Source organism: Brevundimonas sp. TWP3-1-2b1 (genome assembly GCF_049896165.1).
In the GTDB taxonomy this organism is placed as follows: domain Bacteria; phylum Pseudomonadota; class Alphaproteobacteria; order Caulobacterales; family Caulobacteraceae; genus Brevundimonas; species Brevundimonas subvibrioides_B.
Genome location: NZ_JAFCTT010000002.1, coordinates 52,250 through 276,378, shown reverse-complemented (window position 1 = coordinate 276,378; position 224,129 = coordinate 52,250). Strand labels below are relative to the sequence as shown.

Genomic DNA, 224,129 nt, shown 5'->3' with positions numbered 1-224,129 from the left:
ATGCTCAGGGTCGAGAACGAGGCGACGCTGGACCACTTCGAAGAGGATCATCCGTCGTTCGCGCCGGTCGCGATCACCGAAGGCCTGTCGTCGTCTGGCTTCACCGACGCCGGCCGCAACAAGCTGGCTGAATTGGCAGGTGGCGGACATCGCCTGCGTCTTTCCCCGGCCACGGCCGACACCGACGGCTTCTTCGCCGCGATCTACGAACGGACCGCCTGATGCTGAAATCGCCCTTGCTGCTCGGTCTCGCCGTCGTTGGCCTGTGCGCCGCGCCCGCCTTCGCCCAAAGCGATGACGCGATCGATGCCCGGCTGTCGGCCCGCTACGACCGCTGCCTCAACGTCGCCGAGACCACGGTCGAGATGGTCAAGTGCAACACCGACGAACTGGTCGGTCGCGACGCCGATCTGAACCGCGTCTACCGGACGCTGATGGCGCAATCGAGCACGACGGCCGCCGCCGGCTTCCGCCGCTCGCAGCGGGCCTGGCTGTCCACGCGCGACAGCGACTGCGCCGCCGAAGCGGGCGAGGGTTCTATCGCCCGCGTGAACATGGCCCAGTGCGTCCTGCGCAAGACCGTTGAACGCACCCTGTGGCTCGAGGCGAGGGTCGCTGGTTGACCGCTGAGGCGACCACGCCCTGGGATCTGACGGCTTTCGGCCCGCTGACAGCCCTGTGCGTCATGGCGGCCCAAGCCGAGTACGGCCCGGCGTTGAAGGCGCGGATTCGGCCCCTGATCACCGGCGTCGGACCGGTCGAGGCGGCGGTCGAGACCACGATCGCCCTGGCGATGCTGGAGCGGGAAGGGCGGTTGCCTGACCTGATCCTCTCCCTCGGTTCGGCGGGGTCACAGACGCTGCAACACGGCCGCGTCTACTGGGTGGATGAGGTCGCCTATCGCGATATGGACGCCTCGGCGATCGGCTTCCCCAAGGGCGTCACCCCCTTCCTCGACGAGCCCGCCGTCCTGACCCTGGCCAGCGGACCGGCGGGTCAGCCCTATGCCCGCCTCGCGACCGGCGGCAGCGTCGTCACCGGCGAGGCTTATGACGACATTGATGCCGACATGGTCGACATGGAGACCTATGCCGTCGTCCGCGCCGCTGCGAAGTTCGACGTGCCGGTCATGGGCCTGCGCGGCATTTCGGACGGCAAGGCCGACCTGACCGGCCTGTCCGACTGGACCGATACCCTGGCGGTGATCGACGAAGGGCTGGCCGAGGCGCTGGACCTGCTGAAGGCCGAATTCGAACGCCTGACCGCCCCCCTTCCCGAGGAGACGCCATGACTGCCGCCGCCGATCACCAGAAAGTCCTGATCGTCGATTTCGGCAGCCAGGTGACGCAGCTGATCGCGCGCCGCCTGCGCGAGGCCAGCGTCTATTGCGAGATCCATCCCTACGCCAAGGCGGAGGCCGCCCTGGCCGCCATGAGCCCGGCGGCCATCATCCTGTCCGGTGGTCCCGAGAGCGTCCACGAGGAGGGCAGCCCGCGCGCGCCCCAGGCCGTGTTCGAGGCCGGCGTGCCCGTGCTGGGCATCTGCTACGGCGAGATGACCATGTGCGAGCAGCTGGGCGGCAAGGTCGAGGGCGGCCATCACCGCGAGTTCGGCCGCGCCGGGATCACGGTTGCCAAATCCTCGCCCCTGCTGGCCGGCCTCGCCCCCGTGGGTGAGGACGAGACCGTCTGGATGAGCCACGGCGACAAGATCGTCGCCATCCCGGCTGGCTTCGACGTCGTCGCCACCTCGCCCGGTTCGCCCTATGCCGTGATCGCCGACGAGACCCGTCGCTTCTACGGCGTCCAGTTCCACCCCGAGGTCATGCACACGCCGCGCGGCGCGACCATGCTGAAGAACTTCACCCATGGCATTGCCGGGCTGAAGGGCGACTGGACAATGGCCGCCTATCGCGACGAGAAGATCACTCAGATCCGCGAACAGGTCGGCTCGGCCAAGGTCGTCTGCGGCCTGTCGGGCGGGGTCGACAGCTCCGTCGCAGCCGTCCTGATCCACGAGGCCATCGGCGACCAGCTGACCTGCGTCTTCGTCGACACCGGCCTGCTGCGGAAAGACGAGGCGGTCCAGGTCACGACCCTGTTCAGAGAACATTACAACATTCCCCTGATCCACGTTGATGCGTCGAAGGAATTCCTCGGCGAGCTGGCCGGCGTCTCGGACCCCGAGACCAAGCGCAAGATCATCGGCCGGGTCTTCATCGAGATCTTCGACCGCGAGGCCGGCAAGATCGAGGGCGCCGAATTCCTCGCCCAGGGCACCCTCTATCCCGACGTGATCGAGAGCGTCTCGTCGTCGAGCGGCAAGGCCCACGTGATCAAGAGCCACCACAATGTCGGCGGCCTGCCCGACTATATGAAGCTGAAGCTGGTCGAGCCCCTGCGCGAACTGTTCAAGGACGAGGTTCGCGCCCTTGGCCGCGAGCTCGGCCTGACCGACGCCTTCGTCGGCCGTCACCCGTTCCCGGGACCGGGCCTGGCCATCCGCATTCCCGGCGAGATCACGCCCGAGGCCGTCGCGACCCTGCAACAGGCCGACGCCATCTATCTGGACGAGATCCGCAAGGCCGGCCTCTACGACGAGATCTGGCAGGCCTTCGCTGTGCTCCTGCCGGTCAAGACCGTCGGCGTCATGGGCGACGCCCGCACCTACGAAAAAGTCCTGGCCCTGCGCGCGGTCTCGTCCACCGACGGCATGACCGCCGACTTCTTCGAATTCCCTTGGGACGTTCTGGGCAAGTGCGCGACGCGGATCGTCAACGAAGTCCGGGGTGTGAACCGCGTGGTCTACGACGTGACCTCCAAGCCCCCCGGCACGATCGAGTGGGAATGATTCAGGGCTTCAGGAGCCTTTCGACGCTAGCTCCGGCGTTGCCTCTAAATTCCTGATCTAAAACATAAATATGTTCGCTTCCCCTCGGCTCCTTTCGAGGGGTAGCGAACCCGCCTGTCGGTCTGCCGGACGGTCTTGGGTCCATTGCCTCAGCCAAACCGTCCAGCGAGGCCTCACGGCTGTCATTGGCTCCTCCGGTTGAAGGGAAGGCGGGGAAACCCGCGGCGTGGCGCCCTCTCTGGACGAGGCGGGCGGCCGTGGACGAGGCTGTAGAGGGCCGGAAGAATCAGCAGGGTGAGGATCGTCGAGGAGAGGATCCCGCCGATGACGACCGTGGCCAGCGGGCGCTGGACCTCGGCCCCGGCCCCGACGTTCAGGGCCATGGGCACGAAGCCGAGGCTGGCGACGAGCGCCGTCATCAAGACCGGCCGAAGGCGGGTCAACGCCCCCTCGCGGATGGCCTCGTCGAGCGGCTTGCCCTCGACGATCAGGCTGCGGATGAAGGTGACCATCACGACGCCGTTGAGCACCGCGACCCCGGACAGGGCGATGAAGCCGACGCCCGCCGAGATCGACAGCGGCAGGCCGCGCATCATCAGGGCCGCCACGCCCCCGGTCAGGGCCAGAGGCACGCCGGAGAAGACGATGGCCGAGTCCTTCACCGACCGGAACAGAGCGAACAGCAGGCCGAAGATCAGCAGCAGGACCGCAGGCACGACGAGCTGGAGCCGCCTGGCGGCCGAGATCAGCTGCTCGAATGTGCCGCCGTAGGTGACCCAATAGCCGGCGGGAACCGTGACCTCAGCCTCGACCCGATCCTGGACCTCCCCGACGAACGACCCCAGGTCGCGGTCGCGGACGTTTGCCGTGGTCACGATGCGGCGTTTGCCGTTCTCGCGACTGATCTGGTTCGGTCCCGAGGTGAGTTCGATGGTTGCGACCTCATTCAAGGGCACGAACTGACGCGGCTGACCCTCGCCCGCTGGGAGCGGGATCTGGAGACGACCGATGGCGTTGGTGTCGGCGCGAAGACGCTCAGGCAGACGGACGACGACGTCGAACCGGCGGTCGCCCTCGAAGATCTGCCCGGCGGTGGTGCCGCCCATCGAGGTCGAGATCACCGACTGGACGTCGCTGATGCTCAGCCCCAGACGCGCCATGGCGGGCCGATTGGGCGTGATCTGAAGCACCGGCAGGCCGGTGATCTGTTCGGTCTGGGGATCGGCGGCGCCTTCGACCGAGGCCACGATGGTCTCGATCTCGCCCCCTAGCCGCAGGAGTTCGTCGAGGTCGTCGCCATAGACCTTGATGGCGACATCGGCCCGGACCCCGCTCAGCAGTTCGTTGAACCGCATCTGGATCGGCTGGGTGAACTCATACTTGCTGCCGGGGATCTCGTTCACGGCCGCTTCCATCTCGGCGACCAGATCGCCGCGAGCCTTGCGAGGGTTCGGCCAGTCCTTCCTGTCCTTCAGCATGATGAAGGTGTCGGCGACCGACGGCGGCACCGGATCGGTGGCGACCTCGGCAGTACCGATCTTGGCCACGACCCTCTCGACTTCCGGGAAGCGGGCGATGCGCGCCTCCAGGGCCGTCTGCATCTGCACGGCCTGGGTCAGGCTTGTGCCGGGGATGCGAAGGGCGTGCATGGCAATGTCGCCTTCGTCCAGATTCGGCACGAACTCCGAACCCATGCGCGACGCCCCGAACCCGGCGATCAGCACCAGGACCACAGCGATACCGATCATCAGGGTGCGGGCCTTCAGCGCGAAGTCGAGTGCCGGCTGGTAGCCGACCCGCGCCCAGCGCATCAGTAAGCTATCCTTCTCCTCCACCTTGCCCGTGACGAACATGGCGACGGCCGCTGGCACGAAGGTCAGGGACAGCAGGAGCGCCGCCGTGAGGGCGATGACCACGGTGATGGCCATGGGGTGGAAGGTCTTCCCCTCGACCCCGGTCAGGGCGAATATGGGCACATAGACAAGCGTGATGATCATCACCCCGAACAGCGACGGGCGGATCACCTCGCTGGAGGCGGTCGCCGCGAGGTCGAAGCGTTCGTCGCGGGTCAGGATGCGACCCAGCCGATGCTGGGCCTCGCCGTAACGGCGCAGGCAGTTCTCGACGATGATAACGGCCCCATCGACGATCAGGCCGAAGTCGAGCGCACCGAGGCTCATCAGATTGCCCGAAGTTCCAGTCCGCACCATGCCGGTGATGGTCATCAGCATGGTGATCGGAATGACCGCCGCCGTGATCAGGGCCGCACGGATATTGCCGAGCAGCAGGAACAGCACGACGATGACCAGCAGGGCGCCTTCGACAAGGTTCTTCTCGACGGTGTGGATCGCGCGTTCGACCAGTTCGGTTCGGTCGTAGACCGGCGTTGCGACGACACCGGCGGGCAGGGCCTTGGCGGCTTCCTCAAGGCTGGCGGCGGCGGCCTGGGCGACGATGCGGCTGTTCTCGCCGGCCAGCATCAGGACGGTGGCGAGCACGGTCTCCTTGCCGTTCTCGGTCGCGGCTCCGGTGCGCAGTTCCTGGCCCATGCCGATGTCGGCGACGTCCAGAACGCGGATCGGCACGCCGCCCCGAGTGGCGATGACGATGTTGCCGAGGTCTTCGGTCGTCGAGGCCTGCCCCGGCACGCGGATCAGATACTGTTCGCCGAATCGTTCGACATAGCCTGCGCCGACGTTGGCGTTGTTGTTGTCGAGCGCCTTGACCACCTCGGCCATCGTCACGCCGTAGGCCGCGAGCCGCTGGGGATCGGGCGTGACGTGATACTGGCGCTCGTAGCCGCCGACGGTGTTGACCTCGGTGACGCCGAGCGTGTTGCGAAGCTGGGGCCGGATGACCCAGTCCTGAAGCGTGCGCAGGTCCTCGGTCGTATACGGCTGGCCGTCGGGGCGACGCGCCCCCGGCTCGGCCTCGACCGTATACATGAAGATCTCGCCCAGGCCCGTGGCGATGGGGCCGAGTTCCGGCGTCACGCCGGGAGGAAGCTGGCCGAGGGCGCTTTGCAGGCGCTCGTTCACCAGCTGGCGCGCGAAATAGATGTCGGTGCCGTCGTCGAAGATGACGGTGACCTGGCTCAGGCCGTAGCGGGAGACCGAGCGGGTGTATTGCAGGCCGGGCACGCCCGCCACGGCCGTCTCGACCGGGAAGGTGATGCGCTGTTCAGCCTCCAGCGGCGAATAGCCGGGGGCCTCGGTGTTGATCTGGATCTGGACGTTGGTGATGTCCGGGGTGGCGTCGATCGGCAGGCGCTGGAAACTCCAGACACCGACCGCGCAGGCCACGAGGACGAGCCCCATGACCCCCCATCGAAACCGGATCGACAGGGCGATGATGCGTTCAAGCATGGTCCCCCCCCCTCTAGTGGTCATGGCTCGCGCCGGACTTCTCGATGTCCGCGCGAATGAGGAAGGCGCCGTCGACGACGTATTCGGCGCCAGGTTCGAGCCCGCCCAGAACCTCGGTCCACTCGTCGGTCCTTCGGCCCAGATCGAGCATCCGCACCTCGTAGGTGTCGCGGACCTTGGCGTAGACGACGGTGAAGTCACGGAACGGCTGGAGCGCCCTGGTCTGGACCGCCAGGGGCACTGCGCCCTCGCCGACCTGAACCGTGCCCTGCACTCCAAGCCCGGGCCGCCAGACGCCGCCCTGATACGCCAGATCGACATGGGCGATGAGCGTCTGGCTCATCGGATCCGAGCCGGGCAGGATGGTTTCGATGACGCCATTGAAGCGGTGATCGCCCGCCAGGCTGGTGACCTCGACGCGCTGGCCGGTGCGCACACGCTCGGCGTCGCGCGGATAGAGAGCAAACTCGGCGTGCAGACGCGACGGATCGCCAATGACCAGCATCGGCTCGCCGCCCGCGCCCGTGATGGCCCCGGCGTTGACGTTCTTGGCCATGATGACGCCCGAGATGGGCGCGGTAACGGAATAGGTCTGGAGGCTTTCGCTCGACTCGACGCGCGCCAGAACCTGACCGCGCGAGACCCGCTGGCCCAGCTCGACGTTCATCGCCATGACCCGACCCGGATAGCGGGCGAAGACGTCGCTCTGGCCCTCGGGCGTGATTTCCACCCGTCCGCTGAGCGGCAGGGACTCGCCCAGGACCGCAGATCCGGCGCGCTGGGTCGTCACACCCCCGGCGCGGGCCGCGTCGGCTGAGATGACGGTGCGGCCCTCATGGGACGGGTAGGCCCAGGTCGAGCGCTTGCCGTTCTGCGTCGCCGCGACCGCCACGTCGAAGGAGTGCGGTTCGGAGACCACGCCGGGGCTGGCGAGATAGTCATCGGTCGCGGTGAAGGTGAAGCGGTCCACCTTCGGCCCGAGCCGGGTCAGGGCGATGGTCGCCTGGACCTGACGCGGATCCAGCGGCCTGTCCTTCAGATAGGGATAGAGCCGGAACAGGGGCTCCGGCCCCTCCTCGAAGATGGTGATCTCCAGGGCGAAGTCGCCGTCGCGCAGCATCCGCCCCCGGTGAGGACCGCGCTCATAGTCGGCCGCGGCGGTCTCGCCTTCGGCCTTCCCGGCGGGTGCGCCCTGGCCGCAGGCCGAGACGCCGGCGGCGAGCACCATCAGGGACACGGCGATCAGGCGCCGCGAAATAAGAGGAGGGGTCATGGCTGGATCTCCAGGCCGAGCAGGCCGGCGTGTGCGCCTGTCAGCCGGTCAAGGCGGGCGCGGTCGGTGTGGAATTGTTCGAGCACAGCCACTCGGCGCGCCCGGGTTTCGAGCAGGGCCGCATGTGCGGCCATGACGTCGTTGTAGGTGAAGCCGCCCCGGGCGAAGCCTTCCTGGACGAGCGACACCGCGCGTTCGGCCTGTGGCAGGATTTCCTCGGCGATGCGGCGCGCCTCATTGGCCCGGGCCAGGAGTTGCACCTGCAGGCGGGCGATCTCGCGTTCGCGGTCGATCCGGAAGGCCTCGAGATCGGCCTGGTAGGCCGTGCCCTCGGCGCGGGCGCGGTCGATGGCGCCCTGGTTCCGGTCATAGCGCTGCAGCGGAATGGACCCGCCGAACACCAGGGACAGATCATTGTCCCAGATGTGCCTCACGCCCATGCTCACGGTCGGATCCGGAATGGCCCGGGCTTGCTCGACCCGAACACGGGCGTCGGCGATCCCGCGCTGGGCCAGGAAGACATCGAAGTCGGCCTGCGCGGCTTCGCCGGCCGCCACCCGAGACGCACTGGTGTCTTCGAAAGCGGCCGGGCCGACCTCGAAGTCGCCGGCGCCGTCCCAGAACTTGGCCAGACTGATCCGGGCGATCCGGACCGAGATCTCGGCCTGGTCGAAATCGATCTGCGCCTGCGCCAGTTCGGCCTCCGCCCGGGCGCCCGCGAACAGCGGATCACGGGCGGCGTCGACCCGGCGCTGCACCTCGACCTGGAGCCGTTCCGCGAGGGCCAGCCGTTCACGGGCGATTTCCAGCTGGGCCTCGGCCGTCAGCACCTCGGTCCAGGCGCGTTGCACGGTTTCGAGCCGGTCGAGTTGACGGACGCGGGCAGTGGCGAGGACCAACGCGCCTTCGCTCCGCGCCAGATCGACCCGGGCCGGTCGGTCCCCGCCTCGCTCGATCTGCTGTTCGTAGCTCAACGTCGTCTCGGTGCGGCCGAGGATGTCGCCGCCGCCGAGGGTCGGCAGGTTCTCGACCATCAAGCCGAGCGTCGGGTTGGGGCGAACATCCGCCTGACGGACGCCGGCCTCCGCCGCGCGGGAGCGGGCCTCAAGACCGGCCCTGGCGGGATCGGCGGCGGCGGCGCGACGGAGCGCCTCTTCAAGAGCAAGCGACCGCGCAGACACATCGGCAAGGGAGTCAGGCGTCGCTTGTGCGAAAGCCTCGGTGGGCGGCAAGGCCGCCGCAAGGGTGAGCACGAGGGCCGAAACGGCCGCCACTCGCGTCCACGATCCGGCAGGGCCGGACATGGGATGTCTCAAGGGTCGTCTCCAAAAACAGGGCGCGCGCGACCGGGCGGTCGCGCAGGATCAGGTGATCAGGCGCTGCTGTTTTGGAGGGTGAGAAGGACCGTCACCGCGGATTCCGGGCGGCCTCAGGCCTGACGCCGGACCCAGACGGGCGGACGCCATGATGACGGCCTCTGGCTGGTGGGCCGGGGTCGCCAGGGCGACATGCACATCACCACCACCATGATGGTGATGGTTGATCGGACCATCCCCGCCGGGCCTGTCGGCGACGTCGAACGCCGAGGCGTCGTCAGTGGGCGCAGGCTCGGTCTGATCATGCTCGTGATCGTGGTCGATCGTGGCGGCCTCGGGATAGGATACCGCGGGGAACTGAAGGCCGTGTTCAATGCGATGCCGGGTGTCGATCACGCCATGCGCCTGCAGCGCGACCACGATGGCCACGCCGAGGCAGACGCAGAGGAGGCGGAACAATTGCGGCAAGAGAAATCCCCGATCTTCGCCGACTAGGGGGAATCGGGCGACGACGCAACGCGCGGGTCGTCACAGCCGTCGCCCATTGATGAAGACGCCTTTTACAGGCGACGGCGCAAGGCTGACATCCAGCCCGTTTGCGCCTTCGGCCCAGGCGGTCCCGATCGGTTCGATCAGTAGTGGTCGGCGTGACCCTGGGGCGCCGGCGTGTCCGACGGAACCGGGGCGGGCGGCGCCGGCTCGGTCGGTGCGGGATCGGTCTTCATCTTGTCGCAGCAGGGCATGGCGGAGTCCGCGGCCATGTCCTTGCAGCAGTCGCAGGCTTCGGCGGCCAGGGCCGCACCGGCGCTCAGCGTCAGGATCGCGGCAGCGGCGGCCAACAGGTTGGAAACTTTCATCGTCGTTCTCCTAGTGAACCATGAAGCTGGAAGAACCGGACATCTTGTGGCCGTCCGGACCTTCGGCGGCCCAGGCAGCAACGTAGGTTCCCGGGGCGAGACGTGGCAAGGCCACCCCTACGGTCGCGGCGGCCGGCGCGGCGGGCGCAGTCACGACAACCGGCTCCTGTCCATTGGCAGTCAGGGTCACGGTCTTCAGGATCATGGGGTGCGGAAAGGTCGCGCTGAACCGTTCGGGCGAGCCTGAGATCATCGCGCCATCGGCGGGCGTGGTGACGATCCCGGAGGCAGCCGGAGCCTGGGCCTGCGGTGCGGGGTGGTGTCCAGTGTGCGGGTCCTGAGCGGCGGCCGCGCCGGCGAACGCCAAGGCGGCGGTGAGAACTATAGTGCGGATCATGGGGTGGTCTCCTTTGACTAGAACCAGGCCTTGAGGCCGACGACGAAACGGGTGTCTTCAGCTTCGCCGCCTCGGGCTTCGATGAAGTCGGCGGTGTCGCCGAACGAACGGCTCCACTCGACGCCGACGTAGGGGGCGAACTCCTTGCGGAATTCGTAGCGCAGTCTCAAGCCGGCCTCGACCGAAGACAGGCCAGAGCCGATCTCCAGCCCCGGAATATCGCTGGCCGAGGCGTCGATTTCGAGGCGCGGCTGAAGGATCAGGCGTTGGGTGATCCGCTGATCATATTCGGCTTCGACACGGGCGGTCAGGTCGCCCTCCGTGGACAGAAAGGCGGCCGCGTCGATCTCGAACCAATAGGGGGCCAGTCCCTGGAGACCCAGAACCAGATGGGTGGTGTCCTCCCCGTCGGGGCGGAAGTCCTGGCGCACGCCGGCCTGCACATCCCAGAAGGGCGTGATGGCCCGGCTGTAGAGGGCCTGGAGTTCGGCTTCCTCAAGATTGCCGCCGAAGTCGCCTTCGCCCTCTGACTTCCACCAGAAGCGATTGATGTCGCCGCCGCTCCAGCCCTGGACGTCCCAGAGCCAGGTCTCGCCACCGTCACCAGAACCGGCTTCGAGACGGTCGATGATGGCGGTTGTGATGCGGACGTCGCCGTTCTCGCGGATCAAGGTCCTGCGCGAGGCAGCCATGGCGTCGGCGCCGAAGACGAGGTCGGCGGCGTGTGTCGGGCCGCCCCGGGCGGCGGCCGGGAGCGCGTCCTCCGGCGGACGGCCGGCACTATCGGCGCTGGTCGGCACGTCCGCCGGACCCATGCTCATGGTCGACATGTCATGCCCGGCATGGGGATCGGCCTGAGCGGCAGCCATGGTGGACATGTCATGGCCCGCATGCGGGTCCGGCTGTGCGGGCGCCGGGGTCGCCATATCGTGGCCCGCATGGGGGTCGACGGTCACTGGCTGAGCCGGCATCTGGTGTCCCGCGTGAGGATCGGCTGCGGGCGACGTCTGCGCGGGGGGCATCACATGACCCGCGTGGGGGTCCTGCGTGGCGGGCCGTGCGGGCGTCTGAGGCCTGACCACCGGATCGGGCGCGGGTCGCGTCGGCGCCGGGGTCGACGGCATGACATGGCCCGCGTGAGGGTCCTGGGCCTGGGCGCTGAAGGCGCCGGCGGCGAGGATCAGCGGCGCGAGGGCGACGGCGAGACGATTCATGCCGCGGCTCCGTCCATCGGCCGCACCGTGACGACGTTGAACATGCCGGCGTGCATATGCATCATCATATGGCAGTGGAAGGCCCAGTCGCCGGGCGCGTCGGCGGTCAGGTCGAAGGTCACCTTCGAGCCGGGCGCGACATTGACCGTGTGTTTCAGCGGCTGATGCCCGGCCGGCCCGCCCGTCACGAGTTCGAAGAAATGGCCGTGCAGATGGATCGGGTGGGCCATCATGGTGTCGTTGACCAGAGTGACCCGCACGCGTTCGTCGCGCTCGAAGCGGATCGGTTCGACCAGTTCGCTGAACTTGCGGCCGTCGAAGCCCCACATGAACCGTTCCATATTGCCAGTCAGGTGGATTTCCATCGTCCGCGACGGCGGGCGCTGGTCCTTGTTGGGGGCGAGCGACACCAGGTCGGTGTAGACGAGCACCCGGTGATCGACACCCGTGAGACCGATCGGGCGCTCGCCCAGACGGTTCGCCGGATCCATGGAGACCATGTCCACGCCGACGCCGACCGCCATGTCCGGCGGAGCGTTCCCGGGATCGCGCATGTTCATGCCGGCCATGGACATCCCGGCCATGTCGTCAGCCGGAGCCGCGCGCTGAGCCGGGCTCCCGTGGTCCATGCCGGCCATGGCGCCATGGTCCATCCCGCCCATGCCCATGTCGCGCATGGTCAGGTTGGGAACCTCGCGCAGCGGCGGGACCTCGGCCGTCATGCCCGGACGCGGGGCCAGGGTGGCGCGGCCCATGCCCGAGCGGTCGATGGCCTCGGAGACGATGGTGTAGGCGCGGTCCTCGGTCGGCCGGACGACGACGTCATAGGTCTCGGCGACGGCGATCTGGAACTCGTCGGTCTCGACCGGGCGAACGTTCTCGCCGTCGGCCTGGACCACGGTCATCGCCAGACCGGGGATGCGGATGTTGAAGATCGACATGGCCGAGGCGTTGATGATGCGCAGCCGCACCCGCTCGCCCGGCCGGAACAGGCCGGTCCAGTTCTCTTCGGGTCCATGGCCGTTGATCAGATAGGTGTAGGTCGAGCCGTTGACGTCGAGGATGTCGCGCGGATCCATCCGCAAGGCGCCCCACATGCGGCGCTCCTCCAAACTCATCCGGTCGCTGCCGTCCAGAAGGCCCGCGAGAGTCGTGCGCTGCTGGTTGAAGTAGCCGGGGCTCTTCTTCAGCTTCGCCAGGATCTCGTGGGGATGCAGGAAGCTCCAGTCTGACAGGATCAGCACATGTTCGCGGTCGTAGGCGATCGGATCGGCCCCGGCCGGATCAATGACGAGCGGGCCATAGTGCCCCATCGCCTCCTGAAGCCCGGAATGGCTGTGATACCAGTAGGTGCCCGACTGCTTGACCGGAAACTCATAGACGAAGGTCTCGCGGGGCTTGATGCCGGGGAAGCTGATACCCGGCACGCCGTCCATCTGGAACGGCAGCAGCAGCCCGTGCCAGTGAATCGAGGTGTCCTCATCGAGGGTGTTGGTCACCGACAGGCGGACATTCTGACCCTCGCGAAGGCGCAGCAGCGGCGCCGGCAGCAGGCCGTTGACCGTCACGGCGTGCCCCGTTCTGCCGCCGACCGAGAAGGGCGAATGTCCGACGGTGAGGTCGATATTGGGCCCGACGAGCGAGGGCAGATCGGACCGCAGGCCCGCGGATCCCGTCTGGGCCCAGGCCGGCATCAGGCCTTGCAGACCCAGCAGGCCGCCGCCGGCCGCAGCGCTGCGGAGAAGGCTGCGGCGATCCAGTCTCGTACTCGACATGACAGTTCGGTCCTCGCTCAGACTATATCGACGTCGTCTTCCAAGGCGCGGGAGACCGAACGTCCTACTGTCAATACGCATGAACACGCCCGTCCCCTTGCGGCGAACCGTCTCAGACGGTGGTGACGGTCAGAGTCCCCGAAGCGCCTCGGCCAGCCGGGCCCGGGCCCTGGCGACGCGGGTCTCAACCGCCTTGGGCGTGGCCCCGACGATGCGCGCGACCTCGGTGTGAGAGCGACCTTCGAGGGCGGTCAGAAGGAGCGGCGCCTTCAGGGCGTCCGGCAGGGCGGTTATGGCCCGATCCAGGGCCGCCCGGCGCTGTCCCTGGTCCAGACGCTCTTCGGGGGACGCGGTCCCGTCCCCGACGGCGAGGGCCTCCGGCGCGTCCAGCCCCATGACACCGCGGACCACCCGGCGGACCGTGCGCTTGCGGCCCCAGTCGCGGCATTTGTTGACGGCGATCGAGCGGAGCCAGATGGGGAAGCTGCGGCTGGGATCATACCGGCGAATGGCGAGCCAGGCGGACGTATAGGTTTCCTGAACGAGGTCGTAGGCCTCGTCGTCGTCGCCGACGTACCGGCGCACGAAGCGATGCAGGTCGCCCTTGGTGGCGGTCATCAGCGCGCTGAAGGCGGCCCGGTCGCCTGTCACCGCCCGTGCTTCGAGTGGAGCCCCCGAACCCACCCGGCGTCTACCCTTCGTCTTGCAGGAGGGCTCCGACGACCTGGCGGTCGAACGTCTGGGCCTGCTGCGGCGTCAGGACCGACCGCATCTCGAACACATGGGCGATGGTGGCCTTCTGGAGATCGCCCATGGCGACATGGAAATGATCAACCGCGGCCTGGACCTGCGGACTGTCGCCCTCGCTGGCCGCGATCGCGTCCGCCAACTCGCGATTGGCCGTCCGGACTTCCGCTTCAAGCGCGCCCCGGCGCGAGGCGAAACGGGCCTCGATCGCCTCCAGACGGGCTTCCTGTTCCGCCGTCAGATCCAGCTGATGATGGACGATGCTGTGCAGATTGGGCGCGTCGTGCCGCTTCATCAGCCAGGCCGTGCTGGCCCAGGTCCCGGCGCCGCTGGCGAGGGCGGCGAGCGCCGCCGTGATGGCGATGGATCGCCAGCTCGCCGTCATCCGCCGGCTCCCAGGATTACGATCGGGGACAGGCCCCCCGACACGCTGAACACCTGCATCTCCGAGGCCTCGGCCTGTGCGGACAGGGCGAACAGGCCGCCGTTGGCGAGGCCCACGACGAGCGCCATGCCCATGGCGGCGACGCGGACCTGGCCCATCCGCCGCTCGCCGACCCGGTTCTCGATGCGGCGCCACACATCGGATTCCAGCCCGGAAAGCGTGGCCGGGCTCGCCGGCCGGGCGTTTGCAATCAGGCGATCGATGTCCTCAGTCATGTTCCACCTCTGTCGGCCCCCGTAACCCCATACGCTTGGTACAGCCAAATCCCTCGGTTGAGGTCTCGCGCCGTCAAGGCAATGAAGCCGGCGGGGCGAGCGTGCCCATCACGGCGACGACCATCAGAACGGCCACAGAGAGCGCGAATTCCACGACAAGGCTTCGCCTGAGAGGGCCGAACACGGCAGCCGGGTCCTCGCCGGCAGCCTCGAAGGCGGGCGTCAGGCGGAAGCGATTGGCGGCCGCCAGGCTCAGCATGAGGCCGAACAGGACGAGCTTGAGAATCAACCAGCGCCCGTAGGCGGTATCGATCAGCGTCCAGAACCCGCTCCACCCCACCAGGAAGGCGCTGTTCACCAGCCCTGTCAGCACGAGAACCGCCACAGCGAAGGCGCCGACATCCGCGAAGCCGACCAATGCACGCGCCAGAGCTCGATCCTGAACGGACGGCTCCCTTGGGCGCCACACCACCAGGGCGGCAAAGGCGGCCAGAGCCCCGACCCAAACCGACGCCGCAACGGCGTGCAGAATGTCCGACGCCAGATGCAGCGCGTGTCCGGAACCCTCCGTGGCCGCGCCGTGACCGGTCCAGGCGAAGCTCGCCGAGACGACAAGGCCAAGCGAGGCGCAGACCCACCAAAGCCGGGGCCCGGGTCTGATCATCGCGATCGCCGCCACGGCCAGAAGCGCAAGGGCGGATCGCACCGCCAGCGCCATGCCGAGACCCATGCCAGTGACCATCATGACCAGCGAACCGGGCTTGATCGCTTCGCTCAAGGATCCCGCCATCATCGCGGTCTGGGCGACGAGGGCCGCCGGAGCCGCCAGAGCGAGCGCCACGGCCGCCCAGAACAGGGCGGGCCGCGGCCAGGCCAGGGCGAGGGGCCTGGTCGCCGCCGCGCTGTAGATCAGGAAGGCGGGCAGACCGAACAGCAGGGCGGCTGCGGCGTACTGGACCGCTCGAAGGCCAATGACCGCGGCCTCGATCACGTCAGCGAACGGTGAAGGCGTAGGAACCGGTCATGCGGTGGCCGTCGTTCGAGGCGATGGTCCAGTTGACCGTATAGCCTCCGGCGGCGAGCGGTCGGGCGAGCGCGCCAGTAATCGATCGGCCGTCTTCGCTCACAGCCGTGCTGACGGCGGCCTTGGCGCCGGCGGTCGTCACGACTTCGAACGTCGAGAAGGCCGGGACCATCCGCTCGCTGAAGGTGAGGGCGATGGAGCGGGGCGCGGCCACGGTCGTGTTGGCCGCGGGCGTCGAACTGACCAGGCGCGCATGAGCGCTGACCGCACCGGCGGCCATGACCACGACTGCGGCGACGGCAAAGGCGGGAACGAAACGATTGAAACGCATGTCGTGACTCCACTGACATCCAGACTATGTCTCAGACATACGCGGCGGACGCCGCTTTCCCTCGCCGCAGCCTCTTCCGTTCAGTCGCGGCGCTTTTCGAGCAGCGCCTGCATCTGGGCGATCTCCTCCTGCTGGCCCCGCACGATGCCGTCGCACAGGGCGATGATCTCCGGATCGGTGAGCGACGCCTGTTCGCACATCAGCACGGCTCCGGAATGATGCGGGATCATCGACCGCAGGAACTCGTCGTCGCCTACGAACGCCTGGGTTCGCATGCCGATGAAGCTGCCGACGAAGATCACGGTCGCGACCGCTCCGATGATCAGGTTCGTCTTCCGGGACGGATACATGGACCGCATGAAGACAAGCATCAGGACTGCCATCGGCGCGACCATCATCAAGGTCATGTAGACGTTGTTCAGGTTGAGGTAGAAGTGACCGAGCGTGGCGATCATCGTGAACATGACCAGGTACATGATGACGAAATCTATCGCCAACTCGAGGTAAAGGCTTCGGTAGGGGCCCATACCGCCCGCGCGGCCGTGCTCGTCGTGGCTCGAATGTTGATGCGACATCGTCCGTGTCCTTCTGCAGAAATGTCGGCCAACACCGCCCGTTGGCCTTGAAACGCACGAAGGCGTCGGCGGTCGCTGCGGTTCAATCCGGCCCTGCGCCGCCAGTTCCCCGGCGCTGCAGGAGTTGAAGCCGCGCCTAGAGTTTCACCGCGCGCAGCCTCAAGGCGTTGCCGATGACGCTGACCGAGGAGAGCGCCATGGCCAGCGCCGCCAGGGCGGGCGACAGCAGCCAGCCGAACACGGGGTACAGCAGGCCGGCCGCCACCGGGATGCCGAGCGCATTATAGCCGAAGGCGAAGACGAGGTTCTGGCGGATGTTGCCCATCACCGCCTTCGACAGATGCCTGGCGCGGACGATGCCTTGCAGGTCGCCGCCCAGCAGGGTGACACCGGCGCTCTCGATCGCGACGTCCGAGCCCGCCCCCATGGCGACGCCCACATCGGCGGCGGCGAGGGCCGGGGCGTCATTGACCCCATCCCCCGCCATGGCGACGATACGGCCTTCGGCGCGAAGCTGCTGAACCACGGACGCCTTGTCCTGCGGCAGGACCTCGGCCTGGACCTCGTCGATTCCGAGGCGTCGCGCCACGGCTTCAGCCGTCGTCCGGTTGTCTCCGGTCATCATGACCAGCCGCAGGCCGGCCGCCTTCAGCGCGAGGATCGCATCCGGCGTGGTGGCCTTGATCGGGTCGGCGATGCCGATGACCCCGGCCGCCTTGCCATCAACCGCCACGAAGATGGCGGTGGCGCCGTCGTGGCGGAGCGCCTCAGCCTTTGGCTCCAGCGCGGAGACATCGATCGAAAGCTCGCCGAGATAGCGGGTGTTGCCCAGGGCCACCTGGCGACCTTCGATCGTCCCGCGCACGCCGCGGCCGACCGGGCTGTCGAAGTCCGCTGCCTCGGAAAGGGAGATATCCCGGTCCCTGGCGGCCCGGACGATCGCGTCGGCCAGGGGATGCTCGCTGCCGCGCTCGAGGCTGGCTGACAGACGCAGGATGTCCGCTTCGGCAAAGCCCTCGGCGGGCAGGATCGCCGTCACGGACGGGCGGCCTTCAGTCAGGGTGCCGGTCTTGTCCAGAACCAGGGTGTCGACCTTCTCGAAGCGTTCGAGCGCTTCGGCGTTCTTGATCAGTACGCCGGCGTGCGCCCCTCGGCCCACCCCCACCATGATCGAGATCGGCGTCGCCAGGCCGAGCGCACAGGGACAGGCGATGATGAGGACCGAAACCGCCGCGATCAGGGCGTAGGACAGTTGAGGCTCCGGACCGATCAGGCCCCAGATGACGGCGGCCAGTATGGCGATCGCGATCACCGTCGGGACGAACCAGCCGGAGACCGTGTCGGCCAGCCGCTGGATCGGCGCGCGGCTGCGCTGAGCCTGGGCCACCATCTGGACGATCTGCGAAAGCAGGGTGTCGGCCCCGACCTTGTCGGCGCGCATGATGAAGGAGCCGGTCGTGTTCAGGGAACCGGCGACGACGCGGTCGCCGGCTTCCTTGGTCACCGGCATGGACTCGCCGGTCACCATCGATTCATCGACGGCGACGCGGCCCTCCAGCAGCTGGCCGTCGACGGGGATCTTCTCTCCGGGACGTACCCTGAGGGAATCCCCGACCACGACCTGATCCAGCGAAACGTCTTCATCGACGCCGTCGGCCCGGACCCGTCGCGCGGTCTTGGGCGCGAGGTCCAGCAGGGCGCGGATGGCGCCGGAGGTCTGCTCCCGTGCCCGCAGTTCCAGGATCTGCCCGATCAGGACCAGCACCGTGATGACCGCCGCCGCCTCGAAATACACCGGCGCGCTTCCGTCGGGCTTGAGGAAGGCCGGCGGGAACAGGGTCGGAGCCAGGACCGCCACGACGCTGTAGAGCCAGGCGACCCCCACCCCCATCGAGATCAGGGTGAACATGTTCAGCCGACGGGTGCGCAGTGACGTCCAGCCCCGCTCGAAGAAGGGCAGGCCGCACCACAGGACCACGGGCGTCGCCAGCGCGAACTGGATCCAGTTCGATATCTGGCCCGGGATCAGCATGTGCAGGTTGGTCAGGTGCCCGCCCATCTCCAGGGCGAAGACCGGCAGGGTCAGGACCAGGCCAACCCGGAAACGGCGGGTGAAGTCGATAAGTTCATGGTTGGGCGGCGCTTCGGCGGTGACCGTTTCCGGTTCGAGCGCCATGCCGCAGATGGGGCAGGAGCCTGGGCCTTCCTGCCGGATCTCCGGGTGCATGGGGCAGGTATAGATGACGCCTGGAACGACGGGCCCGGCTTCCGCCCTGGGGGTCAGGTAGCGGTCCGGGTCGGCGATGAACCGGGTCCGGCACCCTGCCGAACAGAAGAAATAGTCCTTGCCGTCATGGTCGGCGCGATGAGCCGTCGTCGCGGGATCGACCGTCATGCCGCATACCGGATCCTTGACCGTGGCAGAGCCGTCCGAGGTCTTGGCCGCGCAGCACGTGTGGGCTGCGGAGTGACTATGGGGATGCGTGGACATATCGCTCTCTCCGTCTGATCGAAGCGCTCACCTATACCCATAGGGGGTATATCGCAAGATACCCATATGGGGTATATGGATGGCTCACGAGGCGAGGCCGCATGCAAACTGAAACGAAACCCAAGGTCCTCAACCGGCTGAGCCGCATCGAAGGACAGGTGCGGGGAATCGCCCGCATGGTAGAAGACGACCGGTATTGCGTGGACCTGCTGACCCAGTTGCGGGCGGTCCGGGCCGCGCTTCATCGCGTGGAGACCGAAGTGCTGCGGGATCACCTCGATCACTGCGTGATGGGCGCCATGACCGGCGACGACCCCGAGGATCGAAAGGCCAAGGCTGGCGAACTGATCGAACTCCTGGCGCGGGCCGGACGGTAGGACCGACGGAACAAACGAGCCCGCCTGGTCGCTAACGTCGGGATCCCAAGGACCCCGTCATGAAACGCATCAGTCTCGTCCTCGCCGCCTGCGCCCTGTCGGTGGCCTGTTCCCCGCAACAACCCGAAGAGCCCGCTGCCGCCTCGCCTGAGGCGGCCGCAATGGCAGGCGGCCACGGACAGATGGGCGCCGGCATGTCTGCGGCCGCGCCCGGCGATTCCGTCGCCACCCAGGGCTACAAATCCTCGATGAACACGATGATGGACGAGATGCCCGCGTTTACCGGCGATGCGGACATCGACTTCATGAAGCAGATGCGCGGCCACCATGTCGCCGCCGTCTCGATGGCTCGCGTGGAGCTTGCGCAGGGCAAGGACGCCCAGGCGAGAAGCCTGGCCCAGGAGGTGATCGCGGCGCAGGAGCGCGAAATCACCCTGATCGACGCCTGGCTGGCCCAGAAGAGGGCGGCTGCGGCCCCCGCTGGCTGACGTGGATCAGCGCGCCGCGTGCGACGACCAATGAATGTGCGAAATCCGCCATCCACCGGCCTCGCGACGAAGGACCATGGTTTCGACCGAGAGACTGTCGATCGGGCGCCCGTTGAACATGCCTGTCGTTCGGCTTTCTGTCGCGACCCACGCGCTGTCTGCGCCGGCTCGCGCTAGCCGGCGGGAATGGATGCTGGGCACGGCGGCCGAGAACGCCGCGTCGGCGGCCAGATGGTGCTGGGCATATTCCGCTTTCGATCGCTCAGCCCCGCCGCCCTCGAAAATCAGGACGTCGTCGGCCAGGAGGGCCAGTGCAGCGTCTGTCTCGCCGTGTTCAAGCGCAGCATGAAAGGCGTCGACGACACTCGCGGCCGCCGTCGCCTCGGCTTGGACATCATCGACCGAGGTCGCGGCAGTCTGGACGGGGTCATGAGCGAGCGCAGGTCCGACCGATGTGATCGACAGGGAGATGGCGAGGGCGAGAAGAGATTTGGCGGACGACATGGAATTTCCCCGAAGCGATGAACTGGTTTCACACGCTAGATGCCATTTTGAACGCAGGCGACCCCGGCGCTTCGCCATTTGAGGGGCTACGTCGGTCCGTCTGACGGTCCTTAAGCCCGCCGCGGTCTTATGGCGCACGACGGCGATCCGCGCGCCCGACTCCAGGCCTTGAGCGCGACGACCGCTCGGGGCTAGCGGAAGGCGACCCCGACCTTGACTCCAAGCTTCTTGAAAACGAGGGCGGCGGGACAGAATCCGGTGAAGGCGGCCTGGATCGCGTTGAGGCCTGCGAAGATCGTCAGTCCGATCCACCAGGGGTTCACGAAATGCGCGAGGGCGACGCTGGTCAGGACAACACAGCCAAGGAAAAGGAATACAGCACGGTCTACGGTCATGGTCAGTCTCCAGTCAGGCCCGGCCTTGGGCCGGGTCAAGGGCCTGGCGCGTCCAGGCGACGATCTGTGGGCTGCTCAGCAGCCCGGCGGTTCGGGCGATCACCTGATCGTCGCGAAGGAGCAGCAGCGCCGGAATACCGGGTCCTTGCCGTCCGGCGTGCGGTTGGCCGCACTACAGGCCGGGCAGACGAACTGGCGCACGGGTCAGGCCTTGATCTTGCGCAAGCCCATGACATCCAGGGCCAGCTTCTCGTAGAAGGGCACGCTCTCGCCCCGCCTGATCTTGCCCAGGAAGTATTTCTCGAAGCCGACCTTGGCGAGGTGGACCCATTTGCCGCTCGCCGACCAGTTGACGTTGCGGGGCGGGATCTGCGGCTGGGCGACGAAGGCCACGCCGCCGTCGCCGAAGTCGGCGAGGCAGAAGGCATTCCAGGTCGCCTCGTTCGTCGGGGGTTTGCCGTCGATGATCTCGGCCATGTTGTGGGCGATGGCGGTGACCATGCTCTCGATCATGAAGCCGGTCTTGGGGACCCCGACCGGCACCGGGGTCTTTCCGGTCGGCGCGATGGCCACGCAGACCCCAAGGCCGAAGACGTTGGGATAGGTCGGATTGCGCTGGTGTTTGTCGATGACGATGAAGCCGCGCGGGTTGGTCAGGCCTTCGACGCCCCGGACGGCGGCGACGCCGCGAAACGCCGGCAGCATCATTGAATAGGCGAAGGGCAGGTCGTGGGTCTGTTTGACGGCGCCATCGTCGGCGATCTCCTCGACATGCATCAGGCCAACCTCGACCGAGGCGACCCTGGCGTTGGTCACCCATTTGATGTGGCGATTGCGCATCTCGCTCTCGAGCAGACCCTTGGTGTCGCCGACGCCGTCGAGGCCAAGGTGGCCGACGTAGGGCTCCGAGGTGACGAAGGTCATCGGCACCCGGTCGCGGATCTTGCGGCGCCTGAGCTCCGTGTCGAGGATCATGGCGAACTCGTAGGCCGGACCAAAGCACGAGGCGCCCTGGACGGCTCCGACGACGATCGGACCCGGATTCAGGACAAAGGCGTCGAAAGCGGCGGCCGCGGCTTCCGCGTGATCGACATGGCAGACCGACTGGGTGAAGCCGCCATGCGGCCCAAGACCCGCGATCTCGTCGAAGGCCAGGTCGGGGCCGGTGGCGATGACCAGATAGTCGTAGCCGACGAGGGTGCCGTCGTTCAGCTCGACCTGATTGAGGGCAGGCGAGACCTGCCTGGCGCCGACGCCCGTGAAGGCGATGCCGCGTTTGGCGAAGACCGGCGGGAGATCGACCTCGATGGCGTCGCGCTTTCGCCAATGGACGGCGACCCAGGGGTTGGATGGGACGAAGTGAAACCTGTCGCCTTGCGACACAACGCTGACGTCGGCCCCGTCTCCGACGGCGTCCTTGATTTCGAAGGCCGCGACGGCCCCCCCCAATCCCGCGCCCAGGATGACGATGCGGGGCCTGGCCATGGTCGGTCTCCTGAATTGGCGGCCTTGGCCGCTGTGGAACGTCCGCGCTTTCGCCCGACCGCGCCTTGATCCGGATCAAGGCCGGGCAACCCCCTCAGCCCTACAGCTCGTGGGTAGTGCTTGATTGTGTATTAGTTTACTCGCATATACGCAATAACGAACTAACAGCGGCTTCAGAACGCCTAGAAGGCGCGCGCTCTCCAAGGATTTCCCCGAATGTTCGGCTCCCCCAAACCCAAGGACCTCACACCCGCCGAGGTAAAGGCCGGTCTCGATGAGAACCGGATCCTGCTCATCGATGTTCGGGAGCCGGCCGAGTTCGCGGCCGAACGGATCGCGGGCGCGCTCAACGTCCCGCTTTCCTCCTTCAACCCCGAGACCTTGCCCGATGCGGGCTCCAGGACGATCGTGATGCAATGCGCGGGCGGCAAGCGATCTGCCATGGCGGTCGATCAGTGCCGCAAGGCCGGACAGGTCATCGAAACCCATCTGGCGGGAGGACTGGCCGCCTGGAAGGTCGCAGGCCTGCCGACGGTCGCCGGTTGACCGGCGCCCGGGCGAATGGATGAATCATGGCAAGACTTCCCCTTCTGATCGTCCTGGGCGCCGCCCTTCTGCTGGGGGCCTGCGGACACCCTGAATGTGAGGTTCCGGTCGCCGAGGCCGCCCCGCAGGCCGGCCGCCTGACCCTGCAGGCCCGGACCATCGCCGACCTCAAGCCCGTCCCCGGAACGCTGACGACCCGCGACATGGCCGAAGCCCGGGCGCGCATCTCGGGGACCTTGGTCATGCTCGGCGTCAGGGAGGGGGACATGGTCCGCCAGGGCCAGCTGATCGGCCGCGTGACGGACGCCCGTCTGGCGCTTCAAACCGGCGCCTTCGACGCCCAGGTCGCCGCCGCCGCCGCAGAGGCCGGTCGCGCCGATGCGGACCTCGCGCGGACACGCAGCCTGTTCGCCCAGGGCATCTACGCCCAGGCCAGACTCGACCAGGTCGAGGCCCAGGCCCGGGCCGCCAACGCCAACCTTACCGCGGCCCGCGCCCAGCGCGGCGCGAGTGTCGAACTCGCAGGACAGGGCGCGATTCTCGCCCCGGCTGCCGGTCGCGTCCTCAAGGCCAACGTCCCGGTGGGATCGGTATTGATGGCAGGGCAGACGCTGGCGACCATCACCGCAGGGCCGATGGTGGTGCGGATCGAATTGCCGGAGGGTCAGGCGCGCGCGCTGCAGGTCGGCGACGTCGTGCAACTGGCGGCGGCGGACCTGCGGGGCGTCGCGACGCAAGGCGCCATCAGCCAGATCTATCCGTCGATCACGGACGGTCAGGTCATGGCCGACGTCAGCGCACCGGGCTTGCCGCAGGACCTGATCGGGCAACGGGTCCGCGCCCATGTCAGGATCGGCGAACGCCAGGCTCTGATCGTGCCGCGGCGCTACATCCTCACCCGGTTCGGGATCGACTACGCCCGACTGGTCCGGGCGGATGGCACGCTCTCGGAGATCCCCGTTCAGACCACGGCAGGTCCCGACGCCGACACCGTGGAGGTGCTGGCCGGGCTTCGCGCCGGTGACGTGCTGAGTCCCGCCGGAGCCACCCGATGAACCTCGGCCTCTCCGGACGGCTGACCCGGATTTCAATCCGTTCGCCGCTGACGCCGCTCATCCTGCTGGCCGCCATCGCCGTGGGCCTGCTGGCCCTGGTGTCGATTCCCCGGGAGGAAGAGCCGCAGATCAGCGTGCCGATGGTCGACATCATGGTCGCCGCCCCGGGGCTGCGGGCGGCGGACGCGGTCGAACTGGTCGGCAAGCCGCTGGAGACGATCGTCAAGAGCGTGGCGGGCGTGGAACACGTCTACACCTTCGCCGACGACAACCAGGTCATGGTCACCGCACGCTTCGACGTCGGGACCGATCCGGACACGGCGGCAGTCCGCATTCATGAGAAAATCCGCGCCAACTACGACCGGATTCCCTCCGGCATCGCCGAACCCCTGATCCAGACCCGGGGCATCAATGACGTGCCGAGCCTGGTGCTGACGCTGTCGCCCAGGCCCGGCGCTGCAGGCCAGTGGACCGATCAGGCCCTGTTCGAAATCGCCGGCAAGCTCAGGACCGAGGTCGCCAAGGTCGACGATGTCGGGCTGACCTTCATCGTGGGCGGCCGTCCCCAGGAAATCCGGGTGGAGCCGGACCCGGCGCGCCTCGCCCAGCACGGCGTGTCGCTGGGCGCCCTGATGGACACTATTCGGCAAGCCAACAGGGCCTTCCCGGCGGGGCAGGTGCGCAACGGCGGCGAGGCGGTTGACGTCACTGCCGGTCAAACCCTGGCCAGCGCGACCCAGATCGGTTTTCTGGCCCTGCCCTCCGCCCGGGGCGAGGCCGTCTATGTCCGCGATGTCGCCCGCGTCATCGAGGCGCCGCGCGAGGACCAGGCCCACGCCTGGCGCTATGCGCGTACGGACGACGGCTGGAGCGAAGCTCCGGCGGTCAGCCTGGCGATCGCCAAGCGCAAGGGGGCGAACGCCGTCGTCGTCTCGCAACAGGTCCTGACGCGTGTCGAGGCGCTGAGGGGCACACTGCTTCCCGACAGCCTGGATGTGGCGGTCACCCGGGACTACGGCGCTACCGCCAACGAGAAGGCCAATGAGCTGCTGTTCCACCTGGGCCTGGCCACCCTGTCGATCGTCGTCCTGATCGGCTTCGCCATCGGCTGGCGCGAGGCGGGCGTGACAGCGGTCGTCATACCGACGACGATCCTGCTGACCCTCTTCGCCTCCAATCTGCTGGGCTACACCATCAACCGGGTCAGCCTGTTCGCACTGATCTTCTCGATCGGCATCCTGGTCGATGACGCCATCGTCATGATCGAAAACATCGCCCGGCACTGGGCCATGCCTGACGAGCGGACCCGGATCGACGCGGCTGTCGACGCCGTCGCGGAGGTCGGCAACCCGACCGTCGTCGCCACCCTGACGGTGGTCACTGCCCTGTTGCCGATGCTGTTCGTGTCCGGACTGATGGGTCCCTATATGGCGCCGATCCCGGTCAACGCCTCGGCGGCCATGGTGTTTTCCTTCTTCGTCGCCGTGGTCATCGCGCCGTGGCTGATGATCCGGTTCGCCCGCAAGACGCTGGTTGCCGCCGCACCCGCTCACGGCGAAGGCAAACTCGGCGCCCTCTATCGCAGGGTCGCGAGCCAGGTGATCGGCACGAGGCGGTCCGCCTGGATCTTCCTGATCGGCGTCGGTCTGGCCACGCTTGTGGCCGGCGCCATGTTCGCGACCAGGACAGTGACGGTGAAGCTGCTGCCCTTCGACAACAAGTCGGAGCTGCAGGTCGTACTCGACATGCCCGAGGGCACGTCGCTGGAGGTCACCCAGCGCACCCTGGCCGACGCCGCCATGATCACGCGCGGCCTGCCGGAAGTGGTCGCCATCGACGCCTATGCCGGAACGGCCTCGCCGTTCAACTTCAATGGTCTGGTGCGCCACTACTACCTTCGCAACAAGCCGGAGATGGGCGATCTGGCCGTCGCCCTGGCGGAGAAGGGAGAGCGCAAACGGTCGAGCCACGCCATTGCCCTCGATCTGCGTGAGCAGCTCGCGGGTGTGGTGCTGCCTGCCGGCGGCGTGATCAAGGTCGTCGAGGCGCCGCCAGGGCCTCCGGTCATGGCGACCCTTCTGGCTGAGGTCTATGGCCCCGACGCCCCGACCCGGCGCGCTGTCGCCGAACGCGTGAAGGCCGCCTTCCATTCGGTGCCCTATATCGTCGATGTCGACGACAGCTATGGCCAGCCGCGGCCCGGATTGCGGCTCGTCCCGGACCGGGACCGGCTGGAAGCCCTCAAGGTCAGCGACAGAGACGTCTACGACTCCATCGCCGCCGCGCTCGGCGGCCAGGTCGTCGGCTATGCGCATCGTGGCGAGGGGCGCGATCCGCTGGAAATCTCGGTGCGCCTGCCCCAGTCGGCGCGCAGCTGGGGCGAGGGCCTGGCGTCCATGCCGGTCGCCGTGTCGCAAGGCGCGGCCGGCGGACGGCTCGTATCCCTCGGCGAGGTCGCGACCATCTCGAGCGAACCCGGCTCAACCCACATCTTCCGCCGCGACGGCCGGGACGTGGACATGGTCATGGGCGAGTTGGCCGGCGCCTATGAAGCCCCGATCTACGGCATGATGGCGGTCGACCAGATCATCCGTCAGGGCGATTGGGGGGATGTTCCCAAGCCGGACATCCGCATGAACGGCCAGCCGACGGACGAGAGCCGACCGACCGTGCTCTGGGACGGCGAGTGGGAGATCACCTGGGTCACCTTCCGCGACATGGGCGCAGCCTTTGGCGTGGCGATACTCGGCATCTATGTGCTGGTCGTCGCCCAGTTCAAAAGCTTCCGACTGCCCCTGGTCATCCTGACGCCGATTCCGCTGACCCTGATCGGCATCGTCATCGGCCACATCCTGTTCCGGGCACCCTTCACCGCGACCTCGATGATCGGCTTCATCGCCCTGGCCGGCATCATTGTCCGAAACTCGATCCTGCTTGTGGACTTCATTCGTCACAGCCAGACCGGGGAGCGGTCCCTGCGCGAGGTCCTGCTGGACGCGGGCGCGATCCGCTTCAAACCCATCGTGCTGACCGCCGCAGCGGCCATGATTGGTGCGGCGGTGATCCTGACCGATCCGATCTTCCAGGGTCTTGCGATCTCGCTTCTGTTCGGCCTGGCCTCATCGACCCTGCTGACCGTCCTGGTGATCCCGGCCATCTATATCGTCCTGCGCGACGACGGCCGTCCGCTGGCCCCGGAGGAAAACTGACATGCGCATGGCAATCGACTTCGGCATCGCTGGCGAGCAGGTCCGAGCCTGCGCCGTCTCCTCGAATCCGCAGGACGGCGGAGGGTGGCTTGATCGTGTATGCGCATCTTCTACAGTAAGCAGATGATTACGCTGACAGTTCACCCTTCGCGGAATGACCTTGGCGGGTTCGAGGACTGCGTCGAACCTGCGGCGCGCCTGTTGAAATTGCTGGCGAGCGAACAACGGCTTCTGCTGTTGTGTCGGCTCGTCGAGGGTGAGGCGTCGGTTGGCGACCTCGCCGACCATGCCAGGCTGGCTCCGTCCGCAGCCTCGCAGCACCTGGCCAGGATGCGGGCCGAAGGTCTGGTCGCCACCCGGCGCGATGCGCAGACGATCTACTATCGGCTGGATGATCCGGCCGCGCTCCGGGTGCTGCATACGCTTCGGGACATTTATCGCGGCCAGCAGGACGCCCCGGAAGGTTCGGCAGGCCCCCCTTAGGCTGATGAGGCTTTGGTCTCGATAGACATGACCTGAACAAGGGACGCCCGGCTGCTTGGGTCCAGGGCCGACTTGCGCGTTCATCTAATGGCAGGGCCCATACCGGGACCTGGGAAAGATCACTTCATGACGGACCATCGCATCGCCAGCGCCCGACACCGGGCCAGGGTCATGTCGGCCGAAGACGCCGCAAGCCTGATCGCGCCCAACACGACGGTGGGGCTCAGCGGGTTCACCGCCTCGGGCTATCCGACGGCGGTCCCTTTGGCGCTCGCCGCCCGGATCGAGGCCGAGCATGCGGCGGGCCGGCCCTTCAAGCTGCGGATCTGGACGGGCGCCTCGACCGGCCCGGAACTGGACGGAGCCCTGGCCAAGGCCGACGGCATCGAGTTCCGGCTGCCCTACAACTCCGACCCGACCTGCCGCGACCGGATCAATCGCGGCGAGATGGCCTATTTCGACATGCACCTGAGCCAGGTCGCGCCTATGGCCTGGCAGGGCTTTCTCGGCCCGCTGGACACGGCGATCATCCAGGTCACGGGCATCCGCGAGGACGGGGCGCTGATCCCGGCCTCCTCGGTCGGCAACAACAAGACCTGGCTGGACCGGGCCAGCCAGGTGATCCTCGAGGTCAACCGGTGGCAGAACCCCGAGCTTCTGGGAATGCACGACATCTACTATGGCACCGCCCTGCCGCCGAACCGCGTGCCCATCCCCCTGATCCGCGCTGGTGACCGGATCGGCGAGCCGTGCTTCCGCTGCGACCCCGACAAGATCGTGGCCATCGTCGAGACCGACCGGCCGGATCGCAATGCCGGCTTCACAGCGCCCGGACCGGACGACCTGGCCATCGCCGGACATCTGCTGGAGTTTCTCGAGCATGAGGTGTCGAAAGGGCGTCTGCCGCCGTCGCTGCTGCCGCTCCAGTCGGGGGTCGGCAACACGGCCAACGCTGTCCTGACCGGCCTGATCGACGCGCCGTTTGACAATCTGAGCGCCTATACCGAGGTCATCCAGGACGGGATGCTGGCGCTGATGGACAGCGGCAAGCTGAGCATGGCGTCGTCGACCGCTCTCAGCCTGAGCCCCGAGCTGACCGAGCGCGTCAATCGCAACATGGGCGATTATCGCGACCGCATCATCCTGCGGCCGCAGGAGATCAGCAACCACCCTGAGGTGATCCGCCGCCTCGGCGTCATCGCCATGAACGGCATGATCGAGGCCGACATCTACGGCAACGTCAACTCGACCCATGTGATGGGGTCGCGCATCCAGAACGGCATCGGCGGCTCCGGCGACTTTGCCCGCAACGCCTATATCTCGATCTTCATGAGCGCCTCGACGGCCAAGGGCGGCAAGATCTCGACCCTGGTGCCCGCCGTCTCCCACGTCGATCACATCAATCAGGACGTCCAGGTGATCGTCACCGAACAGGGTCTGGCCGATCTTCGCGGCCTCTCGCCGAAACAGCGGGCGCGCGTCGTCATCGACACCTGCGCCCACCCGACCTTCCGCCCGATGCTGGAGGACTATTTCCAGCGCGCGCTCAAGGGATCCTACGGCCTCCAGACGCCGATGCTGCTGGACGAGGCCCTGTCGTGGCATGCCCGGTTCGTCCGTACCGGCAGCATGGCCGGCGGTTGAGCGAGACCCAAGGCGGGATCGAGGTCCGGGCGCGGGCGGTGCAGAGGTTCAATGGCTCCTGATGCGGGCCAGGCGCCTACGGAGTGGACGGGCGACCGACCGGTGCGCGCAACGTGTCGAGATAGGCGGTCAGGTCGTGAATCTGGCTGGCGCCGAAGACATAGGGCGGCATGGCGGGATGGGTCGTAACCAGGCCCTGTTCGAACGCGGCGGCCAGATCGTCGGAACCTCGGCGCCGCACAATCTCTCTGAATGGCGGCGCAACGACGAGCGGACTGTCGCCTGTGGCGTCGATGGCGTGGCAGCTGGCGCACCCGATGATCGCCATGGCGCGGCCCCGGGACGCGGACTCCCGATCCAGGGCCGTCGACAGGGACGAGACGGCAGGGTTGTCTTGTGGGCTTGAAGCGCGTGGCGGGCTCGGCGGCGACTCGACCCGGGGCCCGGGGAGCGGCGAACACGCCCCGACCAGCAGAAGACCGATAATCGTGGGGACTCGCATGACACTCCTCCGGCGATCAGATCTCATTTGACCAGTGCCCCGGGTCGGCGTCCTTGACCCAGGTCAAGCGGCGGCCCTGACGTCGCGACCCCCGATGGGAATTTCACCGGGTGAGAGCGTGACCGAGACGTCGACGACCTGATCGCACAGGGCTGTGGGCGCCGATCGGTGGCTGACCAGGATCAGGCCCTGGCGGCGGGTCGAAAGGTGATGCGTGAGGCCGTCCAGCACCCGGGTTTCGGTCGCGGCGTCGAGGCCTTCGGTCGGTTCGTCCAGCACCAGCCAGGGCGCGTCGCGCAGATAGGCGCGCGCCAGTCCCAGGCGCCGGCGCTCGCCGCCGGACAGCCGGTCGCCGTTCTCGCTCAGAACCGTGTCGAGACCGGCCGGAAGCGCCACGACCCGGTCGGCCAGGCAGGCGTCGCTCAGGGCGGCCCAGAGGTCGTCGTTCGAAGCGCCTGGATTGGCGAGACGAAGATTGTCCGCGATCGACCCTGCCAGCAGCCGGACGTCCTGCGACGCATAGGCGAAACGCGCGCGAACGTCGTCCAGAGCGGCGTCCTCGAGAGGCAGGCCACCCAGTCGCAACTGATCGGCGAGAGAGGGGCGCAGCCCCATCAAGGTCTCGATCAACCGCGTCTTGCCGGAGCCGGAGGGACCGATCACGCCCAGACGGAAGGGCGGCGCGATCTCCAACGCCGCGGAGCGGATGATGATGGCGTCGCCGGCCATCGCCGGTGCGAGTTGCCGGATGACGGGCCTGGCCGGGTCATCCAGAACCTCAGCCAGCCGTGCCAGCGCCTCCTGGGCCGCGCCATTTTGGCGCATCCCCGCGGTGAGGGCGGCCGCGGCCTCAAGTCCCGTCACGGACGCCAGCGCCGCGAGGGCGACGAGCGGCAGGGACGCCGGGGCGGATGTCGCAATGACCCCGATTACGGTCAGGGCCAGGACCGAGGCCTGGAACACCGGGATCCATCCGCCGGCCACGGCGTCCGCGACCCGGCGACGATCCAGGGTCCGCGCCGCCTGACCCACCTGGTCGGCGGCCCAACTCTCCAGGCCATAGGCCCGCAGCTCGGGGGCCGCTGCCTGCAAGGCCGAAAGCCGGTCCTTGAACAGGCCCATGCCGACCTGCACCCGCCGACCCGCCGGGTCCGCAACGCGCCGGCCGATCAGAAGTCCTCCGAAGATGGCGATGGCGATGCCGCTGGCCAGGACGAGAGCGGGCAGGGCGCCGGCCAACAGCGCCAGGCCGATCGCCGCCAGGGCGCCCGCGCCGGCGCCCCAGAGCCCGCTCAGGCGCACGAACACGGTCTGGATCGCATCGACGTCCTGGATCATCCGCGCTGACGCTTCGCCGCTGGAGAGGCTGAACGCCCGACGGGGCGGGGCCGCCGCCAGCCGCGCGAACAACAGCGGCCGCAGACGGGCCAGGGCCTTGAGAGCTGCGGCGTGGCCGCTGACCCGTTCGACGTAGCGCGATCCCGTCCGCACGATGGCCAGCATCCGGATCACGGCGGCCGGGAGCAGATAGTTGAACGCCTGGACCACCGCGAAGCCGCCGGCTCCGGCGATCGCCGCCCCCGTGATGAACCAGCCGGACAGACCCAGCAGCGTCACCGAGGCGCCGGAGACGAGGGCAGCGGACAGGGCGGCAAGCCGCAACCGTCCGCCCTGGGCGCGGCGTTGCTCGGCCAGCAGGGCCTTGAGGGTCGGGTCTCCCGTGTTCGCGGTCGTCGGTTTCACAGCCGCACCACCCGGTCGGCCAGGGCCATGACGGCCTGTGAATGGGTCGCGATCAGGGTGGTGCGGCCTTCCGCCGCCGCGCGGATCACCTCCAGCACGGCCGTCTCGGACGCCGGGTCGAGATTGGCGGTTGGTTCGTCCAGCAACAGCAGGCGGGACGGCGACAGCAGGGCCCTGGCCAGGCCCAGACGTCGGCGCTCGCCGCCCGAGAGCCCGCCACCGCGTTCGTCGAGGATACGGCCCAGATCACCCTGGAGACCCGCGCGGGCAGCGGCGTCGCGGATCTCCTCTACGCTCGCACCCGGCCTCGCCAGAGCGATGTTGTCGAAGAGGGCGCCCGGGGCCACGATCGGGTTCTGGCTGGCCCAGCCGACGGCTCCGGCGAACGCGCCCGCGTGCGACAGGCCCTGACCGCCGACCCGGACTTCGCCCGATGACAGCGGCGCCAGGCCCAGCAGCAGATGCAGCAGGCTGGTCTTGCCCGAGCCGCTGGGTCCGACCAGGGCGACGATCGCTCCGGCCGGGACATGGAGGTCGAAATCGGTGATCGCCGGTGCGCCGTCGCCATAGCGGATCGTGACCGATCGGAAGTCGAGTTCCGGGGCGCTCGACCAGCGGCAGGACAGCGGGGCAATGACCGGTCGATCCGGCTCCGGCCCGGCCATCGACGGCGCCGCGGCTTCGGCGGCCTGTTTCTCATGATAGGCTGCGGCCAGCCGGCGCATGGGCGCATAGACCTCGGGCGCCATGGCCAGCACGAAGAAGGCGCGGCCCAGGTCCAGAGTCTCGGGCACGGGAAACGGCAGGATGCGCAACAGGTTGAAGCCGCAGTAGACCGCGACCAGCGCGACCGAGAGGGCCGAGAAAAACTCCAGCACGGCCGACGAGACGAACGCCACCTTCAGCACCCGACCCGTGCGGCGCTCCAGTTCGTCGGCCGCGCCAGCGATCTCTCGCGTGGTGCGCGCCTCGGCCTGGAAGGAGAGAAGGGTGGGAAGGGCGCGAACGCGGTCCAGAAACATCCCGGACAGCAGTTCAAGGGCCTGGAACTGCCGCCGGCTCTCGGCCGCCGCCGCGCCACCGGCCAGGGCCATGCCGACCACGAACGGGATCAGGGTCAGCAGCAGGATGCCGGCGACGACCGGGCTGGCCAGGGCGCACACCGCGATCACGATCAGCGGCGAGACGGTAGCGGCCATGCGAACGGGGGCGAAGCGGGCGACATGACCGTCCAGGGTTTCGACCGCCTCGACAACCGCGGTCAGGGCGGCAGCGGCAGGTCGCCGACCGGCGAACAGATCGGCGACGATCCCCTGCCGGACCTCGCCTTTGACCGCCGCCGCGGCCTTGGCGGAAACGAAGGTCGCGGCCTGACCCATCCAGCCTCGCAGCACCAGACTCCCGGCGGCCAGGATCAGCCAGGGGGCGGCCTCGGCGACCGAATGCTCAAGGGCGCCGATGGCCAGGCCGAGGCCGGCCGCGAAACCGATCGCCGGCCCGATGTCGCCGACGACCAGAGCCGCCGACAGACCCAGCAGCCGACGATGGGGCCGGCCCGCGGCCTTGAGCCAGGAACCGGGAGCAAATGTTGGAAGGGCGTCGGCCGTCATGGGTCCGCCCTAGCCGCCGGCGCCGGACCGGGCCTTGATCGAAATCAAGGCGGAGCATCGCATACGGTCGTAGGCGAAGGTTTGTCGGTCATCGGGCCGACGCTGCGGAGCCTGATTCCATGATTGACCTCGCGGTCGTTGACCTTTCCCGGCTGCAGTTCGCGTTGACGGCTCTGTATCACTTCCTGTTCGTGCCGCTGACGATCGGCCTGTCGTTCATGCTGGTCATCATGGAGAGCATCTATGTGATGACCCGCCGCCCGATCTGGCGGAGCATCACCCGGTTCTGGGGTCTGTTGTTCGGGATCAATTTCGCGCTTGGAGTCGCGACCGGGATCACCATGGAATTCCAGTTCGGGATGAACTGGTCCTACTTCTCCCACTACGTCGGCGACATCTTCGGCGCCCCGCTGGCCATCGAGGGTCTGATGGCCTTCTTCCTGGAAGCGACCTTCGTCGGGCTGATGTTCTTCGGCTGGGACAAGCTCAGCCGGGTCGGGCACCTGTTCGTCACCTTCATGGTGGCGCTGGGCACCAATCTGTCGGCGCTGTGGATCCTGATCGCCAACGGCTGGATGCAGAATCCGGTCGGTGCTACCTTCAATCCCGACACGATGCGCATGGAGGTCTCGGACTTCATGGCCGTGCTGTTCAACCCGGTGGCCCAGGCCAAGTTCGTCCATACGGTCAGCGCCGGCTACGTGATTGCCGCCGTCTTCGTCCTGGGCATATCGGCCTTCTACCTGCTGAAGGGTCGCCACAGGGGATTCGCCAAACGCTCGATGACCGTCGCGGCGGCCTTCGGCCTGGCGGCCTCCCTCTCGGTCGTCGTTCTGGGAGACGAGAGCGGCTACGCCCTGACCGACAACCAGAAAATGAAGCTGGCGGCCCTGGAGGCCATGTGGCGCACCGAGCCGGCGCCCGCCGGCCTGACCGCCTTCGGCATTCCCAGCCTCGAAGACCGCGAGACCCACTATGAGGTCAAGATTCCCTATGTGCTCGGCCTCATCTCCACCCGCAGCATCGACACGCCGGTTGAAGGCATTCTCGAACTGGTCGCGATCGCCCAGACCCGTATCGAATCCGGTGTCCTGGCCTATGACGCCCTGGAGCGGATCAAGGCCGACCCGACCGACGTCGGCGCGCGTGGTGACTTCGAACTCAACCGCCGCGACCTTGGCTATTCCCTGCTGCTGAAACGCTATGTCGCCGACCCCCGTGACGCGACGCCCGATCAGGTGGTCCTCGCCGCCTGGAGCACTGTGCCCAATGTGCCGGTGATGTTCTGGTCGTTCCGGGTCATGGCCGGGATCGGGTTCCTGATGATCGGTCTGTTCGCCACCGCCTTTGTGCTCTGCACCCTGCGCAAGCACGAGACGCGCTGGTTCCTGTGGCTGGCCGTACTGGCCATCCCGTTGCCGTGGATATCCACCGAACTGGGCTGGATTCTTGCCGAGGTCGGACGACAGCCCTGGGCCGTCGAGGGGGTGCTGCCGACCTTCCTGGGAGCCTCCAGCCTCAGCGTGCCCCAGCTCTGGGCCACGATCATCGGCTTCACGGCCTTGTACGGCGGTCTTGCGGTGGTTGAGGTCGGACTGATCCTGAAGACGATCAGGAAGGGTCCGTTCGCGGAGATCGACCTGTTCGGCCTCGACCTCGCGCCCGAGACTCCCGAACCGAGCGACGGCCCGGACAAGCCCGCGCCTACACCCACGCCTGCCGCCGCCTGATCGTCCAGTCCCAAGGATATCCGAGATGGAACTGCCCCTCGACTACGCCACCCTGCGCCTGATCTGGTGGGGACTCCTGGGCGTGCTGCTGATCGCCTTCGCCCTGACCGACGGGTTCGATCTCGGCGTCGGCGCCCTGCTGCCGTTCGTGGCGAAGACGGACGAAGAGCGCCGCATGGTGATCAACACCGTCGGCGCGACCTGGGAAGGCAACCAGGTCTGGTTCATCCTCGGCGGCGGCGCGATCTTCGCCGCCTGGCCCTTCGTCTATGCCGTCAGCTTCTCGGGCTTCTATCTGGCCATGTTCCTGGTGCTGTCGGCGCTGATCCTGAGGCCGGTCGCGTTCAAATATCGCTCCAAGCGCCCCGACAGACGCTGGCGCGCGTTCTGGGACTGGGCGCTGTTCGTCGGCGGGTTCGTGCCGGCGCTGGTCTTCGGCGTCGCAGTCGGCAACGTCCTCCTGGGCGCGCCCTTCCGCCTGGATGGCGATCTGCGGTCCTTCTATGAGGGCAGTCTGCTGGGGCTGTTCACCCCCTTCAGCCTGCTGTGCGGCCTGCTCTCGGTCGCCATGCTGGTGCTTCACGGCGCGGCCTGGCTGGGCCTCAAGGCGGAGCGGGGGCCCGTTCAGGCGCGGGCCCGGGTCTTCGGCACGATCGCCGGCGTGGCCAGTCTGGTCCTGTTCGTCGGCGGCGGCCTGTTCGTCGCCTTCGGTGACCTGGGCTTCCGCATCGTCGGCCTGATCGATCCCTCGGGCATGTCCAATCCGCTGCGCACCGCCGTCGTGGCCGCGCCGGGCGCGTGGCTCGACAACTACACGGCCGCGCCCTGGACCATCGCTGCGCCCGTGCTCGGTCTTCTGGGGACGGTTGTTGCGCTCGCGGGCCTCTGGCGGCGGTCCGAGCCTCTGGCCTTCGGCGGCTCGTCTCTGGGCACGGTCGGCATCATCTCGACCGTCGGCCTGTCGATGTTCCCCTTCATCCTGCCCAGTTCGATCGATCCCGGCTCAAGCCTGACCGTCTGGAACGCGTCCTCGACCCATCTGACGCTGTTCATCATGCTGGGCGTGACCATCGTCTTCCTGCCCCTGATTCTGCTCTACACGGCCTGGGTCTACCGGGTGCTGTGGGGGCGGAGCAGCTCGACCGAGTTCAAGACCAACCCCGACCTCTACTGATCGCTGAAGGACAGACACCATGTGGTATTTCGCCTGGATACTCGGCGTCGGACTGGCCGTCGCTTTCGGCGTGCTGAACGGCGTCTGGCACGAGTTCCACCTGTTCGACGAGGGTGATCTCGGCCTGTCGGAGCCGGATCGGGACAAGGGCGACTGAGAAGTCGAGCGGGAGGGAGAAGGACGGCTTCGCGTGGATTTTCACGCCTGGCTCAGGACAGCCTGTTGAGGCGCCACGGCCGGGTTGACGGCTCGGGTCGCCGTCGATCCTGCTCCTCCCGACCGAGGCTCAGCGGCCGAGCAGTGGCCCCACCAGCTGGATGCCCGCGAGCACCAGGATCAGCAGGCCGATCGACCAGGCGAAGGGCCGCACAGGCAGGACGCGGGAGATGAGGGCGGCCAGGGGCGAAGCGACGACGCCGCCGACGATCAGGCCGGCGACCGAGGTCCGGGTTTCCGGGGCTCTGCCGACGCCAAAGCGCGGGAGCAGTTGAAGGCAATCCTGCGCGGCTATGTCGACTTCATCGGAGGACCGATCAATCGCGCCTGTCCTGACGCACGGCCGAAGCCTATCTAGGCTCTATCTACGGTGACGGCCATGCGCCGACGCCGCGCCAGCCGTTCAAGGATCGCCCCATGAAGACCATCGGATACGCCGCCCATTCGACCACGACCCCTCTGGCCCCGTGGGAGTTCGACCGACGCGAGTTGCGCGCGAACGACGTCGCCATGGAGATCCTGTACAGCGGCGTCTGCCACTCCGACCTGCACCAGGCGCGCAACGACTGGGGCTTCTCGTCCTATCCGATGGTGCCGGGCCACGAGATCATCGGCGTCGTCACCGCCGTCGGCCCCGAGGTCACGAAGTTCAAGGCGGGCGATCGCGTCGGCGTCGGCTGTATGGTCGACAGCTGCCAGCACTGCGACCAGTGCGACAAGGGCGAGGAGCAGCTCTGCCGCCACGGCAACACCCAGACCTACAACGGCAAGGACCGGGTGACCGGAGAGCCGACCTACGGCGGCTATTCCAAGCACCTTGTGGTGCGCGAGGAGTTCGTCCTGTCGGTGCCGGACGCGCTCGACATCGCCAAGGCCGCGCCCCTGCTGTGCGCCGGCATCACGACCTGGTCGCCGCTGAAGACCTGGGGCGTCAAGGCAGGCACCCGTGTCGGCGTCATCGGCCTGGGCGGTCTCGGCCACATGGCGGTCAAGCTGGCCGCCGGCCTGGGCGCCCACGTCGTCGTCCTCAGCCGCTCGGCCGACAAGGAGGCGGATGCGAAGGAGCTGGGCGCGCATGAACTGCTGGTCTCGTCCGACAAGGCGGCGATGAAGGCGGCGGCGAACAGCCTGGACCTGATCATCGACACCGTGCCGGTGAAGCACGACCTCAACCCCTATATGCCGCTGCTCGACATCGACGGCACCCTGGTCATCGTCGGCCAGCTGGGTCCGATGGAAGAGATGTCGACCCTTCCGCTGCTGATGGCTCGCCGTCGCGTCTCGGGTTCGCCCATCGGCGGCATCCGCGAGACCCAGGAGATGCTCGATTTCTGCGCCGAGAAGAACATCCATCCCGACGTCGAGATGATCCGGATGGACGAGATCAACCACGCCTTCGACCGGATGGAAAAGTCCGACGTGCGCTACCGCTTCGTCATCGACATGGCCTCGCTGGACGCCCCGGCCGCCTGATCGAGGTCTGTCCAAGTCTTCATTTCGCCGCCCCAATCCCGCCCCAATCCGCTACATATGTAACGCTACAAATGTAGCGGACCGGATCGGGAGAGGGTGCGATGATCGAAGGCTTGCCGAGGCGGGAGCGAGAGGTGTTCGAGCTCCTCTGTCGCCTTGAGGTCGCGACCGCCGCCGCCGTGCGCGCGGCCATGCCCGATACATTGAGCGACTCTGCCGTCCGCACCCTGCTGAAGCGACTGGAAGATCGCGGGCTGGTGTCTCGGGCGGCGGGCGGGGACGGGTTCGACTATCGGCCCGTTCCCCGCACCGAGACCGTCGCCGCCGGCGCCCTGAAGCGGATGGTCGACACCTTCTTCGCCGGCTCCGCCGCCAGCGCCGCCACGGCCCTGCTGGGCATGGGCGAGCCGCTGAAGCCGACCGAAATCGCGGCCCTGGAAAAACTGCTCGACGCGGCGCGGGAGCGCGAGCCATGAGCGCCGCCCTTCTGGTCGCCCTGCTGGCCAAGTCGTCGGTCGTCGCCGGCCTGGGTCTGGCCCTGTCCCATCTCGTTGCGCGCCGCGCCATCGACCGGGTCGATGTGCTTCGCGCCACGGTCTGCATCCTGCTGGCTCTGCCGGTGCTGATGACCTTCGGCCCGGCGCTGAGCCTGGCCCTGCTGCCCGCGACTGCCCAGGCCGCCACGCCGCTCGCCCTGTGGAGCGGCGACCTGCATCCGGTCGAGGGAGTGACCGTCTCCGGCTCCCTCTTGCTGCCGTCGCTGGGACAGACCCTGGCCCTGGCCTGGACCATCGGGGCCCTGATCGTCGCCGGCCGGTTCGCGGCCGGGGTCTGGACCCTCTCGCGCTGGACCGGGGCCGGCAAGCCCGTGAAGTCCGAGGTCTGGACCGAGGCCCTGCGGACGCTCGCGCCCGCCGCCCGTCCCCTGCTGAGATCCAGCGACCGGATCGCCAGTCCGCTGAGCTGGGGCCTGCCGCCCGGCGCCGTCCTGATCGACCCCGCCACCCTGTCCCGGCCCCAGACGGCCGCCGCCGTCATGGCCCATGAGATGGCCCACATCCGTCGCCGCGACTGGCTTTTCCTGGTCCTGTCGCGCCTGGCCCTGGCCCTGCTCTGGTTCAATCCCCTGATCTGGATGCTGCATCGCAGCCTGATCGAACGCTCCGAGGAGGCGGCCGACGCGGTCGCCGTCGGACAGGTGGATCGTCACGCCTATGCCCGCGCCCTGATCGGCCTCGCCGCCGCCCCGGGTCCGCAAACCCCGTCTTTGGCCGCGACCGCGATGGCGGGCGACGGCCGCTCCCTGAAACGAAGGATCGCAACCCTGATGACCGACAAGACCCCCGCCCGCCGGCCCGCCGTCATCCTGACCGCTGTCGCCGTCCTGGCCGCCGTGGCCACCCCGATCGCGGCGCTGGAACTGCACGCTCGAACGTCGCAGGGCGCCTATGCCGACGTGATGCATGCGCCGCCGATACCGCCGATACCGCCCACTCCGCCTGCGCCAGCAGGCATGACGGCTCCGAATGCTCCTGCTGCTCCGCCCCCGCCGCCCGCGCTCACATGGGTTGCACAGTCCGCACCGCCGGCTCCGCCCGCACCTCCGGCTCCCACCCGGTGGGCCGCGCCCCCGGCGCCGCCCGCGCCTCCGGCTCCGCCTGCCCGTCATGAAGGCAGGCATGTCGAAATCTTCAATAGCCGCAACATTGAGGGCCTGACCCTCCAGGAGCGAGCCCGCTACGAGGAGGCGCGTCAGGCTGCCCTCGAAGCCCGCCAGGCAGCCGTCGAGGCTCGCCTTCAGGCTGACCAGAACCGCCGACAGGCCGATGTCGCCAGACGTCAGGCCGATGTCGCCCGACGTCAGGCTGACCAGAACCGCCGACAGGCCGACGTCGCCCGACGTCAGGCCGATGTCGATCGCGCCGCCGCCCGCACCCAGGCCGAAGGCGCACGCATCGACGCCGCCCACGCTCGCGCCACGGGTGAAGACGCTCGGGCCTACGGCGCAGCCCAGGCCGCCTACGGTCGCCGCGTCGCCGAGACCGCCCAGGCCCAGGCCCGCATCGCCATGGAGGCCGGCCGCCGGGCCCAGGCCGACGCCCGGGTCAACATGCGGATGGGCGTGGTCAACATGCGTCGCGGCGCCGAACAACTCAGGCAGGAGAGCCGTCGTCTGGAGGATCCGGCCTACCGCGCCCGACAGATCCGCGAGAACGCGGCGCGCGGCAACACGGTCACCGATGCCGAGCTACAGGCTGCGGGCCGCAGAATGCCCGGTCAGGCCGCAGACATGGAACGTCGCGCCAACGAACTGGCCGCCCGCGCCGACGACGCCTGATCCGGGCACGCGAGGCGGTTCGACGCTGAGGGCGACATGCTGGGCAAGGCGGCGGTCTCTGCCATCGTCATGGCGAACGTGCATCCGGCGACCCGTCTGCACACCGACGAAAGCCGCCTCTACAAGGGTGCTGACGCCGTCTTTGCCTCGCATGAGACCGTGATCAATCGGCAGGCGAATACGCCCGTGGCGACGTCAACACCAACTCAGCCGAAGGCGTCTTCGGCGTGTTCAAGAAGGGCATGAAGGGCGTCTGTCAGCACTGCTCCAAGAAGCACCTGAACCGCTACCTCACCGAGTTTGGCTTCCGCCACAACGCCCGCGCCCTGCTGGGCTTCAACGACGGGGGACGGACGAAGCCCTCAAGGGCACGGTCGGCAAGCGCCTGACCTATCGGCGGACTGACGAAGCCTATGTTTAGGTTTCAGGCCGCTCCCCTCGCGCGTTGGAGACGAAAGAACAAACCGTGAAGACCTGTGGATGATAACGGACCGGACTCTTCCGCGACGGGCGGAATCGCGCTGGGGTAGTTCGGGGACGGAACGACTGGAATCGCCCGTCCCCGCAACACCAACTGCCGTGTGCGCGGCAGCCCGTGGTTCACGCCCGACTTTCAAAGAGTCGGGCCTATGGGTCAAGCGCCTCGGCTCCATCGGAGCCTACAAATGCGCTACTACGTTCTCAGCTACGATCTTCGCGGCCACGTTATGCCGGAGGATTACACCCGTCTGGCTCAAATCCTCCAGACCGCGCCGGATTGCTGCAAGCCGCTCCTGTCATTCTGGATCGTCGGAACGACCCTCGCACCCGCTCAGATCATAGCGAACCTTCGGGCAAGCAACGCGATCGTGGCCAGGGACGGCATCGTCGTTCTGGAAATCACGGGACGGGGTGATTTCTTCGGCATTGAAACCGCTGACGCTCAGGCGTGGCTTGCGAGCCGCATCATTAAGGCCTGACATCACTTCACCTTCGGCGCGGGCTTAGGCTCGCGCCCCTCTTGCTTCGGGGCGTGCTTCACTGGCGGCGTCGCCAGCATCCGCTTCACAACCTCGTCGCGACGTTCGGAAACGTCCTTGGGATCATCATTCATGTCGTGGCCAATTAGGGCGAAGGAACAGGAAGAAGCCGACCGGTTCTACGGTGCTCTAGGCCGCTGCATCGCTCAATGGTCGGAGTTGGAGTTTATCGCGGGCGGGCTGTTCTTTCGAGTGACGAAGCTGTCGCGCGACCAAGCCAAAGTGATCTTTCATTCCGGGCGCAACTGGCGGACCAAAACCGAGATGCTCAACGCCGCTATCTCGACCGCGAAGCTGCCCCCAGGTCTGCGAGATGCACTCACCGCTATCGTTGATCGGAGCGGCTACTACGCCAGTTTCCGGAACGCTATCGCCCACGATATGCTTCAGCTGGAGCCAGTCTGGGTGGCGAGGGGAGGCAACCGGCGGGAACTCTGTCTCAGGCCTCATGTGGCCTCGCTGGAGCCGATCTATGACGAGGGAGCACTTCGCCGACAGCAGCTTGAAAATGGGGCGAAGAACATCAGCCTGCTATCGGCGGTCATGATTCACGCGCTCAACCGGTCGCCGACGGATCAGCTAGGAGCGCCTGAACGATTGCGGCTGCTCGTCTCCTTGCTTCCGGCGGCTGCGCACCACACGCCACCAGATCCCAGCGCAGAAGAGCAGATTCTACTCGGGATAAAGCCTCTCCACTTTCCAAAGTGATCATGCCGGTGCGGCCGCCGAATCCCACTTCGGCGGTCTGCGTCCCTAGCTCTGTTTCGTGTACCGGCCTGTCAGCCACTGGATAAAACATAATCCTCGGTATGCAAAGCGCATAGGCAGGATTATTTTCCTTGCACCGCCTTGCGCTTCAACCCCGCTGACACCACGTCGCTCACAGGTCTTTGACAGGTCGAAACCCCGCGCAGCGCTGCCGGAGAACAGCTGAAAGATCCGACCGCTTCGGTCTCTTCGAACGCTTCGGACTGTGTTTTTGAGTTCGGGTCGTTCCCAGACTCTACGGACTATCCGGACTCCGTCTTCAGGAGTCTGGACGATCAGCCCACCAGCGCCACCCGCTCCTCGGCGGTCAGCATCCGCCAGGCGCCTTCAGGCAGATTGTCCAGCTGGATCGGCCCGATCCGTACACGGATCAAGTCGATGACATCGAGGTCAGCATGCTCGCACATGCGCCGGATCTGGCGGTTGCGGCCCTCGGTCAGGATGAACCGCAGGCGCTGCTGCTCCATCCGCGACACGCGCGCGTGCTTGAGCTGCCGCCCGTCCAGCATGATGCCGTGGCGCAGCAGATTGAGCTTCTTCTCGGTCACGTCGCCGGCGACGCGGACCAGGTATTCCTTGTCCAGCCGCGACTCCGGCCCGATCACCGCCTTGGCCACCACCCCGTCCGAGGACAGCATCAGCAGCCCGCGCGAGTCCTCGTCGAGCCGGCCGATGGGGGGCAGGGAGGCGTCGGCGGCCGGCGTCTCGCCGTCGCCGATCCGGTTGGCGTCGGTCAGCAACCGCACGGCCGGGATCTTGTCCGGCTCCGGCTGGCCGGAGACATAGCCCAGCGGCTTGTGCATCACGATGGTGACGCCCGCCGCCAGAGCGCTCTCGGCCCGGTCGGACAGGGTCAGGGTCTGGCCCGGCTCGATCTTGCGTCCCGCGTCGGTGACCACCTCTCCGTCGATGGAGACCAGGCCGTCGGCGATCAGGGCGTCGGCCTCGCGACGCGAACAGACGCCCGTCTGGCCCAGCCATTTGTTGATCCGGCTGGGCTCGGCGCCGTCGTAGGTGCGTGAGAAGGCCAAGGCGTCAGTCGGCCGCGAGGGCGGCGGTGGCGACGGCGGCGTCCTCGGCGGCCGAGGCCCCCGACACGCCGATGGCGCCGACGACATGGCCGTCGAGGACAATTGGAATGCCGCCGGCGATCGGCAGGGCGTCGTCATTGGCCAGGATGACCGTGCGCCCGGCCAGGGTCCGCTCCTCCATGGTCGAGGTGGCGAGGCGGTAGCGGGCGGCGGTCCAGGCCTTGCGCTGGGCGATCAGGATGGAGCCGTACTGGGTGTCGTCCATGCGGACGAAGGCGACCAGCTCCCCGTTCGGCTCCACGACGGCCACGGCCATGCGATGGCCGCCGGCGCGCGCCGCGGTGAGCGCCCGGTCGATCAGCGCCTCGGCCGCCGTCAGCGAGATCGGCGCTCCATAGGATGGCGGGCTGGCCTGTTTCGAGATGCCGGGCGTGGTCTGGGCCAGGGCGGCGGGGGCGACGACCGCGAGGGCCAGGGCCAGGAACAGGGCTTTCATGGTCGAAACTCCGGTCAGACGCGGCGGAAAAGAAGCATCAGGTTGTTGGCGGGCATCTCGACCCGACGGGTCAGATGAAGGCGGTGGACCCTGGCCAGCGCCACGACCGCGTCGAGTTCGCGCAGGCCCCAGGCCGGATCGCGCGATTTCAGGCTGTCGTCAAAGGCGGCGTTGGATGGGGCGAGCGGAACGTCGGCCTCGCGGTAGGGGCCGTAGAGCACGAGAAGGCCGCCCGGGTCGGGCAGGATGCGTCCTGCGCCGGCCATCAGCCCCTCGGTCGCCGCCCACGGGCTGATGTGGATCATGTTGGCGCAGAAGACGACCTGGGCGTCGACCTCGGGCCACGCGTCCGGTTCGGCGGCGTCCAGTTCGAGCGGAGGGTTCAGGTTCGCCAGCGCGGCCTCCGCCCTCCAGGCGGCGATGCTGGCGCGGGCCTCCGGCGACGGGTCGCTGGGCGTCCAGGTCGTCGCGGGCAGGGCGCGGGCGAAGGCGATCGCGTGCTCGCCCGAGCCGGACGCGATCTCCAGCACGCGGGCGCGGGCGGGCAGGTGGGCGCGCAGCACCGCGAGGATGGGCGCGGCGTTGCGGGCCACGGCGGGCGAGGCTAGGGCGCCTTGCGGAGCGGCGGTCTGGACGGAATCGAGCGTCTGCACAGGCTCGGGATACAGCCGCCCGGCGGGAAGCGCGACCGGATTCGGCCCATAGGCGTGCGTGGTCACGATGACGCGGGGCGAAAACTTGCAGCGGTTGACGTCGCGTCGCGCGGGGTGTCTTTGCGCCGTTACAGTCCGTGAGGCGCTGTAACACTAGGGAGAGGCCACGGCGGCGACAGACCAGCCGGGCCGACGCATCAGGAGAGTTCGCGTGGATTCCAGCATCGCCGTACCGGGCCTTCGCCCGGCGCCGACCCGTCACCAGGGCCTGCTCGCCTGGGTCGAACAGATCGCCGCCCTGACGAAGCCGGCGCGTGTCCACTGGTGCGACGGCTCGGAGGTCGAGAAGGCCGCGATCATCGCCGACCTGATCGACAAGGGCACGCTGAAGGCGCTGGATCAGACCAAACGGCCCGGCGGCTACTACGCCGCCTCGGACCCCAAGGACGTCGCCCGCGTCGAAAGCCGCACCTTCATCTGCTCCGAGCAGGAACAGGACGCCGGCCCGACCAACAACTGGGCCGATCCGGTCGAGATGCGCACCCGTCTGAACAACCTCTTCGACGGCTGCATGGCCGGCCGCACCATGTACGTCGTGCCCTTCTCGATGGGCCCGCTGGGCTCCGATCTCAGCGCCCTCGGCGTCGAGATCACCGACAGCGGCTATGTCGCCATATCGATGGGCATCATGACCCGCATGGGTCAGCCGGTGCTCGAGTTGATGGGCGAGGACGGCGTCTTCGTCCCCGCCGTCCACACCCTCGGGGCCCCGCTGGCCGAGGGTCAGGCCGACGTGCCGTGGCCCTGCAACGAGGACAAGTGGATCGTCCACTATCCCGAGACCCGCGAGATCTGGTCCTATGGCTCGGGCTATGGCGGCAACGCCCTGCTGGGCAAGAAATGCTACGCCCTGCGCATCGCCTCGGTCATGGCCCGCGACGAGGGCTGGCTGGCCGAGCATATGCTGATCCTCAAGCTGACCAGTCCCGAGGGTCAGGCCAAATACATGGCCGCCGCCTTCCCCAGCGCCTGCGGCAAGACCAACCTGGCCATGCTGCAGCCCTCGATACCGGGCTGGAAGGCAGAGACGATCGGCGACGACATCGCCTGGATGCGGTTCGGCGATGACGGACGTCTATACGCCGTGAATCCGGAGGCCGGCTTCTTCGGCGTCGCCCCGGGCACAAGCCGCAACACCAACCAGAACGCCCTGGCGACGCTCGCGACCAACACCGTCTTCACCAATACGGCCCTGACGGCCGACGGCGACGTCTGGTGGGAAGGCCTCACCAAGGTCGCGCCCGAGGGTATGACCAACTGGAAGGGTCAGCCGCACGACCCGGCCTCGGGCGAACACGCCGCCCACCCCAACGCCCGCTTCGCCGCGCCGGCCTCCCAGTGCCCGACCATCGCGCCGGAGTGGGAAGACCCCAAAGGCGTGCCGATCGACGCCATCCTGTTCGGGGGGCGTCGCGCCTCGGCCGTGCCTCTGGTGACCGAGGCCTTCGACTGGGAACACGGGGTCTTCATGGGCTCGACTGTGGCGTCTGAAGGCACGGCGGCGGCGGAGAACGCCATCGGCACCCTGCGCCGCGACCCGTTCGCCATGCTGCCCTTCTGCGGCTACAACATGGGCGACTATTTCGCCCACTGGCTGGCGCTCGGCGAAAAGGCCGATCCGGCCAAGCTGCCGGGCATCTATTTCGTCAATTGGTTCCGCAAGGACGAAGCCGGCCGTTTCGTCTGGCCGGGTTTCGGCGACAACGCCCGCGTCCTGAAGTGGATTTCCGAGCGCCTGGACGGCAAGGCCGAGGCGCTCGATACCGCCGTCGGCCGTGTGCCGACGCGGGCAGCGCTGGACCTCGAAGGCCTGTCGCTGTCGGACGCCGCCCTGGCGACCCTGCTGGACGTCGATGTGGACGTCTGGTCTGAGGAGGCCGCGCTGATCCCGGAGTTCTACGCCCTGTTCGCCGAGCGCCTGCCGGCCGCCCTGTGGCGTCAGCACGACGCCCTGGTAGACCGTCTGGACGCGGCGAAGGACGAACGCGAGGCGGCGGAACTGGCGGCGGAGTGACGACAAGCCCCTCCGAGGCTTGAAATCCCCGCCCGGTCGGTCGAAGGACCGGCCGTGGCGGACATCTCCTGTGACATTGTGGTGATCGGGGCCGGCGTGCTGGGCCTCTCGGCCGCCGTCGAGTTGACCGCGCGCGGGCATGACGTGCGTGTGGTCGATCCTGGGCGGCTGAATGCCTCGTCGGTCGCGGCGGGCATGATCGCGCCTGCGTTCGAGAGCCAGCTGGACGGTGCGGATGCCGCGCGTGCGGCCCTGTTGAGACACGCGGCCGGGCTATGGCCCGCTTTCGCCGGGCGGTCGGGGCTGGTTCTGTATCGAACTCCGGCGGAATGGCGCGGGTCGGATGCCGTCGCCGTCGCGGAGACCCTGACCGGCCTTGGCTTCTCTGTGCAGGCGGATGGCGATGTTATCCGCGCCGAAGGCGATGTGCGCATCGATGCGGAGACCGCGCTCGCGAGGCTACGATCGGGGCTGGGCGCCGCGTTCGTCTGCGCCGAAGCGCGCAGCGTCGACCGGGCCCCGGAAGGCTGGCGGGTCGAGACGACGGCTGGCCGGGTCGAAGCCCGTCAACTGATCATCGCCACGGGAGCAGCCGCCGCTCTTGCGGGTCTGCCTGAAGCGGCCACGGACATCATCAACCGGATCGAGCCGATCGCGGGCCAGATCGGTCGGACCGAAGCATCCCTGACCGACCGGGTGGTGAGAGCCGTCGGGGGCTATGTCACGCCGGCGCGCGCCGGATCCCTGATCGGTGCGACGATGGTCCACGGCAGCCGTGAGACGGCGCCCGATCCGGCGGCGTCGGCGAGGCTGGCCGAGGTGGCCGCGCGGCTGTCCGGGCTTGCAGCGCCTGAGACGATCGAGTGGCGGGGCGGCGTGCGCGGCGCGACATCTGACGGCCTGCCCCTGGCGGGGCCGCTCGGGGACGGACTGCATCTGGCCCTGGCGCCGAGGCGGAACGGCTGGCTGCTGGGGCCGCTGGTCGGACGGATCGTGGCGGACGGGATCGAAAGGCGGCCGCGCGGTTCGCACGCCGCCGCCCTCGACCCGCTGAGGTTCAGTCTTCCGGGAGGGTGAAACGGATGCCGATCGTGACCTGGGCGCCGTCGACCGCCTGGCCATCCACCGTCTGCGGGCTCATGCGGAAGTAGCGGGCCAGCTGCTGGGCCGAGCGGCCGAAACCGTAGCCGCCCGGCGTTTCGGAGACGACGGTGCAGCCGGTGACCGTACCCGCCGCCTCGACGCGACAGCTGAGAGTGGCCGAGCCGGAGACCTCGCCGTTGAGGGCGCGGTCGGGATAGGCGTGGGTGAGCTGGTCGCCGGTGGGGCGGCTGATCCACTGCGGCGAGCGGATGACCGGAGGGCCGCGTGGCGCTTCGACCTCGGACTCCCGGGCCGTTCCGGTGGCGGTGGTCGGGTCGACGAGGACGGTGGTGTTGATCACAGGGCCGGTCGCCGCCGTCGGGCTGTCGGGAATGACCGTCGTCAGGGTCTCGACGGTCGTGGGCGGGCTCTCCGGGCGGTGAACCGGCGGGTTCGGCGCGGAAGGGGTCATGGTGACGACGGGTGGCGGTGGCTCCCGGTGGAGCACGATCACGCTGCCGTCGATGACGCGCGGCTCGCTTCGATCGGGGGACGTCTTCAGTTCGAACCTCTGGTAGTAGAGCGCCGTCCCGACCCCGATATGAGCCAGGGCGACGATTCCGACGGCGAGCCAGGTCGCGGGGGGCAGGGGCTTGCGCCGCTCGCCGAAGTCGATGGGGCTGACCAGTCCGGGGCCGCCTGCAGTCTGTATCATCATGACCGTCACTCCCTCGTAGAAGCCGCTCCCCAGCAACCCATGGGAGAATGACGCGCGCGGTCCATGGCGGGATTGGGGCGTCCGAAACTACGGTTTCTGACTGAACGTCGATCAGTTATCGGTGTGACATCCGGACGGCCGCGTTAACCGACATTAACGCTCGATTAACCATGATCTCCGAGTTTCCGGGCATGACCGTCGGAGCGATTCCAGCGTCGGGAGGGGTGGAGGCCGCGATTCGGCGCGCCTCCAGCAGCACCGGCGTGGACTACGACTTCCTGATGCGGACGGCGCGGCGGGAGAGTTCGTTCAATCCGAATGCGCGGGCGCCGACGTCTTCCGCGTCCGGCCTGTTCCAGTTCATCGAACAGACCTGGCTGGCGACCGTCAAACAGCACGGCGCCAAGCACGGATACGGCCAGTACGCCGACCTGATCCATCGCGGCTCGGACGGGCGCTGGCGGGTCGAGGGATCGGCGCGGAACGTGGTGCTGGATCTTCGCTTCGACCCGCAGGCCGCCTCGACCATGGCGGGGGAGCTGACGGCGTCGAACGCCGCCTATCTGCGGGGCCGGACAGGCAGGGAACCGGGCGCCGGAGACCTCTACGCGGCCCACTTCCTGGGACCGGCGGGCGCGGCCCAGATCATGGAGGCCATGGCGACACGACCTGGCTCGAGTGCGGTCGTCATGTTCCCGCAGGCCGCGGCGGCCAACCGCTCGATCTTCTATCGCGACGGGCGGGCGGCGACGGTGGCCGAGGTGCACGCCAACCTGCAGCGAACGGCCGGGTCCGGCGGGGCGGTCGCGCCGGTCGGTCCGACGGCGCCGCTGTTGAGCGAGCAGGACACTGCCCTGGCGGCGCGTCTGGACCGGCTGAAACAGGACCAGAGCCTGCTCGCGCTGCTGCTGGGCCAGGATGGCGATGGCAAGGGGGGCGGCTTCGGCGGCGCCTTCTCCCCAGGAGCCGGATCGAGCGCGTGATCCGCCCATAGTAAACCGGGCGTTAAGCCTGCAGGCTCACCCTGATGTCGTCCGAACGCGACTCGCCTGAAGAAGCCCCATGACCGCTCACCGCGCCCGCCTCACCGAGTTCGACATCCGCCGCCTGATCAAGGCGACCGATGACGACGAACGCGCCTCGGCCGCGCACAAGCTGTGCCGCAGCATAGACCGGGCAGAGCTGACCGCCGAGGACCGGGAGGCGGCGCAGAAGATCATGCGCGTCCTGGCCAACGACGCTGCCGAACTGGTTCGCCGGGCGCTGGCGGTGACGCTGAAGAGTTCGGACCTGTTGCCGCGCGATGTGGCGCGGATTCTGGCGGCGGACGTGGATTCCATCGCCCTGCCGGTCATCGGCGCCTCGCCCGTCTTCACCGACGAGGACCTGATCGAGATCGTGCGCGCCGGTTCGGCCGTGCGTCAGATCGCGATCGCCGCCCGCCCGACCGTGTCGCGCGACGTTGCGGACGTGTTGAGCTCGGACGGCTGCGAGCAGGCGGTGCGGACCCTGGCGTCCAACGACAACGCCGACATTTCCGAAGGCGCGATGGGCAAGGTGGTCGACCGGTTCGGCCAGACACCCGAGGTCGTGGCCGCCCTGGCCTATCGCCAGGTCCTGCCGCTGGGCATCACCGAACGGCTGGTCGCCCTGGCGTCCGACGCCGTGCGCGAGCATCTGATCACCCGCCATGCCGTGGCGCCCGAGACCGCCATCCGCCTGTCGAGCTTCGCCCGTGAACGCGCGACGGTCGACCTGATCGACCAGGCGGGCGCCAGTGCGGACCTGCCGATGTTCGTGGCCCAGTTGAATGCGCGCAAGGCCCTGACGGCGTCGCTGCTGCTGCGGGCCCTGGCGCGGGGCAAGATGACCCTGTTCGAGCACGGCGTCGCCGAGCTGTCGTCGACGCCGCACCCGCGCGCCTGGCTGATGGTGCATGACGCCGGGCCGCTGGGCCTGAAGGCGATCTACGACCGTGCGGGTCTGCCGCCGCGCCTGTTCCAGGCGTTCCGGGCCGGCGTCGACACCTGGCGTCAGCTGTCGGCCGAAGGGGCGGATACCTCAGGCGAGGCCTTCCGCGAGCGGATGCTGGAGCGGTTCCTGACCCAGCGTCCGAACGCGCCGAGGGATGACCTGGCCTATCTGATGGAACGGCTGGATCAGCCGACCAGCCCCCCCGCTCGAATGACGGCGGCGAACGCGGCCTGAGGCTCTCTTGGTGCGCTACCGCTCGCGACGCGGTCGCTCACTGCCTGAGCGCCGGTTTCGTCTGTTGGTCCGGACGTAAAACACCCTGACGAAACGGACGAAACGGACGAAACGCACCGTGGTCTAAGTAAAATCAGTATGTTAGCCGAGGGGCGCTTCGTCCGACGGGGTCTTTCTGCTCACCTGGATTGTCAAAGACCGGGTGATCAGAGTGTACGCCCGATTTGAAGGGCGCCTGGTTAAACGGCTCTCAAAAGATCGGAGCGTTGAATTCGTTGGGTGAATTCGGGCGTCCGTTGATGGGTATGACCCAAAAAACCCTCTCCCGGAGGGAGAGCGCTTGAGTGGAGGGTGGCCCTCTGGGTCGAGCTGAACCACGCGTAAGGGGGCGAAGCCAGGGCCGAGATCGCGCCGCTAGTGGTGCAAACCCCGAGTAGGCGGCAATTCGATAAGCACTGGCTTCCCCCTTCAGTTAGGGGCCAGAAGATATCGGAAAGCGCCCGACATCCCGACGGAAGGGTCAGCCCGCCCGGTGCGCGGCGACCTCGGCTTCGAGGGTTTCCGACAGGACGCGGCCCGTAGGGTGGTCGTCGGTCTGGATCTGGTCGCGGACGACGGCGCGGATGGCGTCGATGTGGGCGTCGATCAGCTTCATCGGCGCCTCGAGGCGTTTGATGGGATCGTCCATCAGCTTGCACAGCGAACCGGCGAGGCGGGTGACCAGCGGATACTGGTAGGTGGCGCCGAGACCCTTGAGGTCGTGGGCGCGGAAATAAAGGCCTTCTGCGGTCTGGCTGTTGTAACCCTCCGCGCGGATCGCGGCCTGGGCTGCGTCGAGCTTGGTGATCTCGTCCTGGAGCCACTGACCGAACTGGCCGGACATCGCCTTGAGGGCCTCTTCGGCCCTGGCGATGGCGTCGGCATTGATGCCGCCGAAACCGCCGCCGACCTTGGCGCGCAGCATGTTGGGTGGACGGATGACCTGAGCCGGGTTGCTCACGATGAACTCCTGAAGACTGACGACCTCAGGATGCACGAGGGCTCTTAAGAACCCGTGACCTGCGTGCAGGGGAAAACCGCCAACACATATCCCGATCAGGCCTTACCCTGTGAACTGTTCGGCGAGGACGCGTTCCTCGAACGAGCGGCCGGCGTCGAACAGCATGGTCAGGCTGACGTCGCGGCGCTCCCTGACCGCCACCTTCACGACCCGACGGATCTCCAGGCTGTCGGCCACGGCGCTGACCGGGCGCTTGTCGGCCTCCAGCACCTCGAACTCGACACTGGCGCGGTGAGACAGGAGGGCGCCGCGCCAGCGACGCGGCCGGAAGGCGCTGATCGGCGTCAGGGCCAGCATCCGCGCGTCCAGAGGAATGATCGGGCCGTGCGCCGACAGATTGTAGGCGGTGGAGCCGGCGGGCGTGGCGACCATGCAGCCGTCGCAGGCCAGTTCTTCCAGCCGGACCTTGCCGTCGACGCTGATCCTGAGCTTGGCCGACTGGCGCGTCTGGCGCAGCAGGGAGACCTCGTTGATGGCCAGGCCGGTATGCACCGCGCCGCTCTCGGTCCAGGCGTCCATCTGCAGCGGGTGGATGACGGCGCGGCCGGCGGCGGCGATCCGCTCGGGCAGGGCCTCCTCGTCGTAGTCGTTCATCAGAAAGCCGACAGAGCCGCGGTTCATGCCGTAGACCGGAATCTTGCGCATCAGGTTGGCGTGCAGGGTCTCCAGCATGAAGCCGTCGCCGCCCAGGGCCACGATGACATCGGCCTGTGCCTCCGGCGCCGATCCGTAGCGTTCGGTCAGGCGATCGCGGGCCTGGACAGCCTCGGGGCGGTCGCTGGCGCAAAAGGCGATTCGAAGGGAGGAGGGGTCGACGCTCACCCGGTCACGAGAAGCCGAGCCGGACAGGGAAGTCAAACGCCGTGACGGATTGTCAGTCGCCGATGTGGCCCATCAGGGCGCGGAATTCGCGCATGGCGGCGGATGGCGGCAGGGTCATACGGCCCGCATAGCCCTCGTCTCCATCGCCAGGCCAGCCATCGTTCAGCTTGCGGATTTCATCGAGCACGGCCGGGAAGACGGCGCGGTCGATGCCCACGGCGGCGCAGGCCAGAAACAGGGCGTCCGGGCTGGGGCGCATGATCGCGGCACGGATGTGGCTGATCGGGAAGCCGCCCAAGGCCGCGATGCCGTGTTCAAACAGGCTGAGGCGTTTCTCGCGGACGGCGCGGATCAGGAAGCCGGCGCGCAGCTGGCCGGCGCTCTGCAGCTTGGCGACGAGACGGCGTTCCATCTCCTCATGATCGGTGACGTCGGCGGGTTCCATGCCGAGCGGCTCGGCGCTGGGCGGAGCGGCGACGGGTCGGGTTACGGCGTCGATGGCTTCGGCCAGCCGGGTCTCGTCGACGCGGAAGCGCTCGCCGATGGCCTCGCGCAGGGACTGGCCGACCCACTGATAGAGCTGCGTCGCCAGGGCGTCGTTCAGACGCGGGTGTCGGGTCAGGGGCGCGCGCAGGGCGGCGATGCGGCGCGACTGCTCGATCAGACGGCCGAGGGCGTCTTCGCTGACTTCCGCGGTCTTGTTGCCGGCCAGCGCCGTCAGGCTGGCGGGTTCGCCGCGGTCGATGATGGCGTCGGCGACCCGGCCGCTGATGCGGGGGCGGCGCGCGACCTCGATCTGGTGCTCGATGGTGGCCTCGACCAGGACGCGCAGCAGGTCCTGATCCTTCAGAAGCGGGCTCTGGGCGATGACGGGGCGGGCGATCTCGATTTCATCGAGCGCCAGCATGGCGATGAGGGCGGGCGGGGCCCATTCGGCGGCGGCGAGGCTGTCGGACAGGGCTTTTCGGATATCGCGTTCGGCCTGGCGGGCGATGACCATGAAGATCTCGCCGAGAATGGGCGAGGCCTCGGCGCCGGGCGGGGTCGTGTCGCACAGGGCTGCAATGCCAAGCAGCAACCGGCGGCGATCGTCCACACCTTTGCCGCGCGCGAGCTCAAGGAGATGCTGTGCGGAGGACAGGGTCTCCGCATCCGTGGAGCGATGGGACTGAAGTTGAACAACAGCGGTCACGGCGAACTCCGGCCGGACGTTGAGCGTCCGAGCAGTTTCGACCTTGGCCGCAGGTGGTGAAAACTCGGTTAACGAAGCCTGAATGTGGTGCGTCTTGACCCGATCCAGTGTTGGCGCGACGTTGCCGACTTCGCCCGGCAAGAGGCGATGGAGGAGTCAGTATGGCCGACGGCGCAGCCCAGTCTTTGAAATCGCGGGTCTCAGCCGAGGAATGGCAGGCGCGGGTCGATCTGGCCGCCCTGTACCGGCTCGTCGCCCTGCACGGGTGGGACGACATGATCTTCACCCACATCTCGGCGCGGGTCCCGGGGCCGGAACACCATTTCCTGATCAACCCCTACGGCTTCTATTTCGAGGAGATCACCGCCTCGTCGCTGGTGAAGGTCGATCTGGAAGGGAACATCGTTCAGGAGACGCAGAGCTTCATCAATCCGGCCGGCTTCACCATCCACTCCGCGATCCATGCGGCGCGCGAGGATGCGCATTTCGTCATCCACCTGCACACCGTGGCGGGGGTGGGCGTGGCGGCGCAAGCCGAGGGCCTGCTGCCGATCGGCCAGAACGCCTGTCTGCTGCAGCACCAGGTCGCCTATCACGGCTATGAGGGTCTGGCGCTGAACCACGATGAGCGCGAGCGGCTGGTGGCGGACCTGGGCGACAAGCCTCTGATGTTGCTGCGAAACCACGGGACGTTGGCGGTCGGACAGACGGCGGCTGCGGCCTGGGTCGGGATGTTCTTCCTCGAGCGCGCCTGCGCCCAGCAGGTCGCGGCGCTGTCCGGCGGGCGGGAACACGTCCTCATGGCGCCCGACGCTGCCCAGGCCGAGACGAAGGAGCAGGGCAGGGGTATCGGCTTCATCGCCGCCCTGGCCTGGCCGGGCGCGCTGCGTCTGGTGGATCGCAAATCGCCTGGCTACGACGTCTGATGCTCTATCGCTGCCTCGCGGGCCTGTTGCTCGCGACGGCGGCGACGTCGGCCGACGCCAACGCCTGGAACCAGCGCAAGGGCAAGGGGCAGGTCATCGTCAAGGCGGAGACGATGCGCGCGAAGGAGGGTTACGACCCGTCCGGCGCGGTCTTGCCGTTGCCGATGGAACGCGAGGACCGGTCGCTGGGCGTGTTCGCCCAATACGGGCTGACCGAGACTCTGACGGTCCAGTTCAAGGGCGATTGGCAGTCGGGCGAGGACGCCTTCGTCGATTATGACGGGCGGGGGCCCGTCGAACTCGGCGTGGCCTGGCAGGCGTATCGTGACGACCGGAACGCGGTCAGCCTCTATGCCGGCTATTCGATCTCCGGCGACGGGCGCAACGCAGGCTATGCCGCGCCCGGCGCAGGCGAGCAGGACTGGGAGGTCCGGGTGTCGGCCGGTCATTCGCTGGGCGGGCCGGGGAGGGGTCTGGCCGGCGGATGGGGACCGGACCGATCATTCGTCGAGATCCAGGCGGCCCGGCGCATGCGCGACGGCCTGCCGGACGAGACCCGGGCGGACTTCACCGTGGGCGGCCATTTCGGCGAAGGCTGGATGGTGCTGGGCCAGGCCTTTGGCGGTATGACCGACGGCGACGGCGCACGCTGGCTGTCTGTCGAGACCTCGGTGGTGCGCAACCTCGGTCGCTGGAGCCTGCAGGCCGGTTGGCGGCGCACGGTCGCGGGCCGGGAAACGCCGCTGGCGGAGGGCGCGGTGGTCGCTCTCTGGCGGAGATTTTGATCCGCGACAGTCTGGCGCGCCGGAAACTGGAACGGCACACGTTACAAACTCTTTAGGTTGCCTGGCGAGGCGGAATGGGTATTCCGGGCCGCCCGCTTGCTCAAAGAGATCGAACCGCGTGATCAGACGTCATTTGTTCCTCGTCATCGCCGCCGCCGTGCTCGGTCTGATGATCGTTGCGGCCGTGTTGCGCGTCGCCTTCGCGGGTGATGAGGCAGGCGCCGGCGGGCCAGGCGGACCCGGCGGCGGGCGCGGCCAGGCTGTGTCCGAGGCTGTGGTGGCGCTGCGGCCCTTCAGCGACCAGATCAATGTGCTCGGCGTTGCGCGCGGCCGACGGTCGGTGAACGTCACCTCCAGCACCTCGGAGCTGATCACCGCCGTCCTGTTCAGCGACGGTCAGCGCGTGGCTGCGGGGACGCCTCTGGTCCAGCTTCAGGCGCGCGAGGAAGACGCCAGCATCATTCAGGCCCGTGCACAGGTGGCGCAGGCCCAGCGCGAATTCGACCGGTTCAAGGCGCTGGCCGAGCGCGGCGTCGCGCCGCGCGTGTCCGCCGAGGACGCCGAAACGGCGCTGGAGACGGCCCAGGCCTCGCTCTCCGCCGCCGAGGCGCGTCGCGGCGACCGGATGATCCGGGCTCCGTTCGCCGGCACCCTGGGTCTGTCTTCGGTGACGCCGGGCACCCTGATCAGCCCGGGAGCCGTCATCGCCACCCTGGATGACACCTCGGTGATCCGCGTCGATTTCCCGGTGCCTGAACGCTACCTCGCCTTGCTGCGTCAGGGCCTGCCGATCGTGGCGACGGCCGACGCCTATGGCTCCGAACAGTTCTCGGGCCGGATCGCCCTGATCGATACCCGGATCAACGAGACGACGCGCGCCGTAACCGCACGTGCCGAGTTCCCCAACCCCGGCGGACGCATCCGTCCCGGCATGCTGATGCGGGTTGGTATCCAGCAGGGCCAGCGCCAGACGCCGTCGGTGCCTGAGTCCGCCATCCAGTACGAAGGCGACGGCGCCTTCGTCTATCGCATCGCCTCCGGTGAGCGCGGCTCGACCGCCCAGCGGGTGACGGTCGAGACCGGAGCGGTCGAGAACGGCTTCGTAGAGATCGTCTCGGGTCTGGCGGCCAATGACCGCGTTGTCGGCTCCGGCCTGAACCGCATCCAGCCCAATGCGCCGATCACGGTTGCGGGAGCCGGGGGCGCAAGGCCTGCCGCACAGGGCGCCGCCCAGGCCCCGGCGGCTGCACCGTCCGCCGCCGCGCAGCCGCAGGCGGCCGGACGATGATGCTCTCCGACATTTCCGTCCGGCGGCCGGTGTTCGCGGCCGTGGCCGCGATCGTTCTGTGTGTGATCGGGGCGGCGGCCTTCTTCTTCCTGCCGGTGCGGGAACTGCCGGACGTCGATCCGCCGATCGTCTCGGTCTCGACCAGCTACGCAGGCGCCTCGGCCGAGGTCATCGAGAACCGGATCACCGAGCCGATCGAGCAGCAGGTCGCCGGCATCCAGGGCGTCGAGCGGATCACCTCGTCCAGCCGCGACGGCCGGTCGAACGTCACGATCGAATTCGCCCTGGATCGCGATATCGACGTCGCCGCCTCGGACGTTCGCGACCGGGTCAGCCGGGTGCAAGGCCGCTTGCCGAACCAGGCCCAGCCGCCGGAAGTCGCCAAGGCCGATTCCGACAGCCAGCCGATCATGATCCTGTTCCTGCGGTCGTCGTCGATGAACCGGCTGGAGCTGACCGACTACGCCGACCGCAACCTGCTGGACCGTCTGGCGACCGTGCCGGGCGTGGCCCAGGCCCAGATCTACGGCGAGCAGCGCTACGCCATGCGCATCTGGCTGGACGCCGCCGCCATGGGCGCGCGCGGCCTGACCGTCTCGGACGTCGAACAGGCCCTGACGAGCCAGAACGTCGAACTGCCGGCAGGCGCGCTGGAATCGACGGACAAGGACTACACCGTGCGGGTGGCCCGCACCTATGCGCGGCCCCAGGACTTCGCCCGGCTGCCGATCGGCACGGCCGGATCGGCGTCGATCGGTTCGGCGGGCGCCTCGGGTGCGGTCTCGACCGGCTCCATTCCCAACGGCTCGGGCGCGACCGGCGCCCTGCAGGCCCGCGCGACCTATGTGACCCGTCTGGGCGACATCGCCCGGGTCGAGGAAGGCCCCGCCGAGGCGCGCCGCCTTTTCCGCGGCAACGGACTGGACCAGATCGGTCTGGCCGTGACCCGTCAGGCCCAGTCAAACGATCTGGAAATCTCCAAGGGCGTCGAGGCCCTGGTCGAGGAACTGCAAGCCACACTGCCGCCCGGCACCGAACTGGTCGTCGGCTCGGACAATTCGGTCTTCACATCCCACGCCATCGACGAGGTGTGGATCACCATCGGCATCTCCATGGTGTTGGTGGCCTTCGTGAACTTCATCTTCCTGGGCAGCTTCCGGGCGGCGCTGATCCCGTCGATCGTGGCTCCGATCTGCCTGCTGTCGACCTTCATCGTCCTGGCGCCGCTCGGGTTCTCGCTGAACCTGCTGACCCTGCTGGCGCTGGTGCTGGCCGTCGGACTGGTCGTCGATGACGCCATTGTGGTGACCGAGAATATCCAGCGCCGCCTCGACCACGGCGAACCGCCGCTGGTCGCCGCCGAGCGCGGCACGCGTCAGGTCTTCTTCGCCGTCATCGCCACCACCGTGACCCTGCTGGCCGTGTTCGCGCCCTTGCTGTTCCTGCCGGGATACGTCGGGCGGCTGTTCGTTGAGCTGGCGGCGGCCATCGCAGCGGCCGTGGCCTTCTCGGCCTTCCTGGCGCTGAGCCTGTCGCCGATGCTGGCGTCCAAGATCCTGAAGCCCGCCGCCGGCTCGGGCTGGCTGGCGCGCAACGTCGATCGGGCCATGGACGGGCTGAAGAACTCCTACGCCAATTCGCTGGACGCGATGGTCGGCAAGCGGGTGGCCGTGATCGGCGTCTCCCTCCTGATCCTGCTGGTCGGCGCGGGGGCCGGGGGCATATTCCTGACCCTGCCGGACGAACTTGTGCCGCCCGAGGATCGGGGTCGGGTTCAGGTGCGTGTCCAGGGGCCTGAGGGCGCCGGCTTCGACTACACACGCCAGATCATGATGGGCCTGGAACCGATCCTGGCGGAGTACAAGGACGCGGGCGAGGTCGAAAGCTTCCTGATTTCCGCCCCGGGGTTCGGCGGCGGCAGCTACAACTCCGGCAACGCCTCGCTGATCCTGAAAGACTGGTCGGAGCGCGAGCGCTCGGCCGACGACATCGCCCAGGAGCTGAACGGCAAGCTGCGCAGCCAGACGGGCGCCCAGGTCAACGCCTCGACGCCCGGGGCCTTCCAGCGTGGCGGCGGCGGTGGCGGCGGAAATTCGATCGAGTTGATCGCCACGGGCGCGGAGTACGAAGAGATCTACAACTGGCTGCAACCGCTGCTGGCGGCGTCGCTGGAGAACCCCGGATTCTCACGCCCGCGTCTGAACTACGAGCCCAATGCGCCGCGTCTGCTGGTCGATGTCGATCCCGAGAAGGCTGCCGCCCTCGGCGTGTCCGCCCAGGAGATCGGGCGGACGCTGGAGACCATGTTCGGATCCCGGCTGGCCACGACCTACATCCGCGGCGGGCAGGAATACGACGTGATCCTGCAGACCGAGCGGGCCAATCGCACCTCTGTCGGGGATCTGGAACGGCTGTATGTGGGGGCGGGATCCGGGGCCCTGGTGCCGCTGTCGTCGGTGGTCACGACGGAGACGTCGGGTGACACGCCCGACCGTCGCCGTCTCGACCGACAACGTGCGATCACTCTGTCGGCGGACCTTAACCCCGGTATGACCATCGCCGACGCCGTCGCCTTCATGGAAGAGCAGGCGGCGCAGCAGCCGCAGGGCGTCGTCAGCCTGCAGTATGGCGGTGCGGCGCGCGACCAGCAGGAGGCCGGCGGCGCCGTAACCTGGGCCTTCGCCCTGGCCCTGCTGCTCGTCTTCCTGGTGCTGGCCGCCCAGTTCGAGAGCTGGATCACCCCGGCGGTGATCATGCTGACCGTGCCTCTGGCAGCGGCGGGCGGGCTGTTCGGCCTTCTGATGGCCGGCTCCAGCCTGAACATCTATTCGCAGATCGGGCTGATCATCCTGATCGGGATCGCGGCCAAGAACGGCATCCTGATCGTGGAGTTCGCCAATCAGCTGCGCGACCAGGGCCGTTCGATCAAGGAGGCCATCGTCGAGAGTTCGGCGCTGCGTCTGCGCCCGATCATCATGACCTCGATCGCCACGGCCTTCGGGGCTCTGCCGCTCGTCCTGTGGCAGGGCGCGGGCGCCGGCAGCCGCCAGACGATCGGCGTGGTTATCTTCACCGGCGCCATGTTCTCGACCCTGCTGACCCTGTTCGTGGTGCCGGTGATCTATGGAGCGCTCGCCCGCTTCACCAAGTCTCCGGAATACACGGCCCGCAAGATCGAGGAGTGGGAGGCCCAGGAAGCCACCGCCAACGATCCGATTCCGGCGGCGGCGGAATAAACGCCGCACTGGACGAAGCGGTGTCGCTCCTGATAAGCGTTCGCAGGTATCGGAGCGCTGCCGGGGGCGAGCGCGCCGCAGAGAACGAGCGTCATGAGCAACGTCATTTCCCTGAGTGAGGCACGGCTGGGCGACCGGGGGATCATCACCCGCGTCGTGTCGGTCGGCGGCGACGAGCACGGCGCTGAACTGGAGCGTCGCCTGCTTGAGCTGGGATTCGTCGAAGGCGCGCACGTCCAGCTGCTGCACCAGGGTGTATTCGGCCGCGACCCGATGGCGCTGAAAGTCGATGACATGCGTGTCGCCTTGCGTCGGCATGAGGCGCGAGGCCTGACGGTCGAGCTGTTCGCCGAAGCCGCCGAATAGATGGACGTCGCTGTCAGGCCCCTGCGGGTCGCCCTGGTCGGAAACCCCAACTCGGGCAAGACCGCCCTGTTCAACGCCCTGACCGGCGCGCACCAGAAGGTCGCGAACTACGCCGGGGTCACGGTGGAGCGGAAGGAGGGCCGGGTGCTGGCCGCCTCTGGCCGGTCGATGTCGGTGCTGGATCTGCCGGGGACCTATTCGCTGCGGGCCCGCAGCCCCGACGAGGAGGTCACGCGCGACGCGGTCCTCGCGCGGCTGGCCGGTGAAGCCGTGCCGGATGTGATCGTGGCGGTGGCCGATGCGACCAATCTGCGGCTCGTGCTGCGGCTGATCCTGGAGCTGAAGGCCGTGGGGCGGCCAATGGTTCTAGCGCTCAACATGTACGACATCGCCCAGCGACAGGGCCTGCGCATCGATCTTGAGAGGCTGCGCGCCGAACTGGGCGTGCCGATCGTGACCACGGTTGCGACGCGCAGGCGCGGCATCGAGGACCTGGTCGCCGAGATCGAGACGGCGGCGGGACCGGGTTGGACGTCCGAGGGCGAGACATGGACCGCGCCGGACGCCGAGGCCATTCGCGACGCTCATCGCCGGGCCGAGCAGATCATGCGGGCGGCGGTGCTTCCGCCGGAGCGGCCGGACACCCTGACAGGCAGGATCGACGGGGTCCTGCTGCATCCGGTCATCGGACTGGTCGTCCTGATGGCCCTGCTGTTGGTCATGTTCCAGGCGGTGTTCGCCTGGGCGACGCCGGCGATGGACGCGATCGAGGCGGGTTTCGGCCTGATCGGTGCGGGTGTCAGCGCGGTCGTGCCCGACAGCGGGCCGGTCTGGCCTCTGGTGCAGAGCCTGGTCGTCGACGGGGTGATCGCGGGCGTGGGGGGCGTGCTCGTCTTCCTGCCGCAGATCGTGATCCTGTTCGCCTTCATCATCCTGCTGGAAGACTTCGGCTACATGGCGCGGGCGGCCTTCCTGATGGACCGGATCATGGGCGGGGCGGGGCTGCATGGGCGGGCCTTCATCCCCCTGCTGTCCTCCTTCGCCTGCGCCATTCCCGGCGTGATGGCGGCCCGGGTGATCGACGCCAAGCGGGACCGGCTGACGACCATCATGGTCGCGCCCCTGATGACCTGTTCGGCGCGCATCCCGGTCTACACCCTGATCATCGGGGCCTTCATTCCGCAGCAGACGGTCTGGGGCTTCGCCAACCTGCAGGGGCTGGTGATGTTCGGCCTCTATGCGGCGGGGATCGTGTCGGCGCTGCTGGTCTCCTTCGTCATCCGCAAGGTGTTCTGGAGGGGCGCGGTCGAGCCCTTCATGATGGAGCTGCCGGCCTACAAGGCGCCCGACGCCAAGTCGGTGCTGCTGAACCTGTGGATCCGCGCCAGGATCTTCATGGAGCGGGCGGCGCGGATCATCCTGCCCTTGATGATCCTGGTCTGGGCCGCCTCGACCTTCCCCTATCCGCCTGAGGGTGCGACCCAGCCGGCCATCGACTATTCCTTCGCCGGGATGATCGGCCACGCGCTGGAGCCGATCTTCGCCCCCATCGGCTTCAACTGGCAGATGGTCGTGGCCCTGGTCCCGGGGATGGCGGCGCGCGAGGTGGCCGTGGCCGCCCTCGGCACCGTCTATGCCATCGCCGACGTCGAGAGCGCGGGAAGCCTGCTGGGCGCGACCCTGGCGGCCCAGTGGTCGCTGGCGACGGGGCTGTCGTTCCTGGCCTGGTACGTCTTCGCGCCGCAGTGCGTGGCGACCCTGGGGGTGGTGAAGCGCGAACTGAACAGCTGGAAATGGATGTGGGTCATGGTCGTCTACATGTTCGCCCTGGCCTATCTGGCGTCGTTCACCACCTATCGGATCGCGGTGGCGCTCGGAGGGGGCTGACACTTCCTCTCCGTGCACTCCGGCGCAGGCCGGGATGCACGGTGAAAGGGGCCGGGCCTTCGGGACAATCCCGAGGGTGACGGGTATGGGGAGCGATGAGCCTTGTTTACGCTTCCATCGTCATGGGTCTGCTGGGCCTGATCTTCGGCAGTTTCATCGCCGCGGTGACCGTGCGCCTGCCGAGGGACGAGGAGATCGTCGTCACGCCGTCGCACTGCATGAGCTGCGGCGAGACGCTTAAAGCCTGGCAGCTGGTTCCGGCGATCAGCTGGCTGGTCCAGCGCGGCAGGTGCGCGATGTGCGGGGCAGCGGTGTCGCCGCGCTATATCCTGATCGAATGCGCGGCGGCGGCCATCGGGGTCTGGGCGGCGCTGTGGGGATATGACAGCGGCTGGCTGCTGGTCGGGGCGACTGCGGCCCTGGGGTGGCAACTGCTGCTGATCGCCCTGATCGACGCCGAGAATTTCTGGCTGCCGGATGAGCTGACACTGCCGTTGATCGCGACGGGGCTGATCGCGGGGGCGCTGCTGGCCCAGGGCTGGCCGATCCCGCAACTGGTCGGCGCCGTGGCCGGGTTCGGCATCCTGTGGGGGCTGGCCGAGATCTATCGGCGGGTGCGCGGCAGGGAAGGGCTCGGCGGGGGGGATCCGATCCTGTTCGCGGGGGCGGGGGCCTGGGTCGGGTGGACGGGGTTGCCGACGGTGCTGCTGTGGGCCTGCGCGGCGGGGTTCAGCATCGTGCTGACGTTGTTGATCACCCGGCGGAAGGTCGAGATGACCCAGAAACTGCCGTTCGGGACGTTTCTGGCCATCGGGATCTGGCTGACCTGGCTGTACGGGCCGCTGGCGACCTGAGGCTCAGGCCTCTCCCTCCCCCGAGGGGGAGGGTGGTCGAAGCGCAGCGGAGACCGGGTGGGGGCGGCAAGGCAAAGCCTCACACGCCTGCATCTGTATCGCCCTGCCGCCCCCACCCGGCGCTTCGCGCCTGCCCTCCCCCCGAGGGGGAGGGAGAGGAAATCATCGCCCCGTGACCAGTTTCACGACGATATGGGCGGTGGTGTCGATGATGGCGTCGGGCGGGGTGTCGCCGCGTCGCATCAGGTCGAAGCCGCCCGCAACCGATTCCACCAGATTGGCGACCTCGTAGGAGGTCAGGCGGGGATCGAGGCCGGGCGCGTGATAGCCGGTGGCGTGGGCGACGGCGATACGGCGCTCCAGCGACAGGTGGACCCGGCGCAGGCGGCGGATGCGCGCCTCGACGAAACCGGCCTCGCCCTTGTCGGCCAGCATGTGTTCGATGCGCAGGACCGGGCCGTGGTCGCGCCAGATCAGCAGCACGGCCATGACGTAGGCGCGGGCGGCGGCGAAGGCGTTTTCCGTCGACCAGTCGCCTTCGAGGTGGCGCGACAGGGGCGCGAAATCGACGGCGGCGGCTTCGCACAGGGCCAGAACCGGCTCCTCCACCGTCTTGAAATAGGTGTAGAAATTCGACGGCGACACGCCGGCCTCGAGCGCAACGTCGGCGACCCGGATTTCGCCGAGGTGCTGGCGGTCCAGCAGACGGCGGGTGGCCTCCAGGATCGCGGCGCGCGTCTTTCCGCCCCGCGCGCCGATGCGGTGACCCAGTTTGTTGATCGCGCGTTCGGCCATGAGGGAGCGGCCCGGAAGGAGTGGTGCCGGCTGCAGGAATCGAACCCGCGACATCCAGTTTACAAAACTGGCGCTCTACCAACTGAGCTAAGCCGGCCTTGCTCCGCCTTTAGCGGGGGAGGCGGAGATTAGTCCAGCGCCTCCGCGATCTTCGCCGCCGTCGCCTTGAGGTCCTCGACATCGGCCATGCCGGCCTGGCCGTGGCCCTTCAGGTCGCGGTCGGACCAGCGGGGGATGACGTGGACGTGCAGGTGGAAGACGGTCTGGCCGCTGGCCTCGCCGTTGAACTGCATGATCGAGACGCCGTCGGGCTTGAGGGCCTTCTCGACGGCGCGGGCGGTGCGCCGCGTCGCGGCGGCGAGGGCGGTCAGCACGTCGGGCTCGACCTCCAGCAGGGTGCGGGCGGTGGATGTCTTCGAGATCACGAGGACGTGGCCTTCGGACTGGGGGAAGACGTCCATGAAGGCGAGGACGGCGTCGTCCTCCCAGACTTTCACCGCGGGGATTTCGCCGCGCAGGATCCTGGCGAAGATGTTGGACGGGTCGTAGGGGGCGTGCAGGGTCATGGGGCGATCATAGCCATTCCCTCTCCCGGTTGGAGAGGGCTTGAGCCTCCGGGAGCGCAGCGATCGGTCAGGCGAAAGGGTGAGGGTCGTGCGTCACCGGTGAGGCCGAACCCTCATCCGTCCGCTTCGCGGCCACATTCTCCCACCGGTAGAAGGAAGCGCGTGGCGTTTGCCCCCTGCGGCGACGCCCGCTAGAGCATCCGCTTTCCTGAAGCCTGCCCCAAAGACTGCGCCATGCACGATATCCGAGCCATTCGAGACACCCCCGGTCATTTCGTCGCCGGCTGGTCGTCGCGCGGCGTGGAGGATGCGCAGGCCCTGGTCGACCAGATCCTGAGCCTCGATACCCAACTGCGGGCCGCACAGACGGCGGGGCAGGAGGCGCTGGCGAAGCGCAATGCGGCGTCCAAGCTGATCGGCGCCGCCATGGGCCGCAAGGACATGGAGGAGGCTGACCGGCTGAAGGCCGAGGTGGAAACCCTCAAGGGCGATATCGCCGGCCAGGGCGAGGTCGAGGCGGCCAAGGGCAAGGCGCTGCGCGACCTGCTGGCGGCGCAGAAGAACCTCGCGGCCGACGACGTGCCGGACGGCGAGGACGAGGCGGGCAATGTCGAGACCGCGCGCTGGGGCACGCCGCGCGCCGGTGGGCCGGCCAAGGATCACGCCGACCTCGGCGAGGCCATGGGCCTGCTGGACTTCGAGGCGGCGGCGAGGATGTCGGGCGCGCGGTTCGCGGTGCTGAAGGGCGGGCTGGCGCGGCTGGAACGCGCCATCGGCCAGTTCATGCTCGACGTGCAGACGACCGAGCACGGCTATCTGGAGGTCAATCCGCCCTATCTGGTGCGGGATGAGGCGATGTTCGGGACGGGGCAGCTGCCGAAGTTCGAGGAGGACCTGTTCCGCGTCGGCGAGCACCTCCTTATCCCCACCGCCGAAGTCTCCCTGACCAACCTCGTGCGCGAGCAGATCACGCCGGAGGAGGAGCTGCCGCTGCGCCTCACCGCCCTGACGCCCTGTTTCCGGGCCGAGGCGGGGTCGGCGGGGCGGGACACGCGCGGGCTGATCCGCCAGCACCAGTTCCACAAGGTCGAGCTGGTCTCCATCACCACGCCGGACCAGTCCGACGCCGAACACGAGCGGATGACGGCCTGCGCCGAGGCGGTGCTGCAGAAGCTGGAGCTGCCCTATCGCCGGATGCTGCTGTGCAAGGGCGACATGGGCTTTTCGGCTCGGAAGACCTTCGACCTCGAGGTCTGGCTGCCGTCGCAGGGGACCTATCGCGAGATCAGCTCGGTCTCGAACTGCGGGGACTTCCAGGCGCGGCGGATGGACGCGCGGTTCAAGCGCAAGGAGGGCAAGCCGGAGTTCGTGCACACGCTGAATGGCTCGGGCCTCGCCGTCGGGCGGACGCTGGTGGCGATCATGGAGAACTATCAGGACGAGGGCGGGCGGATCGCCGTGCCGGCGGCCCTGCTGCCCTATATGGGCGGGGCGACGCACGTCGGGTGATTTTTTCCAGTCCGCTCATCCCCGCGAAAGCGGGGACCCAGTGCTTTTGTGATTCACGGGACGCTGGCTTGGCGACGGGGCTCACCCTATCTTCTGGTCGCCCACAGAACTGGGTCCCCGCCTTCGCGGGGATGCACGGAAACAAGGGAGTCCCGAGATGAAAATGATCCTTGCGGCCCTGTCACTGATCGTCGCCGCCCCGGCTGTCGCCGAGGTCCAGCCCGCCCCGACCCCGACCACCTTCGAAGGCTGGATCAATTTCTCGGGCGAGGAATTCCAGTTGATCGAGAGCGAGAACCGCTACGTGGCCGGCACGCGTCGCCCCTGCGTCTCGGGGGCCCTGCCGCGCGACGAACAGCGGATGGCGGCGACCACGATCGGGCGCCAGAAGGTGCGGGTCACCGGCACGGCCATGGAGTGGTCCGACGACCTGCCGGGCGACCGCTATGATTACGAGGGCTCCAGCATCCGCAACGAGTGCGACGGCGCCTTCGTGATCCTGGGCTCGGACATCGCCGTCATCCAGTAGGGTGTCGCAGGGTGCGCGGGGGCGGGGATTCGGCTATTCCCTCCCGACTCACCAAAGGCTTCTGATTTGCGCATCCTGCTGACCAACGACGACGGCATCGAGGCCGAGGGCCTGGCCTGTCTGGAACGGATTGCGCGGACGCTGTCGGACGACGTCTGGATCGTCGCGCCGCACGAGGAACAGTCGGGCAAGGGCCGGGGAATCACCCTGACCGAGCCGCTGCGGGTCAACCGGTTCGGGGACAAGCGGTTCTCGGTGACGGGCACGCCGACCGACTGCGTCGTCCTGGCCGTCAACGACCTGATGGACGCCAGGCCGGACCTGGTGCTGTCGGGCGTCAATCGCGGGCACAATGTGGGCGAGGACTGCTCCTATTCCGGCACGGTGGCAGGCGCGCTGCAGGGCATGGCGTTCGGCATCCGCTCGATCGCGCTGAGCCAGTCGCTGGAGCGGTTCCACGACGACGTCACCGCCCACTGGGAGACGGCCGAGGCCTTTGCCCCGCCGATCATCAGCCGTTTGCTGGCCGAAACCTGGCAGGACGGGGTGGTGATGAACCTGAACTTCCCGGCGCGACCGCCTGAGGCGGTCAAGGCGGTCGAGGTGACCGTGCAGGGCTTCCGGCAGGCCGGAGAGATGCATGCGGTCAAGCGCACGGACCTGCGCGGCCGAGACTACTACTGGATGAGCTTCCGCGGTTCGAAACAGGACCACGCGCCGGGCACGGACCTGCGGGCCATGGACGACGGCAAGATCTCGGTCACGCCGCTGCATATCGACCTGACCCACAAGCCCAGCGTCCACGACCTGAAGGGCCTGCTGGGCGGGGCGCCGCCGAAGGCGCTGGCGGGATGAACCTGAAGGACGACAGGGCGGGGCGGCTGATCCTGTCGCTGCGGCAACAGGGGGTCACCGATCCCCGGGTGCTGGCGGCGATGGAATCGATCGACCGCGCCGTGTTCGTGCACCAGAAATTCCTCGATCAGGCCTGGGAGGATCAGGCCCTGCCGATCGACTGCGCCCAGACCATCTCCCAGCCCTATATCGTCGGCCTGATGACCCAGGCGCTGGAGGTCGAGCCGCGCCATCGGGTGCTCGAGATCGGCACCGGCAGCGGCTACCAGTGCGCCGTGCTGTCACGGCTGGCGCGCTATGTCTATTCGGTCGAACGCTATCGCAGCCTGCTGGTCGAGGCCGAGGGCAAGCTGCGGACTCTGGGCATCGACAACGTCATCACCAGACATTCCGACGGCGGCCTGGGCTGGCCCGAACAGGCGCCGTTCGACCGGATCATGGTCACGGCCGCCTCGCCGAACGAGCCGACCGAACTGCTGAAACAGCTGAAACCGGGCGGGGTTCTGGTCGCGCCGGTGGGGCGGACGTCGGTGCAGATGCTGCATCGCTATACCGGCCAGGAGGACGGGTCCTTCCGCCGCGAGAGCCTGTGCGAGGTGCGGTTCGTGCCCCTGGTTGAGGGGACGGCCAAGGAGGGGTGACGCCGGCGGTTGCATGGCGGACAGTCGCGCCATGTGGTTTCGTTTCGCCCTGTTGATCGGTCTCTTGTGCGGCGCGACGCCGGCTGCGCGGGCACAGACGTGGACCGTTTGCATTGATCCTGCATCCGGTGGTTTGACACCTGAAGGATTCCGCTCGATGCGCGAGGTGGCGGCCGCCGCGTCAGCGTCGCGATACGGCTTTCTCAACTATCGCATCCGTCGATCCAGTCTCGGTCGGCAGGGTGAGCCGCCGTCACCCCGGATTGTCGATCTCCAACTGAGGCGCGCCCGGGCGCAGGGTTGGAGCCTGTGGAGTGCGGAACTGCCCTATGATGGTTTGCCCAGCGGTGATCGGCATTGCTTCGAGATTCTTGCGGAGGAGGGCGGGCCTGGCCTCTGGCACTATTGGGGGCCCTATTTCCCGCTGGGCAGCGCGATAATTCCGGAGGCGCAGAAGCCGAACCTTGAGTATCTTGTGGTGGGCTATGAACCCGGCAACACCCTCTTTCTGCTGGAAGGCTTCTCGGACACATTGGGGTCTACAGACGCCAACGCCCGCCTGGCCGCTCGACGAGTCGACGCCGTTGCACGCGAGCTGGTGCGGCTCGGTGTGCGGTGGGACGATATCCAGCAGCGCAGTATCGGCGAGACGCTGCTGGCCCGACCGACCGCCGATGGCGTGGCAGAACCACTGAATCGACGCGTGAACATTAATGTACGGACGCGGCCGCCGCCCGCCCGTTAACCTCTCCGCCCCACTTTCGCGCGCTTTGGCGGGTTGGCTTGTGCGCTCCGGCGGGGCATGTCGGGCAGGGTGAACGGGGAGCGGCGGATGCGTCTTTTCAATCGGGTCGGGGCGAACTGGATGAGGGCGGCGGCGATCGCCTTTGCCGGAATGGCGGCCACGGCCTGCGCCAGCTATCCGGAGGCGCCGCGCTATTCGACCCGACCGATGGAAGGCTATGGCGCGCCCGGCGTGCGCCCGGCCGATCCCTACGGCGCCCAGCCCCAGCCGCCGGTCTATGAGGCCCCGCCGCCGATGACCGCGCCGACCGAGCGGATCGAGGGCGGGGCGCTGCCGCCGCCTTCATCCTCGTCGTCAGACAACTATCCGCCGCCGGCCTACAGTCCCCCGGCCTATACGCCGCCCGCGACCTCGCCGTCCTATGTGACGCCCAGCGCGCCGATGAGCGTCAACGCCGGCGCCGCCTATGTCATCCAGCCGGGCGACACGATCTCCGGCGTCGGGCGGCGGTTCCAGACGCCGGTGCAGAACCTGATCGACCTGAACGGCCTGGGGCCGCGCGGCGCGATCACCGTGGGCCAGTCGGTCATCCTGCCCGACAGCGCGCTCGACACCGGTCCTGATCCCTATGCGACCGGGCCTGCTCCGGTCGGGGTCATGGTGCCCGAGAACGGGGTGATTCCCCCGCCGCCTCCGCCGCCGTCCGGAAATCCGGCCGCGCCGCCGCCGCCGCGACAACCGGATGCGACCGGCTCGACCGGGGTCGCGCCCGCCGGAGCCACAAGCCTGCAATGGCCGGTTCGGGGCGAGGTCCTGCGCCGGTTCGGGCCGGTGGGTCTGGGCGAGCGCAACAACGGCATCAATATCGGTGCGGCGGCAGGCGCACCGGTGACCGCTGCGGCCGGCGGGCGCGTGGCCTATGTCGGCGACGACCTGCCCGGGCAGGGACTGACGGTTCTGATCATGCACCGCGACGGCTGGCGCACCGTCTACGGCCATCTGGGGTCCACGACGATAGACGACGGCGCCGACGTTCGGGCGGGCCAGCAGATCGGCACCGTGGGCCTGACCGCCGGCGACGGCCGTCCCTCGATCCATTTCGAGACCCGGCGGATGCAGGGCGACGAGCCGGTGGCGATCGATCCGTTGACCGTTTTGCCACGGTAGAGACGCCGAACCATCACGCCGCGTTGCAATCGCAGGGTCTCGGCCCTAGGTTCCGCGCCTTGTTTTAAACGGGCGCCCGGAAGCGGCTGCCTCATCCCCCGGGGAACGACCAAATGACGCCCACTGGTGAAGGCGGCCTGATGGCCATGATCGTGCAGTTCCTGCCGTTCGTCGCGATCTTCGTGCTGTTCTACTTCCTGCTTATCCGTCCGCAGCAGAAGCGGGCGAAGGAACATCAGGCCCTGATCGCCGCCGTGAAGCGCGGCGACACCATCGTCCTGTCGTCTGGCCTGATCGGCAAGGTGACCCGCGTCGAAGAGGCCGAGGTCAATGTCGAGATCGCTCCCAGCGTCAATGTGCGGGTGGTCAAGGGCATGATCGCCGAGGTGCGCAACCGCACCGCCATCGCCGCCAACGACTCCAAGGCGTGAGCCTCGGCTCGCTGAACCGGAACCCCCGTCCATGATTCAGCTGTCGCGCTGGAAGATCATCCTGGTCGTGTTTGCGCTCGTCTTCGGCGTGCTGCTGGCCTTCCCGAACGCCCTGTCTCCGGCTCAACGCGAGTCGTTGCCGGGCTGGCTGCCGAAGAACGCCCTGAACCTGGGTCTCGACCTGCAGGGCGGATCCTATTTGCTGCTGGAAGTCGACGTGGCCGCGATGCGGGCGAAGCGCGTCGACAACCTGATCGAGGACGTCCGGGTCTCGCTGCGCGAGGCGGGCATCGCCACCAACCAGATCTCGCGTGAAGCGGGTGGCGCGATCATCACCCTGTCCGATCCGACCCGCCAGGACGCCGGCTATACGGCGCTGCAGGCTCTGGTCGGCCCGACGAACGCCAGCGGCGTGGCCGAGCGTCAGGTGCAGCGTGTCGGCCCCGACCGCATCCGCCTGGCCTTCACCGAGGCGACGCTGAACAGCATGGGTGCGACGGCGGTGGACCAGTCCATCGAGGTCGTACGCCGCCGCATCGACAGCCTGGGCACCCGCGAGCCCTCCATCACCCGCCAGGGCGCCGAGCGTATCGTCGTCCAGGCCCCCGGCGAGAGCGATCCCGCCGCCCTGGAACGGGTCATCGGCCAGACGGCCCAGCTGACCTTCCAGATGGTCGATACCGAAAACTCGGTGCAGGACGCGGTCGCCGGCCGCGTGCCGCCGGACGCCCAACTTCTGATGGGTTCGGACGGTGTGACGCCCTATCTGGTCAAGAAGCGCGTGCTGGTTTCGGGTGAGAACCTGACCCGCGCCGGCGTCGGGGCCGACCAGAGCGGTCGCCCCGCGATCGACTTCCGCTTCGACGGCCAGGGCGCGCGTCGGTTCGGCGAGACGACCGCGGCCAATATCGGCAAGCCCTTCGCCATCATCCTGGACGGCAAGGTGATTTCGGCGCCGACGATCCAGAGCCCCATTACCGGCGGCACGGGCCAGATCACCGGCAATTTCTCGATCGCCGAGGCGTCCGAACTGGTGAACCTGCTTAATGGCGGCGCCCTTCCGGCCCCGCTGACGGTCGAGGAACGCCGCACCGTGACCGCCGAACTTGGGGCCGACGCCGTCAAGGCCGGCGCGTTGTCGACGATGATCGGCTTCATCATCATCGTGTCATTCATGCTGCTGGCCTACGGCTTCCTGTTCGGCGGCATCTCGGTGCTGGGGCTGATCCTGAACGGCATCCTGATCGTGGCGGCCATGTCCCTGACCCAGGCGACCCTGACCCTGCCCGGCATCGCCGGTCTGATCCTGACCTTCGCGGTCGCCGTCGACGCCAACGTGCTGATCTTCGAGCGCATGCGTGACGAGGCGCGGGCCGGACGGTCGGTGATCGCCTCGATGGATGCCGGCTTCAACAAGGCCATGGGCACGATCATCGACGCCAACCTGACCACCCTGGTGGCGGCGATGATCATGTTCATCTTCGGCGCCGGTCCGGTGCGCGGCTTTGCCTGGACCCTGACCATCGGCGTGTTCACTTCGGTCTTCTCGTCGGTGCTGGTGGCCCAGATCCTGCTCGCCTACTGGCTGAAGATCGCCAAACCCAAGTCCCTTCCGATCGCGGAGTCCGCCCGATGACCTGGTGGCCCCTTATCAGGACCCTGCCGCAGAAGACGAACCTCCACTTCGTCAAATACGCGCGCTACGCGGCCGTGCTGTCGGTCATACTGTGCACGGCGGCGATCGTGTCCTGCTTCTATCCCGGCCTGAACATGGGCATCGACTTCCGGGGCGGCGCCTCGCTTGAAGTCGCCAAGCCCGCCGGTCAGTCGATCGACCTTGAGGCCGTGCGGAGTTCGGTGGGCGAGCTGGAGCTCGGTGACGTGGGCGTGCAGGGCATCGCCCGGCGCGACACCAACGTCCAGGACGGCTCGACCGCCGTCCTGCGCTTCCAGATCCCCGAAGGTCGTGACCAGACGGCCGTCGTGAACCAGGTCGAGGGCGCCATCACCGGCGCGGTCGGCGAGGTGACCTACTCCGGAGTCAGCGTCGTGGGCTCCAAGGTCTCGGGCGAACTGTTCACCTCCGGCCTCCTGGCCCTGGGCTCGGCCATCGTGCTGATGTTCGCCTACATCTGGTTCCGGTTCGAGCCCCAGTTCGGCTTCGGCGCCGTGGCCGGCCTGTTGCACGACGTCATCCTGACATTCGGCCTGATCGTGCTGTTCAAGCTGGAGTTCAGCCTGAACATGGTCGCCGCCATCCTGACAGTCATCGGCTATTCGATGAACGACACGGTCGTGGTGTTCGACCGCCTTCGCGAGAACCTGCGCAAGTACAAGACCATGCCGCTGCGCGAGGTGATCGACCTGTCGCTGAACGAGACCCTGTCGCGAACCATCATCACCGGCATCACGGCCGTCATGGTGCTGGCGGCCCTGGCCTTCTTCGGCGGCGAGGCCCTGTTCGGCTTCTCGATCGCCCTGATGTTCGGCATCGTCGTCGGCACCTATTCCTCGATCTACGTCGGGGCGCCGATCATCCTGCTGTGGGGTGTGAAGCGCGGCGAGATCGCCGAGGACGCCAAGCCGATCAAGCTGGGCATGGCTTCGCGGCCTTAGACATCGGCTCCTCCCTGTTCGCCGCCTGGCGAATGGGGAGGTGGCAGCGAGTTCTTGCGAGCTGACGGAGGGGTTCTTCGTGCGGCAAGAACCCCTCCGCCTCTTCGCTTCGCTACGAGCCTCCTCCCTATCGCTTCGCGACAGGGAGGAGACAGGCTAGAGTGACCCTCAAACACCGACTCGGGGGAGCGAACATATGGCCAATCTGCTTTCGAATTTCAGGAACACGCTGATCCTCAGCTTCGTGCTGGCGGGGGTGATGATCTTCGCCTTCTTCCGCATCGCGGAGGTCGACGCCTTGCAGTTCTGGCAGGCGGTGGCCCGCTGGTTCCACGTCGGCTTCGGCATCCTGTGGATCGGGCTGCTGTACTATTTCAACTTCGTCCAGATCCGCGTCATGCCGACCATCCCGGGCGAGCTGAAGCCGGCCGTGTCGAAATATATCGCGCCGGAAGCCCTGTTCTGGTTCCGTTGGGCGGCCCTGTTCACCGTGCTGGCGGGTGTCGCGGTCATGCTGCTGAAGGGCCACGTCTATTCGATGGAAGTGTTGAGCTTCGGCTTCGCCGGCGGCCTGGTCCAGGGCGATCAGGGCTTCGCCCTGATGGGGGTCGGCGTCTGGCTGGCCATCGTCATGTTCCTCAACGTCTGGGGCATCATCTGGCCGAACCAGAAGCGGGCGCTGGGCATCGTCGTCGTCGATGACGAGAAGAAGGCGAAGGCTGCCCGCGTGGCCATGCTGGCGAGCCGCACCAACCTGCTGCTCAGCCTGCCGATGCTGACCTCCATGGCGATGTACCAGACGCTGTTTGGCTGACGCGGCTTCCAGTCTCGATGATCAGGTCCGCAAGGCCGATCCCGACCGCTGGCTGTCCAGCCGGTTCGTCGGCGACGCGCAGGCGCGCGCGGACCTGATCGCCCTCTACGCCTTCGAGGCCGAGCTGATGAGCATCCCGACGCGGGTGACCCAGCCCCTGCTGGCCGAGATGCGCTACGCCTGGTGGCGCGAGCAGATGGACGGGGTGTTCTCGGGCGCCGCCAGACGGGGGCATCCGGTGCTGGAGGCCCTGACCGATCTGGTGGCGCGCCACAGTCTGGACCGTGCGCCGTTCGACGCCCTGATCGAGGCTCACATCGACCGGGTGCACGGCAAGCCGCACGATCTGGACGCCTTCTATGTCGGGACCATGCAGACGGCCGTGCGCCTGCTGGCCGGGCCGGGGCATGACCTCGTCGTGGCCGACGCGGCGCGGGTCCGGGGTCTGTTGCAGGTGGGCCGCAGGGACGAGGCGGCGGCGCTTAGACCGGCCGCGAACGGTGCGCTGAAGACCTTGCCGCCGGTCGCCTTTCCGGCGGTGGCCCATGCGGCCCTGGCCATGGATGCGTCCGAGCCGATCAAGCGCCTGAGGCTCGTCTGGGCGACGCTGAGAGGCCGTATCTGATGGCCGTGAGCCAGACCGATGTCGTCATCCTGGGCGGCGGCCACAACGGGCTGGTCTGCGCCTTCTATCTGGCGCGGGCGGGGCTGAAGGTCACAGTGCTGGAGCGGCGCGGCATCGTCGGCGGGGCAGCGGTGACGGAGGAATTCCATCCCGGCTTCCGCAACTCCACGGCCAGCTACACGGTCAGCCTGCTGAACCCCAGGGTTATCGCCGAGATGGATCTGGCCCGGCACGGGCTGAAGGTCGTCGAACGGCGGATGTCGAACTTCCTGCCGCTGGACGGCGACCACTTCACGGCGGGCGAGGGGCGGACGCAGGGACAGGTGGCGCGGTTCTCGGCGCGGGATGCGGAACGGTTGCCGGAGTACGAGGCGCGACTGGAGTCGGTGGCCGCGGTGCTGCGGGCGCTGGTGCTGGAGACTCCGCCCAATCTGCCGACGGGAGGCTGGCTCGAGGCCCTGCCGGAGATGCTGAAGTCGGCGTCGCTGGCGAAACGGCTGGGCGGACTCGATCTGACGGGGCGGCGCGACGTGCTGGACCTGTTCGCCAAGTCGGCCGGCGACTGGCTGGACGGCTGGTTCGAGAGCGATCCGATCAAGGCCCTGTTCGGGTTCGACAGCATCGTCGGCAACTACGCCAGCCCATACACGCCAGGCTCGGCCTATGTCCTGTTGCACCATGTCTTCGGCGAGGTGAACGGGCGCAAGGGCGTCTGGGGCCACGCCATTGGCGGCATGGGCGCGATCACCCAGGCCATGGCTGCAGCGTGCCGCGAACAGGGCGTGGACATCCGGCTGGACGCCGAGGTGGCGGAGGTCCTGACCGGGAAGGGCAGGGCGGTCGGAGCCGTGACGACTGCAGGCGATACGGTGCGGGGTCGGGCGGTCGTGTCGAACCTGCATCCGCGCCTGCTGTTCGACCGGCTGGTCGATCCGGCCATCGTCCCGGCGGATTTCACCGAGCGGATGAGCCGCTATGCGTCGGGCTCGGGCACGTTCCGCATGAACGTCGCCCTGTCGGAATTGCCGCGCTTCACGGTCTTGCCGGAGCCCGGCGATCACCACACGGCCGGCATCATCATCGCGCCCAGCCTGACCTATATGGACCGCGCTCATGCCGAGGCGCGGCTGCACGGCTGGTCCAGGCAGCCCATCGTCGAGATGCTGATCCCCTCGACCCTGGACGACAGTCTTGCGCCGCCGGGACAGCATGTGGCCAGCCTGTTCTGCCAACACGTTGATCCGGCGCTGGGCGACGAGCACCGCGAGACGGTGGCGGACCTGATGATCGACACGGTCGACGCCCATGCGCCCGGTTTCAGGGCGTCGGTGCTGGGGCGGCTGGCGCTGGGGCCGCGCGATCTGGAGCGGCGCTTCGGTCTGGTCGGGGGGGATATCTTCCACGGCAGGCTGACGCTGGACCAGCTGTTCAGCGCCCGGCCGGTGCTGGGTCATGCCGACCACCGGATGCCCGTGCCCGGCCTCTATCTGTGCGGATCAGGGGCGCATCCGGGGGGAGGCGTGACCGGCGCGCCGGGACACAACGCGGCGAAGGCCGTGCTGAAGGACCTCAGACGAGGGCGACGCCCAGGGCCTTGAACAGGGCCGCCTTGACCGCGTCCTCGGTGAAGGGTTTCTGGATCGTCGACTGGCCGCGCCAGTGGTCGGGGAGGCCGCCTTGTCCGTAGCCGGTGGAGAAGACGAACGGGATGCCCTTGGCCTTCAGCGCCTCGGCGACCGGGAAGACCTCGCGGCCGGCCACGTTCACATCCAGCAGGGCGGCGTCCAGCAAGGGATCGCTGGCCACGACATCCAGCGCCTCGTCCACCGTCGCGACGGCGCCGACCGGGATTGCGCCCATGTCTTCCAGGATGGTCTCGAGCAGCATGGCGACCAGGGACTCGTCCTCGACCACAAGGATACGGCGCCCCGTCAGACCTTCAGCCATGCTGTTACGTATCCCTATCAAGCGGAATCGAGAATTCCGCTATAAAACCGTCGCTTGCGTAGCCGAGTTTTACGTCGCCCGCCAGATCGTGGCGGACGTTCCTTTCGATCAGCCGGCTGCCGAATCCCTTTCGCGTCGGGGAGGAGACAGGTGGGCCGCCGGCCTCGCGCCAGATAACTCTCAGGATACGGCTGGTCTGGTTGGCAACGGTCCAGTCGACGAACACGCGGCCGTCCGGGTCTGACAAGGCTCCGTACTTGGCGGCATTGGTGGCCAGTTCGTGGAAGATCATACCCAGCGACACCGCCGCTGCCGGACCGAGCGCCAGTGGCGGGCCGTTCAGGACGATTCGGGTCGTCCCATGGGCCGCGGTCTCATGCTCCAGCACGTCGCGCAGTTCGGCGCCCTCCCAGTGGCTGCGGGTCAGGAGGTCGTGGGTGTGCGACAGGCTCACCAACCGCGCCTGGAAGCTCTCGGCGAAGGTCCTGGGGTCCTCATGGGAGCGGGCCGTCTGGATGGCGATCGACTGGATCGTGGCGAGGGTGTTCTTCACCCGGTGATTCAATTCGTCGATCATCAGCCGCTGGCGCTGGGCGGCGACAACGGCGTCCGTGACGTCGTGTCCCTGAACAAAGATGCCGACGACCGTCCCGTGGTGGTTCCGGACGGGTTGATAGATGAAATCGACGTTGCGGGTCAGTTCGCGGTCTGCGCCTTCGGGCCGGAAGGTGACGGCGACGCCCTTTCCCTCATAGGGTTCGCCGGTCTCGAAGACGGAATCGAGCCGTTCGTAGAAGCCCTGGCCGGCCAGGTCGGGGAGGGCCTCCCGGATTGACTTGCCGGCGATGTGGTTGCGCCCGACGATGCGGGCATAGGCGTCGTTGTGCATCTGGAAGACATGGTCGGGCCCGGACAGGATGGCGACGAAGCCGGGCGCCTGCATGAACATCTCGACGAGCCGGTTACGCTCGGTCTCGAGGCGGCGATTGTCCTCCTGAACGGCACGGGGTCGGTTCATGACCCCGCCGCCCAGAAGCATGTCCAGCGCGCTGACGGTCGGGCTGTCGTCCCGTGCGCGCCGCAGCCGCTCCAGCTCGGTGATGTCGGACGTGTGCTGGAGGATCAGCACGATCCGGCCTTCGACGTCGTGCAGCGGCGTGTGGCTGGCGCTCCAGTAGCGATCCTCATGGCTGACCACGCCGTCCGGGCCGGTGACCGGGATGGCGTAGTGGATCAGCGCCAGGTGATCCCGTTCGCCGGTCGTCAGCACCTTTTCGAAAGAGGCCCGCAGCTGGCGGACATTCTCCGCCCCGGCCGCAGTCGGCCCGCCGTCAAAGATATCGAAGATGGGGCGACCGATCAGCTGTTCCCGCGCCATGCCGACCGCGGACAGATAGGCGGCATTCATGCCGGCGTAGCGCAGGTCCGGCGTCAGCAGCATGTAGGGGTTTGTCGACGCCTCGAAGGCCGCCGCAAGGTCTGTCGCCTGTTCAAGTGCCCGCACGCGTAGCGTCTCCCCGCTCCGTGCAAGCGTCTGACGCGGAGAACGGTTCCCGGCGCCGTGAAGATTGTGTCGCGAGCCCGGGTGGCTAGGATCACCGCATGTCCTTCACCAGTCTCGCCCTGGCTGTCCTCATGACCCTCGTGCCCGTTTCGCCGACCCACCCGGATGCGCAGGTGGCGCAGGGGCGGTTGATCGGCCGACAGGCGGACCAGGTCGATTCCTTCAAGGGGATCCCGTTCGCGGCCCCGCCGGTCGGGGCCTTGCGGTGGATGCCGCCCCAAGCGCCGGCCTCATGGGGGGGCGACCGTGATGCCGGCTCGGTCGGAGCAATCTGCGTCCAGGCCCCGGCCAACGGCGATCCCGGCGTCGGACCGCCTCCATTGAGCGAGGACTGTCTGATCCTGAACGTGTGGACGCCGGCGGAGCGGGCAGGGACCTTGCCCGTGATGGTCTGGATTCACGGTGGCGGGTACAACAACGGCTCGGGCACCGCGGCGCTCTACGACGGCGCCAATCTGGCGCGGCGCGGCGTCGTGGTGGTGACGATCAACTACCGGCTGGGGAGGCTGGGCTTCTTCGATCATCCGGCGCTCGCGGCCGAGCGGCCGGCGGACCAGCCCGCCGGAAACTATGGCGTCATGGACCAGATCGCGGCCCTGGAGTGGGTGCGCGACAACATCGCCGCCTTTGGGGGCGATCCGGCTCAGGTGACGATCTTCGGCGAGTCGGCGGGCGGGGCGGCGGTGACCCAACTGATGGTCGCGCCCGCCGCGCGCGGCCTGTTCAGCCGTGCGGTGGCGCAGTCGGGGCTGGGTCGGCAACGCTCGGCGTTGCTGGCCGAGGATCGGCCGGGTCGGCCCTCGGCCCAGTCGCTGGGCGTCGCCTTCGCGCAGTCGGCCGGGCTGGGCGCGGATGCGACGGCGGAGGCCCTGCGTGCGCTTCCGGCCGAGCGTCTGCTGACGCCCATGCCGGCCTTCTACAGTGACAATCTGATCGTCGACGGCGAGGTCGTGCCCGAGGACGTGGTCGATGCCTTCGCCGCCGGACGCCAGGCGCCCGTGCCCCTGATCATCGGGACCAACAGCGCCGAGTTCTGGTGGATCCGCCCTGCGGACGCCGGCGCCTATGGCCGCACCGACGATGCGATGACCGACGCCGAGTACGACGCCCTGCTGGCGGCCTACGGCGGGCAGGACGGGTACGACGCCCATGTGGTCAGCGACCTGATTTTCAACGAGCCGGCGCGGCATCTGGCGCGACTGCATGCGCGGGCCGGACACGCGGCCTACCTCTACCGTTTCGACGTGGTGCCGGACTCCAACCCGGAGCCCAGCGGCGGGGCGACCCATGCGTCAGAGCGGCCCTATGCCTTCGACAATCTGGACACCGTCGGGAGGCCGATGGGCGGGCGCGACCACCGGGCGGCGACCGCCATGGCCGGCTACTGGACCACGTTCGCCAGGGCCGGCGACCCGAACGGCGGCGACCGGCTGGCCTGGCCGGAGTTCGGCGCCGCGCCGGACCGGCTGCTGGAGTTCACCAACGACGGACCGGCGGCCAAGGCGGTCCCGTTCGGTGAACGGCTGGACCTGATCGACCGGTTCTACGGGCGGGTCCGACCCTAGAGCCTGATCGGCGGAGGAGGAATCGCTTCGCGATTCCGCTGATGCCGTGAATCAGGCTCCAGATCCTAGCGAGAGCATGATTCACGCTTCATGTCGGACCCGCGAAGCGGGTCCACCAGAAACGATCATGCTCTAGAGGCAGGCCCCGTTGGTTCGAATTACCTCGGCGTAGAGCAGGCCGCTGTCCTTGATCGTCCGCTCCTGGGTCAGGAAGTTGACGTGGGTGATGCCGAACCGCTTCGAATAGCCGAGCGACCATTCCAGATTGTCGAGCAGCGACCAGGCCATATAGCCCTCCAGCTTCACACCCCTGCCGATGGCGTCGTGGACCGCCTTCAGGTGGGTCTTCAGATAGTCGACCCGCATCGGATCCTGGATGCGACCGTCGATGGCGTGGGGCGGATCGTACCAGGCCGAGCCGTTCTCGGTGACCATCAGGGGCAGGCCGCCGGTCTGCTCATGCAGCCAGACCAGGGTGTCGGTGAAGGCCGGGGGATAGACCTCCCAGCCGGTCTCGGTATGGGCGTGCTGGACCTGTTTCACCGGCCGGGCGCGGACGGGCCAGGCGTCTGGCGCGTTCTCGGGCACCGCGCGGGTGTACCAGTTGAGGCCCATCCAGTCCGTCGGTGTCGCGATCAGGTCGAAGTCCTCGGCCGGGAAGTCGCGCATGGCGTCGCCGTAAACCTCGTGCAGCTCCGCCGGATAGCCGCGGCCCATCAGGGGGTCGAGGAACCAGCGGTTCATCTGGGCCTCGGCGCGCTTGCGGGCGGCCTCGTCCTCCGGCCTGTCGCTGGCCGGATATTTCGGCTCGATGTTGAGGACGATGCCGATCCGGCCCTCGCCAATCTCGCGGAAGCGGCGAACGGCGGCGCCGTGGGCGCGCAGGACATTGTGGCCGGCGATCACGGCCTCGTAGTGGGACCGGTGGCCGGGGGCCAGGGCCCCGTGAAGATAGCCGCCGTCGACGATGACCCAGGGCTCGTTGATCGTGCCCCAGGTCTTCACCCGACCCTTGAACCGTTCGAACAGGACCTGGCCGTAGTCGGCGAACCAGTCGGCGATGTCGGGGTTCAGCCAGCCGCCCCGGTCGTCCAGCGCCGCCGGCAGATCCCAGTGATAGAGGGTGACGAGCGGCTCGATCCCCGCCTCGATCAGGGCGTCGATCAGATTGTCGTAGAACTGCAGACCCGCCTCGTTCAGCCGCCCCGTGCCGTCCGGCATGACCCGGCTCCAGCTGACCGAGAATCGGTAGGCCTTCAGACCCAGCCGCTTCATCAGTTCGACGTCCTCGCGCCAGCGATTGTAGTGGTCGCAGGCCACGTCGCCCGTGTCGCCGTCCTTCATATTGCCCGGAATGTGGCAGAACCGGTCCCAGATGGATTCGCCCGCGCCGTCCGCCATGGACGAGCCTTCGATCTGATAGGCGGCCGTGGCTGCGCCCCACAGAAAGCCCGCGGGAAACTGATAGTTGGCACTCATTGGAAGGCTTTCGTTCGGAAGGCGAGCCGGTGGGGGAGGGAGAGGCCGGAACCGTTGCCGCAGGCCCGACGCTGATCAGAAAGTCTGGTGTGGCCAAACTACGGCACTTGCGGGCCCCATTACCAGTGTGCGATGTAACCGATTACAGAATTTTGTCGACGGACCTTCGATTAACGGAGGCCGGTACGGCCGGGACGTTTCAGGACACGCTGGGTGCATAGCAACCGTACTCACAGCTCAGACGGCCGTGCGCCGATCGGACGCACGGCATGAAGCCGGCGACGATCCGTGACGTGGCTGAACGCGCCCGGGTTTCCGTGGCCTCGGTGTCCCGTGTCCTGACCGGCGCGGGGGCCGTCACCGAGCCGACCCGGATGAAGGTTCTGGAGGCTGTCGAGGCCCTGGCCTACGTCCCCCATTCGGGCGCCCGCAGCCTGTCGACCAGCCGGACCGACACGGTCGGGGTCATCCTGCCTGACCTGTTCGGGGAGTTCTTCTCGGAGCTGATCCGGGGCATGGATGTGGCGGCGCGCGCCCACGGCCTGCATCTGATCGTGTCCAGTTCCCACGACGACGCCTCGGATGCGGCGGCCGCCATCCGCTCCATGCGCGGCCGTGTCGACGGGCTGATTGTGCTGTCGCCCCATCTCGATTCGGCCAACCTGGCCCACAGCCTCGCGGGTCGTCTGCCAGTGCTCTTGATGAACGGCGGGGCGAACGACGCCGGCCGGCCGTCGATGGTCGTCGACAATCACGGCGGCGCGGTGCTGGCGGTCGAGCATCTGTTGGCCACGGGTCGCAGTCGCATCGCCCATATCGCCGGTCCCGCCGGCAACCTGGAGGCCGAGGCCCGACTGGCGGGCTATCTGCAGGCCATGGCGCGGGCGGGCCTGCCGACCTCGGTGGTCGAGGGCGCGTTTACCCAGGCGTCGGGCCATGCGGCGGGCGTGGAACTGGCGCGGCGCGGACAGCGCCCGGACGCCGTCTTCGCGGGCAATGACAACATGGCCGTCGGTGCGATGCTGGCGCTTCAGGACGCGGGTCTGCTCGTCCCGGAAGACGTGGCGATCGTCGGCTTTGATGACATTCCGCTCGCCGGCCTCGTCCGGCCGGGCCTGACCACCTTGAGAATCCATATTGCCGAAACCGGTCGGAGTGCGCTCGAGCGCCTCGTCCGCCTCATCAACGCAGCGGGCGAAGCCGTCGCCGACACCGCCTGCGAGATCGTGCGCCCTGAGCTGGTCGTACGCGCGTCAAGCCAGCCGGCGACACCGAACCAGGTCCAGACAAACTCCGGCGGACGCCTTCGCGCCCTTGCCGAAACGCCGTCTCTGAAGGGGGAGAATTCCTGATGACCCGCAAATCCATCCAGTATCTGGGGGCCGCCTCGGCGCTCGCCATGGCCGTATCCCTGGCCTGCGCCGGCGGGGCCTCGGCCCAGGGCGCCACGTCCACCCTCCGGGGGACGATCTATGAGGGCCAGGCGGTCGAGACCGGCGGCAGCATCACGGCCACCGAAGTCGCCACCGGCTATGTCAGCCGGGGCCGGATCGGCGCCGACGGCGGCTATGTGCTGTCGGGCCTGCGTCCGGGCACCTACCAGATCAACGTCACGACGGCGGACGGCCAGACCGTTGAGGACCTGATCACCATCGCTCTCGGTCAGGTGGCCACGCTCGATCTTGATGTGGCCCCGGCTGTAACCGGTTCCGCCGAGGGCTCCCAACTGGACGATGTGATCGTCACCGGCCGCCGCATCTTCGAAGTGCGGACCTCTGAAGTGGCGACCAATGTCAGCCAAGTCCAGATCAACAGCCTGCCGCAGATCAGCCGCAACTTCATGAACTTCGCGGCCCTGGCGCCCGGCGTGCGGGTGACCGAGGGCGAGACCGAGCGCACCATCTCCGCCGGCGGCCAGGGCGCATCGGCGATCAACGTCTTCATCGACGGCCAGAACCAGAAGTCGACCATCATCGACGGCGGCGTCGGCGGTCAGGACGACAGCCGCGGCAACCCCTTCCCGCAGGTCGCCATCCAGGAGTTCCGGGTCATCTCCCAGAACTTCAAGGCCGAGTATGAGCAGGCCTCGTCCTCGATCATCACCTCGGTGACCCGTTCGGGCACCAACGAGCTGACCGGCGACGCCTTCATCACCTACCAGGACAGCGACTGGACCTCGGAAGACTTCCAGGGCCGCGAAGTGGGCGTCGAGCGCCTGCAGTACGGCGGCTCGGTCGGCGGACCGATCATCGAGGACCGGCTGCATTTCTTCGCCGCCTATGAGCGCAAGGACGAGACTCGCGCGAACGTCGTGCAGTTGTTCCGCTCGGCCTATGCGCCGTTGTTCGGCGCCGACACCGGCACCTTCGATGCGCCGTTCGAGGAAGACCTGTTCTTCGGCAAGCTGTCGTGGTCGATCGACGATCGCCAGCGGCTGGACCTGAGCGCCACCTATCGCACCGAGGCCGACATCCGCGACTTCGGCGGCAACAACGCCTACAGCCGCGCCAACCAGATCAATACCGACGTCGCCTCGATCGTTCTGCGCCACCAGTACCAGGGCGAGGGCTTCCTGAACGAAGCCCAGTTCGACTTCTATGAGTACACCTACAACCCGACCGCGCTGAATTTCTCGGACTACGGCCGGTCGTACGTCATCTTCCGCGACGACAACGGCGCGCCGGGCTTCCAGTACAATGTGTTCAACCGCGAAGACACGGTGTTCAACACCGGTGGCCAGAGCAACAACCAGGACATCCGCCAGCGCAGCTTCACGTTCCGTGACGACCTGACGTTCAACGACATCGAATGGAACGGCCAGCACACCATCAAGATGGGTGTGAAATTCTCGGCCCAGAACATGTATGTGAACAAGCAGTTCGGCCGGAACCCTCAGTTCATCTTCGACGTCGACGCGCGTCCCGAAATCAACGGCAGCCGCGACATCCCGATCCGTGTCGAACTGGGCGCACGTGTCGCTCCTGCCGATGTCGATAACAATGTCTTCGGCCTCTACATCCAGGATGACTGGCAGATTTCAAGCCAGCTGGAGATCAACCTCGGCCTGCGCTGGGACTATGAGGATAATGCGGTCAACAACGACTATTCGACGCCGGCCTCGATCCGCGACACGCTGAACAGGATCCAGGCGCTGCCGGGCTATGACTTCCCGTCCTACTTCAACCCGGCGGACTATATCACCGACGGCCGTGACGCCTTCGCCGGCGCCTTCCAGCCGCGCATCGGGTTCTCGTACGATGTGTTCGACGACGAGCGGACGGTGATCTTCGGTGGCGCCGGCCGCTACTACGACCGGGTCGGCTTCAACTTCGCCTTCGACGAGCGCTTCAAGGCCTTCCAGTTCAACAAGGAGATCTTCTTCTCCGTGGCCGGCGGCATGCGCGGCGGCGTCAACACCGTCGCCTGGAACCCGACCTATCTGACACCGGCCGGTCTCGATCCCCTGCTGGCCGCGGCCCCCGGTTCGGGCGAGATCTTCCTGCTCAACAACGACATGGAGCCGCCGCGGACTGACCAGTTCAACTTCGGCGTCCGTCAGAAGTTCGGCGACTTCCAGACCGCCCTGACCTTCGCCTATGGCAAGACCGAAAACCTGTTCGCCTGGTACATCGCCAATGCCGGCTCGGAGACGGGCAACCGCTTCTCGGGCCCGACCCCGGGCTCGGTCGGCCACCCGGAGTTCCGCAACCTGATCTTCTTCGGCAACAACGACGCCGAACAGACCTTCAAGGCCATGTATCTGACGGTCGACAAGCCGTTTGACAGCGACAGCGGCTGGGGCATGCAGTTCACCTACACCCTGTCGGAAGCCGAGCGGAACGGCAGCCGTGACGGCGGCCTGAGCGCCTTCGACTTCGACTACAACCGTCCGGGCCTGTCGCCGACCTTCCCGACCAACCAGGACGAACGGCACCGGATCGTGGCGACGGGTATCGTCGCCCTGCCTTACGACTTCCGTCTGTCGGGCATCCTGACACTGGGATCGGGCCTGCCCTTCCACCAGTTCGTCTGCCCGACGGCGTCCAATCCGGACATCTGCTGGAACGGTGGCCGGCCCGAGAAGCAGGACTTTATCGTCTCCAACGCCTTCTCCTTCCGTCAGATCGACCTGCGCCTGACCAAGTCGTTCGACGTCTTCAACGGCCAGTCGGTCGAGCTGATCCTGGACGCGATCAACGTGTTCAACTTCGAGAATTTCTCGAACTTCGAACAGTGCCTGTGCTCGGCGCAATACGGCGAGCCGCGTGGTCAGTATCTGCCGACCCGCAGCGTCCAGCTGGGCCTGCGCTACCGCTGGTAACGGTCTCCTGAGACTGGCGGCCGTCCCTCGATCCTTTCGGGGGGCGGCCATATTTTTTGCGGGCGACGCGGGGGCGTTGGCGTAGGGTATCCGAGTATGGACCGTCGTCGATTTCTTCTGGCCTCCACGGCCGTCGCTTTCGCCCCTGCGGGCCTGTCGGCCTGCGGGAGCCTGGGCCTGCCCATGTCCGGCGGCAAGATACGGCTGGACCCCGAAGTCGATGAACTCCAGCGCCGGACCTTCGACTGGTTCGTCCATGTCACCGACCGCGAGCGCGGGCTGACGCCGGACCGCTGGCCGGCGGACTCCTTCTGTTCGGTCGCGGCGGTGGGGTTCGCCCTGACCTGCTGGCCGGTCGGGGTCGAGCGCGGCTGGATGAGCCGGGACGAGGCGCGGACGCGGACGCTGAACACCGTCCGCTTCTTCCACGGCGCGCCCCAGGGGCCGGAGGCGAGCGGCGTCACGGGCCACAGGGGCTTCTTCTACCACTTCCTCGACCGCCGGACGGGCCATCGCTACGGCCGGGTCGAGCTGTCGACCGTGGACACCGCCCTGCTGCTCGCCGGCATGCTGTTCGCCGCCCGCTTCTTCGACGGGGACGACGCGGAGGAAGCCGAGATCCGGCGTCTGAGCCAGGCGATCTACGACCGGATCGAATGGGACTGGGTCGTCATCCGGCCGAACCGGATCAGCATGGGCTGGCACCCGGAGACCGGCTTCATCCCCGCCGACTGGCATGTCTACAACGAGGGGATGCTGGTCCTGCTGCTGGCCATAGGCTCGACGACCCATCCGGTTCCGCCCGCCGTCTGGGACGAGTGGTGCTCGGTCTATGACCAGAGCTGGACGGCGACCCGGGGTCCGGCCCACCTGCATTTTCCGCCGATGTTCGGGCACCAGTACAGCCACATGTTCGTCGACTATCGCGGCATCCGCGACGCCTGGATGCGGGCCAAGTCGGCCGAGATCGAAGGTTTCGACTATTTCGAGAACAGCGTGCGCGCGGTGGCGGCCCAGCGCGCCTACGCCGTCGCCAATCCGGGCGGCTGGGATGGCTATTCCGCAGAGGTCTGGGGCCTGACCGCCTGCGACGGACCGGGCGATTTCAAACAGGTCATCGACGCGCGCGAGCGTGAGTTCTTCAGCTATTCGGTGCGTGGACCGGGCGATCGGGACGACGGCACGATCGCGCCAACGGCGGCGCTGGCCAGCTATCCGTTCGCCCCGGTCGAGATCACCGCGACGCTCAAGGCGCTGAAGTCGCGCTACGGCGCCGGCATCTACACGCAGTGGGGCTTCCTCGACTCGTTCAACCCGACCCTGACGGAGCGGGAGGGGCGGCTGCAGCACGGCCGGATCGTGCCCGGCGTGGGCTGGGTCGACAGCGACTACCTCGGCATTGACCAGGGACCGATCGTGATCATGATCGAGAACGGGCGCTCCGACCTCGTCTGGCGTCACATGCGCGGCGAACCGAACGTCACGCGCGGGCTGAAGCGGGCCGGATTCAGCGGCGGATGGCTGGACATATGATCGATCGCCGCGCCGCCCTGGGGCTGATGGCGGGCGCGTCTCTGGCGGGTTGCGGGCGGAACGACGGGATCACCCGGCTGAGCTTCTGGGCCATGGGCAACGAGGCGACCCACGCGCCCCAGATCCTGACCGCGTTCGAGGCCGCCAATCCGGGCATCAAGGTCGTGGTCCAGCCTCTGCCCTGGACCGCCGCGCACCAGAAGCTGCTCACTGCCTATGCCGGGGCGTCGCTGCCGGACGTCAGCCAGATCGGCAATACCTGGGTGGCGGAACTGGCCGCAATCGGCGCCCTGTCGCCGACGCCCGCCTTCGCCGACGACCTGCTGCAGGATCAGTTTCCGGCGGTGCTGGAGACCAACCGGATCGGCGGCCGGGCGATGGCCACGCCCTGGTATGTCGACACCCGCCTGATCTATCTGCGCACAGATCTTCTGGCCCGCGCGGGCTTCGACGCCATGCCGGTGACCTGGGCCGAGTGGAAGCGGGCCATGCATGCGGTCAAGCGCGTGGCAGGCGACGGCAATTTCGCAATCCTGTTGCCGGTCAATGAGTTCGAGCAGCTTCTGACATTCGGTCTACAGGGCGATCAACCATTGCTCCGCGACCGGGACACGCGCGGAAATTTCTCCAGCGAGTCCTTTCAGGCGGCGCTGTCCTTCTACAAGAGCCTGTTCGACGAAGGCCTCGCGCCCCTGGCCTCGGCGGCGCAGATCTCGAACGTCTGGACCGAGTTCGCGCGCGGCTATTTCAGCTTCTACTTCTCCGGCCCCTGGACCATCGGCGACATGAAGAGCCGGCTGCCGGCCGAGATCCAGCCGCACTGGACCACGGCTGGCGTGCCCGGTCCGACCGGCCCCGGAGCCTCGGCGCCGGGCGGGTCATCGCTGGCCGTGTTCCGCTCTTCGCCGCATCAGGACGCGGCCTGGAAACTGGTGCGCTATCTGTCGGATCCAGCGGTGCAGGCGCGCTTCAACATCATTACCGGCGACCTGCCGGCGCGCCCCTCGGCCTGGGCCGCGCCGAAAGTGGCGTCCGACCCCTATGTGACCGCCTTCAACGGCCAGCTGGCGCGCGCCAGGGCCGTGCCCAAGGTCCCGGAGTGGGAGCGGGTCGTCACAGAGATGCAGATCGTCGCCGAACGGATGGTACGCGGCGAGTTAACGGTCCAGCAGGCTGGCGCCGAGATCGACCGCCGCGCCGACCGTCTGCTGGAGAAGCGCCGCTGGATGATCGAACAGGGGCGGGCGGCATGATCTCCCGCCGGGAACGCGCCGCCTGGGGCTTCGTCGCCCCGTCGCTGATCGCCATCGCGGTCTTCTTCGTCGTGCCGGTGGTGTCGTCGCTGCTGCTCAGCCTGACCGACTTCGACATCTATGCGCTGGCCGACCTCGGCAACATGCGGTTCGTGGGCCTGCAGAACTACGAGCGGTTGCTGACCAATCCGCTGTTCTGGCAGGCGATGAAGAACACCGTCTGGTTCAGCGTGCTGGGTGTGCCGCTCGCGATCGGCGCCTCGCTGGCGGCGGCGGTGATCCTGAACGCGCGGACGATCAAATGGCGGCCCGTCTGGCGGGTCATGTTCTTCGCGCCCTATGTGACGACGCTCGTCGCCACGGCGGTGCTGTGGAACTATCTGCTGCACACCCGCTACGGCGTCATCAACTGGGCCCTGACCAGCGTGGGCCTGCCCGCCGTCGACTGGCTGGGCAACCCCGACACCTCGATCCCGGCCATCCTGATCTTCGTGGTGTGGAAGATCTTCGGCTATAATATGCTGATCTTCCTGGCGGTGCTGCAGACCGTGCCGGACGACCTCTACGAGGCCGCGCGCATTGACGGGGCGGGACCGTGGAGCCGGTTCCGGCATGTGACCCTTCCGGCGATCGCGCCGACCCTGCTGCTCGTGTCGATCATCTCGGTGGCCGGCTTCTTCCAGCTGTTCGCCGAACCCTATGTCATGACCCAGGGCGGACCGGCCCAGTCGACCGTGACGGTGCTCTACTTCATGTATGAAGAGGGCTTCAAATGGTGGAATCTGGGATCCGCCTCGGCCGTCGCCTTCATCCTGTTCCTGTGCATCTTCGCGGTGACCATGGTGCAGCTGGCCGTATCGCGGCGGCTGGGCGGAGATCACACATGAAGCCCCGCGTGATCCTGTTGAACATCGGCGTGGCCCTGATCGGGCTGATCGTCCTGTTCCCCCTGCTGTGGATGCTGTCGGTCAGCTTCATGTCGACGGGCGAGGCCGCCGTCTTCCCGCCGCCGCTGCTGCCCAGCCGCTGGACCCTGGAGCATTACCGCGACCTGTTCGTGAACCAGGGCATGGGCCGCTACATGTGGAACAGTTTGGCCCTCGCCACACTGGCGACGGGGCTGGCTTTGGCCTTCACCGTGCCTGCCGGCTACGCCTTCGCCAAGCTGACCTTCAAGGGCCGGGACCGGCTGTTCCAGCTCCTCATCGGCGCCCTCGTCATTCCGGCCCAGATCGGCACCCTGCCGCTGTTCCTGATGCTGAAGTCGATGGGGCTGGTGAACACCTACGCCGGGGCGCTGGTGCCGTGGCTGGCCTCGATCTTCGGCCTGTTCCTGGTGCGCCAGTACGCCCTGTCGATCCCCGACGAGATGCTGGAGGCCGCGCGCATAGACGGCGCCAGCGAGGGCCAGATCTTCCGCCGCATCGTCCTGCCGACCCTGACGCCGATCCTGGTGACGCTGGGCCTGTTCGTCTTTCTCGGCAGCTGGAACGACTTCCTGTGGCCGCTGATCATCCTGACCGACCAGTCGAACTATACGCTGCCGGTCGCGCTGGCGGCCCTGTCGCGCGAGCATGTGCAGGATATCGAGCTGATGATGGCGGGCGCCGTCATCACCGTGGCGCCGGTGCTGATCCTGTTCCTGGCGCTGCAACGGTTCTACATCCGCGGCATGCTGGCCGGGAGTGTGAAGGGTTGAGTATGCTTTCATTCCTCCCTCGTTGGGGGTCGAGGACGGATCGCATGCGATCCGACGAGCGGACCACGACGTGGTGGAGGGGGCTGGCCCCAGACACCGGGTTCGCGGCCAGCCCCCTCCGTCACGGCGCAAAGCGGCGCCGCGCCACCTCCCCCTTTGGGGGAGGAATAGGCCTCATCGCCGCCGTCCTGATCGCTGGGCCCGTCCACGCCCAGTCGACGCGGACGCTGGATGCGTTCGAGGACCTGTCGCCCTGGAGCGCCGACGCCTCGACCGACGTGACCTCGACCCTGTCGTCCGTGGCGGGCCATCGCGGCGACGCACTGCGGCTGGACTATGATTTCAATGGCCGGTCGGGCTACGCCTTCGCCGCGCGCGACCTGTCGTTCGAGGCGCCCGGGAACTACGAGATCACGTTCAGGGTCCGGGGCGCGGGGCCGACCAACACCTTCGAGGTCAAGTTCACGGACGCGCGGGGAGAGAACGTCCACTGGCGCCAGACCACCCGCTACGACTTTCCGGACGGCTGGACCCTGTTCACGATCAAGAAGCGGCAGGTCGCCTGGGCCTGGGGACCGAACCCCGACCGGGCGTTCCGCGGCGCCGAGCGGGTCGAATTCGTCGTCACCGCCGGAGAGGGCGGCAGGGGCTTCATCGAGATCGACGACCTGACCCTGCGCACCCTGCCGCCGGAGCCGTCCGTCCCGCCGCGCCCTTTAGCCGAGGCGACGAGCGAAGACGGCCTGTCGGTCGCTGCCCTGGCCGTGGACGAGGACCCCGCCACCGCATGGCGCACGGTCGGGGCGGGCGGGCATTCCCTGACGCTCGATCTCGGCTACGAGCGTGAGTTCGGCGGCCTCACCTTGCGCTGGGTCGACGGCAAGGCGGCGTCGGCCTATCGCGTCATGGCTTCCGGCGACCGCCGCCAGTGGCATGAGATCGCCAGGGTCCAGGGCGGCGACGGCGGGACCGACTGGCTGAGGACGCCCGAGGCCTCGGCTCGCTGGCTGAGACTGGATTTGACGACACCCCAGACGGCGCCGGGCTCCGGTCAGATGGGCGCGGGCTTCGGCACAGCCGCAGCGGCGGCGACCGCCTATGCCCTGGCCGATCTGCGCATCGAACCGCTGGCGTTCGGTGAAGACGAGACCGCCTTCCTGACCGCGATCGCAGGCCAGAGCCGACGCGGTCTCTATCCGCGCGGCTTCCGCGGCGAGCAACCCTACTGGACGCTCGTCGGCGTCGACGGCGGCGGCGAGAGCGGGCTGATCTCCGAGGATGGCGCCATCGAGCTGAAGCGCGGCGGGCCGTCGATTGAACCCTTCGTGCTGGACAACGGCCGGCTGGTGACCTGGGCGGATGCGCGCATCGATCAGGCCCTGGTCGAGGACGACCTGCCGATCCCGACCGTGACCTGGACCCGGGATGACTGGACCCTGAAGGTCACGGCCATGGCCGAGGGATCGCCGGACGCTGCGGCGCTCTATGGCCGCTACGACCTGACGAACACCTCGGCTCAGGAGCGGACCCTGATGCTGGCGCTCGCGGCACGGCCGATGCAGGTCAACGGGCCGGTTCAGTTCCTGGCCGTACCCGGCGGCGCGGCGCCCATCCTCCAGATGCAGTGGACCGGCGCGGAGCTGGTGCTGGACGATGCGTTGCGGCTCCATCCGCTGGTCGCGCCCGACGACGTTCGGCTGGCGACCTTCGCCTCGGGGGTCGATCCGCAGAGCCTGCTGGCGCGTGGGCCCGACGCGCCCCGCGATGCGGCGGTGGAGTCCGACCGGACCGGTCTGATGGCGGGGGCTATGCTCTATTCGGTGACTCTGCGTCCCGGCGAGACGCGGACATTCGGCTGGGTTTCGGGGCTGGACGGCCCGCGTCCGGCCCTGCCGGCGACCGCCTCTGTCGAGGCGGCGTTCGACACGGTGCAGCACCGCGTCGCCGCCGGCTGGCGCGAGAAGCTCGACCGGTTCGACCTGGTCATGCCGCCCGAGGGTCAGCGGATCGAGGACACGATGAAGACCTCGCTGGCCCACATGCTGATGTCGCGTCAGGGTCCGGCCCTGCAGCCCGGCACGCGCAGCTATAACCGCTCATGGATCCGCGACGGGGCCATGATGGCGGAGGGGCTGAACCGGCTGGGACATGCCTCTCTGTCGCAGGACTATCTTCGCTGGTACGCCCCCTATGTCTTCGACAACGGCAAGGTCCCGTGCTGCGTCGACAGCCGGGGCGCCGATCCCGTGCCCGAGAACGACAGCCACGGCGAGTTCGTCTTCCTCGCCGCCGAGACGTATCGCTACACCGGCGACCTGACCCAGCTGCGCGCCGTCTGGCCCCAGGTGCAGGCCGCGATCGGCTATATGGACACGCTGCGGGCGTCGACGCGTACCGTGGCGAACCGGACGCCCGCGACGCGCCACTTCTACGGCCTGTTGCCGCCGTCCATCAGCCACGAGGGCTATTCAGACCGGGCGGCCTGGTCCTACTGGGACGACTTCTGGGGCCTGCTCGGCTACCGCGACGCCATCGAGATCGCCGTCGCACTGGGTGAGACCGGGGCCGCCGCCCGTTTCACGGCGGCAAGGGCGGAGTTCGCGGTCGACGTCACCGCCTCCATCACCGGCACGGCCATCCATCACCGCATCGACTGGATCGCTGGCGCGGCCGACCGGGGCGATTTCGACGCCACCTCCACCACTATCGGCCTGTCGCCGGGCGGTCTGCAGGCCGAGCTGCCGCAGGGCCTGCTGATCCGCACCTTCGAGAAATACTGGGAAAACTTCACAGCGCGCCAGGCCAACCGCGCGGCGTGGCGGGACTACACCCCGTATGAGTTGAGGAATGTCGGGGCCTTCGTGCGACTGGGCCAGCGCGACAGGGCGATGGCGGCGATGGACTTCTTCTTCGCCGACCGCAGGCCCCCGGCCTGGAACGGCTGGGCCGAGGTGGTCGGCCGCGACCTGCGCGAGCCGCGCTTCATCGGCGACATGCCGCACGCATGGATCAGCTCGGACTACATCCGCTCGGCCCTCGACCTGTTCGTCTACGACCGGGACGCGGATCACGCCCTAGTGATCGCCGCCGGCCTGCCGATGCGCTGGATCGACAGCGCGACGGGCGTGGGCGTCCGGGACGTCCGCACGCCCTATGGTCCGCTGACCTACGCCCTGCGTCGTCGGGCCGGATTGACCACCCTGACGCTGTCGCCCGGGGTGACGCCGCCGGGCGGTTTCGTCCTGCAATGGCCCGAGGGGCAGGACCTGCCCGCACGCATCCGCATCGACGGACGGAACGGCGAGTGGACGGGTCGCGAACTGGTCATCCCGGCCGGTGCGCGGCGGGTCGAGTTGCGCTGACGCTTTTCGGGGAGCCGGGGAGGCGTTAGACCGCCGTCATGACCCAGACCCTCCGCCGCCTTCTCGACCTGCCCGGCGTCGCCGACCTCGAAGCGAAGGCGTTGATGAAGCCCGGCTATGCGGATCCCTCGCGCCGCGACGAGTTTCCAGAGGTCGACGAGGTGCTGGTCGCCGTGTTCGGCCTGACGGGGGAACAGGCCGAGGACGCCGTCCGTCCCGATGACTGGGACGGGATCGAGCGGCTGTCTCCGGCTGAACAGGCGGACACGTTCGAGGCCGGGGGCTGGGACGTCCGCGACGCGAAACGCAAGCCGCTGCGCATGCTGGCGGTCTTGGCCGAGCCGCTGGCCCTGGCGATGCGTGGCGTGGCGGGAAGCCTGCCGGAAGCGGCGTTCGTCCCTGAGCCCGCCGAAGAGAAGAGCGACTGGGGCGCCGGCATGGCGGCCGAGGCGGCGCGCTTCAGGAAGCGCTGACGGTTTCCTTCTCCCCTTGCGGGAGAAGGTGGCAGCCGAAGGCTGACGGATGAGGGGTCACGCGGGCGGCTGAAATGAGGGCGGGCAGCACTCACCGGTTGGACCAGCGTCACCCCTCACCCGATCGCGCCAGGACGACGGCTTCGCCGCCGTGCGCGAGCTCCCTCTCCCGCAAGGGGAGAGGGATTAACTCACATCCCCCGCATCAGCTCATCGGCCAGGGCCGCCGTCAGGTAGCCGTCGGCGATGCGGCCGTGGGCGATCTGCCATTGTTTGAGGGCGCGGCGGGTGCCGGAGCCGACGACGCCGTCGATGGCGCCGGGATCGTAGCCGGCGCGGGCGAGGGCGGTCTGGGCGCCGAAGCGCTGCTCGCGCGAGATCGGGCCGTCGTTGGGCCAGGTTCCGACCAGGCCGGGCTTTCCCGCCACGCCGTCGGCGGTCAGGCCGATGGCGAGCGCATAGCTGACCGAGTTGTTGTAGCGGCGGATGATGTAGTGGTTCGGCAGGGCCAGGAAGGCCGGACCCCGCGCGCCCTGGGGCAGCAGGATAACGCCGTTCTCGCTGGCCTCTTCCGAGGTCGGGGCGCCGCCTCGCGCGAGGGTCACGCCGCGCCGGGCCCAGTCGCTCCACGGGCGGCCATCGGCCTCGGCCAGGGCATAGTCGAAATTGGCCGGCAGCTGGATTTCGTAACCCCAGGCCTGACCGCGTTTCCAGCCGGCCTGGGCCAGCAGGTTGGCGGCCGAGGCGAGGGCGTCGGCGTCCGAGCCCCAGATGTCGACATGGCCGTCGCCGTTCTGGTCGATCCCGAGGCGCAGATAGTTGTCGGGCATGAACTGGGTCTGGCCCATGGCCCCGGCCCAGCTGCCCAGCAGGCCCGAGCGCTCGCGGCGGCCATCGACGACGATGTCGAGAGCGTTCTTAAGCTGGTCCTCGGCCCAGTCGCGGCGGCGACCGTCGAAGGCGAGGGTGGCGAGCGAACGGATGACGTCCTTGTCACCCTGGACCTGGCCGAAGCTGGATTCGTTGCCCCAGATGGAGACGAGGATTTCCGCCGGCACGCCGAAACGCTGGGTCACGGCCCAGGGCACGGCGTCGATTCGGCGACGGGCCTCGGCGATACGCGCGGCCGATGCGGCGTTGGCGATATAGGCCCCGGCCGGACGGCTGAACTCCGGCTGGCTGCTGTCCAGACGGATGACCTCGGGGTCCGGCGTCAGATTGGCCAGTTGCTGTTCGTAGAGGGCGCGGCGGGCGCCGCCCTTGCGCGACAGGAAGCCCTGTTTCCAGCCCTCGAACCCGGCCTGATCCGGGGTAGCGCGCGGCGGGGTCGGGACGGCAGGGGCCGGCGCGACCGGCGCGGCGCGGGGCGGCGCCGGGCTGGCGATGACCGGAGGCGCCTCCGGCAGCATCGGCGCGCAGGCCGAGACGGCGGCAATCAGGATAAGGCGATAGTCGAGGCGCATGAGGCGAAGGTTTCCAGACAGCTCTGAGCCGATCAAGAGCCTGCAATTAGCGCGCGAGTATGGCGCGCCGTTGCGGCGAAAGGGTGAACGCGATCTCAACCGCGTTCGATTCCTCGATCTTAGGAAATGTGCGACATTCTGTCCTCGCTCTCGGACACGGCCTGGTGGCGGAGGGGCAACGCAGCGGGTGTGCAAACCCGTGAACCCTCCGTTCAACTCGGAGGCCAGGCCTCCAGGCACTTTTTTGGTGCGCTAACGCGAGCGACGCAGTCGCTCGCTGCTTGAGCGCGGATTCCCTCATATCTTTCGGACGCGCTACAGGTGAGGGCATGCCCACCGCCGCCGAAATCATCGCCCTGTTGGACCTCAAGCCCCATCCCGAGGGGGGCCACTATCGCGAGACCTTCCGCGATCCGCGTGAGGTCGGCGGGCGGTCGGCCGGGACGGCGATCTATTTCCTGCTGGCCGAGGGCGAGGCGTCGCACTGGCACCGCGTGGACGCGGCAGAAATCTGGCATTTCCACGCTGGCGCGCCGCTCGAGCTCAGGATCGCTGATCCGGTCGGGCGGCGCATGGTGCTGGGCCCGGACCTGATGGCGGGTGAGCGGCCGCAGGGCGTCGTGCCGACGGGCGCCTGGCAGGCGGCGAGGAGCCTCGGCGCCTGGACGCTGGTCGGCTGCACCGTCGCGCCGGGGTTTGACTTCATCGGCTTCGAGATGGCTCCTGAGGGCTGGGAACCGGAGCAGGGAGAGGTGTGATGGCGGAGCTCAAGACCAAAATTACGACTGCATCGGTCGAGGATTTCATCGCCGGGGTCGAAAATCCGAAGCGGCGTGAAGACGCGAAGGTCGTGGCCGCGCTGATGGCGGAGATCTCGGGCGAGCCGGCGACAATGTGGGGGCCGTCGATCATCGGCTTCGGCCGGTATCACTACCGATACGCCAGCGGGCATGAGGGCGATGCGCCGGTGGTGGGGTTCTCGCCGAGAAAGGCGAACCTGGTGCTGTATTTCGCCGGCGACGAGCCGGGATACAGCGAGCGACTGGCCCGGCTCGGCAAGCACAAGGCCGGCAAGGCCTGCGTCTATGTGAACCGGCTCTCCGACCTGGACGAGGCGGTGCTCCGGGACCTCATCCGACTGACGATCGAGACGACCCGGGCCCGGTACCCCAACTAGGCCACGGCCGCCTTCAGGAAGCCGAGGGTGTCGCCGACCCATTGTCGGGTCTGGTCGCACGGGAAGGCGACGAAGCCGTGGGCGGCGCCGGGATAGACTTTCAGCGTCGCCGCGTTCCCCGCCGCCATCCAGCGGGCGTGCATGAACAGGCTGTCGTCCAGCAGCGGGTCGCGGGTGCCGATCGTGAAGATCGCGGGCGGCAGACCGGTCAGGTCGGCGTAGAGCGGCGAGATCGCGGGATCGCGCCGGGTCTCGGGCGTGACGCCGGGCAGGAAGGCGTCACCGAACTGGCGCATATCGAGGCCGCGCAGGACCAGCCGTTCGTCGCCGGCCGTGCGAGCGCTGGGCGTCTGGGCGACGTCGAAGACGCCGAAGGTCAGGTTGGCGGCGTGGGCGCCGTTCCAGCCGTGCTTGTCGCGCAGACGGAGCAGGGTCAGGACAGACAGGTGGGCGCCGGCCGACTCGCCGCCGATGGCGAAGCGTTCGCCGCCGAACCCGGACAGATGCTCGATGACCCACAGGGCGGCGGTCTCGCAGTCGTCCGGGCCGGCTGGGAAGGGGTGTTCGGGGGCCAGGCGGTAGTCGACGCTGACCGCCGTCAGGCCGGTCATGTCGGCGGTGATCTCCAGCAGCTTGTCCTGCTCGTCCGCCGAACCGAGGACCCAACCGCCGCCGTGGATGTGGAGATAGACGCCTCTCGACGGCCCTTGTGGCGGCAGGATGCGGAGGCGCAGCGGACCGCCGGGACCGGCGATGATCTCGTCACGGGCGCGGGGCGAACAGGTGGGAGCAGGGAAGACGCCCTTGCCGTCCTTTCGGGCGGCACGGAAGGTTTCGGCACCGATGTCCCACCATTCCGGCATCGGCGTCATCAGGGCGATGATCGAGGCGTTCAGGTCGCGGGTCTCGTTGGGGATGCTCGCGGGATCGAAGACGACGGGATCAAGGGTATGCATCCCCCGACTATAGGCCGGCCAGGATTCTGGGAAAGCGTTCAGGCCGCCATGCGGAAGTCGTCGTAGCAGGTGTCGGCGGCGCGGGCCTCGTCCCACAGGGCGTCTTCGTCCGAGTAGCGGGCGCTGGCCCGGGCGTCGATGACATCGACCACCTGTTCCTCCAGCCGATCCCAGATCACGGCGAGGTCGCCGCAGCCGTCGGCCTCGCACGGGACGATCAGGTAGCGGGAGGCGTTGATTTGCGTCTGGGGAGCGAATGCGCGGGCCATGGGTGTCTCCGGTCTCTGTGTGCTTGCCGATGAGTCTGAGATAGGACAGAGTTACGTCAGTTTCGGACGTATCATTTCGGAGGCGGCGGGTGCGGCACGACAAGGCGGTCCTGGTCATCGAACTGGCGCGGCGCATGGCGGCTTCGGCCGAAGGACTGACGCTGGACGAAATGGCGCACGAATCGCGCGTCGGCCGACGCACGGCCGAGCGGATGCGGGACGCGGTGATCCTGCTGTTTCCGTCGGTGGAGGAGGTATCGGACCCGCCGACCAAGCGCTGGCGCATTCGCGGCGGATTGTCGGCCTTCGAACAGGCCCCGACGGCGACCGAACTGCTGGAACTGTCCAAGGCGGCGCAGGGACTGAGGACCGCAGGCGAGGCCGGGCGGGCGGCGGCGCTCGAGGGGCTGGAACGCAAGCTCAAGTCGGCGATGCGGTCGACGACCCTGAACCGGCTGGCGCCCGACCTGGAAGCCTTGGTGCGGGCCGAAACGATCGCCGTTCAGGCGGGGCCCAGGCCGAACGCGGACGAGGCCATGCTGGCGGCCATCCGGGGCGCGGTGCTGGCGCAATCGCCGCTGGGCTTCACCTACTCACGGCCGGGTGCGGAGGCGCGGCGGCGCAGCGTGGCGCCCTGTGGCGTCATGTTCGGGCGCGCCAACTATCTGGTCGCGGCGGACCGGGAGAGCGGGCGGGTGCAGACCTTCCGACTTGACCGGATGAGCGCCGTGGAGGCCTTGGCCGGGTTCGCCCCGCCGCCGCCGGAATTCGACCTGTCGGTCTTCGCCAGCCAGTCGTTCGGCATCTATCAGGATGAGATCGAGGACGTGGTCCTGCGCGTCTCGCCCGAAGGGGCGGCCGAGGCGCGAGGCTGGCGCTGGCACCCGACCCAGACGCTGGAGGATCAGGCGGACGGATCGGTCATCGTGCGGTTCCGGGCCTCGGGCATGCGGGAGCTGGCCTGGCATCTGTTCACCTGGGGCGAACAGGTGAAGATCCTGGCGCCGCAGCGGCTGAAGGCTGTGATGGCCGGGGAACTGGCGGCGGCGCAGCGGGCGTTGGGCAGCGCGTCTTAGAGCATGATCGTTTCTGGTGGGCCCGCTTCGCGGGCCCGAGATGAATCGTGAATCATCCTCTCGCAATGATCTGGAGCCTGATTCACGGTCTCAGCGGACTGGCGAAGCGAGTGCTCCTCGGCCGATCAGTCTAGGCCGCCGCGAACGGATAGGGGCTGACCGACTTCGACCAGTCGTCGACGCGTAGCGGCCGGTCCACCGGCGGGGCGGCGCGCTCGGCGCAGGGGTGGCGGTGGCACAGGCGGCAGGCGGGGCCGATCGGGGTGACCTCCGGCGCGGTCAGGTCGAGGCCGCGCGCATAGATGAGCCGATGTGCATCCTTCAGCTCGCAGCCCAGGCCGATGGCCAGGTCGTGGGGCTCGCCGTAGCCGTCGTGTCCCTGGCGATCGACGGTGCGGGCCAGGGTGAACCAGCGGCTTCCGTCGGGCGTCTCGATGATCTGGGTGACGAGGCGGCCGGGCGTGCGGAAGGCCGAATGCAGCCGCCAGCGCGGGCAGGCGCCGCCGAAGCGGGCGAAGGGGAAGGCGCCCGAGGCATAGCGTTTGGAGACATTCCCCGCCTGATCCACCCGCATCAGGAAGAAGGGCACGCCGCGCGCAGTGGGGCGCGACAGGGTCGTCAGCCGGTGGGCGACCTGTTCGAACGACGTGCCGAACCGGGTCTGGAGCCGGGCGATGTCGTAGCTGGTCGCCTCGGCCAGCCGCTGGAAGGCGGCGTAGGGCATCAGGATGGCGGCGGCGAGGGTGTTGGTCAGCGAAACCTTGAGCAGCGCGCGCGTGGTCTCGTCCGGCGGCCGGGCGGCGTCGGCCAGGGCCGACAGTTCGGCCTCGTGCTCGGACAGGGCCAGTTGATAGGCGGTGGCGAAGGCGCGGGACGACGGGTCGAGCGTCTCGGACAACAGCAGGCGCCGGCGGTGCGGGTCGAAGCGGCGGGTCCATTCGACCATGACCTCGGCGGGCATGACCCGGACGGACAGATTGTGGCGGCTCTGAAGGCGGGAGCGGGCGAGGGCCTCGAATCCGTCGCCGGTCTGGTTGGGGTCCAGCGCCGCGTGCAGGGCCTCGCCCAGGGCATCGAGTTCGGGAAAATGGTTGGCGCGCGACTGGATATGGTCGCGCACCCAGTCGGCGGGGGAGGGGCCGGTTGCAGACTCGCCGCCGTTAATCAGGGCGGCGCGGGACCGGTCGCGCTGTTCGGCGAAGGCGCGGTAGAGGCGCAGCAGGGCCTCGGCGGCGGCCGGCGCCTCATCCGTCAGTTGCAACAGTTCGTGACGCGGGACCTCGAGGCCCTGGAACAGGGGGTCGGCGAGGACCTCCGACAGTTCGGCTTCGCCTGCAGCTCCCGGCTGGCTCAGCTGGCGGAGATCGACGTCATAGGTTTGCGCCAGGCGCAGCAGGAGTTGGGCCGAGACCGGGCGCTGGTTGCGCTCGATGTGGTTCAGATAGCTGGGCGAGACGCCGAGGTCGCCGGCCATGGCCGTCTGGGTCAGGCCCCGATCGCGTCGCAGCCGCTTCAGGCGGGCGCCGAGGAACAGCTTGCGATCGGCTGAGGCGTCCATCGATATCTCCCTCCGTGCACCCCGGCGAAGGCCGGGGTCCAGATCACGAACTCCGTCGTCGAAGGCGGCACACCTCGGGGATCTGTCCCTGCCACCCGTATCGCTTAGGGACCCCGGCCTTCGCCGGGGTGCACGGTGATGGAGACAATTGTCATGATATGTCATAAATAGCAAGGTCACGATATGACAACATGACACGAACCGTCAGCCTGCGCCTGTATCAGAAATGACAGCGGCGTGTTCTCTGTCCTGACCGAACCGGTGCGACGTTCGCCTCGGTCAGATCCTGAGCAGAGCGCCATGACCACCTTCGCCGATCTCGTCCCTTCGCCCAAAGGCCGCTTCGACGGTATCGAGCGCCCCTACACGCCGGAAGACGTCCTGAAGCTGCGCGGCTCGGTGCCGATCACCCACACCCTGGCTGAGCGCGGCGCCAACCGCCTGTGGGAGCTGCTGCACACCGAGCCCTTCATCAATGCCCTCGGCGCCGTCACCGGCAACCAGGCCATGCAGATGGTCCGCGCCGGCCTGAAGGCCATCTATCTGTCGGGCTGGCAGGTCGCCGCCGACGCCAACACCGCCGGCGCCATGTACCCGGACCAGTCTCTGTACCCGGCGAATGCCGCGCCGGAACTGTGCCGCCGCATCAACCGCACCCTGCAGCGCGCCGACCAGATCGAGCATGCCGAGGGCGGGGCCAAGCGCGACTGGTTCGCCCCGATCGTCGCCGACGCCGAGGCCGGTTTCGGCGGCCCGCTGAACAGCTTCGAGATCATGAAGGCCTTCATCGAGGCGGGCGCCGCCGGCGTCCATTTCGAGGACCAGCTGGCTTCGGAGAAGAAGTGCGGCCACCTGGGCGGCAAGGTCCTGATCCCGACCCAGGCCCATATCCGCAACCTGGTCGCGGCGCGTCTGGCGGCCGACGTCATGGGCACGCCGACGATCACCGTGGCCCGCACCGACGCCGAGAGCGCCCAGTTGATCACCTCGAACATCGACGAGCGTGACCAGCCCTTCATCGACCGCGACAACCGCACGCCCGAGGGCTTCTTCCGCCTTAAGGAGGGCACGGGGCTGGACCATTGCATCGCGCGCGGCCTGAGCTACGCCAACATCGCCGATCTGCTGTGGTGGGAGACCAGCCACCCGTCGCTGGAGGACGCCAGGAAGTTCGCGGAAGCCGTCCAGAAGGAGCACCCCGGCAAGCTGATGGCCTACAACTGCTCGCCCTCCTTCAACTGGAAGGCCAAGCTGGACGACGCCACCATCGCCAAATTCCAGCGCGAGCTGGGGGCCATGGGCTACAAGTTCCAGTTCGTGACCCTGGCCGGCTTCCACAGCCTGAACAACTCGATGTTCGAACTGGCGGACGGTTACCGCGACCGCGGCATGGCGGCCTATTCCGAGCTGCAGCAACGCGAGTTCGCCAACGAAGCGGCGGGCTACACCGCGACCCGTCACCAGCGCGAGGTGGGCACCGGCTACTTCGACACCGTCGCCACCGTCATTTCCAACGGGCAGTCGTCCACGACCGCCATGAAGGAATCCACCGAGACCGCGCAGTTCGTCGCGGCCGAATAATCAAACAGGAGAGACGCCTATGGAACCGCTGAGCCGCCCCCAGGCCATTATCGACTTCTGCCTGGCGCCCCTGGCGCTGGATTCGGGCACCGAGGCCGAACGTGAAGTCCGCCGTCGTCTGGAGCATGTGATCAAGACCTACCAGACCAAGCTGGCGGTCGCCTCGGCCCCCACAACGGTCGACTTCAGCCAGATGCCGTCACAGGTGATCAACGAAGCAGCCCACGGCTACGAGTAACCTCTTTCCACCGTGCATCCCGGCCTTCGCCGGGGTGCACGGAATATTTAGGGGCGAAAGCCCGGCACTTCGCAGTGTCGGCGGCTTTTGCCGTTCGGGACCGCCCGAATTGGCGCTCTAGGCGGTTCACGTCGCCGAATTTTTGCCGTTCAGGCCGCAGCGGATTTTTGCTGACTCTCACGACCGAGTTCCGCCACCAGCGCGAGCAACTCGGCGGCGTCGAACGGCTTGGCCAGGTGCCGGTCGGCGCCGGCTGCTCTGGCCGCCGCGACGTGATCGGGCAGGGCATTGGCCGTCAGCATGACGATCGGCGCGCGGTCCAGGCCCATGGCCGCTTCGTGCAGGCGAATCTCGTGCACGGCCGTCAGGCCGTCCATCACCGGCATCTGCATGTCCATCAGGATCATGTCGAAACTCTGGGCGCGGCAGGCTTGCAGCGCCTCGGCGCCGTTCTCGGCCTGAACCAGATCGATCGCCGCCTGGGACAGGATCAGCTCGACGACCTTGCGATTGGTCGGATGGTCGTCCGCGACGAGCACGCGCAGGCGCCGGTTCGAATGATCCTCGGTCGCAGCCGCAGCCGCCACGGTCGGCTCCGCCGGCGCCTCGGCCATGATCAGGGGCAGCGTCAGGATGAAGGCCGAGCCGCCGCCGGGCTCGCTCTCGCAATCCAGTTCGCCGCCCATCAGGTCCGCCAGCTGACGGCAGATGGCGAGGCCCAGGCCGGTCCCGCCGAAGCGGCGGGTGATGGTGCCGTCGGCCTGTTCGAAACGGGTGAACAGTCGGGCCTTGGCGGCGGCGTCGAAGCCGACGCCCGTGTCCTCGACTGTAAAGCGCATGATCCGCGCGCCGGCCCGGTCCTTGCCCACGCAAGCGGTCAGACTGACGAAGCCGGTGGCGGTGAACTTTACCGCATTGGAGACGAGATTGGTCAGGACCTGCTTCACGCGCACGACGTCGCCGCGCACCCAGACGGCGGCCTCCGGCTCGATCTCGACGAAAAACTGCAGGCCCTTGTCGGAGGCCGGTTCTCTGTAGAGATGCGCGGCGTCGTTGACGGCGCGGGTCAGGTCGAAGATCTCGTCGGCGATCTCCAGACGGCCGGATTCAACGCGGGCGAGGTCCAGTATGTCGCTCAACAGCGTCTGGAGCGTGGTTCCCGACGACTGGATCAGATCCAGCATCTCGCGCTGTTCGGGGGCCAGGCTCGTGCGAGCCAGCGCCTGGGTCAGGCCGATGACCCCGTTCAGGGGCGTCCGGATCTCGTGGCTCATGTTCGCCAGGAACTCGGACTTCGCCCGGTTCGCCGCCTCCGCCGCATCCCGCGCCTCGGCCAGCGACTTGGCGTCGCGCTTCAGGTCGGTGATATCATTGACGACGGTGACGATGCCCCCGTTTGAGGTGCGGCGGTCCTGGACGCGCAGCCAGCGGTCGCCCGCGATTTTTTGCTCCAAGGTGTTCGACAGGTGACGGCGGGACGCGAGGCGATCCTCGATCCATTCCTCTTCGCGACCGAAAGCATCTTCGTACAGGCCTTGCTTGAGACCCCGCTGGAGCAGGTCGCGGAAGCGAACGCCGACGGCAAGGGCATTGGCGACCTCGGGATTCACCTCTGCATAGCGTGCGTTCCAGATCAGCAGGCGGTCGTCGGCGTCGTAGAAGCCCAGACCGTCCGGCATGGTGTCTATGGCTTCTCGTAGATGGTTCAGCACGGTGGAGCGGCCCCACAGACCCAGGCTCGTCACGATCGAGGCGATAATGACCACCACGGTGGCCCCGCCGACGACCCATAGCAGCAGGCCCGATTGCGAGATCAGGCTGGGGGACAGGACCGAAGACGGATCGGGCGCGATGGTCATCGCCGTCATGGCGCCGAAATGCAGGGTGACGACGCTCAGTACCGCGAAGGCCGTATTCGCGGGGACGCGCCACCAGCCGTCTCGCTTGACCCACAAGGCTGTGCAGAGCGAGAGCAGAATGCTGAGGCCGACGGCCGCGGCCGCGGCGCCCAGGTCCCAGGAGAGCGCGGCGCCTTGAATACGCATGGCAGCCATGCCGATGAAATGCATCGATGCTACGCTCGAGGCCGCGAGCATCGCGACCAGGGCGCGCGTCAGGCGAGAGCCGTCGTTCAGGGCGACGGCGACGCCGAGAATCATACCGGCGATGACGATGCCTAGCGACAGCAGGGTCTCGCCCGCAGCGTAGCGGATCACGGCGTCGGATCGGTAGCCGAGCATGGCCAGGAAATGGGTCGCCCAGACCGCCAGGCCGCCGACGAGGCCGGCGACGGCCCCGTAGGCCATCCTCATGCGCGAGGCGCTGTGGCGGGCCCTGCCTATCAGGGCGATGCAGGTGGCCAGACCGACCGCACAGACGGTCGCCGCCAGCAGCGTAAGCCGCCAGTCATGCTTGACCACCAGGCAGTTCACTATCCAGTCCAAAGGCGCCTATTCCCCGACGTTCGCGATCACTCTGAACGGCAGAGGTAAAAAAACAGGTGTATGATCAGGCGGGATGCCGGGCTCGAATCCGCTCGCCTTACCGGGCTGTCCCGTTCTAGGAAAAAAGGGAAGACGCCGGAGGGCCGCGCGTCGGGCGGGAGGCGCGACGACACCATGCCGTTCGACGAGTCTCCGTCCCCCGTCGCCCCGCTCGCCACCTCCCGGCTGTGGACCAACGGCGCTATCGGCGGCGTCGCCATCATCATCATGCTGGCCCTGGCGTCCGCGCGGCCGGACGCGGCCCCCTGGTTGCTCGCCGGCGCCGGGGTCATCGGTTTCACGACGCTGATGGGCCTCAAGGGGGCGCGAAAGGTCGCAAACGAGACCTCTGCGGTCGCTCTCGGCGCGAGCCTGTCGGCGCCCGAAGATGCGGGCCTGCTGGACAGCGTGTTCGAGGCTCTGGATGACCCCGTCATGATCGTCAGCGGCGGTGAGGCGGACGACATTGCCGGCCGGCGCATCGTGCTCGCCAATCGCGCTGCGCGTGAGCTGCTTCGCATCCAGCGAGAAGGCGCCCTGCTGGTGTCGGCCATGCGCGACCCGAACGTGCTTGAGGCGGTGGACGAAGCCCTGTTCGGCGGCATCAGCCGGACGACGGACTACAATGCCGCCGGCGCCCGGACGCGGCACTGGAAGGCCTGGGTGCGCCCGCTGCCTTCCCCTGACGGCATGACCATGGCTCTGCTGGGCCTGCGAGACGAGACGGACGTGCGGCGCATGGAGTTGATGCGTGTCGACTTCCTGGCCAACGCCAGCCACGAACTCCGCACGCCACTGGCTTCGCTGAGCGGCTTTATCGAAACGCTGAAGGGACACGCCAGGGACGACCCGAAGGCGCGGGACAAGTTCCTCGACATCATGGCGGCCCAGGCCGACCGGATGGGACGGTTGGTCGCCGACCTGCTGTCGTTGAGCAGGATCGAACTGAACGAGCACATCCCGCCATCGGGGAAAGTCGATCTGCCCCGCGCGGCCTCGGACGTGGTCGACGCCATCAGCGTGCTGTCGCAGGAGAAGGGCGTCACCGTCCTTCTGGATGTGGAGCCGGGCGACGCGCGGATCACCGGCGACCGCGACGAGATCGTTCAGGTCATCCAGAACCTGACGGACAACGCGATCAAATACTCCCTGGTCGGCGGCACGGTGGACCTGACGGTGCGGCACGGGCTGGACATCGAGGCCGCCGCCGCATCGCGCGTACCCGGGGCGACCCGCCTGTCACTGCTGACGCCTGACCGCGAGGCCGGCGCGCGCTATGTGGTGGTGACGGTGCGCGACTACGGGCCGGGAATGGCGCGTGAGCATCTGCCGCGGCTGACCGAGCGGTTCTATCGCGTCGAGGGCCAGAAGAGCGGGGAGCGGCCGGGAACGGGCCTGGGGTTGGCGATCGTCAAGCACATCGTCAACCGACACCGTGGCGGGATGACGGTGGAAAGCGCACCGGGCGAAGGATCTTTGTTCAGTGTCTATTTTCCGATGGCGACCGCGGCGAGGAGCATATCGGAGCCGGTCTGACCGTCGAAGAACGCCGATCGTTTACGGCGTTGCAGAACTGTCATCCAGCCGTCTTAATCCGCTGACCATCCGAGGGCAGGTTCCGCGCCTGGACGGGCCGGATTTCCGCGCACGCTCTGATTCTGGCGTGCGCGCTCGCGGGACCTGATGACCTGGCTTGTGATTCCTCTCGTGGCGGTGTTTGCCGTGCTCGCCTATCTGGCCGGGCGCGGCGTGGCGCAGCGTCGCGCCGCGGCCCTGCAAGGCGGGCAAAAGGCGCACTCGCGCCCTGAGCAGCACGGCTATTACGCCATGATCTGGGTCGCAGTGCCCGCGCTGGTCGTTACCATTCTGGCGGGGGTCTTTTCCGGTCCCGTGGCCCACAATCTTCTGGCGGCAGATGCGCCGGCCTCCGTGCAGGCGCTGGAGCCCTTCCGCCGCGAGGCCTTCTTCAATGACGCACGGCTGACGGGGGAGGGGCAGCGCGCCTTCCAGGTCTGGTCGGGCGAACTGGGCGAGGCCCTGACGGCCGAAGCGGCCCGCTCGGCCCGCCTGCACCAGACCCTGACCTGGGGCGGCGTCCTCGCCGCAATCCTGGCAGCGGTGATGGGCGGCCTGTTCGCCTGGAGCCAGATCCGGCCGACCCTGCGGGCGCGGAACCGGGTCGAGGGCTGGATCGGCGGCCTGCTGTTCGCCTGTTCCGCCGTGGCCATCCTGACCACCGTCGGCATCGTCTTCTCCCTGTTGTGGGACAGCCTGCGCTTCTTCCAGGCCGTGCCTGTGACGGACTTCCTGTTCGGGACCCAGTGGAGCCCGCAGATCGCCATCCGCGCCGACCAGGTCGGATCGTCGGGCGCTTTCGGGGCTGTGCCCCTGTTCGCCGGAACCTTCCTGATCATGATCATCGCCATGATCGTGGCCGCGCCGGTCGGTCTGTTCTCGGCCATCTATCTGTCGGAATACGCCAGCGCCCTGTCGCGCGGGATCGTCAAACCGGTGCTGGAGATCCTCGCGGGCGTGCCGACGGTGGTCTACGGCTTCTTCGCCGCCCTGACGGTGGGCCCGGCGTTCCGTGAGTTCTTCAACGGCCTCGGAGCGATGCTGGTCGGCGGACCTCTGGACGGCATGGGGCAGTACCTGATGCTGGTCCAGAACCAGATGGCCCTGGTGGCCGGGGCGGTCATGGGGATCATGCTGATCCCGTTCGTCTCGTCCCTGTCCGACGACATTATCAATGCCGTGCCCCAGTCCCTGCGCGACGGTTCCTATGCGATGGGCGCGACCAAGTCCGAGACGGTGAAGCGGGTGCTTCTGCCGGCCGCCCTGCCGGGCATCGCCGGCGCCCTGTTGCTGGCCATGTCGCGAGCCATCGGCGAGACCATGATCGTGACCATGGCGGCTGGTCTTGCGGCGAACCTGACGCTGAACCCGCTCGACACCGTGACCACGGTCACGGTCCAGATCGTCACCCTGTTGACCGGCGACCAGGAGTTCGACAGCCCGAAGACGCTCGCCGCGTTCGGCCTCGGACTGACCCTGTTCCTCGTGACCCTGCTGCTCAACATCGTCGCGCAGCGGATCGTCCAGACCTATCGGGAACAGTATGACTGACACCGGCGCGGACAAGATGTGGGCCCGTCTGGCGGCCGAGGACCCCGCGCGCGCGGCACGGCTGCAGCGCGGGCTCAAGAAGCGCTATGCCCGGGAGGGACGCTTCAAGCTCTACGGCATCCTGGCCGTCTCCGTGGCCATCGGCTTCCTGCTGCTGCTGCTCGGCCGGATTATAGAGCAGGGCCACACGGCCTTCTACGCCAACCAACTCACCGTGTCGGTCTACATGGACCCGGCCCGGATCGATCGCGCCTATCCGCAGGGCACCAACTTCCAGCAGATGGTGGCGCAGCAACAGCTGGCGCGGCTCGGCGAGACGGACGATGCCCAAGGCACGAAAGCATCAGCCTATCGCTCGCTGCTGTCATCGGAACTCAAGTTCCGCGCCGCCGACCTGATCCGCAACGACCCGTCGCTGATCGGCCGGACGGTGGAGATCACCGCCCCCGTCTCGGATGAGGCGGACCTCTATTACAAGGGCGAGATCACCCGCGAGACGGCCGCCGAGCAACGCCGCGTCAGCGACGAGCAGATGGCCTGGCTGGACGGGCTGAAGCGCGACGGGCACGTCTCGACGACCTTCAACGCCCAACTGTTCACCAACGGCGACTCGACCGAGCCGGAGTTGGCGGGCGTGTTCGGCGCCGTGGTCGGTTCGGCCCTGATGCTGCTGGTCACCGCCCTGATCGCCATTCCGCTGGGCGTCGGCGCGGCCGTCTATCTGGAGGAGTTTTCCAGAAAGGGGCGGATCACCGACCTGATCGAGGTCAACATCAACAATCTCGCGGCCGTGCCGTCGATCGTCTACGGCCTCCTGGGCGTTGCTCTGTTCATCAACTGGATGCACCTGCCGCGATCGTCGCCGCTGGTGGGCGGGCTGGTGCTGGCCCTTATGGCCCTGCCGACCATTATCATCGCCACCCGCTCGGCGCTGAAGGCCGTGCCTCCGTCGATCCGCGAGGCGGCGCTGGCCATGGGCGCCAGCCGCACCCAGACGGTGTTCCACCACGTTCTGCCCCTGGCCATGCCGGGCGTAATGACCGGCACCATCATCTCCATGGCCCACGCCCTGGGCGAGACGGCGCCTCTGCTGCTGATCGGTATGGTCAGCTTCGTGCCGGGAATCCCGGGCGCGATCGACGAGCCGGCCGGCGCCCTGCCGTCGCTGGTCTATATCTGGGAGAACGCCTCGGAACGCGCGTTCCACGAGCGGACGGCCGCGGCCATCCTCGTTCTCCTCGCCTTCATGATCGTCATGAACGCCGCCGCGATCCTGCTGCGTCGGCGGTTCGAGCGTCGGTGGTAAGACAATGAAACTTCCCTTCTTCCGCAGCCCTGACGGGCGAGAGGGCGGCGGCTCCGCCGACCCGACCGAGCGCCGTGACGAATCCGTCCTGACGCCCGAACCTGAAGCCGCCGGTGTCATGGCCGGGCGCGTGCCCGAGGTGAAGTCGCCGTCGGCCCCTGCGGGCCCGACCAAGATCGCCGCGCGGGACGTCTCGGTCTTCTACAGCGACAAGCAGGCTCTGTACGACGTCTCGCTGGACGTGCCGGACAAGACGGTCACCGCCCTCATCGGCCCGTCCGGCTGCGGCAAGTCGACCTTCCTGCGCACGATGAACCGGATGAACGACACCATCCAGGGCTGCCGGGTGACCGGCAAGATCCTTATGGACGGCCAGGACATCAACGCCCGCTCGGTCGACCCCGTGTTGCTGCGCGCCCAGGTCGGGATGGTGTTCCAGAAGCCGAACCCCTTCCCCAAGACCATCTACGAGAACGTCGCTTACGGACCCAGGATCCACGGTCTCACGACGTCGAAGTCGGAGCTGGACAGCATCGTTGAAAGCTCGCTGAAGAAGGCGGGCTTGTGGGACGAGGTCGCCGACCGTCTGCACTCGGCCGGGACCGGCCTGTCGGGCGGCCAGCAGCAGCGTCTCGTCATCGCGCGCGCCATCGCGGTGAACCCCGAAGTCATCCTGATGGACGAGCCCTGCTCGGCGCTGGACCCGATCGCAACGGCCCGGATCGAGGAGCTGATCGACGAACTGCGCGAGCGCTACTGCATCGTCATCGTCACCCACTCGATGGCCCAGGCGGCGCGCGTGTCGCAACGCACGGCCTTCTTCCATCTCGGCCGTCTCGTCGAGCACGGCAACACCGAGGAAATCTTCACGAATCCCCGCGAACGGCGCACGCTCGACTACATCACGGGACGCTTCGGTTGAACCAGCACACGGTAAAGGCCTACGGCGACGAACTGAACCAGCTGACGGCCGAGGTCGCCCGCATGGGCGGCCTCGCCGAGGCCCAGGTGGCGGACGCGGTCGAGTCGGTCGCGCGCCGCGACATCGCCCTGGCGCGGGCGGTCGTCGAGCGCGACGCCAAGGTCGATGCGATGCACCGCGACATCGAGAAGAAGGCCATCCGCCTGATCGCCCTGCGTCAGCCGGTGGCGTCTGATCTGCGCAAGACCCTGTCGGCGATGAAGCTGTCGGTCGATCTGGAGCGCACCGGCGACCTGGCCAAGAATATCGCCAAGCGCGCCTTGAGCCTGGCCGAGACTGAACCGATGCAACCCCTGACCCGCTCGATCGAGCGGATGGGCAAGCTGGTGTCGATGCGGCTGCGCGACGTTCTGGACGCCTATACGGCCTCGGAGATCGACCGGGCCATGGCTGTCTGGGCGTCCGACGACGAGGTCGACGAGCATTACAACGCCCTGTTCCGAGAACTGCTGACCTACATGATGGGCGATCCGCGCACGATCAGCGCCTGCACCCATCTGCTGTTCATGGCCAAGAACCTCGAGCGGATCGGGGACCATGCGACCAACATCGCGGAGGTCATCCACTACGAGATCACCGGCGACGAGATGACTGGCGAACGCCCCCGCTGGACGCCTTCGCCGGGCGACTGGGATGCGGATTCGGGGCATTTGCCCACGCCGCCGACGACCTGACGGAGAGACCTGAGTGCAGCCCTATATCCTGGTGATGGAAGACGAGGACGCCCTGGCGACCCTGCTTCAGTACAACCTCGAAAAGGAGGGCTACGACGTCGTCGTTGCCGCCGACGGGGAAGAAGGTCTGGTCCAGATCGACGAGCGTCAGCCGGACCTGGTCCTGCTCGACTGGATGCTGCCCAAGGTGTCGGGCATCGAGGTCTGCCGCCGCCTGCGCGGTCGACCCGAGACGCGCAACCTGCCGGTCATCATGCTGACCGCGCGCGGCGAGGAATCGGACCGGGTGCGCGGCCTGGACACGGGCGCCGACGACTATCTGACCAAGCCCTTCTCGATGACCGAACTGATCGCCCGCATCCGCGCGGTGCTGCGTCGCATCCGGCCGGGTCTGGCCGACGATCGCGTCGGGCACGGCGACATCATCATCGACCGGGTCGCCCACCGCGTGCGCCGCTCGGGCAAGGAGGTCCATCTGGGCCCGACCGAGTTCCGCCTGCTGGACCATTTCATGCGTCATCCGGGTCGGGTGTTCAGCCGCGAACAGTTGCTGGACGCCGTCTGGGGCTCGGACGTCTATGTCGAGGCCCGCACCGTGGACGTCCACGTCGGCCGCCTGCGCAAGGCCCTGAACGTCGAGGACAGCGCCAATCCGATCCGCACGGTGCGGTCGGCGGGCTATTCGCTGGATCTGGAAGGCTGAGCCTTCGCTGATCCCCGCGTGATCAGCACGCCGAACGCCGCCGCCAGCGGGAACATCAGAACGCCGTAGACGGCCGCCGGCAGCGACATGTCGACGTTTCCCAGCACCGACTGGGCGATGACGATGGCCAGGGTGGCGTTGTGCAGCCCGACCTCGAAAGCGCTGGCGATCGACTGGGGCCGGTCGATCTTGAACAGACGCGGGACCAGGAAGCCGATCCCCAGACTGATCAGGCAGAAGGTCACGACGACGCCGGCCAGGGCAGCGAGATTGGCGGTCAGCACGTCCAGTTGAGCCGACACGGAGCCGATGATGACCAGGGTCAGGATGATCACCGAGGCGATCCGCACCGGCCTTTCCATGGCCGCCGCGAAGCCGGGCCTCAGCGCGCGCACCAGCATGCCCAGAGCCACCGGCGCCAGCACGATCATGAACACCTCGATCGTCTTGGCCAGCTGAAGTCCCACCTGGCCGCCGCCGGGCTGGAAATAGCCGAGCGACAGATTGACCACGATCGGCAGGGTGATCACCGCCACTACCGAGTTGATGGCGGTCAGGCTGATGTTCAGCGCCACATCACCCCGGAACAGGTGGCTGTAGAGGTTCGCCGTCGTCCCGCCCGGCGACGCCGCCAGCAGCATCATGCCCACCGCCAGCACCGGCGGTAGCCGGAACAGCAGCACCAGACCGAAACAGACCAGCGGGAGGAAAATCAACTGGCAGGCCAGGGCGATGGACATCGCCTTGGGCCGTCGCCCGATCCGCACGAAATCACCGGTCGTGAGGCTGAGCCCCAGGCCGAACATGATGATCCCCAGTGCGACCGGCAGACCGATGACGGTGATGGCTGAACCCATGAGCGTGTTCCCCCGACGCGGTTTCGCGCCTTTTGGGGTCAGCGTGTCACGTGATGCGCGGAGCACCAAGCCACGGCGCGTCGTATCGAACGACGCCCGAGCCGGTCCCAAGTCTTTCCTCCGCCCCCGAAACCGCTACGGTCCCGGCCTTAGTCCAACGGGAGTCTCGCCCATGCGCCGTCGTACCTTCCTGTCGACCCTGCCCGCCGGGGCGTTGATGGCGACAGCCGGGACGCCCGCCGGCGCGCGGACGGTCATTCAGGCCAGGCCCGAGAACCCGTTCGCCGGCGTCACGATGGGCGACCGGATCACAGGGGCTCCGTTCGCGGGCCGCTCGACTGTCTGGGGCATGAACGGCGCGGCGGCGACGGCGCATCCGACGGCGACCCTGATCGGGATCGACACCCTGAGGCGCGGCGGTTCGGCGATCGACGCGGCCATCGCCATCAACGCCGCCCTGGGCTTCCTGGAGCCGACCGCCAACGGCATCGGCGGCGACGCCTTCTGCATGCTGTGGGATCCGGCGCAGCGGAAAGTGGTCGGCTTCAACGGCTCGGGCAACAGCCCGCTCGGCCTGTCGCTGGAGACGGCGCGAAGCCGGGCGGTGGACGGTTACCTCCCTCGCTATGGAGCGGTGACGGTCAACGTCCCGGGCACGGTCGACGCCTGGTGGAGCGCGCACCAGCGCTACGGCAAGCTGCCGTGGAAGGACGTGCTGATCCCGGTCGCCGAGCTGTGCGAGCAGGGCGTGCCCATGCCCCAGACCATCGCCTGGTATCTGGAGCGCAACATGGCCGGGTTCGACCGGGCCGGCGGCATCGAGGAGAACGACAACCGCAAGGCCGTCTATGCGCCGGGCGGGCGGACGCCGCGCGTCGGCGAGGTCTTCGCCAATCCGCACCTGGGTCGCACCCTGAGGCTGATCGCCGAGGGCGGGCGCGACGCCTTTTACGAAGGGCCGATCGCCGAACAGATCGAGCGCTATTTCCGGCGCATCGGCGGCTGGATGACGCGGGCGGACCTGGCGGCGCACCGGACCGAATGGGTCGAGCCGATCCGGACCGACTATCGCGGGGTGGACGTCTTCAGCCTGCCGCCCAATTCGCAGGGCCTGTCGACCAACCAGATCCTCAACATCTGCGAGCAGTTCGACCTCAAGGCCATGGGCTTCCAGTCGGCCGCCTCGATCCACCACCAGGCCGAGGCCAAGCGGCTGGCGTTCGAGGACCGGGCCCGCTTCTTCGCTGACCCGCGCTTCAGCCCCGCTCCGGTCGAATGGTTGAACTCAAAAGCCTATGCCGCCGAGCGGGCCAGACTGATCCGGCCCGACCGGGTCATGGACCGGGTCTTCCCCGGCGACGCCCCGGTGCAGGGCGACACGACCTATTTCAGCGTCGCCGACAAGGACGGCATGATGGTCAGCTGGATCCAGTCCAACTACCGCGGCATGGGCTCGGGGCTGGCCCCCGACGACGGCGACGGAAGGCCGCTGGGCTTCATGTTCCAGGACCGGGGCGAGCTGTTCGCCCTGACCGACGGCCATCCGAACGTCTATGCGCCGGGCAAGCGGCCGTTCCAGACCATCATTCCGGGCTTCGCCTGCAAAGGTGGGGAGCCGTGGATGGCTTACGGCGTCATGGGCGGCGGCATGCAGCCGCAAGGGCAGGCCCAGATCATCATCAACATGGTCGACTACGGCCTGGACCCGCAGGAAGCCGGCGACAGCCCTCGCTGGCAGCATGAGGGCTCATCCGAACCCACGGGGCAGGCAGCGGAGGGCGTCGGCGTCCTGCACCTCGAGAACGGCGTGCCGCAGGCGACGCGCGCCGGTCTGGAACAGCGTGGCTGGGTCCTCGGCCCGACCGACGGCGGCTTCGGCGGCTATCAGAACGTGGTGCGTCAGGACAACGGCGAAGGCCGCTGGACCTATGGCGCGGCGACGGAAATGCGCAAGGACGGGATCGCCCTGGCCTATTGAGCCTGGGCTTCCGCCGCCTCAGGTGCCAGCTTGTAGACCGTGCCGCAGTATTCGCAGGTGACGTGAATCTTGCCGTCGGGCTCGACCATGTCGGTGCGTTCCTCCGGGCCGAAGGAGGCCAGGACGCCGGCGATGCGCTCGGCCGAACAGCGGCACTGGGCCTTCAGGGCGCGAGCGTCCTCCAGCCGCACGCCGTCCTCGTGGAACAGCCGGAATAGCAGGGTCTCGGGCGTGATGGTCGGATCGACCAGTTCGTCGTCGGCAAGCGTCTGGAACAGGGCGCGCGTGCGGTCCCAGACCTCCTCGGTCGAGCCGCGCGCATCGTCGGCGGCGATCAGCTGGATCAGGGCGCCGCCCGCGCGCCAGGTCGTGCCGGTCTCGTCGGTGACGGAGCCGACGGCGAGGCGGACCTTGGTCGGGATCTGCTCGGACTGGACGAAATAGTGTTCGGCCGCCAGCGACAGGCTCTCGCCCTCGATCGGGGTGATGCCCTGGGTGCGTTCGAAATCGGGTCCGCGATCCAGGGTCATGACGAACACCCCCTGGCCCAGCAGGGTGCGGGCGCCGGGGCGCGAGAAACCGCTGGATGCGGCGGCGACCTCGTCCTCGTCGAAGCGGCAGTAGCCGCGCAGTTGACCGTCAGTGTCGTAATCGGCGACGACATAGCGGACCGGACCGTCGCCCTGGGCCTGGACGATCAGCCGGCCTTCGAACTTCAGCGCCGAGCCGACCAGGGCGGCCAGCGCGCAGGCCTCGCCCAGCAGGGCGGCGACCGGCTCGGGATAGGCGTGGGCCGACAGGATCTTGTCGATGGCGTCGCCGAGACGGACCAGGCGGCCGCGCACAGGCCAGCCCTCGATCTGGAAGGCGGCGGCGAGGTCGTCGGTCGGCGCGGAAACGGCGGCAGGCTCGTGATCGGTCACGGCGGATCCTTGGGCGGTGAGAAATGTCGAGAACGGTGCAAGATAGGAGAGGCGAGGGCGGTTGGTAAGGGCGACCGCCAGTCGTCTGGCGCGGCCGCGTTCGCGTGCTATCTGTGGCAACCGGGCGCACGCCCCGCCCGTTCTTGCATGCCGACACCGACGAAAGCCTGATCCATGCCCGCCAAGCCGAACCTGAAACCCCTCGATCAGCAGGCCATCATAATCACCGGCGCCACCTCGGGGATCGGCCTGTCCACCGCGCGCCGGGCGGCGAAGGCGGGCGCCTGCGTCTTCCTGATCGCGCGCGGCGAGAGCGACCTCAAGGCATTGGTGGAGGAGCTGCAGCAGGAGGGGGCGCGGGTCGCCTATGCCGTCGCCGACGTCGCCGACTATGAAGCCCTGGCCGAGGCTGCGGACAAGTGCCGGCGGCTGTTCGGCGGCTTCGACACCTGGGTCAACAACGCCGGCGTGTCGATCTACGGCCCCATCCGCGAGACGACGCTGGAAGATCAGCATCAGCTGTTCGAGACCAACTACTGGGGTGTCGTGAACGGGTCGTTGATCGCCGCAGAGCATCTGAGGGCGCAGCCCGACGGCGGGACGATCGTCAATGTCGGCTCGGTTCTGGGCGACGCGCCCATGCCGGTCCAGGGCGTCTATTCGGCGTCCAAACATGCGGTGAAGGGTTTCACCAACGCCTTCCGCATGGAGCTGATGCGCGAAGGGGCGCCGGTCGCCGTCAGTCTGGTCAAGCCGGCGGCGGTGGATACGCCCTATCCGAAGCACGCCCGAAACCTGACCGGCTATGCGGTGCAGAACCCGCAGCCGGTCTATGCGACCCACGTCGTCGCCGACACGGTCCTGTGGTGCGCGGCCCATCCGATCAGGGAGATCACCGTTGGCGGGGGAGGGCGCATCATAGCGTCTTTCTACGCGCTGCTGCCGGGCCTGGCGGAACCACTCTTCGCCCGGTTCGCTCCTAGCCTCATGCGGGACAGGGGTTCCGCCTACCAGCCGTATGACGACGGGCTCTATGACCCGACCGACGACGGCCTCGATGAAGAGGTTCACTATCCCATGGTCCGACAGTTCAGCGCCTTGGCCGAAGTTCGCAAACATCCCGGCATCACTGCGGGATCCCTGGCCCTTGTCGCCACGGCCGCCCTGGTGACCTTTCTGCTCACCCAGCGGACGGGACCGCGCCGGTTCGAGGAGATCCGCGACCGGATCGATCCGCGCGGCTGGATCGACGCCGATGCCCTGCGTCACCGCCTCGACGACATCTCGCGCGGTTTGACCGAGCGGGCCGGGGAAGTCAGCGACCGGGTCGGTGATCTGGGCGATGACGCCCGCCACGAGGCCAGGAAGCTCATGAAACGTGGCCAGCGCGCCGTGTCTGACAAGCAGCGCCGGAAGTACGCCCGCGAAGCACGCCTCTATGCCGAGGAGACCGGCCGTTCGGCGCGGCGCTATGCCGGCGATGCCGGTCGCTACGCCAAGGATCACGCCCGTGAGGGCGGGGCCCTGCTGGCCGTGGCCACGATCGCAGCGGCTATCGGAGCGGCGGCTCTGGAAAGCCGCCGGCCCGACAGCCGGGTGCGGCGGCTGACAGGGCTGTAAGACCTCTCACAAAGCCGTTGCTGCGAGTGCGAAGGTCGGCGAAAGAGAGGCATGACCGCCGCTCTGACGCTGATTTTCGACTTCGATTCGACCCTTGTGCGCATCGAAACCCTGGAAGCCCTGGCAGATATCGCTCTGGAGGGGCATGGTGATGCCGTGTCGATCAGGGCGAAGGTCGCCTCCCTGACCGATCGCGCCATGACTGGAGAGGTCGATTTCGGCGAAGCGCTGAGGGCGCGGCTGGCGATGCTGCCGCTGACGCGGGCCCACGTACTGGTTCTGGCGGACCGGATCCTGGACGAGGGGACGCCCTCGGTGCGGCGGAACCTGCGCTTCTTCAACGAGAACGCGGCCAATATCATCATCCTGTCGGGCGGCTTTCGCGAGATTATCGCGCCCATCGCCGAACGGCTGGGCGTTTCGCCGGATCGGGTCATCTGCAACGACCTGATCTATGACGCCGAGGGTCGTGTCACGGGCGTGGACGACGCCAACCCGCTGTCGCATGAGAATGGCAAGCCTACGGTGATCAAGGCGCTGGATCTGAAAGGACCGGTCGTCATGGTGGGAGACGGCTGGAACGACGCCGAGGTCAAACTGGGCGGGGCGGCCGACCGGTTCTACGCCTTCACCGAGATCGCGCGTCGCGACAAGGTCGTTGCCGTGGCCGACGGCGAGGCGAAGTCCATCGACGAACTTCTGCACGCGGAGGGGCTGGCCGGGCGCTGGTCCTATCCGCGCAGCCGCATCCGGATGCTGTTGCTGGAAAACATTCACCCCGCCGCCGTCGAGCGCCTGGAAGAGGCGGGCTATTCCGTAGAGACGATGAAGGGGGCTCTCGACGAGGCGGACCTGATCGAGAAGATCAAGGGCGTCCACGTTCTGGGCATTCGCTCCAAGACCAATGTGACCGCGGCGGTGCTGGAGGCCGCGGACCGGCTTTTGGCCGTGGCGGCCTTCTGCATCGGCACCAACCAGATCGATCTGGACGCAGCGGCCGCCAGGGGCGTGGCGGTGTTCAATGCGCCCTACTCCAACACCCGCAGCGTGGTCGAACTGGCCATCGGCCTGACCATCACCCTGATGCGCGACGTGGTCGACAAGTCGGCGGCCATGCACGAGGGCCGATGGAACAAGTCGGCCGAGGGCTCGCGCGAACTGCGGGGCAAGACCCTGGGCATCGTCGGCTACGGCGCCATCGGATCGCAGCTGTCGGTGCTGGCCGAAGCCCTGGGCATGCGGGTCATCTTTCATGACCTGTCGGAGCGGCTGGCGCTGGGCAATGCGAAGCGTATGCGGTCGCTGGATGCGCTTCTGGCCGAGGCGGACGTGGTCACGCTGCACGTCGACGGGCGGCGCGAGAACGCCAATCTGATCGGCGCGTCCGAGTTCCAGATGATGCGACCGGGGACCCTGTTCCTGAACCTGTCGCGCGGCCATGTCGTCAACGTCGGGGCCCTGGCCCAGGCGATCGGGTCGGGCCGGATCGGCGGTGCGGCGCTCGATGTCTTCCCCGAGGAACCCCGCACCAACGCCGATCCGTTCGACAGCCCGCTGATAGGGCTGAAGAACGTCATCCTGACCCCGCACATCGGCGGCTCGACCGAAGAGGCTCAGGAAGCCATCGCCGAGTTCGCGGCTGAACGGCTGCTGGGATACCTGAACCGCGGCGACACCACCTTCTGCGTCAACCTGCCCAATGTGCAGCTGGCGGAGGTGTCGGGCGGCCACCGCATCCTGCACATCCACCGGAACCAGCCCGGCGTCATGGCCGAGCTGAACCGCGAGCTGTCGGCGGCCGGGCTCAACATCCTCGGCCAGCATCTGAAGACCGACGAACGCACTGGCTACGTCATCACCGACGTGGACCGCGACTACGACCCTCAGGCGCTCCGTGTCCTGAAGAGTGTGGCCGGAACGCTGCGCTTCCGACTTCTGCACTAGAAGCTTCCCCGGCGGCATCTTGCACTCCCGCAAAACGGGCGCAGACTGTCGTGGAACGGTCGTGCTCAATCGACCGACGGGAGGAAGACCATGTCACGTTATCTTCGCGGCGCAGCCCTGGCTGCGCTGACGCTCGCCGCATCCGCCGCGCTCGCCACCGCCGCCTCGGCCCAGTCCTACGGCCGTCTGGTCGTGTTGGGCGACTCGCTGAGCGACAACGGCAACCTCTACCTGGCATCCGGCGGGACCCAGCCGCCATCGCCGCCCTATTTCCAGGGCCGGTTCTCCAACGGGCGCGTCTTTACGGAACTGCTGGGTTTCAATGCCGCCAACTTCAACGGTGCGGTAACCGGCAGTATCAACCTCGCCTACGGCGGGTCGCGGACCGACAACAACGTCGCCTTCCCGCCCGGCATGCGCCAGCAGCTGACGACCTATCTCGGTCGGGGCGGGGCGTTCGGCGCGAATGATCTGGTCAGCGTCCTGGGCGGCGCCAACAACATCTTCCAGGCGCTCCCGACCGCCGGCGTCAGCACGAACCCGGTCGCCGCCATCACCCCGACCCTGACGGCCGCCGTCGCGGACATGAATTTCCTGGTGAACGACATCGCCGGTCGTGGCGCGGGGACGATTCTCGTGACCAACCTGCCGCGCCTGGGCATCACGCCTCAATTCCGCACCTCGCCGGCCGCGGCCCTGGCCGACTATGCCGGCTCGACCTTCAACAGCAGCCTGCAGACGGCTCTGTTGACGACCGCCGCCGCCCGTCCAGGCACGAACATCATCCTGTTCGATCTGGCCAAGGTCAGCGATCTGCTGGCCTCCAGCCCCGGCCGGTTCGGCCTGAGCAACGTGACCGAGGCCTGCTTCAATGGTGTCACGGTCTGCGCCAACCCTGACTCCTACCTGTATTTCGACGGCGTCCACCCGACGGCTGCCGGACACCGGCTGATCGCCACCCTGTCCGGCGACTACCTCTACTATGGTGACCGGGCCGCAGGTTCGACCCTGCAGGGCGAGACCGCCTATCGTCACCGCGAAGACGCCCTGGACGCCGCCGGCGCCCGGATGTCAGGCCACGCGCCCTGGACCGCGGGAACCTCGATCTCGATCGGCGGCCTCTATGACCGCTCCGAGACCGACGCACGCGGTACGGTGGCCTCGGCCAAGTCCGATGGCTACGGCGCCCAGATGACGTTGGAGTCGGGCACCGAGACGATGCGGTTCGGACTGACGGGAAGCTATCGCAACGCCGACGTGAGCGCCGGACCGACCAGCTTCGAACTGCAGACCCTGGCGCTGGACGCCGCTGCGGGCTGGCGGTCGGATGCGATGTTCATCAACGTCGCCGCCGGCTTCGCCAGTGATGACTACAACAACATCGAACGGGTCAGCGCCCTGGCGCCGATTATCCAGACAGCGACCACGCGGGGCTTCAGCTCCGGCGCCCGCTTGCAGGGGGGGATGTGGTTCGATGCGGGCGGGATCGCCATCTCGCCGCGCGTGGCGGTGACCTACGCCAACTCGGACGTCGACGGCTACATCGAGCAGGGGGCGGCGGCCTCCTACCAGTACCGTGACCGCTCGGTCAAAGGGATCACCGCCGAGGCCGTGCTGCGGGCCGAGGGCGACATGGGCGGCTTCGCCGTCTTCGTCGAGGGCGGCTATCGCGACAGCCTCGACGACAGCTCCGATGCCGTGCGGGTCGGGATCGCGGGCAACCCTGCCCAGGTCCTGTCGCGTCGGTTCGACGACCCGTTCGGCGGTTCGGTCCTGGCCTCGGCCGGGCTGAGCGGGGATCTGGGCCCGCTCGAAGTCGAGATCGGCTATCGCGGCCGCTTCGGCGACCATGCCGACAGCCACATGGGCGGCATTACCCTGACCCTGCCGCTTTAGGCGACAGGACTCAGACCCATAGCGAAGCGCGTCGGCCCTGCGGCCGGCGCGCTTTTGCTTGTTCGGTTCCGAGGGTGCGACGCCCTGTCACCCCCAGGACGGAACACCCGCGCCCCAAAGTCGCCCCATGAATTGTTAATACCGGCGCTCGCCAAAGCGTGTGCCGGTCCCGGACCCGCGCCCTCTGGCCTCCACTGCTTTCGCAAAAGCGCCACCGAGCCGACGACTTCATGCGCCGACTGTTTCCGACCGCCCGTGCCTTTGTGACCCACTCCGGCCAGACCCTCGCCCTGATCGGGGTCGCCATTCTGGCCATGGCCATGGCGCCCGCCGAGCGGGAACCCCGCGACCAGATCTTCGCCCTGCCGGAGCGGCCTCCGGTGACCGCCGTGGCCGAGCCCGCCGGGCCGCTGACCCGACCGATGACCTTCGAGGAGCCGGTGCGCGGCTTCGCCATCAACTCCCGTTTCGGCATGCGCCGGTTGGGCGGCGAGCCGGGCGCCCGGATGCACAAGGGCGTGGATATCGCCGCGCCCCAGGGCACTTCGGTCTATTCTGCCGCCGAGGGAGAAATCGTCCGCATTGGTCATCAGCCCGAAGGGTACGGCAACTTCATCGAGATGCGCCACCCTAACGGCATGACGACGATGTACGCCCACCTGTCGCGGATCGATGTCGCATCGGGCGACCGGGTGCTGGCCGGCGAGCGGATCGGTCTCGTCGGGTCGACAGGCTATTCGACCGGCCCGCACCTGCATTTCGAAGTGCGTCGCGGCGGGTCGCAGGTGAACCCGTCCCGTGTCGTCGGTGAGACATTTCAGGTCGTGGTCGCCGACTGATTTCGACACCGCTATTTTCGTGACCGGGGCGTAACGGTCGCGACGTCGATTACGGTTCCAATGTAAAGTGTCCTTTGCTACCTCTAGGTCCGTAATCGACCAGGGGATGAATATGGCGGCCTTGACGCTCGAAGGCGTGAGCAAGCGCTACGGCGACTTTCAGGCGGTGAAGGACCTGAGTTTTCAGGTCCGGAAGGGCGCCATCTGCGGCTTCCTGGGCCCCAACGGCGCGGGCAAGACCTCGACCATCCGCATGATCCTGGGGCTTCAGGCGGCCTCCGCGGGCACGATCGATATCCTTGGCGCGTCCGACGGGCGCAAGGTGCGCGACCGGATCGGCTTCCTCCCGGAGGAACGCGGTCTCTACAAGAAGATGACGCCGGTGGAGGCGATCGCCTTCTTCGGCTCGCTGAAGGGGCTGCCGACGCGTGAAGGCAAGCGCCGCGCCCGTGAGATGCTGGAGGCCCAGGGCCTCGGCGCCTCGCAGAAGAAGAAGATGAAAGAGCTGTCCAAGGGGATGGCCCAGAAGGTCCAGCTGATCGCCTCGGTCGTGCATCGGCCCGAGTTCGTGATCCTGGACGAGCCGTTCAGCGGCCTCGATCCCGTCAATCAGCAGGGGCTGGAGGCGGTGATCCGCGATCTGGCCGCCAATGGGGCGACCGTCCTGTTCTCGACCCATGTGATGCAGCACGCGGAGCGGCTGTGTGACCAGGTCGTGCTGATGGCGCGGGGCCGCAAGGCCTTCGACGGCACGGTGACCGAGGCGCGGGCGACTTCGCGCCGGTTCCTGGAGCTGGAAGGCGAGATCACCCCCGAGGCCGTGGCGGCCCTGCCGGGCGTGACCGGCGTCGAGGTCGTGTCGGACAACGGCGGCGTGAGGGTGCTGAAGGGCGCCCTCGCCAGTGGCGCCGGTGGTCAGGAGGCGCTGAAGACCGCCTTCATCAGCGGCCTGGACGTGCGCCGGTTCGAACTGAAGGAACCGACCCTGCATGACGCCTTCATCGACCTGACCGGCGACCATCCGGATCAGGATCAGAGCGTGGCCCGACCTGCCGCCAAATCGGAGGTGAGCCAATGAACCGCATCCTGCTGATCGCCCAGCGCGAGTTCCTCGCCTACGCCAAGACGGTCGGGTTCTGGCTGTCCTTGCTGGCCTTCCCCCTGTTCGCCGTGCTCGGCGGCGCCGTGCCGCTGCTGATGCGCGGCGCCGATCCCGTGCGCGCCGTCGTCCTGATTGAAGAGGGCCCTGCCCCGACCGGTCTGGCCGCCGCTGTGAAGGGCGCTCTGGCCGCCGACGCCGAACGACAGGCGGAACGCGCCCGTGAAGCCGCCGAGAAGGCCGCGGCATCGTCCGGGGCGCCTCCCGGTGCGGCGGAGAGCGCGATCGCCTCCATCACCCGGTCGCGCATTCGGTTTGTCGACGCCCCCGGCGATCTGGCGGGTGCGGAGACCGGCGCGGCCCAGGAGGTCGTGGTGCGCCGCTATCTGACCGACGAGACGCCGAAGGCGCAGCGGCTGGACGCCGTCGTCTTCCTGACCCGCACGCCTGAGGGGCCGGCAGCCCGTGTCTGGGCCGCGCGGGCGACCGACGACACGGTCGAGGAATTCGTGCGGCGGGCCCTGCGCGACGAGAACCGCGACACCGTCCTGCGCGAGGCCGGCATCGACGCGGCCGTGGTCGAGCGGGTCGACGCCTTCCGGCCCGAGATCAACGTCTTCTCGCCGCGTTCGGCGGGGGGAGGGGAGGTGTCGTTCAAGGACCGCCTGCCCGGGATCATCGGCCTGGCCTTCAGCTTCATCCTGTGGTCGCTGATCATCACCGGCGCCTCGATCCTGCTGAACAGCGTGATGGAGGAGAAGTCGAACAAGATCCTCGAGGTCCTGCTGTCGTCGGCCTCGGCGACGGAGATCCTGACCGGCAAGGTGCTGGGGGTCGCGATGCTGACCCTGTCGGTGCTGGTCGTCTGGGGCGGGATCGGGGCCGTAGGGCTGATCACAGCGGCGCCGTCCGTCGCGGCGGATGTGGCCTCGGTGCTGATGACCGACGGGCTGATCTTCTACTTCATCGGCTATATCGTCGGCGGCTATCTGATGTACGCGGTGCTGTTTGCGGCCATCGGCGCCTTCTGCGAGACGCCGCGCGACGCCCAGACCCTGATGGGGCCGATCATGATGGTGCTGGTGGTGCCCTTGCTGGTCGTCCAGATGGCGCTGGTGAACCCGGATGCGCCGGCCGTGAAGTTCCTGTCCTGGGTGCCGTTCTTCACGCCCTTCCTGATGAGCGCGCGGGCGCCGTCGGGGCCGCCGCTGATCGAGATCATCGGCACGATGGCGGGGATGTTCGCGGTGGCCCTGCTGATGGTGTGGCTGGCCGGGCGGGCGTTCCGGGCGGGGGCGCTGTCGGACGTGAAGCTGAGCTGGAAGAGCTTCGGCCAGGCGATCAGCGGCGGGGGAAGGTAGGGCCCCGGAACTCTCCCTCCCCCTGCGGGGGAGGGGCGTCGCGTAGCGACGGGGTGGGGGCGGCAGAGCGATCCAGACAGAGGCCCGTGAGGTTTGCCTTGCCGCCCCCACCCGGTCTCCGTTGCGCTCCGACCACCCTCCCCATACGGGGAGGGAGACTGTCGAACCACAATCAAAAAGGCCGCCCCGGTTTCCCGGGACGGCCTTTGAAATCTTGAACTCCGGTCGCGGCCTTAGGCGCGCGGGACCCGGGGCTTCGGAGGCGGCAGCAGGCCTTCGCGCTGCATGCGCTTGCGGGCCAGTTTGCGGGCGCGACGAACGGCCTCGGCCTTCTGGCGGGCGCGCTTCTCCGAGGGCTTCTCGTAGTGCACGTGGCGCTTCATTTCACGGAAGCTGCCTTCGCGTTGCATCTTCTTCTTGAGGGCTTTTAGCGCTTGATCGACGTTATTATCGCGAACGAAAATCTGTACCAGGTTGAACTCTCCTTTGGCTGCCCGCCGCGTCCTTGAGAGGCGGGCAGACAAATAAAATCGGTTCTCGCGGGCGACAGCCCGGCGAGCGAAGGCGTGCGGATACACCAAGCCCCGCCCTCTGTCCAGATCGTCGCGGCGCTTCCGTGACGCTCGCGATCCCGCTGGGACAGGCGTATCATAGACAGATGACCGATACCCCGCAGCTGTCGAATGCGCCCGAAGGCGACTGGGCCGATCGGATGGAGCAGTCGGTGCTCGATTCGGCGCTGCGTCTGGCTCCACGGCTGGGCTGGAACGGGCGGATGGTGCGTGCGGCCTGCGAGGCGCAGGGCTTGAGCGAAGGCGATCAGGAGCTGTTGCTGCCTAACGGCGCGCGCGATCTGGCGGTCCTCTTGTGGCGGCGGCATGACGATCAGGGCCTGGCGGCGCTGGGTGATCCCGCCGCACTGAAGATCCGCGAGCGAATCGCCCGGGCCCTGGAGACGCGGCTGGAGGTCGCGATGGCGCATCCGGAAGCCGAGAAGCGGGCGGCGGGCTTTATGGCCCTGCCGACCAATGCCGACCTGGTGCTGAGCCTGACCTGGGCGACGGCGGACCGGTTGTGGCGCTGGGCCGGGGATACGGCGACCGACTGGAACCACTATTCGAAGCGGACCATCCTGTCGGGCATATTGATCCCGGCGATGACACTGCGCCTGTTCGACGGCAAGGATGCCGCCGACGCCTTCGTCGCCGCCCGGATCGAGAACGTCATGGCCTTCGAGAAGTGGAAGGCGGGCAAGGACTTCGACGCGCCGGTGCGTCGGGTCACGGAGATGTTGAGCCGGTTGCGGTATCCGCAGCGGAGCTAGAGTTTCGCGGCTTCGGCGGCAGCGCGGGCGTCGGCCCGGTTGTCACGCAACGCGGCGTCGCGGCCTGCCTGCGTGCCGAAATTATACGAGATCACGACAAGCACGCCCAGCAGCGCCACGGCTGCTCCGACCTTGGCCATGCGGTGCTTCCGGATCTCCGGCGTCATGAAGAGGACGGCGGCGAGGCCGAGGAACAGGATGGGAATGAGCGCCTGCAGATTCATGACCCTACCTTCGCATACCGCCGGTGCGGCGTAAGTCAGGCCAGAGGTCGCACCTTGTTGACGTGCGCCATCTTGCGGCCGGGGCGGGCCTCGGCCTTGCCGTAGAGATGGAGGCGCTGGTCGGGCTTGGCCGCCAGTTTCGACCACTGCTCGACCTCGTCGCCGAGCAGGTTGGTCATCTCGACGCGGGCGTGGGCCTTGGTCGGGCCGAGGGGCCAGCCGGCGACGGCGCGGATGTGCTGTTCGAACTGGTCGCAGACGCAGCCGTCCTGGGTCCAGTGGCCGGTGTTGTGGACGCGGGGGGCGATCTCGTTGACCAGCAGTCGGCCGTTGCCGAGGTCGAACAGCTCGATGCCGATGACGCCGACGTAGGCGAGGCCGTCGAGGATGGCGGCGGCGATGGCCTTGGCGCGCTTCTTGGTCCTGGTGTCGATCTTCGCCGGGGCGTTGGTGGTGCGCAGGACGCCGCCTGAATGCCTGTTCTCGCCCAGGGGATAGACGACGACCGAACCGTCACGGCCGCGGGCGGCGATGATCGACAGTTCGCGGGTGAAGGCGGCCCTGGCCTCGAGGATGGCGGGACGGCCGCCGAGTTCGGCCAGGGCGGCCTCGGCCTGTTTCGGAGACTTGATCCAGACCTGGCCCTTGCCGTCGTAGCCGTCGCGGCGGGTCTTGAGCAGGGCGGGCGTGCCGAGGGTCTCGAGCGCGGCGGTCAGGTCGTCGAGGCTGTCGACGGGGGCGAACGCGACCGTCGTGGCCCCGACGGCGTTGAGGAAGGTCTTTTCATCGACCCGGTCCTGGGCCACGGCGAGGGCGGTGGGGCCGGGGGCGACGAGGGCGCCGGCCTCGGCCAGACGCTCGACCGAGGCGGCGGGGACGTTCTCGAACTCGAAGGTGACGACGTCGCAGACGCGACCGAAGACGGTCAGGGCCGTCGGGTCGTCATAGGCGGCGACGATCTGTCCGCGCGAGACGCGACCGGCGGGGCTGTTCTCTTCGGGATCGAGGATGACCACGTCGAAGCCAAGGCGCGAGGCGGCCTGCGACAGCATCCGGCCCAGCTGGCCGCCGCCGAGGATGCCGATGGTCGAGCCGGGCGCGAGAGGGGCGGGCAGGGCTGTTTCAGACGGAACGGGCACTCAGTCTTCGACCGTCTCGTGGACCGACTCGGTCTGGGCTTCGCGGAAGGCGTCGAGGCGGGCGGCCAGAGCGTCGTCCGCCAAGGCCAGGATCTGGGCGGCGAGGATGCCGGCGTTCTTTGCGCCGGCGTCGCCGATGGCCAGGGTGGCGACCGGGACGCCGCCGGGCATCTGGACGATGGAGAGGAGGCTATCGAGGCCCTTCAGCGCCTTCGACTGGACCGGCACGCCCAGCACGGGCAGCGGCGTCATCGAGGCGGCCATGCCGGGCAGGTGGGCGGCCCCGCCGGCGCCGGCGATGATGACCTTGAAACCGGCCGCCCTGGCCCCGTTGGCGAAGTCGAACAGGCGTTGCGGCGTGCGGTGGGCCGAGACGACGCGGGCGTCCCAGGCGACCCCCAGCCGGTCGAGCATGTCGGCCGCGTGCTTCATGGTGGGCCAGTCCGAGCGGCTGCCCATGATGATCGCCACCGGGGGGGTCGTCGTCGCCATGCGTCAGTGAGCCTTGCGAGGAAAGCGGCCGGTTACAGCACGCGCGTTGCGCCCGCAACCAAGGTCGTTAGCTTGGGCGCAGGAGGCGCCCGTATTGAGTCGCGCCCGGAGTGGCTTCTCGACGTGACCGACGCGCCGAACATCGATGAGATCGCCGACCCGGGCCTGGACCCTGGGGCCGAGATCGCCCGGCTGCGCGCCGAGGTGGCGGCCCTGACCGCGCGCGCCGAGGCGGCCGAGGCTGCGGCGGAACACGACGTGCTGACCCCGGTGCTGAACCGACGCGGCTTCGCGGCGGCGATGGTGCGGACCATGGCCTACTGCAGCCGCTACAAGGTGCCGGCGGTGCTGCTGTATCTGGATCTCGACGGGTTCAAGGCGGTCAACGACTCGCTCGGCCATGCAGCGGGGGATGCCGCCCTGGTGCGGGTCGCCGAGCTGCTGTTGGAGAATGTGCGGGCGACGGACGCGGTCGGCCGGCTGGGCGGGGACGAGTTCGGCGTGCTGCTGCTGAACTCCGGTCTTGAGGCAGGGCGCGAGAAGGCGGCGGGTCTGAAGCAGGCGCTGGAAGAGGCCGAGTTCCGCTGGGAGGGCGCCGCCGCGTCGCTGGGCGGATCGTTCGGGGTGCGGGCCTTCGCCGGCCAGGCGGACGTCGAGACCTGGCTGGCCGAGGCCGACGCCGCGATGTGGGTCCGCAAGCGAGGACGATAATACTTAATTACAACGACTTATCCGGGTTTGCGCAAGCAGAGCCGAAGGCTGCGCGCTCCGCAGATTGGACTCTGAAAAAACCGGGTCCAAAGAGTGCAATCCATTGAATTCGCAAAACTCTGTTTGCACTTTTTTGGACTCATAGAGTCCAACGGATTTCCCTCTCCCGATGGGAGAAGGGAAGGGATCAGGCGATGATGTCCGGCAGGATGCGGCTTTCGATCTTCACGATCTCGTCGCGCAGCGACAGCTTCTTGCGCTTCAGGCGGGCGATCAGGAGCTGGTCCGGAATCGGCATGTGCGACAAGGCGTCGATCGAGGCTTCGAGGTCGGCGTGCTCCAGCCGCAATTCCCTGACCTGGGCGTGCAGGGCGATCTCGTCGTCGGTCAGAAAGGGTTGGTCGTCGTTCATGCCGGTCCCCGCGAAGGCGGGCTTATAGCCGAGGCCGGGTCAGGCCGGAAGGCATTCGGCGAGCGTCGTCAGCGCCGGGCGCGGCACGACCCGGCTCCAGACGCGGGCGACGGCGGCCAACGCGTCGATGGCGGGGCGGGGCGGGCCCGTAGGTGAGGGCGCCAGGGCCTCCAGTCCGGCCATCAGATGGCGTTCGGCGGCCAGTTCGACGACCTTCACGGCCTCCCGGAGACTCTCGCGCGCAGCATTGTCGATATCGGGGTTGGTGTTCCTGAGCGTGCGGCGAAGGGTGCGCAGCGGCGTGACGGCTGCGGCGTCCCAGGCGCGGGCGCAGTCGCAGGCGCCCTCGATGGCGTCCTCGTCGAGCACGCGGCCCGTCGCGGCGGTCCAGCCGGCCCAGAGCAACAAGGGGACGTTCTGGCCGGTTCCGTCCTGAAGCTGCAGGCAGGCCTCCTGCACGCCGGGCGCAGCGTAGGCTTTCAAAGCCCAGTCCCAGAAAGGGTCGCTCACTCCGTTACGGGGCCCTTCAGCCCCTCCCAGCGTTTCACCGGAGCCCAGTCGAGACCGAACAGGTCCAGCGCGCGGCCGACGGACTGGTCGACCATCTCCGCGATGGAGGCGGGTTTGGAGTAGAAGGCGGGCAGGGGCGGGGCGATGGTCGCGCCCATCTCGGTCAGGGCTGTCATGGTGCGCAGGTGGCCGAGGTGGAAGGGCGTCTCGCGCACCATCAGAACGAGGGGGCGGCGCTCCTTCAGCACCACATCGGCGGCGCGGGTCAGCAGGGTCGAGGTCACGCCGGTGGCGATCTCGCTCATGGTCCGCACCGAGCAGGGGGCGACGATCATGCCCAGCGACCTGAACGAGCCCGAGGCGATGGAGGCTCCGACATCGTTGAGCTTGTGGAGGACGGTGGCCTTGGCGGTCAGGTCGTCAGGCCTGAGATCGGTCTCCTGCGACAATGTGAGCAATGCGGCGCGGGTGACCACCAGATGGCTTTCGACGCCCAGGTCGTTCAGCGCATCCAGCACCCTGGCGCCATAGACGACCCCCGACGCGCCGGAGATTCCGACCACCAGCCGGGTCGGCGGGTTCCGTACCGCTACGTTCACATCATGGTCCAGGTTGGGGGCCAGGCTGGGCCGTGCCCGGAGAAATTTTGCGTTCCGTTGACGTCACTGAACCGTGATTTCACAGGCGGCAAATCCAGGCGCTCATTGTGTGGTCCCTTAGACATGGAGGCGCAAGCCATGACCATCGAAGCTCGTATCCGCGAACTGGGAAATCGTCACCGTCAGCTGGATGACACCATCCGGCAGGAGGTAGGCAGGCCCTCCGTGGATCCGCTGCAGGTCAGGGAGCTCAAGCGAAGGAAGCTCCGGCTCAAGGAAGAAATAACCAGTCTGGAGGCCAGGGCAGGCTAGCCCCCGGTCTCCGCCAGAAAAGCCAACGGCCCCGGGAGCGATTCCGGGGCCGTACTTTTTTGTGGCGCTATCGCTCGACGCGCGGCGTCTCGCTGCTTGAGCGCAGAAAGCTGTCTCCTCCCTGCGCCGCAGGCGTGGGGAGGTGGCTCGGAGCGAAGCGGAGAGACGGAGGGGGTCTTTCTATGTGCACGAAGAACCCCTCCGTCTGCTCGCGAAGGGCTCGCATCCACCTCCCCATTCGCCAAGCGGCAAACGGGGAGGAGACGCGTTGATCAGTCGTTGGTGCCGAACACCGACGCGGCGGTCGGTTCGGCCGTGCGGCGTTCGCGTTCTTCGGGGACGAACTCCGGCTCGGCGGGTTCGGCCTCGATGGGCTGGAGGGCGGCGCCGCCCTTCTTGGCGTCGTCGCGGTTCTTCTTCTCGGCGGCCCTGGAGACCAGGTCGTCCAGCACCAGCTGACCGACGAGACCCAGGGTCACCGGGTCGACCGGCTTGATCTGGGGGCTGTTCCAGTGCGTGCGGTTACGCACGCTGTCGATCGTCGACTTGGTGGTGCCGAGCAGTTTGGCGATCTGGGCGTCGGTGACCTCGGGGTGGTTCTTGACGAACCACATGATGGCGTCCGGACGGTCCTGGCGGCGCGAGACCGGGGTGTATTTCGGCGCGGGCTTGTGGGCCTTCATCAGTTCGGCGTGACGGCTGACGATCGCCTTCATGCGGTAGGTCTCGTCGCTCTGGGCCTTGTCGAGTTCCTCACGGCCCAGCTGGCCGCCGGTGATGGGATCGACGCCCCGGATGTCGCGGGCCACGTCGCCGTCGGCAATGCCGCGCACTTCCAGCGGATGCAGGCCGCAGAAGTCGGCGATCTGTTCGAAGGTGAGCGAAGTGTTGTCCACAAGCCAGACCGCGGTGGCCTTGGGCATCAGGATGTCGGTCATGGGGGCAGTCCCGGAAATGAGGGGCCCGGCGATCGCGGGCTCTGGATACGACGGCGCCCGACCTTTCGGCCGGGCGCTGATGATTTCGATATAGGCCGTTTCGGCGCAAAAGAAAACGTCGCTGGCTGGTGATCGATCACGGGTTTACATATCGTCGCTCGGCCAGACTGTGCGGCCGGCGTCATCCCCGGGGGAGACCATGAGAATCATCACATTGCTGTCCGCGGCGGCTGTTGTGGGCGCCGGCCTCGTCGCCGCGCCGGCGACGCTCCAGGCCCAGGCGAGCGCCGTGCCGCAAGGCAGTTTTTCCCAGACCTGCGCCGCGTCCTATGTGCTCAGCGGCCGGTTGTTCTCCAACTGCCGCAACACCTCGGGCGCCTTCGTAAGGTCATCGATCCCGCTGACGTCCTGCACGGGCGTGGACGTCGCCAACATCAACGGAACACTGACGTGCGGGGGCACGGCGGGGCGGCTCGAAACGAGCGCCGCCGCCGCACGCCCGCCGACGCCGACCGTCTCGGTGACAATCTACAGGGACATCAATTTCGTCGGCTATTCCCGAACCTACACGACAGCCCAGCCCAACCTGACCGCCTCGGGCCTGAATAATCAAATCAGTTCGATGCGTTTGACCGGCGGGTGGCAGGCCTGCTCCGGGGCCAATTATCGTGGCCAATGCCAGAGCTTCGCCGGTCAGGTGAGCAACCTCAATGATGTAGGTTTCGACAACGTCATCCTGTCGCTCCGACCGCTACGTTAAGCTAAGGCAAGCGGAGCCATACAGGTTCGGTTCATGCTGGATGTTGAACAGTGTGACATCGGACGCGTTCAGCGTCCTTAGGGATCATTTGGAGGAAGCCTATGTCTATCGCACTCACATCTCTCGCAGCTCTGGCCGTGCTGGCCGGCGGCGCCCAGGAACGCGCGCCGTCGATGGACGATGGCGCCCAGCGTGTCGCGCCGCGCGGCAGTTTCGCAGACAGCTGCAGCGGATCCTACGTCAACCAGGGCCGTCTCTACGCCGACTGCCGGGACATGCGTGGCAATGTCCGCGGCACCTCGATCGAACTGGCGCGCTGCTCCGCCTTCGACATCGCCAACAATGACGGGCTGCTGGTCTGCGGCAATGTGCGCGGCGACTACGAGCGCGGCAGTGGCGGCGGCAACAACAACGGTGGCGGCAACAACAACGGCGGTTGGGGCAACGGCGGCAACAACGGCGGCAACAACGGTGGCAACAATGGCGGCGGTTGGGGCAATGGCGGCAATAACGGCGGCGGCTGGGGCGGCAACAACGGCCGCACGAGCATCACCGTCTACGCCGACAGCAACTACCGCGGCTATTCGCAGACGTTCCGTAGCGAGATCGCCGATCTGGGTCGCTCGGGTCTCAACGATCAGATCAGCTCGATGGAGCTCAACGGCGCCTGGGAAGTCTGCACCGACGCCTATTTCCGCGGCCAGTGCCAGGTGATCACCTCCAGCACTCGCAATCTGAACTATACGACCGTCAACGACCGCATCTCGTCGATGCGTCCGGCTCGCGGGGGCGGTCGCTGGTAGCGATCTAGACCGTCAGCACGATCTTGCCGACATGCTCGCCCGCCTCCAGCCGGAGGTGGGCGAGTTTCGTTTCGGCCAGGGGGAAGGTCGCCTCGACCGGCGGGCGCACGAGGCCCGAGACGACCCAGGGCCAGACCTTGGCCTCGATCGCCGCCGCCAGTCGGGCCTTTTCGTCGGCCGGACGGCGACGAAGGGTCGATCCGGTCAGGGTCGCCTGTTTCATCATGATCCGCATCAGATCGACCTGGGCGAGCGCCCCGCTCAACGTGGCGATCACGACCCAGCGGCCGCCGGCCTTCAAGGCATTCAGATTGACCTCGGCATAGGCCGCGCCGACCATGTCGAGGATGACGTCCGCGCCGCCCGCGTCCCGGATCGCGGATTCCAGGTCTCCGGCCGAGGCGTCCAGGCTGACGTCGGCCCCGAGATCGAGCGCCGCCGCCGTCTTCGCTGCGCCCCGGGAGGTGGCGATGACGCGCGCGCCCGCCGCCCGGGCCATCTGGATCGCCGTGACGCCGATGCCGGATGTCGCGCCGTGGACCAGCAGGGTCTCGCCGGCCTTCAGGGCGCCGACCTCGAACACATTGGCGTAGACGGTGAAGACGGTCTCGGGCAGGGCCGCGGCCTGGATGAAGTCGAGGGCGTCCGGGATCGGCAGGGCGTGGCGGGCGTCGACAACAGCATAGTCCGCATAGCCTCCGCCGCCGAGCAGGGCGCAGACCCGGTCCCCGGCCCGCCAGCGGGTGACCTCATATCCGACCTCATCGACCTCGCCCGCGACCTCCAGCCCCATGATGTCGGAAGCGCCCGGCGGGGGAGGGTAGCCGCCGTTGCGCTGGAGCAGGTCCGGGCGATTGACCCCGGCGGCGCGCACGCGGATGCGGATTTCACCCGGTCCCGCCTGGGGATCGGGGCGTTCGGAGAGGCGCAGGGCCTCTGCGGGACCTGAGCCGCCGTCAATCTCGATCACCCGCATATCCGTCCAAGCCTTGCAATCGTCCGTGTCCGGGAGCGTAAATGGGCTTCTTCGGGGTTCTGGCCAAGGAGGCGACGATGACGTTCGAGGATCTTGAACCGCGTCCGCAACGCGGAGCGTCCGTGGCGGCCTTGAGTCGCGACGACCTGGACCTCTATTCGGTCGAGGAGCTGGGCGAACGCATCGAGGCGCTGGACGCCGAGATCGCGCGGGCGCGCGGTGCCATCGCCGGCAAGACGGCCAAGAAGTCCGCCGCCGACGCCCTGTTCAACTTCGGCAACTGATGCGGTTTCGCGTGGCGGCTTTCCGTGGCCCCCTTTTTCGTGGCATGCCGGTTGCAGGCGAAACCTGTGCGGCGCCGTTCCGGGCCGATGGACCAGCGGACGCTGCGGATCACGATGAGTATGGTTGAGTTGATGGGCAACGAGAATTCCGCGCCGGGTACCGGGTCCACGGCGTCACGCGCCGGGGAGATCCGCGACTTCGCCCGGTCCGAACTGTTCGAGCGCACCTTCCAGGACGGCATGGAGCTGGTCGAGGAGACGGCCGCCTATCTGGACGGCGACGGACGCCGGGACTCCAAGCTGCTGTCGCGTTCGGCCGCCCTGGCCTATGCCGCCGAGAGCATGAAGTTGACGACGCGGCTGATGCAGGTCGCGTCATGGCTGCTGGTGCAACGCGCCGTGCGCGAGGGCGACATGGCGCCGGAGGCCGCCTGCGAGCCGCGCTATCGCCTCAACGAACGCAAGATCGAGGCCGAGGCGAGCCACCCGGAGATGCCGATCGCCCTGGTCGAATACCTGGTCCGCGCCGAGAAACTGCATGACCGCGTCCTGTATCTGGACAAGCGGATGTACCTCGACGACGCGCCCGAACCGGACGCGAACCCTGTGCTGAGTCAGATGGGCCTGCTGGAAGCGGCGTTCAGGGGGTAGGACTAAAGTTCTCCCTCCCCCTGCGGGGGAGGGTAGTCGGAGCGAAGCGGAGACCGGGTGGGGCGGGCAAGGCAAACCGCACGCACCTCCGCCCTGATCTCATCCAGGCGATCCCGGACCAGAAGATTTCCGTATCGCAGGGTCAACAACCCTGCTCGGGCCACCCACAGCCTGGCCTCGGCCGGCGTCATTGCCTTTCGCATTTCGCGAGCCTTGGCGATGATCGCCATGTCGCCTTGCCCTTCCCACCCGATCACTTCGCGATCTGCCCTCCCCCGAGGGGGAGGGAAAAGCCGGCCTTTGTGACTTACGGCCCGACGTCGTTCGCCACGGCGGTCCCGTCATCGACCACGGCCGGCAGGCTGACGGCGATGCCGAGGGCCTCGGCCAGCTTCTGGTCGCGGCGATAGACGTCCTCGCGGAAGGCGACGCGGCCCTGGCCGTCGACGAAGGCGGTCCAGTAGAGCAGGCGCACGGTGATCTCGCGGCCGGTCTGGATACGCTGGGTCTCGCGGCTGACCTGGGCGTCGTCGAACTGGCCCAGCAGGATGGGATCGGGCGACAGCAGCAGGCGCGCGAACTCGACCGCGTTCTGGACGCGGACGCAGCCGTGCGAGCGCTGGCGCATCGACAGGTTGAAGGCCGCCTTGGACGGGGTGTCGTGCAGGAAGATGGCGTAGCTGTCCCGCAGTTCGAACTTCACATAGCCGAGCGCGGCCGTGGGGCCGGCGCGCTGGATGACCGTGCCGTTCGAGATGTACATGTTCTGGCTGGCCAGATAGCCGGGGCCGCGCGGCAGGATCTCACGGCGGGCGATCCCGGCGGGCACGTACCAGGGCGGATTGGCGACGACCGAGGCGAAGGGCTTCTCGAGGCTGGGCGTCTGGTTGGCGGGCGAGCCGCAGACGACGCGGTTGGAGTGAACCGGGCGGCCTTCCTTCCAGTAGACCATGATGGCGGCGGCCGTGTTGACCTCGATCCGCTCGGGATTCAGGTCGCGCTTCAGCCAGCGGCGTCGTTCCAGGTTCAGGGCGATCTGGCGGGCGCGGTCTTCGGCCGAGGCGCCGAGCGAGCTCTGGGTGCCGGCGCCGATGCGGCCATCGGCGGCCAGTCCGTGTCGGGCCTGGAAGCCGCGCATGGCGGTCTGCAGTTGCGGGCCGTAGACCAGCCCCTCGGCGGTCAGGCGGGCGCCGTCAGATGCGCTGAGGTCGCCCTCGGCCACCAGGCGGGCAATCATGGCGGGCACGCGGTTGTCGCTGGCGCCCGGCTCGATCGTGCCGGACCTTGCGACGAAGCGCGGCCAGCCGCCCTCGCGGATGATTCGGCGGTAGCGGACGTAGCCGGCGGACAGGTTCGAATAGCCGATGTCGGTCGGGGCCAGGCCCTCGAACCATTCGACGACCTTGTTCTGGACCAGGGCGTCGTTCAGGCCGACCGCCAGATCGACCCGGTTCTTCTCCATCTCCCACAGGTCCTCGACCGTCTCGGGACGGATGCGGCCCTCGGCCAGGACGCGGGCGTAGGTGATGGCGGCCGCGGTGGTGCGCATGTCCGCCGTGTCCGGATCGGCGGCGAGGCCTACGAAGTCGAAGAAGTCCGAACGCGACAGGCCGTGGCGCTCCGCGCGGGCGGAGGCCTGGTTCAGGGTCCGCAGGCGGGCGCCGGTCCAGGCCGGCTGCCAGCCGTTCAGTTCGTAGAAGGCGCGGACGTCGGGCTGGATCGCGGCGGGCAGGCGCTCCAGCTGGGCGTTGAAGGCGGCGTAGTAGGGGCTGGTCGGCGTGACGACGACGGTCTGCGGCTGGCCCTGAACCTGGGCGCCCATCGGAGCGTTCTGGGCCGCGGCCGAACCGGCCAGAGCCGAGACGGCTGCGCCGAGAGTGAGTTCGCGTCGATTCATGGTCGTATTCGCCTTGGTCCGACGCCTGGTGGAGCCCCGTGTCCACGCCCGGGTGTCGAACGGCTTCATGTTATCGACGTTCCAGACAAACAAAAAGCGCCGGTCGGGCGACCGGCGCTCTTCGTGACGTCTTTGTCGCACCGGCCAGGGACCGGCGACACGGCCTACTTCTTGATGAAGCCGCCGAACTTGTTGTTGAAGCGCGACACGCGGCCGCCGCGATCCAGCATCTGCTGGTTGCCGCCGGTCCAGGCCGGGTGGGTCGAGGGATCGATGTCCAGGTTCAGCGTGTCGCCCTCTTTGCCGTAGGTCGAACGCGTCTTGTACGTGTCGCCGTTCGTCAGGGTGACGGTGATGAAGTGGTAGTCGGGGTGCGTATCGGCCTTCATGGTCGTATTCCGGTCTCTGTACGCGGTGACGATGCCGACCGTCGGTGCGTGAAAAATGAGAAAACCCGCCGAGGTCCCGGCGGGAATGAGCGGCGGCGTTTACACCGCAGGGCGTTCCGGGGCAAGACCCGCGCATGAGCACGCCCTCGCCGACCCAGGACGCCTATTCCAGCACGGAGGCGGTGGGACGTCCCGGCGCCGGGGCCGTCCTCGTCGAACAGATGGGCGAGGCAGGAGCGCGGCGCGAGAAGCGCAAGGACGTCCGGCCCCTGCTGCGGCTGTGGCCCTATCTCATGCAGCACCGGCTGGACGCCGTGATCGCTGGCTTCTGGCTGCTGGGATCCACGGCGGCGTCCCTGGGCCTGACGGCGACGGCGCGGGGCGCCATCGACCACGGGTTCGAGAATGGCGGCGCGGACATCAATCGCTGGTTCCTGATCCTTGGGCTGAACGCGGTGATTCTGGGGCTCGCGACGGCGGTCCGGTATTTCTACGTGACCAAGACCGGCGAGCGGATGATCGCCGACCTGCGAAAGGCCCTGTTCGACCGAATCCTGACGCTGGATCCGTCCTTCTTTGCGCGGATGCGGACCGGAGAGGTGCTGTCGCGCCTGACCACGGACATCGCCCTGGTCGAGACCCTGCTGACGACCTCGGTGTCCTTCGCCCTGAGGAATTTCCTGACCCTGATCGGCGGGGTCATCCTGCTGTTCATCGTCAGCCCGAAGCTGACGGGACTGGTCCTGCTGACCGCGCCCCTGCTGTTGGCGCCGATCTTCCTGTTCGGGCGGTCGGTCAGAAAGCTGACCGTGAAGTCCCAGGACCGGTTCGCCAACGCCGTGGGCTTCGCCGGCGAGAGCGTGGACGCCATCGAGACGGTGCAGGCCTTCGGTCGCGTCCGCAGCGCGGTGGAGCGGTTCGGCGCGGTGGTGGAAGAGGCGTTCGGCGTCTCCATCGTGCGTATGCGCGCCCGGGCCTGGATGACGGCCGTGGTCATCGTGGTGATCTTCGGCGGCGTCACCCTGGTGCTGTGGCTCGGGGCCCAGGACGTGATCCGAGGCGCGATGACGCCCGGCGCCCTGCTGCAGTTCGTGCTGCTGTCGGTGTTCACGGCCGGGGCGGTGGGCGCGCTGGGCGAGAGCTGGGGCGATGTGCAGAAGGCTTCGGGCGCCATGCAGCGGATCGACGAACTGATGAAGGCCCAGGCGTCGATCGCCGCGCCGGAGCACCCCGTCGCCCTGCCGAGCCCGCCTGAAGGCCGGGTGGCCATGGCGGGGGTGCGGTTCGCCTATCCGGGACGGCCCGACTTGCCGGCGCTGAAGGGCTTCGACCTGACGGTGCGGCCGGGCGAGACGGTGGCTCTGGTGGGCCCGTCGGGAGCGGGCAAGTCGACGGTGTTCCGCCTTTTGCTGCGCTTCTACGACCCGCAGGAAGGCGCGGTCAGCGTGGACGGCGTCGACGTCCGGTCCGCTGATCCGGCCGAGGTGCGCGGGCGGTTCGCCTGGGTGTCGCAGGAGGCGCCGCTGTTCTCGGGCTCGGCGCTTGAGAACATCCGCTTCGGTCGCGAGGAGGCTTCGGTAGACGAGGTGCGCAAGGCGGCGGAGGAGGCGCAGGCCCTGACCTTCATCGACGCCCTGCCAGAAGGGTTCGCGACGCCGCTGGGCGAGCGCGGCAAGAGCCTGTCCGGCGGACAGCGCCAGCGGCTGGCGATCGCGCGGGCCCTCGTCCGCGACGCGCCGATCCTGCTGCTGGACGAGGCGACCAGCGCGCTGGACGCCGAGAACGAGCGGCTGGTGCAGGCGGCGCTGGATCTGGCGATGGAGGGGCGCACGACACTGGTGATCGCCCACCGGCTGGCGACCGTCCTGCGCGCCGACCGGATCGTGGTGATGGAGGACGGCGTCGCGGTCGAGGAAGGCACGCACCACGAATTGGTGGCTAGGGGCGGCCTCTATGCGCGTCTGGCGGAGTTGCAGTTCCGGGAGGGTTAGTCTCGTGCCTGCACAGCCACGCCCGGAAAGTCGCTGAACACCGCGTCCACGCCGAGATCGTAGAAGCGCCTGATCCAGCCGGAAAGGTCCCCGCGATAGTCGACGGGGACGAAGATGTCCTCCGCGCGGAAGGTCCAGACGGCGACCTTCAGACCCGCCGCGTGGGCGTCGGCGACCAGGGCCGTCGGCGTTCCGGCGGCGCCGGCGGGCGCGCGGGGAATGATCAGGGCGGTCTCGACCCCGACGGCGTCGGCATAGGTGGCGATCCCGGCGAGGCCTTCCGGCGTGGCCATGGCGGCGTAGGTCATGTCCGGGTGATCGGCGGGGCCGCCGGACGGCGACATTAGCTGGAGCAGGGGGGCGTCGGTCTGCTGGTTCAGGGAGCGCAGGCAGTCGATCTCGAAACACTGAATCATGATCGGACTGTTGGCGCTCATCAGGTCGTTGGCGCGCAGGGCCTCGACGAAGGCGGGCTCCATCGGCAGGCCGAGGCCGACGAAATAGCCCGGGTGTTTCAGCTCCGGCGCGACGCCGATGACGCGGCCGGTGCGGGCCGAGGCGGCGTGGGCGATGTCGATGACCTCCTGGAAGGTCAGGATCGTCTCGTCGGCCCAGGCCGTGTTGCCCGGACGCAGGGCCGGCAGGCGCTCGCGGGCGCGCAGCGTGCGGAGCTCGGCGAGGGTGAAGTCCTCGGTGAACCAGCCGGTGGTGGGGACGCCGTCGATGGTCTTCGTCGTGCGTCGTGCGGCGAATTCGGGATGGTCGGCGACGTTCGTCGTGCCGCCGATCTCGTTCTCGTGCCGGACGACCAGCTGGCCGTCCTTCGACATGACCAGATCCGGCTCGATGAAGTCCGCACCCTGTTCGATAGCCAATTCATAGGCCGCACGCGTGTGCTCGGGTCGCTCGCCGGAGGCGCCGCGGTGGGCGATGACGAGCGGGTGCGGCATTGTCTGGGCGGCGACCGGGCTGGCGAGGAGCAGGATGGCGAGGATGAACCGGATCATGCGCCAGCGGTAGGGGAGGGGCGTGACGCCCCTGTGACCCCCCTAGGAAGCTTGAAGCACCTTGCGCAGCCGCGGGTGAAGTTCCGGGTTGGACGCCAGGATGGACACGCCGGTCTTCGGATCGCCGTCGTTGTCGATGGTGGTGACCTGGCCGCCGGCCTCGGTGACGAACAGGATGCCGGCCGCCACGTCCCAGGGCTTCAGATTGCGCTCGTAGTAGGCGTCGAAGCGACCGCAAGCGACCCAGGCGAAGTCCAGAGCCGCCGAACCCAGACGACGGATGCCGGCAACGCGCTGGCCGACGGCGTGGATGTCCTTGATCGACTGGGCGTGGCCGGTCTTGCCGATGAAGGGCAGGCCGGTGGCGATCAGCGATTCAGACAGGTCGCGACGGCCGGAGACACGGATGCGCTGGTCGTTCAGATAGCAGCCCTTGCCCTTCTCGGCCCAGAACAGCTCGTTCATGATCGGGTTGTAGGTGACGCCGGCGACGATCTCCGACGACCCGTCCGGCGCGTAGCGCTGCAGGCCCACGGTGATGGCGAAGTGGGGCATGGCGTGCATGAAGTTGGTCGTGCCGTCGATCGGATCGACGACCCAGGTGTGGGACTTGTCGGTGCCCTCGATCATGCCGCGCTCCTCGCCCAGGAAGCCGTAGCCGGGGCGGGCCTTCATCAGCAGTTCGTAGAGGGTGTCCTCGGCCTTGATGTCGGCGGCGGTGACGAAGTCGCCGGGACCCTTGCGCGAGACCTGCAGCTGGGCGACCTCGCCGAAGTCGCGCAGCATGGGCCGGGCCGTCTTGCGAACGGCGTCGATGATGACGGAAACGAGGGCGGAGGCGAGGGCCATGGGGAATCTCCTGGTCCGCCTGTCCTGAAAAGGCCCCCACCCTCGATGGAGTGGCGCCCGGACAGACGGAGAAGTTCACAGGGGCGCGACATGCGCCTCCGGTCGTCGGTGGTGCGTCGGCCTATTCGGCGCGGCGGACGTATTCGCCGGTCGAGGTGTCGACGATGATGCGCTCGCCGGCCGACATATAGGGCGGGATCATGATGCGCACGCCGTTGTCGGCCATGGCGGGCTTGTAGGACGACGAGGCGGTCTGGCCCTTCACGGTCGGCTCGGTTTCGGCGACGGTCACCGTCACCTGATCGGGCAGGTTGAGGCCGATCGGACGGTCGTCGTGCATCTCGATGACGACCTTCATGCCGTCCTGGAGGTAGGGGATCGAATCCTCGCCGACCCAGGTCTTCTGCAGTTCGATCTGTTCGTAGGTGTCGTCGTCCATGAACACGAGGGCGTCGCCCTGTTCGTACAGGAAGGAGAAGCCTTTCTGCTCGAGCGTGACGCGCTCGACCTTGTCTTCCGAGCGGAAGCGTTCGTTCAGCTTGTTGCCGGTCTCGAGGTTCTTGGCCTCGACGTTGGCGAAGGCGCCGCCCTTGCCAGGCTTGACGTGGCTGGCCTTGGTGACGACCCACAGGCCGTTGTTGTGTTGCAGGACCATGCCCGGCTTGATGGTGTTGCCGTTGATTTTCGCCATGGGAATCACAGGGGTTGGGGCGCAGCCGGTACGGCGCGCGAAATCGGGCGCGATCCCTATAGGAGGCGGGTCGTCAGGGCAAGGTCAGTGCACGGTCGCCTGCCGCGCCTCGGCCTTGCGGTCCATGGCATTGACGAACGCGACGCCGCGCGCGGTGGGGTTGGCCAGCTTGCCGGCCGTCGGGTCCAGCTTGCGGGCCTCATGGGCGAAGGCGGCGGCGAGGCCGGCGGAGGTCATGGCCGCAGCGATCTGCATGCCCCGGCTGGCCGGTCGAAGGGCGATCCACAGGGCGTTGATAGTCTGGGCCCCGGCCCACAGGACCATGGCGCTGGTCCGGGTGGCGTTCGACGGAGCGTTCCAGACCCGCACCGCGGACAGGGTGGTCGCCGAGAAGACGGCGGGCAGGATCAGGCTGAAGGCGCCGCGAGGGCGCTCGGCCACGGGGGCGTCGCCGTCACGCCGTTGGGCCGCCGTGCGCCGGGGCGGCTTGATCGCGCCGCTCGCGAGCGCCGTGGCCAGCAAGGCGAAACCGACCGTCGCCGCAATGCCGAAGGCGACGTGGCCGGCGCTGCGTCCATCTGCATTGAGGAACCCGGCGGCGGCCTCGCGCACGTCGTCGATGGTCTCGTCGATGTCGGTCATGGCCTCGTTCCTCCAGCGGAGGAGGAATGGTCGGCGGCCCAGGCGGTTCCGGGCGATTCCCGCTCAGACGTCCTCGTCGTCGGCGCGCGCCAGGTCGGCCGGGTCGTGGTCATAGTCCAGCAGGTCGCCGGGCCGGCAGTTCAGGGCGGCGCAGATGCGGGCCAGGGTCGAGAAGCGGATGCCCTTCACCTTGCCGGAGCGGAACAGGGACAACTGGGTCTCGCTGAGACCGACCTCGGCCGCCAGATCGCGGGCCTTGATCCCGCGCGCGACGATCAGCCGGTCCAGGGTGACGCGGACCGGCATCAGATCATCTCGTCCAGCTCGGACTGGATGCGGTCGGCCTGATCCACGACGCGGCCGAGCAGGAACAATGCCCCGCCGATCATGCCGAGGGTCATGGAGGCGACGTCGAAGTTCGCGATGCTGGCGCGGCTGCCTCCGATCAGGCCCAGAATATTGGTGATGCCGAAGACGCTGAGCAGACCGCCCAGGCCCAGGGCGATGCCGACGTGGCGCAGAGCCCTGGACAGCGTCGGCTGGATCAAGCGCCCCTTCGCCAACTGGCCCATCGCCGTTCCGATCGACCAGACGGCGAAGAGATAGAAGAGCGCCGGCGTGTTCCAGACGGTCTGCTCCAGCCAGACTTCGTACTCCATGCGAGGGGCCCCTCGCGACACGAAGATGGCCGGAACCACGAGGTGCATCAGGGCGAGGATGGCGCCCACGCTGCACACCATGAAGACGGCGAGCCAGCGAAACTGGCCGCACATGCGGCGGAAGCGGGTGAAGTCCTGGGTCGTCATGGCGTCGCTGAATTCCTGTCTGATCTTTAATCTTGACTTAAAGACGCGTCCTTCGCAACTTTATATCTGACTTAAACGAAACGGGGCCCGGGCATGGCGGCGGCGATCGAGACCGAGGGACTGACACGACGGTTCGGCAAGCACCGAGCGGTCGATGCGGTGTCGATGACGGTGCCGGAGAGGGCGGTCTACGGCTTCCTGGGCCGCAACGGGGCGGGCAAGACCACGACGCTGAAGATGCTGCTGGGCCTGCTGAATCCGACCGCCGGATCGGCGCGGATCTGCGGGGTCGATGTGGGCCGGGACCGGATCGGTGCGGCGCGGAAAGTCGGGGCGCTGCTGGAGGCCCACGGCTTCTATGCCAATCTGACGGGCCGGGAGAACCTGGACCTGACGCGTGTGCTGCTCGGCCTGCCGGCGACGGAGATCGACCGGGTGCTGGAGGTCGTCGACATGACCGACAACGGGCGTCGGCGGGTCGCGGACTATTCGCTGGGCATGCGCCAGAGGCTCGGTCTCGCGCGGGCCATGCTCGGCGCGCCGCCGGTGCTGATTCTGGACGAGCCGACCAACGGGCTCGATCCCGACGGTATCGCCGACATGCGACGCTTCCTCAGGAACCTGCCGGATCGCACGGGGGCGACAGTGCTTTTGTCCAGCCACCTGCTGGGCGAGATCGAGCAGACAGCGACCCATATCGGTATCGTGCACGACGGGCGGCTGGTGCTCGAGGGCGAACTCGCGGCGCTGAAGGCGGACCTGGCGCCGGAGATCGGCCTGCGTGTCGACGATCCGGACCGGGCGAGGGGGGTGCTGACGGGCCACGACCTGACCCTGACGTCGGACGCGGCCGGTCTGGTCGCGCGGCTGAGGCCCGGAGCGGACCATGACGCGGCGACCGCGGCCGTAAACAGCGACCTGGTCAATGCGGGGGTCAGGGTCTTCGCCATCGGCCCGCGCAGCCCCTCGCTGGAGGGCATCTATCGCAACGTCACCGCGCCGCGTGCTGCGGCCGCACGCCAAACGGAGACCGTCTGATGCTCGCCGTCCTGTCCGTCGAAATCCGCAAGCTGAACCGGTCGCTGGCCGCCGTGCTGGCGGTCGCCGCCCCGTCGCTGATCGCCGTCTTCGGCTTCTTCATGCTGCTGCGCGGGAAAGCGGCCCAGCCCTGGGAGATGTGGATGATCAGTGCGATCGGCATCTGGGCCTTCTTCATGCTGCCGATGAGCGTCACCGCCCTGACGGCCCTCGTGGCCCATATGGAGCACGGCCCGAAGTCGTGGGATCATCTGCGCAGCCTGCCCCTGCCGCGCTGGCGTCCCTATGCGGCCAAGGCGGTGATGGTCCTGGCCGTGGTCGCGATCATGAGCGTCCTGACCCTGGTCCTGACCTGGGGCGCGGTCATGCTGGCCGCGACGATCAAGCCGGACCTGACGCCCACGGGACCGTTCGAGCTGGGCCGATACGCCGCGACCATGGGCAAGGTCTTCCTGGCCGCCATCCTGATGGTCGCCATCCAGCTATGGACGGCGCTGCGCTTCGCCAGCTTCGTGCCCGCCCTCGTGGTCGGGATCGGCGGGACCTTCTTTTCGGTCGTGGCGACGTCGGCCAAGCAGGGGGTGTTCTTCCCCTGGCAGATGCCGGTGAACATGCTGGCGACCGAGAGCTGGCGTGTGAACACCGCGCTCGCCCTCGGATGCGGTCTGGGCCTCGTCGTCCTGGCCCTCGCGGTCGCCCATCTGAGCCGCCGCGAGGTGCTCTAGGATCAGTTGCCGGTGGCGCTCTTGTCCGGGGCGATCTCGGTCATGGCCGACTGCAGATAGTTCTGCTCGCCCAGCTGTTCGATCAGTTTGAACTGGGCCTCGAGGAAGTCGATGTGCTCCTCGGTGTCGTTGAGGATGCGCATCAGGATGTCGCGGCTGACGAAGTCGCGGGCCGCCTCGCACTGGGCCACGCCGGCCATCACCGTCTCGCGCCCACCGAGTTCCAGCTGCAGGTCGGCGCCGAGGCATTTGACGGCGGTCTCGCCGATTTTCAGCTTGTGCAGGTCCTGCAGGTTGGGCAGGCCGTCGAGGAACAACACCCGCTTGATCAGCATGTCGGCGTGTTTCATCTCGCCGATCGACTCGTCATAGATGATCTGGCCGAGGTGCTTCAGGCCCCAGCTTTCGAACATGCGGGCGTGCAGGAAATACTGATTGACCGCCGTCAGCTCGTTGGTCAGCACCGCGTTAAGGGTGCGGATGATCGCGGGATCGCCCTTCATGGCCGTCTCGTCCTTGCTCTGCGGGCGGCCCCGTCGGAGCCGTTCATGACGAGGGCATAGCACAGGAAAACGCCTGTGTTCAGTTGCGAGTGCTTATCGGCACATTGATATTGCGAATGATTTTGGTCCGCAGGACGGCGAACCTACTCGGCGGCGAGGGCCCAGGATTCGCGGGTTTCCGAGATCATCTGGCGCATTTCGCAGACGCATCTGGCGCATTGTGCTTCGCATTGATTGCGCTGGAAAACCTCGCGCGGGCGGGTTGCGCCCGCCTCGATCGCGCGCGCCACGTCGCGTTGTTTCAGGCCGTTACAGTTACACACGTACAAAGCGGGCTGCCTCGAGGCGTCAGTTGCGATTGGTTCGCTATAGCAGGATTTTGGGCGATTGCAACGCGTTCGCAATGCGATCGGCAGGAGGGGTGGTTGACGACAGGCTCCGGGCGTCGCACCTGCGGCCCATGTCCGCGCCCGCCTGCCAGCTATATCTGATCACCCCGCCCGTCATCGACGACCTGGAGGCCTTCGCCGCCCGGCTGGAGGCGGCCCTGGATGCGGGACCAGTCGCCGCACTGCAGATACGCATCAAGCCGGCGTCGGATCAGGCGATCACCGCAGCGGTCCGGCGGCTGGCGCCCATCGCGCAGAGCCGGGGCGTGGCCGTGATCCTGAACGACCGGCCGGATCTGGCTTCGGCGCTCGGTTGCGACGGCGTGCATGTCGGGCAGGAGGACGCCTCGGTGGCCTCGGCGAGGCGTATCATGGGCAAGTCGGCGATGATCGGCGCGACCTGTCACGACAGCCGCCACCTGGGGATGGAGGCGGCGGAGCAGGGGGCCGACTACGTCGCCTTCGGCGCCTTCTATCCCACCTCGACCAAAGACACCGTGCATCGCCCGGAACCCGATATCCTGACCATATGGCAGGAGACGATGGAGATCCCGTCGGTGGCGATCGGCGGCATCACGATCGAAAACGCCGCGCCCCTGATCGCGACAGGCGCCGACTTCCTGGCGGTCAGCGCCGGCGTCTGGGCGCATCCCGAGGGGCCCGCCGAGGCGGTGCGTCGGTTTTCGAAGCTTCTGTCGGAAAACGGCTGACTTCAGGGGATATTAGGAAGCTGTGGTTAAGGTCGACCCTCTTCTGCCCACCTAGAGTTACCCTGTATGCTTCAAAGCCGCGCGATGACCGCGACCGATACGGACGCCCTGGAGCCTATCGCCGCAGCCGCGCGTCCGGGGCGCACGTCCACGGCTGCCGGGCTGTTCGCCCAGCCCCTGGCGCCGATGCTGACGGTTCTGGGTGTCGCCGTCCTGGTCTTTGCGGCGATCTCCACGGCCCGCACGGCCGACATGATCGCGGCGCTCTGGGCGGCCAACGGCCTGGCCGTCGCCGTCTGGCTGAGAAGCGGCCGGGGGTTCGGCTACGATCTGGCCTTCGGCGGGCTGATCGCCTTCGGGGTCCTCGCCGGTGAGTTCCTTGCCGGCAACGGCCCGATCCTGTCCCTCGGGTTTACGGCGCTCAACATGCTGGAGATCGTGCTGGCCGTATGGCTGGCCCGGCGGTTCGCCCCCACCCTGAATCTGGCCACAGTGGCAGGCGCGTGCCGGTTCATCCTGTGCACCGCGGGTGTCGCCCCCGCCGTCGCCGGACTGGCCGCCGGGGCCTTCCTGTTGCTGACCCGCGGGACGCCGTTTGTGCCGACCTTCCAGACCTGGTGGTTCGGCCATGCCCTGGGCCTGGCGGTGATCGGATCGTTCATCCTGGCGCTCGACATGCGGGCCGTCCGGGCGATGTTCAACCCGTGGCGCGCGGCCGAGACGGTGCTGACATTCGGCCTGCTGATCGTCATCTGCGTGACCGTCTACTTCGTGCTCGACATGCCGCTGGGCTTTGTCATGGTGCCCGTGCTCATCGTCATCGCGGCTCGCCTGAGGGTCATCGGGGTGACCGCCGCCCTGGTGGTCATCTCCGTGCTGTCTCTAGGCTCGCTGATGATGGGCGCCGGGCCCTGGCATCTGGTGATCGGCGATCTGTCCGAACGCGCCGTGCTGCTGCAGCTGACGCTCCTGTTCGGCTATCTGCCGATCCTGCTGGTCGCCTCCCTGCTGGAGGAACGCGACCGCCTGTCGGCGCGGGCCAAGGCGGGGCAGCTTCGCGCCGAGAAGGCCTCGGCCGCCAAGTCGCGCCTGCTCGCCAACGTGGCCCACGAAATCAAGAGCCCCATCGGCGGCATCATCGGCATCGGCGACCTGTGGTCGACCGGGCAACTCGGCCCCATCACCGAGACCCAGGCCGAGATGGCCGCCATGCTGGTCAAGACGGCCCGCCAGGTCGAGGCCCTGTCGCACGACCTGCTCGACGTCGCCCGCGCCGAGTCCGGGGCGGTCAAGGTCGAGATGCGCCCGACTGACATCCCCGGCATCCTGGAAGACGTTCGACGCGCCACAGCGATGCGCCCGGAAGCCCGGATGCTGTCGCTCAGAGTCATCTGCGAGGGCGACGGCCTGGTGGCCCTGGCCGATTCCCAGCGCCTGGCCCAGGTGATCGACAACCTGGCGACCAATGCCGTGAAATACGGCGCGGCGGGAGGCGAGGTCCTGTTCCGGGCCAAGCGGGTCTATGACGGCGTCCGCATCGAGGTCATCGACAAGGGCCCAGGACTGTCGCCCGACAAACAGGCCCAGTTGTTCGAACCGTTTAACCGGCTGGGCCTGGAGCGATCGGCGATCGAGGGGCACGGCATCGGCCTGGCCCTGGCCAAGCGGCTCGTCGAGCTGCAGGGCGGGTCGATCGGCGTCGTGTCCGTTGCGGGCGAGGGCGCCACTTTCTGGATCGAATTGCCCGCCGCCTGATGTCAGTATTCACTGATTGATGAAATAACGCGACCGACTGTCGCGCGCCGTTCGCGCTTGTGGACACTGCCGATGAGAGGGCGCACTCCGCCGCCATCGCATTGTCACCAGGATCACCCCGTGGACCTCGACGCCCTGCTGCTGTCACGACTGCAGTTCGCCTTCACCATCGCCTTTCACATCCTGTTCCCGGCCTTCACCATCGGGCTGGCGGCCTATCTGGCGGTGCTGGAAGGGCTGTGGCTTTGGACCAGGCGCGAGGCCTTCAAGGTCCTCTATCTGTTCTGGGTCAAGATCTTCGCGCTCAGCTTCGGCATGGGCGTCGTGTCAGGCGTGGTGCTGAGCTACCAGTTCGGCACCAACTGGAGTGAGTTCATCCGCCTGACCGGCGGAGTGATCGGTCCACTGCTGGCCTATGAAGTGCTGACGGCCTTCTTCCTCGAAGCGTCCTTCCTGGGCGTCATGCTGTTCGGCTGGAAGAAGGTGGGGCCGAAGCTGCACTTCGCCTCCACCGTTCTGGTGGCCGTCGGCACCACGATTTCGGCCTTCTGGATCCTGTCGGCCAACAGCTGGATGCAGACGCCGCAGGGGTTCCAGATCATGGCCGACGGCCGGTTCGAGGCGACCGACTATCTGCAGGTCATCTTCAACCCCAGCTTCCCGACGCGACTGGCGCACATGTTGCTGGCCGCCTTCCTGACGACGGGACTCGTGGTCGGCGGCGTCTCGGCCTGGCGGCTGCTCAAGGACCGCGCCGCGGGAGTGAAGACCGAGGGCTGGAGCGAAAGCCGCATCTCCCTGGTCATGGCGGTGGGGCTGATCGCCGTTCTCGCCCCGCTGCAACTCGTCGTCGGCCACGCCTCGGGTGAGGTCGCGCACAAATACCAGCCGTCCAAGACGGCCGCCATCGAGGGATACTGGGAGACCCGGGCCGACCAGCCGCTGCACCTGTTCGGCATTCCCGACCGTAACGCGCAGAAGAACCATTTCGAGGTCTCCATCCCGGGCGTCGGCAACCTGATCCAGGGCGTGCCGAAGGACGAGGTGATCAAGGGGCTGGACAGCTGGGCGCGCGAGGATCAGCCGCCGCCCTTCATCCCCTTCTTCGGCTTCCGCATCATGGTCGGCCTGGGCCTGCTGATGATCGGGCTCGGCGCCTGGGGCGCGGTCCTGATCTGGCGCAAGAAAATCTTCGACAGCCCGCTGTTCCTGCGTTTCGCCGTCCTGATGGGGCCTGCCGGCTTCATCGCCGTCCTGGCCGGCTGGATGGTCACCGAGGTCGGACGCCAGCCCTGGGTCGTCTATGGCGTGCTGAAGACGCGCGACGCCGTCTCGCCGGTGGTGACCAGTCAGGTGGCCACCTCGCTGATCGCCTATGTCCTGGTCTACTCCGTGGTGTTCACCGCCGGGGCCATCTTCATCCTCAGACTGATGGCCGAGGGGCCGGTCGCCGCCGTCACGGCGCCGCCGCCGCGCGGACAGCGCCCGCCGGGCACGCCGCTCGCCAGGGCGCCCGAGGACACGACCCCGGGCCGACCCGACGGGGTGCCGGGAGACCCGAAATGAACCTCGACCTGCAACTCATCTGGGCTGGGCTGATCGCCGTCTCTGTCCTGCTGTACGTGACGCTTGACGGCTTCGACCTGGGGATCGGCATCCTGTTCCCGTTCGCGAAGTCCCCGGGCGAGCGGGACGTGATGATGAACACCATCGCCCCGGTCTGGGACGGCAACGAGACCTGGCTGGTGCTGGGAGGAGGGGGGCTGCTGGCGGCCTTCCCCCTGGCCTATTCGGTGCTGATGCCGGCGCTGTATCTGCCGATCCTGCTGATGCTGGCGGGGCTGATCCTGAGAGGCGTGGCGTTTGAGTTCCGCTTCCGGGCGCGCAACAGGGGCCGCAAATTCTGGACCCAGATGTTCTCCGGCGGGTCGATCCTGACCGCAGTGGCCCAGGGTCTGGTGCTGGGCGGCTTCATCCAGGGGGTGACGGTGCGCGACGACCGGTTCGCCGGCGGCCAGTTCGACTGGCTGACGCCCTACACCCTGCTGGTCGCGGCGGGGTTGGTGGCCGGTTACGCCCTGCTGGGCGGGGCCTGGCTGATGATGAAGACCAGGGACAATCTGCACGGTGATGCGAAGCGCTGGACCGGCATTTCGGCCCTGATCGTGACGGGGTTGCTGGCGGCGGTCAGCGTGGCGACCCTGCTGATCCATCCGCGTGTCGCCGAGCGTTGGGGCTTCGATCTGCACGACGGGTTCGCGCTGGAACTGGCGAAGCTCTTGCCGCTCTTGCCGATCCCGCTGCTCGGCCTGATCGGTCTGGGCATCGTGTTCGTGATGAGCCGAAAGGGGTCGCATCGCTGGCCGTTCGTCGGGGCGATCCTGGTCTTCCTGTCCGGCTATCTGGGGCTGGCGGTCGGGTTCGCCCCCTATATCGTGCCCTATGCCCTGAACTTCCGGCAGGCGGCGGCGCCCGACAATGCGCTGGGGCTGATGCTGGTGGGGACCGCGGCGATCCTGCCGCTGATCCTGGCCTACACGGCGTGGGTCTACTGGGTGTTCCGGGGCAAGATCGACGAGGAGGCCGGCTATCATCATTGAGCCCGTTCCCCCACCCGAGGCCGGCGAAGACGCCGGCCCGCTGTGGAAGAAGCTGGCCTGGTTCGCGGGCCTCTGCGTCGCCGGATCGGCCACGGTCGCCGTCGTCGCCTATGCGCTGAGAAGCTTGCCGTTCATGGGCTGAGAGGCGATGGTCGCGGCCATGTCGAATATCCTCGTCCTCGCCGCGCTCCTGATCGCCCAGACCCAGGCCGCGCCCTCCACCGGCAGCGCCCTGACCCGCAGCCTGAACGCGGCACCCCCCGCCGCAGCCATCCCGGCTCCGCGCCCGGCGACCGTGTCGCCAGCCCCGGCGACGACCCTGCCGCCGCCCGTCTTCAGCCTCCCGCTGCCCGGACGGATCGCCCCGATTCCCTCGGCGCCCGTGACCGCCCCGCCGACGGCCGCGCCGATCACCCCGCCGGGGGTGGCCAATCCGCCCCGGACCCAGCCTCTGGCGACACCCGCGACACCCGCGCCGACGACTGCCGCGCCGGCTCGTGCGCCGACTGCGACGGCGCCCGTCACGACGCCTCGAGCCATGGCTCCCCCGCCGAGCGCCGTCGCTCCGCGCGCGACCACGCCCGTTCCGACCACTGTTGCGCCTCGGACAACCCCAGCCGCTCCGACCACGACCTCGACGCCCGTCACCGGTCCGGCGCCTCGACCGACCCCTCCGGCGGCGACTGTCCCGGCCCCGGCACCGGTGGTCACGGCCCCCGCCGAGCCGCCTCCGCCGCCGATGACGGTGCTGGACGCGCCGGCCATCCGCGCCCTGCCGTTCACCATCGACCTGCCCGCCGGCTTCACGATCACGACCGGTCGGCCCGGGCCGAACTTCAACATCTGGACCATCCGGCGCGGGCAGCAGCCGCTGGTCATGGTCTATGCCGGACCCGCGTCGCAGTTCCCGATCTACAGCGGCGAGATGGTCGAGGCCGGGGCTCGCGCCTCGGTCGTGGCGACTGAGGACGGGCGGCGCGTGGCGCTGGAGCACCTGTTCACCCGCCCGTCTGCGCCGCTGGAGGTCCACGTCTGGATCACCAGCGTGGACGGCGCCGACCGGACCCTGGCGGAGCGGATCGGTCAGTCGGTGGACGTCCGCTAGGGCGTTCGACGGGTGAGTTGCGGCACCCTTGGAGCGCGGACCTCCAGGTCCGCTCTTCGGCGGCGCAAAGAGCGGACCTGGAGGTCCGCGCTCCTTTGAGTCCCTTTGACCAACGAACGCGCTAGGCGCGTCTGACGGGCGCGTCCGTGACGCCCAGCCGGACGCCGCGTTTGCCGGCGAAGATCAGCACTTCCTGACCCTCGGCGGCGGCCCAGCGACGTAGCTGCGTCTGATAGGGCTCGCGCCGCCAGTCATGGGGGCGGGCGGCGTCGCATTCGACGACCAGCCGCGCCCCGCCCAGTTCCGAGTGCAGGACGAAGCCGGAGGTCGTCGGTTTCCAGCTGTCGTCCAGCGCCTCGGTCAGCAGCCACAGGCAGTTGAACACGCGACAATCGTTCGGCCGCTCGTCATAGATGGCGCAGCCGGTGGTCTTGCCGAAATGACGGCACCAGCGGCCCGCAGGCTTCTCAAGGGCGGTGACGCCCATGATCTTGCAACACAGACCGCAGTCGCCGCAGGTCTTCATCCGCCCTCGGACCAGACCGCCAGCTCGTTGCCGGACGGGTCGCGGAAGTGGAAGCGCCGACCGCCGGGGAAGTCGAAGATGGGTTTCAGGATCGTCCCGCCCGCCGCCTCGACCCTGGCCAGCATGGCCTGCAGGTCGGCGGCGTAGAGGACGGGCAGGGGCGCTCTCGGCCGGTCCGCCTCGGCGTCGAAGCCACCGTCCAGACCCTGGTCGAACGCGGCGTAGGTCGGGCCGTAGTCCTGGAAGGTCCAGCCGAAGGCCGCCTCATAGAAGGTCTTGGTTTCAGGCAACCCGGTCGAGGGCAGTTCCAGATAGTCGAGTTTTCCGTCGCTTCGTATTGTCGTGATCCGATGAAAAAGCCGCCGGAAACCGGCTTGCCACGACGCGAAAGACCAAGCAATCTTGCGAATAGTTCGCAACGAAGAGGCGCCCGATGATCGTTCTGTCGACAGGCCCGGATGACTTGATCCGCCTGATGCGGGAGGCGAGGCGACAGCCCGCGCCGACGGCTCGAGAACCTGTCGTCCGCCTGTTTACGCGCTGAGCCAGCCGTTCCGGCGGCCGAACGCCAGCACCAGCTCGGGCCAGACGGCGGCGGGCTTTCCGGCGATCAGGCGGATGCCGAAGCCGTGGCCGCCTTCCTGAAACAGATGGGCCTCACTGACGACATGGGCGGCACGGAGCGCGGTCAGGAGCTGGAGGCTGTTTTCCGGCGGCACGCTGGTGTCATCGAGGGCGTGGATCAGGACGGTGGGACCGACACCGGTCCAGTCCATCCTGTCCAGTGACCATTGTGCGATCTGTTCTTGCGTTGGCGACAGGCCCAGCAGGTGTTCACGCGATCCGGCATGAACGAATGGATCTGCCATAGTCGCGACCGGATAGAGCAGGATGTTCAGGTCGGGGCGGTGCGAGACATGGTCCGCAGCATCAATCGCCTCGTAGGTCGCGTCGTGACGGACGGCGAGCAGGCCGGCAAGGTGACCGCCTGCGGAGGCGCCCAGACTGGCGATACGGGCCGGATCGACGCCATAGACGGCCGCATCGGCGCGGATCAGGCGCAAGGCCCGCTGGGCGTCCTGCAACGGCGCGTTCGGACCGGCGGCCCAGCCGTCGGCGGGCAGGCGATAGCGCAGGACGAAACAGGTGATACCGGCCGCCGCGAACACGCGGGCGCAGTCCATCCCCTCCTTGTCCACCACCGCCCAGCGGTAGCCGCCGCCGGGGATCAGCAGCAGGGCGGCGCCGTTCGGTCGCTCCGGCCGCATGACGGTCAGGATCGGGTCGGTGGTGTACTGGGCGAAGCGGTCGTGGAAGGCCGGGTCGGTCGAGCGCTCCGGCACGATCGGCGTGACGGTGACAGTCTCTCCGCCAGGCGCGCCGTTCGGCCACAGATGGACGACTTCAGCGGGATCGGCCGGGGCGATGGTCTGCGCCCGGGCGGCGCCCGCCGCTGCTGTGGTGACAGCCGCCGCGCCGAGAAGGGAACGGCGGCTGAGATCGATCATCAGGCCAGCTCGACCGCGACCGCTACGGCCTCGCCGCCCCCGATGCACAGGGAGGCGACGCCCTTCGACTTGCCCCGGTTCTGCAGCGCCGAGATCAGGGTGGTCAGGACGCGCGCGCCCGAGGCGCCGATCGGGTGGCCCAGGGCCGTGGCGCCGCCGTTCACGTTCAGCTTGCTGTGCTCAATGCCCATCTCCTGCATGGCGATCATGGGGACGACGGCGAAGGCCTCGTTGATCTCCCACAGGTCGACGTCCTCGACCGACCAGCCGGCCTTCTTCAGCGCCTTCTGCATGGCCGGGACCGGAGCGGTGGTGAACAGGCCCGGCTCGTGGGCGTGGGCGGCGTGGGACACGATGCGGGCGACGACGGGCAGGTTCAGCGCCCGGGCGACGCTCTCGCGCGTCATGACCAGGGCGGCGGCGCCGTCACTGATCGACGAGGCGTTGGCGGCGGTAATGGTGCCGTCCTTCGAGAAGGCGGGCTTCAGGGTCGGGATCTTCTCGGGCATGGCCTTGCCGGGCTGTTCGTCCTCGGTGACCGTCACGGTCCCCTTGCGGCCCGGGACCTCGACCGGGGTGATCTCGGCCTTGAAGGCGCCGGTCTCGATGGCCTTCAGCGCGCGGCTGAGGCTCTCCAGGGCATAGGCGTCCTGCTGCTCGCGGGTGAACTGATAGGTCCGGGCCGAGTCCTCGGCGAAATTCCCCATCAGCTTGCCGGGCGTATAGGCGTCCTCGAGCCCGTCCATATACATGCTGTCGACGATCACATCGTGGCCGATACGGGCGCCGCCGCGGTGCTTGTTCATCAGGTAGGGGGCGCCGGTCATCGACTCCATGCCGCCCGCCACGATGATGTCGGCGCTGCCCGCCACGAGGCTGTCGGAGGCCATCATCACAGCCTGCAGGCCCGAGCCGCACATCTTGTTGACCGTCGTCGCCTCGACATGCTGGCCGAGGCCGGCGCCGATGGCCGCCTGACGCGCCGGGGCCTGGCCGAGGCCGGCCGGCAGGACGCAGCCCATGTAGATCTGCTCGATCTTTGCCGGATCGACGCCCGCCCGCTCGACCGCCGCCCTGACCGCCATGGCCCCCAGCTCGGTCGCCTTTACGCCGTTGAACGCCCCCTGGAAGCCGCCGATGGGCGTGCGAGCGAAGGCGACGATGACGACGGGATCGGACATGGATGGGCTCTCACAATGACGTGGAGCGGATGTAGCGTTCACCGTGGTGGATTGCGAGGGGAGGGCGATTTCCCTCTCCCGCCGGGAGAGGGAGGCGGCTACCACCAGCGCTCGGCCCGACCCACCCCGCCGGCCGCCTGTTCCAGCGCTGCGCCGACCTGAAGCACGGTTGCCTCGTCCAGCGCCTTGCCGATCACCTGAAGACCCAGCGGCAATCCGTTGGAATCCACGCCCGCCGGCACCGAAATCCCCGGCAGGCCGGCAAGGTTCGCCGTCACCGTGAAGACGTCGTTGAGGTACATCGTCACCGGGTCGATCTGCTTGTCGCCGATGGCGAAGGCGGCCGACGGCGTCGATGGCGTCAGGATGGCGTCGACCTGGCCCCAGACCTTGTCGAAGTCTTCGGCGATGCGGCGGCGGACCTTCAGGGCGCGGACGTAGTAGGCGTCGTAGAATCCGGCCGACAGCACATAGGCCCCGATGACCAGGCGGCGCTTGACCTCGGCGCCGAAGCCCTCGGCGCGGCTGGTCTCGTAGAGGTCGGTCAGAGAGGTCGTGTTCGACGCCCGGTGACCGAACCGCATGCCGTCGTACCTGGCGAGGTTCGAGGACGCCTCGGCCGGGGCCACGATATAGTAGGTCGGCAGGGCGTATTTCGTGTGCGGCAGGGAGATGTCGACGATCTCGCAGCCGGCGTCGCGCAGCCAGGCCACGCCCTGGTCCCACAGGGCCTGGATCTCTGCGGGCATGCCGTCGACGACGTATTCGCGCGGCACGCCGATGCGTAGGCCCTTGACCGACTTGCCGACCGAGGCGGACCAGTCGGGGGTCGGGATGTCGAGGCTGGTCGAATCCTTGACGTCGAAGCTGCACATGGACTGCAGCATCAGGGCAGCGTCCTCGACCGTCTTCGTGATCGGCCCGGCCTGATCCAGCGACGAGGCGAAGGCGACCATGCCGAAACGGCTGGCGCGGCCGTAGGTCGGCTTGATCCCGACCGTGCCGGTGAAGGCGGCGGGCTGGCGGATCGAACCGCCGGTGTCCGAGGCCGTGGCGGCCAGGCAGAGGTCGGCGGCGACGGCCGAGGCCGACCCGCCCGAGGAGCCGCCCGGCGTCAGGTCGGCGTTGGAGGTCTTCGATTTCCACGGGTTCACGACCGGGCCGAAGGCCGAGGTCTCGTTCGACGAGCCCATGGCGAACTCGTCCATGTTGAGCTTGCCCAGCATGACCGCCCCGTCGCGCCACAGGTTGGCGGTCACGGTCGACTCATACTGCGGGACGAAACCGCGCAGCATGTTGGAGCCGGCGGTCGTCTGGACGCCGTCGGTGCAGAACAGGTCCTTGATCCCCAGCGGCGCGCCTTCCAGCACGCCGGCGGTTCCGGCCGCGATGCGAGCGTCGGAAGCTTTCGCCATGTCGATCGCCTTGTCGGCGGTGACCACGACATAGGCGTTCAGGGTCGGGTTGGCGGCCTCGATGTTCGAGATGAAGGCGCGGGTGATCTCCTCGGAGGAGAAGGCCCTGGCCTTGAGGCCGTCGACGGCGGCCTTGAGGGTCAGTTTCGTGAGGTCAGACATCTATTCGACCACCTTGGGCACGACGTAGAAGCCGTCGGCGGACTTGGGCGCATTGGACAGGACCGCCTCGACCCTGGCGCCGTCGGTTACGACGTCGTCGCGCAGGCGCAGCGGCTGGGCGACGTTCGAGGTCATCGGCTCGACGCCGACCACGTCGACCTCGTTGAGCTGGTCGATCCAGGCCATGATGCCGTTCAACTCCCCGGCCAGCGGCTCCAGCCGGTCGTCGGGGGTCTTGATGCGGGCGAGGTGCGCGACCTTCCTCACCGTCTCTGCGTCGATGGCCATCCGGCCCTCCGATAGTCTCAGTGCAAGCGGGCGGGATTAGCCGCCCGTGCCGCGCTGCACAAGGACCGCAGGCTTACCCGGCGGGCGTAACGGTGACGGAAGCGGGCGCGCCGCCGTCCTCGCCGGGGGTCCACTGGACGATGACCTTGCGCACCTGGGTGTCGGCCGAGTCGGTCTGCTGGTTCCAGCTGCTCTGGCTGATCTCCAGATCCACGCGGTTCGGGCCGGTCGAGAGCACGGTGTATTCGTTGAAGTCGCCCAGCTTGTAGACCGCCCAGCCGTCGGCGGGTGACTGGAAGACCGCCAGATAGGTGTAGAGGCCGTTGATGGCCGGGTCGCCGCCGGCCGTGCCAAACAGCTTGGCGTCGGTGTCCGGGATGTCGTCCACCTTCACCACCGAGGCGGCCCACTGGATGTTCTCTTCGACAGCCTCCGCGGCCAGGGTCTCGGACGGGCCGTTGGCGGTCAGGGCCGTGGCCTGGGGCGCCGCCGTCGCTTCGGTCGTGGTCGTCACCTTGACCTCCGGCGCCGCGTCGCAGGCGCTGGCGGCTACGGTGGTTGCGAGGGCGACAGCGATGAGCAGATGACGCGACATGGAACCTCTCCGTTATGGTCAAGCTCACTGTCGTCTTTGACAGGCGGCATGGCAACGCCTACCGCCCGCGCTGTGCCCGTATTTGATCTGACAGACCTGCCCGCCGCCTGCCCGCCCGGCACCGCCTGGATGGGGCTGGATCTCGGCGAGCAGACCATCGGGGTGGCGGTGTCGGATACGACCCGGCTGATCGCCAGCCCGCTGTCGCTGATCCGGAAAACGAAGTTCACCGATGATGCCGCCGCGCTGTTCAAGCTGATGGACGCCCGCAAGGTCTCCGGCCTCGTCATCGGCCTGCCGGTCAATATGGACGGCACGGAGGGACCGCGCGCCCAGTCGTGCCGGGCCTTCGCGCGCAATCTGGACAGGCTTCGACCGACACGCGTCGCCTTCTGGGACGAGCGGCTGTCGACCAGCGCCGTCGAGCGGTTCCTGATCGACGAGCTGGACCTGTCGCGGAAGCGCCGCGCCGGGGTGGTGGATCGGACGGCCGCCGCCTGGATCCTGCAGGGAGCCCTGGACCGGGTGCGCGACCAGCAGACCTGGACATGATCGGCCTGATCGCCGGGGTCGTCCCGGTCTTCATCCTGATCGCCCTGGGCTACGGGTTGAGGAAGACGGATTTTCTGCCCGACGCGACGTGGCGACCGATCGAGAAACTCTCGATCAACCTGCTGTATCCCGGCTTCCTGATCCCGGCGATCTGGGGCGCCGACCTGTCGGGCGGCAGCGCCCGGGCGGCCGCGGCGGCGGCGGTCGTCGCGGTCCTGATCGTGTCGGCGGCGACGCTGCTGGCCAAGCCTCTGATGACGATCGAGGGGCCGGCCTACACCTCGGTGTTCCAGGGTGTGATCCGGTGGAACAGTTTCGTCTTCCTGCCGGTGATCCAGACCGCGTTCGGGGCCGAGGGGCTGGCGCTGGCGGCGGTGATGATCGCCTGCATCATTCCGGTGACCAATATCGCCTGCGTCGCCGTGCTGGCGAAATGGGGCGCCGATCAGCGGGTCGTGACGCCGTTCCAGCTCGTTAAGGCGATGCTGGCCAATCCGATCCTGCTCGCCTGTCTGATCGGCCTGGCGCTGAACTTCGCCCGCGTGCCGCGCCTGCCGGGGATTTCGGACACGCTGGAGCTGCTGGGCTCGGCCGCCCTGCCGCTGGGTTTGATCATCGCCGGCGCGGGCCTGAGCTTCGCCGAGGTGGCGCGCAGGAAGTTCACCATCGCCGGGGTGTCGTTCGTGAAATTGTTCCTGATGCCGCCTCTCATGTGGGGGCTGTGCATCCTGTTCGGCGGCGATCATCTGGCTCAGGGCGTCGCGATGCTGTGCGGGGCGGCGCCGGGGGCGGCGGCAGCCTATCTGCTGGCGCGTCAGATGGGCGGCGATGCGCCACTGATGGCGGGTGTGATCGCTCTGACGACGGTGATCAGCGCAATGATGATGCCGCTGCTGCTGTTCCTCCATCACCTGACTTGAGGCCATTGTCTTGAGGTCGGGGCCTGACGTCCGTATAGCCGGGCTTCGATGACCCAGCTTGATGCCGCCGCCGACGTTATCGCCGACCGGCTGGTCCCGTTTCCGAAACCCCATTTCCTCGCCGCCGGCGATCTGAACCCGCCGTTCGTGTTGAGCCTGCTGGATCTGGCGGACTCGTTCGTCGATCTGAACCGCCAGTCGACCAAGCAGCTCGACCTGCTGCGGGGCAGGACGGTGATGAATCTGTTCTTCGAGAACTCGACCCGGACCAGTTCCTCGTTCGAGATCGCGGCCAAGCGTCTGGGCGCCGACGTGGTGACCATGCCGGTGCAGGCCAGTTCGGTGAAGAAGGGCGAGACCCTGATCGACACGGCGGTCACCCTGAACGCCATGAAGCCCGACATTCTGGTCGTCCGGCACGGCGCGTCGGGCGCGGCGGCCCTGCTGTCGCAGAAGGTCGGTTGCGCGGTCGTCAACGCCGGGGACGGACGACACGAGCATCCGACCCAGGCCCTGCTGGACCTGTTGAGCCTGCGCCGCGCCTTCGGCGACGTGGGTGGGCTGACCGTCGCCATCTGCGGCGACATCGCCCACAGCCGGGTGGCGCGGTCCAATGTCGCCCTGCTGTCGATGATGGGGGCGCGGGTGCGGCTGATCGGGCCGCCGACCCTGGTGCCCGGCGACGCCGACCGCTGGGGCTGTGAGGTCTTCCACGACATGCGCGAGGGTCTCGCCGGCTGCGATGTCGTCATGATGCTGAGGCTGCAGCTGGAGCGGATGGACGGGGCCCTGGTGCCGTCGACGCGCGAGTATTTCCGCTTCTGGGGACTCGACCGCGAGAAGCTGGCCTGGGCGAACCCAGGCGCCAGGGTCATGCACCCCGGACCGATGAACCGGGGCGTGGAGATCGACTCCGACGTGGCAGACGACCTGACCGTCTCCCTGATCCAGGATCAGGTCGAGATGGGCGTCGCGGCGCGAATGGCGGTCCTGGCCTCGCTGTCGGCCCGGCTGGAGGGCGCGGCATGAGTTCGTTCCGCCAGATCCTCCCCCATCGGGGGAGGTGGCTCGAAGCGAAGCGTAGAGACGGAGGGGGCCAGCCCCGGATGCCGGCCTTCGCGGTGGGCCCCCTCCACCGCGAAGCCGCGGTCCCCCTCCCCCATCGGGGGAGGATTTTCGCATGAGCTCGCAGGCCATCATCAACGCCCGCCTGCTGGACCCGGCGAGCGACTACGACGGTCCCGGCTCGGTGGTCATCGAGGACGGCGTCATCACCCGCGTCGAACGCGGTTCGGTCGCGGTTTCGGCCACGGAAATCCTCGACGCGCGCGGCCTCTGCCTGTCGCCCGGCTTGATCGATATCCGCGTCCGCACCGGCGAACCGGGGGCCGAACCCAAGGAGACCCTGAAGTCCGCCAGCCTGTCGGCGGCGGCGGGCGGGGTCACGACGGTGGTCATCCAGCCGGACACCGATCCGGCTGTGGATGATCCGGCCATGGTTGATTTCATCCAGAGGCGGGGCGCCGCCCTGAACCTCGTCAACGTGCGGGCGGCAGGCGCGGCGACCAAGGCCCGCGACGGCAAGCGGATGGCCGAGATCGGCCTGATGCACGAGGCCGGCGCCCTGTATTTCACCGACGGCGACCACGTCATCGCCGACAGCCGCGTGCTGCAGCGGGTCATGGCCTATGCCACGGCGTTCAACGCCCTGATCGCCTGTCGTCCGGCCGATCCTTGGCTGACGGAAGGCTCGGTGGCGACGTCGGGCGAGCTGGCGACACGCCTGGGCCTGAGCGGCGCGCCGGCCATTGCCGAACGCATCCAGCTGGAGCGGGACCTGGCCCTGGTCGAACAGACGGGCGTGCGGTTCCTTGTGGATCAAATCTCGACCGAGGCGGCGCTGGAGGTGCTGGCGCGCGCGCGGGGCCGGGGGCTTGAGGTCGCGGCCTCGGTCTCGATCAACCACCTGTGCTTCAACGAGATCGACATCGGCGACTACCGCACCTTCTTCCGGCTGGAGCCGCCTCTGCGCCCCGAGAGCGACCGGCGCGCCCTGATCGAGGCGGTCCGCGACGGCCTGATCGAGGCGATCACCTCGGCCCACACCCCCGCGCCCGCCGAGGACAAGCGCCGCCCGTTCGCCGAGGCCGCGCCGGGGGCCGTGGGTCTGGAGACACTTCTGCCTGCCGCCCTCAGCCTGCATCACGAGGAGGGTCTGGACATCCTCGACGTGCTGCGGCCACTGACTCACGGCCCGGCGAGCCTGCTGGGGCTTGAGGCGGGGCTGCTGGCGGCGGGCGCGCCAGCCGACCTGATCCTGTTCGATCCGGGCGCGCCGGTGATCGTCGACGCCGCCACTCTGCGGTCGAAGTCGAAGAACTCGCCGTTCGACGGGCGCAGGCTGCAGGGCCGGGTGGAGATGACGATCGTCGGCGGGCGGGTCGTGTTCGAGCACTGACGCTTGGCGAGAGTTTTGTCCGTCCGTCCGGACGAAAAACACCCTGACGAAACGGACGAAACGGATGAAATCGCCTCTGTTCGCTCTCTCCGCGAACCGTGATTGGGAAGTATAGGGTCTCGGCGAACCAAGGCGCGCAAATCGCGGTGCGGGTCCCACTGTGACTGACCAGATCGGGATTTGGGCGTCGCGTAGAAAAATTTGCGCGACCTGATTGGGCTCCCGACGCCGATCCAGCCTCCGTGCACCCCGGCGAAGGCCGGGGTCCAGGTCACAGACCGAGCCGGCTGGGATTTGGCACCGGTCCAGCCGATCTGGGCTGCGGACTTCCATCTGGACCCCGGCCTTCGCCGGGGTGCACGGTGATTGAATTTCGGCTTTCGCTCCAGCGCATAGAGCGCCTCGGCCATCTCGTCGGCCTTGGCGGCGATCAGGGCCTGGGCGTCGTAGACAGCGCGATTGTAGACCGCGTGGCCCAACGTATTGGCGAAGAAGTCCATCAGCATGGACGCCTGCAGGTCGCCGATCTCCTGATCCAGCTCATCGCGCACGAAGGCCTTGATGCGCGGAATCAGGTCGCGCTGCTCCTCCTTCGAGAAGACGATCGGCTTCATCAGGAAACCTCGGCCAGCGTTTCCTCTGCCGCCATCCAGGCCGCTTCCGCAGCGTCGAGATCGGCCTGCGACCGAGCCCGCGCGCGGGTCAGGCCTTCCAGCGCCTTCGGATTGGACACGGCGGCGTTGGCCAGGTCGTCGTCGATGCGGGAAATCTCCGCCGTCAGGGCGACGACGCGTTCCTCTGCCTTCTTCACCGCATGCCGCAGGGTCGAGGGAGAAGGTCCGCCCTTCTGCTTCTGAGGCCTGGCGGTGGGGGTCGAGGCGACGGCCGCTTCTTCCTTCTTCATCTGGCTCGGCTTCACCGCCGCCTGTTTGGCGCGGTCGAGGACGAATTTCGCATAGTCGTCCATGTCGCCGTCGAAGGGCTTCACAGTGCCGTCGGCGGCCAGCCACAGACGGTCTGCGACCATCTCCATCAGCGACCGGTCGTGGGTGATCAGGATGACGGCGCCGGTGTAGTCGTTCAGCGCGTCGAGCAGGGCCCGGCGGCTGTCGATGTCCAGGTGGTTGGTCGGTTCGTCGAGGATCAGGACGTGCGGCGCCTCCATGGCGACCATGTTCAGCAACAGGCGTGCGCGCTCGCCGCCGGACAGGCTGTCGACCGTGGTCTCCTGCTTCTCGTAGTTCAGGCCGAACTGGGCCAGCTTGGACCGGCGCCCGGCCTCGGTGGCCTCCGGCATGGCCCGGCGGATGATCTCCAGCGGCGTGTCGGTCGGGTCCATGGCCTCGATCTGATGCTGGTGGAACCAGCCCACGCGCATCTTCCTGTCGCGATGCAGTTCGCCGTCGGTGACCTTCAGGGCGCCTGCGATCATCTTGGCGAAGGTCGACTTGCCGGCGCCGTTGACGCCCAGCAGGCCGATCCGGTCGTCCAGGTCCATGCGCAGGTTGAGATTGCGCAGGATCGGCCGGCCGGTCTCGTAGCCGACGTTGGCGCGCTCCAGCCGGATCAGCGGCGGGGCCAGAGGCCGCGGCGGCGAGGGCAGGGTGAAGGGGGCGACGCGCTCCTCGATCGTGGTCGAGACGGGCTGCATCTTGGCCAGCCGCTTCATGCGGCTCTGGGCCTGGGCGGCCTTCGACGCCTTGGCCTTGAACCGGTCGACGAAGGACTGCAAATGCGCCCTCTCCGCGTCCTGCTTGGCCTTGGCCGACAGCTGCAGGCGGGCCTTTTCGGCGCGCGCCTGTTCGAACTGGTCGTAGTTGCCGGTGTAGATTTCCAGCTTGCGGTTCGCGAGGTGCAGGATGTGGGTGCAGACCTCGTTCAGCATCTCGCGGTCGTGGGATATGATCAGGGCCGTCGCCGGATACTTCTTCAGCCGCGCCTCGAGCCACAGGGCGCCTTCGAGGTCGAGGTAGTTGGTCGGTTCGTCGAGCAGCAGCATGTCCGGCTGGGCGAACAGGGCCGCGGCCAGGGCGACGCGCATGCGCCAGCCGCCGGAGAACTCCGACATCGGCCGCTGCTGGTTCTCGTGGTCGAAGCCGAGGCCGGCGAGGATTTCGGCCGCCCGGGAGGGGGCCCCGTCCGCGTCGATCTCGATCAGCCGGGTCCAGATCTCGCCCATCTCCTCGGGCTCGGCGGTTTCGAGACGGCCCAGCAGGTCGTGGCGTTCGGTGTCGGCCTCGAGAATGGTCTCGACCACGCTGACCGGCGTCGCCGGGTGCTCCTGATCGACAGAGCCGATCCGGGCGGTCTTGGGCAGGGAGACTTCGTCGCCGTTGCCGGCCAGCTCGCCCAGGATGATCTTGAACAGGGTCGACTTGCCGATGCCGTTGCGGCCGACCAGCCCGACCTTGGAGCCCGGGGGCAGGCTGACCGAGGCGTCGTCCAGAAACTGGCGACCCCAGGCGTTGAACGTCAGGTTGGTGATCTGGAGCATCTAAACAGGCCTTGTCCCTCAAGCAGCCAGGCTCCGCGAGCCGAGCGTTAGGGACACAAAGAAGGAGTGGTTGGAAACCGGGGAGGCGGCGTCTATAAGCCCGCGACCTTCAAACTCCCAACAAGAAGTCTCCCCATGACCGACCGTACCTTCTCGATCATCAAGCCCGACGCCACGCGCCGCAACCTGACGGGCTCCATCAACGCCGTGATCGAGGGCGCAGGCCTGCGCATTGTGGCCCAGCGCCGCATCAAGCTGACCGAAGCCCAGGCCAAGAAATTCTACGAAGTCCATGCCGAGCGTCCGTTCTACGGCGAACTGGTCGGCCAGATGATCGCCGAGCCCGTCGTCGTCCAGGTGCTGGAAGCCGAAGGCGCCGTCGCCAAATACCGCGACGTCATGGGCGCGACGAACCCGAAGGACGCCGCCGACGGCACGATCCGCAAGCTGTTCGCCCTGTCGATCGGCGAGAACTCGGTCCACGGTTCGGATAGCGAAGAGAACGCCGCGCTCGAGATCGCACAGTTCTTCACGGACGCCGACATCGTCGGCTAAGCGGCTGATATAAAAGGTCGCTCAAGCAGAGAGCGGCCGGGTCGCAAACGATAGCGACCCACAACAAAGAGGCCCGCGTCCGGAACCGGACGCGGGTCTTTCCGTTTGATCTCCACGCTGTCCCCGAAGCGAAACTGGAGATTTGACCATGAAGACGATCCTGAAGATGGCCCCGCTGGTTGGCGCGATGGCCCTGCTGGCCGCCTGCGGCACGACGATGGAACAACGCGCCGCCACCGGCGCCATCGGCGGCGCTGTCGCCGGCCAGATCATCGGCGGCAACACCGGCTCGACCGTTGCCGGCGCCGCGATCGGCGGCGTGGCCGGCGCTGCGACCACCCCGCGTCGTCCGCACTAAGCAAGACCGTCGCTCAAGCAGCGGGGCTCCGCGAGCCGAGCGTTAGCGAGACCAAAAAAGAAAGGCCCCGGAGCGATCCGGGGCCTTTTCGCATTCACCAGATCCGCGCCCGGGCTTCGGGGGCCAGATATTGTTCGTCGCCGGGCGCCACGCCGAAGGCGGCGTACCAGGCGTCGATGTTCCGGGGCGAGACCGCGGCACGGTACATGCCCGGCGAGTGCGGATCGGTCGTGACCTGCTGACGCAGGTATTCGTCACGGCTGTTGGTCCGCCAGACCTGGGCCCAGCCGAGGAAGACCCGCTGGTCGCCGGTCAGGCCGTTGATGACCGGGGCCGGCTGGCCGTTCAGCGACATATGATAGGCGTCCAGCGCCATCAGCAGACCGCCCAGGTCGGCGATGTTCTCGCCCATGGTCAGGTCGCCGTTGACGTTGGCGCCTTCCACCGGCGACAGGGCCGAATACTGGGCCCCCAGGACGGCGGCCCGCTCCTCGAACTTGGCGGCGTCCTCTGCGGTCCACCAGTCGCGCAGCACGCCGTCGCCGTCCGTCTTGCGCCCCTGATCGTCGAAGCCGTGGGTGATCTCGTGGCCGATGACGGCGCCGATGCCGCCGTAGTTGACCGCCGGGTCGGCGCGCGGATCGAAGAAGGGCGCCTGCAGGATGGCGGCCGGGAAGACGATCTCGTTGCGCGGCGGGTTGTAGTAGGCGTTCACCGTCTGGGGCGTCATGCCCCATTCCAGCGGGTTCACCGGGCGATCCAGCTTGGAGAGGTTGAACGCCCATTCGAAGGCCGCCGAACGTTCGACATTGCCGTAGAGATCGCCGGCCACGAGGTTCAGCCCGTCATAGGCGCGCCATTCGTCGGGATAGCCGATCTTCACCCCGAACCGGCTCATCTTGTAGAGCGCCTGCTCCTTGGTCGCCGGGCTCATCCAGTCGAGGTTCTGGATCCGGACGGTCATGGCGGCGCGCAGATTGGCGACCAGCTCCTCCATCTGGGCCTTGGATTCGGCCGGGAAGTGACGGGCAACGTATTCGCGACCCAGCGACTCGCCCAGCGCCCCCTCGACCAGGGTCACGCCGCGCTTCCAGCGGGGCTGGATCTCCTGCTGGCCGCTCAGGGTCTTGCCGAAGAATTCGAACCGGGCCTCGATGAACGGCTGCGACAGATAGGGGGCGGCCTGGTCGATGACGTGGAAGGCTTCCCAGGACTGCAGGGTCGAGATCGGGGTCTCGGCGAAGACGCGGGCCATGCCCGGGAAGGCGGTGTTGTTGGCCGCGATCAGGGTACGGTCCGTGCCGAGGCCGGCGGCGGTCGCCCAGGCGGTCCAGTCGAAGCCGGGCGCGGCCGTGGCCAGTTCGGCCACGGTCATCGGGTTGTAGATCTTGTCGATCTGGCGGTTCTCGACCTGGGTCCAGTGTTCCTGGGCGATCGCGGTCTCGAAGGCCAGAATGGCGTCGGCGGCGGCGGCCGGCTCGGGCCAGCCGGCCAGGGTCAGGGCCTGTTCGACATAGGTGCGATAGGCGGCCTTCTGGGTCGCGAACCGGTCTTCCAGATAGTAGTCGCGGTCGGGCATGCCGAGGCCGCCCTGGACCACATAGGCCGAGGTGCGGTCGGGGGTCCGCAGATCCTCGAAGGTCTGGACGCCGAACAGGCTGGAGCCGAATCCGTACTGGGTGCGGCCCATCAGGACGGCCAGTTTCTCGCGGGTGTCGGCGGCGCGGACTTCGGCCAGGTCGGCCTGCAGCGGCGAGGCGCCGAGGGCGTTGACGGCGGCCTCGTCGAGGAAGGCCGAATACAGGGCGCCGATGCGGGTCGCATCGGCGCTGGCGCCGGGGTTGGCGGCGCTCTCGTCGATGATGGCGCGCAGATCGGCGTCCGAGCGGTCCCGGAGCACGGTGAACATGCCGTAGGACGGCTTGTCGGCGGGGATCGGGGTGTTGGCCAGCCAGTTGCCGCTGACGTAGCGGTTGAAGTCGTCGCCGGGCTTCACCGACGTATCCATGCCGTTCAGATCAACGCCGAAGGCGCCGATCTCGGCCTGGTCCTCGGACGGAATCTCGACCGGCAGGGGCGCGGTCTGGGCCAGGGCGGGCGAGGCGAGCAGGAGGGCGGCGCCGGCGGCGCACGCCATGAGGCGAATTCTGGACATTAGGGTACCCCGATGGAATTTCGCGGCAGACTGACTCCGTCGCGTCGGCCTGTCGCGGGCAAAGCGCGATGATTACAAACTTCTAATCCCGGCCCGGCAGAAGTCGGCCATCGCGCGGGCATAGAGGACGTGCTCGGCCTGCAGGACGCGCTGGGCCAGTGTCGCGGGCGTGTCATCGGCGACGACGGGCACAGCCTGCCGGGCGATAATCGGGCCTTCGTCCACGCCCTCGGTGACCAGATGGACGGTGCAGCCGGCCTCGGCGTCACCGGCGGCCAGAGCGCGGGCATGGGTGTCCAGCCCCGGATATTTTGGCAGCAGACTGGGGTGGATGTTCAGCATCCGGCCTGCCCAACGGTGCACGAGGAACGGCGTCAGCAACCGCATGTATCCGGCCAGGGCGACGACCTCGGTCCCCGCAGTCTTCAGTTCTGCATCAATCGCAGCCTCGTGGGCGGCGCGGACCTTGGCGAAGGGCCTGTGGTCTATCGCGGCGGTGGGCACGCCCTTGGCGCGTGCGATGGCCAGACCGCCCGCCTCGGGGTCATTGGACAGGACGAGAACCACCTCGAACGAGGCATCGGCCGCCTGACCCGCGTCGATCAGGGCGGCCATGTTCGACCCGGCCCCGGAGATCATCACGGCCACGCGCACGCGGCCCGACGGCTGGTTCATCGGGCGGTGGGCGCCGGCGGGTCGCCCACGGAGACGAAGGCGCCGGCGGGGCCGGGATAGACGACCGGGCTCTCGAACCCGTCTTCGGACAGGGCCGAGACGCCGAAGAAATAGTCGTCGATCGGCACCCCGGTCAGGACCAGCGACGTCGCCGTTCCGGCCGAGCGGTTGAAGGTCCACTGCGGCGCCGTCGTCGATCGCCACCAGACGCGATAACCGGCCGCGCCCGGTACGGCGGACCAGCGCAGGGTGGTGTCGGGCTTGACCGCGCCCTCGATGGTCACGTCGGCCGGGACCATGGGCGCAGAGGCCAGCGCCGCCATCGTCGCGATGTTCAGCCGGGCGACCTGGGCCAGATAGTCGAAGTCCACGCCCTCGATCGTGTCGCCGTATTCGACGCCGTTCTCGGTGCGCAGGTCCTGATGCTGGCGGTCGTAGTTCTCGGCTCCCTCGGAGATGCGGACAGCGGGGAAGCCCGCGCGCAGCATCTCCACCTGATCGCCGCCCCGGCCGAAACGGTCGGTGCGATAGATCATGTCGACGTCGAAATTGGTCAGGTAGCGGTCGGCGATGCCGTCGACGTAGCGGGCCAGGTTGCGCGAGGAGCTGTCGACCTCGCCGCCGTTGTAGCGACGGCGTTCGGCCTGCAGGGCGGTCTCGACGGTCTTGGTGCCCTCGGAGAAGACCCGGACGCGGGTGGTGTCTCGGATCCCCGACTGGCCTTCGGAGTTGCCGACGATGTCGTTGTTCAGATTGGCCTCGACGACCCAGTCCTGGGCCTTGGCATAGTCGGCCAGGATCTTGCCGCCCAGCAGACCCTGCTCCTCGCCCGACAGGACGGCGTAGACGAGGGTCGCTTCGAATCGGTGCTTCGACAGAACACGGGCCGCCTCCAGCACGGCGGCCACGCCCGAGGCGTCGTCATTGGCGCCCGGCGCGTCGGCGGTGAAGTTCATCACGTCGGTGACGCGGCTGTCGATATGGCCGGAGATGATGATGACGCGGTTCGGATCGCCGGTTCCGCGCTGGATGGCCACGACGTCGACGACCTCGGTGGACGTCGGAACGCGCGGGCCGGTGACGGTATCGGCGGGCAGGGCGATGGTCAGGCAGCTGTCGCAGGCCTCGGAGATGGCGCGAAACTCGCGCTCGGACCAGCGACGGGCGGCCCCGATGCCGCGCGTCTCGGACACAGTTTCCGACATCGTATGCCGGGTGCCGAAGCCGACCAGGGCGGTGATGTCGGCGCGCATCCGCCCGGCCTCGACCTGGGACACGACGGTGTGGAGCAAGGGCTGTTCGACCGCCGCCGGGGTCTGGGCATGGGCGACCGCCGGCAGGGCGAGCAGGGCGGCGAGGGCGATCAGACGCATGGGCGACTCCGGTTTGGGCAGAGCCTACCGCCTTCCCCCGTCCAGTGGGAGGGGGATTGGCCTCGGGGATTGGACTCCGAAAAAACCGGGTGCAGAGAGTGCAATAGCTGCGACCGGATCTACGAAAAACCGCACAGTGAAGTGATTTTGTGGATGTTTATGTCAAGTGTTGGTTGGCTGAAACCCTACCTCCGTGCACCCCGGCGAAGGCCGGGGTCCAGATCGCAGATCGTGGCGGCAGGTATCACGCACATTGCCCTCTGTCCGGATGACCGAATTCCCCATCTGGACCCCGGCCTTCGCCGGGGTGCACGGTGAAAAATCAGCACCAACACTCAAAGTGAATACAGCCTTTATTTCATTGATCACAGGTACGCGTCCGGAATTGGACCCAGACCCTGGTGTGTTACGTCCGGCAGGGCCACCAGTCCCGTCGCCTCGGCCCGATCAGGGCCGTCGCGGTCTTGCAGGCGGATCGGGACGGTCGCGCGCATTCCCCAAGGCCTGCCACGCGACTGCGTCAGAACCGGACGTAGGGGTGATCACGACGCCATCCTCTACGATGGGGAGGGGGATAAGCCCGGCCATAGTGACCGCCATCGACCCGTAGCGGACGTCAGGGGACTGGGTCTTGCTGGTCTGGACACCGTTAAAGAGCCAACCGCTTAGCCTTTAGTCGAAGCGTCACAATGGCTCCTTCGGTGGGCCAATCATAAGCGATCGAGCCGCCGAACTGATGGGTCATTATGCGGTTCAAGAGCTTGCTCCCAAAGCCGGTCGTGGACTTTGGAGCGATGCATGGAGGGCCACCCCGTTCGGTCCAAACGATGACCGCCTCGTCTCCGTCGATCTGGCAGGCCACATCGAGAAGCCCAGTCGGCACCGAAAGCGCACCGTATTTGACAGAGTTGGTCGCCAGTTCATGCAGCACCAATGCCAAGTTGGTGGCCGATACTTCCCCGATGCCCATTCTGGGCACGGCCACACGAACGCGCCCGCTGAACGCCCCCAGATCATCGTAGGGCGTCAGCAGGACTGAGAGCAGGTCACCGAGAAGGGCTGCGTTTTCAGTTTGCCCAGGGACAGGTCGAACGAGATCATGCGCGCGTCCCAAGGCGGCGAGCCGGTGCGTGAGATCGCTGACCATCTCTTCCTTGGTCTCGGTTGACCGCGACGTCATGGTCGTGAGCGCCCCGGCGATTGTGATCAGGTTCTTGACCCGATGGCTCATCTCGCCCGCCAACAACTCGTTGGCTTCCTCGGCCTGTTTCCGGCCCGTGACATCCAGAAAAATCCCGAACATTACCCGATTGAGGATGCCCTCATCGTCGCCGCGCCCCCGAGCAGACACCCAACGGACCTCCTCCTTAATCAAGATGCGGAAATCGATCTCGTAAGGGCCGACGATGCCCCGCGTCGCATTGAAACCGGCTCTGACCCTATCCCGGTCAGCCGGGTGGATATGGGCGGACAGGTCTTCAAAGGTGACTTCGGTGGTCGTGGGCACGTCCCAAAGGTCGTATCCCACCTGATCCATCGTAAGGCGATCCGTATCGACGTTCCAGGACCAGAGAGCTACGCCAGCGGCTTCCACTCCCAGACGCAAGTGTTGATCATCCCACACCGGGCGGTCCGGAGCGTTCGCTGATTTCATCGTTTTCATGGATCGGTGCTCGCCCATGGCTCTTTTGCCAGGCTAGAAGCTGAACAGTGGTCGATGACCATTCGTTCCCGCGCCCCGCCTATGTGACAAGTCCTTGCGGCTAGCGAGGGCTCTTGATCAACTTGTGATCGCACCCAGCTAAGGTCGCCTATCCACCCGTCTACTGACGTTGGGAGGGTCACCTTCAAGCGTCTGGACACGGGTGTGATCACCGAAGCGAAGTCCACCCGACCTCAGTACACCCCCTCCCGATGGAAGAGGGTGTCTAAACGAGTTGCCCGCAGACGAACGCCGCTTCACCCGCCTCCAGCAAGCCGGCCAGCACATCCTCGGCGTTCTCCGGCGCGACGATCAGGATGAAGCCGATGCCGCAGTTGAAGGTGCGGCGCATCTCGTGGTCGCTGATGCCGCCGGTCTCGGCCAGCCACTGGAACACGGCCGGCATCGGCCAGGCGTTCCAGTCGAACTCGGCGGTCAGGCCCTCGGCGATGCAGCGGGGCGGGTTCTCGATCAGGCCGCCGCCGGTGATATGGGCCGCACCCTTGATCAGGCCCGCCTTCATCAGCGGCAGGACCGGCTTCACATAGATTCGGGTCGGCTCCATCAGGGCCTGGGCCAGCGAACGGTCCTTCGCGAACGGTGCGTCGTCCGACCAGGCCAGGCCCGAGCGGTCCACGACCTTGCGGATCAGCGAATAGCCATTGGAGTGTGGGCCCGAGGACGCCAGGCCGATGATCAGGTCGCCGGTGTTCTGCAGATCCAGCCGGGGCAGGGCGTGGCCCCGCTCGACGGCGCCCAGCGAGAAGCCGGCCAGGTCGTAGTCGCCGCCCGAATACATGCCCGGCATCTCGGCCGTCTCGCCGCCGACCAGAGCGGCCCCGGCCTGACGGCAACCCTCGGCGATGCCCGAAACCACCCGACGAGCCGCGTCGATTTCGAGCTTTCCAGTCGCGTAATAGTCGAGGAACAGCAGCGGCTCGGCGCCCTGGGCCAGAAGGTCGTTGACGCACATGGCCACCAGATCGATGCCGACGCCGTCATGACGGCCCGTCTCGATGGCGATCTTAAGCTTGGTGCCGACGCCGTCTGTGGTGGCGACGATCAACGGGTCGACGAACCCGGCCGCCTTCAGGTCGAACAGGGCTCCGAATCCGCCCAGCGAGGGCTCCGAACCGGGGCGGGCTGTGGATTTGGCCAGGGGTTTGATGTGCTCGACCAGCATGTCGCCGGCGTCGATATCGACCCCTGCATCGGCGTAGGTCAGGCCGTTCGGCAATGGGTCTTTATTGTCGCTCATCGCTCACGGGCCTGGAATCGGTGCGGAAATATGGTCGCGGCTCTTGCCACGACCGCGTCGCGGGGGGCTATAGCATTTCAATGACGCCGATCACCACTAATGACGCGCTGGTTCAGTTCTGCGCGGCCGTCGCCCAAGCTCCGTTCATCGCGGTCGATACCGAGTTCATGCGGGAAACGACCTACTGGCCCAAGCTGTGCCTGATCCAGGCCGCGACGCCGGAGCATGAGGCCATCATCGATCCGCAGGCCGAGGGCCTGGACCTGGAGCCGTTTCTGGACATCCTGCGCGATCCGAAGATCGTCAAGGTCTTCCACGCCGCGCGGCAGGACACGGAAATCTTCGTCAAGCTGGGCGCCATGCCCAGGCCGATGTTCGACACCCAGGTCGCCGCCATGGCGGCCGGGTTCGGCGATCAGGTCGCCTATGACGGGCTGGTCCGCCAGATGCTGCGCATCGACCTCGACAAGGGCAGCCGGTTTACCGACTGGTCGCGTCGGCCCCTTTCCGACGCCCAGCTGACCTATGCGATCGGCGACGTGACCCACCTGGCGGCCCTGTATCCCAAGCTGCGCGAACGGCTGGAGAAGGATGGCCGCCTCGACTGGGTGACCTCGGAGATGGAGGATCTGGTCGACCCCGACCTCTACGACACCGACCCGGAGAAGGCCTGGAAGCGGCTGAAACCCAAGAAGTACAACGCGAAATATCTGGCAGCCTTCAAGGCGACGGCGGTGTGGCGCGAGCGCGCGGCGCAGGATCGCGACCAGCCGCGCGGCCGCATCCTGAAGGACGAGGCGATCGACGAGATCGCGACCCAGGCCCCGATGGACGTCGAGGCCTTCAACCGCCTGCGCTCGGTGCCCAAGGGCTTCGGCGGCTCGCGCCTGGGCCTCGAGCTGACGGAAGAGCTGAAGCGGGTCATGGCCGATCCGGAGGCCCATGCGCCCAAGCTGGACCGCCCGGCCCACAACCAGCCGGCTCCGCCGTCGGTCGTCGAACTGCTCAAGGTGCTGCTGAAGGCCAAGAGCGACAATGCCGGCGTGGCGTCCAAGCTGATCGCCAACGTCGCCGACCTGGAGCGGATCGCCATCGACGACAACGCCAAGGTCGACGCCCTGACCGGCTGGCGGCGTCAGCTGTTCGGCGAGGACGCGCTGAAACTCAAGCGCGGCGAGATCGCCCTGGTCCTGAACGGCGCCCGGGTCGAGGTCGTCGAGATCGAATAGGCGACTCCTGCTCCTCCCCGTGCGCAGCATGGGGAGGTGGCGCGGCCCGCTTGGGCCGTGACGGAGGGGGCGAGGCGATGCTTGTGGCGAGGAGTGGCGGTCTCCGGCGATACCGTGTCGCCCCCTCCGTCACGACGCGAAGTCGCGTCGCGCCACCTCCCCATTCGCCAAGCGGCGAACAGGGAGGAGAAGCTGAACACTTCAGATCTCCAGCTTCAGCCCCATGGCCTCGGCCAGGGCCTTGGCGCGGCGACGGGTCTGCTCGCCCAGCAGCACGTCGGCATAGCCCGGCGACGCGGTCAGCCTCAGGGCGCCGTTCTTCACGGTCACCGAGGCGTTGGCCAGCAACTGGGGCGAACGGCCCGACAGGTCGCAGCCCAGCCGCATGGCCAGGCCCAGGGCCCGGGCGCTGACCCGCGCGTCATCGCTGAGAAGGCGGGTGACGGCAGCCGGCGCAGGCGTAGAGGCCCCGCCGCCGTAGCGACCATTCAGGGCGCAGGCGAGCCACACGCGCTCGGGGTGGGTCTGGCCCGGGATCGGCGCGCGCAGCACCTGATCGAACACCAGCTCCAGCCGGTGATCGGGATGCAGTCGGGCCCCGAGGTCAGCGAGGCGGCAGGCCGCGGCGGCCAGGACGGCGTCGCGCTCACGGCCGAAGGCCACAGGCAGGGCGGCGATGACATCGGCGAGCCAGGCGTTGAGCGCGGCCGGCATGGCCGGTGAAATGCCCTGGCGCGCCCCCAGGGCGGCGGCTCCGGCGATCAGCGGATCGGCGGGGGCCTCGTCCTGATCCAGCGTCTCGTAGAGCAGGCCCTCACGCAGGCCCCAGGCGGAGAAGGTGAGGGTCTTCAGGCCCAGGGTGTCGATCAGTCCCTCCAGCACCAGGGCGGCGTAGGGCAGGGTCTCGGCGCGGCGTTTGGAGACGCCCGGAAGCCGGTCGAGCGAGGCCTTCGATTGTTGAGCCACCAGTCGGGCCACCCCGCGCGCGTCTTCGGCGCTCATCGCGTACTGGTGGACGATGCGGAGCGGATAGTCGCTCATCTCCATGTGCAACTGGGCCAGAGAGCGCCAGCCGCCGCCCACGGCGTGGAGCTCGTCGGCCGAGAACCGTTTCGCAGCCGGTCTCAGCCGTTCCGCGATCGTGGCGCGCAGTCGCCCGGCGTCGAACCCTCTCGGATCGGCCAGGCTGAACGGCCCAAGCGGCAGAGTGATGCCTGACGACGCGGTCCCGTCGCCGACCTTGATCAGCTCCAGGCTGGACCCGCCCATGTCGGCGGCGACGCCGTTCGAGCGCGGCTCTCCGGCCAGGACGCCCAGGGCGGCGTATTTCGCCTCCTCCTCGCCGGTCAGGACGCGGACGCGCAGGCCCGTCGTGGCGGCGACGCGGTCGCAGAACTCCGGACCGTCTGCGGCCTCGCGCACGGCGGCGGTGGCGGCGACGAAGGTATAGGTCGGACGCACCCCCTCCAGCACGGCCGCGAACCGGCGCAGCGTCGTCATCGCCAGCTCGACGCCCGCCGGCGACAGTCTGCCGGTCTCCGGCAGGTCGCGGCCGAGGCCGGCCTGGACCTTTTCGTTGAACACGGTCCAGATGGCGCGGCCTTCCAGCCGGTACAGCACCATGCGGACGGAGTTCGAGCCGATGTCGATCACCGCCGCCTCGCGCGGCGTCGCATAGAGTTCGTTCACTGACCGGGCCGATCGTAGCGCAGCGCTTCCGGTCGGGTCTTCACCTTTCTGCCCCGGCCCGACAGGCTGGGGTTGGTCATGAAGTATTTGTGGGCCGAGAAGGGCCGCGCCGGATCGGCCGGCGTGACCCTGGTGTAGCCGCCGTCGGCGCCCAGAACCCAGCTCTGGGCGTCGTCCTTCAGGTTGGCGACCATGATCTGGTCCAGCACCTGGTCGTGGACCGTGGCGTTGAACACGGGGGTCATGATCTCGACCCGCCGGTCCAGATTGCGGGTCATCCAGTCGGCCGAGGAAATGAAGAGCTTTGCCTTGTCGTGGGGCAGGTCCTTGCCGTTGGCGAAACAGATGATCCGGCTGTGCTCCAGGAACCGGCCGACGATCGACTTGACGCGGATATTCTCCGACAGGCCCGGCACGCCGGGACGCAGGCAGCAGATGCCGCGCACGACCAGTTCGATCCGCACGCCCCACTGGCTGGCCCGGTACAGGGCGTCGATGATCTCGGGATCGACCAGGGCATTGAGCTTGACCCAGATGGCCGCCGGCTTGCCCTTGGCCGCCGCCGACATCTCCTTGCCGATCAGCTCGATCAGCGTCGACTTCATGTTCAGGGGCGAGACGACCAGCGCTTCCAGATCCTCGGGCTGGGCGTAGCCGGTGATGTAGTTGAACACCCGCGACGCATCGCGGGCCAGCACGGGATCGGAGGAGAACAGACTGAGGTCGGTGTAAACCTTGGCCGTGATCGGGTGATAGTTGCCGGTGCCGAAGTGGCAATAGGTCTTCAGTGCATCGCCCTCGCGACGGACGACAACACTGAGCTTGGCGTGGGTCTTGTATTCGACGAAGCCGAAGACGACGTGGACCCCGGCCCGCTCCATGGCGCGGGCCCAGCGCAGGTTGGCCTCCTCGTCGAACCGGGCCTTGATCTCGACCAGGGCCACGACGTTCTTGCCATTCTCGGCCGCCTCGATCAGGGCCGCAACGATCGGGCTGTCCTTGGAGGTGCGATACAGCGTCTGCTTGATGGCGATGACGTTGGGGTCGCGCGCCGCCTGACGCAGAAACTGCACCACCACATCGAAGCTCTCGAACGGGTGGTGGATCAGGATGTCCTTCTCGCGCACCGCGGCGAAGACGTCGCCGCCCTGATCGCGAACCCGTTCCGGGTAGCGGGGTTCATAGCCGGGGAACTTCAGGTCGGGGTGGCCGGAGGGGATCAGTTCGCCCATCTGCGCCAGGCCCAGCATGCCGTCGACCAGAACGACATCCTGGGGCGCGGCTTCCAGTTCGCCGATGATGAAATCGCGCAGATCGGCTGGCATCGACGCCTCGATCTTCACCCGCACGACAGAGCCCAGACGACGCTGTTTCAGCGCCTCCTCGAACTCCAGCACCAGGTCCTCGGCCTCCTCCTCGATCTCGATGTCCGAGTCGCGGATCAGGCGCAGCACGCCCTTCTCGAGCACCTCGTGGCCCGGGAACAGGTGCTCGATGAACAGCAGCAAGACGTTTTCGAGCGAGATGAACCGCCTGCGCCCCTTCACCGACCGCCCGTCGCCGGTCAGTTCCCAGAAGCGCCGCACCTGGGTCGGTACGGGCACCAGCGCATAAAGCGTCTTGTTGTCCCGGTTCCGGCGCAGCTTCAGCGCCAGGGAAAAGCCGAGGTTGGGCAAGAAGGGGAAGGGGTGCGCCGGGTCTATGGCCAGCGGCGTCAGCACGGCGAAAAGCTGGTTCAGGAATTCGGGCTCAAGCCGTTCCTTGTCCGTCTTGGTGATCTTGCCCGGCTGAACAACCTCGATCCCGGCCCCTGTCAGTTCCTTGCGCAGTTGGCGCCAGCGTTCCTGCTGTTCGTCCATCAGCTCGCCGGCGGCGACGTTGACCTTTTCAAGCTGTTCGGCGGCCGTCAGGCCATCGGCGGACAGCACCCGCACCCGTTCGCGCACCTGACCCTTCAGACCGGCGACGCGGGTCATGAAGAACTCGTCGAGGTTATTGGCCGAGATCGACAGGAACCGCAGCCGTTCCAGCAGCGGGTGGCTGGGGTTCGCGGCTTCTTCGAGAACCCGGGCGTTGAAGGCCAGCCAGCTGATCTCGCGATTGAAGAACCGTGTGGGCGAGGCCATCAGGCCCTCGTCCAGGTGCAGCTGGGGCGCGCGGGAAGAGGGGACTTCCTCGCCCCGGGTGGCGTCGGCTATGGCGGCGTCGGACATGGGCCGGTTGTGGGGCGCGATTGTTACGGCTGCAAGCCTGATCCGCCGTCATCTTCAGGCGCGTCGTCGAACAGGTCGTCGCTGGCCTCCAGCACCTGCCGCGCCAATGTCCGCGTGACCGGCCTGTGCTCCGCATCCAGCCGGTCGACCACGTCGGCGACGGCGGCCGCCGACCGGTCGATCCGTTTGACCAGGTAGTCGATCACGCCGTCACCCGGCGTGATGCTGTGTTCGGCGAAACGGGCGGTCAGAATGGCCGACAGGACCGTGTCGTCCGGGGCCTCCATCGCCACCACCCGCACCGCATCGAGCCGCGACCGCAGATCCGGCACCGCCACATCCCAGCGTCGGGGAGAGGGCCGCGAGACCATCAACAGGGCGCCGCCGTCTTGCTGGGCCAGGTTGATCAGGTGGAACAGGGTCTCGTCGTCGGCGTCCTGGGCGATGTCGAGCAGGATAGGGCGGCCCTCCAGCTCGAGCGGATCGGCCAGCGCCGCCTCGGCCCCGTTCAGGGGGATGGCGCCGACCCGTTCAGCCCAGAGGGCGGCCAGATGACTTTTGCCGCATCCGGCCGGGCCACAGATGGCCATGACCTGGCCCGTGCTGTCGGGCCAGGCCGCGAGCGCATCGACGGCATAGGCGTTGGACGCCGAGCGCACGAAGGCCGTCGCGCCATGCGAAGCCGCCCGGGTCAGGGGCAGTCTCAGCTGTTCGCGAAGGGGACGACGCGCCGACATGGGTCCACCATAGCAGATCGCCCGGATTGTCCTGATGCGGGATTGTCTTGCGACGTGGACAGACGATCCGGGCCTGTGGACCGCTGCGACCGCTTCTGACGTCGACCATAAAAAGTCATTCGACGCCCTGGAAGGCGCCTCTTCCCGGCGGGCGGGCATCGAGGCCTCTCGTCCGCGCCTTGGCGGTCTGCGGGTATAGACTACGGGGCTGGCTCGGACGTCGGCCGCGAACGTGTAGACTCTGTCGACTCTATCGACTCCGTTTTTGGAGTCGCGCAGGTCCCGAAACCGGTGTCCGACCTTGACTTTCGGGGGCGCGGATGCGCCTTACGCCGCTTCCAATTCCCGCCGTTTCGCGGCCGATTCAGACGATTTTCTCATGCACGCCTATCGCTCCCACACCTGCGGCGCCCTCCGGTCATCGGATTCAGGCTCCAATGTGCGTCTGTCCGGCTGGGTGCACCGCAAGCGCGACCATGGCGGTCTGCTGTTCATCGACCTGCGCGACCACTACGGCCTGACCCAGCTGGTCTTCCACCCCGAGACGCCGGGCTTTGAGGCCGTCGAGCGCGTGCGCGCCGAAAGCGTGATCCGTGTGGACGGCGAGGTCGTCGCCCGCGACGCCTCGGTGGTGAACCCGAACCTGCCGACCGGCGAGATCGAGCTGCGCGTCACGGGCGTCGAGGTCCTGTCCGAGGCCGCCGAACTGCCGCTGCCGGTCTTCGGCGAGCCGGAATACCCCGAGGAAATCCGCCTCAAGCACCGCTATCTCGATCTGCGCCGCGAGACCCTGCACAAGAACATCGTGCTGCGCAGTCGCGTGATCTCCTCGATCCGCCAGCGCATGGTCGGTCAGGGCTTCCTCGAGTACCAGACCCCGATCCTGACGGCCTCCAGCCCCGAAGGCGCGCGCGACTTCCTGGTGCCGTCGCGGCTGCATCCGGGCAAGTTCTACGCGCTGCCGCAGGCCCCGCAGCAGTTCAAACAGCTGCTCATGGTCTCGGGCTTCGACCGCTATTTCCAGATCGCCCCCTGCTTCCGCGACGAGGACCTGCGCGCCGACCGGTCGCTGGAGTTCTACCAGCTCGATGTCGAAATGAGCTTCGTCACGCAAGAGGATGTCTTTGCAGCCATCGAGCCGGTCATGCACGGCGTGTTCGAGGAGTTCGCCGACGGCAAGACGGTCTCGCCGATCGACGGCGCCCATACCTTCACCAACGATTTTGACCAGACTCTGGAGCACACCGGCTTCGAGCGCCTGACCTACGCACAGTCGATGAAGTGGTATGGCACCGACAAGCCGGACACCCGCAACCCGATCAAGATGCAGGACGTCTCGGAGCATTTCCGCGACGGCGGCTTCGGCCTGTTCAACAAGATCCTCGGCGCCGACGCCAAGAACGCCGTCTGGGCGATTCCCGCCCCGACCGGCGGCAGCAGAGCCTTCTGCGACCGGATGAACTCCTGGGCCCAGGGCGAGGGCCAGCCGGGCCTCGGCTACATCTTCTGGTCGGATGACAACAACGCCTGGGGCGGCCCGATCGCCAAGAACCTGGGCGAGGCCACCGACGCGTTGATGGCTGCGCTGGGCCTCGGCAAGGGCGACGCCGCCTTCTTCGCCGCCGGCCTGCCGTCGGTCTTCGCCAAATTCGCCGGCCTGGCCCGCACCCGCGTGGCGACCGAGCTGAAGCTGGTCGACGAAGAGCAGTTCAAATTCTGCTGGATTGTCGACTTCCCGATGTTCGAATGGTCCGAGGAAGAGAAGAAGGTCGACTTCTCGCACAACCCCTTCTCGATGCCGCAGGGCGGGCTGGAGGCCCTGGAAACCCAGGACCCGCTGACCATCCGCGCCTATCAGTATGATATCGTCTGCAACGGCTATGAGCTGTGCTCGGGCGCGATCCGGAACCACAAGGCCGAGATCATGCTCAAGGCCTTCGAGATCGCCGGCTACGACGCCTCGGTGGTCGAGGAGCAGTTCGGCGGCATGCTGAACGCCTTCCGCTACGGCGCGCCGCCGCACGGCGGTCTGGCTCCCGGCATCGACCGCATCGTCATGTTGCTGGCCAACCAGGTCGCGATCCGTGAGGTGATCGCCTTCCCGCTGAACCAGCAGGGGCAGGATCTGCTGATGAGCGCGCCGGCCGAGGCGCAGGACCGTCAGTACAAGGAACTGCACATCCGCCAGAGCCTGCCGCTGAAGTAGGGCTTTCGCTCACACAGCGGCCGCTTCGAAGGCCGCTGCGATCAGTGGTCGGCGCTGGCGAAGTTGCGGCGCGGCGAGGGCGGCGCCGGAGGCGCGGGCGGGACCGGCGGCGCAGGCGTCCGGACCATGATCCGGGAGCCGCAGCTTCGGACGCTGAGACCGTTCGGCAGGCGGGTCGAGGAGTCGCCGCAGGCCTGCGCAATCTGGGCCTGCGTCAGGCCCCGGGCACTCGACAGGTCGGCGCCCCGGATGTCGGCGCGGCGCATCGAGGCGTCGGTGAAACGGGCCCGGCCGAAGGTCCCCTGGGACAGGCGGGCTCCGTCCAGCTGGGCGTTGCTGAAGTTGGCGGCGCTGAAGTCGCCGCTGGCCATGTTGGCTGCGTTCATCTCGGCGTTGGCGAAGGAGGCGCCGCGCGCGCTGACGTTGGCTAGGGTGGCGCCGAACAGCTCGGCGTTGGACAGGTTGGTCCCTGACAGGACCGCGCCGTTCATGTTCGCGCCCATGAGTTCGGCGCCCGATAGGTTGGCCCGGCTGAGATCGGCGCGGCTGAAGACGGCGCTCTGGGCCTCTGCTCCGCTGATATTGGCGTTGATGAAGACAGCGCCGCCGAAGTTCGATCCCTGGATCTGCGCACCGGTCATGTTTGCGTCGGTGAAGTCGCTGTTCGAGAAGTTGGAGCCGACCAGTTCGGCGCCACGCAGGTCCGCGCCGACCAGGGTCGCGCTGATGAAGCTGGCGCCGGTGAAGGTCGCGCCGGCCAGGTTGCGGCCCGACAGTTCGCAGCGGTGGCAGGAGCCGCCCAGTGAGATCATCCGGGTCACGTCGCGATCCTGGAACGGCAGGCTCACTTCGGCCGCAGCCGGCGCCGCGAGCGCCGAGAGGCCGGCGAACAGCGCGAGCGCGGGCAGGGCGACGGAGAGGCGGCGGGAAATGAACACGGTCTGTTTCACGCCCCCTAGATGATCCCTGGGCAACCGAAACCCTACTTAAATCGCGGTAAGAATGGAGGTCTTCAGCAGGCGGGAATGCGCAGGCTTCCGGGCAATGTGGTCGCGGCATCGCCGCAGGCCCGGTTGAGCTGGGCCTGGGTCAGGCCCGTCGCGCGCGCCAGCTGGGCGCCGGCGAAGTTGGTCCCGGTCAGGGTCGCACCTGAAAAGCTCGACCCCTCCAGATAGGCGCCGACGAAGCTGGCGTTGGTCAGATCGGCGCGGTTGAAGTTCGAACTGGAGAAGACGCCGCCGTAGGCCTCCACATCGCGCAGATCGGCGCTGGAGAACCGGGTGCGGTTCATCACCGCCAGGCTCAGGTCCGCCTGGCGCAGCCGGGAGCCGCTGAGGTTCAGGCCGCGCGCCTCCAGCCCCGAGAAGTCGCCCTGGAACAGATTGCAGCCGGAACAGCTGGCGCCGCCGCGCACGCGAGCGATCTGGCCAGCGTTCTGGGCAAGGGCCGGGGCGGCGATGAGGGTCAGGGCGGCGGCGGCGAGGATCAGGCGTTTCACGGCGGTCGTGCTCCGAAGCCGGCGAACCGGCGGCAGTCGTCGCCCTGTGGTTACCGCACAGGTGCTTACGATCTGCTGAACCGTGCTCAGTCGGGAGCAGCCACGCGGGCGAGCATGGCGCGATAGGCATCGGAGAGCGGTTGGGACCGGCCCTCCAGGGCGCGGACATAGGTCAACGACACCTCGGTCAGGATCTGGCCGTCGCGCCGGATATCGACGCGAAGCTCATAGCTGGAGCGACCGATACGGGGCAGGGAGACCTCCATGTCCAGCAGGTCGTCGAACCGGGCCGAACTGCGAAAGCTGGCTCGCGCGTCGACGACATAGCTCTGGGCCATGTCAGGATGGTCGTCGGTCAACACCCCGGCGGCGCGGAAGAATTCGGTCGCGGCGACGTCGGCATAGGCGAAATAGTTGGGATTGAAGACGACGCCCTGGGCATCGACCTCGCCCCAGCGGACGCGGAGCGGGCAACTGAACCCGGACATTTGCGCCTATCCGCGCATCTGGGGCGCGATCCCGCAGGTGTCGCAGATCCAGGCCGCCCCACGCTGTTGCAGGGTGAAGTCGCCGCAGGCGGGGCAGGCATCGGCCTCGCTGTGGTCGCCGCTGACGACGGGCGCCTCGGTGCGGCGGCCGAAGGGCAGGACGACCAGATTGTCAGGCGTGGCCCCCCGCGCGAAGCCCTTGGAGATGAAACGGGCCGCCGGCACCAGTTCGTCGGCCTTGCCAGAGCCCAAACCGTCGGCGTCCAGCGGCTCGGCGTCGGCGTTGGCCAGCTCGTGCCGATCCAGGTAGCTGACGCCCAATTCGCGGAAGATGTAGTCGAGGATCGAGGTCGCCGAGCCGATCGAATCGTTGCCTGTGACCCGCCCGGCCGGCTCGAACCGGGTCAGGACGAAGGCGTCGACGAACTCGTCCAGCGGCACGCCGTATTGCAGGCCAATCGAGACCGCGATGGCGAAATTGTTCATCAGGCTGCGGAAGGCGGCGCCTTCCTTGTGCATGTCGATGAAGATCTCGCCGAGCTCGCCGTCCTCGTATTCGCCGGTGTGGATATAGACCTTGTGGCCCCCTACGGCGGCCTTCTGGATATAACCCTTGCGGCGGTCGGGGAGTTTTCGGCGAGTGCGGACGCGCTCAATGACCCGTTCGACCACGCGCTCGGTCTTGGCGGGACGGGGCGAGGAAGCGGGTTCCGGCGCGCGCCGGGCTGGTTCGACGTCCGGCAGCAGAAGCAGGGGCTGGTTCGCTGCCTGACGGCGCGACAGACGAATCGCGCGGCGGCCTTCGGATGCGGCCTGGGTCAGCATGGCCATGGCCGCGCCGATGCCCGCCCGGCTGGGGAGTTCGACCGATGTCATGTCCGCGACGTCGCTCGACGGCTCCGCCGCGCGGACGAGCGCGGAGGCCGCGGCATCGAGGTCGGCGAGAACGGTCTTCAGTCGGGTGGGCGTGCTGGGCCAGGCGGACAGGTCCCGATGTCCGAACACATGCTCCGTCGCCGCCGCGATTTCATCGGGGGACGCCAACTGGGCCAGCAGTCCGCCTTGAATCAGGGTCTCCTGATCGATGCCCAGGACGTCGCGGATGAAGCCGGCTTCCAGCGTCGGCGGTCTAAAGGCGTCTTCGAGCCGCTCGACATGGGTCAGAGCAGCCTCGACGGCTTCCAGCTCCAATTCCGTGAACCCTTTCGCCGAGAGTTCGGCATGGCCGAGGGCCGGCGAGTCCATCAACGTCCGACGGCCCAGCAGCCAGCGCTCGGCGCCCTCCACGTCGCCGCCCTGGGTGGCGATCGCGGCGGCCAGCGTCGGATGCAGGCGGCGAACGATCTCGCCGTCGCGGGTCTGGAAGACCTCGAGGCCGGACAGAGGGGCGACACCCAGCCGCAGATCTCGCTCCGCGTCCGACGCCAGGGTGGCGATGAGGCATTGGCGGCGACCGGACGCGCTCGCAGCGGCGTGGGCCTGGGCGGTCCGCAGGGCCGCGGCCCGCCCCAGATCGCTCGTCAGGTCGGCGAGGCGCGCCTCGCGCGCCGCAAGGGCGGCCAGGATGGTCTCGGCGGCTACAGGCCAGTCGGCGGCGGGGCGCAGGGTCTCGGCCAGTTCGCTGGAGGCCAGGGAGGCTGACGCCGCCAGCAGGCCGGAGGCGGCCACGAACTCGGTCTCGTTGATCGCTCCGTCGGCCTGGGACGCCAGCCAGTCGAGCCCGCCCACCAGAGTCAGGACAACCGGCCGCACGACGTGACGCCGTCGGGCCAGACGGCCGTCGGGGGCGAAGCCGCAGGCGACCTCGATCTCCAGCGCCGTCGTCCACAGCCGGGCGAGGGCATCCAGGCCTGCGATCATGTCAGACAGGGCGGCCGCCACGGCGGGCAGGGCGATGGCGCAGCCCGGAGCGATGGCCAGATCGGCGGCGGCCTCGGCGTCGCGCACGGAGAAGGCCACGATCAGGTCGTCGGCCAGACAGCCGTCAGCGGCGGCGCGAAGGGGGCCGTCCATCGGCGAATCGGGATCGGAGACCGCGACGACCCGCGTCTGCTTCAACGGCTCGGGCTCTGGCGCGGAGAACATCCGTCCGGCGATGGCGTCCAGGATGGCCGTGTCGTCGGCGCCGGCCCGGCGGGCGGCGATGGCGGCGCGGCCCAGGACCGGGTTGGCGGTGGGGTCGGAGCATACCGACGCCGGGCCGTCGCAACGCCTGACCGCGTCGGTCACGGCCCGCAGGGTGCGGGTGACCCCCGACAGGGCGTGGGCGGTGACGCGCGCAGTGCGCCGCCGCGCCGTGTCGCTTTCAAATCGCGCGCGGACCCCGGCGTCGCCGAGATCGAAGACGGTCGCGTTGCGCGTCGGACCGGGCTGATCCTCGGCTGCAGGGGGAGTCCGCGCGCCCTCCATCAGGACCGAGGACGGCGCGGCCAGTCCCAGAATTACGCTGGCGACCAGTTCCGAAGCGAAGGTGTCGGCAGCGATCGCGGACGGGAATATGCCGGTGGAGCGGCCCCAGGCGGCGAGGCGGGCGGCCCAGCGATCCAGGGCGCCGTCCAGGACGGGCGGTCCGGCGGCCGCGGTGCGGGTCGGCGCCCCCTCGAGGCGGGGCCAGTCGTCGGGCGACTGATCGTACCAGTCCAGCCACGCCTCGACCCTGGCGTCGCTCCAGCCGGCGGGCGCCAGCACCCTGATGACGCGGTCAGCGCGCTCGATCTCGCGCGCTTCGCACACGACGGAGGCGGACAGGTCGGTCAGGAAGGGGGGGAAGCGCATTCGCAGGCCCGGACAGGATCGTTTCGTCAGCCTAGGGCGCTCAGCACCGTGGCCGCAATAGATGTAGCGGTTTGAGGCAAGGTTACCCCCAAGATGTTGCTCCCTGTGATTTGGGCTGGACGCTGGACGCGGACGCGGCCGGTTTCTATGATCGGACGACTGGATCGGGCCTCCCGCCGATCCGAATCTGGACTGGAATCGCCTCGTGCTCGGCAGAATCTTCGGTTGGACGTCCGGCGCGACGATCGGCACCCTCTTCACCATCGCCAAGCGCGGCGAACTGATCGGGACCGACGAGAACGGCAACCGCTATTATCAGTCGCGCGACAACATCAGCTACGACGGCCGCAAGCGCCGCTGGGTCGTTTACGACGGCTATGCCGAGGCGTCGAAGGTGACGCCCGACTGGCACGGCTGGCTGCACTACACGTTCGACGAGCCGCCGACGGAGGCGCCGTTGCCGCGCCGTCGCTGGGAACTGGATCACCGCCCCAACATGACCGGAACGCCGCTGGCCTGGCATCCGCAAGGGTCACTCCTGGAGGAGGGCGTGCGCCCGGCAGCGACCGGCGACTACGAGGCCTGGAAGCCCGAATGAACCGCGCTCGGATCCTGCTGATCAGTACGGCGGTCGTCGGACTGGCCGTGTCGGGCGGCGTGGTCGCGGGCGGCTGGCAGAATGCGCCGGCCCAGGATGCGACCCCGGCGCCCGATTCCATCGGCGACGTCCTGAGATCGACCGAGCCGACGGAAGAGACGGCGCCCGCCGGCGACCCCGCCCCTGCCGTACCCATCGCCATCACCCCGCCGACGCCCGCGATCCAGATCGAGACGGCTGCCCTGCAGGGGGATGAGGTCGACGCCGAGGCGGCGGACGCCGAAGCGGACAAGGAAGACGAGGACGCCGAGTCTGAGGCGGACAAGGCCAAACGCCTGGCCGCCGATACCGTGCTCCCGCGCCAGCGTCGCCGCGTCGCCATCATCGAGGCGATCGACAAGATCACGGCCGAAAGCATGCGGTTCGAGGTCGAGGTCGGCGGTCGCCCGGTGCGCTTCAACCAGGCGCTGATCTTCACCGCCCGCGCCTGCGAGGTCTCGGCGGAGAACGAACCGGTCTCGGACGCCATCGCCTATGTCGATGTGACGCTGCAGCCGAAGGCAGCCGGCGCGGCGCCGCGCCAGATCTTCCGGGGCTGGATGTTCTCGTCGAGCCCGGCCATCAGCGGGCTGCAACATCCGATCTATGATGCCTGGGTCGTGGGCTGCAAGGCATAGGTCACGGCCTCCGCGCCTGACAGCGGGCGGGTGAGGGCGGACTGGTCCGGTATCGCGGGTAAGGCGTCGGCGAGGCGTTTCAGATAGGCGCGCTGCGGGATTTCCAGCAGACCGAACTGATCCAGATGCGGCGTGCGGAACTGGGCGTCGAGCAGTCGCCAGCCGCCGAGCCGAAGCCGCGCCACCAGATGGACGAGCGCGACCTTGGAGGCGTCCGTGGCCCGGCTGAACATGCTCTCGCCGAAGAAGGCGCCGCCCAAGGTGACGCCGTAGAGGCCTCCGACCAGCACCTCGTCTCTCCAGCATTCGATGCTGTGGGCGTGACCCCGCATATGCAGGTCGAGATACAGGCCCATGATCGGGTCGTTGATCCAGGTTTCCTCGCGCCCTGGCCCCGATGCGGCGCAGGCATGCAGGATCGCGTCGAAGGCCGTATCGACGCTTACGACGAACGGTTCGCTGCGGATCGTGCGGCGCAGACGGGCGGGAATGTGGAAGCGGTCGAGCGGGATGATCCCCCGCTGCTCGGGCTCGACCAGATAAACGCGCGGGTCGTCCCGGTCCTCGCCCATTGGAAAGACGCCGTGGGCATAGCACTGCAACAGGGCGTGGGCGTCGAACGGATCCGGCGGCGTGAAGGCGCTGGCCGCCGGATCGGTCATAATCCTCCCCCGAGGGGGGAGGGGGACCGCGGAGCGGTGGAGGGGGCTGGCCCCAGATGCTGGCGTGTGCGGATGGCCCCCTCCGTCACGGCGCAAAGGCGCGCCGCGCCACCTCCCCCAACAGGGGAGGAATTGGTGTCATTCGCCCTTTTGACGCCTGGCCCAGTTCTCCAGCCAGTGGATGTCGTAGTCACCGGACAGGATGTCGGGCTCATTCAACAGCTTCTGGAACAGGGGAATGGTCGTGTCGATGCCGCCGATGACCATCTCGTTCAGGCTGCGCTTGAGCCGGGCGACGCACTCGGCACGGTCGCGGCCGTGGACGATCAGTTTGCCGATCAGGCTGTCGTAGTAGGGCGGGATCGAATAGCCGGCGTAGATGGCGCTATCCAGCCTCACGCCCAGGCCGCCGGGGGCGTGGAAGTCGGTGACCGTGCCGGGCGAGGGGGCGAAGGTTTCCGAGTTTTCGGCGTTGATCCGGACCTCGATGGCGTGGCCCTCGAAGTGGATGTCCTCTTGGGTGAACGACAGCGGCAGGCCCGCAGCAATGCGGATCTGTTCGCGCACCAGATCGACGCCGGTGACGGCCTCGGTGACCGGGTGTTCGACCTGCAGCCGGGTGTTCATCTCGATGAAGAAGAACTCGCCGTCCTCCCACAGGAACTCGATGGTGCCGACGCCGAGGTAGCCGATCTTGCCGATGGCCTTGTTGACGACCTCGCCGATCTGGATGCGTTCGGCGGCCGACAGGGCGGGCGAGGGGGCCTCTTCCAGCACCTTCTGGTGGCGACGCTGCAGCGAGCAGTCGCGTTCGCCCAGGTGGACGACGTTGCCGTGGCTGTCGGCCACGACCTGGATCTCGATGTGGCGGGGCTTCTGAAGGTAGCGCTCCATATAGACCGCGCCGTTGCCGAAGGCGGCCTTGGCCTCGGTCTGGGCGGTCTGGACGGCCTCGACGAGGTCTTCGGCGGTCAGGGCGACCTTCATGCCGCGTCCGCCGCCGCCCGCCGCCGCCTTGACGATCAGCGGGAAGCCGATCGACTTCGACGCCTCGATGGCGGCCTCGATCGTCTCGACCTCGCCGGCCGAGCCGGGCACGCAGGGGATGCCGGCTTCCAGCACCGTCTGCTTGGCGCTGATCTTGTCGCCCATGACCCGGATGTGCTCGGGCTTTGGACCGATGAAGGTCATGCCGTGAGCCTCGACGATCTCGGCGAAGCGGGCGTTCTCGGACAGGAAGCCGTAGCCCGGGTGGATCGCCTGGGCGCCGGTGATCTCGGCGGCCGCGATGATCGACGGGATGTTCAGATAGGATTTCGCGGCCGGGGCGGGGCCGATGCAGACGCTTTCGTCGGCCAGCCGCACCCACATGGCGCCGCGATCAGCTTCCGAGTGCACGGCGACGGTGGAGATGCCCATCTCCTTGCACGCGCGATGGATACGCAGCGCGATCTCGCCGCGGTTGGCGATGAGGACTTTGGTGAACACGGTCTCAGGCCTCGAGAACGACAAGGGGTTCGCCGAACTCGACGGGCTGGGCGTCGCCGACCAGGATCTCCTGCACCACGCCGTCGCGCGGAGACTGGATCGGGTTCATCGTCTTCATGGCCTCGACGATCAGCAGGGTCTGACCCTTCTTGACCTTGTCGCCGGCCTTGGCGAACGGCGGGGCCTCGGGCGAGGCCTGCAGATAGACGGTGCCGACCATCGGCGACTTCACCTGCTCGCCCGACTTGGCGACGATCGTGGCCGGGTCCGACGGCATGGACAGAGGCGCGGCGGTGGCCGCGGGCGCTGCGGCGGCCTGCGGCGCATAGGCCGGAGCGGAGGCGTACTGCATCACCGGGGCGGCGGTGATTTCGCGGGCGACGCGGATGCGCAGCTCGCCGCGCTCGACCTCGATTTCGGTCAGCGAGGTGTCGTTGAGGATGTCGGCCAGCTGGCGGACCAGCGTGGTGTCGATCTCCACCGAGGGCTCGTTATCCAGTTTCTTGTCGGTCGCCATGAGAGCTATGCCTTGTGGTCTGGGTTCAACGGACAGGCGATGCGGAGCGTTCCCGCGCCAGCCGGAGGGCGGCCTTGACGGCCAGTTCGTAGGAGTGGGCGCCGAAGCCCGAGACGATGCCCGTGGCCGCCAGCGAGACGTAGGAGTGACGCCGGAACTCCTCACGCGCCGCCGGATTGGACAGGTGGCACTCGACGACCGGGATCGTCAGGGCCTTGAGCGCGTCCAGCAGGGCGATGGAGGTGTGGCTGTAGGCCGCCGGGTTGATGACGAGCGCCACAGCTTCCGTGCGAGCTTCCTGGATCCAGTCGACCAGTTCGCCTTCATGATTCGACTGGCGGAAGACCACGGTCGCGCCTTCGGCCGCCGTCTCGCACAGGGCCTGGACGTCGGCCAGGGTCTCGCGCCCATAGATGTGCGGCTCCCGCACACCCAGAAGGTTGAGGTTGGGGCCGTTCAGGACGTAGAGGACGGGGGTTTCGGGCATTCGCTCCGGATGGGTTGGCGACGGGCCAATGAGAGTGGTTCGCCGCTTCGGTGGGCGGGCCTTTTAGCGGAACGGCGTCGCTCGTCAAAGCCGAGGTTGCGCCGGACAGGTCAGGTTGACGTAACGACATGCGCATTCAAGTCAACGGAGATACGCGGGAGGTGGCCGCACGAACAGTCCTGGCGCTGGTCGAAGAGCTCGGATTCGACGTCCGCAAGGTCGCCGTGGAGCGCAACCTGGCCATTGTGCCCCGGTCGCTGCATGCCGGGACGGCGCTGGAGGACGGCGACCGGATCGAACTGGTCCAGTTCGTCGGCGGCGGGTGAGCGGGTTCCGTTTCCGGGCGCACAGGCCTAGATTAATTCGATGAACGCTCCCTTCGTCGCACCGACCGCCGATACCCTGACCGATCGCTGGACCGTCGCCGGTCGCAGCTTCAACTCGCGCCTGATCGTGGGTACCGGCAAATACGCCGACTACGCCCAGAACGCCGCGGCGGCCGAGGCGGCGGGGGCCGACATCGTCACTGTGGCCCTGCGCCGGGTAAACCTCAGCGATCCGTCCCAGCCGATGCTGGTCGACTATCTGAAGCCGGACCGGTTCACCTTCCTGCCCAATACGGCGGGCTGTTTCACGGGCGAGGACGCGGTGCGGACCCTGAGGCTGGCGCGCGAGGCGGGCGGCTGGGACCTGGTCAAGCTGGAGGTTCTGTCCAACTCGGCGCACCTGTATCCGGACATGATCGAGACGCTCAGGGCGCTGGAGCTGCTGGTCCAGGACGGCTTCGACGTCATGGTCTACTGCACCGACGACGTGGTCATGGCCAAGCGGCTGGAAGACGCGGGCGCGGCGGCGATCATGCCGGCGGCCTCGCCGATCGGATCGGGTCTCGGCATTCAGAACCGGGTCAATATCCGGCTGATCGTCGAGCAGGCGACCGTGCCTGTGCTGGTGGACGCCGGCGTGGGCACGGCCTCGGACGCGACCATCGCGATGGAGCTCGGCTGCGACGCCGTGATCGCCAACACGGCCATCGCCGGGGCGCGCGATCCCATCGGCATGGCACGGGCGATGAAGCATGCCGTCATCGCCGGGCGCGAGGCCTATCTGGCCGGGCGTATGGCGAAGAAGATGTACGCCGATCCTTCGTCGCCGCTGGGCGGGCTGATCTGAGCTTGACGGAACGCGGGTTCGGAGACAGAGTGTTCCTGTAATGTTCCGGAGCGACCGATGCGCACCCTGACTCTCCGAGGCTATCTCGCCGTGGCTGTTCTCGGCCTGTTGATAGCGATCGGGGTCATGGCCGCCGGAAGCGCCAAGGCCCAGGAGACCGTCGTGCACCACGCTGTTGGAACCTTCGAAGTGACAATGGTCCCTGCCGACGAAGAGGTTGTCGAGGCCGGACTGGGCCTGTCGCGCTATGGTCTGATCAAGCGCTTCAAGGGCGGTATCACCGGCGTGTCGAGCGGCCAGATGCTGACCGGCGGGCCTCCGGGAGACACGACCGGGACCTATATCGCGCTGGAGCGGGTGGTTGGCACGCTGGATGGCAAGGAGGGCGCCTTCCTGCTGGCCCATCGCGGCGACATGAGCCCGGAGGGCTATACGCTGTCGATCACCGTCGTGCCGAACTCGGGCACCGGAGCGCTGGCGGGGATCAGCGGGGACTTCGCCCTGACGCTCGAAGGCGGGGAACACCGCTACGACCTGAGCTACAGCCTGCCAAACCCCTGAGACGATCGGGGCGCTTGGAAGCGCTCTTCGACTGGTGCAGGATCGTCGCCTCGGATCGAGGGGAAGACGATGCGACTGACACTGCTCACCTTCACCGCCGTCGCCCTTTGTCTGGCGGGGCCGGCCGCCGTCGCGGATGCGACCACGGCCGCGGCGGATGCGGAGGCGAGCGCCTCCCTGTTGCAGAACCCGCGGGGATGCGGCCGGGTCGGGTCGGTGCTGGACGCCGCGCCGGAAGCCTCCATGGTCCTGGTGCCCGGTTTCGGCGAGGTCTCGAGCTGGACCGTCGACACCACAAATCCGGAGGCCCAGGCCTGGTTCGACCACGGGGTGCGGCTGCGCTGGGCGTTCGAGCACAAGGAATCGGTCCGGGCCTTCCGCCGGGCGCGGGCCATCGATCCCGACTGCGGCCTGTGCGCCTGGGGCGAGGCCTGGGCCACGGGGCCCAACCTCAACGGCGGCGGCACGGATGACGCCTCCCTGCGGGCCGGGCTCAGGCTGGCCCAGCTGGCCCGGCGCGAGGCGGGAGGCGCCACTGCGGTCCAGCGCCAGATGATCGACGCCCTGATCCAGCGCTATTCCGGGGCCAAGGCCAGCCAGGGCGTTCGCTTCGCCCGGGCCATGGACCGGATCGTTCGCCGCAACCCCGACAGCCCCCTGATCGCCGCCATCGCCGCCGACGCCTGGATGCTGCAGGCCGATGAGTGGTTCGACGAGGCGGGCCTGCCCAAGGACCGCGGCATCGTCCGGGCCATGGACATCCTCGAGGCGTCGCTGGCTAAGGCCCCCGACGACCCCGGCACCATCCACCTCTACATCCACCTGACCGAGTGGTCCGACGACCCGCACAAGGCCATTCCCTATGGCGAGAAGCTGGCCCGGCTGGCGCCTTCGGCCAGCCATCTGGTGCATATGCCGTCGCACACCTTCTACCGGGTCGGGCGCTACCGGGACGCCATGCGGTCCAACGTCGAGGCCGTGGCCCTGGACAAGCGCTATGACCGGCTGGCCGCGCCTCCGGGCGGGATCACCGGCATGGCCCTGCACGCCCACAACATCCATTTCGGCATGGGCGGCGCCCTGATGGCGGGCGGGGCCGAGGAGGGGCTGGCCCTGGCCGAGGGCTTCCTGTCGACCTATCCCGACATCCCGGCCGACAACCTGTGGCGTCAGCTGATGGCCAATGACGCCTATGCGATCTACGGCCGCTTTGGCACGGCGGCCCAGGTCGCGGCCCTGGCGGAACCGCCCGAGACCAAGCCGGTGCTTTGCGCCAACTGGCGCTACGGGCGCGGCGAGGCGGCGGCCCGGGCCGGCGACGCGGGCGCCGTGCGCGCCGAGGCCGAGGCCATCAGGGCGATCCGCGAAGGCGACGCCATCACCGGCGCCCAGGCCGCCGACATGAAGGACTTCATCGAGGTCTCGCAGCGGGTGCTGGAGGGCCGGGCGGCGATGCTGGAGGGCAATGCGACCGCCGCCGTGGCCGCCTTCACCCGCGCCGCCGAGATCCAGGGCCAGGAAGAGGAGGGCGGCGACCCGCCGATCATCTGGTTCCCGACCCGCCGCAGCCTGGCCGCCGCCCTGCTGTCCAACGGCGACGCGGCGGGGGCCAAGGCGAAAATCGAGGAACTTCTGACCGACTGGCCGATGGACCCCTACAGCTATTTCGTTCTCGCCGAGGCCGAGGCCGCCCTGGGCAACACGGCGGCCTCAGAAGCCGCGCGGGCGCAGGCGCGGGTCGAATGGATCGGCGGCGAGATGAGCCTGAAGCTGGCCTGACTCCCTAACGGCGGGTCATGGCCACCGCGCCGATGTGGCCGCCGATGGGCAGGAAGCGGACGCTGACACGGGCCGCGCCGCCGAGGCCGGCGCGCGTCTGGTCAGTGATCGTGAAGATCAGACGGGCGCCGCCCGACCGCGTCGGCATGACGACGACGAATTCGCCGTTCCGGATGCGGCAATCCGCCGGGGCGCCGCGCAAGGTGCAGGTCAGGCGGCCGGTCGGCTGGCCCGCAACGGTCAGGGGCAGGTCGCCGTCGTCCATCTCGACGTTGATCTCGATCCCCTGGCGCTCGGCAGGGGTGATGACCAGGGTCCAGCTGCCGATCACGTCGCCATTGGTCAGGGGTGCGGACTGGCCCGAGGCGGGCGGGTCGACCATGAGCGCAAGGGCGGCGGTCGCGATGATCGACAGGTTCAGCATTCCGGCTCCCGACGGGTTGCAGGGAAGGTCGAACGTTCACGCCGTCCTGGCACGTTAATCTTTGGAGAGGTTGGCCGGCGCCCCGTCTCGTCCGCTGGTCCGGACTAAAAACACCCTGACGAAACGGACGAAGCGGACGAAACCCGGGATCAGGTCGCCGGGTCGGGCGCGGCCTCTTCGGTCGTTTCAGCGAACGCGGCCTCGCGGCCGGCGGCGTACTCCTCGTTCAGTCGGTGCAGATAGGAGGCGCGGACACGGTCGATGTCCCGGAAGGCGGAGGAGTCCATGTCCAGGCGCGCGCCGCAGCGCTCAGCCAGCTGGACGAGCCGCATCCAGGAGAGGGCTTGCTGCGGCCGGTCGACGGCGGCGTTCTCGGCCGCCTGACGGAAGGCGTAGTGGCGCAGACTCCGGGGATCGGGATTGAACAGCAGGCCGAAACGGGAGGTCGAGGCCTCCGCCGCCACCTCCTCCAGCGCCGGATCGATCTCCATCTCCTCGTCCCTGGTGCGCGGCCCGGCCATCCACGGCGGCGGCGGGGCGAGCCGCGTCGGCAGGAAGTCGGGCCGACGCCAGCCCTCGATGGCGGCGCGACGGCGGACGCTGCGATCGGTCGTGCCGTAGCGCTCGGCGATGACGGCGCAGCTGATGCCGGCGATGAAATCCTCGCGGGCATGAGCCCAGGCTTCGGCGGTGAGGCGGGGCGGTCTGTGTTTGATCTCGGTCATGCCCGGCATTGTCCGGCCGTTTCGAACCAGGGCGCGTAAAATGGCTCTCGTTAGAGCCGTGCGTTGAATTCAAAAGGGTTTGGGGACGATCCGCGCCTTGGTATCGGGGCTGTCGCATACATTGGCGGACCTGAAAGCGGACGCTTCCAACGTCGGCAACGGGTGGTGAGCGGCCATTCCCAACGGAGTGGTCGGGGCGGAGCCGAAGCCCCGCCCCTCCCGAACGCTAGTGGGGCAGCAGCTTCCAGAAGACGACCTTGTCCTCTCCCGCAGTATAGAACTCGGGGATGCGAGCCACCTCGACGTAATCTAACCTCTTGTAGACAGCGCGGGTGCGGTCAAAGTCCGGTAGCCCGGACGTCTCGACGATCAGCACGCGCCCGTTTCGTTGGGATAACGTCTGTTCGAGGTGACGGGTTAGCCGAGACCCAACGCCTTGGCCTTGTTCGCTCTCGCGAACGGCGATTAAGAGCAGGTTCCAGGTCCCGTCGGTCATACGTTCCTGTGAACAGTAAACCAGCCCTACGACGACCTGTGTGTCCAGTGCGACGAACCAGAGATCGTTCGACGCCATGCCGGTCAGAAACGGCGCGGCCATTTCGTCAAGCATCTCTCCGGGGAATAGGCCCGTGGTGTTGATTACGTCTTTCGCGGCAGTCAGGTCGCCCGCTGACAGCGGGCGGATGTTTATGTTTTTCAACGTTTTTCCCGCTTTGATTAGGCATGAAGAAGCGCACGCTGTTTTTTGAGCGTCTGCGCTCTGCTCGGGCGCTCCCCTTCGAGAGCGCGCCTGAATCAGGCGGTGCGGTTGAAAGCTGACAAAAAACCTCCTGCCCGTGGGCAGTCTAAGCTTAAACGCACCCGCCAGCCGCGACAAGATGCCGACCTATGTCCGCAGTGGGTCGAGAGCGGCGGTCTGTGTCTGTCCCGATACCCGACGTTCGGACCATGAGCCGAAAGCTGACGCGCGGGATGACCGTTGAGGGTGGGTAGCCGAAATCACAACGACGCTCCTCCGGCCCCCTGACTGACCGCCACCAGCCGTCGCACTACCTCGGCCCTGTCTTGCGGCGGCCAGGTTCGTGCGGGCGGCCCTGGTGTATTTCTCGCGGGCATCGTCCCGCTTCCCGCCCGCCTCCAGCGCCCGGCCCCGCTGCGGGGCGCGGTCGGCGGAGGCGCGGAATTTTCGGATCGCGCCGCGCTCATCACCCTGCGCCATGAGGGCGTCCCCCAGCGAGGCGGGTGAGCCGGTCGGGATCGACCGTTCATCCGACGTCGATTGACGAACGGTCATAAAAGCTGCCCTGTCTTTGATGCTGTCCGGTCGCCTGGCCTTCTGGCTCGCGCGCAGTCCGGACCGGGAAGCCCCTGTCATGTCCAGAGTTTTCGCCGTCCTGGCCTCTACAGCTACGCTGCTGGTCGCGGCCCCGGCCTTCGCGGGACCGTGCGAGCAACTCGCGGGCGGCCGCTGGCTCTACCATCTCTCGGGAGGCTCGCCCGGCCAGATCGTGACCGGCGTCATGGACTTCCGGGACGGGTCGGGGGCCGACCCCCAGGTGCAGAGGGGATTGGTCTTCTTCGCCTTCGCGCCTACCCCCTTTCCCGCGGGGGTGACCGGCGTGCCGCTGGCGCACGGAAGCTCGGGCTGGGGCCGGTGGGTGCAATGCGAGGCGCTGCCGGGCAATGTCGCCAGATTGTCCCGCGCCATCAGCGTGGACCTCACGGTGTCCGCCGACGGCAAGTCAGCGGTGGCGAGCGGCTACTATGGCGGGTTGTCGGGCTGGGCCATGCGCGAGCCGGGTGTGGCCGCGACCCCGGCGGGGACCTTGGCGCAGCGTCCGCGCAACTAGGCAGCAGCCGATGAGCGAGCGGCGCTTGTCAGACCTCCAATTCCGAGGCGACGACGCCTTCACCCATCATTTTTTTGGGAAGCCGGGGCCGAGATCTTGACGCGATGGAGTTTGTTGGGTCGGGAGCGGCGTTTGCCGCACAGACCAGATCTCCGCCAGCCGAAGCCGATCCAGGTGGCCGAAGCCCCCTCAGCTCTTTCTATCCCACCTTCGCCGCCTCGATCGCCGCCGCCACCTCCTGCGGGTTGATGGTGGCCGTGGTCTTGCCGTTGATCAGGAAGGTCGGGGTGCCGATGAGGCCGAGGGTGGCGCCGGTCGTGTGGATGTCGGCCAGCAGGCGGTCGGTGCCGGTGTCGCGGATGACGGCGGCGGCCTGGTCCAGGGCGACGCCGTTGGCGGCGAGGATGCGGTCCACGCTTTCCGGCGTCAGGCTGGGTTCGGCCATCAGGGCCTGGTGGACGGCGAGGTATCTGCCCTGGCGATGGGCGGCGAGGGCGGCGCGGGCGGCGTAGTTGGAGGTGGTGCTGTCGCCCCGGTCGAGGATCGGCCACTCCTTAAAGACGAAACGGACGTCCGGATGGGCGCGCATCAGGGCCAGATAGTCCTCGGACACGGCCTTGCAGCCCGGGCACTGGTAATCGAAGAACTCGACCACGGTGACCTTCGCATCGGCGGGACCGAAGGCCGGGTCGCGCGGATCGGGCGCCATCAGGGCCGCGTTGGCGGCGACCGCCGCGTTGATCGTGTCGACGCGGACGGTCTCGGCCCGGGTCTCGAACGCGGCCTGGACCTCGGTCATGACCTGGGGGTTGGCGAGCAGATAGGCGCGGACCTTGCCGCCGAAATCGCCTCCGGTGACATAGGGGGCGGCCGCCAGACCCAGGGCCACGATGGACACCGCCAGGGCCGCCGCGCCGCCGCGACCGGACGCGAACCAGGCGAGGGGGTCGCGAGTCGGCTTGTCGTCCGGGGACGGGGCGGGGGCTTGGTCGGTCATTCAGGTCTCGGAATAGGGGCGGTCAGGCGCCGGGCGCGATGACGGTCTGTTGTTGTTCGCGGCGACGTTCCTGACGCCGGTCCAGATCGTCGATGTCGTCCATCGTGGCCCCGGACGCCAGAACGATGTCCATGGCGCGCCGCCACTCGTTCGAGCCGGGCGGCAGCATGTCGCGGGCGCGCAGGGCGAACTGGGTCGACTGTTCCTCAGCCCCGGCGGCGAAATAGTATTCGGCCGAGGCCAGACGCGCCTCGCCCTCCTTGCCCTGGCTGGCATAGGCCTGACCCAGCAGGCGCCAGGCCAGGGTGTTGTCGCCTTCGCGGGCCGTGGCGCGCTTCAGCTGATCGACGGCTTCGTCGAGGTTGGCGGGATCGTTGGTCTCGATCAGGGCGTGGGCCAGGTTGATGCGTAACAGGGGGGCGTCGGGCTTGAGCCGGATCGACTCGCGGTGGGCGTCGATGGCCTCGCGCGGGCGGCCTTCCTCGAACAGGATCTGGCCCTTGAGCTCCCACAGATAGGGATTGTCGACGTCCCTGGCGATCAGGGCGTCGGTGGCGTCAAGGGCGCGCTGGGTCTGGCCGTCGCGATACCAGGCGATGGCGCGGGCGTAGCGGGCCGGGAAGGAGGTGTCGCTTTCCAGATAGCTGCGCAGGGTCTGGGTCGGGGCATCCATGAAGGCGTGGACCTTGGCCAGGATCAGGGCGTGCTCGGCCAGCCTCTCGGGGCTGTCCCTGTGGCTGTAGTGGGACGCGGCCTCGACAGGCCTGCGCAGGGCCTCGATGCGCTGGCCGGACAGGGGGTGGCTGCGGAAATAGGGATAGCGGCGGGCGTCGGAGAACACTTCCTGACTGCGGAAATTCTCGAAGAACTCGACCAGGCCTCGACCGGATTCGCCGGCGGCCTCCAGACCGCGCGCGGCGGTGATGTCGGCCTCGCCTTCCTGGCCCTGCATGTAGCGCAGGGAGCCCAGGGCGCCGAAATACTGGCCGGATCCGATCAGCGCCATGCCGGCCCCCGGCTGACCGGCCGCGACGGCCAGGGCGCCGAGCGCCATCGACATCAGCATGGGTTGCATGCCGGCGCTCTGGGCGCCGTCGCGCAGGGTGTGCCGGTTCTTGACGTGACCGGCCTCGTGAGCCAGCACGCCCAGAAGCTCGTTGGGATCGCGGGTGCGCAGGATCAGGCCGGTGTTGATGCCGATGATCCGCCCGCGCGTGGCGAAGGCGTTCAACTCGGGATCGTTGATCAGCAGGACCTCGACCTCGGACGGTTCGAGACCCATGGCCGCGAACACCGGGTCCGACCACCCGCGGATGATGCCCTCGACCTCGGTATCGCGGATCGTGCTCTGGGCCGAGGCGGGGCCGGCCGCCGCCATCACAAGGACGGCGGCGGACGCGGCGACCAGCCCGAGGAGGGCGGACGTGACGCGGGTCGGCCGGATCATGGCGAACTCCTTCGACGGGCGCCCCCGCCCCACGGTCTAATCTAGGCGCGGTTCGTCACAGACGCCACCATCCGCGTTTCGGCTTGGCGGGCGGCGCGGTGATCTGGTTCGGATCGTTGGCGATGATCGCGCTGAGATCGGCCTCGGGAGCCGGGGCGACCGAGGCCTCGGCCGTGACCAGGGTCTCCGTTCCGACGACGACCGGTTCCGGCTCGACCGCGACGGGCGCAGCTTGAGGCTCCGCCTCGACGAAGGCGATCTCGGGCTCCAGCGGCGGCGCGACAGCCTCGACGGCTTCGGCAGCAACGACTTCGGTCTCCACCGCCGAGCCGGCCGTCTTGCGACGGACGCGACGACGCTGGGGCTCGGGCGCGATCACCGGAATGACCGCCTCGGAGGCGTCGTCCGACAGGACCACGGCCATCGGGGTCTCGGGATCGCCGTCGACGGGCATGCCTTCGTTGGTGGCGCGACCCTCGACCCTCAGATCCTGAGGCGTGGTGCGTTCGCCACGACCCCGGCCGCGACGGCGGCGACGCGAGCGACCGCCTTCGCGGTCCCCGGCCAGTTCGCCCTCGGGACGTTCGCCGATCATCTCCTCGACGTCGTGCGCGGCTTCAGATTCGTCACGGGCGGGCGCGGCCGGACGTTCGGCGCGCGGGGCGGGGTTGATCGGGTCGAACCAGACATAGGGATCGTCCAGAGACGGCGTGCGGCCCCGGACCCAGAAGAAGGATCCCGCGCCGGCGCCGGCGGTGTCACCGTCCTCGCGGATGCGACGTCCGCCGCGACGACCCCGACGACGGCGACGGCCGGCCTCGCTGTCATCGTCATCGGCGGCCAGACCCTCGACCTCGGCGTCGGCGGCCACGGGAGCGGCCTCCTCGTCACGACGGCCGCCCCGACGGCGGCGACCACGACCGCGGCCCTTGTCGCCCTCCGAACGCTCGGCGCGTTCGGCCCGCTCGCGCGGTTCGTCCTCGTCGGAGTCCTCGCGATCCAGCGCGTCCTCGTCGTCGTCGCCGGCGATGATGTCGTCTTCGTCGTCGTTGTCGTCTTCGTCCTGCCAGGCGTTATCGTCGAAGTCGTCGTCGAGATCGGCCAGCGAGACGATGGCTTCAGGCGGGGTGAAGTCCTCGTTGGTTTCGGTGCGCTCGACGGCGCTCTCGCCCTGACCCAGACGGTCGTCGATCTGGATGATCACGGCCAGGCCGCGCCGCTCCAGCAGACGCTGCAGATAGTCGCGCTTGTGGTTCAGGATGTAGAGGGCGACGGCCGACGAGACCTTCAGGTTGATCGCGCCGGCGCCGTTCTTGCCGGCCTCGATGTCGACGGCGCGCAGCACCATCAGGGCGGCGGATTCGGCCGAGCGGACGCGACCGGCGCCCTGGCAGTGCGGGCAGACCTCGGTGGCGCCTTCCAGCACGCCGAGGCGGCGGCGCTGGCGGCTGATCTCCATCAGGCCGAAGCCGGAGATGCGTCCCATCTGGATGCGGGCGCGGTCGTGGCTCAGTTCATCCTTGAGGATGCGCTCGACGGTCCGGTTGTTCTTGGACTCGTCCATGTCGATGAAGTCGATCACCACCAGACCGGCGAGGTCGCGCAGGCGCAACTGGCGGGCAGCCTCGACGGCGGCTTCGCAGTTGGTCTTGAAGGCCGTGGCCTCGACGTTGCGTTCCTTGGTGGCGCGGCCCGAGTTGACGTCGATGGCGACCAGGGCCTCGGTCTGGTTGATCACCAGATAGCCGCCGGACTTCAGCGGCACGATGGGCTGGTGGATCTGCGTCAGCAGCTCCTCAATGCCGTTGGCCGCGAACAGGGGCCTGGACCCCTGGTACAGGTGCACCTTCTTGGCCTGCGAGGGCATCAGCACCCGCATGAAGTCGCGCGCCTCCTTGAATCCTTCGACACCCTCGACCTGGATGCCGTCGAAATCCTTGTCGAACATGTCGCGCACGGCGCGGCGGACGAGGTTCTCCTCCTCGTAGATCATCGAGGGGGCGTGGGAGGCGAGGGTGGTCTCGCGGATCGTCTCCCAAAGGCGCAGCAGATATTCGTAGTCGCGCTTGATCTCGGCCTTGGTGCGTTTGGCGCCGGCCGTGCGGATGATCAGACCCATGCCGCGCGGCACGTCCAGGGCGGCCGCGGCGGCCTTCAGGCGCTTGCGGTCGCTGGCCTGGGTGATCTTGCGGGAGATGCCGCCGCCCTTGCCGGTGTTGGGCATCAGGACGCAGTAGCGGCCGGCCAGCGAGAGCCAGGTGGTCAGGGCCGCGCCCTTGCCGCCGCGCTCGTCCTTGACGACCTGGATCAGCAGGATCTGGCGACGCTTGATGACGTCCTGGATCTTGTAGCGCCGCATCAGGCGACGCTTCAGCCGCTCTTCCTCGGCCATGCCGCCTTCGGAATCGCCGTCGTCCGAGTCACGGGCGTTCTCGTCGTCGTGATCGTCCTCGGCCGAATGGGCTTCGGCCATGATCGCGTCGCGGTCGGCGGCCGGGATCTGGTAGTAGTCGGGGTGGATCTCGTTGAAGGCCAGGAAGCCGTGGCGATTGCCGCCGTATTCGACGAAGGCGGCCTGCAGGCTGGGTTCTACGCGGGTGACCTTGGCGAGGTAGATGTTGCCGCGAAGCTGGCGTTTGGTTTTCGACTCGAAGTCGAATTCCTCAACCTGGCGGCCGTCCACGATAGCGACGCGGGTTTCTTCCGCGTGCGCTGCATCGATTAGCATCGTCTTTGACATTGAAGGTATCTCTCTGGCGCGCTCGGCCGTTGCCGGGGGAGGCAACGGCGGCTCGCCGAACGGGGTAAGGGGCGGACGCGTGCGTCATCCCGTCGTCACGGCGATGGCCGAAGACGACTGCGACCGGCCCGAAGAGGGCTGTCGGTTCACGGGAGAGGCAGGCGGAAATGCCCATGGGTTCTGGTAGGTCCTCGACCCGCACGCGCCGAGGGCGTCGCAAGGTCCGGTTCGGAATAGGCCCGGCTTTGTCGATCGATGGGCCAGTCAGTCAGTGACCACGGTCAGAGACGGGGGGCGACACGATCCGCGAAGGCGGGAAGTCGGCGCCGCGCCGGGGCCGCGCCGAACCGACAAAGCGGCGGCGCGATCGTTCGCGGACGGGACTAAGCATAAGCATCAAGTCACGGAATGGAAAGGCAGCCCTCGGCTTTGAGGTGGCGAATGCGCGAAAAGCGCTGTCGCTTAACCCAATCCAAACCGAGCCCTGCCACAACGGGATCAACGATAAAGGTGGGCCCGCCGTCAGAATGACCGGTCGCAAGTATTTTAACCTGTCCCTCTGGGGCCCGCGCGAGTGGGCCATGACGGCGCTCGCCCTGCTGGTGCTGGGCGTCGTGCTGCTGGTCAGCACGCGCGGTCTGGCGGCCGGCGCGACCGGTGACGTGCGCGGCGTGCGCTTCGGCGGAGATGTGCAGCGGACCCGGGTCGTCATCGACCTGGACCGGTCCGCTCGCGGAGAGGTGATCGAGAGCGGTGACCGCGGCTCGCTCGTCCTGACGCTGGCCGGGGTCGGCGCCGGTCGCGGCGTCGATGGCGCGGGCTCGGGACTGGTGCGCGACTGGCGCGTCAGCGCATCCGGCTCGGCGTCGCGGGTGCAACTGGGCCTGGCCCGGACGGCGCGGATCGAGCGTCGCTTCCTGCTGCCGCCCGGCGACGGGGTCCCCTACTATCGCTATGTCATCGATATCACCGCGACCGGATCGGCCACGATTCCGGCGGCCGCGCGCCAGGCGCCGCGTCCCGAACAGCGCCGGGCCGAGCGCCCGCTGATCGTTATCGACGCCGGGCACGGCGGTCGCGATCCGGGCGCCCAGGGCGCACAGCGCAGCGAGAGCGAGGTCACCCTGGCCGCCGCCATCGCCCTGCGCGACGAACTGAACCGGACGGGCCGTTATCGCGTCATGCTGACGCGCGAGACCGACGCCTATGTCGACCTGTACCGCCGCGTGCGCGTCGCCCGTCAGGCCGACGCGGACCTGTTCATCTCGTTGCACGCCGACGCCGGGGCCGATCCGGCCACGCGCGGAGCCTCGGTCTATACCCTGTCGGAACAGGGCGCGACGCGGGCGGTCCGCGAGGTCACCCGCAGCGAGGACTGGCACCGCGACCTGCATCTGCCGGGGCGGGATCCTTCGGTGGACCGCATCCTGCTCGACATGACCCAGAGGGCGACCCAGAACCGTTCGGCCCAGTTCGCCCGCGTCCTGCTGACCCACCTGGAAGCCGCCGACCATCCACTGCTGCGCCGCAGCCACCGCGACGCGGGCCTGGCCGTGCTTCTGGCCCCCGACGTGCCGGCCGTGCTGCTGGAGATGGGGTTCATCACCAATCCCGACGACGAGCGGGCCCTGGGCGACACGACGCAGCGTCGCACTCTGGTCCGGGCCGTGGCCCAGGGCATCGACCGGTATTTCCGCGAGCCCGCGGTGCCGCTGCAGATGGCCTCGACCGGCGCGGTTGGCGGCCAGCCCTGAAGGCCCAGCGTCCGAAGCTGACGTCCCCGATCGTGCAATCGCGCGCCGATCGACTACATCGTCGGCATGCGGCTGAGAGTCATCGATCTTGAAACCACCGGCGGCGACCGGACCTCGGAGATCATCGAGGTCGGGATCGTCGATGTCGTGCGGGACGGGGAGGGCTGGATCGCCCGACCGCCGGTGTCGAAACTGTTCCGGCCGAGGGGCGAGATCTCGTTCCACGCCATGGCCGTGCATCACCTGACCCCCGAGCATTTCTGCGACGCCGATCCGCACTGCGACGAATACGCCTTGCGCGCGATGTTCGCCGAGCTCGGGTCCGCCGACGTCATGGTGGCGCATGCGGCGCGGTTCGAACGCAGCTTCATCGCCGACACCGCGACGGGCGGCCTGCCGTGGATCTGCACGGTGCGTTCATCGAGACAGGCCTGGCCCGAGGCGCCGGGGCACTCCAACCAGGTGCTGCGCTACTGGCGCGGGTTCCGCCTCGATCCGGCGCTGGCGGATCCGGCTCACCGGGCGGGCCCCGACGCCTGGGTCACCGCCCACATCCTGATGGACCTGCTGAAGGCGAATTCGGTCGATCAGATGCTGGAATGGACGCGGGCGCCGCGCGAACTGGCGGTCGTTCCCTTCGGCAAGCATCGCAGGAAACCATGGTCCGAGGTTCCGGCCGACTACCTGCACTGGATGGCGAGCCAGACGGATATGGACGCGGACGCTGCAGGGGCGGCTCGCGCTGAACTCGAACGGCGAAAAGTCAGCTAGCCCCGTAGGACGGCGCGGGTTACATCGGGCCAAGGGCGTAGTCGGAGAAGTCTTGGTGAAGGTTGCCGAACGGTGGTTCGTGATAGCGGGCATCGGCCTTTTGGGCGCGATCGCGCTCGCAGGGCTGATCGTGGCGGTCTACGCCGCCTGGCTGTTCCATGACCTTCCTGATGCGTCCGAGCTGGCCGACTATCGGCCGGCGACCGCGACGCGGGTCTATGCCGGCGACGGGACCCTGATCGGCGAGTTCTCGGACGAGCGCCGCATCTATGTGCCCTACGAACAGATTCCGACGCCGGTCGTTCAGGCCTTCCTGGCCGCCGAGGACCGCAACTTCTTCCAGCATGGCGGCATCGATGTGTCGGGCCTCGGCCGGGCCATGCTCAAGAACGTCTTCAACGCCGCCACCGGACGGCGGCTGGAGGGCGGTTCGACCATTACCCAGCAGGTCGCCAAGAACGTATTGCTGACCAATGAATCGACCATCGGCCGCAAGCTGAAGGAAGCCATCCTGTCCAGCCGCCTGGAGGCGACGCTGTCCAAGGAGCAGATTCTCGAGCTGTATCTGAACGAAATCTTCCTGGGTTACCGGTCCTACGGCGTGGCCTCGGCCGCCTACAACTATTTCGGCAAGTCGCTGGCCCAGTTGACGCCGGACGAGGCGGCCTTCCTGGCGGCCCTGCCCAAGGGCCCCAACAACTATCATCCGAAGCGGCACCCCGAGGCGGCCAAGGGCCGTCGCGACTGGGTTCTGGGCGAGATGGCGCAGAACCGGTTCATCACCCAGGCCCAGTACGCCGAGGCGATCGCGCGGCCGCTGACGACCCGCGCCGCCCCGCGCCGCGCCGAATACCAGGACGCCGACTTCTTCGTGGAAGAAGCGCGTCGTCAGGCCGCCGCCAATCCGGAGTTCGGCGACCAGCTGAACGCCGGCGGCTTCTACATGCGCACCACCCTGGATCCTTCGCTGCAGACAGCGGCGCGCGACGCCCTGATGCGCGGGCTCGAGAACTACGACCGCCGCCACGGCTGGCGCGGGGCCTGGGGCACGACCGACTTCGCGCCGGGCTGGCAGGCTGTGGCCCTGCGCCAGACCGCTCCGCCGGAACGCCGCGAGTGGCGCGCCGCCGCCGTCGAGAGCGTGTCGGGCAACACGGTCCAGATCCGCACCGCCCGCGACGACACGACCGGCAGCCTGATCGTCTCGGATGCCGCCTGGGCCAACGCCAACCGGCCATTGAAGCGCGGCGACCTCATCTTCGTCGAGCCGCGCAACGGCCAGTTCGCCCTGAAGCAGGTTCCGGCCGTGAACGGCGCCATGGTGGCCATCGAGCCGCAGTCGGGACGGGTCCTGGCCATGGTCGGCGGCTATTCCTACGCCCTGTCGAGCTTCAACCGGGCGACCCAGGCCCAGCGTCAGCCGGGGTCTTCGTTCAAGCCCTTCGTCTATGCCGCCGCCCTGGAGGGCGACTTCACCCCGGCCTCGATCGTGGTCGACGGGCCGATCAGCTTCGCCGGCGGGGCGAACGGTCAACGCTGGACGCCCGAGAACTACAGCCGTCGCTACTACGGTCCCTCGACCCTGCGGCGCGGGCTGGAGCTGTCGCGCAACGTCATGACCGTGCGCCTGGCCAACACCATCGGCATGGACAGGGTCGTCGACCTCGCGGCCCGCATGGGCGTGGCGGACAATCTGCAGCCCAATCTGTCGGTGTCGCTCGGAGCGGGTGAGGTCACGGCCTATCACCTCACCGCCGCCTATGCCGCCTTCGTCAACGGCGGGCGGCGCGTCGATCCCTATCTGATCGAATACGTTCAGGACCGGGACGGGGAGACCATCTATCGCGCCGACCAGCGCCGCTGCCGCGACTGTGGACGCGCCTTCTCCGGCCAGGCCTCGCCCTTCCTGGAACCGCGCGGAACCCAGGTCATCGATCCGATCACCGCCTATCAGATCAGCTCGATGCTGGAAGGTGTTGTGCAGCGGGGCACCGCCGCCAGCGCGCGCGGACTGGGCCGCTGGGTCGGCGGCAAGACCGGCACGACCAACGAATACCGCTCGGCCTGGTTCGTCGGCTTCACCACCGACATCGTGGTCGGGGTCTATATCGGCTTCGACGACAACCGGTCGCTGGGATCCGGGGAAGCCGGCGCCTCCGCCGCCGTGCCGATCTTCATCGACTTCATGGAAGACGCGTTGAAAGAGCGGCCGGCGCGGCCGTTCGTCCGTCCGCGCGGCGCCATCTTCCGCAACATCAACGGCATCGAGGAGGCCTTCCGCCCCGGCACCGAGCGTCGCCGCGAAGAAGAGCGTCGCGATACCGGCCCCGCCGTGCCGGAGGGGCCGCAGAACTACAACGAAGTCATCCGTCGCGAGCAGGAGGCGGCCGCCGGCATCGCGTCCCGACCGTCCGCGCCCCCGCCGACCGCGCCGCCTGCGCCGAAGCAGGAGCCGGCCGAGGATCTGGACGGGTTGTTCTAGGACGCGAGGCAGCAGGGTTCAGGCCGTCGGCAGCAGGAAGGGCGAGCGTCGCCGACGGGAAGAAAACCTTCCCTGCTGCCTGCTGCCTATTGCCTACTGCCTTCGATCCCCCCTATCTCCGCGCCTTCGCACCGTAAGGATTTGCATATGAGACCGGATGTCGAGGCCATGAAGGCCGACATCGAGCAGAGCGTCGCTCTGCTCAGGAGGCGTCTTTGACTGGGATGTCGCCAACCGAAAGCTCGATGAGCTGAACGCCCGGGTCGAGGACCCGACGCTTTGGGACAAGCCCGACGAGGCCCAGGCCGTGAGCCGGGAGCGTTCGAAGCTTGAAGCCCAGATCAACACCGTCAAGGCCATGGAGCGCGAGCTCGAGGACGGTGTCATGCTGTCCGAAATGGCCGATGAGGAAGGCGACGAGGCGACGCTGGAGGAGGCGCGCGCCCAGCTGAAGGCCATCAAGGATCGCGCCGCCCGGGCCGAGCTGGAGGCCCTGCTTTCCGGCGAGGCCGATGGCAATGACGCCTATCTGGAAGTGAACTCCGGCGCCGGCGGTACGGAGAGCTGCGACTGGGCGGGGATGCTGCTGCGCATGTATTCGCGCTGGGCCAGGGCGCACGGCTATGAGGTCGAGATGGAGGCGTCGGAAGACGGCGATCAGGCGGGCATCAAGTCGGCGACGATCCTCGTCACAGGTCCCAACGCCTATGGTTGGCTGAAGTCGGAATCGGGCGTGCACCGTCTGGTTCGGATCAGTCCGTATGACGCGGCGGCCAAGCGGCACACCTCCTTTGCCTCGATCGGGGTCTCGCCGGTGGTGGACGACACGATCGAGATCGACATCAATCCGTCCGACGTGCGCACCGATACCTATCGCGCCTCCGGCTCGGGCGGTCAGCACATCAACAAGACCGATTCCGCCGTCCGTCTGACCCACATCCCAACCAACACCGTGGTGGCCTGTCAGGCCGGGCGATCGCAGCACCAGAACCGCGAACAGGCCTGGAAGATGCTGCGCGGGCGTCTGTATGAACTGGAGCTTCAGAGGCGCGAGGCTGCGGCCCAGGCCATGGCGGACGCCAAGACCGACATCGGCTGGGGTCACCAGATCCGAAGCTACGTCCTGCAGCCCTATCAGATGGTCAAGGATCTGCGGACCGAGGTCGAGACCTCGGACACCCAGGGCGTGCTGGACGGCGACCTGGACGCCTTCATGGGCGCAGCCCTGGCGCAGCGGGTCGGCGAGACCCGCGGGTCCACCGTCGACTAGGGTGTCGGGGCGCGGACCTCCAGGTCCGCCTCTTTCGATGCAGAAGGGCGGACCTGGAGGTCCGCGCTCCGAAAAGAAAAGGGCGGCTCGGTGACGAGCCGCCCTGTGCATTTCATCAGCGTCGCTGGATCAGAGCGTCTTGAGGTCGATGATCTGCGGCTTGTCCCCGGCCGGGGCGACCGGAGCGGCGGGCGCTTCGAAGTCGGCGGCGGCCGGAGCCTGGGCAGCCGGACGCGGAGCCGGGGCGACCGGAGCGGGCGCATCGCGGCGGCTCTGAAGCACGCGACCCTGGAAATAGGCACCGATGTCGATCGACAGCTGTTCGGCGGTGATGTCGCCGTCGACATAGGCGGTCGAGACCAGCTTGACCTGCTTGCCGTTGACCGCGCCGACGATGCGGCCGCGAACTTCAAGATAGTCGGCCGTGACATTGCCCTCGACGGCGCCGGTCTCGCCGACGATCAGACGGCCGACGCGGACGTCGCCCTTGATCGAGCCGTCGACCTGGAGATCGCCGGCGCCCGAGATATTGCCTTCGAACTGCAGTTCCGACGACAGGGTCGACAGGCCGCGGGAGGAGGCGATGGGCGAGGGGGCCGGAGCCGCGACGGGGCTGCGGCCCATGCCGGGCGACGGCAGGTCGGGAAGCGGCGGGATCGGCGGCGCGTTGGAGGAACGGTCCGGCGTGGCGGGGGCGGGGGATTTCGTCTTATTGAACAATCTGGTCTCCTGCTCGGAAGAAGCGGGCGGGGTTCTGGGGGCGGCCGTCCATCCACACTTCATAGTGCAGGTGAACGCCGGTGGAGCGTCCTGTCGTGCCCATGGCACCGATCCGCTGGCCCAGCGCAATGCGCTGGCCGGGCTGGACGGCCATGGCGTTCAAATGGGCGAAGCGGGTCTTGAAACCGCGACCATGGTCTATCTCAACGGTGTTGCCATACCCTGAACGAACGCCGGCGAAAGACACGATTCCGGGAGCGGTGGCGAAGATCGGCGTGTTCAGGGGGGCGGCGAAATCCTGGCCCTGATGAACCGCCGGGCGGCCGTTGAAGGGATCGAAACGGACGCCGAAACCCGAGGTGGTGCGGGCCTGGGTCGGCCGGTCGAACGGCAGGTGTTCGGCGGCGTCAGACAGGTTTCGCATCTCCGACAGATTGTCGGCGGCGTGGCGGATGCGGACGGCGAAGGGCTCGTCCACGTCCAGGATGGTGGCCAGGGCCTTGGGATCGCTGGCCTCGACCAGAGGTCCACCGAGGGCTGACCCGGAGGCCGCGCCGTAGGCGGCGGGGTTCAGGCCCGCGAGGCGGAAGGCGAGGCGCAGGCGTTCGGCGCGGGTCTGGGCGAAGTCGCCGGCCCGTTCGATCAGCCGCTCCTGGTCCATGCGGACTGCGACAATACGCTGGACCGGACGGGCTTCGGTGGCGCTGAGGGCCGGGGCGGGGGCCAGGGCGGCCTCGGCGCCGTCGACGCCGTGGAACATGCCCATGACGTTGGTCAGGGCCGCGTGGCGGCGCTCGACCATCCGGGCCATCTCGTCCAGGCCGCCCGTGGTGGCGGACATGCGGACGACGGCCGTCTCGAGTCGGGCCTGCAGGTCGGCGTTCAGGCGTTCGGACGCCGCGCGGGCGCGAACCACCTGGGTGTCCGCCTGGCTGCGGGCGATTATGTCGAAGACGAAGCCGCCCGAGGCGACCAGGGTCCAGGCGGCGGCGGCGCAGGCTACGCCGGCCATCATCATCTGGCGGCCGCTTGTCAGGACGTAACCGCGCGTGTCGCCGTTCGAGCGCAGATAAACATGGCGCTCGGGAAACCAACGCTCGATCAAAGAGCGTCTGACCACTCCTTGTTCTTCATCCATTTGAACACGCCCCCACGTACTGGAGGCTTTATCCGCGAACTGTTGCCTGTGGGCAATACCGTTCACGCAATGTTAACCACGTTGCCCGTTCTGGGCGACCAAAACGAATCTATTCAGGCGAAGATTCGCGTGCCGGGCGTATTCCGATAGACTGTGGAGGGCGCCGGCTAGACTTCACCGATCCGTCCGGCCTCGGATCAAACCTCTTTCGCGACGGCGAGAACCGCCTCGGCGTGGCCTTTCACCGAGACCTTGCGCCAGACCTTGCGGACCGCGCCCGCGCCGTCGATCAGGAAGGTCGCCCGCTCGATGCCCATATACTGGCGGCCGTAGAGGGTCTTTTCGACCCAGACGCCGTAGGCCTCGGTGACGGCCTCGGCCTCGTCGGATCCGAGTATGACCTTGAGATCGTGTTTGGCCTTGAACCGGTCGAGCTTCTTCACCGGGTCGCGCGAGATGCCGATGACTTGAACGCCGGCCGCCGTGAACGCGTCGATCCGGGCGGAGAAGTCGACGGCCTCGTTGGTGCAGCCGGGCGTGTCGGCCTTCGGATAGAAGAAGATGACCGTGGGGCCGGACAGGGTCGCGCGGCCGCCGCCGTCGGCGGGGATGTCGAACGCGGGGGCTTTCGAGCCTTCGAGGATTTCAGTCATCGGTTTTCCTTAATCCGTGCATCCCCGCGAAGGCGGGGACCCAGTGCTTTGGGCGCCAGGCGAGCCCTTCGCGAGCGTTGACAGCAATCCAGCGCATCGCGTCGTTGCCAAAACCTGGGTCCCCGCCTTCGCGGGGATGCACGGGAGTGGGTTAGACGGGGCGGACGAGCATGATCTTCTTCTTGCCTGCAGCCAGTTTCAGGACTGTGTCCTTCACATCCGACTCTGAGAGTAGATAGGCACCGTCTGTGATGACGACGTCGTTGAGCCGCAGCCCACCACCTTGGGCCAGCCGACGAGCTTCGCCGTTGGAAGCGGTCAGCCCAGCCTTGGTTGCGACAGCCGCAATCATTGCTCCAAAAATGTCTGAGCGAGGCAACTCGACCGTAGGCAATCCAGCCGCTGATTGGCCCTCTTCAAACGCGAGCTTCGCGGTCATCCAAGCGTCTTGCGCAGCGTCATGTCCATGCAGCATCTCGGTCGCACGGGTGGCCAGTTCGATCTTGGCGTCGTTGATCGCGGCGCCTTCCAGAGCCTCGAAGCGGGCGATCTCGTCCAGCGGCATGTCGGTGAACAGGCGCATGAAGCGGCCGACGTCGCCGTCCTCGGCGTTGCGCCAGAACTGCCAGTAGTCGTAGGGGCTCAGCTGTTCCGCGTTGAGCCAGATGGCGCCCTGGGCCGTCTTGCCCATCTTGCCGCCGGACGCGGTCGTCAGCAGGGGCGTGGTCAGGCCGAAGGCGGCCTTCTGGTCCACCCGACGCACCAGATCGACGCCCGAGACGATATTGCCCCACTGGTCCGAGCCGCCCATCTGCAGAGTCACGTTCTGGCGGCGGTTCAGCTCGAGGAAGTCCACCGACTGCATCAGCATGTAGTTGAACTCGAGGAAGGTCATCGGCTGCTCGCGCTCAAGCCGCAGCTTGACCGAGTCGAAGGCCAGCATCCGGTTGACCGTGAAATGGGTGCCGTAGTCGCGCAGGAACTCGACGTAGCCGTATTTCGACAGCCACTCGTCGTTGTCGATCATGATGGCCTCGGTCGGACCGTCGCCGAAGGTCAGGAATTTCTCGAACACCGTCTTGATGGAGGCGATGTTCGACTGAATGGTCTCGTCGGTCAGTTGCGGGCGCGAGGCGTCCTTGCCGGTCGGGTCGCCGACCTTGGTGGTGCCGCCGCCCATGATGACCACGGGCCTGCCGCCCGCCTGCTGCAGCCGGCGCAGCATCATGATCTGGATCAGGCTGCCGACGTGCAGGCTCGGCGCGGTGGCGTCGAAGCCGATATAGCCTGAGACGACGCCGGCCTTGGCTGCCGCATCCAGCTCGGCCGGATGGGTGATCTGATGGATGTATCCGCGCGCCTGAAGCGTCTGCAGGAAGTCGGACTGGAAAATCGGGTCGGTCATGGTCGGCTCCGTTAGCAGGGAGGCCGGCGCTCTGTCTCGGGTGTCGCGCCGGCAAAATGCGGCGCAGGGGTTCGCGGCCGCTCTTTAGATCAGCGGGCGGTAATACAGGCCGGGCAGGGCGCGGGTGGCGAACATGGGGGGTGTCGTAGCGCCGGGCGTTGACCGGCGTCAACCAGCCGCTATCGGTTCAGGATGCGCGCCACGCTGATCCCCTTTCCCGACGAGACCCAAGTCTATCCCGAGGCGATCTCGGTCGAGTTCGAGCGCGAGGGCGGCTTGCTGTGGCTACGGTTCATCATTGACGATAATCCGGATTTCATCGCCTGGCCCGGTGAGGCGCCGGTCGGGCGGGCCGACGAGCTGTGGAAACACACCTGTTTCGAGGCCTTCGTGACGACCGCCGACGGCTATCGCGAGTTCAACCTGTCGCCGTCCGGTCAATGGGCCAGCTACCGGTTCGACGGGTATCGTGAGGGCATGAGGCCGGCCGACGAGGTCTGCGTGGTCGAGGGGCTCGACGGCGGCTCGGACTATGTCGCCCTGGAAGGCCGGATCGAACTGCCGGTCGACGCTCGCAAGCTGGCCCTGTCAGCGGTGATCGAGACCGTCGACGGGGCCAGGACCTGGTGGGCGCTGGCCCATCCGTCCGATAAGCCTGACTTCCACCATCCCGATTCCTTCGTTCTGGACCTGCCATGAAATTCGGCATCGACCGCCTTCTCTCCGAGCCCGAACTGCAGGCCGCGCTGAAGGGCCGGCGGGTGGCGCTGGTGGCGCATCCGGCCTCGGTGACGGCGGACCTGACCCATTCGATCGACGCCCTGATTGCGGCCGGGGTGACCATCAGCGCCGCCTTCGGCCCCCAGCACGGGATGAAGGGCGACCTGCAGGACAATATGATGGAGAGCCCGGACGAGACCGATCCGGTCCACGGCTTTCCGGTGTTCAGCCTGTACGGCGAGGTGCGCAGGCCCACAGCCCAGATGATGGGCACGTTCGACGTGGTGCTGATCGACCTGCAGGACCTGGGCTGCCGCATCTACACCTTCATCACGACCCTGCTGTACGTGCTGGAGGCCGCGGCCGAACACGGCAAGGAGGTCTGGGTGCTGGACCGTCCGAACCCCGCCGGGCGGCCGGTCGAGGGCACGACCCTGGTCGCGGGCTGGGAGAGTTTCGTCGGCGCCGGGCCGATGCCGATGCGGCACGGCATGACCCTGGGCGAACTGGGTCACTGGTTCATCGATCACCTCAAACTGGACGTCGCCTATCGCGTCATCGAGATGCAGGGCTACGACCCTGAGGCGGCGCCCGGCTACGGTTGGCCGCTGGGAGAGCGGGCCTGGATCAACCCCAGCCCAAATGCCCCGAACCTGTCGATGGCGCGCGCCTATCCGGGGACGGTGATGGTCGAGGGCGCGACCCTGTCGGAAGGGCGGGGCACGACGCGGCCGCTGGAGCTGTTCGGGGCGCCCGACATCGACGCCCGGGCCGTGATCGCCGAGATGAAGGCCTTCGCGCCCGAATGGGTGAAGGGCTGTACCCTGCGCGACATGTGGTTCGAGCCGACCTTCCACAAACAGGTCGGCAAGCTGTGTTCGGGCGTTCAGATCCATGTCGAGGGCCCGCACTATGACCACGCCGCCTTCCGGCCGTGGCGGGTCCAGGCCCTGGGCTTCAAGGCGATCCGGCGGCTGTATCCTGACTACGACCTGTGGCGGGACTTCCCGTATGAATACGCGTTCGGGAAACTTCCGATCGATGTGATCAACGGCGGGCCGGGCCTGCGGGATTGGGTCGACGATGTGGACGCGACGGCGGCCGATCTGGATGCGATCGCGGAGCCGGATGAGGCGGCCTGGGTCGAGACGCGCAGGCCGTTCCTGATCTACTGACCTAGAGCCTGATCGTTTGAGACAGAAGCGCTTCGCGCTTCTGTCGAAAGCGTGAATCAGGCTCTCGCTGATATCTGGAGCAGGATTCACGGCATCAGCGGAATCGCGAAGCGATTCCTCCTCAGCCGATCCTGCTCTAGAACCGCCGCGCCACGCCCACGCCGAACTCCACGTCCGGGCTGTCGTCGTTCAGGCCGAAGTTGAGGCCGAAGTCGACCTGGCTGTCGGGCAGGAAGGCCGGGGTCCAGATGGCGATGAGGTCGGCGCTGGCCCGGGTCGTTTCGACGAGAGGATCGTCGTCGCGGCTGACCCAGACCTCGGCCCCGAGGATCCAGTCGCCGAGATCGCGATCCACGTCGACCGCGAACGAATATGCGGCGTGCGATCCTTCGCCGTCTTCGTCGCGGACGATGTCGATATAGGGCGACAGGCCGAGGCCCCAATCATTGCCCAGGTCGATCGAGACGGGGACGACGACGCCGGCCTCGATGCCGCTGGCGCGGACCTCGTCGCCGCCGGTCGGCAGGGTGGCGTATCCCATAAGGGCGACCGAGAAACCCTCGCCATCCGGCCGGATCAACCCTTGGCGGACGGCCAGGAACAGGTCGCCAGTGCCCTCGGCGACGTCCTCGACGCCCGTGACGCGGTCGGTGAACGTCTCGCGCTCGAAGGCCGTGACGCCGATCTGGAATTCCGTGGCCGGGCCGACGCCGAAGCGGGCGGTGATGGAGCCGGCCGACCAGCTGTCGATCTCGGCCGCGTCATCCCTCTGGCGCGCGCCATCGAAGGCGCCCACCTCGATCTGCACATGGCCCTGATTCAGCACGCAGCTGGCCGCGCCCTTGCCCGGCCGGTCGGCGCAGAAGGGACGCAGATCGTTCGTCTGGGCCGAGGCGGATGCGGGCGCGAGCCAGACGCCAGCCAACGCAAGCACGCCCAAGGTGAAGTTGCGGATCATGTCAGCTCCCCGAATCCCGAGCTGAACCATAGGGGCAAGCGCAGCCGCGAAGAAGCGGCCGTCAGCCGATATCAGGCCGGTTTTTCTTCCAGCCGCTTGTCCAGGTACAGGCCCACGCGGCGATCGACGGCGGGGATATGGTCCTGCCAGAAGTGGCTCGCGCCTTCTTCCAGTTCGTAGTCGATGATGATGCCCTTCTGGGTGCGCAGCTTGTTGACCACCCGCTCGACCTCGACCGGCGGCACGATGGTGTCGGCCGTGCCGTGCAGGAACAGGCCGGAGGCCGGGCAGGGGGCCAGGAAGGAGAAGTCGTACATGTTCGACGGCGGGGAGACCGAGATGAAGCCGTCCGTCTCCGGGCGGCGCATCAGCAGCTGCATGCCGATGTAGGCGCCAAACTGATAGCCGGCGACCCAGGTCTGGGTGGCGGCGGGATTGTTGGACTGCAGCCAGTCGAGCGCCGTAGCCGCATCGGCCAGTTCGCCGATCCCTGAGTCGAACTCGCCCTGGGACTTGCCGACGCCGCGCGAATTGTAGCGCAGGGTCGCGAAGCCGCGCTTCTGGAACAGCTGGTACAGGGTGACCGTCACCGGGTTGTTCATATGCCCGCCCGCCTTGGGGTGCGGGTGCAGGATCAGGGCGATGGGCGCGTTGGCGCGCTTGCCGGGGGAGTAGCGGCCCTCGATGCGACCGGAGGCGCCGGGCAGGATGACTTCAGGCATGGGGCTCTGGAATCCGATCAACTGTCATTTCGGGCCCGCCGAATACTTGACTACAGGGGTAGGACTTTCTAAGTCCCGTCTGCGTTCGGCCGCCTCGCGAAGCGGCGGGTCATAGCACAGGACCTCTGAAAAGCGCGCGATTTTTGAGGATGGGCGATGCGACTGTCGACCAAGGGACGTTACGCCGTGATGGCGATGGCCGATCTGGCCCGGCACGGCCGGTCAGAAGCCGGCGCGGGCCGCGCCGTGTCACTGGCCGAAATCGCGACCCGACAAGAGATTTCATTGAGTTATCTGGAACAGCTGTTCGCTCGACTTAGAAAAAGCGGGCTGGTGCTCAGCGTGCGCGGTCCGGGCGGCGGCTATCGTCTGGCCAAGACGGCCGGCGAAACCGTGGTGTCCGAAATCGTCCTGGCGGTCGATGAGCCGATCCGGGCGGTGCGTTGCTCGGCCCACGGCACGCCGCGCGGCTGCATGCTGGGCGGCGAACGCTGCATCACCCACAATCTTTGGGAGGATCTGGGCGACGAGATTCATCGCTATCTGGCCAGTGTTTCTCTGGAGGACGTGGTCCTGAACCGCACCAGCCGTCGGCCTGCGAGCGTGGGAGTAGCGGCATGAGCGGCGTCTATCTGGACTACAACGCTTCGGCCCTCGTCCGGCCCGAGGTGCTGGACATCATGACCGAGGCCCTGGCCGACAACGGCAACCCGTCGGCGGTCCATGCGGCCGGTCGGCGGGCGCGGGCGCGGGTCGAGACGGCGCGGGCGAAGGTCGCCGAACTGGTCGGCGCCGATCCGACGGCGGTCATCTTCACCTCCGGCGGCACCGAGGCGAACGCCCAGGCGCTGCAGAGCGCGCTGGCGGCCGGGTGCGAGCGTCTGATCGTCTGCACCACCGAACATCCCTGCGTGGTCGAGGCGGCCATGGCGTCGGGCAAGTCGGTCAAGCCGCTGCCCGTCGATGAGCGCGGCGTCATCGATCTGGTCAAGCTGGGCCAACTGCTGAACCAGACCGGCGGCCGGGCCGTGGTCGCGATCCATCATGCGAACAACGAGAGCGGCGTGATCCAGCCGATCGCCGAGGCGGCGCGTCTGGTGCGGGCGGCCAAGGGCTGGCTGCACGTCGACGCCATCCAGTCGGCAGGCAAAATCCCGGTCGATATGCGCGCCCTGGGCGCCGACAGCCTGACCCTGTCCGCGCACAAGCTGGGCGGGCCGCAGGGCGTGGGCGCCCTGATCATGCGCGAGGGCGCGGCGGCTGTCCGTATCCTGCATGGGGCCGGACAAGAGCGCGGCCTGCGCGCCGGGACCGAGAACGTGCCGGGCATCGCGGGCTTCGGCGTCGCAGCCGATTGCGCCGCGCGCGACCTGCCCATGGCCGAGGCGCATCGTCCGTGGCGCGACGCGGCCGAGACGGCCGTCGAGGCGGCCGGCGCGACCATCCTGGGCAAGGGGGCGCCGCGTCTGCCCAACACCCTGTTCCTGTCGGTCGCCGGTTGGGACAGCCCTCAGGCCCTGATCGTGCTCGATCTGGACGGTGTCATGGTCTCGGCCGGCAGCGCCTGTTCGTCGGGCAAGACCAAGCCCAGCCGCGCCATCGTCGCCATGGGCCGGATGGATCTGGCGACCGGAGGCGTGCGCGTCTCGGGCGGCTGGGGCACCACGCAAGACGATTGGTCACGCTTCGCTGCAGCGTGGACCAAGGCATACGAGACACATCGCGCGCGTCAGTCCGCCCGCGTGAAGGAAACCGCGTAAGATCATGGCCGCCGTTCAGGAAACCATCGACGCCGTCGCCGCGCTGGAGAAGTACGAGCATGGCTTCACCTCGGACATCGAAACGGAGTTCGCCCCGCGCGGGCTGAACGCCGACATCGTCCGCTTCATCTCCGAGAAGAAGGGCGAGCCGGAGTGGATGCTGGAATGGCGGCTGGCCGCCTATGAGCGCTGGCTGGCGATGGAGGAGCCGACCTGGTCGTCGGTGAAATACACGCCGGTCGATTACCAGTCGCTGTTCTACTACGCCGCCCCCAAGAAGAAGGACGGGCCTAAGTCGCTGGACGAGGTCGATCCGGAAATCCTCGAGATCTACAAGAAACTGGGCATTCCGCTGAAGGAGCAGGAGGTGCTGGCCGGCGTCGAAGGGGCTCCGCGATACGCCGTGGATGCCGTGTTCGACAGTGTCAGCGTGGTCACCACCTTCAAGGCCGAGCTGGCCAAGGTAGGGGTGATTTTCATGCCGATTTCCGAGGCCTTGCGGGAACATCCTGAACTGGTGCGGCAATATCTGGGATCGGTCGTGCCGGTGTCGGACAACTATTTCGCGGCCCTGAACAGCGCGGTCTTCTCGGACGGGTCGTTCGTCTACATCCCGCCGGGCGTGAAATGCCCGATGGAGCTGTCGACCTATTTCCGCATCAATGCGAGCCAGACGGGCCAGTTCGAACGGACCCTGATCATCGCCGACAAGGGCAGCTACTGCTCCTATCTGGAGGGCTGCACGGCCCCGATGCGCGACGAGAACCAGCTGCATGCCGCCGTGGTCGAACTGGTCGCGCTCGACGACGCCGAGATCAAATATTCGACGGTCCAGAACTGGTATCCGGGCGACGCGGAAGGGCGGGGCGGCATCTACAATTTCGTCACCAAGCGCGCCGACTGCCGGGGCGACCGGTCGAAGGTCAGCTGGACCCAGGTCGAGACCGGCTCGGCCGTGACCTGGAAATACCCGTCCTGCATCCTCAAGGGCGAGGAGAGCTCGGGCGAATTCTATTCGATCGCCATCACCAATGGACATCAGCAGGCCGACACCGGCACCAAGATGATCCACCTGGGCAAGAATTCGAAGTCGCGGATCATCGCCAAGGCGGTCTCGGCCGGGAAATCGGACTCGACCTATCGCGGCCTGGTCTCGGTGCATCCCAAGGCGACCGGGGTGCGCAATTTCACCCAGTGCGACAGCCTTCTGATCGGCGGCGACTGCGGCTCGCACACCGTGCCCTATATCGAGGCCCGCAACGGCTCGGCCCAGCTGGAGCACGAGGCGACGACCACGCGCCTGTCGGACGATCAGCTATTCTATGCCCAGCAGCGTGGCCTGTCGCAGGAGGAGGCGGTGGCCCTTCTGGTCAACGGCTTCGTCCGCGACGTCATGCAGAAGCTTCCGATGGAGTTCGCCGTCGAGGCCCAGAAGCTGGTGGCGATCTCGCTTGAGGGGAGCGTGGGATGAGGCAAGCCATGGAAACCATTTCTGTGCCGTTCGAGTCCGATGCTGCTGATCGGCTCAAGCGTGCCGCAGCCGAGATCGGCATGCCGCTCGAGGAGTTCATCGCTTCCGCGGCCGAGCAGTTCGTGACGGACATCGAGACGTCTGCCTCGACCCTGTCGTCAGAGCAAACTGCCTCCATCGAGCGAGGTTTGGCGGATGTGGCGGCGGGGCGAACCTTCAGCCATGACGACGTCTTCTCCGAGCTCAAGGCTCGCTTCAAGCGGTGAGGCTGGTCCAATGGTCAAAGGAAGCACGCGACGGGCAGCGGGATTGGCTGGATCACCTCGAGCGGCTCGATCCACGTCTGACCGATCGCGCTCTGGCGGAGAGCGAGGCGCTGTCGCGGAAGGCCGGCGCGGGTCCCTATCGCTTTCGGCCGTCGCGCTGGGAGGGTCTGAGAGAGGCCAGCCTCATTCGCTGGCACAAGATCATCGTGTTCCAGGTTCTCGCTGACGAGGTCCTGATCATCTCCTTCTACGACGCTCGTCAGGATCTGACCCGCGTTCAACCCGGTCCCGAGTCCAACTGAATGCTCTCCATCTCCAACCTCCACGTTTCCATCGGCGACAAGCCGATCCTCAAGGGGCTGACGCTCGACGTTCCCGCCGGCGAGGTGCACGCCATCATGGGGCCGAACGGCGCGGGCAAGTCGACGCTCGGCTATGCCCTGTCGGGACGGCCCGGCTATGAGGCCGTCGAGGGCTCGGTCGAATGGCGGGGCGAAAGCCTGCTCGACCTCGACCCGGCGGCGCGGGCGGCCAGGGGCGTCTTCCTGTCGTTCCAGTATCCGATCGAGATTCCGGGCGTTCCCGCCCTGACCTTCGTGCGCACGGCGCTGAATGCCCAGAAGCGGGCGCGGGGCGAAGAGGAGGTCTCGGCCCCCGCCTTCCTGAAACAGGTCAAGGCGGCGTCGGCGGCGCTGAAGATGGATTTCGACATGTTGAAGCGGCCGCTCAACGTCGGTTTCTCGGGCGGCGAGAAGAAGCGGATGGAGATCCTGCAGATGGCCCTGCTGGAGCCGTCGCTGCTGATCCTCGACGAGACCGATTCCGGCCTCGACATCGACGCCCTGCGGATCGTGTCGGAGGGGGTGAATGCCCTGCGCTCGCCCGACCGCGCCATGCTGGTCATCACCCACTATCAGCGGCTGCTCGACTATATCAAACCCGACCGGGTCCACGTTCTGGCCGCCGGTCGGATCGTGGGCTCGGGCGGGCCGGAACTGGCGCATCAGCTGGAGGCGGAAGGGTACGACAAATACCTGCCGCAGGCCGCATGAGCACCGCCGTCGATCTTCGCGATCCCTCGACCTTCCCGTCGCGGCGGGTCGAGGCGTGGAAATACACCGACCTGCACCGCGTGCTGCGCGAGACCCCGCCGCCGTCGCCGGCGGTTGAGATCGTCTCCGGCGGGCCCTTCGTCGCGCTCGGCGGCGAGGAGATCGCCTTCGCCAACGGCCGGGCGGTCGGGGCCGACGCCTTCGTCGCCTCGGGCGAACAGACGTTGCGGCTGCGGTTCGTTTCGGACGCGACCGGAACAGGGCACAGCGCCTCGGTGCGGATCGCGGTCAAGCCCGGCGCGCGGCTGACCCTGCTAGAAAGCCATGAAGGCGCCGGCGCAGGATACGTCGCCAACTATCGGATCGATCTGGATGTTCCAGCCGGTGCCGAGGTCACGCGGGTCGTTATGGTCGATGAACCGGCGGACGCCATCTCGATCGCCGTGGCCCATGTGAAGACGGCTCCCGGCTCGGTCTACCGCCAGACGACGATCGCCAGCGGCGCCAGGCTGCAGCGTCAGGAAACCCATCTGGCCCACGGCGGCGAGGCGACGGCAGTAACGCTGGACGGCCTCTACGCCCTGTCCGGCGCGCGCCACACCGACCTGACCAGTGTCGTTCGCCACAACGGCCTCAACGGCGTCACCTCCCAGCTGACCAAGGGCGTCGTGCGCGATACGGCGCGGGGCGTTTTCCAGGGCAAGATCGTGGTCGAACGCGGGGCCGACGGTACGGACGCCCGCATGGGCCACCACGCCCTGATCCTGGGCGAACGGGCCGAGGTCGACGCCAAGCCGGAACTCGAAATCTACGCCGACGATGTCCAGTGCGCCCACGGCAATACGATCGGCAATCTGGACGAAAGCGCCCTGTTCTACATGCAGTCGCGTGGCATTCCGGCGGACGAGGCGAGGGCGCTTCTGACCCAGGCCTTCCTGTTCGAGGTCGTTGACCGCATCGCCCACGAAGGCGCGAGAGAGGTGGTGAGGTCATGGCTGACGGCTCGACTTTGAATCCTCCCCCCTTGGGGGAGGTGGCTCCGAAGCGTAGCGGAGGAGACGGAGGGGGCCTGCCCCAGACACTGTCTTCGCGGCTGACCCCCTCCGTCACGGCGCAAGCGCGCCGCGACACCTCCCCCAATGGGGGAGGACTGTTCGATCCCTACGCCGCCCGGGCCCAGTTCCCGATCCTGTCGCGGACGGTGAACGGCAAGCCGCTGGTCTATCTGGACTCGGCCGCCTCGGCGCATAAGCCGCGGGCGGTGATCGACGCCCTGACGGCGGCGATGGAGGGGAGCTATTCCAACGTCCACCGCGGCCTGCACACTCTGGCCAACGAGACGACCGAGGCGTTCGAGCAGGCGCGCGAGACCGTCGCCCGGTTCCTGAATGCCGAGACCCCCGACCAGATCGTCTGGACCAAGGGCGGCACCGAGGCCTTCAACCTGGTCGCGGCGGGGCTGGCGCAGAGCCTGAAGCCCGGCGACGAGATCGTCACCACCCAGATGGAGCACCACGCCAACATCGTGCCCTGGTCGATGCTGCGGGACCGGTTGGGCATCGTGCTGAAATGGGCGCCGGTGCTGGACGACGGTTCGCTGGACATGGCGGGTCTGGCGGCGCTGATCGGGCCGAGGACGAAGCTGGTCGCCGTGACCCAGATGTCCAACGTGCTGGGCACGGTGAACGACGTGAAGGCTGTCGCCGACCTGGCCCATGCGGCGGGCGCCCTGGTGCTGGTCGATGGCTGCCAGGGCGCGGTCCACTGCAGTCCCGACGTCCAGGCGCTCGACTGCGACTTCTACATCTTCACCGGCCACAAGCTGTACGGCCCGACCGGTATCGGCGGGCTGTACGGCAAGCGCGCCGCTCTGGAGGCCCTGCCGCCGTATCAGGGCGGGGGCGAGATGATCGCCACCGTCACCGAGGACGCGGTGACCTATGCCGGCATTCCGCACCGGTTCGAGGCGGGCACCCCGCCGATCCTCGAGGTCATCGGTCTGGGAGCCGCGCTGGAGTGGTTCATGACCTTCGACCGCGCGGCGATCGCCGCTCATGAACAGGCGCTGTACGACCATGTCGTCGCCCGCCTGTCCGGCCTGGACTGGCTGCGGATCATCGGCGAAGCGCCGGGCAAGGGCGCCATCCTGACCTTCACGGTCGAAGGGGCGCACGCCCACGACGTGGCCCAGATCCTGGATCGGTACGGCGTCGCGGTGCGGGCCGGTGTGCATTGCGCCGAGCCGCTGTCGAAGCGATTTGGCATCACGTCGAGCGCGCGGGCCAGCTTCGCCCTATATAACACCACAGAGGATGCAGATGCCTTCGTGGACGCGCTGATCAAGGCGCGGGAGTTCTTTTTGTGAGCGAGATGGACGGACAGATCAGCAGCAGCGACGCCTTCGCCGAGACCTGGGCGGAGCCGCAGAAAGCCGCCCTGCCTCAGGCCGAACTGGATTGGCTGACCGATGCGCTGATCGCAGCGCTGAAGACGGTCTATGACCCGGAAATCCCGGTCGACATCTATGAGCTGGGCCTGATCTACAAGGTCGACCTGTCGGACGACCGCGACGTGTTGATCGACATGACCCTGACGGCGCCCGGCTGCCCGGTGGCCGGGGAGATGCCCGGCTGGATCGAGGACGCGGTGATGAAGGTCGAGGGCATCAAGTCGGCGCGCGCCAACCTGGTGTTCGACCCGCCGTGGGATTCTTCCAAGATGAGCGATGAGGCCAAGCTGGCCTTGAACATGTTCTGAGGTGACGCGATGACCGACTTCGAGACATCGTCATCCTCCGGCCTGACCGGGGGACGCCCCCGCCGCCCACGCCCCAAGGTCGTGACCCTGACCGCCGCCGCCGCAGAGCGGGTGCGCGAGATCATGGCCAATGCGGAGAAGGCCTATGTCGGGCTGCGCGTCGGTGTGAAGAACGGCGGCTGCGCGGGTCAGGAATACACCTTCGCCTATGCCGATCAGATCAGCCCCCTCGAGGAGGTGGTCGAGGACAAGGGCGTCACCATTCTGGTTGAGCCCAAGGCGATCCTGTTCCTGATCGGGTCCGAGATCGACTACGAGGCGACCAGGCTGGCGTCCAAGTTCGTGTTCCGCAATCCGAACCAGACCGACGCCTGCGGCTGCGGCGAGAGCGTCACCATCATCCCGGCCGCGGCGCTCGAGACCGACTGACATGATCCGGCTTGAAGGCGTGACCAAGCGCTATCGCAGCGCGGCGGGTGTGCGCGTGGCGCTGGACGCCGTCGATCTGTCTGTCGCCAGGGGGCAGGTGTTCGGGGTGGTCGGCCGTTCTGGCGCCGGCAAGTCGACCCTGATCCGCACGATCAACCGGCTGGAGACCCCGGACGCGGGCAAGGTGTTCGTCGGCGATCAGGAGATCACGGCGATGAAGCTAGGCGAGCTGCGCGCCGCGCGCCGGCGCATCGGCATGATCTTCCAGCATTTCAACCTGCTGAACGCCAAAACCATCGCCGAGAACGTCGCCTTTCCACTTCAGCTCGAAGGCCGTCCAGCGACCGAGATCGAACGGCGGACGGCGGAACTTCTGGACCAGCTCGGCCTGACGGAGCACGCGAAGAAACATCCCGCCCAGCTGTCCGGCGGCCAGAAGCAGCGCGTCGGCATCGCCCGCGCCCTGGCCTGCGGACCCGACGTCCTGCTGTGCGACGAGGCGACCAGCGCGCTCGACCCGGAGACGACCGACGAGATCCTCGGCCTGCTCGACGGGCTCAACCGCGACCTCGGCCTGACCATCGTCCTGATCACCCACCAGATGGAGGTGGTGCGTCGCGTCTGCGACCGGGTCGCCGTGCTCAAGGACGGGCGGCTGGTGGAGGAGGGGGCGACGGCCGATGTCTTCCTGCACCCGAAGTCGCCGGTGACCCGCGCCATGCTGGCCGAGGGCGAGGGCGGCGAGACCTATGAGGCCTCGGTCGTTCCCGCCGGCGGGCGGCTGGCCAGACTGACCTTCCGGGGCGGTTCGACCTACGAGCCCGAACTCAGCCGCGTCGCGCGAACGACGGGGGTCGACTATTCGATCCTTTCCGGCCGCATCAGCCGCATCCGGGGCGAACCCTATGGCCAGATGGTCGTGGCCTTCACGGGGGGCGACGCGGACGCCGCGGTGGCCCAGCTCACCGGGCGCGGCGTCGTGGTGGAGGCGTTGTGATGGAGTTCTTCGTCAATATCGACTGGCCCGAAATCCTGCGGGCGACGCGCGACACCCTGCTGATGCTGGGCGGGGCCATGGTGCTGACCGTGGTGTTCGGCGTGCCGCTGGGCGTGCTGCTCTTCCTGTCCGGCAAGGGACGGCTGGCGGCCAATCCGGTGCTGAACGGCCTGCTGTCGCTCGTGGTCAATATCCTGAGGTCGGTGCCCTTCATCATCCTGCTGATCGTCATGCTGCCGGTGACGGTGCTGCTGGTCGGGACGTCGCTGGGCGTCGCGGGCGCCATCCCGCCGTTGGTCGTCGGGGCGGCGCCCTTCTATGCGCGCTTGGTCGAGACGGCCCTGCGCGAGGTCGACAAGGGCGTGGTCGAGGCGACCCAGGCCATGGGCGGTTCGACCTTCCAGATCGTGACCCGCGCCCTGCTGCCCGAGGCCATGCCCGGCATCATCGCGGGCGCCACGGTCACGGCGATCGCGCTCGTCAGCTATACGGCCATGGCCGGCGTCGTCGGCGCCGGAGGGCTCGGAGACCTGGCGATCCGGTTCGGCTATCAGCGCTTCCAGACCGATGTCATGGTGGTGACCGTAGTTCTGCTGCTGGTGCTCGTACAAATTCTGCAGATGATCGGCGACCGTCTGGTCGCTAGGGTCTCGCACCGCTGATTTTGATGACCTGAGAGCTCCCATGCTTCGACGCACCCTGATCCTCGCCGCCGCCGCCCTGGCTCTCACCGCTTGCGGGCAGGGAGCCGAGAAGGCCGCAGACGGCTCGGCGCCGCTGATCGTGGGGGCGACGGCCGTGCCTCACGCCGAGATCCTCGAATTCATCAAGCCGACGTTGGCGGCCGAAGGGTTCCCGATCGAGATCAAGGTGTTCAACGACTATGTTCAGCCCAATACCCAGCTGGCCGAGCGTCGCATCGACGCCAACTATTTCCAGACCAAGCCCTATCTCGACGAGTTCAACGCCGCCCGGGATGCGGATCTGATCACCGTGGCGGGCGTGCATGTCGAGCCGCTTGGAGCCTATTCGCGCCGCTTCAAGACGCTGGCCGAACTGCCGAACGGGGCCGATGTGGCGGTCCCGAACGATGCGTCTTCGATCGGGCGCGCCCTGATCCTTCTGCAGACGGCGGGGCTGATCCGCCTGAAAGACCCGACCAACCCGCTTCAGAGCGTGCGGGACATCGCCGAAAATCCAAGGGCCCTGCGCTTCCGCGAGCTTGAATCGGCGACCCTGCCGCGCGTGCTGGACCAGGTCGATCTGGCGGTGATCAACACCAACTATGCGCTCGACGCCGGCCTGAAGCCGAAGACCGACGCCCTGGCGCTGGAGGGCGGCGACAGCCCCTATGTGAACTATCTGGTCGCCCGGCCGGACAATCAGAACGACCCGCGCATCCAGGCCCTGGCGCGGGCCCTGCGCAGCCAGGCGGTCAAGGATTTCATCGCCCGGAAGTACGACGGCGCGGTTGTGCCGGCGGCTTGACGAGCTCTCTGAGTTGAGGTCATCATCACCTGATGAGACCGCATGCTCACAGTCTGGCGTCGCACCCCTCCCTCGGCGCTCGCGCGCTCCGGGCTGTCGTGACCGGGATTCTCATCGCCGGCCTGATCGCCCTGTTTCACTGGATCAGAAAAGACGGTGAGACCTCCGCCCTGACCTTCGCCGCGAGCGCGCTGGCCGCCGCCATGGCGACCTTCGTCCTGGACTTCCTTCCGCGTGCTCGCTCGAGGCGTCTGTCGGTGGCAGGCATGAGCCTGGCGACAGCGTGCGTCGGCGCGCTCGCGTTCACCGCTAACGGCTTGTTCGGCGGCGCCGACTGGACGCCGATTCAATGGATATCGGCCGTCGCAGTGGGCGCGGCCTGCGGCGCGGGCATTGGAGCCCTGATTGGCTGGCTCGACCGTCTCCTCCGCCGGCGAGACTCGATCGCGGCCTGACCGGATGGCCTACGACCCCGACTTCGGCGAATGGATGCGGGAGCATTTTGCGGCCCTGGGCCAGATCGAGATCAAGCGGATGTTCGGCGCGGGCGCCGTCTATGCCCACGGCCTGATCTTCGCCCTGCTGGACGACGGGACGGTCTGGCTCAAGGCCGACGAGATCAACGAACCGCTGTTGCAGGCGGCCGGATCGCGCCAGTTCACCTATCCGACCAAGGGCGGTGAAACGATGAGCATGGCCTACTGGTCGCTGCCCGAGACGGCGCTCGACGACCCGGACGAGGCCGTCGACTGGGCGCGCCGGTCGATCGACGCGGCGCTGCGCAAGGCGGCGGCGAAGAAGCCGCGCAAGCCCAAGGCTAAGCCTTAGAGGGCGCCCTGGCCCGGGCCGCTTCATCGGGCGCG

At 67.9% G+C, this 224,129-nt stretch carries 219 protein-coding genes, 2 tRNA genes and 1 pseudogene (2 of these 222 running past the window's edge); 125 read left to right on the top strand and 97 right to left on the bottom strand.

Features of this window, described 5'->3' with window-relative positions:
- The 4 genes in view from ACP7AB_RS03120 to guaA are tightly spaced (each overlapping or abutting the next) and all read left to right on the top strand, a layout consistent with a single transcriptional unit that may run on beyond the window.
- Positions 1–222: the 3' end of an RsmB/NOP family class I SAM-dependent RNA methyltransferase gene (locus tag ACP7AB_RS03120; protein WP_425987479.1), read on the top strand. It extends 1,197 nt beyond the left edge of the window; 222 of the gene's 1,419 nt are visible here — the last part of the coding sequence; its start codon lies beyond the left edge, outside the window; it ends in the stop codon at positions 220–222.
- On the top strand, positions 222–623 hold the full coding sequence (locus ACP7AB_RS03115) for a lysozyme inhibitor LprI family protein (protein ID WP_425987478.1): 402 nt from the start codon (positions 222–224) through the stop codon (positions 621–623). Before ACP7AB_RS03120 ends, ACP7AB_RS03115 begins: the two co-directional genes overlap by 1 nt.
- Positions 620–1,291, top strand: coding sequence for a 5'-methylthioadenosine/S-adenosylhomocysteine nucleosidase (locus ACP7AB_RS03110; protein ID WP_425987477.1), 672 nt, complete (start codon positions 620–622; stop codon positions 1,289–1,291). Before ACP7AB_RS03115 ends, ACP7AB_RS03110 begins: the two co-directional genes overlap by 4 nt.
- Positions 1,288–2,850, top strand: coding sequence for a glutamine-hydrolyzing GMP synthase (guaA, locus tag ACP7AB_RS03105; RefSeq protein ID WP_425987475.1), 1,563 nt, complete (start codon positions 1,288–1,290; stop codon positions 2,848–2,850). Before ACP7AB_RS03110 ends, guaA begins: the two co-directional genes overlap by 4 nt.
- 182 nt (positions 2,851–3,032) lie before the next feature.
- On the opposite strand, the gene ACP7AB_RS03100 is transcribed toward guaA, so the two are convergent.
- Genes ACP7AB_RS03100 through ACP7AB_RS03090 form a run of 3 tightly spaced genes read right to left on the bottom strand, consistent with a single transcriptional unit; the run spans position 3,033 to position 8,792 of the window.
- Positions 3,033–6,215, bottom strand: coding sequence for an efflux RND transporter permease subunit (locus ACP7AB_RS03100; protein ID WP_425987474.1), 3,183 nt, complete (start codon positions 6,213–6,215; stop codon positions 3,033–3,035).
- Between the two features lie 13 nt (positions 6,216–6,228).
- Positions 6,229–7,488 (bottom strand): efflux RND transporter periplasmic adaptor subunit, encoded by a 1,260-nt coding sequence (locus ACP7AB_RS03095; protein WP_425987472.1) that lies wholly within the window; start codon positions 7,486–7,488, stop codon positions 6,229–6,231.
- Positions 7,485–8,792, bottom strand: coding sequence for a TolC family protein (locus ACP7AB_RS03090; RefSeq protein WP_425987471.1), 1,308 nt, complete (start codon positions 8,790–8,792; stop codon positions 7,485–7,487). The genes ACP7AB_RS03095 and ACP7AB_RS03090 overlap by 4 nt, the downstream gene beginning before the upstream one ends.
- A gap of 204 nt (positions 8,793–8,996) precedes the next feature.
- On the opposite strand from ACP7AB_RS03090, the gene ACP7AB_RS03085 reads away from it, so the two are divergent.
- Positions 8,997–9,299: a hypothetical protein gene (locus tag ACP7AB_RS03085; protein WP_425987470.1), complete on the top strand. Its 303-nt coding sequence runs from the start codon at positions 8,997–8,999 to the stop codon at positions 9,297–9,299.
- Between the two features lie 137 nt (positions 9,300–9,436).
- Here ACP7AB_RS03085 and ACP7AB_RS03080 read toward each other — a convergent pair whose 3' ends face one another.
- The 11 genes from ACP7AB_RS03080 to ACP7AB_RS03030 form a co-directional block, all read right to left on the bottom strand.
- A complete protein-coding gene (locus ACP7AB_RS03080; protein ID WP_425987469.1) occupies positions 9,437–9,661 on the bottom strand; it encodes an ammonium transporter family protein in 225 nt (74 codons plus the stop codon).
- Between the two features lie 10 nt (positions 9,662–9,671).
- Positions 9,672–10,058, bottom strand: coding sequence for a copper resistance CopC family protein (locus ACP7AB_RS03075; RefSeq protein ID WP_425987468.1), 387 nt, complete (start codon positions 10,056–10,058; stop codon positions 9,672–9,674).
- A 17-nt stretch (positions 10,059–10,075) separates the two neighbouring features.
- Positions 10,076–11,272, bottom strand: a complete 1,197-nt coding sequence (locus ACP7AB_RS03070) for a copper resistance protein B (protein WP_425987467.1) — start codon at positions 11,270–11,272, stop codon at positions 10,076–10,078.
- Complete coding sequence (locus tag ACP7AB_RS03065) at positions 11,269–13,047, bottom strand: copper resistance system multicopper oxidase (protein WP_425987466.1); 1,779 nt, start codon at positions 13,045–13,047, stop codon at positions 11,269–11,271. Before ACP7AB_RS03065 ends, ACP7AB_RS03070 begins: the two co-directional genes overlap by 4 nt.
- Before the next feature lie 129 nt (positions 13,048–13,176).
- The gene (locus tag ACP7AB_RS03060) at positions 13,177–13,698 is read right to left on the bottom strand and encodes an RNA polymerase sigma factor (protein WP_426046087.1); all 522 of its coding nucleotides are present in this window, start codon (positions 13,696–13,698) and stop codon (positions 13,177–13,179) included.
- Positions 13,699–13,738: 40 nt separating this feature from the next.
- Positions 13,739–14,179 carry a Spy/CpxP family protein refolding chaperone gene (locus ACP7AB_RS03055; RefSeq protein WP_425987463.1) on the bottom strand — a complete coding sequence of 147 codons (441 nt, stop codon included), beginning with the start codon at positions 14,177–14,179 and terminating at the stop codon, positions 13,739–13,741.
- On the bottom strand, positions 14,176–14,454 hold the full coding sequence (locus tag ACP7AB_RS03050; RefSeq protein WP_425987462.1) for a hypothetical protein: 279 nt from the start codon (positions 14,452–14,454) through the stop codon (positions 14,176–14,178). The genes ACP7AB_RS03055 and ACP7AB_RS03050 overlap by 4 nt, the downstream gene beginning before the upstream one ends.
- Before the next feature lie 73 nt (positions 14,455–14,527).
- Positions 14,528–15,445 (bottom strand): copper homeostasis membrane protein CopD, encoded by a 918-nt coding sequence (gene copD, locus ACP7AB_RS03045; protein ID WP_425987461.1) that lies wholly within the window; start codon positions 15,443–15,445, stop codon positions 14,528–14,530.
- A gap of 1 nt (position 15,446) precedes the next feature.
- A complete protein-coding gene (gene copC, locus ACP7AB_RS03040; protein WP_425987460.1) occupies positions 15,447–15,809 on the bottom strand; it encodes a copper homeostasis periplasmic binding protein CopC in 363 nt (120 codons plus the stop codon).
- An 80-nt stretch (positions 15,810–15,889) separates the two neighbouring features.
- Positions 15,890–16,384 (bottom strand): DUF305 domain-containing protein, encoded by a 495-nt coding sequence (locus tag ACP7AB_RS03035; RefSeq protein ID WP_425987459.1) that lies wholly within the window; start codon positions 16,382–16,384, stop codon positions 15,890–15,892.
- 136 nt (positions 16,385–16,520) lie between these two features.
- Positions 16,521–18,875 (bottom strand): heavy metal translocating P-type ATPase, encoded by a 2,355-nt coding sequence (locus ACP7AB_RS03030; RefSeq protein ID WP_425987458.1) that lies wholly within the window; start codon positions 18,873–18,875, stop codon positions 16,521–16,523.
- A 101-nt stretch (positions 18,876–18,976) separates the two neighbouring features.
- Here ACP7AB_RS03030 and ACP7AB_RS03025 point away from each other — a divergent pair, with 101 nt between their 5' ends.
- Together ACP7AB_RS03025 and ACP7AB_RS03020 are read left to right on the top strand one after the other, a co-directional pair.
- Positions 18,977–19,252 carry a metal-sensitive transcriptional regulator gene (locus ACP7AB_RS03025; protein WP_425987457.1) on the top strand — a complete coding sequence of 92 codons (276 nt, stop codon included), beginning with the start codon at positions 18,977–18,979 and terminating at the stop codon, positions 19,250–19,252.
- 59 nt (positions 19,253–19,311) lie between these two features.
- Entirely contained in the window at positions 19,312–19,740 is a 429-nt protein-coding gene (locus ACP7AB_RS03020) for a DUF305 domain-containing protein (RefSeq protein WP_425987456.1), read from the top strand.
- 6 nt (positions 19,741–19,746) lie between these two features.
- Here the strand turns inward: ACP7AB_RS03020 and ACP7AB_RS03015 are convergent, their stop codons facing one another.
- The 3 genes from ACP7AB_RS03015 to ACP7AB_RS03005 form a co-directional block, all read right to left on the bottom strand.
- Complete coding sequence (locus ACP7AB_RS03015) at positions 19,747–20,322, bottom strand: YybH family protein (protein WP_425987455.1); 576 nt, start codon at positions 20,320–20,322, stop codon at positions 19,747–19,749.
- Between the two features lie 113 nt (positions 20,323–20,435).
- Positions 20,436–20,639, bottom strand: coding sequence for a YgaP family membrane protein (locus ACP7AB_RS03010; protein WP_425987453.1), 204 nt, complete (start codon positions 20,637–20,639; stop codon positions 20,436–20,438).
- A gap of 204 nt (positions 20,640–20,843) precedes the next feature.
- Positions 20,844–22,124, bottom strand: a complete 1,281-nt coding sequence (locus tag ACP7AB_RS03005; protein WP_425987452.1) for an NAD(P)/FAD-dependent oxidoreductase — start codon at positions 22,122–22,124, stop codon at positions 20,844–20,846.
- 216 nt (positions 22,125–22,340) lie between these two features.
- Between ACP7AB_RS03005 and ACP7AB_RS03000 the strand changes: the two genes are divergently transcribed.
- From ACP7AB_RS03000 to ACP7AB_RS02980, 5 genes are all read left to right on the top strand, one after another.
- Positions 22,341–22,670: a rhodanese-like domain-containing protein gene (locus ACP7AB_RS03000; protein ID WP_425987450.1), complete on the top strand. Its 330-nt coding sequence runs from the start codon at positions 22,341–22,343 to the stop codon at positions 22,668–22,670.
- A 26-nt stretch (positions 22,671–22,696) separates the two neighbouring features.
- On the top strand, positions 22,697–23,725 hold the full coding sequence (locus ACP7AB_RS02995; protein ID WP_425987449.1) for an efflux RND transporter periplasmic adaptor subunit: 1,029 nt from the start codon (positions 22,697–22,699) through the stop codon (positions 23,723–23,725).
- A complete protein-coding gene (locus ACP7AB_RS02990) occupies positions 23,722–26,934 on the top strand; it encodes an efflux RND transporter permease subunit (protein WP_425987448.1) in 3,213 nt (1,070 codons plus the stop codon). The genes ACP7AB_RS02995 and ACP7AB_RS02990 overlap by 4 nt, the downstream gene beginning before the upstream one ends.
- A gap of 99 nt (positions 26,935–27,033) precedes the next feature.
- Positions 27,034–27,417: an ArsR/SmtB family transcription factor gene (locus tag ACP7AB_RS02985; RefSeq protein WP_425987447.1), complete on the top strand. Its 384-nt coding sequence runs from the start codon at positions 27,034–27,036 to the stop codon at positions 27,415–27,417.
- A 126-nt stretch (positions 27,418–27,543) separates the two neighbouring features.
- A complete protein-coding gene (locus ACP7AB_RS02980; RefSeq protein WP_425987446.1) occupies positions 27,544–29,061 on the top strand; it encodes an acetyl-CoA hydrolase/transferase family protein in 1,518 nt (505 codons plus the stop codon).
- 76 nt (positions 29,062–29,137) lie between these two features.
- On the opposite strand, the gene ACP7AB_RS02975 is transcribed toward ACP7AB_RS02980, so the two are convergent.
- From ACP7AB_RS02975 to cydD, 3 genes are all read right to left on the bottom strand, one after another.
- Entirely contained in the window at positions 29,138–29,389 is a 252-nt protein-coding gene (locus ACP7AB_RS02975; protein ID WP_425987445.1) for a c-type cytochrome, read from the bottom strand.
- 237 nt (positions 29,390–29,626) lie between these two features.
- Entirely contained in the window at positions 29,627–31,306 is a 1,680-nt protein-coding gene (locus ACP7AB_RS02970; RefSeq protein ID WP_425987444.1) for an amino acid ABC transporter ATP-binding/permease protein, read from the bottom strand.
- Positions 31,303–32,916 carry a thiol reductant ABC exporter subunit CydD gene (gene cydD / locus ACP7AB_RS02965; protein WP_425987443.1) on the bottom strand — a complete coding sequence of 538 codons (1,614 nt, stop codon included), beginning with the start codon at positions 32,914–32,916 and terminating at the stop codon, positions 31,303–31,305. Before cydD ends, ACP7AB_RS02970 begins: the two co-directional genes overlap by 4 nt.
- A 122-nt stretch (positions 32,917–33,038) precedes the next feature.
- Between cydD and ACP7AB_RS02960 the strand changes: the two genes are divergently transcribed.
- From ACP7AB_RS02960 to ACP7AB_RS02910, 11 genes are all read left to right on the top strand, one after another.
- Entirely contained in the window at positions 33,039–34,646 is a 1,608-nt protein-coding gene (locus tag ACP7AB_RS02960; RefSeq protein ID WP_425987637.1) for a cytochrome ubiquinol oxidase subunit I, read from the top strand.
- A 25-nt stretch (positions 34,647–34,671) separates the two neighbouring features.
- Positions 34,672–35,820: a cytochrome d ubiquinol oxidase subunit II gene (gene cydB, locus ACP7AB_RS02955; RefSeq protein ID WP_425987442.1), complete on the top strand. Its 1,149-nt coding sequence runs from the start codon at positions 34,672–34,674 to the stop codon at positions 35,818–35,820.
- 19 nt (positions 35,821–35,839) lie between these two features.
- Positions 35,840–35,977 (top strand): cytochrome bd-I oxidase subunit CydX, encoded by a 138-nt coding sequence (gene cydX, locus ACP7AB_RS02950; protein WP_425987440.1) that lies wholly within the window; start codon positions 35,840–35,842, stop codon positions 35,975–35,977.
- Positions 35,978–36,061: 84 nt separating this feature from the next.
- Positions 36,062–36,394: a hypothetical protein gene (locus ACP7AB_RS02945; RefSeq protein ID WP_425987439.1), complete on the top strand. Its 333-nt coding sequence runs from the start codon at positions 36,062–36,064 to the stop codon at positions 36,392–36,394.
- Between the two features lie 59 nt (positions 36,395–36,453).
- Positions 36,454–37,509 carry an NAD(P)-dependent alcohol dehydrogenase gene (locus ACP7AB_RS02940; RefSeq protein ID WP_425987438.1) on the top strand — a complete coding sequence of 352 codons (1,056 nt, stop codon included), beginning with the start codon at positions 36,454–36,456 and terminating at the stop codon, positions 37,507–37,509.
- A gap of 134 nt (positions 37,510–37,643) precedes the next feature.
- Positions 37,644–37,985, top strand: a complete 342-nt coding sequence (locus ACP7AB_RS02935) for a BlaI/MecI/CopY family transcriptional regulator (protein ID WP_425987437.1) — start codon at positions 37,644–37,646, stop codon at positions 37,983–37,985.
- Positions 37,982–39,847: a M56 family metallopeptidase gene (locus tag ACP7AB_RS02930; protein ID WP_425987436.1), complete on the top strand. Its 1,866-nt coding sequence runs from the start codon at positions 37,982–37,984 to the stop codon at positions 39,845–39,847. Before ACP7AB_RS02935 ends, ACP7AB_RS02930 begins: the two co-directional genes overlap by 4 nt.
- A gap of 36 nt (positions 39,848–39,883) precedes the next feature.
- Positions 39,884–40,093: a hypothetical protein gene (locus ACP7AB_RS02925; protein ID WP_425987435.1), complete on the top strand. Its 210-nt coding sequence runs from the start codon at positions 39,884–39,886 to the stop codon at positions 40,091–40,093.
- Positions 40,075–40,236: a transposase gene (locus ACP7AB_RS02920; RefSeq protein ID WP_425987433.1), complete on the top strand. Its 162-nt coding sequence runs from the start codon at positions 40,075–40,077 to the stop codon at positions 40,234–40,236. Before ACP7AB_RS02925 ends, ACP7AB_RS02920 begins: the two co-directional genes overlap by 19 nt.
- Before the next feature lie 276 nt (positions 40,237–40,512).
- Positions 40,513–40,806 (top strand): hypothetical protein, encoded by a 294-nt coding sequence (locus ACP7AB_RS02915; RefSeq protein WP_425987432.1) that lies wholly within the window; start codon positions 40,513–40,515, stop codon positions 40,804–40,806.
- Positions 40,807–40,938: 132 nt separating this feature from the next.
- Positions 40,939–41,574 carry a hypothetical protein gene (locus tag ACP7AB_RS02910; RefSeq protein WP_425987431.1) on the top strand — a complete coding sequence of 212 codons (636 nt, stop codon included), beginning with the start codon at positions 40,939–40,941 and terminating at the stop codon, positions 41,572–41,574.
- Positions 41,575–41,909: 335 nt separating this feature from the next.
- Here ACP7AB_RS02910 and ACP7AB_RS02905 read toward each other — a convergent pair whose 3' ends face one another.
- The 3 genes from ACP7AB_RS02905 to ACP7AB_RS02895 are packed head-to-tail and all read right to left on the bottom strand — an operon-like array spanning position 41,910 to position 43,880.
- On the bottom strand, positions 41,910–42,665 hold the full coding sequence (locus tag ACP7AB_RS02905) for a pseudouridine synthase (protein ID WP_303695428.1): 756 nt from the start codon (positions 42,663–42,665) through the stop codon (positions 41,910–41,912).
- Between the two features lie 4 nt (positions 42,666–42,669).
- The gene (locus tag ACP7AB_RS02900) at positions 42,670–43,161 is read right to left on the bottom strand and encodes a GlcG/HbpS family heme-binding protein (RefSeq protein WP_425987430.1); all 492 of its coding nucleotides are present in this window, start codon (positions 43,159–43,161) and stop codon (positions 42,670–42,672) included.
- Positions 43,162–43,175: 14 nt separating this feature from the next.
- Positions 43,176–43,880 (bottom strand): DUF938 domain-containing protein, encoded by a 705-nt coding sequence (locus ACP7AB_RS02895; RefSeq protein WP_425987429.1) that lies wholly within the window; start codon positions 43,878–43,880, stop codon positions 43,176–43,178.
- A 145-nt stretch (positions 43,881–44,025) separates the two neighbouring features.
- Here ACP7AB_RS02895 and ACP7AB_RS02890 point away from each other — a divergent pair, with 145 nt between their 5' ends.
- Both ACP7AB_RS02890 and ACP7AB_RS02885 read left to right on the top strand, forming a co-directional pair.
- Positions 44,026–45,888 (top strand): phosphoenolpyruvate carboxykinase (GTP), encoded by a 1,863-nt coding sequence (locus tag ACP7AB_RS02890; RefSeq protein ID WP_425987428.1) that lies wholly within the window; start codon positions 44,026–44,028, stop codon positions 45,886–45,888.
- A 54-nt stretch (positions 45,889–45,942) separates the two neighbouring features.
- A complete protein-coding gene (locus ACP7AB_RS02885) occupies positions 45,943–46,965 on the top strand; it encodes an NAD(P)/FAD-dependent oxidoreductase (protein WP_425987427.1) in 1,023 nt (340 codons plus the stop codon).
- On the opposite strand, the gene ACP7AB_RS02880 is transcribed toward ACP7AB_RS02885, so the two are convergent.
- Positions 46,946–47,689 (bottom strand): TonB family protein, encoded by a 744-nt coding sequence (locus ACP7AB_RS02880; RefSeq protein ID WP_425987426.1) that lies wholly within the window; start codon positions 47,687–47,689, stop codon positions 46,946–46,948. The two genes, ACP7AB_RS02885 and ACP7AB_RS02880, sit on opposite strands and share 20 nt — an antisense overlap.
- Positions 47,690–47,880: 191 nt before the next feature.
- Between ACP7AB_RS02880 and ACP7AB_RS02875 the strand changes: the two genes are divergently transcribed.
- Both ACP7AB_RS02875 and ACP7AB_RS02870 read left to right on the top strand, forming a co-directional pair.
- A complete protein-coding gene (locus ACP7AB_RS02875) occupies positions 47,881–48,672 on the top strand; it encodes a transglycosylase SLT domain-containing protein (RefSeq protein ID WP_425987635.1) in 792 nt (263 codons plus the stop codon).
- Positions 48,673–48,751: 79 nt separating this feature from the next.
- Positions 48,752–49,897 (top strand): DUF2336 domain-containing protein, encoded by a 1,146-nt coding sequence (locus ACP7AB_RS02870; RefSeq protein ID WP_425987425.1) that lies wholly within the window; start codon positions 48,752–48,754, stop codon positions 49,895–49,897.
- 520 nt (positions 49,898–50,417) lie between these two features.
- Here ACP7AB_RS02870 and ACP7AB_RS02865 read toward each other — a convergent pair.
- The 3 genes from ACP7AB_RS02865 to ACP7AB_RS02855 form a co-directional block, all read right to left on the bottom strand.
- Positions 50,418–50,897 (bottom strand): Hpt domain-containing protein, encoded by a 480-nt coding sequence (locus ACP7AB_RS02865; RefSeq protein WP_425987424.1) that lies wholly within the window; start codon positions 50,895–50,897, stop codon positions 50,418–50,420.
- 102 nt (positions 50,898–50,999) lie between these two features.
- Positions 51,000–51,779 carry an NAD kinase gene (locus ACP7AB_RS02860; protein ID WP_425987423.1) on the bottom strand — a complete coding sequence of 260 codons (780 nt, stop codon included), beginning with the start codon at positions 51,777–51,779 and terminating at the stop codon, positions 51,000–51,002.
- Positions 51,780–51,831: 52 nt separating this feature from the next.
- Positions 51,832–52,971: a DUF2336 domain-containing protein gene (locus ACP7AB_RS02855; RefSeq protein WP_425987422.1), complete on the bottom strand. Its 1,140-nt coding sequence runs from the start codon at positions 52,969–52,971 to the stop codon at positions 51,832–51,834.
- A 161-nt stretch (positions 52,972–53,132) separates the two neighbouring features.
- Here ACP7AB_RS02855 and ACP7AB_RS02850 point away from each other — a divergent pair, with 161 nt between their 5' ends.
- The 7 genes from ACP7AB_RS02850 (at position 53,133) to ACP7AB_RS02820 (ending at position 62,313) form a co-directional block, all read left to right on the top strand.
- Positions 53,133–53,897 carry a class II aldolase/adducin family protein gene (locus ACP7AB_RS02850; protein WP_425987420.1) on the top strand — a complete coding sequence of 255 codons (765 nt, stop codon included), beginning with the start codon at positions 53,133–53,135 and terminating at the stop codon, positions 53,895–53,897.
- Positions 53,897–54,682, top strand: coding sequence for a hypothetical protein (locus tag ACP7AB_RS02845; protein ID WP_425987419.1), 786 nt, complete (start codon positions 53,897–53,899; stop codon positions 54,680–54,682). Before ACP7AB_RS02850 ends, ACP7AB_RS02845 begins: the two co-directional genes overlap by 1 nt.
- Positions 54,683–54,800: 118 nt before the next feature.
- Positions 54,801–55,970, top strand: coding sequence for an efflux RND transporter periplasmic adaptor subunit (locus ACP7AB_RS02840; RefSeq protein WP_425987418.1), 1,170 nt, complete (start codon positions 54,801–54,803; stop codon positions 55,968–55,970).
- Positions 55,970–59,206 (top strand): efflux RND transporter permease subunit, encoded by a 3,237-nt coding sequence (locus ACP7AB_RS02835; protein ID WP_425987632.1) that lies wholly within the window; start codon positions 55,970–55,972, stop codon positions 59,204–59,206. Before ACP7AB_RS02840 ends, ACP7AB_RS02835 begins: the two co-directional genes overlap by 1 nt.
- 93 nt (positions 59,207–59,299) lie before the next feature.
- Complete coding sequence (locus tag ACP7AB_RS02830; RefSeq protein WP_425987417.1) at positions 59,300–59,572, top strand: FeoA family protein; 273 nt, start codon at positions 59,300–59,302, stop codon at positions 59,570–59,572.
- Positions 59,573–61,459 carry a ferrous iron transporter B gene (gene feoB, locus ACP7AB_RS02825; protein ID WP_425987416.1) on the top strand — a complete coding sequence of 629 codons (1,887 nt, stop codon included), beginning with the start codon at positions 59,573–59,575 and terminating at the stop codon, positions 61,457–61,459.
- Positions 61,460–61,554: 95 nt separating this feature from the next.
- Positions 61,555–62,313 (top strand): prepilin peptidase, encoded by a 759-nt coding sequence (locus ACP7AB_RS02820; RefSeq protein ID WP_425987414.1) that lies wholly within the window; start codon positions 61,555–61,557, stop codon positions 62,311–62,313.
- Positions 62,314–62,475: 162 nt separating this feature from the next.
- Here the strand turns inward: ACP7AB_RS02820 and ACP7AB_RS02815 are convergent, their stop codons facing one another.
- The 3 genes from ACP7AB_RS02815 to ACP7AB_RS02805 all read right to left on the bottom strand — a co-directional run bounded on the left by ACP7AB_RS02815 (position 62,476) and on the right by ACP7AB_RS02805 (position 63,674).
- Positions 62,476–63,108: a TetR/AcrR family transcriptional regulator gene (locus ACP7AB_RS02815; protein WP_425987413.1), complete on the bottom strand. Its 633-nt coding sequence runs from the start codon at positions 63,106–63,108 to the stop codon at positions 62,476–62,478.
- A 21-nt stretch (positions 63,109–63,129) separates the two neighbouring features.
- Positions 63,130–63,205, bottom strand: a tRNA-Thr gene (locus ACP7AB_RS02810).
- A gap of 31 nt (positions 63,206–63,236) precedes the next feature.
- Positions 63,237–63,674 carry an HIT family protein gene (locus ACP7AB_RS02805; protein ID WP_425987412.1) on the bottom strand — a complete coding sequence of 146 codons (438 nt, stop codon included), beginning with the start codon at positions 63,672–63,674 and terminating at the stop codon, positions 63,237–63,239.
- Between the two features lie 234 nt (positions 63,675–63,908).
- Between ACP7AB_RS02805 and serS the strand changes: the two genes are divergently transcribed.
- The 12 genes from serS (at position 63,909) to ACP7AB_RS02745 (ending at position 75,204) form a co-directional block, all read left to right on the top strand.
- Positions 63,909–65,183: a serine--tRNA ligase gene (serS, locus tag ACP7AB_RS02800; protein WP_425987411.1), complete on the top strand. Its 1,275-nt coding sequence runs from the start codon at positions 63,909–63,911 to the stop codon at positions 65,181–65,183.
- Positions 65,184–65,340: 157 nt separating this feature from the next.
- Positions 65,341–65,712, top strand: coding sequence for a hypothetical protein (locus tag ACP7AB_RS02795; RefSeq protein ID WP_425987409.1), 372 nt, complete (start codon positions 65,341–65,343; stop codon positions 65,710–65,712).
- Between the two features lie 66 nt (positions 65,713–65,778).
- Positions 65,779–66,567, top strand: a complete 789-nt coding sequence (gene surE / locus ACP7AB_RS02790) for a 5'/3'-nucleotidase SurE (RefSeq protein ID WP_425987408.1) — start codon at positions 65,779–65,781, stop codon at positions 66,565–66,567.
- Complete coding sequence (locus ACP7AB_RS02785) at positions 66,564–67,208, top strand: protein-L-isoaspartate(D-aspartate) O-methyltransferase (protein ID WP_303695449.1); 645 nt, start codon at positions 66,564–66,566, stop codon at positions 67,206–67,208. Before surE ends, ACP7AB_RS02785 begins: the two co-directional genes overlap by 4 nt.
- Positions 67,209–67,221: 13 nt before the next feature.
- Positions 67,222–67,953 carry an OmpA family protein gene (locus tag ACP7AB_RS02780; RefSeq protein WP_425987407.1) on the top strand — a complete coding sequence of 244 codons (732 nt, stop codon included), beginning with the start codon at positions 67,222–67,224 and terminating at the stop codon, positions 67,951–67,953.
- A gap of 87 nt (positions 67,954–68,040) precedes the next feature.
- The gene (locus ACP7AB_RS02775) at positions 68,041–69,120 is read left to right on the top strand and encodes a peptidoglycan DD-metalloendopeptidase family protein (protein WP_426046086.1); all 1,080 of its coding nucleotides are present in this window, start codon (positions 68,041–68,043) and stop codon (positions 69,118–69,120) included.
- A gap of 113 nt (positions 69,121–69,233) precedes the next feature.
- Positions 69,234–69,551: a preprotein translocase subunit YajC gene (gene yajC, locus ACP7AB_RS02770; RefSeq protein ID WP_303695452.1), complete on the top strand. Its 318-nt coding sequence runs from the start codon at positions 69,234–69,236 to the stop codon at positions 69,549–69,551.
- Between the two features lie 31 nt (positions 69,552–69,582).
- Positions 69,583–71,187: a protein translocase subunit SecD gene (gene secD, locus ACP7AB_RS02765; RefSeq protein WP_425987403.1), complete on the top strand. Its 1,605-nt coding sequence runs from the start codon at positions 69,583–69,585 to the stop codon at positions 71,185–71,187.
- Positions 71,184–72,167, top strand: a complete 984-nt coding sequence (secF, locus tag ACP7AB_RS02760; RefSeq protein ID WP_425987402.1) for a protein translocase subunit SecF — start codon at positions 71,184–71,186, stop codon at positions 72,165–72,167. Before secD ends, secF begins: the two co-directional genes overlap by 4 nt.
- 196 nt (positions 72,168–72,363) lie before the next feature.
- Complete coding sequence (locus tag ACP7AB_RS02755; RefSeq protein ID WP_425987400.1) at positions 72,364–72,981, top strand: hypothetical protein; 618 nt, start codon at positions 72,364–72,366, stop codon at positions 72,979–72,981.
- Positions 72,974–73,606, top strand: a complete 633-nt coding sequence (locus tag ACP7AB_RS02750; protein WP_425987399.1) for a squalene/phytoene synthase family protein — start codon at positions 72,974–72,976, stop codon at positions 73,604–73,606. Before ACP7AB_RS02755 ends, ACP7AB_RS02750 begins: the two co-directional genes overlap by 8 nt.
- Positions 73,606–75,204: a phytoene desaturase family protein gene (locus tag ACP7AB_RS02745; protein WP_425987398.1), complete on the top strand. Its 1,599-nt coding sequence runs from the start codon at positions 73,606–73,608 to the stop codon at positions 75,202–75,204. The genes ACP7AB_RS02750 and ACP7AB_RS02745 overlap by 1 nt, the downstream gene beginning before the upstream one ends.
- On the opposite strand, the gene ACP7AB_RS02740 is transcribed toward ACP7AB_RS02745, so the two are convergent.
- Entirely contained in the window at positions 75,176–75,553 is a 378-nt protein-coding gene (locus ACP7AB_RS02740; protein ID WP_303695458.1) for a response regulator, read from the bottom strand. The two genes, ACP7AB_RS02745 and ACP7AB_RS02740, sit on opposite strands and share 29 nt — an antisense overlap.
- A 4-nt stretch (positions 75,554–75,557) precedes the next feature.
- Positions 75,558–77,057 (bottom strand): HWE histidine kinase domain-containing protein, encoded by a 1,500-nt coding sequence (locus ACP7AB_RS02735; RefSeq protein ID WP_425987397.1) that lies wholly within the window; start codon positions 77,055–77,057, stop codon positions 75,558–75,560.
- A gap of 98 nt (positions 77,058–77,155) precedes the next feature.
- Here ACP7AB_RS02735 and ACP7AB_RS02730 point away from each other — a divergent pair, with 98 nt between their 5' ends.
- Complete coding sequence (locus tag ACP7AB_RS02730) at positions 77,156–78,682, top strand: carboxylesterase/lipase family protein (protein ID WP_425987396.1); 1,527 nt, start codon at positions 77,156–77,158, stop codon at positions 78,680–78,682.
- Positions 78,683–78,814: 132 nt separating this feature from the next.
- Here the strand turns inward: ACP7AB_RS02730 and ACP7AB_RS02725 are convergent, their stop codons facing one another.
- Positions 78,815–80,161: a GH1 family beta-glucosidase gene (locus ACP7AB_RS02725; protein WP_425987395.1), complete on the bottom strand. Its 1,347-nt coding sequence runs from the start codon at positions 80,159–80,161 to the stop codon at positions 78,815–78,817.
- Between the two features lie 269 nt (positions 80,162–80,430).
- On the opposite strand from ACP7AB_RS02725, the gene ACP7AB_RS02720 reads away from it, so the two are divergent.
- From ACP7AB_RS02720 to ACP7AB_RS02685, 8 genes are all read left to right on the top strand, one after another.
- Positions 80,431–81,513 carry a LacI family DNA-binding transcriptional regulator gene (locus tag ACP7AB_RS02720; protein WP_425987394.1) on the top strand — a complete coding sequence of 361 codons (1,083 nt, stop codon included), beginning with the start codon at positions 80,431–80,433 and terminating at the stop codon, positions 81,511–81,513.
- The gene (locus ACP7AB_RS02715; protein WP_425987393.1) at positions 81,513–84,482 is read left to right on the top strand and encodes a TonB-dependent receptor; all 2,970 of its coding nucleotides are present in this window, start codon (positions 81,513–81,515) and stop codon (positions 84,480–84,482) included. The genes ACP7AB_RS02720 and ACP7AB_RS02715 overlap by 1 nt, the downstream gene beginning before the upstream one ends.
- A gap of 96 nt (positions 84,483–84,578) precedes the next feature.
- On the top strand, positions 84,579–86,015 hold the full coding sequence (locus ACP7AB_RS02710; RefSeq protein ID WP_425987392.1) for a glucoamylase family protein: 1,437 nt from the start codon (positions 84,579–84,581) through the stop codon (positions 86,013–86,015).
- Positions 86,000–87,268 (top strand): extracellular solute-binding protein, encoded by a 1,269-nt coding sequence (locus tag ACP7AB_RS02705; RefSeq protein ID WP_426046085.1) that lies wholly within the window; start codon positions 86,000–86,002, stop codon positions 87,266–87,268. Before ACP7AB_RS02710 ends, ACP7AB_RS02705 begins: the two co-directional genes overlap by 16 nt.
- The gene (locus tag ACP7AB_RS02700; RefSeq protein WP_425987390.1) at positions 87,265–88,155 is read left to right on the top strand and encodes a carbohydrate ABC transporter permease; all 891 of its coding nucleotides are present in this window, start codon (positions 87,265–87,267) and stop codon (positions 88,153–88,155) included. The genes ACP7AB_RS02705 and ACP7AB_RS02700 overlap by 4 nt, the downstream gene beginning before the upstream one ends.
- Positions 88,152–88,967 carry a carbohydrate ABC transporter permease gene (locus ACP7AB_RS02695; RefSeq protein WP_425987389.1) on the top strand — a complete coding sequence of 272 codons (816 nt, stop codon included), beginning with the start codon at positions 88,152–88,154 and terminating at the stop codon, positions 88,965–88,967. The genes ACP7AB_RS02700 and ACP7AB_RS02695 overlap by 4 nt, the downstream gene beginning before the upstream one ends.
- Before the next feature lie 44 nt (positions 88,968–89,011).
- On the top strand, positions 89,012–92,329 hold the full coding sequence (locus ACP7AB_RS02690) for a discoidin domain-containing protein (protein WP_425987388.1): 3,318 nt from the start codon (positions 89,012–89,014) through the stop codon (positions 92,327–92,329).
- Positions 92,330–92,367: 38 nt separating this feature from the next.
- Positions 92,368–92,802 (top strand): hypothetical protein, encoded by a 435-nt coding sequence (locus ACP7AB_RS02685; protein ID WP_425987387.1) that lies wholly within the window; start codon positions 92,368–92,370, stop codon positions 92,800–92,802.
- A gap of 191 nt (positions 92,803–92,993) precedes the next feature.
- Here the strand turns inward: ACP7AB_RS02685 and ACP7AB_RS02680 are convergent, their stop codons facing one another.
- Positions 92,994–94,265: a lytic murein transglycosylase gene (locus ACP7AB_RS02680; protein WP_425987385.1), complete on the bottom strand. Its 1,272-nt coding sequence runs from the start codon at positions 94,263–94,265 to the stop codon at positions 92,994–92,996.
- 158 nt (positions 94,266–94,423) lie between these two features.
- On the opposite strand from ACP7AB_RS02680, the gene ACP7AB_RS02675 reads away from it, so the two are divergent.
- The 3 genes from ACP7AB_RS02675 (at position 94,424) to ACP7AB_RS02665 (ending at position 95,442) form a co-directional block, all read left to right on the top strand.
- Positions 94,424–94,500, top strand: a tRNA-OTHER gene (locus ACP7AB_RS02675).
- A gap of 94 nt (positions 94,501–94,594) precedes the next feature.
- Positions 94,595–95,023 (top strand): cupin domain-containing protein, encoded by a 429-nt coding sequence (locus ACP7AB_RS02670; RefSeq protein ID WP_425987384.1) that lies wholly within the window; start codon positions 94,595–94,597, stop codon positions 95,021–95,023.
- Positions 95,023–95,442 (top strand): DUF1801 domain-containing protein, encoded by a 420-nt coding sequence (locus ACP7AB_RS02665; RefSeq protein WP_425987383.1) that lies wholly within the window; start codon positions 95,023–95,025, stop codon positions 95,440–95,442. The genes ACP7AB_RS02670 and ACP7AB_RS02665 overlap by 1 nt, the downstream gene beginning before the upstream one ends.
- On the opposite strand, the gene ACP7AB_RS02660 is transcribed toward ACP7AB_RS02665, so the two are convergent.
- Positions 95,439–96,398 (bottom strand): alpha/beta hydrolase, encoded by a 960-nt coding sequence (locus ACP7AB_RS02660; protein WP_425987382.1) that lies wholly within the window; start codon positions 96,396–96,398, stop codon positions 95,439–95,441. The genes ACP7AB_RS02665 and ACP7AB_RS02660 overlap by 4 nt on opposite strands.
- A 38-nt stretch (positions 96,399–96,436) precedes the next feature.
- A complete protein-coding gene (locus tag ACP7AB_RS02655; RefSeq protein WP_425987381.1) occupies positions 96,437–96,667 on the bottom strand; it encodes a hypothetical protein in 231 nt (76 codons plus the stop codon).
- Positions 96,668–96,756: 89 nt separating this feature from the next.
- On the opposite strand from ACP7AB_RS02655, the gene ACP7AB_RS02650 reads away from it, so the two are divergent.
- Positions 96,757–97,743 (top strand): helix-turn-helix transcriptional regulator, encoded by a 987-nt coding sequence (locus tag ACP7AB_RS02650; RefSeq protein WP_425987380.1) that lies wholly within the window; start codon positions 96,757–96,759, stop codon positions 97,741–97,743.
- A gap of 130 nt (positions 97,744–97,873) precedes the next feature.
- Here ACP7AB_RS02650 and ACP7AB_RS02645 read toward each other — a convergent pair whose 3' ends face one another.
- The gene (locus ACP7AB_RS02645; protein WP_425987379.1) at positions 97,874–99,301 is read right to left on the bottom strand and encodes a helix-turn-helix domain-containing protein; all 1,428 of its coding nucleotides are present in this window, start codon (positions 99,299–99,301) and stop codon (positions 97,874–97,876) included.
- A 300-nt stretch (positions 99,302–99,601) separates the two neighbouring features.
- Between ACP7AB_RS02645 and aceA the strand changes: the two genes are divergently transcribed.
- Positions 99,602–100,882, top strand: coding sequence for an isocitrate lyase (gene aceA / locus ACP7AB_RS02640; RefSeq protein WP_425987377.1), 1,281 nt, complete (start codon positions 99,602–99,604; stop codon positions 100,880–100,882).
- A gap of 19 nt (positions 100,883–100,901) precedes the next feature.
- Positions 100,902–101,120 carry a hypothetical protein gene (locus ACP7AB_RS02635; protein ID WP_303695478.1) on the top strand — a complete coding sequence of 73 codons (219 nt, stop codon included), beginning with the start codon at positions 100,902–100,904 and terminating at the stop codon, positions 101,118–101,120.
- 149 nt (positions 101,121–101,269) lie between these two features.
- Here ACP7AB_RS02635 and ACP7AB_RS02630 read toward each other — a convergent pair whose 3' ends face one another.
- On the bottom strand, positions 101,270–103,564 hold the full coding sequence (locus ACP7AB_RS02630) for an ATP-binding protein (protein WP_425987376.1): 2,295 nt from the start codon (positions 103,562–103,564) through the stop codon (positions 101,270–101,272).
- Between the two features lie 174 nt (positions 103,565–103,738).
- Between ACP7AB_RS02630 and ACP7AB_RS02625 the strand changes: the two genes are divergently transcribed.
- The 6 genes from ACP7AB_RS02625 (at position 103,739) to phoB (ending at position 110,394) form a co-directional block, all read left to right on the top strand.
- On the top strand, positions 103,739–105,139 hold the full coding sequence (locus ACP7AB_RS02625; protein ID WP_425987375.1) for a sensor histidine kinase: 1,401 nt from the start codon (positions 103,739–103,741) through the stop codon (positions 105,137–105,139).
- 147 nt (positions 105,140–105,286) lie between these two features.
- Positions 105,287–106,729 carry a phosphate ABC transporter permease subunit PstC gene (pstC, locus tag ACP7AB_RS02620; RefSeq protein WP_425987374.1) on the top strand — a complete coding sequence of 481 codons (1,443 nt, stop codon included), beginning with the start codon at positions 105,287–105,289 and terminating at the stop codon, positions 106,727–106,729.
- Entirely contained in the window at positions 106,722–108,035 is a 1,314-nt protein-coding gene (pstA, locus tag ACP7AB_RS02615) for a phosphate ABC transporter permease PstA (protein WP_425987373.1), read from the top strand. Before pstC ends, pstA begins: the two co-directional genes overlap by 8 nt.
- 118 nt (positions 108,036–108,153) lie before the next feature.
- Complete coding sequence (gene pstB / locus ACP7AB_RS02610) at positions 108,154–108,957, top strand: phosphate ABC transporter ATP-binding protein PstB (protein WP_425987630.1); 804 nt, start codon at positions 108,154–108,156, stop codon at positions 108,955–108,957.
- Complete coding sequence (gene phoU, locus ACP7AB_RS02605) at positions 108,954–109,691, top strand: phosphate signaling complex protein PhoU (protein WP_425987371.1); 738 nt, start codon at positions 108,954–108,956, stop codon at positions 109,689–109,691. The genes pstB and phoU overlap by 4 nt, the downstream gene beginning before the upstream one ends.
- A 13-nt stretch (positions 109,692–109,704) precedes the next feature.
- Positions 109,705–110,394: a phosphate regulon transcriptional regulator PhoB gene (gene phoB / locus ACP7AB_RS02600; RefSeq protein WP_303695483.1), complete on the top strand. Its 690-nt coding sequence runs from the start codon at positions 109,705–109,707 to the stop codon at positions 110,392–110,394.
- Here the strand turns inward: phoB and ACP7AB_RS02595 are convergent.
- The gene (locus tag ACP7AB_RS02595; RefSeq protein ID WP_425987370.1) at positions 110,370–111,251 is read right to left on the bottom strand and encodes a bile acid:sodium symporter family protein; all 882 of its coding nucleotides are present in this window, start codon (positions 111,249–111,251) and stop codon (positions 110,370–110,372) included. The genes phoB and ACP7AB_RS02595 overlap by 25 nt on opposite strands.
- Positions 111,252–111,423: 172 nt before the next feature.
- Here ACP7AB_RS02595 and ACP7AB_RS02590 point away from each other — a divergent pair, with 172 nt between their 5' ends.
- Complete coding sequence (locus ACP7AB_RS02590) at positions 111,424–113,229, top strand: gamma-glutamyltransferase family protein (protein ID WP_425987369.1); 1,806 nt, start codon at positions 111,424–111,426, stop codon at positions 113,227–113,229.
- Here the strand turns inward: ACP7AB_RS02590 and ACP7AB_RS02585 are convergent.
- On the bottom strand, positions 113,223–114,152 hold the full coding sequence (locus tag ACP7AB_RS02585; RefSeq protein WP_425987367.1) for an Hsp33 family molecular chaperone: 930 nt from the start codon (positions 114,150–114,152) through the stop codon (positions 113,223–113,225). The genes ACP7AB_RS02590 and ACP7AB_RS02585 overlap by 7 nt on opposite strands.
- 174 nt (positions 114,153–114,326) lie before the next feature.
- Here ACP7AB_RS02585 and ACP7AB_RS02580 point away from each other — a divergent pair, with 174 nt between their 5' ends.
- The 6 genes from ACP7AB_RS02580 (at position 114,327) to ACP7AB_RS02555 (ending at position 122,911) form a co-directional block, all read left to right on the top strand.
- Positions 114,327–115,772: an SDR family oxidoreductase gene (locus tag ACP7AB_RS02580; protein ID WP_425987366.1), complete on the top strand. Its 1,446-nt coding sequence runs from the start codon at positions 114,327–114,329 to the stop codon at positions 115,770–115,772.
- Between the two features lie 51 nt (positions 115,773–115,823).
- On the top strand, positions 115,824–117,716 hold the full coding sequence (gene serA, locus ACP7AB_RS02575; RefSeq protein ID WP_425987365.1) for a phosphoglycerate dehydrogenase: 1,893 nt from the start codon (positions 115,824–115,826) through the stop codon (positions 117,714–117,716).
- Between the two features lie 90 nt (positions 117,717–117,806).
- A complete protein-coding gene (locus ACP7AB_RS02570) occupies positions 117,807–119,612 on the top strand; it encodes an SGNH/GDSL hydrolase family protein (protein ID WP_425987364.1) in 1,806 nt (601 codons plus the stop codon).
- Between the two features lie 230 nt (positions 119,613–119,842).
- Positions 119,843–120,451, top strand: a complete 609-nt coding sequence (locus ACP7AB_RS02565) for a M23 family metallopeptidase (RefSeq protein WP_425987363.1) — start codon at positions 119,843–119,845, stop codon at positions 120,449–120,451.
- Between the two features lie 112 nt (positions 120,452–120,563).
- Positions 120,564–121,529 carry an ABC transporter ATP-binding protein gene (locus tag ACP7AB_RS02560; protein ID WP_425987362.1) on the top strand — a complete coding sequence of 322 codons (966 nt, stop codon included), beginning with the start codon at positions 120,564–120,566 and terminating at the stop codon, positions 121,527–121,529.
- Positions 121,526–122,911 (top strand): ABC transporter permease, encoded by a 1,386-nt coding sequence (locus tag ACP7AB_RS02555; protein ID WP_425987361.1) that lies wholly within the window; start codon positions 121,526–121,528, stop codon positions 122,909–122,911. Before ACP7AB_RS02560 ends, ACP7AB_RS02555 begins: the two co-directional genes overlap by 4 nt.
- A gap of 233 nt (positions 122,912–123,144) precedes the next feature.
- Here ACP7AB_RS02555 and rpsU read toward each other — a convergent pair whose 3' ends face one another.
- Positions 123,145–123,384, bottom strand: coding sequence for a 30S ribosomal protein S21 (rpsU, locus tag ACP7AB_RS02550; RefSeq protein ID WP_298161710.1), 240 nt, complete (start codon positions 123,382–123,384; stop codon positions 123,145–123,147).
- 185 nt (positions 123,385–123,569) lie between these two features.
- Between rpsU and ACP7AB_RS02545 the strand changes: the two genes are divergently transcribed.
- A complete protein-coding gene (locus tag ACP7AB_RS02545) occupies positions 123,570–124,235 on the top strand; it encodes a COQ9 family protein (RefSeq protein WP_425987360.1) in 666 nt (221 codons plus the stop codon).
- Here ACP7AB_RS02545 and ACP7AB_RS02540 read toward each other — a convergent pair.
- The 3 genes from ACP7AB_RS02540 to purE are packed head-to-tail and all read right to left on the bottom strand — an operon-like array spanning position 124,232 to position 126,090.
- Positions 124,232–124,459, bottom strand: a complete 228-nt coding sequence (locus tag ACP7AB_RS02540; protein WP_425987359.1) for a hypothetical protein — start codon at positions 124,457–124,459, stop codon at positions 124,232–124,234. The genes ACP7AB_RS02545 and ACP7AB_RS02540 overlap by 4 nt on opposite strands.
- A 35-nt stretch (positions 124,460–124,494) precedes the next feature.
- Positions 124,495–125,598, bottom strand: a complete 1,104-nt coding sequence (locus tag ACP7AB_RS02535; RefSeq protein WP_425987358.1) for a 5-(carboxyamino)imidazole ribonucleotide synthase — start codon at positions 125,596–125,598, stop codon at positions 124,495–124,497.
- Positions 125,599–126,090: a 5-(carboxyamino)imidazole ribonucleotide mutase gene (gene purE / locus ACP7AB_RS02530; protein WP_425987357.1), complete on the bottom strand. Its 492-nt coding sequence runs from the start codon at positions 126,088–126,090 to the stop codon at positions 125,599–125,601.
- Between the two features lie 123 nt (positions 126,091–126,213).
- On the opposite strand from purE, the gene ACP7AB_RS02525 reads away from it, so the two are divergent.
- Positions 126,214–126,801: a GGDEF domain-containing protein gene (locus tag ACP7AB_RS02525; RefSeq protein WP_425987356.1), complete on the top strand. Its 588-nt coding sequence runs from the start codon at positions 126,214–126,216 to the stop codon at positions 126,799–126,801.
- Between the two features lie 187 nt (positions 126,802–126,988).
- Here ACP7AB_RS02525 and ACP7AB_RS02520 read toward each other — a convergent pair whose 3' ends face one another.
- Genes ACP7AB_RS02520 through ACP7AB_RS02510 form a run of 3 tightly spaced genes read right to left on the bottom strand, consistent with a single transcriptional unit; the run spans position 126,989 to position 128,322 of the window.
- Complete coding sequence (locus ACP7AB_RS02520; protein ID WP_425987355.1) at positions 126,989–127,213, bottom strand: YdcH family protein; 225 nt, start codon at positions 127,211–127,213, stop codon at positions 126,989–126,991.
- A 39-nt stretch (positions 127,214–127,252) separates the two neighbouring features.
- Positions 127,253–127,723: a TIGR02444 family protein gene (locus ACP7AB_RS02515; protein WP_425987354.1), complete on the bottom strand. Its 471-nt coding sequence runs from the start codon at positions 127,721–127,723 to the stop codon at positions 127,253–127,255.
- Positions 127,720–128,322, bottom strand: a complete 603-nt coding sequence (locus tag ACP7AB_RS02510) for a UbiX family flavin prenyltransferase (RefSeq protein WP_425987353.1) — start codon at positions 128,320–128,322, stop codon at positions 127,720–127,722. Before ACP7AB_RS02510 ends, ACP7AB_RS02515 begins: the two co-directional genes overlap by 4 nt.
- 138 nt (positions 128,323–128,460) lie before the next feature.
- Here ACP7AB_RS02510 and ACP7AB_RS02505 point away from each other — a divergent pair, with 138 nt between their 5' ends.
- Positions 128,461–128,634, top strand: coding sequence for a YdcH family protein (locus ACP7AB_RS02505; RefSeq protein WP_303695499.1), 174 nt, complete (start codon positions 128,461–128,463; stop codon positions 128,632–128,634).
- A gap of 272 nt (positions 128,635–128,906) precedes the next feature.
- Here the strand turns inward: ACP7AB_RS02505 and ACP7AB_RS02500 are convergent, their stop codons facing one another.
- Positions 128,907–129,572 carry a DUF1013 domain-containing protein gene (locus ACP7AB_RS02500; RefSeq protein ID WP_425987352.1) on the bottom strand — a complete coding sequence of 222 codons (666 nt, stop codon included), beginning with the start codon at positions 129,570–129,572 and terminating at the stop codon, positions 128,907–128,909.
- 199 nt (positions 129,573–129,771) lie between these two features.
- On the opposite strand from ACP7AB_RS02500, the gene ACP7AB_RS02495 reads away from it, so the two are divergent.
- Positions 129,772–130,332, top strand: a complete 561-nt coding sequence (locus ACP7AB_RS02495; protein WP_425987351.1) for a beta/gamma crystallin-related protein — start codon at positions 129,772–129,774, stop codon at positions 130,330–130,332.
- A 101-nt stretch (positions 130,333–130,433) separates the two neighbouring features.
- On the top strand, positions 130,434–131,135 hold the full coding sequence (locus ACP7AB_RS02490; protein WP_425987350.1) for a beta/gamma crystallin-related protein: 702 nt from the start codon (positions 130,434–130,436) through the stop codon (positions 131,133–131,135).
- A gap of 4 nt (positions 131,136–131,139) precedes the next feature.
- On the opposite strand, the gene ACP7AB_RS02485 is transcribed toward ACP7AB_RS02490, so the two are convergent.
- Positions 131,140–132,111 carry an NAD(P)H-quinone oxidoreductase gene (locus tag ACP7AB_RS02485; protein ID WP_425987349.1) on the bottom strand — a complete coding sequence of 324 codons (972 nt, stop codon included), beginning with the start codon at positions 132,109–132,111 and terminating at the stop codon, positions 131,140–131,142.
- Positions 132,112–132,152: 41 nt separating this feature from the next.
- Here ACP7AB_RS02485 and ACP7AB_RS02480 point away from each other — a divergent pair, with 41 nt between their 5' ends.
- Both ACP7AB_RS02480 and ACP7AB_RS02475 read left to right on the top strand, forming a co-directional pair.
- Positions 132,153–132,395 carry a DUF1192 domain-containing protein gene (locus ACP7AB_RS02480; RefSeq protein ID WP_425987348.1) on the top strand — a complete coding sequence of 81 codons (243 nt, stop codon included), beginning with the start codon at positions 132,153–132,155 and terminating at the stop codon, positions 132,393–132,395.
- A gap of 132 nt (positions 132,396–132,527) precedes the next feature.
- A complete protein-coding gene (locus ACP7AB_RS02475; RefSeq protein WP_425987627.1) occupies positions 132,528–133,046 on the top strand; it encodes a DUF1465 family protein in 519 nt (172 codons plus the stop codon).
- Between the two features lie 307 nt (positions 133,047–133,353).
- On the opposite strand, the gene ACP7AB_RS02470 is transcribed toward ACP7AB_RS02475, so the two are convergent.
- Together ACP7AB_RS02470 and rpmE are read right to left on the bottom strand one after the other, a co-directional pair.
- Entirely contained in the window at positions 133,354–134,943 is a 1,590-nt protein-coding gene (locus ACP7AB_RS02470) for a L,D-transpeptidase family protein (protein ID WP_425987347.1), read from the bottom strand.
- A gap of 164 nt (positions 134,944–135,107) precedes the next feature.
- Positions 135,108–135,332 (bottom strand): 50S ribosomal protein L31, encoded by a 225-nt coding sequence (rpmE, locus tag ACP7AB_RS02465; protein ID WP_303695506.1) that lies wholly within the window; start codon positions 135,330–135,332, stop codon positions 135,108–135,110.
- A 134-nt stretch (positions 135,333–135,466) separates the two neighbouring features.
- On the opposite strand from rpmE, the gene ACP7AB_RS02460 reads away from it, so the two are divergent.
- Positions 135,467–137,323: an ABC transporter transmembrane domain-containing protein gene (locus tag ACP7AB_RS02460; RefSeq protein WP_425987346.1), complete on the top strand. Its 1,857-nt coding sequence runs from the start codon at positions 135,467–135,469 to the stop codon at positions 137,321–137,323.
- On the opposite strand, the gene ACP7AB_RS02455 is transcribed toward ACP7AB_RS02460, so the two are convergent.
- From ACP7AB_RS02455 to ACP7AB_RS02430, 6 genes are all read right to left on the bottom strand, one after another.
- Positions 137,320–138,330, bottom strand: a complete 1,011-nt coding sequence (locus ACP7AB_RS02455; protein ID WP_425987345.1) for a glycerophosphodiester phosphodiesterase — start codon at positions 138,328–138,330, stop codon at positions 137,320–137,322. The genes ACP7AB_RS02460 and ACP7AB_RS02455 overlap by 4 nt on opposite strands.
- Positions 138,331–138,372: 42 nt before the next feature.
- Positions 138,373–139,179 carry an inositol monophosphatase family protein gene (locus tag ACP7AB_RS02450; RefSeq protein WP_425987344.1) on the bottom strand — a complete coding sequence of 269 codons (807 nt, stop codon included), beginning with the start codon at positions 139,177–139,179 and terminating at the stop codon, positions 138,373–138,375.
- Positions 139,180–139,300: 121 nt separating this feature from the next.
- Entirely contained in the window at positions 139,301–139,870 is a 570-nt protein-coding gene (gene efp / locus ACP7AB_RS02445; RefSeq protein ID WP_425987343.1) for an elongation factor P, read from the bottom strand.
- Positions 139,871–139,954: 84 nt separating this feature from the next.
- Positions 139,955–140,512: a tryptophan-rich sensory protein gene (locus ACP7AB_RS02440; protein ID WP_425987342.1), complete on the bottom strand. Its 558-nt coding sequence runs from the start codon at positions 140,510–140,512 to the stop codon at positions 139,955–139,957.
- A gap of 63 nt (positions 140,513–140,575) precedes the next feature.
- Complete coding sequence (locus ACP7AB_RS02435; RefSeq protein WP_425987341.1) at positions 140,576–140,818, bottom strand: helix-turn-helix domain-containing protein; 243 nt, start codon at positions 140,816–140,818, stop codon at positions 140,576–140,578.
- A complete protein-coding gene (locus ACP7AB_RS02430; protein ID WP_425987340.1) occupies positions 140,818–141,318 on the bottom strand; it encodes a DUF2975 domain-containing protein in 501 nt (166 codons plus the stop codon). Before ACP7AB_RS02430 ends, ACP7AB_RS02435 begins: the two co-directional genes overlap by 1 nt.
- 93 nt (positions 141,319–141,411) lie before the next feature.
- On the opposite strand from ACP7AB_RS02430, the gene ACP7AB_RS02425 reads away from it, so the two are divergent.
- Both ACP7AB_RS02425 and ACP7AB_RS02420 read left to right on the top strand, forming a co-directional pair.
- Positions 141,412–142,356 carry an ABC transporter ATP-binding protein gene (locus ACP7AB_RS02425; protein ID WP_425987339.1) on the top strand — a complete coding sequence of 315 codons (945 nt, stop codon included), beginning with the start codon at positions 141,412–141,414 and terminating at the stop codon, positions 142,354–142,356.
- Positions 142,356–143,081: an ABC transporter permease gene (locus ACP7AB_RS02420; protein WP_425987338.1), complete on the top strand. Its 726-nt coding sequence runs from the start codon at positions 142,356–142,358 to the stop codon at positions 143,079–143,081. Before ACP7AB_RS02425 ends, ACP7AB_RS02420 begins: the two co-directional genes overlap by 1 nt.
- Positions 143,082–143,083: 2 nt before the next feature.
- Here the strand turns inward: ACP7AB_RS02420 and bfr are convergent, their stop codons facing one another.
- Both bfr and ACP7AB_RS02410 read right to left on the bottom strand, forming a co-directional pair.
- Positions 143,084–143,584 carry a bacterioferritin gene (gene bfr / locus ACP7AB_RS02415; protein WP_425987337.1) on the bottom strand — a complete coding sequence of 167 codons (501 nt, stop codon included), beginning with the start codon at positions 143,582–143,584 and terminating at the stop codon, positions 143,084–143,086.
- 143 nt (positions 143,585–143,727) lie between these two features.
- Entirely contained in the window at positions 143,728–143,913 is a 186-nt protein-coding gene (locus ACP7AB_RS02410) for a (2Fe-2S)-binding protein (protein WP_425987336.1), read from the bottom strand.
- Positions 143,914–144,044: 131 nt separating this feature from the next.
- On the opposite strand from ACP7AB_RS02410, the gene thiE reads away from it, so the two are divergent.
- The 5 genes from thiE (at position 144,045) to ACP7AB_RS02385 (ending at position 150,143) form a co-directional block, all read left to right on the top strand.
- Complete coding sequence (gene thiE / locus ACP7AB_RS02405; RefSeq protein ID WP_425987334.1) at positions 144,045–144,683, top strand: thiamine phosphate synthase; 639 nt, start codon at positions 144,045–144,047, stop codon at positions 144,681–144,683.
- An 84-nt stretch (positions 144,684–144,767) separates the two neighbouring features.
- The gene (locus ACP7AB_RS02400; RefSeq protein ID WP_425987333.1) at positions 144,768–146,438 is read left to right on the top strand and encodes an ATP-binding protein; all 1,671 of its coding nucleotides are present in this window, start codon (positions 144,768–144,770) and stop codon (positions 146,436–146,438) included.
- Between the two features lie 120 nt (positions 146,439–146,558).
- A complete protein-coding gene (locus tag ACP7AB_RS02395; RefSeq protein WP_425987332.1) occupies positions 146,559–148,004 on the top strand; it encodes a cytochrome ubiquinol oxidase subunit I in 1,446 nt (481 codons plus the stop codon).
- A complete protein-coding gene (cydB, locus tag ACP7AB_RS02390; RefSeq protein ID WP_425987330.1) occupies positions 148,001–149,038 on the top strand; it encodes a cytochrome d ubiquinol oxidase subunit II in 1,038 nt (345 codons plus the stop codon). Before ACP7AB_RS02395 ends, cydB (ACP7AB_RS02390) begins: the two co-directional genes overlap by 4 nt.
- A gap of 160 nt (positions 149,039–149,198) precedes the next feature.
- A complete protein-coding gene (locus tag ACP7AB_RS02385) occupies positions 149,199–150,143 on the top strand; it encodes a hypothetical protein (protein WP_425987329.1) in 945 nt (314 codons plus the stop codon).
- 121 nt (positions 150,144–150,264) lie between these two features.
- On the opposite strand, the gene ACP7AB_RS02380 is transcribed toward ACP7AB_RS02385, so the two are convergent.
- From ACP7AB_RS02380 to ACP7AB_RS02350, 7 genes are all read right to left on the bottom strand, one after another.
- Positions 150,265–150,669, bottom strand: a complete 405-nt coding sequence (locus tag ACP7AB_RS02380) for a YkgJ family cysteine cluster protein (RefSeq protein WP_425987327.1) — start codon at positions 150,667–150,669, stop codon at positions 150,265–150,267.
- On the bottom strand, positions 150,666–151,007 hold the full coding sequence (locus ACP7AB_RS02375; protein ID WP_425987625.1) for a VOC family protein: 342 nt from the start codon (positions 151,005–151,007) through the stop codon (positions 150,666–150,668). The genes ACP7AB_RS02380 and ACP7AB_RS02375 overlap by 4 nt, the downstream gene beginning before the upstream one ends.
- A 195-nt stretch (positions 151,008–151,202) precedes the next feature.
- Positions 151,203–152,177, bottom strand: a complete 975-nt coding sequence (locus ACP7AB_RS02370; RefSeq protein WP_425987325.1) for an alpha/beta hydrolase — start codon at positions 152,175–152,177, stop codon at positions 151,203–151,205.
- A complete protein-coding gene (locus ACP7AB_RS02365) occupies positions 152,177–153,358 on the bottom strand; it encodes a thiolase family protein (protein WP_425987324.1) in 1,182 nt (393 codons plus the stop codon). Before ACP7AB_RS02365 ends, ACP7AB_RS02370 begins: the two co-directional genes overlap by 1 nt.
- A gap of 98 nt (positions 153,359–153,456) precedes the next feature.
- Positions 153,457–154,935, bottom strand: coding sequence for an Asp-tRNA(Asn)/Glu-tRNA(Gln) amidotransferase subunit GatA (gatA, locus tag ACP7AB_RS02360; protein WP_425987323.1), 1,479 nt, complete (start codon positions 154,933–154,935; stop codon positions 153,457–153,459).
- Positions 154,936–155,223: an Asp-tRNA(Asn)/Glu-tRNA(Gln) amidotransferase subunit GatC gene (gatC, locus tag ACP7AB_RS02355; RefSeq protein ID WP_303695527.1), complete on the bottom strand. Its 288-nt coding sequence runs from the start codon at positions 155,221–155,223 to the stop codon at positions 154,936–154,938.
- Between the two features lie 73 nt (positions 155,224–155,296).
- Positions 155,297–155,818: a hypothetical protein gene (locus ACP7AB_RS02350; protein WP_425987321.1), complete on the bottom strand. Its 522-nt coding sequence runs from the start codon at positions 155,816–155,818 to the stop codon at positions 155,297–155,299.
- Between the two features lie 72 nt (positions 155,819–155,890).
- On the opposite strand from ACP7AB_RS02350, the gene ruvX reads away from it, so the two are divergent.
- The 4 genes from ruvX to pyrC all read left to right on the top strand — a co-directional run bounded on the left by ruvX (position 155,891) and on the right by pyrC (position 159,748).
- Complete coding sequence (ruvX, locus tag ACP7AB_RS02345; protein WP_425987623.1) at positions 155,891–156,370, top strand: Holliday junction resolvase RuvX; 480 nt, start codon at positions 155,891–155,893, stop codon at positions 156,368–156,370.
- On the top strand, positions 156,367–157,290 hold the full coding sequence (locus ACP7AB_RS02340) for an AEC family transporter (RefSeq protein ID WP_425987320.1): 924 nt from the start codon (positions 156,367–156,369) through the stop codon (positions 157,288–157,290). Before ruvX ends, ACP7AB_RS02340 begins: the two co-directional genes overlap by 4 nt.
- 48 nt (positions 157,291–157,338) lie before the next feature.
- Positions 157,339–158,319 carry an aspartate carbamoyltransferase catalytic subunit gene (locus ACP7AB_RS02335; protein ID WP_425987319.1) on the top strand — a complete coding sequence of 327 codons (981 nt, stop codon included), beginning with the start codon at positions 157,339–157,341 and terminating at the stop codon, positions 158,317–158,319.
- 151 nt (positions 158,320–158,470) lie between these two features.
- The gene (pyrC, locus tag ACP7AB_RS02330; RefSeq protein ID WP_425987318.1) at positions 158,471–159,748 is read left to right on the top strand and encodes a dihydroorotase; all 1,278 of its coding nucleotides are present in this window, start codon (positions 158,471–158,473) and stop codon (positions 159,746–159,748) included.
- Between the two features lie 395 nt (positions 159,749–160,143).
- Here the strand turns inward: pyrC and ACP7AB_RS02325 are convergent.
- Together ACP7AB_RS02325 and ACP7AB_RS02320 are read right to left on the bottom strand one after the other, a co-directional pair.
- Positions 160,144–160,362, bottom strand: a pseudogene (locus ACP7AB_RS02325) (DUF2164 domain-containing protein); the annotation flags it as partial.
- Positions 160,362–162,242 (bottom strand): ABC-F family ATP-binding cassette domain-containing protein, encoded by a 1,881-nt coding sequence (locus tag ACP7AB_RS02320; RefSeq protein WP_425987316.1) that lies wholly within the window; start codon positions 162,240–162,242, stop codon positions 160,362–160,364. The pseudogene ACP7AB_RS02325 and the gene ACP7AB_RS02320, both read right to left, overlap by 1 nt.
- 135 nt (positions 162,243–162,377) lie before the next feature.
- On the opposite strand from ACP7AB_RS02320, the gene ndk reads away from it, so the two are divergent.
- Positions 162,378–162,797, top strand: a complete 420-nt coding sequence (ndk, locus tag ACP7AB_RS02315; protein ID WP_425987315.1) for a nucleoside-diphosphate kinase — start codon at positions 162,378–162,380, stop codon at positions 162,795–162,797.
- Between the two features lie 148 nt (positions 162,798–162,945).
- Complete coding sequence (locus ACP7AB_RS02310) at positions 162,946–163,155, top strand: hypothetical protein (protein WP_425987313.1); 210 nt, start codon at positions 162,946–162,948, stop codon at positions 163,153–163,155.
- Between the two features lie 94 nt (positions 163,156–163,249).
- Here ACP7AB_RS02310 and ACP7AB_RS02305 read toward each other — a convergent pair whose 3' ends face one another.
- From ACP7AB_RS02305 to purM, 5 genes are all read right to left on the bottom strand, one after another.
- Positions 163,250–165,310 (bottom strand): M13 family metallopeptidase, encoded by a 2,061-nt coding sequence (locus ACP7AB_RS02305; protein WP_425987312.1) that lies wholly within the window; start codon positions 165,308–165,310, stop codon positions 163,250–163,252.
- A gap of 72 nt (positions 165,311–165,382) precedes the next feature.
- Positions 165,383–165,985, bottom strand: a complete 603-nt coding sequence (gene purN / locus ACP7AB_RS02300; protein WP_425987310.1) for a phosphoribosylglycinamide formyltransferase — start codon at positions 165,983–165,985, stop codon at positions 165,383–165,385.
- Positions 165,982–167,358 (bottom strand): M28 family metallopeptidase, encoded by a 1,377-nt coding sequence (locus tag ACP7AB_RS02295; RefSeq protein ID WP_425987309.1) that lies wholly within the window; start codon positions 167,356–167,358, stop codon positions 165,982–165,984. The genes purN and ACP7AB_RS02295 overlap by 4 nt, the downstream gene beginning before the upstream one ends.
- Positions 167,359–168,007: 649 nt before the next feature.
- Positions 168,008–169,021 (bottom strand): sensor histidine kinase, encoded by a 1,014-nt coding sequence (locus ACP7AB_RS02290; protein WP_425987307.1) that lies wholly within the window; start codon positions 169,019–169,021, stop codon positions 168,008–168,010.
- Positions 169,022–169,286: 265 nt separating this feature from the next.
- Complete coding sequence (gene purM / locus ACP7AB_RS02285) at positions 169,287–170,318, bottom strand: phosphoribosylformylglycinamidine cyclo-ligase (RefSeq protein ID WP_425987305.1); 1,032 nt, start codon at positions 170,316–170,318, stop codon at positions 169,287–169,289.
- A gap of 80 nt (positions 170,319–170,398) precedes the next feature.
- Between purM and rnd the strand changes: the two genes are divergently transcribed.
- Complete coding sequence (gene rnd, locus ACP7AB_RS02280; protein ID WP_425987304.1) at positions 170,399–171,547, top strand: ribonuclease D; 1,149 nt, start codon at positions 170,399–170,401, stop codon at positions 171,545–171,547.
- 201 nt (positions 171,548–171,748) lie between these two features.
- Here rnd and ACP7AB_RS02275 read toward each other — a convergent pair whose 3' ends face one another.
- From ACP7AB_RS02275 to ACP7AB_RS02265, 3 genes are all read right to left on the bottom strand, one after another.
- The gene (locus ACP7AB_RS02275) at positions 171,749–173,170 is read right to left on the bottom strand and encodes a Ppx/GppA family phosphatase (RefSeq protein WP_425987621.1); all 1,422 of its coding nucleotides are present in this window, start codon (positions 173,168–173,170) and stop codon (positions 171,749–171,751) included.
- A 62-nt stretch (positions 173,171–173,232) separates the two neighbouring features.
- On the bottom strand, positions 173,233–175,449 hold the full coding sequence (locus ACP7AB_RS02270; RefSeq protein WP_425987302.1) for an RNA degradosome polyphosphate kinase: 2,217 nt from the start codon (positions 175,447–175,449) through the stop codon (positions 173,233–173,235).
- 23 nt (positions 175,450–175,472) lie between these two features.
- Positions 175,473–176,186, bottom strand: a complete 714-nt coding sequence (locus ACP7AB_RS02265) for a chromosomal replication initiator DnaA (protein WP_425987301.1) — start codon at positions 176,184–176,186, stop codon at positions 175,473–175,475.
- A gap of 379 nt (positions 176,187–176,565) precedes the next feature.
- Here ACP7AB_RS02265 and aspS point away from each other — a divergent pair, with 379 nt between their 5' ends.
- Complete coding sequence (gene aspS, locus ACP7AB_RS02260; protein WP_425987299.1) at positions 176,566–178,392, top strand: aspartate--tRNA ligase; 1,827 nt, start codon at positions 176,566–176,568, stop codon at positions 178,390–178,392.
- A gap of 41 nt (positions 178,393–178,433) precedes the next feature.
- Here aspS and ACP7AB_RS02255 read toward each other — a convergent pair whose 3' ends face one another.
- The 4 genes from ACP7AB_RS02255 to ACP7AB_RS02240 form a co-directional block, all read right to left on the bottom strand.
- On the bottom strand, positions 178,434–179,330 hold the full coding sequence (locus ACP7AB_RS02255; RefSeq protein ID WP_426046084.1) for a pentapeptide repeat-containing protein: 897 nt from the start codon (positions 179,328–179,330) through the stop codon (positions 178,434–178,436).
- A 74-nt stretch (positions 179,331–179,404) separates the two neighbouring features.
- Positions 179,405–179,890 carry a pentapeptide repeat-containing protein gene (locus ACP7AB_RS02250; protein ID WP_425987296.1) on the bottom strand — a complete coding sequence of 162 codons (486 nt, stop codon included), beginning with the start codon at positions 179,888–179,890 and terminating at the stop codon, positions 179,405–179,407.
- Between the two features lie 86 nt (positions 179,891–179,976).
- The gene (locus tag ACP7AB_RS02245) at positions 179,977–180,378 is read right to left on the bottom strand and encodes an acyl-CoA thioesterase (RefSeq protein WP_425987295.1); all 402 of its coding nucleotides are present in this window, start codon (positions 180,376–180,378) and stop codon (positions 179,977–179,979) included.
- Positions 180,379–180,384: 6 nt separating this feature from the next.
- Positions 180,385–183,153, bottom strand: a complete 2,769-nt coding sequence (locus tag ACP7AB_RS02240) for a TSCPD domain-containing protein (RefSeq protein ID WP_425987294.1) — start codon at positions 183,151–183,153, stop codon at positions 180,385–180,387.
- Between the two features lie 205 nt (positions 183,154–183,358).
- Here ACP7AB_RS02240 and ACP7AB_RS02235 point away from each other — a divergent pair, with 205 nt between their 5' ends.
- Together ACP7AB_RS02235 and ACP7AB_RS02230 are read left to right on the top strand one after the other, a co-directional pair.
- A complete protein-coding gene (locus ACP7AB_RS02235; protein WP_425987293.1) occupies positions 183,359–183,751 on the top strand; it encodes an NADH:ubiquinone oxidoreductase subunit NDUFA12 in 393 nt (130 codons plus the stop codon).
- On the top strand, positions 183,748–184,428 hold the full coding sequence (locus ACP7AB_RS02230; protein ID WP_425987292.1) for a DUF2155 domain-containing protein: 681 nt from the start codon (positions 183,748–183,750) through the stop codon (positions 184,426–184,428). Before ACP7AB_RS02235 ends, ACP7AB_RS02230 begins: the two co-directional genes overlap by 4 nt.
- Here the strand turns inward: ACP7AB_RS02230 and aat are convergent.
- The 4 genes from aat to aroQ form a co-directional block, all read right to left on the bottom strand.
- Positions 184,395–185,090 (bottom strand): leucyl/phenylalanyl-tRNA--protein transferase, encoded by a 696-nt coding sequence (gene aat / locus ACP7AB_RS02225; protein ID WP_425987291.1) that lies wholly within the window; start codon positions 185,088–185,090, stop codon positions 184,395–184,397. The two genes, ACP7AB_RS02230 and aat, sit on opposite strands and share 34 nt — an antisense overlap.
- 138 nt (positions 185,091–185,228) lie before the next feature.
- Positions 185,229–186,578 (bottom strand): acetyl-CoA carboxylase biotin carboxylase subunit, encoded by a 1,350-nt coding sequence (gene accC, locus ACP7AB_RS02220; RefSeq protein WP_425987290.1) that lies wholly within the window; start codon positions 186,576–186,578, stop codon positions 185,229–185,231.
- A 4-nt stretch (positions 186,579–186,582) separates the two neighbouring features.
- Positions 186,583–187,095, bottom strand: a complete 513-nt coding sequence (gene accB, locus ACP7AB_RS02215; protein WP_425987288.1) for an acetyl-CoA carboxylase biotin carboxyl carrier protein — start codon at positions 187,093–187,095, stop codon at positions 186,583–186,585.
- Between the two features lie 25 nt (positions 187,096–187,120).
- Complete coding sequence (aroQ, locus tag ACP7AB_RS02210; RefSeq protein WP_425987286.1) at positions 187,121–187,582, bottom strand: type II 3-dehydroquinate dehydratase; 462 nt, start codon at positions 187,580–187,582, stop codon at positions 187,121–187,123.
- Positions 187,583–187,710: 128 nt separating this feature from the next.
- On the opposite strand from aroQ, the gene thiS reads away from it, so the two are divergent.
- The 4 genes from thiS to ACP7AB_RS02190 all read left to right on the top strand — a co-directional run bounded on the left by thiS (position 187,711) and on the right by ACP7AB_RS02190 (position 191,095).
- A complete protein-coding gene (thiS, locus tag ACP7AB_RS02205; RefSeq protein ID WP_303695557.1) occupies positions 187,711–187,908 on the top strand; it encodes a sulfur carrier protein ThiS in 198 nt (65 codons plus the stop codon).
- Positions 187,909–187,948: 40 nt separating this feature from the next.
- Entirely contained in the window at positions 187,949–188,755 is an 807-nt protein-coding gene (locus ACP7AB_RS02200; protein ID WP_425987284.1) for a thiazole synthase, read from the top strand.
- A 57-nt stretch (positions 188,756–188,812) separates the two neighbouring features.
- Complete coding sequence (locus tag ACP7AB_RS02195) at positions 188,813–189,316, top strand: DUF3224 domain-containing protein (RefSeq protein ID WP_425987283.1); 504 nt, start codon at positions 188,813–188,815, stop codon at positions 189,314–189,316.
- A gap of 69 nt (positions 189,317–189,385) precedes the next feature.
- Positions 189,386–191,095 carry a hypothetical protein gene (locus tag ACP7AB_RS02190; RefSeq protein WP_425987281.1) on the top strand — a complete coding sequence of 570 codons (1,710 nt, stop codon included), beginning with the start codon at positions 189,386–189,388 and terminating at the stop codon, positions 191,093–191,095.
- Between the two features lie 4 nt (positions 191,096–191,099).
- Here the strand turns inward: ACP7AB_RS02190 and ACP7AB_RS02185 are convergent, their stop codons facing one another.
- The 3 genes from ACP7AB_RS02185 to ACP7AB_RS02175 all read right to left on the bottom strand — a co-directional run bounded on the left by ACP7AB_RS02185 (position 191,100) and on the right by ACP7AB_RS02175 (position 192,944).
- Positions 191,100–191,519, bottom strand: coding sequence for a hypothetical protein (locus ACP7AB_RS02185; RefSeq protein WP_425987279.1), 420 nt, complete (start codon positions 191,517–191,519; stop codon positions 191,100–191,102).
- 149 nt (positions 191,520–191,668) lie between these two features.
- Positions 191,669–192,244 (bottom strand): hypothetical protein, encoded by a 576-nt coding sequence (locus ACP7AB_RS02180; RefSeq protein ID WP_425987278.1) that lies wholly within the window; start codon positions 192,242–192,244, stop codon positions 191,669–191,671.
- Between the two features lie 226 nt (positions 192,245–192,470).
- Positions 192,471–192,944 (bottom strand): GNAT family N-acetyltransferase, encoded by a 474-nt coding sequence (locus ACP7AB_RS02175; protein ID WP_425987277.1) that lies wholly within the window; start codon positions 192,942–192,944, stop codon positions 192,471–192,473.
- A gap of 673 nt (positions 192,945–193,617) precedes the next feature.
- On the opposite strand from ACP7AB_RS02175, the gene ACP7AB_RS02170 reads away from it, so the two are divergent.
- On the top strand, positions 193,618–194,094 hold the full coding sequence (locus ACP7AB_RS02170) for a hypothetical protein (RefSeq protein WP_425987275.1): 477 nt from the start codon (positions 193,618–193,620) through the stop codon (positions 194,092–194,094).
- A gap of 199 nt (positions 194,095–194,293) precedes the next feature.
- Here the strand turns inward: ACP7AB_RS02170 and ACP7AB_RS02165 are convergent, their stop codons facing one another.
- Genes ACP7AB_RS02165 through ACP7AB_RS02155 form a run of 3 tightly spaced genes read right to left on the bottom strand, consistent with a single transcriptional unit; the run spans position 194,294 to position 199,278 of the window.
- Positions 194,294–195,091: a thioredoxin domain-containing protein gene (locus tag ACP7AB_RS02165; protein WP_425987273.1), complete on the bottom strand. Its 798-nt coding sequence runs from the start codon at positions 195,089–195,091 to the stop codon at positions 194,294–194,296.
- A 22-nt stretch (positions 195,092–195,113) separates the two neighbouring features.
- Complete coding sequence (locus tag ACP7AB_RS02160; RefSeq protein WP_425987272.1) at positions 195,114–196,538, bottom strand: M48 family metalloprotease; 1,425 nt, start codon at positions 196,536–196,538, stop codon at positions 195,114–195,116.
- Between the two features lie 55 nt (positions 196,539–196,593).
- Positions 196,594–199,278, bottom strand: a complete 2,685-nt coding sequence (locus ACP7AB_RS02155; protein ID WP_425987271.1) for an Rne/Rng family ribonuclease — start codon at positions 199,276–199,278, stop codon at positions 196,594–196,596.
- A 527-nt stretch (positions 199,279–199,805) separates the two neighbouring features.
- Between ACP7AB_RS02155 and ACP7AB_RS02150 the strand changes: the two genes are divergently transcribed.
- The 4 genes from ACP7AB_RS02150 (at position 199,806) to prfB (ending at position 205,555) form a co-directional block, all read left to right on the top strand.
- Positions 199,806–201,032, top strand: coding sequence for an N-acetylmuramoyl-L-alanine amidase family protein (locus ACP7AB_RS02150; RefSeq protein ID WP_425987269.1), 1,227 nt, complete (start codon positions 199,806–199,808; stop codon positions 201,030–201,032).
- A gap of 66 nt (positions 201,033–201,098) precedes the next feature.
- The gene (locus ACP7AB_RS02145) at positions 201,099–201,803 is read left to right on the top strand and encodes an exonuclease domain-containing protein (RefSeq protein WP_425987267.1); all 705 of its coding nucleotides are present in this window, start codon (positions 201,099–201,101) and stop codon (positions 201,801–201,803) included.
- A gap of 55 nt (positions 201,804–201,858) precedes the next feature.
- The gene (locus tag ACP7AB_RS02140; RefSeq protein WP_425987265.1) at positions 201,859–204,285 is read left to right on the top strand and encodes a penicillin-binding protein 1A; all 2,427 of its coding nucleotides are present in this window, start codon (positions 201,859–201,861) and stop codon (positions 204,283–204,285) included.
- A gap of 147 nt (positions 204,286–204,432) precedes the next feature.
- Positions 204,433–205,555, top strand: a protein-coding gene (gene prfB, locus ACP7AB_RS02135; RefSeq protein WP_303695570.1) for a peptide chain release factor 2 whose coding sequence is annotated in 2 segments (ribosomal slippage) — positions 204,433–204,501 and positions 204,503–205,555 — 1,122 coding nt in all. Because the reading frame shifts where the segments join, the coding sequence is not laid out codon by codon here.
- 129 nt (positions 205,556–205,684) lie between these two features.
- Here prfB and ACP7AB_RS02130 read toward each other — a convergent pair.
- From ACP7AB_RS02130 to tyrS, 4 genes are all read right to left on the bottom strand, one after another.
- A complete protein-coding gene (locus ACP7AB_RS02130; protein WP_425987263.1) occupies positions 205,685–206,275 on the bottom strand; it encodes a bactofilin family protein in 591 nt (196 codons plus the stop codon).
- Positions 206,265–207,413 carry a peptidoglycan DD-metalloendopeptidase family protein gene (locus ACP7AB_RS02125; protein WP_425987261.1) on the bottom strand — a complete coding sequence of 383 codons (1,149 nt, stop codon included), beginning with the start codon at positions 207,411–207,413 and terminating at the stop codon, positions 206,265–206,267. The genes ACP7AB_RS02130 and ACP7AB_RS02125 overlap by 11 nt, the downstream gene beginning before the upstream one ends.
- A gap of 197 nt (positions 207,414–207,610) precedes the next feature.
- Complete coding sequence (locus ACP7AB_RS02120; RefSeq protein WP_425987259.1) at positions 207,611–208,066, bottom strand: peroxiredoxin; 456 nt, start codon at positions 208,064–208,066, stop codon at positions 207,611–207,613.
- A gap of 151 nt (positions 208,067–208,217) precedes the next feature.
- Positions 208,218–209,471, bottom strand: a complete 1,254-nt coding sequence (gene tyrS, locus ACP7AB_RS02115) for a tyrosine--tRNA ligase (protein ID WP_425987257.1) — start codon at positions 209,469–209,471, stop codon at positions 208,218–208,220.
- A 192-nt stretch (positions 209,472–209,663) separates the two neighbouring features.
- Between tyrS and ACP7AB_RS02110 the strand changes: the two genes are divergently transcribed.
- Positions 209,664–210,170, top strand: a complete 507-nt coding sequence (locus ACP7AB_RS02110) for a DOMON-like domain-containing protein (RefSeq protein WP_425987255.1) — start codon at positions 209,664–209,666, stop codon at positions 210,168–210,170.
- Positions 210,167–211,366, top strand: coding sequence for an exo-beta-N-acetylmuramidase NamZ family protein (locus ACP7AB_RS02105; protein ID WP_425987253.1), 1,200 nt, complete (start codon positions 210,167–210,169; stop codon positions 211,364–211,366). Before ACP7AB_RS02110 ends, ACP7AB_RS02105 begins: the two co-directional genes overlap by 4 nt.
- A 136-nt stretch (positions 211,367–211,502) precedes the next feature.
- Here ACP7AB_RS02105 and ACP7AB_RS02100 read toward each other — a convergent pair whose 3' ends face one another.
- Complete coding sequence (locus ACP7AB_RS02100) at positions 211,503–212,324, bottom strand: transporter (RefSeq protein ID WP_425987251.1); 822 nt, start codon at positions 212,322–212,324, stop codon at positions 211,503–211,505.
- A gap of 71 nt (positions 212,325–212,395) precedes the next feature.
- Positions 212,396–213,046, bottom strand: a complete 651-nt coding sequence (locus tag ACP7AB_RS02095; RefSeq protein WP_303695578.1) for an alpha/beta hydrolase — start codon at positions 213,044–213,046, stop codon at positions 212,396–212,398.
- A 156-nt stretch (positions 213,047–213,202) separates the two neighbouring features.
- On the opposite strand from ACP7AB_RS02095, the gene ACP7AB_RS02090 reads away from it, so the two are divergent.
- The 15 genes from ACP7AB_RS02090 to ACP7AB_RS02020 all read left to right on the top strand — a co-directional run bounded on the left by ACP7AB_RS02090 (position 213,203) and on the right by ACP7AB_RS02020 (position 224,094).
- The gene (locus ACP7AB_RS02090) at positions 213,203–213,667 is read left to right on the top strand and encodes an Rrf2 family transcriptional regulator (RefSeq protein ID WP_425987249.1); all 465 of its coding nucleotides are present in this window, start codon (positions 213,203–213,205) and stop codon (positions 213,665–213,667) included.
- Positions 213,664–214,806, top strand: a complete 1,143-nt coding sequence (locus ACP7AB_RS02085; RefSeq protein ID WP_425987248.1) for a cysteine desulfurase family protein — start codon at positions 213,664–213,666, stop codon at positions 214,804–214,806. The genes ACP7AB_RS02090 and ACP7AB_RS02085 overlap by 4 nt, the downstream gene beginning before the upstream one ends.
- A 4-nt stretch (positions 214,807–214,810) precedes the next feature.
- Complete coding sequence (gene sufB / locus ACP7AB_RS02080; protein WP_425987246.1) at positions 214,811–216,277, top strand: Fe-S cluster assembly protein SufB; 1,467 nt, start codon at positions 214,811–214,813, stop codon at positions 216,275–216,277.
- Positions 216,274–216,543: a hypothetical protein gene (locus tag ACP7AB_RS02075; RefSeq protein WP_425987244.1), complete on the top strand. Its 270-nt coding sequence runs from the start codon at positions 216,274–216,276 to the stop codon at positions 216,541–216,543. The genes sufB and ACP7AB_RS02075 overlap by 4 nt, the downstream gene beginning before the upstream one ends.
- Positions 216,540–216,845, top strand: coding sequence for a hypothetical protein (locus tag ACP7AB_RS02070; protein ID WP_425987242.1), 306 nt, complete (start codon positions 216,540–216,542; stop codon positions 216,843–216,845). The genes ACP7AB_RS02075 and ACP7AB_RS02070 overlap by 4 nt, the downstream gene beginning before the upstream one ends.
- Positions 216,846–217,595, top strand: a complete 750-nt coding sequence (sufC, locus tag ACP7AB_RS02065; RefSeq protein WP_425987240.1) for a Fe-S cluster assembly ATPase SufC — start codon at positions 216,846–216,848, stop codon at positions 217,593–217,595. It abuts the gene before it with no gap.
- Positions 217,592–218,608, top strand: a complete 1,017-nt coding sequence (gene sufD / locus ACP7AB_RS02060) for a Fe-S cluster assembly protein SufD (protein WP_425987238.1) — start codon at positions 217,592–217,594, stop codon at positions 218,606–218,608. The genes sufC and sufD overlap by 4 nt, the downstream gene beginning before the upstream one ends.
- Positions 218,609–218,745: 137 nt before the next feature.
- A complete protein-coding gene (locus ACP7AB_RS02055) occupies positions 218,746–219,960 on the top strand; it encodes an aminotransferase class V-fold PLP-dependent enzyme (protein WP_425987619.1) in 1,215 nt (404 codons plus the stop codon).
- A 5-nt stretch (positions 219,961–219,965) separates the two neighbouring features.
- A complete protein-coding gene (locus ACP7AB_RS02050) occupies positions 219,966–220,352 on the top strand; it encodes an SUF system Fe-S cluster assembly protein (protein WP_425987616.1) in 387 nt (128 codons plus the stop codon).
- A 9-nt stretch (positions 220,353–220,361) separates the two neighbouring features.
- Positions 220,362–220,781, top strand: coding sequence for a HesB/IscA family protein (locus tag ACP7AB_RS02045; RefSeq protein ID WP_425987237.1), 420 nt, complete (start codon positions 220,362–220,364; stop codon positions 220,779–220,781).
- Between the two features lies 1 nt (position 220,782).
- Complete coding sequence (locus ACP7AB_RS02040) at positions 220,783–221,778, top strand: methionine ABC transporter ATP-binding protein (RefSeq protein WP_425987235.1); 996 nt, start codon at positions 220,783–220,785, stop codon at positions 221,776–221,778.
- Positions 221,778–222,440, top strand: a complete 663-nt coding sequence (locus ACP7AB_RS02035) for a methionine ABC transporter permease (protein WP_425987234.1) — start codon at positions 221,778–221,780, stop codon at positions 222,438–222,440. The genes ACP7AB_RS02040 and ACP7AB_RS02035 overlap by 1 nt, the downstream gene beginning before the upstream one ends.
- Before the next feature lie 22 nt (positions 222,441–222,462).
- Positions 222,463–223,266, top strand: a complete 804-nt coding sequence (locus ACP7AB_RS02030) for a MetQ/NlpA family ABC transporter substrate-binding protein (RefSeq protein ID WP_425987233.1) — start codon at positions 222,463–222,465, stop codon at positions 223,264–223,266.
- A gap of 98 nt (positions 223,267–223,364) precedes the next feature.
- Positions 223,365–223,721: a hypothetical protein gene (locus ACP7AB_RS02025; RefSeq protein ID WP_425987231.1), complete on the top strand. Its 357-nt coding sequence runs from the start codon at positions 223,365–223,367 to the stop codon at positions 223,719–223,721.
- The gene (locus ACP7AB_RS02020; protein WP_426046083.1) at positions 223,672–224,094 is read left to right on the top strand and encodes a TfoX/Sxy family protein; all 423 of its coding nucleotides are present in this window, start codon (positions 223,672–223,674) and stop codon (positions 224,092–224,094) included. The genes ACP7AB_RS02025 and ACP7AB_RS02020 overlap by 50 nt, the downstream gene beginning before the upstream one ends.
- Here ACP7AB_RS02020 and ACP7AB_RS02015 read toward each other — a convergent pair.
- A protein-coding gene (locus tag ACP7AB_RS02015) for a lysophospholipid acyltransferase family protein (protein WP_425987228.1) crosses the window boundary here: on the bottom strand, positions 224,084–224,129 show its 3' portion. The gene runs 737 nt beyond the window's last position; 46 of the gene's 783 nt are visible here — the last part of the coding sequence; its start codon lies off the right edge, out of view — the gene reads right to left on this strand; it ends in the stop codon at positions 224,084–224,086. The two genes, ACP7AB_RS02020 and ACP7AB_RS02015, sit on opposite strands and share 11 nt — an antisense overlap.

Bases quoted from the DNA above. Each gene is read 5' to 3' on its own strand.
- ACP7AB_RS02185 (WP_425987279.1), bottom strand. From the start codon at position 191,519: ATGCTGAACCTGTCGATCATCGCGACCGCCGCCCTTGCGCTCATGGTC.
- ACP7AB_RS03095 (WP_425987472.1), bottom strand. From the start codon at position 7,488: ATGACCCCTCCTCTTATTTCGCGGCGCCTGATCGCCGTGTCCCTGATG.
- ACP7AB_RS02795 (WP_425987409.1), top strand. From the start codon at position 65,341: ATGAAAATGATCCTTGCGGCCCTGTCACTGATCGTCGCCGCCCCGGCT.
- ACP7AB_RS03020 (WP_425987456.1), top strand. From the start codon at position 19,312: ATGAAACGCATCAGTCTCGTCCTCGCCGCCTGCGCCCTGTCGGTGGCC.
- secF (WP_425987402.1), top strand. From the start codon at position 71,184: ATGACCTGGTGGCCCCTTATCAGGACCCTGCCGCAGAAGACGAACCTC.
- ACP7AB_RS02715 (WP_425987393.1), top strand. From the start codon at position 81,513: ATGACCCGCAAATCCATCCAGTATCTGGGGGCCGCCTCGGCGCTCGCC.
- ACP7AB_RS03100 (WP_425987474.1), bottom strand. From the start codon at position 6,215: ATGCTTGAACGCATCATCGCCCTGTCGATCCGGTTTCGATGGGGGGTC.
- ACP7AB_RS02430 (WP_425987340.1), bottom strand. From the start codon at position 141,318: ATGACGACCCAGGACTTCACCCGCTTCCGCCGCATGTGCGGCCAGTTT.
- ACP7AB_RS03075 (WP_425987468.1), bottom strand. From the start codon at position 10,058: ATGATCCGCACTATAGTTCTCACCGCCGCCTTGGCGTTCGCCGGCGCG.
- ACP7AB_RS02365 (WP_425987324.1), bottom strand. From the start codon at position 153,358: ATGTCCGATCCCGTCGTCATCGTCGCCTTCGCTCGCACGCCCATCGGC.
- ACP7AB_RS03035 (WP_425987459.1), bottom strand. From the start codon at position 16,384: ATGTCGCATCAACATTCGAGCCACGACGAGCACGGCCGCGCGGGCGGT.
- ACP7AB_RS02420 (WP_425987338.1), top strand. From the start codon at position 142,356: ATGCTCGCCGTCCTGTCCGTCGAAATCCGCAAGCTGAACCGGTCGCTG.
- ACP7AB_RS02520 (WP_425987355.1), bottom strand. From the start codon at position 127,213: ATGAACGACGACCAACCCTTTCTGACCGACGACGAGATCGCCCTGCAC.
- rnd (WP_425987304.1), top strand. From the start codon at position 170,399: ATGACGCCGATCACCACTAATGACGCGCTGGTTCAGTTCTGCGCGGCC.
- secD (WP_425987403.1), top strand. From the start codon at position 69,583: ATGATTCAGCTGTCGCGCTGGAAGATCATCCTGGTCGTGTTTGCGCTC.
- ACP7AB_RS02930 (WP_425987436.1), top strand. From the start codon at position 37,982: ATGAGCGCCGCCCTTCTGGTCGCCCTGCTGGCCAAGTCGTCGGTCGTC.
- ACP7AB_RS02595 (WP_425987370.1), bottom strand. From the start codon at position 111,251: ATGGGTTCAGCCATCACCGTCATCGGTCTGCCGGTCGCACTGGGGATC.
- ACP7AB_RS03070 (WP_425987467.1), bottom strand. From the start codon at position 11,272: ATGAATCGTCTCGCCGTCGCCCTCGCGCCGCTGATCCTCGCCGCCGGC.
- ACP7AB_RS02195 (WP_425987283.1), top strand. From the start codon at position 188,813: ATGCGCACCCTGACTCTCCGAGGCTATCTCGCCGTGGCTGTTCTCGGC.
- ACP7AB_RS02495 (WP_425987351.1), top strand. From the start codon at position 129,772: ATGAGAATCATCACATTGCTGTCCGCGGCGGCTGTTGTGGGCGCCGGC.
- purN (WP_425987310.1), bottom strand. From the start codon at position 165,985: ATGAACCAGCCGTCGGGCCGCGTGCGCGTGGCCGTGATGATCTCCGGG.
- ACP7AB_RS02385 (WP_425987329.1), top strand. From the start codon at position 149,199: ATGTCGAATATCCTCGTCCTCGCCGCGCTCCTGATCGCCCAGACCCAG.
- ACP7AB_RS02110 (WP_425987255.1), top strand. From the start codon at position 209,664: ATGCGCGCCACGCTGATCCCCTTTCCCGACGAGACCCAAGTCTATCCC.
- gatC (WP_303695527.1), bottom strand. From the start codon at position 155,223: ATGGCCATCGACGCAGAGACGGTGAGGAAGGTCGCGCACCTCGCCCGC.
- ACP7AB_RS02340 (WP_425987320.1), top strand. From the start codon at position 156,367: ATGATCGGCCTGATCGCCGGGGTCGTCCCGGTCTTCATCCTGATCGCC.
- ACP7AB_RS02500 (WP_425987352.1), bottom strand. From the start codon at position 129,572: ATGACCGACATCCTGATGCCCAAGGCCACCGCGGTCTGGCTTGTGGAC.
- ACP7AB_RS02995 (WP_425987449.1), top strand. From the start codon at position 22,697: ATGGCAAGACTTCCCCTTCTGATCGTCCTGGGCGCCGCCCTTCTGCTG.
- ACP7AB_RS02030 (WP_425987233.1), top strand. From the start codon at position 222,463: ATGCTTCGACGCACCCTGATCCTCGCCGCCGCCGCCCTGGCTCTCACC.
- ACP7AB_RS02040 (WP_425987235.1), top strand. From the start codon at position 220,783: ATGATCCGGCTTGAAGGCGTGACCAAGCGCTATCGCAGCGCGGCGGGT.
- ACP7AB_RS02265 (WP_425987301.1), bottom strand. From the start codon at position 176,186: ATGTCGGCGCGTCGTCCCCTTCGCGAACAGCTGAGACTGCCCCTGACC.
- ACP7AB_RS02350 (WP_425987321.1), bottom strand. From the start codon at position 155,818: ATGTCGCGTCATCTGCTCATCGCTGTCGCCCTCGCAACCACCGTAGCC.
- ACP7AB_RS02505 (WP_303695499.1), top strand. From the start codon at position 128,461: ATGACCATCGAAGCTCGTATCCGCGAACTGGGAAATCGTCACCGTCAG.
- ACP7AB_RS02755 (WP_425987400.1), top strand. From the start codon at position 72,364: ATGGCCAATCTGCTTTCGAATTTCAGGAACACGCTGATCCTCAGCTTC.
- ndk (WP_425987315.1), top strand. From the start codon at position 162,378: ATGACCGACCGTACCTTCTCGATCATCAAGCCCGACGCCACGCGCCGC.
- ACP7AB_RS02470 (WP_425987347.1), bottom strand. From the start codon at position 134,943: ATGAATCGACGCGAACTCACTCTCGGCGCAGCCGTCTCGGCTCTGGCC.
- ACP7AB_RS02475 (WP_425987627.1), top strand. From the start codon at position 132,528: ATGGGCAACGAGAATTCCGCGCCGGGTACCGGGTCCACGGCGTCACGC.
- ACP7AB_RS02450 (WP_425987344.1), bottom strand. From the start codon at position 139,179: ATGGCCCTCGCCTCCGCCCTCGTTTCCGTCATCATCGACGCCGTTCGC.
- ACP7AB_RS02690 (WP_425987388.1), top strand. From the start codon at position 89,012: ATGCGATCCGACGAGCGGACCACGACGTGGTGGAGGGGGCTGGCCCCA.
- ACP7AB_RS02485 (WP_425987349.1), bottom strand. From the start codon at position 132,111: ATGCGGGTGATCGAGATTGACGGCGGCTCAGGTCCCGCAGAGGCCCTG.
- ACP7AB_RS02460 (WP_425987346.1), top strand. From the start codon at position 135,467: ATGAGCACGCCCTCGCCGACCCAGGACGCCTATTCCAGCACGGAGGCG.
- ACP7AB_RS02105 (WP_425987253.1), top strand. From the start codon at position 210,167: ATGAAATTCGGCATCGACCGCCTTCTCTCCGAGCCCGAACTGCAGGCC.
- ACP7AB_RS02900 (WP_425987430.1), bottom strand. From the start codon at position 43,161: ATGAAAGCCCTGTTCCTGGCCCTGGCCCTCGCGGTCGTCGCCCCCGCC.
- ACP7AB_RS02830 (WP_425987417.1), top strand. From the start codon at position 59,300: ATGAGCAACGTCATTTCCCTGAGTGAGGCACGGCTGGGCGACCGGGGG.
- ACP7AB_RS02245 (WP_425987295.1), bottom strand. From the start codon at position 180,378: ATGTCCGGGTTCAGTTGCCCGCTCCGCGTCCGCTGGGGCGAGGTCGAT.
- ACP7AB_RS02230 (WP_425987292.1), top strand. From the start codon at position 183,748: ATGAACCGCGCTCGGATCCTGCTGATCAGTACGGCGGTCGTCGGACTG.
- ACP7AB_RS02700 (WP_425987390.1), top strand. From the start codon at position 87,265: ATGATCTCCCGCCGGGAACGCGCCGCCTGGGGCTTCGTCGCCCCGTCG.
- ACP7AB_RS02540 (WP_425987359.1), bottom strand. From the start codon at position 124,459: ATGAATCTGCAGGCGCTCATTCCCATCCTGTTCCTCGGCCTCGCCGCC.
- ACP7AB_RS02975 (WP_425987445.1), bottom strand. From the start codon at position 29,389: ATGGCGATCATCGGGTGCGCCAGCTGCCACGCCATCGACGCCACAGGC.
- ACP7AB_RS02305 (WP_425987312.1), bottom strand. From the start codon at position 165,310: ATGTCCAGAATTCGCCTCATGGCGTGCGCCGCCGGCGCCGCCCTCCTG.
- ACP7AB_RS02370 (WP_425987325.1), bottom strand. From the start codon at position 152,177: ATGATCGATCTCAGCCGCCGTTCCCTTCTCGGCGCGGCGGCTGTCACC.
- ACP7AB_RS02320 (WP_425987316.1), bottom strand. From the start codon at position 162,242: ATGCTCCAGATCACCAACCTGACGTTCAACGCCTGGGGTCGCCAGTTT.
- aspS (WP_425987299.1), top strand. From the start codon at position 176,566: ATGCACGCCTATCGCTCCCACACCTGCGGCGCCCTCCGGTCATCGGAT.
- cydB (WP_425987330.1), top strand. From the start codon at position 148,001: ATGAACCTCGACCTGCAACTCATCTGGGCTGGGCTGATCGCCGTCTCT.
- ACP7AB_RS02785 (WP_303695449.1), top strand. From the start codon at position 66,564: ATGAACCTGAAGGACGACAGGGCGGGGCGGCTGATCCTGTCGCTGCGG.
- ACP7AB_RS02725 (WP_425987395.1), bottom strand. From the start codon at position 80,161: ATGAGTGCCAACTATCAGTTTCCCGCGGGCTTTCTGTGGGGCGCAGCC.
- ACP7AB_RS02295 (WP_425987309.1), bottom strand. From the start codon at position 167,358: ATGCGTCTGATCGCCCTCGCCGCCCTGCTCGCCCTGCCGGCGGTCGCC.
- ACP7AB_RS02270 (WP_425987302.1), bottom strand. From the start codon at position 175,449: ATGTCCGACGCCGCCATAGCCGACGCCACCCGGGGCGAGGAAGTCCCC.
- sufD (WP_425987238.1), top strand. From the start codon at position 217,592: ATGAGCACCGCCGTCGATCTTCGCGATCCCTCGACCTTCCCGTCGCGG.
- feoB (WP_425987416.1), top strand. From the start codon at position 59,573: ATGGACGTCGCTGTCAGGCCCCTGCGGGTCGCCCTGGTCGGAAACCCC.
- ACP7AB_RS02780 (WP_425987407.1), top strand. From the start codon at position 67,222: ATGGCGGACAGTCGCGCCATGTGGTTTCGTTTCGCCCTGTTGATCGGT.
- ACP7AB_RS02190 (WP_425987281.1), top strand. From the start codon at position 189,386: ATGCGACTGACACTGCTCACCTTCACCGCCGTCGCCCTTTGTCTGGCG.
- ACP7AB_RS02730 (WP_425987396.1), top strand. From the start codon at position 77,156: ATGTCCTTCACCAGTCTCGCCCTGGCTGTCCTCATGACCCTCGTGCCC.
- ACP7AB_RS02710 (WP_425987392.1), top strand. From the start codon at position 84,579: ATGGACCGTCGTCGATTTCTTCTGGCCTCCACGGCCGTCGCTTTCGCC.
- ACP7AB_RS02695 (WP_425987389.1), top strand. From the start codon at position 88,152: ATGAAGCCCCGCGTGATCCTGTTGAACATCGGCGTGGCCCTGATCGGG.
- ACP7AB_RS03000 (WP_425987450.1), top strand. From the start codon at position 22,341: ATGTTCGGCTCCCCCAAACCCAAGGACCTCACACCCGCCGAGGTAAAG.
- ACP7AB_RS02490 (WP_425987350.1), top strand. From the start codon at position 130,434: ATGTCTATCGCACTCACATCTCTCGCAGCTCTGGCCGTGCTGGCCGGC.
- ACP7AB_RS02565 (WP_425987363.1), top strand. From the start codon at position 119,843: ATGCGCCGACTGTTTCCGACCGCCCGTGCCTTTGTGACCCACTCCGGC.
- ACP7AB_RS02435 (WP_425987341.1), bottom strand. From the start codon at position 140,818: ATGCCGGTCCGCGTCACCCTGGACCGGCTGATCGTCGCGCGCGGGATC.
- pstA (WP_425987373.1), top strand. From the start codon at position 106,722: ATGACTGACACCGGCGCGGACAAGATGTGGGCCCGTCTGGCGGCCGAG.
- ACP7AB_RS02990 (WP_425987448.1), top strand. From the start codon at position 23,722: ATGAACCTCGGCCTCTCCGGACGGCTGACCCGGATTTCAATCCGTTCG.
- ACP7AB_RS02925 (WP_425987435.1), top strand. From the start codon at position 39,884: ATGCTGGGCAAGGCGGCGGTCTCTGCCATCGTCATGGCGAACGTGCAT.
- ACP7AB_RS02555 (WP_425987361.1), top strand. From the start codon at position 121,526: ATGAACCGCATCCTGCTGATCGCCCAGCGCGAGTTCCTCGCCTACGCC.
- ACP7AB_RS02590 (WP_425987369.1), top strand. From the start codon at position 111,424: ATGCGCCGTCGTACCTTCCTGTCGACCCTGCCCGCCGGGGCGTTGATG.
- ACP7AB_RS02915 (WP_425987432.1), top strand. From the start codon at position 40,513: ATGCGCTACTACGTTCTCAGCTACGATCTTCGCGGCCACGTTATGCCG.
- ACP7AB_RS02170 (WP_425987275.1), top strand. From the start codon at position 193,618: ATGTCCAGAGTTTTCGCCGTCCTGGCCTCTACAGCTACGCTGCTGGTC.
- cydD (WP_425987443.1), bottom strand. From the start codon at position 32,916: ATGACGGCCGACGCCCTTCCAACATTTGCTCCCGGTTCCTGGCTCAAG.
- ACP7AB_RS02480 (WP_425987348.1), top strand. From the start codon at position 132,153: ATGGGCTTCTTCGGGGTTCTGGCCAAGGAGGCGACGATGACGTTCGAG.
- ACP7AB_RS02100 (WP_425987251.1), bottom strand. From the start codon at position 212,324: ATGATCCGCAACTTCACCTTGGGCGTGCTTGCGTTGGCTGGCGTCTGG.
- ACP7AB_RS02745 (WP_425987398.1), top strand. From the start codon at position 73,606: ATGGCCGTGAGCCAGACCGATGTCGTCATCCTGGGCGGCGGCCACAAC.
- ACP7AB_RS02095 (WP_303695578.1), bottom strand. From the start codon at position 213,046: ATGCCTGAAGTCATCCTGCCCGGCGCCTCCGGTCGCATCGAGGGCCGC.
- ACP7AB_RS03010 (WP_425987453.1), bottom strand. From the start codon at position 20,639: ATGACCGTAGACCGTGCTGTATTCCTTTTCCTTGGCTGTGTTGTCCTG.
- ACP7AB_RS02720 (WP_425987394.1), top strand. From the start codon at position 80,431: ATGAAGCCGGCGACGATCCGTGACGTGGCTGAACGCGCCCGGGTTTCC.
- aat (WP_425987291.1), bottom strand. From the start codon at position 185,090: ATGACCGATCCGGCGGCCAGCGCCTTCACGCCGCCGGATCCGTTCGAC.
- ACP7AB_RS02665 (WP_425987383.1), top strand. From the start codon at position 95,023: ATGGCGGAGCTCAAGACCAAAATTACGACTGCATCGGTCGAGGATTTC.
- pyrC (WP_425987318.1), top strand. From the start codon at position 158,471: ATGAGCTCGCAGGCCATCATCAACGCCCGCCTGCTGGACCCGGCGAGC.
- guaA (WP_425987475.1), top strand. From the start codon at position 1,288: ATGACTGCCGCCGCCGATCACCAGAAAGTCCTGATCGTCGATTTCGGC.
- ACP7AB_RS02815 (WP_425987413.1), bottom strand. From the start codon at position 63,108: ATGGCCGAACGCGCGATCAACAAACTGGGTCACCGCATCGGCGCGCGG.
- ACP7AB_RS02120 (WP_425987259.1), bottom strand. From the start codon at position 208,066: ATGACTGAAATCCTCGAAGGCTCGAAAGCCCCCGCGTTCGACATCCCC.
- ACP7AB_RS03050 (WP_425987462.1), bottom strand. From the start codon at position 14,454: ATGACTGAGGACATCGATCGCCTGATTGCAAACGCCCGGCCGGCGAGC.
- ACP7AB_RS02380 (WP_425987327.1), bottom strand. From the start codon at position 150,669: ATGAAGACCTGCGGCGACTGCGGTCTGTGTTGCAAGATCATGGGCGTC.
- cydX (WP_425987440.1), top strand. From the start codon at position 35,840: ATGTGGTATTTCGCCTGGATACTCGGCGTCGGACTGGCCGTCGCTTTC.
- ACP7AB_RS03090 (WP_425987471.1), bottom strand. From the start codon at position 8,792: ATGTCCGGCCCTGCCGGATCGTGGACGCGAGTGGCGGCCGTTTCGGCC.
- ACP7AB_RS02645 (WP_425987379.1), bottom strand. From the start codon at position 99,301: ATGGACGCCTCAGCCGATCGCAAGCTGTTCCTCGGCGCCCGCCTGAAG.
- yajC (WP_303695452.1), top strand. From the start codon at position 69,234: ATGACGCCCACTGGTGAAGGCGGCCTGATGGCCATGATCGTGCAGTTC.
- ACP7AB_RS02180 (WP_425987278.1), bottom strand. From the start codon at position 192,244: ATGACCGAGATCAAACACAGACCGCCCCGCCTCACCGCCGAAGCCTGG.
- ACP7AB_RS02045 (WP_425987237.1), top strand. From the start codon at position 220,362: ATGACCGACTTCGAGACATCGTCATCCTCCGGCCTGACCGGGGGACGC.
- ACP7AB_RS02335 (WP_425987319.1), top strand. From the start codon at position 157,339: ATGACCCAGCTTGATGCCGCCGCCGACGTTATCGCCGACCGGCTGGTC.
- ACP7AB_RS03065 (WP_425987466.1), bottom strand. From the start codon at position 13,047: ATGTCGAGTACGAGACTGGATCGCCGCAGCCTTCTCCGCAGCGCTGCG.
- ACP7AB_RS02560 (WP_425987362.1), top strand. From the start codon at position 120,564: ATGGCGGCCTTGACGCTCGAAGGCGTGAGCAAGCGCTACGGCGACTTT.
- ACP7AB_RS02805 (WP_425987412.1), bottom strand. From the start codon at position 63,674: ATGACCCTGCACGCCCCCTACGACCCGTCCAACATCTTCGCCAGGATC.
- tyrS (WP_425987257.1), bottom strand. From the start codon at position 209,471: ATGACCGACCCGATTTTCCAGTCCGACTTCCTGCAGACGCTTCAGGCG.
- ACP7AB_RS03005 (WP_425987452.1), bottom strand. From the start codon at position 22,124: ATGGCCAGGCCCCGCATCGTCATCCTGGGCGCGGGATTGGGGGGGGCC.
- ACP7AB_RS02625 (WP_425987375.1), top strand. From the start codon at position 103,739: ATGCCGTTCGACGAGTCTCCGTCCCCCGTCGCCCCGCTCGCCACCTCC.
- copC (WP_425987460.1), bottom strand. From the start codon at position 15,809: ATGCGTTTCAATCGTTTCGTTCCCGCCTTTGCCGTCGCCGCAGTCGTG.
- serA (WP_425987365.1), top strand. From the start codon at position 115,824: ATGACCGCCGCTCTGACGCTGATTTTCGACTTCGATTCGACCCTTGTG.
- ACP7AB_RS03025 (WP_425987457.1), top strand. From the start codon at position 18,977: ATGCAAACTGAAACGAAACCCAAGGTCCTCAACCGGCTGAGCCGCATC.
- thiS (WP_303695557.1), top strand. From the start codon at position 187,711: ATGCGCATTCAAGTCAACGGAGATACGCGGGAGGTGGCCGCACGAACA.
- ACP7AB_RS02705 (WP_426046085.1), top strand. From the start codon at position 86,000: ATGGCTGGACATATGATCGATCGCCGCGCCGCCCTGGGGCTGATGGCG.
- ACP7AB_RS02400 (WP_425987333.1), top strand. From the start codon at position 144,768: ATGACCGCGACCGATACGGACGCCCTGGAGCCTATCGCCGCAGCCGCG.
- ACP7AB_RS02835 (WP_425987632.1), top strand. From the start codon at position 55,970: ATGCTCTCCGACATTTCCGTCCGGCGGCCGGTGTTCGCGGCCGTGGCC.
- ACP7AB_RS02240 (WP_425987294.1), bottom strand. From the start codon at position 183,153: ATGCGCTTCCCCCCCTTCCTGACCGACCTGTCCGCCTCCGTCGTGTGC.
- ACP7AB_RS02875 (WP_425987635.1), top strand. From the start codon at position 47,881: ATGACCGTCGGAGCGATTCCAGCGTCGGGAGGGGTGGAGGCCGCGATT.
- ACP7AB_RS02660 (WP_425987382.1), bottom strand. From the start codon at position 96,398: ATGCATACCCTTGATCCCGTCGTCTTCGATCCCGCGAGCATCCCCAAC.
- ACP7AB_RS02580 (WP_425987366.1), top strand. From the start codon at position 114,327: ATGCCCGCCAAGCCGAACCTGAAACCCCTCGATCAGCAGGCCATCATA.
- ACP7AB_RS02440 (WP_425987342.1), bottom strand. From the start codon at position 140,512: ATGACCGACATCGACGAGACCATCGACGACGTGCGCGAGGCCGCCGCC.
- pstB (WP_425987630.1), top strand. From the start codon at position 108,154: ATGGCCGGGCGCGTGCCCGAGGTGAAGTCGCCGTCGGCCCCTGCGGGC.
- ACP7AB_RS02200 (WP_425987284.1), top strand. From the start codon at position 187,949: ATGAACGCTCCCTTCGTCGCACCGACCGCCGATACCCTGACCGATCGC.
- ACP7AB_RS02165 (WP_425987273.1), bottom strand. From the start codon at position 195,091: ATGACCGACCAAGCCCCCGCCCCGTCCCCGGACGACAAGCCGACTCGC.
- ACP7AB_RS02680 (WP_425987385.1), bottom strand. From the start codon at position 94,265: ATGCGCCTCGACTATCGCCTTATCCTGATTGCCGCCGTCTCGGCCTGC.
- ACP7AB_RS02310 (WP_425987313.1), top strand. From the start codon at position 162,946: ATGAAGACGATCCTGAAGATGGCCCCGCTGGTTGGCGCGATGGCCCTG.
- aceA (WP_425987377.1), top strand. From the start codon at position 99,602: ATGACCACCTTCGCCGATCTCGTCCCTTCGCCCAAAGGCCGCTTCGAC.
- pstC (WP_425987374.1), top strand. From the start codon at position 105,287: ATGACCTGGCTTGTGATTCCTCTCGTGGCGGTGTTTGCCGTGCTCGCC.
- ACP7AB_RS02570 (WP_425987364.1), top strand. From the start codon at position 117,807: ATGTCACGTTATCTTCGCGGCGCAGCCCTGGCTGCGCTGACGCTCGCC.
- ACP7AB_RS03115 (WP_425987478.1), top strand. From the start codon at position 222: ATGCTGAAATCGCCCTTGCTGCTCGGTCTCGCCGTCGTTGGCCTGTGC.
- ACP7AB_RS02980 (WP_425987446.1), top strand. From the start codon at position 27,544: ATGACGGACCATCGCATCGCCAGCGCCCGACACCGGGCCAGGGTCATG.
- ACP7AB_RS02910 (WP_425987431.1), top strand. From the start codon at position 40,939: ATGTCGTGGCCAATTAGGGCGAAGGAACAGGAAGAAGCCGACCGGTTC.
- sufC (WP_425987240.1), top strand. From the start codon at position 216,846: ATGCTCTCCATCTCCAACCTCCACGTTTCCATCGGCGACAAGCCGATC.
- ACP7AB_RS02985 (WP_425987447.1), top strand. From the start codon at position 27,034: ATGCGCATCTTCTACAGTAAGCAGATGATTACGCTGACAGTTCACCCT.
- ACP7AB_RS02150 (WP_425987269.1), top strand. From the start codon at position 199,806: ATGACCGGTCGCAAGTATTTTAACCTGTCCCTCTGGGGCCCGCGCGAG.
- ACP7AB_RS02145 (WP_425987267.1), top strand. From the start codon at position 201,099: ATGCGGCTGAGAGTCATCGATCTTGAAACCACCGGCGGCGACCGGACC.
- ACP7AB_RS02125 (WP_425987261.1), bottom strand. From the start codon at position 207,413: ATGGATGAAGAACAAGGAGTGGTCAGACGCTCTTTGATCGAGCGTTGG.
- ACP7AB_RS02090 (WP_425987249.1), top strand. From the start codon at position 213,203: ATGCGACTGTCGACCAAGGGACGTTACGCCGTGATGGCGATGGCCGAT.
- ACP7AB_RS03085 (WP_425987470.1), top strand. From the start codon at position 8,997: ATGCACATCACCACCACCATGATGGTGATGGTTGATCGGACCATCCCC.
- ACP7AB_RS02670 (WP_425987384.1), top strand. From the start codon at position 94,595: ATGCCCACCGCCGCCGAAATCATCGCCCTGTTGGACCTCAAGCCCCAT.
- ACP7AB_RS02685 (WP_425987387.1), top strand. From the start codon at position 92,368: ATGACCCAGACCCTCCGCCGCCTTCTCGACCTGCCCGGCGTCGCCGAC.
- purE (WP_425987357.1), bottom strand. From the start codon at position 126,090: ATGGCGACGACGACCCCCCCGGTGGCGATCATCATGGGCAGCCGCTCG.
- cydB (WP_425987442.1), top strand. From the start codon at position 34,672: ATGGAACTGCCCCTCGACTACGCCACCCTGCGCCTGATCTGGTGGGGA.
- ACP7AB_RS02085 (WP_425987248.1), top strand. From the start codon at position 213,664: ATGAGCGGCGTCTATCTGGACTACAACGCTTCGGCCCTCGTCCGGCCC.
- ACP7AB_RS02880 (WP_425987426.1), bottom strand. From the start codon at position 47,689: ATGATGATACAGACTGCAGGCGGCCCCGGACTGGTCAGCCCCATCGAC.
- ACP7AB_RS03015 (WP_425987455.1), bottom strand. From the start codon at position 20,322: ATGGCGAAGCGCCGGGGTCGCCTGCGTTCAAAATGGCATCTAGCGTGT.
- aroQ (WP_425987286.1), bottom strand. From the start codon at position 187,582: ATGCCCGAAACCCCCGTCCTCTACGTCCTGAACGGCCCCAACCTCAAC.
- ACP7AB_RS02655 (WP_425987381.1), bottom strand. From the start codon at position 96,667: ATGGCCCGCGCATTCGCTCCCCAGACGCAAATCAACGCCTCCCGCTAC.
- ACP7AB_RS02275 (WP_425987621.1), bottom strand. From the start codon at position 173,170: ATGGTGCTGTACCGGCTGGAAGGCCGCGCCATCTGGACCGTGTTCAAC.
- ACP7AB_RS02635 (WP_303695478.1), top strand. From the start codon at position 100,902: ATGGAACCGCTGAGCCGCCCCCAGGCCATTATCGACTTCTGCCTGGCG.
- ACP7AB_RS02740 (WP_303695458.1), bottom strand. From the start codon at position 75,553: ATGGCTGAAGGTCTGACGGGGCGCCGTATCCTTGTGGTCGAGGACGAG.
- ACP7AB_RS03030 (WP_425987458.1), bottom strand. From the start codon at position 18,875: ATGTCCACGCATCCCCATAGTCACTCCGCAGCCCACACGTGCTGCGCG.
- ACP7AB_RS03055 (WP_425987463.1), bottom strand. From the start codon at position 14,179: ATGACGGCGAGCTGGCGATCCATCGCCATCACGGCGGCGCTCGCCGCC.
- ACP7AB_RS02075 (WP_425987244.1), top strand. From the start codon at position 216,274: ATGAGGCAAGCCATGGAAACCATTTCTGTGCCGTTCGAGTCCGATGCT.
- purM (WP_425987305.1), bottom strand. From the start codon at position 170,318: ATGAGCGACAATAAAGACCCATTGCCGAACGGCCTGACCTACGCCGAT.
- ACP7AB_RS02820 (WP_425987414.1), top strand. From the start codon at position 61,555: ATGAGCCTTGTTTACGCTTCCATCGTCATGGGTCTGCTGGGCCTGATC.
- ACP7AB_RS02940 (WP_425987438.1), top strand. From the start codon at position 36,454: ATGAAGACCATCGGATACGCCGCCCATTCGACCACGACCCCTCTGGCC.
- accB (WP_425987288.1), bottom strand. From the start codon at position 187,095: ATGGCGACCGACAAGAAACTGGATAACGAGCCCTCGGTGGAGATCGAC.
- efp (WP_425987343.1), bottom strand. From the start codon at position 139,870: ATGGCGAAAATCAACGGCAACACCATCAAGCCGGGCATGGTCCTGCAA.
- ACP7AB_RS02545 (WP_425987360.1), top strand. From the start codon at position 123,570: ATGACCGATACCCCGCAGCTGTCGAATGCGCCCGAAGGCGACTGGGCC.
- serS (WP_425987411.1), top strand. From the start codon at position 63,909: ATGCACGATATCCGAGCCATTCGAGACACCCCCGGTCATTTCGTCGCC.
- sufB (WP_425987246.1), top strand. From the start codon at position 214,811: ATGGCCGCCGTTCAGGAAACCATCGACGCCGTCGCCGCGCTGGAGAAG.
- ACP7AB_RS02050 (WP_425987616.1), top strand. From the start codon at position 219,966: ATGGACGGACAGATCAGCAGCAGCGACGCCTTCGCCGAGACCTGGGCG.
- gatA (WP_425987323.1), bottom strand. From the start codon at position 154,935: ATGTCTGACCTCACGAAACTGACCCTCAAGGCCGCCGTCGACGGCCTC.
- ACP7AB_RS02850 (WP_425987420.1), top strand. From the start codon at position 53,133: ATGGCCGACGGCGCAGCCCAGTCTTTGAAATCGCGGGTCTCAGCCGAG.
- ACP7AB_RS02845 (WP_425987419.1), top strand. From the start codon at position 53,897: ATGCTCTATCGCTGCCTCGCGGGCCTGTTGCTCGCGACGGCGGCGACG.
- ACP7AB_RS02775 (WP_426046086.1), top strand. From the start codon at position 68,041: ATGCGTCTTTTCAATCGGGTCGGGGCGAACTGGATGAGGGCGGCGGCG.
- ACP7AB_RS02155 (WP_425987271.1), bottom strand. From the start codon at position 199,278: ATGTCAAAGACGATGCTAATCGATGCAGCGCACGCGGAAGAAACCCGC.
- ACP7AB_RS02035 (WP_425987234.1), top strand. From the start codon at position 221,778: ATGGAGTTCTTCGTCAATATCGACTGGCCCGAAATCCTGCGGGCGACG.
- ACP7AB_RS02870 (WP_425987425.1), top strand. From the start codon at position 48,752: ATGACCGCTCACCGCGCCCGCCTCACCGAGTTCGACATCCGCCGCCTG.
- bfr (WP_425987337.1), bottom strand. From the start codon at position 143,584: ATGAAGGGCGATCCCGCGATCATCCGCACCCTTAACGCGGTGCTGACC.
- ACP7AB_RS02455 (WP_425987345.1), bottom strand. From the start codon at position 138,330: ATGATCCGGTTCATCCTCGCCATCCTGCTCCTCGCCAGCCCGGTCGCC.
- rpmE (WP_303695506.1), bottom strand. From the start codon at position 135,332: ATGAAGGCCGATACGCACCCCGACTACCACTTCATCACCGTCACCCTG.
- ACP7AB_RS03080 (WP_425987469.1), bottom strand. From the start codon at position 9,661: ATGAAAGTTTCCAACCTGTTGGCCGCCGCTGCCGCGATCCTGACGCTG.
- ACP7AB_RS02160 (WP_425987272.1), bottom strand. From the start codon at position 196,538: ATGATCCGGCCGACCCGCGTCACGTCCGCCCTCCTCGGGCTGGTCGCC.
- ACP7AB_RS02425 (WP_425987339.1), top strand. From the start codon at position 141,412: ATGGCGGCGGCGATCGAGACCGAGGGACTGACACGACGGTTCGGCAAG.
- thiE (WP_425987334.1), top strand. From the start codon at position 144,045: ATGTCCGCGCCCGCCTGCCAGCTATATCTGATCACCCCGCCCGTCATC.
- ACP7AB_RS02290 (WP_425987307.1), bottom strand. From the start codon at position 169,021: ATGAAAACGATGAAATCAGCGAACGCTCCGGACCGCCCGGTGTGGGAT.